Raw genomic sequence first — 230,686 nt, 5'->3', positions numbered from 1 at the left:
CCCCCGCTCCTGGTCACCGTCGGCTTTGTCTACAACAAGGAGAACTCCCTGCTGGTGACCGTCGCCGACCGCTGATCCCCGGCGCCGGCGGCCATCGGGCGGCCGGCGCGCACGGCCCGGCCGGGGAGGGTTCCGGAACAGGGCCGGGCGGGACGGCCCGGAGCCCGCGTGCGGTGGACCGGGACCCCGGGTCCGGCGTCCTGTCAATCACCGCTAACCTGTGTTCTCCATCACTGGGCAGGGCGACCGGTGGCCGGCCAACCTCGCTGGCCACACGGTGAACGCCAGGTGTCCGCATCGTGTGAGCGAGCTGATGCTCGTCTTGCACCAGGGTCACGCAGAGTGCGACGATCGCACAGTCTCCCACTCGTCTCAAGGTAGGTCGTTCTGTGTCTGTGCCGCACGAAGCCAAGCCCCGTACCACGGCAGTTGTGCTCGCTGGAGGTACCGGCCAGCGAGTGGGCCTGTCGATTCCGAAGCAGCTGTTGAAGATCGCCGGTAAGGCGGTGATCGAGCACACCCTCTCGATCTTCGAGCAAGCGGAATCCATTGACGATGTGATCGTGCTGATGGCACCCGGCTATGTGCCCGATGTGGAGCGGATCGTCGCCAAGGCCGGGCTCACCAAGGTGACCCGCGTCATCGAGGGCGGCGCGACCCGCAATGAGACGACCGAGCGCGCCATCGCCGCCCTCGGCGAGGGGCTGGCCGAGGGCGAGGACCGCAATGTCCTCTTCCACGACGCCGTCCGCCCGCTGCTGTCACAGCGCGTGATCCAGGACTGTGTGACCGCCCTGGAGCGGTACGCCGCCGTCGATGTCGCCATCCCGTCCGCGGACACCATCATCGTGACCCGCACCCACGGCGACGACGGCGAGTTCATCACCGACGTCCCCGACCGCTCCCGCCTCCGCCGCGGCCAGACACCGCAGGCGTTCAAGCTCTCCACCATCCGCAGGGCGTACGAAGTCGCCGCCGGCGACCCGAACTTCCAGGCCACCGACGACTGCTCGGTGGTCCTCAAGTACCTGCCGGATGTGCCGATCCATGTCGTCGCGGGCGACGAGTACAACATGAAGGTGACCCAGCCGGTCGACGTCTTCATCGCCGACAAGCTCTTCCAGCTCGCCTCCACCGCCGCCCCGGTCCAGGCCGACGAGGCCGCCTACCGCGAGCTGCTCGCCGGCCGCACCCTGGTCGTCTTCGGCGGCTCGTACGGCATCGGCGCCGACATCGCCGCACTGGCCCGCACCTACGGCGCCCAGGTCTACGCGCTCGGCCGCTCCACCACCGGCACCCATGTCGAGAACCCGGAGCACGTGGACGACGCGCTCTCCAAGGCGTACTCCGAGACCGGCCGGATCGACTACGTCATCAACACCGCCGGAGTCCTCCGCATCGGCAAGCTGGCCGAGACGGACAATCTCACCATTCAGGAAGCACTGAACGTCAATTACCTGGCGCCCGTGCAGATTGCCCGTGCTTCGTACAAATACCTGGCGGAGACGAAGGGGCAGCTCCTTCTCTACACTTCCTCCAGCTATACCCGCGGCCGTGCCGAGTACAGCCTTTACTCATCCACCAAGGCGGCAATGGTCAATCTGACCCAGGCGCTCTCGGATGAATGGGCGAATGACGGAATCCGGGTGAACTGCGTCAATCCCGAGCGCACCGCGACCCCGATGCGGACGAAGGCGTTCGGCGCCGAGCCCGCCGGTTCGCTGCTCTCCTCCGAGGCCGTCGCCCGCACCTCGCTGGATGTGCTGCTCTCCGAACTGACCGGCCATGTCATCGACGTGCGCCAGCAGGACCCCACCCGGGGGGCGAGCGAGGCGTCGGGCTTCGAGCAGGCGCTGGCGGCGGTCCTGGACCGCGAAGAAGATATGCAATAATTCACTGTTATTGCGTCAATAGCAGGCGCAGTGGTTTTAGGGCCCTCCGAGGGGGCGTCCCCGTGTGAAATACCGGGGACGCGGGGGATGAGGGGGGCCCGCACTGTTCGAAGTACCGACTCCGCCCTCGGGTCCTTGTAAGTCCCGGCCCGGGCGGTGGGTTCCGGTACTTCGCATTTTCCATGAAAAAGGACCAACCGGCACCCCTTGGAGCAGGTTCTTCGTGATTTCGACCGCCATTCGTCTGGCACGTGTCGGCAGCCGTTCGGAGCTGGCCGCCGCGCTGTTGATCGTGCTCGGCTACCCGAGCGTCATGCTCGCCGCACTGCTCCCGAGCATCTGGCTCTTCGCGGCCGCGGGTGCCGTGACCTACGCGGCCGACCGGTATCTGCACCATAAGAACAGCTATCTGATCAACCGGCTCGGCAAGGTCCGCCTCGGTCTCGCGATGCGCTTCCTGCTCCGCCAGCTCCTCCTGGTCCTGCTGCTCGCCCGCGAGGGCATGGCGGACAGCACCCTCTTCTATGTCGCCGTCGCCGGATTCCTGGTCTTCTTCGGCCTCCAGGGACCGCACGGCGCGCTGACGACACTGATCCGGCTCCGCCGCACCCTGCCGATCGTCACCCGCAATGTCGACCTCAGCGGCGTACGCATCCCCGACGCGGCACCCTCCGCGCTGATGCGCCGCTCCGCCGAGAAGATGCTCCACCTCGACATCCCCGCCGTCGCCGGAATAATGCTCGCCGTCGTCCTCGACAACGACCTCATCGGCTACGCCGGCGTCGGCCTCACCCTCTTCCTCGGCACCGTCTACACCATCGCGCTGATCCCCTATCTGCGCAGGCGCCGGGTCCCGGGCGCGCCCGCCGTCCTCAAGGCCGTCAGCACCTGGCTGCTCGAATACCGGCCCACCGCCGTCCTCTACTTCTCCGGCTCCAACGAGTCCGCCTACCAGGCCAACATGTGGCTGGAGACGATGGAGCAGATCGAGGGCCGGCCGCTGATCATCATGCGCGAGCGCGAGCTGGTCACCAAGCTGCAGCCCACCGCCGTACCGGTGCTCTGCGTGCCCGCCGCCACCCATCTGATGAACCTCGACCTCTCCACGGTCCGGGTCGCGCTCTACCCCGCCAATGTCGGCAAGAACATCCACCTGCTGCGCGTCCCGACCATGCAGCACGTCTTCATCGGCCACGGCGACAGCGACAAGCTCGCCAGCGTCAACCCCTTCAGCAAGGTCTACGACGAGGTCTGGACCGCCGGGCGGGCCGGCCGCGACCGGTACGCACTCGCCGACGTCGGCGTCCGCGACGACGACATCGTGGAGGTCGGGCGGCCCCAGCTCGCCCCCATCGAGACCTGGACCGGCACCCCCGCCAACCCCATCCCCACCGTGCTCTACGCACCCACCTGGGAGGGCTGGGACGACAACCCCGGCAACACCTCGCTGCTCCTCGCCGGCGAGAACATCGTCCGGCGGCTGCTGGAGGCCGAGAAGCCGGTACGGCTGATCTACAAGCCCCACCCCTTCACCGGAATCCGCAACAAGAAGGCCAAGGCCGTCCACCTGCGGATCACCGCCATGGTCAAGGCCGCCGCCGCGGCCCGCGCCACCGACCCCCGGTGGAGCTCCGAAGCCGCCGCCGCCAAGTCCGGCCAGGCCGCCGCCCGCGCCGAACTCACCCGTATCGAGGGCGAACTCGCCGCGGCCGCCGTCTGGGTACGCGCCGGCGGCGACGAGGCCCAGGAATCCCGCGACTGCCTCGCCGACCCGGTCCGCATGGAGCGCATCAAGCAGCTCCGCGCCGACTGGAACGACGCCTACTGGCGCTCCACCGGCTGGTGGGAGCACCTGATCGTGACCGGCGCCGAGCCGCGGCTGTACGACTGCTTCAACGCCGCCGACGCCATGGTCTCCGACATCTCCAGCGTCGTCTCCGACTTCATGGCGAGCGGCAAGCCGTACGCCGTGACCGACTCCGCCGAGCTCGGCGCCGCCGAGTTCCAGCGGCAGAACACCGCCGCGCGGGCCGCCGTCATCCTCGGCAACAGCGCCGCGGAGATCGACGTCCTGCTGGAATCGGTCACCGCACCGGAGCGCGACCCGCTGGCCCGGGCCCGCCGGGAGCTGAAGGAGTACCTCCTCGGCCCCGACCACCCCACCTCCATGGAGCGCTTCAACACCGCCGTGAGCACCCTCCGCGCCGAGGCCGAGGCCCGCAACCAGGGCGTCGAACAGCGCCTGAGCGAGCAGGCACAGCGCGAGGTCAACCACGAGCCGGACGCCGGCCCGACCGCCCGGCCCGCCGAGGCCGAGCGCGTAGAATCCGCCGGCGCGCAGGCACCCCTGGCGCGCTGACCCGATCCGCCCGCGGCCCGTACGGAGATCTCCGTACGGGCCGCGGCCGTTCCCGGGAACGGCACCCGGCCGCGGCGGGCGGACCGGCACCGATTCCCGAGCGGACCGGCAGCGATCACCCCGAGCGGACGGGCGCCGGCGGACCACGAGCGGACGGGCGCCGGCGGACCACGAGCGGACCGGCGCCGGCGGACCGCGAACGGGCTGCCGCTGTCCAGCCGGTGAAATAGGGCCGCGCCCGCCCCCGGGCCTGGCATAGATTCGCACTGTGACAGTGGCAAGGCAGCAGGTAACCCAGGCTCGCAGGATCGTCGTCAAGGTCGGCTCGTCCTCCCTGACCACCGCCTCGGGAGGACTCGACGCCGACCGGGTGGATGCCCTCGTCGACGTACTCGCCAAGGCCCGCAACCCCGGCGGAACACCCTCCGGCGGCGGCGAGCGGGAGGTCGTCCTGGTCTCCTCCGGCGCCATCGCCGCCGGACTCGCCCCGCTCGGACTGCCCCGCCGTCCCAAGGACCTGGCCCGCCAGCAGGCCGCCGCCAGCGTCGGCCAGGGGCTCCTCGTCGCCCGCTACACCGCCTCCTTCGCCCGCTACGGCGTACGCGTCGGGCAGGTCCTGCTCACCAGCGACGACATCAGCCGCCGCGCCCACTACCGCAACGCCTACCGCACCCTCGACCAGCTCCTCGCCATGGGCGCGCTCCCCGTCGTCAACGAGAACGACACCGTCGCCACGGACGAGATCCGCTTCGGCGACAACGACCGGCTCGCCGCCCTCGTCGCCCATCTCGTCCGCGCCGACCTCCTCGTCCTCCTCTCCGACGTCGACGGCCTCTACGACGGCGATCCGGCCAGACCCGGCACCAGCAGGATCGAGGAGGTACGCGGCCCCGCCGACATCGCCCATGTCGAGATCGGCAGCGCGGGCAAGGCGGGAGTGGGCACCGGCGGCATGGCCACCAAGGTCGAGGCGGCCAGAATCGCCGCCGCGGCCGGCGTCCCCGTCGTCCTCACCTCCACCGTGCACGCCGCCGACGCACTCGCCGGCCGGGCCACCGGCACCTGGTTCCACAGCACCGGACGCCGCTCCGCCGACCGGCTGCTCTGGCTCGCCCACGCCTCCGCCCCGAGGGGCGCCCTGCTCCTCGACGACGGAGCCGTCGACGCCGTACTGCACCGGGGGAAATCCCTGCTGCCCGCCGGAATCTCCTCCGTCGAGGGCGACTTCAGCGCCGGGGACCCGGTCGAACTCCGCGACCCCCGCGGCCGGGCGGTCGCCCGCGGACTGGTCAACTTCGACGCCCGGGAGATGCCCCGGCTCCTCGGCCGCTCCACCCGCGAACTCGCCCGGGAGCTCGGACCCGAGTACGAGCGCGAAGTCGTACACAGGGACGATCTGGTCGTCCTGAACCCCTGAAACGGCTGAAAGACGGGTCAACCAACAGGGACCTTTACCAAAAGCGCCCCATGTTCCGTCCAGGACTGGTCAACTTTGTTGCGGGGGGTATGGCGGGGTAACAGCAAGTCGACATATGCAAACAGGAGGCCGCCGGTGAGACGAGCGCGCCCAGGGGATGTGCCCCGAGGGAACGGGGGCGTCCCGCACATCCGCCGGACCGCGGGCGAACACACCCGCAGGACGGCGGGCGAGGAACGAACCCTGACCAGCGTCGGGGCAGGCGCCGATTTCGACGGTGCCGACGAGCCCGCGGGCGGTCCCGACGCGGCCGGCGGGCCCGCCGCCCGCGGAGGCGAGCGGGAGCACCACGGACCGGCGCGGCTGCCGAGTGCCGGCCGGCGCGCCGAGCCCGGTGCGCACGGCGAGGAGCACATCCAGTCGAAGCTGTGGCACATCACCCTCAGCGTCTCCGGCGCCGAGGCTCCGCTCAAGGAGGTCAGACGCGGTCTGGAACAACTGGCGCACGACCATCCCTTCCTGCTGACCAGCAGATACGCCAATGACCACGCCGAGATCCGGTACTGGGAGGAGGCCCGCGACCTCCATGACGCGGCGGCGGTCGCCCTGCGGCTGTGGGGTGAGCACCGCGCCACCGCCCAGCTGCCGCCCTGGAAGATCGTGGGCCTGGAGGTGATCGACCGCCAGACCTACCACCAGCGGGTGGCCGAGGGATACGGCCCGCCGCCGGCCTCCCCGGTGGGCGTCCACCCCTTCTGACCACCCGGCCCCTTCGCCCTCCGTCCGCCATCCCCTCCCCGCTCACCGCCGTCACCGGTGCCGCGTCTCGCAGTACGGGATAGCGGACGGACGGCCGCGGCGAGCGCACTACCCTGCGGGTATGACGACGCCCTCGCCGCTCCCGCCGTACGACAACCTCTCTCCGGTCGCCCGGACCGCCCACCGGGCGCGGGCCGCCGCGGCCGACATCGCACCCCTGCCGCGGTCGGTCAAGGACGACGCGCTGCTGGCGATCGCGGACGCGCTGGAAGCACGTGCGCAGGCGATCGTCACCGCCAACGCCGAGGACGTCGAGCGCGCCCGGGAGGCCGGCACCAGCGAGTCGATCATCGACCGGCTCACCCTCACCCCCGAGCGGGTGCGGGCCATCGCCGCCGATGTGCGCCATGTCGCGGCGCTGCCCGACCCGGTCGGCGAGGTGGTGCGCGGCTCGACCCTCCCCAACGGAATCGATCTGCGCCAGATCCGTGTGCCCCTCGGCGTCGTCGGCATCATCTACGAGGCCCGGCCCAATGTCACCGTCGACGCCGCCGCGCTCTGCCTCAAGTCGGGCAACGCCGTCCTCCTCCGCGGCTCCTCCTCCGCGTACTCCTCCAACACCGCCCTCGTCGAGGTGCTGCGCGACGCCATCGCCGGGGCGGGACTGCCCGCCGACGCGATCCAGCTGGTGCCCGGCGAGTCCCGCGACTCGGTGCGCGAGCTGATGCGCTCCCGCGGGCTGGTCGACGTACTGATCCCGCGCGGCGGTGCCGGACTCATCCGTACCGTCGTCGAGGAGTCCACCGTCCCCGTCATCGAGACCGGCACCGGCAACTGCCATGTCTATGTCGACGCCGAAACCGATCTCGACATGGCCGTGGACATTCTCGTCAACTCCAAGGCGCAGCGCCCCAGCGTCTGCAACGCCGCCGAGACCCTGCTGGTCCACCAGGACATCGCCGGCGCCTTCCTGCCGCGCGCGCTGGAGGCGCTCGCGGAGGCCGGGGTCACCGTCCACGGCGACGAGCGGGTCCTGCCGTACGCGGAAGGGACCAAGGCCACCGTGGTGGCGGCCACGGCGGAGGACTGGGAGACCGAATACCTCTCCTACGACATCGCGGCGGCCGTGGTCGACTCACTGGACGCCGCGGTGGCCCACATCCGCCGCTGGTCCTCCGGGCACACCGAGGCGATCGTCACCACCTCGCAGGCCGCCGCCCGCCGCTTCACCCAGTTGGTCGACTCGACCACGGTCGCTGTGAACGCCTCCACCAGATTCACGGACGGTGGTCAGTTCGGCTTCGGTGCGGAGATCGGCATCTCCACACAGAAACTGCACGCCAGAGGTCCGATGGGTCTGCCGGAGCTGACCTCGACCAAGTACATTGTCACCGGCGACGGTCACACACGGTAGTCGTTTTTCGGCCCATCCGGGGAGCGGGACGCCCCCCGCTTCCCCGGATGGGCCGCTCCGTCCGGCCCCCGTCCGGCCTCCGCCCTTCTCCCGCCCCGTCCGATCCGCGGCCGTGCGGCGGCGGTGCGGCGGTGCGGCGGTCCCCGGGATCCCAGGCCCCGGACACGCCCCGGCGTGGCGGACGGAGTGCGGGACGGAGCGAAGGCCGCAGGAGCGGAGCGGGAGAGTTCTCCTTCGGTCTGCCCAAACTCACCGGCCGGGTCTACTCTGATTCCGTGCCGGACGACGTGGGGGGCAGGCCGTTCCCGGACGGCTGGGAGCCTGACGACGACCGCGGAGGCGCGGACGAGGACTTCGCCTCCGTGGTGTTCGACGAGGACTTCATCCGGTCCGCCAAGATCCATGAACCGACCGCCGTCGAACGGCTGCTGGCCGCCGCCCAGGCCCGCGCCGAGGCCGAGGCGGCCCGCGGCGGATCCGGCGGGGGCGCCCACGACGACCCGTACGACGGCGACGGCTCCTGCGACGGCCACCGGCACGGCGAGGACGACGACTTCTCCTGCGACGACGAGGACGGCCCCTACGGCCGGCACGGCGGCGCCCTCCGCCCCTATCGGAGCAGCGCCCGCTGGCACCGCCCGGTCGCCTGGGTGCTGGCCCTGCTGATGGGAATCGGCATGGTCGCCCTCGCCTTCACCGCCGTCTACCGGGGCGCCGCGGGCAACCGCCAGGACCAGGTCCCCCCGCCCGCCACCACCGGCGTCGACCCCACCCCGTCCCTCTCCGGCTCCTCCAGGGGAAGCCCGCCCCTGGACCGGGTCATCGTGCCCTCGGACGCCGTGGAATTCCCGGCCCCGCCGATCGCCGCCGACCCTGGCTCGCCCTGACCGGCCGCTCACCCGCCGCCGAATGGGGGGCTCCCCCCCCGCCCCCGCCCCGCCCCCTCCCCACCACCCCCGCCCGCCCATTCGCGGGATGCGTCATCCGAGTGGGTGAACACTCGTCAGACTTTGCCGTCCCCGCGCACGTTTACCGAGGCCCCGCCGGACCCACCCTCAAAGTATGGCTGGGCGCGGTGGCCCACCTGAGGGGACGCCCGACGGTCTCCCCGGCGGTGGAGAGGACGAGTACCGATCCGTCGTCTTCGACGAATCGTTCGTACAGGCTGCGCGGCTCCAGGAGCTCTCCGCGCGGGAACGGATGGGCGAACCCGCGCGTGCCGTGCGCAGCCTCCCCGTCCGGCCCCCGAGACGCGGCTCGGGCACCGCCCTGCTGCTGGTGCTGCTGGTGGCCCTCGCCTTCGGGACCGCCACCTATATGAGTCTGCGCGCTCCGCAGCCCACACCGTCCGCCCGGCGGGCCGACCCGCTGCGCATCACTCTCGTTCCCCTCTCCCCGTCCGGATCCGTGCCCGGCGGCACCCCCGGTGAGCTCTACGCCCGCGGCCCCGCGGCCCGCTTCCGCATCGGCGCCTCCGGCATCACCCTCCCGATCGCACGGCCGACCGAGAGCTTCTCCGAGGGCCAGGTGATCGCGGCCCTGACCACCGCCAAGGACTATCTGGTGGAGTCCTCGCTCGCCCCCGATGTGCTCACCGGGGGCAAGGTGCGGTCCGTACGGGTGCTGCTCGACCCCGATCAGCAGGCGCAGTTCGACCTGAGCATGGCCGGCCCGGCCGCCGACGGCCGTCACGCCGCCACCGGCTGGCTGGTCCGCTACGACCCGGCCGAGGTGGCGCTCGCCGACCCGGCGGTGCGCGTCCGGGGCGCTCTCCGGGTGACCGAGGTGAGCCCCGACATCCTGGAGGTGACCTCGGACCACACCTTCGCCTACGCCCTCCGGCCGGCCGCGCCCCCGGGCCCGCCGGCCGTCCCGGTCATCCGGAAGGGCGCCGGTGCGACACCGCCGGCCGCGCTGCCGCACCGGGCCGCGTCCGGCGTCCGGGAGCGGCCCCTGGCGGCGGACCGCGCCTCGCTCTTCACCGTCCGCCGCGAAGTGCGCTTCCGCTTCGACCGTGACGATCTCCGCCGGCACCGCACCGAACTCGTGACCAGCCAGACACAGGCCGGGCCCCAGTCGTGCTCGGACGACTCGTCCGGGACCCTGCGGCCCCTGCTGGCCGGCGAGCGAGCCGAACGGTCCGGCCCGGCCGTCACCAACCCCTACGCGCCGGGAACCGCCACAGTGGCCCTCTGCGGCTCCCTGGCCCCGCAGGCCCAGCCGTCCCCCGGCAGCCTCGCCCGCTAGCCATGCCCCGCCCCGGCCGGGCGGGACCGAGGAGCGGGTAGCGGTATGCCGGGCCCGTCACTCAGCCGGTGCCGGTGCCGGTGCCGGTGCCGGTGCCGGTGCTGTCGTCCCCCTTGCCCCCGGTGCTCCCATTGCCGCCGGCGCCCGTGAACTTGTCCCGCAGCTTGCCCCCCAGATCGCCCGCGCCGCCGGCTATGTCACCGACCAGCTTCATCAGCGGGTCCTTGCTGGTGCGCACCGTGTCCGCGTAGTGCGAGGCGGACTCCCGGATCGAGTCGGTGACCGAGGTGTCCTTGTCCTCCGACCGGCGCGGATAGTGTCCGTCCATGATCCGCTGGTAGTCGCGGCTCTCGGCCCACTTCTTCAGCTCCGCCGCCCGGACCGTGGTGAACGGGTGGGTGCGGGGCAGCACATTGAGGATCTTCAGCACGGAATCCCGCAGGTCGCCGCCCGCCTCGTACTCCTCGGCCTGCGCCAGGAAGGCGTCGACGTTCATCTCGTGCAGATGGTTGCCGCCGGCTATCTTCATCAGGCCCCGCATCGACGCCTGGAGATCCTGGCCCACCAGCAGTCCGGCCCGGTCCGCGGACAGCTCCGACTTGCGGAACCACTCCCGCAGCGCGGTGACGATCGCCATGATCGCCACATTGCCGAGCGGTATCCAGGCCACCTTCAGCGCCAGATTGGTGAGGAAGAGCAGGATCGTGCGGTAGACCGAGTGGCCGGAGAGCGCATGCCCCACCTCGTGGCCCACGACCGCCCGCATCTCCTCCTCGTCCAGCAGCTCCACCAGACCGGTGGTGACCACGATGATCGGCTCGTCCAGGCCGATGCACATGGCGTTCGGGCGCGGGTCCTGTGTGACGTACATCGACGGGACCTTCTCCAGGTCCAGGATGTAACAGGCGTCCCTCAGCATGGAATTGAGATGCGCGAACTGGGTGTCGCTCACCCGTACCGAGTCGGAGAGGAAGAGCAGCCGCAGGCTGCGCTCCGGCAAGAGTCCGCTCAGCGCCTTGAAGACGGTGTCGAATCCGCTCAGCTTGCGCAGAGCGACCAGCGCCGAGCGGTCCGCCGGGTGTTCATAGGCCCGCGAGGAGATACCGGTGAAGCGCTTGCGCTGCCTGCTCGGCACATTCTCATGGCTGCTGTCGGTCATTCATGCCCCCTGTGTGCCCTGGATGCTGTGTCATACGGGCGCGATGCCGTACGTATGGTGTCTCGTCCCCCTGACGGACCCCAGCGTAGGCGCTGGGGTCATCACGTGCCGGGGGCTGTGGATAACTTCGGAACGCGGGCGGTGGCCGCCCGGATCCGTCGCACGGCACCGCCGGAACAGTGCCGTGAAACCGACAACGACCGAGTCGGCGTGAGCGTGCCCGAGAGGCCCGCATACGATAAGGAGGAAGTCCTCCGCTCCGTTTCCCGACCGATAAGGGCCCGCCGAAGATGAGCCTCTCCAGCACCGCCGCCAACCTGGTCACTCTCGCCTCGGGCGCCGAGGGCGCCGAGCGCCACGCGAGCCTCAGCCCGATCCTCGTGGGAGGTCTCGCGTTCCTCGCGCTGCTCCTGCTGCTGTGGGGCACCACCCGCTTCAACCGCGACCGCTGAGCGTGACGGGGCGGGCCGCGCGACCGTGCCAGTAGGCTCTGCACGCATGGGAGAGCAGGAAGTGCCGACGGGCCCCGGTTCCGGCCGGCGGCGACTGGGTGTGATGGGCGGGACATTCGACCCGATCCATCACGGACACCTGGTGGCCGCCAGCGAGGTCGCCGCCCTGTTCCACCTCGACGAGGTGATGTTCGTACCGACCGGGCAGCCGTGGCAGAAGAGCCACAAGGTGGTCTCTCCCGCCGAGGACCGCTATCTGATGACCGTCATCGCCACGGCGTCCAACCCCCAGTTCTCGGTCAGCCGTATCGACATCGACCGGCCGGGGCCGACGTACACCATCGACACGCTGCGCGATCTCCACTCGCTCAACGACGACGCCGATCTGTTCTTCATCACCGGAGCGGACGCCCTCTCGCAGATCCTCGGCTGGCGGGACGCCGCGGAGCTCTTCTCCCTCGCCCACTTCATCGGGGTGACCCGGCCGGGCCACGACCTGACCGACGACGGACTGCCCGAGGGGAAGGTCTCCCTGGTGGAGGTGCCGGCGCTGGCCATCTCCTCCACCGGCTGCCGGGCGAGGGTCGCCCAGGGCGACCCGGTCTGGTATCTCGTGCCCGACGGTGTGGTGCGCTACATCGACAAGCGCCAGTTGTACCGCGGCGAGTGAGCCGCGGAGAGGGGCACCGGTGAACGACCAGCCGAACGCATACGACCCGTACGGGCAGCAGCCGCCGCAGCCGAGGATCATCGGCTACGACGCGTACGGGCAGCCGGTCTTCGAGCAGCCCCAGGGGCACTACGACCCGTACGGGCAGCAGAACCCCGGGCAGGGGTACGGCCACGACCCCCGGCACTCCCCGCAGCCACAGCAGTACGACCCCTACGGCGCCCCGCCCCCGCAGCCCGGCCCCGACGGCGGACAGGGATACGGCCAGGGGCAGACCCAGGCGTACCCGCAGAGCCAGGACCAGTGGTACGCACCGGACCAGCCCCAGGGGTACGCGCAGGGCCGGACCCAGGGGTACGCACCGGACCAGACCCGGGGACACGCGCAGGGACAGGGCGGACACGTCTCCCAGGACACCGGTTACGACCCCGGCCACGCCCGCCCGGCCGCCCATGACGCCGGGGACCTCCGGGCCGCCGTCGACACCGCGGCCCCGCAGTGGAACATCCCCCATCAGCAGTCCGCCCCCGCCGCGCCCTTCACCCCGTCCCCGGACCCGGCCTCCGGCACCGGCCACCCGGCCGGGCCCGACTCCCCGGCCGTCCCCGGAGCCGCGCCGCGTCCCCGCCGGTCCGGCCGCAGGGCGGGCGGCGACACCGCCGCGCCCGGTGCCGGGACCGCAGGCGCCGATACGGGACCGCCGAGCCCGTCGGACAGCCGTGAAGCCGCCGGGCGGTCCGACTACCGGACCGAGCAGTTCGCCTTCACCGAAGAGCCCGACGAGGACTCCGAAGACGTCATCGACTGGCTGAAGTTCACCGAGAGCCGCTCCGAACGCCGCGAGGAGGCCAAGCGCCGCGGACGCAACCGCGTGGTCGCCCTCGGCGTGGTCCTGGCCCTCGCCCTGCTGGCCGGTGTCGGCTATCTCTGGTCGGCCGGAAGTCTTCCCGGCGCCGGGGACGGCGGGAAGAAGAACGGAACCACGGCCACCGGCCCGCAGAAGCGCGATGTGATCGTGCTCCACCTGCACAACACCAAGAAGAAGGGCACCTCCACGGCCCTGCTGGTCAACAACACCACCACCGGCCGGGCGACCACGGTGCTGCTGCCCGACTCCCTCTCCGTCGCCAATGACGACGGCACCGTCAGCACACTCGCCGAATCCGTCGAGGACGACGGCTCGGAGGGCACCCGGAACGCCATCGGCACCCTCTTCGGTGCCAGGATCTCCGGCACCTGGCGGCTCGACACCCCCTTCCTGGAGAACCTCGTCGAACTGGTCGGCCGGATCGACATCACCACCGACGCCACCGTGCCCGGCACGAAGGAGGGGGACCCTCCCCTCGTGAAGAAGGGCGAGAACCAGACACTCAACGGCAGGGCCGCCGCCGCATACGCCACCCACCTCGGCAGCGGCGAGAAAGAGGACGCTCAGCTCCAGCGCTTCGGGCAGGTCATGGAGGCCGTCCTGAAGAAGTTCCCGAGCGATGCGAAATCGGCCACCGTCACCGTCGAGACCCTGGCGCAGATCCTGGAGCCCCCGCTCACCGAGAAGGACCTGGGCGCGTCCCTGGCCAAACTCGCCGAGCACGCCAAGGGCGGCGACCACGAGGTGGCCCTGCTCCCCGTCGAGGCGGGCGGCGCTCTCAGCCCCCAGGCCGCCGGCAGGGTCGTCAAGGACATCCTGGGCGGCTCGGTCACCGCCCCCGAGCGGGACGCCGCCGTCCGGATCGGCATCCGCAACGCCACCGGCGAGACCAAGGCCACCGAGGCCGCCCGGGTGCGCCTGGTCAACGGCGGCTACACCGTCATCGACAGCGGCGGGGCCGACACCGCCGGCACCTCCCGGATCACTTACGGTGACGAATCCCGCAAGGCGGAGGCCGCCGAGGTCGCCAAAACCCTCGGATTGCCGCCGGGCGCGGTCGCCAAGGGGGAGCCGGTGGCCAACGCGGACATCAGTGTCACCCTCGGCCAGGACTTCAAGACGGACTGAAGTGGCAGCCGCCCGATCGGCACCCTGAGTGCTGATCGGGCGGCTGACCTGCGCATACGTCCCGGCAGTGAGCTGCGGGAGATAAACGCGGAGAGGGCTGTCGGTGGTCCGTGAGACCCTGGTGGAGTCATCCGACCGCCGACGAAAGCCTCCTCGTGACCGCTACGGACCGCTCCATCGAGCTGATCAACGCCGCCGCCCAGGCGGCCGCTGACCGGCTCGCGCACGACATCATCGCGTACGACGTCAGTGATGTGCTGTCGATCACCGACGCCTTCCTGCTCGCCTCCGCGCCCAACGACCGTCAGGTCAAGTCGATCGTCGACGAGATCGAAGAGCGGCTCAACAAGGAACTGGGCGCCAAGCCGGTGCGCCGTGAGGGCGACCGCGACGCCCGCTGGATCCTGCTCGACTACGTCGACATCGTCGTCCATGTCCAGCACAGCGAGGAGCGTGTCTTCTACGCCCTTGAGCGGCTGTGGAAGGACTGCCCCGAGCTCCCCCTCCCCGAGGACGCGCTGAAGACCCGCGGCAAGGCGGAGGAGCACGCCCGCCTCTCCGGCGCAGCGGACGGTGAGTTGAGCTGAACGAGGACGCCTACAAGCGCAACACCGGCCGCCGCATCGTCCTGTGGCGGCACGGTCAGACCGCGTGGAATCTGGAGCGCCGCTTCCAGGGCACCACGGACATCGCGCTGACCGAGACGGGGATCGAGCAGGCCAGGCGGGCCGCCAGGCTGCTCGCCTTCCTCCAGCCGGACGCGATCATCGCCTCCGATCTCAAGCGTGCCGCCGCGACCGCCGGTGAGCTCTCCGAGCTGACGGGCCTCACCGTCACCTTCGAAGAGGCCCTTCGGGAGACCTATGCCGGTGTCTGGCAGGGGCTCACCCACCAGGAGATCATCGAGCAGTACGGCGAGCAGTACACGGCCTGGAAGCGCGGCGAGCCCGTCCGCCGGGGCGGCGGCGAGCTGGAGACCGAGGTCGCCGACCGGGCGGCCCCCGTGATCCTGCACCACGCCGAGAAGCTCCCGGAGAACGGCACCCTGGTCGTCGCCAGCCATGGCGGCACCATCCGCACCACCATCGGGCGCCTTCTCGGTCTGGACTCCCGGTACTGGGAGAGCCTCGGCGGCCTCACCAACTGCTGCTGGTCGGTCCTCGGCGAGGGCGCGCGCGGCTGGCGTCTGCTGGAGCACAATGCCGGCACCCTCCCGGAGCCGGTCCTCGGCGACGACGACTGACCGGCCGCACCGCGCCCCGCGGTCCGTCCCTGTCGGCCCCGTACCTCCGGATTTCGCTTTCCAGCAGGTCGCACGCTAAAGTTCTTCTTGTTCGAAGCGCGCAGCGCGAAGAACACGCGGGGCTATAGCTCAGTTGGTAGAGCGCCTGCATGGCATGCAGGAGGTCAGGAGTTCAATTCTCCTTAGCTCCACAGAACGCATCACCGGGATCCCGTCCTCAGCAGAGGGCGGGATTTCGCGTTTACCGCCGCCTTCGCGTCAACGTCACTGACTGCCCTGCCCGGTCATGGCAGAATCGGACGGCCGGAAGGGACCACCGGTCAGTACGGGAGGGAGAGCGCCTTGTCGGCTCTCCTCAGCTGCCCGTCCTGCGGATCGGCACATGTCGCACAGGTCCTCGGCGACAACGGCGGAGTTTCTTTCGTGTGCACGTCCTGCGGTCACAGCTGGAGCTGAGTGATGGGGGCACACAGGCGTAAATGCGACTGGTGCGGCAGTGGTACGCCCATCGTCCGCGACATGGATCCCATCAACCCCGAGTACCAGTACTGGTGCGAGGAATGCGCGCGGGCGCTGATCATAAAAGGCGATCCGATCGAGACCTACCGTGAGCTGGAGGGCGAGCCCATCTACGGCCGCCTCCTGGACGAGCACTGCACGCTGAAGCGTTTCTACTCCTTCGCCACCGCCTGAGCCGAACGGCCCGCACGTCCCGCAGCCCTCATGACCCGAGGCCCTCGCACCCCGGGGGCGGCGCCTTCCCGGGCGCTTCCGCCGTGGCGTGTTCCGCGCTCCCGGGCGGGTCGCCGGTGCTCCTCGGCCCCGGGAGCCCGGGACCGCTCCTGTCTCGCGGCGGCGGGCCGCCGGGACCCCGGTGCCGCAAAGATCCCGGGCCTCGCGCGGAGGCGCCCGGGTCTCGCGGGCGACCCGTTCGGTGGGGTTCCGCCCACTCCGTACCCGCTTCCCGGCCCTCTCGTCCCCATCCGTCGCACCCGGGCGGAACGGCGGCGGCGCCGGAGATGGGGAGCCGTCCGGTGTTCCCTTCCGCAACGCCCATGGCCGCCGGACCGGCCCGGCACCGCCGGCCGGGCGCTCGGCAGGCCGCCCGGCGCCCTCCGTCCGTCCCCGTCCCGGCATCGATTCTCGGCCATCTTGAGATGGGCCCGCCGCCTGCTCCCCGGTACCGCGCCGGGGAGATCACAAAGGATTTGGTGAAGCGGCGCAGAGGGCGTTAATGTTGTCCACGTCGCCGACACCGGGGGAAACCCCGAGAGGGCGACAAGCGGTATCTCGCAAGGGGCTATAGCTCAGTTGGTAGAGCGCCTGCATGGCATGCAGGAGGTCAGGAGTTCAATTCTCCTTAGCTCCACCGTCAAGAGGAGGCGGGCCATCCGAATCGGATGGCCCGCCTCCTCTTTCTCTGTGCGCCTGCCGGCCGGCACCCCGCTCCGGTTTCCCCCGCGCCCGCGCCCGTGCCCGGACGCGGGACCCGGCCCCCGGGCGGCCCCTGTCTCCCCGGCGGCCCGGTACGGCCGGGCGCGCCCCCGTATGCCCGCTGCGGTACCCTGACGCCATGCGTGCCGTACGCCTTCTGCTTAGCGAGCCGCGCTGAACAGCCCCGGCGGATGAGAAACCCGCCGGGATCGGCGCGGCTCCCCCTCCTGTGCGAGGGGTTGTTTTGTTTCCGGGCCCGGCCCGATCCGAACCGCGGGCAGAGACGATCGATGGAGCTTCAAGGACATGAGCGAGACGAATTCCGCTGCCTCCGCTGCCGAGGTGGCGGCCCCTCATCGCTACACGGCCGCCCTGGCCGCCGACATCGAGGCACGCTGGCAGGACTTCTGGGACGCCAACGGCACCTATGAGGCGCCGAACCCGAGCGGCGATCTGGCCGGAGACCCGGCCCTGGTGGCGCGGCCCAAGAAGTTCATCATGGACATGTTCCCGTACCCCTCGGGAGCGGGGCTGCACGTCGGACACCCCCTCGGCTACATCGCCACGGACGTCTACGCCCGTCATCAGCGCATGACCGGCCACAATGTGCTGCACACCCTGGGCTTCGACGCCTTCGGCCTGCCCGCCGAGCAGCACGCGGTCGCCACCGGTACCCACCCCCGGGTGTCCACCGAGGCCGCCATGGAGAACATGAAGCGGCAGCTGCGCCGCCTGGGCCTGGGACACGACCAGCGGCGTTCGATCGCGACCATCGACCCGGCGTACTACCGGTGGACCCAGTGGATCTTCGTCCAGATCTTCAACTCCTGGTACGACGAGACGGCCGGCACCGCTCGTCCGATCGCGGAGCTGGTGGCGCAGTTCGAGAGCGGGGAGCGCACAGTCCCCGGCGGGCGCTCCTGGAGTGATCTGAGCGCCGCCGAGCGCTCCGATGTCCTGGGCGGGTACCGCCTGGCGTACGCCTCCGACGCCCCGGTCAACTGGTGCCCGGGTCTGGGCACCGTACTGGCGAATGAGGAGGTCACCGCCGACGGCCGGTCCGAGCGCGGCAACTTCCCGGTCTTCAAGGCCAAGCTGCGCCAGTGGAACATGCGGATCACCGCCTACGCCGACCGGCTGCTGAACGACCTGGACGCGCTGGACTGGCCCGAGGCCATCAAGCAGCAGCAGCGGAACTGGATCGGCCGCTCCGAGGGCGCCCGGGTCGGCTTCGCCGTCGAGGGCGCCGGCGACGCGCGGATCACCGTCTTCACCACCCGCCCCGACACCCTGTTCGGTGCCACCTACATGGTGCTCGCGCCCGAGCACGGCCTGATCGACTCCATCCTGCCGGCGGAGTGGCCCCAGGGCGTCAAGGAGGCGTGGACCGGCGGCGCCGCCACCCCGGCCGACGCCGTGGCCGCGTACCGCAAGCAGGCCCAGTCGAAGAGCGATGTCGAGCGGCAGACCGAGCACAAGGACAAGACGGGCGTCTTCACCGGCGCGTACGCCGTGAACCCGGTCACCGGCACCAGGATCCCGGTCTTCGTCGCCGACTATGTCCTGATGGGCTATGGCACCGGCGCGATCATGGCGGTTCCCGGCCAGGACGAGCGCGACTGGGAGTTCGCCGAGGCGTTCAGCCTGCCGATCATCCGGACCGTGCAGCCCCCCGAGGGCTGGGAGGGCGAGGCGTTCACCGGCCAGGGGCCCGCCATCAACTCCTCCAACGACCAGATCTCCCTGGACGGCCTGGAGGTCGGCGAGGCCAAGGCCCGGATCACCGCCTGGCTGGCGGAGCGCGGAATCGGCGAGGGCACGGTCAACTTCCGGCTGCGCGACTGGCTCTTCAGCCGCCAGCGCTACTGGGGCGAGCCCTTCCCGATCGTCTACGACGAGGACGGCGTCGCGCACTCGCTGCCCGAGTCGATGCTGCCGCTGGAGCTGCCCGAGGTCGAGGACTACTCGCCCCGGACCTTCGACCCCGACGACGCGGACAGCCGGCCCGAGACCCCGCTGTCGCGCAACGAGGACTGGGTCAATGTCACCCTGGACCTGGGCGACGGGCCCCGCGCGTACCGCCGTGAGACCAACACCATGCCCAACTGGGCGGGTTCGTGCTGGTACGAGCTGCGCTACCTGGACCCGGACAACAGCGAGCAGCTGGTCGCCCCGGACATCGAGCGGTACTGGATGGGGCCGCGCGACGGCATGCCGCACGGCGGTGTCGATCTGTACGTGGGTGGCGCCGAGCACGCCGTACTGCACCTGCTGTACGCCCGGTTCTGGTCCAAGGTGCTCTTCGACCTGGGGCACGTCTCGTCCGCCGAGCCGTTCCACAAGCTGTTCAACCAGGGCATGATCCAGGCGTACGTCTACCGCGACAGCCGCGGCTTCCCGGTCCAGGCCACCGAGGTCGAGGAGCTGCCGGACGGCACCTTCGTCCACCGGGGCGAGCCGGTGAGGCGCGAGCTGGGCAAGATGGGCAAGTCCCTGAAGAACGCGGTCACCCCGGACGAGATCGCGGCCGAGTACGGTGCCGACACACTGCGCCTGTACGAGATGGCGATGGGGCCGCTGGACGTCTCCCGGCCGTGGGACACCCGTGCCGTCGTCGGCCAGTACCGGCTGCTGCAGCGGCTGTGGCGCAACATCGTCGACGAGTCGACAGGCCGCGTCACCGTGGTCGAGGACTGCGCCGAGGCCGCCGACGAAGCCGTGCTGCGGGCCCTGCACAAGGCGATCGACGGTGCGGGACAGGACATGGCGGCGCTGCGCTTCAACACCGCCATCGCCAAAATCACCGAGCTGAACAACCATCTGACCAAGGCGGCGGCCCCGCTGCCCAGGAGCGTGGCGGAACGGCTGGTGCTGCTGATCGCGCCGCTGGCGCCGCATGTCGCCGAGGAGCTGTGGGCCAAGCTGGGCCACTCCGACTCGGTCGTCCACCAGGACTTCCCGGTCGCCGACCCGGCCTATGTGGTGGATGAGTCCGTGACCTGTGTGGTGCAGATCAAGGGCAAGATCAGGGCCCGGCTGGAGGTCTCCCCGTCGATCTCCGACACGGAGCTGGAGACGCTGGCACTGGCCGATCCGGCCGTGGTCGCGGCACTGGGCGGCGGCGGTGTCCGCAAGGTGATCGTCCGGGCCCCGAAGCTGGTCAACATCGTTCCCGCGTAGCGGCGGGAGCGCGGAAGAGGCGCTGCGGGAAGACTCCCTGACAGTTCAGGGTTTCCCCTACGGGCAGGTTGGGGGTTCCGATGGAACCCTTGGCCTGCCCGTTCCGTTTACCGTAGGTAGAGAACACATCCGACGCCGAAGGGGCGCACATGACAGCCACGATCACGATTCTGGCGCTGCTCTTTGTCGCCCTTGTGGCTCTGGGGGTCTATGCGACAGTGAAGGCCGTCGGCGCCGCCAAGCGAGGAGTGGAGCGCACGGTCACCCAGGCGCGCCGCACCGTGGAGGACACCACACTGCGCGCCAAGAGCTTTGGACAGGTCGGCGTCCAGGGGGAGCTGGCCCAGCTGAGGCTGTCGCTGCGCACCTCGATGCGGGCGACGCAGGACGCGCTCCAGGCGGGGGTCGCCGAGGATGCCTCCCTCACCGAGTCCATCGCCCTCTTCGAGCGGCTGAGCGCGCACGGCCATGAGCTGGACGACGAGCTGAAGAGGCTGGAGCGCGAGCCCGACCGGGCCGAGGTCACCACCCGGCTGCCCGGTCTCAAGGAGCGCACGGAGCGCATCGTGCATTCGGCGGAATCCCTCCGCTGGGCCGCGCGCGACCGGGCCCGCCGGTTCGCCGATGACGACCTGGACACCCTGAACGCCCAGATCGACATGGAAGCCGGTGCGCTGCGGCACTGGTCGGCGGCGGAGACCGACTCCGAGGGCACCCGCCGAAGCACCTCCGGGCCCGGGGCGGACGCCGCGAACACCGCCGGGCACACCCAGACCTGGCCCGAGCCCGCCGCCGAGGAGACCCCGGCGGCACGGCAGCAGCCCGAGGCCATCACGGCCCGTGACCCGCGCCGGCAGACTCCGTACTCCTGGGAGAAGACGGCCCGCCCGGAAACCACCAACTGACCCCGGAGCCGGTTGGCCGTCCGCCCGCCTGGCCGTCCCCTGCCCCGGATGCGGGTGGTGTGGGCCGGTCCTCGTCTCCCGGCCGCGGATTCTCCCGCCGCCGGGTCCGGCCGGCCTGGTCAGGGGGATCCGGGCGCTCCGGGGGAGCCGCGTGATCAGGGGATCCGGCGGCCCCGCGGGGCCCGGTGTTGAGCCGGAGCCGCCGGGCACACGCTGTGGCGGCGGCATCTCCCTGTGGCGCGGGAGGCCCGAGTGAGGGGCCTGGGCTGCCGTCCGGCGCCGCCGACCGGTAACCTCCCGCTCATGTCCCGCCATGTCGCGATCGTCACTGATTCAACGGCCTATCTGCCGCAGCAGGCGATGGAGCGCCATGACATCGCGACGGTGCCGCTGACCGTCGTCATCGGCGGCCGGGCGCTCGAAGAGGGCAATGAGATCTCGGCCCGTTCGCTCGCGCAGGCGCTCGCGAAGCGGCGTCCGGTGACCACCTCGCGCCCGAGCCCCGCGACCTTCGCCGCCGCGTACCGGTCCGCCGCCGAGGCGGGTGCCACCGGGATCGTCTCACTGCATCTGTCGGCGGAGATCTCGGGAACCCATGACGCGGCCGTCCTGGCGGCGAAGGACGCCCCGGTGCCGGTCCGGGTGGTCGACACCGGGATGGTGGCGATGGCCCTCGGATTCTGCGCACTCGCCGCGGCCGAGGTGGCGGAGGCGGGCGGGTCGCTCGACGAGGCGGTCGCCGCCGCGGAGAAGCGGGCGGCCGGCACCTCCGCCTACTTCTATGTGGACACACTCGACTATCTGCGGCGCGGCGGCCGGATCGGTGCCGCGCAGGCGCTGCTGGGATCGGCGCTCGCGGTGAAGCCGCTGCTGCAACTGGCCGGCGGCCGGATCGAATTGCTGGAGAAGGTGCGCACGGCCTCCAGGGCCATCGCCAGGCTGGAGGAGATCGCCGTGGAGCGCGCGGGCGCCGGCCCCGTGGACATCGCCGTGCACCATCTCGCCACCCCGGACCGGGCGGAGTCGCTCGCCGGCCGGCTGCGGGAACGAGTGCCGGGGCTGGGGGAGCTGCACGTCAGCGAGGTGGGCGCGGTGATCGGTGCGCACACGGGCCCGGGGCTCCTGGGCGCGGTGATCTCACCGCGCTGACCGGTCCCGGAGGCACCGGTTCGCTCATGCTCTGGAGGGCTGTGAAGCAGCGGGCGGTCCGGCAGAGTTCCGTGGGTCGGGAGTGATGGTGGTGACTCCTGTGGGTGACCGAGTTATCCACAGCGCGGTGGTTGTCCACGGTAATCGGCCGTGCTCGGCGGGTTCTCGCGGATGTGCCTACCGTCGTCGGCATGGCTCCACGAACATCTTCCGCGACCAGCGGGCCGGGGCGAGCCCCGGCCTCCGACAGCCGTGCCCGGACCGCGCGAGGTACCGCCGCCCGGCCCCGGCCGGGCGGTCCCAGAGGCCCGGGGCTCCGGGTGCCGTCACACAGGCGGGGCGGACGGGTGCGGGTTCTGTCCGCCGCCGCTGCCGGCAGGGTGGCGGCGAGTCCCTTCGGGCCCGGCGCTCCGCCGGGCGGTCCGGCCGGGCGGTCCGTCACCGGCGGTCCGTCCGGCGGAAGTCCGCCGGCGAAACCCGCTCCGGGGCCGGCGGGGGACCGGGCCCGGTCCCCGGCTCCGGCCGTGGACCCGGAGGCGGAACCGGACACGGCCTCGGCCTCGATCTCTGCCGCTGCCCCGGCTTCCGGCAGGGACACGGGCAGGGCTGCGTACACCCGGCCAGCCCCGGGCATCAGCAGCGGCCCGGGACCGTTACCGGTGCCCGCGGTCCGGGCCGCGGGCGGTCTCCGGCGGGCGGGATCCGCCCTGCGCGAGCGGCTGCCCCTGTGGGTGCGGCTCCGCTGGGGTCTCGAACCCAGAACTCTGGCGGCCCTGGCCGTCGTTCTGGTCGTGGCCGCCGTCCTCGCGGTTCACCACTTCTGGTCCGGGCGTCCGGAGACGGTGCGGGCGCCGGATGTGATCCGGCCGGGGATCGCGGAGGACGGCGGCACCCGGGGATCCGCGCCGGAGCGCGGCCCGGCACCCCCGGCCGGGCCCGTACGGAGGATCACCGTCGATGTCAGCGGCAGGGTACGGCGGCCCGGGGTGCTGCGCCTGCCCGCCGGTTCCCGGGTCGCCGACGCGCTGAACGCCGCCGGCGGGGTCCGGGCGGGCACGGATCTGACCGGTCTCAACCGGGCCCGGGTGCTCGCCGACGGCGAGCAGGTGATGGTGGGAGTGGTTCCGCCGCAGGGCATGCACGGAAACGGGGCGGCGAGCGCCGGGCCGGCCGTCTCCGGTGTCACCGGCGCCTCCGGCGAGGGTGGTCCGCGCGCCGGTGCGGTGCTGAGCCTCAGCTCGGCGACGGCGGAGCAGCTCGACACCCTGCCGGGCGTGGGGCCGGTGCTGGCTCGGCACATCGTCGACTATCGCACCCGGCGCGGCGGCTTCCGTTCGGTGGACGAACTCCGTGAGGTCAGGGGAATCGGCGACCGCCGGTTCGCGGACCTCAGGCCGCTGGTGCAGCCATGACACGACGTACCGTCCACCTGGCCTCGGGACACCGGCTGGGCGCGGCTCATCCCCGGGAGGAGGGACCGGCCGATCTGCGGCTGGTGGCTCCGGCCCTGGCGGCCTGGGCGGCATCCGCGATCTCGTTGAGCGCCCCCGGAGCATGGACGGCGGCCGGAGTGGCGATCGGTGTCACCGCGGCGCTGCTGCTGTCGGCCCCGCCGGCGGTGCGAGCGGTCCGATCACGGCTCGGGCGCTCCGGGGGGTGTGCTCCGCACTCCGCGGGCGGAGCACACCCCCCGGACGGGTCCCGGCGGCGGCTGAACGCCACCGCGCTCGCCGCGGTGTCGCTCTGCGCCGCCGCGGGCGCCGCCACTGCCGGCCTGCACGGGGCAGATGTGCGACGAGGGCCGCTCCCCGGCCTGGCGGACCGGTCCGCCCATGTCACGGTCGACGCCACCGTCTCCTCCGACCCGAGGCTCGTCCGGCCGCCGGCCCCGGGGGGCCGGGGCGCGACGAGGCTTCTCGAATTCGAGGTGGAAGCGACCCGGGTGACCACGGCGAGCGGGGCGGTGACCGAGACCCGGACACCCCTTCGTGTGGCCGTCCGCCCGGGAGACCCCGGCGGCGCCCTCACCCGGTGGCAGCGGCTGCTGCCGTCGACCGGACTGGAGCTGACGGGGCGTCTGACACCGCCGGCCGAGGGAGAACACCGCTTCGCGGCCGTACTGAGAGTGCGGGACGCGGGCCCGCGCGTCACCGGCGCCCCCACCGTGCTCCAGCGCACGGCCGGAGACCTCAGGGCGGGACTGCGGGAGGCGGCGGACGGGCTGCCGCCGGACGCCCGGGCTCTCCTCCCGGGGCTGGTGGTGGGCGACACCTCCCGGGTGCCGGCCGATCTGGAGGACGCCTTCAGGGCAACGGATCTCACTCATCTGCTGGCCGTCTCCGGCAGCAATCTCTCCATCGTCCTCCTGCTGCTGATCGGGCCACCGGGCAGAGCCCTCCTCGCCGAACGCGGCGGGCTCGCCCCCCGGCTGGGCATCACGCTCCGGGGCACGGCACTCGCCGGGGGAGCACTGACCCTCGCCTTCGTCATGGTGTGCCGGCCGGAGCCGAGTGTGCTCAGAGCGGCGGCGTGCGGCGCCATCACCCTGCTCGCCATCGGCACCGGACGCCGCAGGACGCTCCTGCCGGCCCTCGCGGCAGCCGTGCTCCTGCTGCTGCTCCTCAATCCGCAGCTGTCACGGAGCCATGGCTTCCTGCTCTCCGTACTGGCCACCGGAGCACTGCTGACCATCGCCCCCGGCTGGAGCGCGGCGCTGCGGCGCCGGGGTGTGCCGCCACGGCTCGCCGAGGTGCTCGCCGCCGCTGCCGCCGCGCAGGCCGTATGCGCTCCCGTGGTCGTGGTCTTCGCGGCCCGGGTCAGTCTGGTGGCCATCCCCTGCAACCTGCTCGCCGAACTCGCCATCGCCCCGGCCACCGTTCTCGGCTTCGCGGCGCTGGCGGTCGCCCCGGTCGCGATGGCTCCGGCCGAGGCCATCGCCCTGGTGGCCGGATGGCCCGCGGGGTGGATCGCCACCGTCGCCCGCAAGGGCGCGGAACTGCCCGGAGCGCAGCTGGACTGGCCGGGCGGCCCGCACGGCGGAGTGCTTCTCGCCGTCGCCGGCGCGGTGGTTCTGCTCGCCGTCCGCGGACTGCCCGGGCGCCCCTGGACCGCCGCGCTCTGCACCCTGCTGCTCCTGTCGGCCATCGTCCGCCCGGCCCCCCTGGTCAGGATCGCCACCGGCTGGCCACCGCCCGGATGGAGCCTCGCCGCCTGCGACGTCGGGCAGGGGGACGCCACCGTGCTGGCGGCCGGGGAGGCGACAGCGGTCGTCGTGGACGCGGGCCCCGATCCGGCACTGGTCGACCGGTGTCTGCGCGACCTCGGCATCACCCGGGTTCCCCTGGTCCTGCTCACCCACTTCCACGCGGACCACATCCAGGGCCTGCCCGGAGTGCTGCGGGACAGATCAGTGGGTGCCGTGCAGACGACCGCCTGCGAGGAGCCGCCCGCGCAGAGCGCCTTCGTTCGCCGGACGACCGCTGCCGCCGGTGTGCCGCGGCTGCGCGCCCGGGCGGGGGAGCGGCGCAGGATCGGTCCGTTGACCTGGGACGTCCTCTGGCCGCACCCCGGCGGACCCCCTCCGGTGAATGCGGCGACGGAACCGGCCGGGGAGGCGGGGTCCTCGTGCGTCCCGGGAGGTGAGGGCGCCAATGACGCCAGTGTCACCCTGCTCGTGCGGGTGGCCGGCGGGCCGAGCCTGTTGCTGCCCGGGGATCTGGAGCCGCCCGCGCAGCGCGGTCTGCTGCTGGCCCATCCGGGCCTGCCCGCCGTGGATGTGCTCAAGGTCCCGCACCATGGGTCCGCCCACCAGCACCCCGGGCTGCTCCGGGCCGCCCGGCCGCGCATGGCACTGATCTCCGCGGGCCGGGGGAATCCGTACGGCCACCCCTCGCCGCGCACCGTTCACGCCCTCCGTGCCCGCGGGGCACTGGTGCTGCGCACGGACGAGCACGGGCCCGTCGCGGTGACGGGATCCGGCCGGAGCCTGCGGGCGGAGCTCCGGGGCGGCCGGGCCAAGACCGCCCGCCACGGCCGGCCGGCCGTTCGCCCCGGGAACGCCGCGGCGGTCCGGGAGGGGCGGGCGGCCCCGGCCCACCCGAGCCGTGCGCCGTTCCGGTCCGGCATCCTCCGGCCGCGCCCCGGCCGGTCCGGCCCCCGCCGCCCGTCGCGGTCGGGCACCTTCCGCCCGTCGTGGTCCGTGGCCTTCCGCCCGGGTCCGGCCGGATACCTCCAGCGGGGTCCTCAACTCCGGGGCGCCGCACGGGTGACACTCTCCTCATGGACGCATACCTTCGCCGCATCGGGGCGGACCGCCCGGACCGTGCCGGCCTCGACGCGCTGCGCGATCTTCAGCTGCGGCATCTGCGGACGGTGCCGTTCGAGAATCTCTCCGTGCACCTCGGGGAGGAGATCGTGCTGGCCGAGGACGCCCTTGTCGCCAAGATCGTCGACCGGCGCCGGGGCGGATTCTGCTACGAACTCAACGGAGCCTTCGCCGCCTTGCTGCGGTCGGTCGGATTCCCGGTCCGGCTTCTCCAGGCCCGGGTCCACGGGGACGGCGGAGAGCTCGGTGTCCCCTATGACCATCTGGCGCTGCTGGTGGAGACCGGGGACGGGGGACGCATGCTCGCCGATGTCGGCTTCGGCGACCATGCCCATTTCCCGCTCGCGTTCGATGAGCGGGGAGAGCAGAGCGATCCGGCCGGAGTGTTCCGGTTCGCCGAGACCGAGCACGGTGATCTCGATCTGTACCGGGACGGCAGACCGCGGTTGCGGCTGGAGACCCGCCCGCAGGTGCTGGACGACTTCCGGGCGGGGGCCTGGTGGCACAGCACCTCGCCCCTGTCCCCTTTCACCCGGTCGCCGGTCTGCTCCCGGCTCACCGGCGACGGGCGGATCACGCTCAGCGGCGCCACTCTGGTCACCACCGTGCGGGGCCTGCGCGGGGAAGAGCCACTGGAAGATGACGCGGCCGTCCTGGCGGCCTACCGGGACCACTTCGGGCTGTCGCTCGACCGGCTGCCGCCCGATCCGCGCCGCGCCGGCGGGTGAGCCCCGGTTCGCAGTCGCAGTCGCAGCCGCAGTCTCAGCCGACAGCGGCGCGGGCGCGGGAGCCCGCCCGCGGGCGGGCCGCCGCTACGGGGTCTCCAGCCAGCCGTCGTACTCGGCGGCGAAGTCGTCCAGAGCCGCCGGATCGAGGCCGGCCGCCGGATCCTCCACCACCACGAGCCACTGCGCGTCCTCGGCGTCGTCCTCACCGGCCAGCGCGTCCCGGAAGAGCTGCGGCTCCTCGGTCACCCCGAACCGGGCCTCCAGCTCCTGTGCCACCTCCTCCGCGGCGTCGCGGTCGGGCAGTACCAGTACATGTCGTCCTTCGCTCACCCGCTCATTCTCCGGCACGGAAGGGAGTGTCAGTGGCCCGTGGGATGCTGGACGCGATGGCCACCAGGAAGAATTCGACCGACGATCCCCTCGCCCCCGTCACGCTCGCCGTGGGCCAGGAGGATCTGCTTCTCGACCGTGCGGTACAGCAGGTGGTGGCGGCGGCCGGGGCCGCCGACGCCGACACGGATGTACGCGACCTCACCGCGGACCAGCTCCAGCCCGGCACCCTCGCCGAGCTGACGAGTCCCTCGCTCTTCGCCGAGCGCAAGGTCGTGATCGTGCGGAACGCACAGGATCTCTCCGCGGACACGATCAAGGACATCAAGGGATACCTGGGCGCGCCCGTCGAGGAGATCACCCTGGTCCTGCTGCACCCCGGCGGTGCCAAGGGCAAGGGACTGCTCGACGCCGCCCGCAAGGCGGGGGCCCGCGAGATCGCCTGCCCCAAGACCACCAAGCCCGCCGAGCGGCTCACCTTCGTGCGGTCCGAGTTCCGGGCGCTGGGCAGATCCGCGACCCCCGAGGCATGCCAGGCGCTCGTGGATTCCATCGGCAGCGATCTGCGGGAGCTGGCCAGTGCGGTCTCCCAGCTCACCGCCGATGTCGAGGGCACCATCGACGAGGCGGTCGTCGGCCGCTACTACACCGGCCGGGCGGAGGCTTCCAGCTTCACGGTCGCCGACCGCGCCGTCGAGGGCCGGGCGGCCGAGGCGCTGGAGGCGCTGCGGTGGTCGCTCTCGACCGGAGTGGCACCCGTACTGATCACCAGCGCGCTCGCGCAGGGGGTGCGGGCCATCGGCAAGCTCTCCTCCGCGCGCGGGGGCCGGCCGGCCGATCTCGCCCGGGAGCTCGGGATGCCGCCCTGGAAGATCGACCGGGTGCGGCAGCAGATGCGGGGCTGGACACCGGACGGGGTGGCGGTGGCACTGCGTGCGGTCGCCGAGGCGGACGCGGGGGTGAAGGGCGGCGGGGACGACCCCGAGTACGCCCTGGAGAAGGCGGTCGTGGCCATCGCACGAGCGGCGCGTTCCCGCGGCTGATCCGGCCGGGCGGGCCCGCCGGGGCTCCGCTCCTCCCGTCCGGGACACGTCGCCCGGGACGCGGCTCCCCGCACGGCGCACCCGTCACGCACCGTGCGCACAGCGGGCATGGCAGAGGCCCCGGGGGTCGTTCCTCGTCCTGGGGAAGGACGGGGAACGGGCCCGGGGCCTCTGACGGGTTCTGCGGTTGGACTCGCACCCGCGTGGCGAACGCAGGTCCAAGTGCGAGTCCGTCGTGCCGGTCGGGGAGCGGAGAGAGAGGGCCCGCTCGGGTCCTTCCGGCGATCACCCGGCATGTCACCCGCGAGGGGGACGGCCGGGCCCCGGGGTCGCCCCCGGGATCACATCAGGGATGCTCAGCCCTGGAGGGAGGCAACCTTGGACGCCAGCGCCGACTTCTTGTTGGCGGCGGCGTTCTTGTGGATGACACCCTTCGAGACGGCCTTGTCGAGCTTGCGGGCGGCCTCGCGAGTGGCCGCGGTGGCCTTCTCGACGTCGCCCGAAGCGGCAGCCTCACGGGCCTTGCGGATCGCGGTCTTGAGCGAGGACTTGACGGCCTTGTTGCGCAGGCGCGCCTTCTCGTTCGTCTTGTTCCGCTTGATCTGGGACTTGATGTTCGCCACGAAAGAGCCTTTTCAGGTTCGATTGATCTCATGTGCGTGTCTCGCGTGAACCCCGAGCCGGCAGGAGAGACCCTCGCCGACCGGGTGTGCCCTGTTCGGACAGGGCACGAGACACAGCTGCCCACGTTACCAGCAGCACTCCGAGCGGCCCAAACCGGTCGCAGTCCTGTACACGTGGGACCATGGAGGCTACGTATCGATCCGCCTTCGCCCGAGACGAGACGCCCGGCGTCTCAAGAATCAGGACCCTGCGTGCCCGCGACTCCTCCCAACGTGCCCGAGCCGAGCCGTACCGACCCGGCGCTGATCCGCAATTTCTGCATCATCGCGCACATCGACCACGGCAAGTCCACGCTCGCCGACCGGATGCTTCAGCTCACCGGGGTGGTGGACCAGCGGCAGATGCGCGCTCAGTACCTCGACCGGATGGACATCGAGCGCGAGCGCGGCATCACCATCAAGTCCCAGGCGGTCCGGCTGCCGTGGGCGCCCTCCGAGGGTGAGGGGCAGGGCAGAACCCACATCCTCAACATGATCGACACCCCGGGCCACGTGGACTTCACCTATGAGGTCTCCCGCTCGCTGGCCGCCTGTGAGGGCACGATCCTGCTGGTGGACGCCGCCCAGGGCATCGAGGCGCAGACGCTCGCCAACCTCTATCTGGCGATGGAGAACGAGCTCGCGATCGTTCCGGTCCTGAACAAGATCGACCTGCCCGCCGCCCAGCCGGAGAAGTTCGCCGAGGAGCTGGCGAATCTGGTCGGCTGCGACCCCGACGATGTGCTGCGGGTCTCCGCGAAGACCGGTATGGGTGTCGAGGCGCTGCTGGACCGCGTGGTGCGCGAGGTGCCCGCCCCCGTCGGCGTCGCCGACGCGCCCGCCCGCGCCATGATCTTCGACTCCGTCTACGACTCCTACCGGGGCGTCGTCACCTATGTACGAGTGATCGACGGCAGCCTCGGCAAGCGCGAGCGCATCCGGATGATGTCCACCGGCGCCACGCACGAGCTGCTGGAGATCGGCACCAACTCGCCCGAGATGCTGCCGGCCGACGGTCTCGGCGTCGGCGAGGTGGGCTATCTGATCACCGGTGTGAAGGACGTCCGCCAGTCCAAGGTCGGCGACACGATCACCCAGCAGCACAAGGGCGCCACCGAGGCACTGGGCGGTTACAAGGACCCCAAGCCGATGGTGTTCTCCGGCCTCTATCCGCTGGACGGCTCGGACTACCCCGAGCTGCGTGACGCCCTCGACAAGCTCCAGCTCAACGACGCCGCCCTGGTGTACGAGCCGGAGACCTCCGCCGCTCTCGGCTTCGGCTTCCGCGTCGGCTTCCTCGGCCTGCTCCACCTCGATGTGATCCGTGAGCGGCTGGAGCGCGAGTTCGGTCTCGACCTGATCGCCACCGCGCCCAATGTGGTCTACCGCGTCCTCATGGAGGACGGCACCGAGCACATCGTCACCAACCCGAGCGAGTTCCCCGAGGGCAAGCTCTCCGAGGTGTACGAGCCGGTGGTGCGCGCCACCATCCTGGCGCCCACCGAGTTCATCGGCTCGATCATGGAGCTCTGCCAGGCCCGCCGGGGCACCCTGCTCGGCATGGACTACCTCTCCGAGGACCGGGTCGAGATCCGCTACACCCTCCCCCTCGCCGAGATCGTCTTCGACTTCTTCGACCAGCTGAAGTCCAAGACGCGCGGTTACGCCTCCCTCGACTACGAGCCCACCGGCGAGCAGTCCGCCCACCTGGTGAAGGTCGACATCCTCCTCCACGGCGACAAGGTCGACGCCTTCTCCGCGATCACCCACCGGGACGCGGCGTACGCGTACGGGGTGCGGCTGGTCGCCAAGCTGCGCGAGCTGATCCCGCGGCAGGCGTTCGAGGTGCCCATCCAGGCCGCCATCGGTTCCCGGGTCATCGCCCGGGAGACCATCCGTGCCATCCGCAAGGACGTCCTCGCCAAGTGTTACGGCGGTGACATCTCCCGCAAGCGGAAGCTGCTGGAGAAGCAGAAGGAGGGCAAGAAGCGGATGAAGATGGTCGGCAGCGTGGAGGTTCCGCAGGAAGCCTTCATCGCCGTCCTCTCCAGTGACGAGAGCGGCGGCAAGACGAAGAAGTAGCCCTTGCGGGCCGGGCCCGGCGCACGGGCCCGGCCCCCGGAAGGCCCCGTACGGCCGCCGGGGCCCGGACGGCGGCCCGGCAGGATGGCGTGCCGGCCCGGATGGCGATTCGGCCGGACGGGGGACATCCGGGGGAGTGCGGGGAGCCCCGGCCGGCCCGGGTGCGGTTGAAGGCGAGGCGGCCGGGGAAGGTGCGGCCACGGAGCCCTGACCGTATGCGTACGGACGGTGCCCGTTCGCACTCCGGAGCACGTCCGCCGTGGCCCGGGGGCCGGGCACGTCTGCCGTCTTCGTTATGAAGCGGCTGCCCGCAGCCTCTTACGCACTGGCACAGTGCGCTCTACCCTGATCACGGCTCGATGGTTACTCGCCAGTTGGAACCGCCAGTCGTGCAGTGCTGCCGCAGGCCCGGAGGACGTCGTGAGCGATACACAGACCATGATCGAGAACCGCCCGCCCTCAGTGGCGGTGCTGTTCACCGAGCGAGTGACGGCGACCCCGGACGCCGAGGCGTTCCGCTATCCGGTGCCGTCCGCCTCGGGCCGGGGCCCCGACGAGTGGAAGTCGCTGAGCTGGGGCGGGACCGCCGAGCGGGTGTACGCCATCGCCGCAGGGCTGATCGATCTGGGTGTCGGCCCCGAGGACCGGGTGGCACTGCTCTCCGCCACCCGGGTCGAGTGGATCCTCGCCGACCTCGGGGTGATGTGCGCGGGCGGCGCCACCACGACCATCTACCCCTCCACCAACGCGGAGGAGTCGGCGTACATCCTCGCCGACTCCGGCAGCAGCGTCCTGATCGCGGAGGACGCGGTCCAGCTCGCGAAGGCCCGTGAGCGGCGCGCGGACCTCCCCGACCTGAGGCATGTCATCGTCATCGACTCCGCCGGCGTGACGCCGGACGAGAGCGACCCCGAGGGCTGGGTGCTCTCCCTCGCCGACCTGGAGGCGCGCGGCGCGGCCCGGCTGGAGAAGAGCCCCGAAGCGGTCGCCGAGCGCATCGCGGCGATCACCTCCGATCAGCTGGCGACCCTGATCTACACCTCCGGCACCACCGGCCGCCCCAAGGGGGTGCGCCTGCCGCACGGCAATTGGTCCTACATGGCGAAGGCAATCGCCGCGACCGAGCTCGTGACCAGGGAAGATGTGCAGTATCTCTGGCTGCCGCTGGCCCATGTCTTCGGCAAGGTGCTGCTGTCCGGCCAGATCGAGGTGGGCCACACCACCGCCGTCGACGGCCGTATCGACAAGATCATCGAGAACCTTCCGGTGGTCCAGCCGACCTATATGGCGTCGGTGCCCCGCATCTTCGAGAAGGTCTACAACGGCGTCGCGAGCAAGGCGCGGGCCGGCGGCGGCGCCAAGTACAAGATCTTCCTGTGGGCGGCCGAGGTGGCCCGCGAGTACGCCAAGGTCACCCAGGACAATTTCCGCCGCACCGGCACCGCCTCCGCGCCGTTCGTGCTGACCGCCAAGCACAAGGCGGCCGACGCGCTCGTCTACTCCAAGCTCCGGGACGCCTTCGGCGGCAGGCTGCGGGCCGCCGTCTCCGGTTCCGCCGCGCTCTCGCCCGAGATCGGCTTCTTCTTCGCCGGTGCCGGAATCCACATCCTGGAGGGGTACGGCCTCACCGAGTCCAGCGCCGCGTCCTTCGTGAACCCGGGCGCGGCCTACCGTACGGGCACGGTCGGCAAGCCGTTGCCCGGCACGGAGGTCCGGATCGCCGAGGACGGCGAGATCCTGCTCCGCGGGCCCGGAATCATGGAGGGGTACCACGGACTGCCCGAGAAGACCCGGGAAGTCCTGGAGCCCGACGGCTGGCTCCACACCGGTGACATCGGCGAGCTCTCCGTGGACGGTTATCTGCGGATCACCGACCGCAAGAAGGACCTGATCAAGACGTCCGGCGGCAAGTACATCGCGCCGACCGAGGTCGAGATCCAGTTCAAGGCGATCTGTCCCTTCGTCTCCAACATCCTGGTCATCGGCGCGGACCGCAATTACTGCACCGCGCTGATCGCCCTGGACGAGCCCACCCTCCTCGGCTGGGCGAAGGAGCACGGCCTGGCGGGCAGGCCCTATGCCGAGGTTCTCGCGGCGCCCGCCACCACCGAGCTGATCCAGGGCTATGTGACCCGGCTCAACGACGGACTCCAGCGCTGGCAGACGATCAAGAAGTTCCGGCTGCTGCCCCGCGACCTGGACGTGGAGCACGGCGATCTCACCCCGAGTCTCAAGCTGAAGCGGCCCGCCGTCGAGCGCGGGTTCCGGCACCTCATCGACGAGATGTACGAGGGAGCGCGCGAGGCGTAGCCCCGCGCGCGGGGGGCTCCCGCACCGCGTACGCCCCCGGCGCGGCGCGGAAGCCCCACCCCGGCCGGCACCCCGGCAGCGCCCCCGTGATCACCCCGTTCCCGCCCCGGGACCGGGGATGCTCGCGGTGACGGACAATGGTGGGTATGCCTTCCGTACTTCCCGATGGCGAGACCGTGCCCGAGGACGGATCGCTTCCCCCTTCCGCCCTCCACGGGGCCGGGGACCGCCCGCTCGCCTTCTATCTGCACGTCCCGTACTGCGCCACCCGCTGCGGCTACTGCGATTTCAACACCTACACCGCCACCGAGCTGCGCGGTTCCGGCGGTGTGCTCGCCTCCCGGGACAATTACGCGGCCACCCTCGCCGACGAGGTCCGCCTGGCCCGCAAGGTCCTCGGCGACGACCCCAGGCCGGTGCGGACGCTCTTCGTCGGCGGCGGTACGCCGACCCTGCTGGCCGCGGCGGACCTGGTGTCGATGCTCGACGCGGTGCGCCAGGAGTTCGGTTTCGCCGACGGCGCGGAGATCACCACGGAGGCGAACCCGGAGTCGGTCGGCCCGGAGTATCTCGCCGAGCTGCGGGAGGGCGGTTTCAACCGGATCTCGTTCGGGATGCAGAGCGCCAAACAGCACGTCCTGAAGATCCTCGACCGCACCCACACCCCCGGCCGCCCGGAGGCATGCGTGGCCGAGGCCCGGGCGGCGGGCTTCGAGCACGTCAATCTCGACCTGATCTACGGCACCCCGGGCGAGAGCGACGACGACTGGCGGGCCTCGCTCACCGCCGCGGTGGGCGCCGGACCCGACCACATCTCGGCGTACGCCCTGATCGTGGAGGAGGGTACGCAGCTGGCGCGCCGGATCCGGCGCGGCGAGGTGCCGATGACGGACGACGATGTCCACGCGGACCGGTATCTGATCGCGGACTCCCTGCTCGCGGAGGCCGGCTACTCCTGGTACGAGGTGTCCAACTGGGCCACCACCGAGGCCGGACGCTGTCTCCACAACGAGCTGTACTGGCGCGGCGCCGACTGGTGGGGCGCCGGTCCCGGCGCGCACAGCCATGTCGGCGGGGTGCGCTGGTGGAATGTGAAGCACCCCGGCGCGTACGCGGCGGCGCTCGCCCAGGGCCGCTCCCCGGGCGCGGGCCGGGAACTCCTCTCCCCCGAGGACCGCAGGGTGGAGCGGATCCTGCTGGAGCTGCGGCTGCGGGACGGCGTGCCGCTCTCCCTGCTGCGCCCCGCCGGCCGCGCGGCCTCCCGCGAGGCGCTCGCCGGCGGACTGCTGGACGAGGCGTCGTACGCGGCGGGCCGGGGCGTGCTGACCCTGCGCGGGCGCCTGCTGGCGGACGCGGTGGTCCGGGACCTGGTGGACTGACGGCGCCCACTCGGGCCCGTACCCCGGCCGGCCCCCGGCCGCCGATACCCGGGCCCGTATCCCGGCCGGCGCCGGGCCCGCCGGTCAGCCCGGCCCGCCGCCGGGGCCGGGCGCGGTCACGAAGTCGATCAGCTCCTCGACGCGCCCCAGCAGCGCCGGCTCCAGATCACGGTAGGACCGCACCCGCGACAGAATGTGCTGCCAGGCCGCCCCGGTGTTCGCGGGCCAGCCCAGTGCCCGGCACACCCCCGTCTTCCAGTCCTGTCCGCGCGGCACGGCCGGCCAGCCGGCGATCCCCACCGACGAGGGCTTCACCGCCTCCCAGACGTCGATGTACGGGTGGCCGGTGATCAGCACATGGTCACCGGTCACGGACGCGGCGATCCGGAACTCCTTCGAACCCGGCACCAGATGGTCCACCAGGACCCCGAGGCGGGCGTCCGGTCCGGGGGCGAACTCGGCGACGATGGCGGGCAGATCGTCGATGCCCTCCAGATACTCCACCACCACTCCCTCGATCCGCAGATCGTCACCCCAGACCCGCTCCACCAGCTCCGCGTCGTGGCGGCCCTCCACATAGATCCGGCCGGCCCGCGCCACCCGCGCCCGCGCACCGGGCACGGCGACCGACCCGGAGGCCGTCCGGGCGGGTGCGGCGGGGGCGGTGCGCCCCGGGCGCACCAGGGTCACCTCACGCCCCTCCAGCAGAAAGCCGCGCGGGGAGAGCGGGAAGACGCGGTGCTTGCCGAAGCGGTCCTCCAGCGTCACCGTCCCCGCCTCGCACCGGATCACCGCACCGCAGAAGCCCGTGGTGATCTCCTCCACCACCAGATCGGGATCGGCGGGGACTTCGGGGGCCGGGGCCTGCTTCCTCTTCCACGGCGGGGTCAGATCGGGGTGGTGATTCCTGCTGTGCATGTGCTCATTCTGCGATGCGCCGCCCCCGGCCGGCGCGGGTACCGGCGATCCGCGCCCCGTTTCCCGCCACGACCGCCATGGACCGCCACGGAGCTCCACGGAACCGGATCGCCGCGAACCCGGTACGCCGAGCACGGCGCGCGCCGAGGAGCGCCGTTGTGCGGGTGCGCGCCGGGGCGCGGCCGGCCGGAGCGCACGCCGGGCGCGACAGCGCCCCGGCACCCCGCCCCGGTACCCGTGCCCCCACTCCCGGCGCCCGCTCCCGGCCTCCCTCGCGGCGCCCGCACCGGCTCACCCCCGGCGTGCGCCCCGCCCCGCCCCCGCACCCCGTCCCGCGCCCGCCCGCACCCCGTCCCGCGCCTCCTACGCCCTCTGCGCCCCGCCGCTGAACCGTTCCGCCAGAGTGTCCCGCTGAGCGCGTACGAAGGCGGCGTCCACCACCGCGCCGTGCCCCGGCACGTACACCGCGTCCTCCCCGCCGAGTGCCAGCAGCCGGTCCAGCGCCGCGGGCCAGCCGGACGGCACCGCGTCGGGCCCCGCCTGCGGCTCGCCCGACTCCTCCACCAGGTCCCCGCAGAAGACCACCGCCGGGGATCCGGGCACCAGTACCGCCAGATCATGGCCGGTGTGCCCCGGCCCCACATCGGCCAGCACCACCCGCCGCCCGCCGCCCAGATCGAGCGTCCGCTCCCCGGAGACCGGATGCGACGGCTCCACCAGCAGTTCGGCCGACTCCGCCGCCTCGGCCTCCGGGACCCCGAACCGCACCGCGTCCGCCCGCAGCGCCTCCCGCTCCGCCGGCAGCACGGTCTCCGTCCCCGCCGCGCCGAACACCGCCACCCCGGCGAAGGCCGCCGTCCCCATCACATGGTCGAAGTGCGGATGGCTGAGTGCGATATGCGTCACCCTCCGGCCGCCGAGCAGCGCCTGCGCCTGGAGGCGCAGTTCCGCCCCCTCCCGGAGCGTGGAGCCCGTGTCGTACAGCAGGGCGCCCGCCGTGCCGGCGATCAACCCACAGGTGGCGTCCCAGCCCGGCAGCCTGCGCCGGCCCACCCCGTCGGCCAGCCTTTCCCAGCCGAACTCTTCCCAACTCGCGTTCATGTCGCGACGTTACCGGGAACGACCCGCGAGGGCGCGCGGTAGCGTGGCCGGTCGCCCTTGCTAGGGGCGTACCCCTCGGCCGTACACTGGCACGGAGAAATCTGGCACTCGCACCCCTTGAGTGCCAGGCAGTGACCGAAGAACCACCGAGGGAAACACAGCTGGAGGTGTGCGCGATGCTCAGTGAACGCAGACTGGAGGTGCTTCGCGCCATTGTCCAGGACTATGTGGGCACCGAGGAGCCGGTCGGCTCCAAGGCCCTCACCGAGCGGCACCGGCTCGGCGTCTCACCGGCGACCGTCCGCAATGACATGGCCGTACTGGAGGAGGAGGGCTTCATCGCCCAGCCCCACACCAGTGCCGGACGCATCCCGACCGACAAGGGCTACCGGCTCTTCGTCGACCGGCTCGCCGGGGTCAAGCCCCTCTCCTCCGCCGAGCGCCGCGCCATCCAGAGTTTCCTGGACGGCGCCGTCGATCTCGACGACGTGGTGGGGCGGACGGTACGGCTGCTGGCGCAGCTGACGCGACAGGTCGCCGTCGTCCAGTACCCCTCGCTGACGCGTTCCACGGTCCGGCACGTGGAGCTGCTGGCCCTCGCGCCCGCCCGGCTGATGCTCGTCCTGATCACGGACACCGGCCGGGTCGAACAGCGCATGATCGACTGTCCGGCGCCCTTCGGCGAGACATCCCTCGCGGATCTGCGGGCCAGGCTCAATGCCCGGGTCGTCGGCCGCCGCTTCTCGGACGTGCCGCAGCTGGTGCAGGATCTCGCCGACTCCTTCGACCCCGAGGACCGGGGTACGGTCTCCACCGTGCTCTCCACTCTGCTGGAGACCCTGGTCGAGGAGACGGAGGAGCGGCTGGTGATCGGCGGCACGGCCAATCTCACCCGCTTCGGCCACGATTTCCCGCTGACCATCCGGCCGGTGCTGGAGGCGCTGGAGGAGCATGTGGTGCTGCTCAAGCTGCTCGGCGAGGCCAAGGAGTCGGGGGGCATGGGCATGACCGTGCGTATCGGTCATGAGAACGCCCATGAAGGGCTCAACTCAACCTCCGTGGTCGCCGTCGGCTACGGTTCGGGCGACGAAGCAGTCGCCAAACTCGGCGTGGTCGGACCGACCCGCATGGACTACCCCGGAACGATGGGAGCGGTACGCGCAGTGGCACGTTACGTCGGACAGATCCTGGCGGAGTCGTAAGTGGCCACGGACTACTACGCCGTACTCGGCGTGCGCCGCGACGCATCTCAGGACGAGATCAAGAAGGCATTCCGGCGGCTCGCCCGCGAGCTGCACCCGGATGTCAACCCCGATCCGAAGACCCAGGAGCGGTTCAAGGAGATCAACGCCGCTTACGAGGTGCTCTCGGACCCGCAGAAGAAGCAGGTCTACGACCTCGGCGGCGATCCGCTCTCCCAGTCGGGCGGTGCCGGCGCGGCCGGCTTCGGCGCCGGCGGCTTCGGGAACTTCTCGGACATCATGGACGCGTTCTTCGGGAACGCCTCCCAGCGCGGGCCGAGGTCGCGCACCCGGCGCGGCCAGGACGCGATGATCCGGCTGGAGATCGACCTCAACGAGGCGGCCTTCGGCACCACCAAGGAGATCCAGGTCGACACCGCCGTGGTGTGCACGACCTGCTCCGGCGAGGGCGCCGCGCCCGGTACCTCCGCGCAGACCTGTGACATGTGCCGCGGTCGCGGCGAGGTCTCGCAGGTCACCCGGTCCTTCCTGGGCCAGGTCATGACCTCGCGGCCGTGTCCGCAGTGTCAGGGCTTCGGCACCGTGGTCCCGACCCCGTGCCCGGAGTGCGCGGGCGACGGCCGGGTGCGGTCCCGCCGCACCCTGACCGTGAAGATCCCGGCCGGTGTCGACAACGGCACCCGGATCCAGCTCGCGGGCGAGGGCGAGGTCGGCCCCGGCGGCGGTCCCGCCGGTGATCTCTATGTCGAGATCCATGAGCTGGCCCACCCGGTCTTCCAGCGCCGCGGCGACGACCTGCACTGCACGGTCACCATCCCGATGACCGCGGGCGCCCTCGGCACCAAGGTGCCACTGGAGACGCTCGACGGGATCGAGGAGATCGACATCCGTCCCGGGACCCAGTCCGGACAGTCGGTTCCGCTGCACGGCCGGGGCATCACCCATCTGCGGGGCGGCGGCCGGGGCGATCTGATCGTGCACGTCGAGGTGATGACGCCGTCCAAGCTCGACCCCGAGCAGGAGCGGCTGCTGCGCGAGCTGGCGAAGCTGCGCGGCGAGGAGCGGCCCACCGGGCAGTTCCAGCCCGGGCAGCAGGGGCTCTTCTCCCGGCTGAAGGACGCCTTCAACGGCCGTTAGCGGGACGGCGGACGGCGACGCGCCCGTACAGCGGCCGTCGCCTCCGCCGCAGGGACGACGCGCTCGCCGGGCGGCATGTGCCGTCACCCGGCAGCCGCATCCGGCACACGCCGGTCCCGTCCGGCACAAGGCGGTCGGGTCCGGCACAAGGCGGTCGGGTCCGGCACAAGGCGGTCGGGTCCGGGACCTCGGTCCCGGGCCCGCGGTGTTCCCGGCCGGTGTGCGGGGCCGCGTCCCCGAACTGCCGGGCCCCGCAACCCCCTTGCCGAACCCCGGTTCAGTAGCCCCCGAAACCCCCTCCGGCACACGGCCGGACTCGATTCGGCGGCCCGGGAGCGGCATGGCACCATGCACGCATGTCCTCCGCACTGACCGATCTCTGCCGGTATCCCATCGTGCAGGCCCCCATGGCGGGCGGTGCTTCCCGCCCCCAGCTCGCGGCCGCCGTCTCCGAGGCGGGCGGGCTCGGATTCCTTGCCGCCGGGTACAAGACCGCGGACGGCATGTACCAGGAGATCAAGCAGATCCGAGGGCTCACCGGCCGGCCCTTCGGGGTCAATCTCTTCATGCCGCAGCCCATGACCGCCGACCCCGCCGCCATCGAGGTCTACGGGCACCAGCTCGCCGGCGAGGCCGGCTGGTACGAGACCCCGCTCGGCGATCCCGAATCGGGGAACGACGACGGCTGGGAGGCCAAGCTCGCGATACTCCGCGACGATCCCGTGCCCGTGGTCTCCTTCACCTTCGGCTGCCCCGCCCCCGAGGTGCTGGAATCCTTCACCCGCGCGGGCACCCGCACCGTCGTCACCGTCACCACGCCGGAGGAGGCGCAGGCCGCGCAGCGCGCCGGTGCCGACGCCCTCTGTGTGCAGGGTGTCGAGGCCGGCGGCCACCAGGGCACCCACCGGGACGACCCGGCCGGCGACAACGCCGGAATCGGACTGCTCACCCTCGTCGCGCTGATCCGCGAGTCCGTGGAACTGCCCGTCATCGCCACGGGCGGACTGATGCGCGGCGCCCAGATCGCCGCCGTGCTCGCCGCCGGGGCGGATCTGGCCCAGCTCGGCACCGCCTTCCTCGTCTGCCCCGAGTCCGGTGCGCACGCCCTGCACAAGCAGGCGATGACCAACCCGCTCTTCCTGCGGACGGAGCTCACCCGGGCCTTCTCCGGGCGGCCCGCCCGGGGGCTCGTCAACCGTTTCATGCGCGAGCACGGACCGTACGCGCCCGCCGCCTATCCCCAGGTGCACCATCTGACCAGCGGGCTGCGCAAGGCCGCCGCCAAGGCCGGCGACGCCCAGGGCATGTCCCTGTGGGCCGGTCAGGGCCACCGGATGGCGCGGTCACTGCCCGCCGCCGAGCTCATCGGCGTACTCGCCGCCGAGATGGCCGCCGCCCGCGCCGGGACCCCGGCCGCCGCCCCTTCCCCCGAGGAGTCCGCATGACCGCGCCCGTCTTCGTCGTGGACTCGCTGGACGGCACCGCTCCCGGAGCCCTGTTCACGCTCGACGGCCCCGAGGGACGGCATGCCGTCTCGGTACGGCGGCTGGAGGCCGGCGAGGAGATCGTGCTGACGGACGGGCGGGGCCGGGGTGCCGCCGGGACCGTGGTGCGGACCGAGGGCAGGGACCGGCTGATCGCCGAGGTGCTGAGCCTTCCGGCCGAACCCGAACCCGGGCCCCGTATCACGGTTGTTCAGGCCCTGCCCAAGGGCGACCGGGGGGAACTGGCCGTCGAGACCATGACGGAGACCGGGGTGGACGAGATCGTGCCCTGGTCGGCGGCGCGCTGCATCACCCAGTGGAAGGGCGAGCGCGGAGCCAAGTCGCTCGCCAAGTGGCGGGCCACCGCGCGCGAGGCGGGCAAGCAGTCGCGCAGGCTCCGCTTCCCGGAGGTCGCGGACGCGGCGACGACCCGGCAGATCGCCGCGCGGCTCGCGGAGGCCGATTTCGCCGCCGTGCTCCACGAGGAGGGCGCGGAGCCGCTGGCCACCGCCGAACTTCCCGAGCGGGGCTCGATCGTGCTGGTCGTCGGCCCGGAGGGCGGGGTCTCGCCGGAGGAGCTGGCGGTCTTCGCGGCGGCCGGGGCCAAGCCGTACCGCCTGGGGCGCACCGTGCTGCGGACCTCCACGGCGGGGACGGCGGGCGTCGCCCTGCTGCTGGGCCGCACCGGCCGCTGGTCCTGAGCCGGCCCGCGCCCGTCCGGGACGGCCGCGGCAGACCGCCCCGTACGCCTCGCCGCGCGCCGGTTCCGCGACGGCGCCGGTCACCGTGCCGAACAGCGGCCAACCGTCCGTTTCCGTTGTCCCGGCGGCGGGCAGCGGCCCCCGTGCCGTCGCCGCGTCAACCGGACGCCGCACCGCGCCCGGCTCGTACAGGTTGAGATGTGTTCCTCCGGGACCCCGGACCGACCCGGTGTGCTCGATGGCGTCCGCGATCCCTCTTCCGGGCCGGGGGACGGAAACCGCTCTCCAGCCGGCCCGGCCTCCGCTCGGTGAACAGGGCCGGGACCATACGGCAGTCCCGGCTTCTCCCGTCGGAGGAGCGGGTGTGGCGGTGCCGTACGGTCCACGGGTGAACCGCGCCGGAGCCGGTGACCAGCCGGCGCGGGCGGTGCGGCTTTCCGCTCATTCCCGGGACCGTACGCGGGACATCTGTCCGCAACCACTCTTTTGCTGTCCGCTCGGCGGTGTCACCCTGCCGTTCATGAAAGGCAAGAGACTCGCACACCGCCGTTTCCCGCTGGCCGTCGTCGCGATCACCGGGAGCGCGGTCATGGCGCTCGCCGCCTGTGATCCGTCCGGCGGCGGGCTGAACGCCGGTTCGGTCGCCCTCACCACCGACCGCGCCACCACCAAGACCCTGGAACGCCTCGGTACCGGGGTGCGCTGGTTCAGCTGTACGGCCGAGGTCGGCGGGGGAGGGGCGAGCGCCACCCCGGCACCGGACGGTTCGGCCGGCACGGTCGCCTGCGAGGGCGAGACCGACACCAAGCAGCAGATCACGCTCAAGGGAAAGGTGACGGACGACAGTTCGGCGACCTGTGTACGGGGCGATCTGATGGCCAGGATCGAGGAGCAGGTCGCCTTCGAGGCCACTTTCCTCGGCGACTGCGGCACCCGGCCCTCCCGTGAGACCCGCCCGCCGGGCGAGGCCCGTCCGTCCAGTGAGGCCCGGCCGGCCGCCGTCTCCTCCCGGGAGGCCGTCCCGGGGCGGCCGGGCCCGACCGTCACCGTGACGCACACGAAGACGAGAACACACACGAGGACGGTGGTGGTGACCAGGACGGTGACCGCGACCGTGACGAGGACGGCGACGGCGACCGTGACGGCGACGCGCACCGTGACCGCCGAGCCGCGGGAGCGGTAGCGGTAGCGGGTGGTGTGGGGCGCGGGGCGCGCTGGGGCGCGGGGGTGGCGTGCGCCGGTGCGCCGCGATCCGCCGGCCGCCGCGCACGCCCGCCCCGTACGCCGGAACGCGCGCCGCGCGCCCACCCGGTACGCCCGCGCCGCGCCCGCCGGACCCGTGCACCGCGCTTCTCCGCGCCCCCGGCCCGTACGCCGGAACTCGCCACCCCCGCGCAGGCCCCCGCGCGCCGTTCCGCGGCCCGTCCGCCGCTTCCGGGCGCCCGCGTTCCACGCTCTTTCCGATCGCCGAAACCCGTGACCACGGTGTGCCGTGCTGCCTAGGGTGACCCTGTGACGCAGCCTGCCTACCTTCGGTATCCGCATATCCACGGCGAGTTGATCGCCTTCACCGCAGAGGACGACGTCTGGGTCGCCCCGCTCGACGGCGGCCGTGCCTGGCGCGTCAGCGCCGACGACATGCCCGTCGACCATCCGCGGATCTCCCCCGACGGCACCCGCATAGCGTGGACCTCGCGCCGCGACGGTGCCCCCGAGGTGCACCACGCCCCCGTCGACGGCGGACCCACGGACCGGCTCACCCACTGGGGCAGCGCCAAGACCGCCGTGCGCGGCTGGACGCCCGACGGCCGGATCCTCGCCGTCACCGCCCATGGCCAGGTCTCCCTGCGCCGCACCTGGGCACGGGCCGTCCCGCTCGACGGCGGCCCGGGGGAGCTCCTTCCGTACGGCCCGGTCGGCGGGGTCGCGCACGGCGCCGGCGGCGGGGTTCTGCTGCTCTCCGCCACCATGGGCCGGGAGGCCGCCGCCTGGAAGCGGTACCGGGGCGGCACGGCCGGAAAGCTGTGGATCGACCGGACGGGCGAGGGGGAGTTCACCCGGGTCCACGCCGGCGTCGACGGAAACATCGAGTATCCGCTCTGGACATCCGGCGGGCCCGGCGCCGAGGGCCGGATCGCCTTTCTCTCCGACCACGAGGGCGTCGGAGCCCTGTACTCCTCCGGGCCCGACGGCTCCGGACTCCGCCGGCACACCCCCTTGGACGGCTTCTGGGCCCGCCACGCGGCCACCGACGGAACGCGTGTCGTCTACTGCGCCGCCGGTGAACTCTGGCTGCTGGACGATCTCGACGGGGCCGAGCCGCGCCGGATCGGCATCCGCCTCGGCGGCCAGCGCACCGATCTGCGCCCCCGGCTCATCCACGCCGACCATCACCTCGGCTCCGCCGCGCCCGACCACACGGGCCGCGGCAGCGCCGTCGAGATCCGCGGCGGCATCCACTGGGTGACCCACCGCGAGGGCCCCGCGCGGGAGCTCGCCGCCGAGCCCGGGGTGCGGGCGAGGCTGCCCCGCACCTTCCGGGCGGACGGCGCGGAACACGTCGTCTGGGTCACCGACAAGGAGGGGGAGGACGCGCTGGAGTTCGCCCCCGCCACCGGCAGAGCCCCGGGGGCCGAGCCGCGCCGGTTCGGTGCCGGCCTGCTCGGGCGGGTGCTGAGCCTGGCCGTCGCCCCCGACGGCGGCAGGGCCGCCGTCGCCTCGCACGACGGCCGGGTGCTGCTGGTCGACCGGGACTCCGGCGCGGTGCGCGAGGTCGACCGCAGCGAGGACGGCGAGGCCACCGGCCTGGTCTTCTCCCCCGACTCCGGCTGGCTCGCCTGGTCCCACGCCGGTCCGGCCCCGCTGCGCCAGCTCAAGCTGGCCCGTCTCACCGATCTCACCGTCGCCGAGGCGACCCCGCTGCGCTTCCGCGACTTCCAGCCCGCCTTCACCCTCGACGGCAAACACCTGGCGTTCCTCTCCGAGCGCGCCTTCGACCCGGTGTACGACACCCATGTCTTCGATCTGGCCTTCATCGGCGGCTGCCGTCCGCATCTGATCACCCTGGCCGCCACGACACCCTCGCCCTTCGGGCCGCAGCGGCACGGGCGCCCCTTCGAGGCCGACCCTCCGGAGGAGGACACGGAGCCGGCCCCGCACAAAGAGGAGGAGGAGGAGAAGAAGGAGCCGTCCCCCGGGACGGAAGGGGAGGACACAAAGGACGGGGAGGACGGGACGGAAGAGGAGGACGGAGCGGGCGGGGAGGAAGGAACGGGAGGGAAGGGCGCCGGGAGCGCGGACGGCACCGTCCCCGTCACCCGGATCGATCTCGGCGGACTCGCCGACCGGATAGTGCCGTTCCCCGTCGAGGCGGCCCGCTACTCCACCCTGCGCGCCGCCAAGGACGGTCTGCTCTGGCTGCGCCACCCCCTGCGCGGAACCCTCGGCGCCAACCGGGCCGGCCCGGACGACCCGGGCCCGCGGACCACCCTGGAGCGGTACGACCTCGTCCAGCAGCGCGGCGAGGAGCTCTCCTCCAACGCGAGCGGATACTCCGTCAGCGGCGACGGCAAGCGGGTCCTCCTCTACTCGGACGGCTCGCTCCGGGTGGTCCCCAGCGACCGGCGCGCCTCCCGCGACGAGGACAGCGACACCAACATCACCGTGGACCTCTCCCGGGTGCGCCGGCTCCTGGACCCGGCCGCCGAGTGGCGCCAGATGTACGCCGAGACCGGCCGTCTGATGCGGGACAACTTCTGGCGCGCCGACCTCGGCGGGGTGGACTGGGACGGCGTACTCGACCGCTACCGCCCGGTTCTCGACCGGGTCGCCACCCATGACGATCTGGTCGACCTGCTCTGGGAGGTCCAGGGCGAACTCGGCACCTCGCATGCCTACGTCTCGCCGCGCGGCTGGTACGGGAGCCGGTCCACCCGGCAGGGACTGCTCGGCGCCGACCTCTCCCGTACGCCGGACGGCACCTGGCGCATCGACCGGGTGCTGCCGTCCGAGACCTCCGACCCGGACGCGCACTCACCGCTCGCCGCACCCGGTGTCGCGGTGCGCGCGGGCGACACCGTTCTCGCGGTGGACGGCCGCCCGGTGGACCCGGTCACCGGACCCGGGCCGCTGCTGATCGGCTCGGCCGGCAAACCGGTCGAGCTGACCATCGCCCCGGCCGGCGGCGGCGAGCGGCGGTACGCCGTGGTCGTACCGCTGGCGGACGAGGAACCGCTGCGGTACCACGACTGGGTCGCGGGCCGGCGGGCGTATGTCCACGAGAAGTCCGGTGGCAGACTCGGCTATCTCCATGTGCCGGACATGCAGGCCCCCGGGTGGGCGCAGATCCACCGCGATCTGCGGGTCGAGGTGGCCCGCGAGGGGCTGATCGTGGACATCCGGGAGAACCGCGGCGGCCACACCTCCCAGCTGGTGATCGAGAAGCTGACCCGCCGGATCGTGGGCTGGGACATGCCGCGCGGCAGAAGGCCGTTCAGCTATCCGCAGGACGCCCCGAGGGGTCCGGTGGTCGCGGTGGCGAACGAGTTCTCCGGCTCGGACGGCGACATCGTCAACGCCGCGATCAAGGCCCTCGGGATCGGCCCGGTGGTCGGGACCCGCACCTGGGGCGGTGTGGTCGGTATCGACAGCCGGTACTCCCTGGTGGACGGGACACTGGTGACCCAGCCCAAGTACGCCTTCTGGCTGGAGGGCCATGAGTGGGGGGTGGAGAACCACGGCGTGGACCCGGATGTGGAGGTGGTGACGACCCCGCAGGACCATGCGGCCGGACGGGACCCCCAGTTGGACGAGGCGGTCCGGATCGCGCTCGCCTCGCTGGCGGAGAATCCGGCCAAGTCGCCCCCGGAGCCGCGGTAGCGGCGGGGGCGGCGGCGGGCGGCCGGCCTCACGGGTACGGGCGGGGCGCCGCCGGCCGGCCCCCGGTCATCCGCGCCTTCCGCGCCCGGCACCCCGGCGCCGAGGTGCGGATCGAGACCGTCCCCCACGACGCGCCCGTGCCCGCCCCGCCCTCCTGGCCGACCGGGTCGACATCGCCCTGCTCACCGAGCCCGACCGGGAGATGGACCTGCTCAGCCCCACCCCGCTCTTCGAGGACGAGATGGTGGCAGTGGTCCCGGCCCGGCACCCCTGGGCCGCCCGCCCGCCGCCCGGCCCGCCCCGTGAGGCAGGCGCCCCCGACCCCGTGCACCCCGCCCCGTGAGGCAGGCGCCCCCGACCCCGTGCGCCCCCGCCCCGTACACCTCCGTGAGGCGGGTCCCCCGCCCGGCCCCGCACACCGTTCCCCCGCCCGTCGATACGATGCACCGGTACCTTGATCCCACCCGAGAAGGAGCCCGGCATGGCGGGAGAAACCCAGGCCGACTGCCTGTTCTGCAAGATCGCGGCCGGCGAGGTGCCCGCCACCGTCGTACACGAGACGGAGACCGTCGTCGCCTTCCGGGACATCACCCCGCAGGCCCCCAGCCATGTCCTGGTGATCCCCAGGGCCCACTACCCCGACGCCGCCTCCCTCGCCGCCGCCGAGCCCGCGCTCGCCGCCGAGGTGCTGCGCGCCGCCGGGGAGGTCGCCGAGCGGGAGAAGACCGCCGGCTCCGGCTACCGCATCGTCTTCAACACCGGCTCCGGCGCCGGACAGACCGTGTTCCACGCGCACGCCCATGTGCTCGGCGGACGCGGCCTCGAATGGCCCCCCGGATAGCGGCCGGCCCACCTTGTCCGCACGCGAGCTCGTCGTCCTCGGCACCGCCAGCCAGGTACCCACCCGCCACCGCAACCACAACGGCTACCTGCTCCGCTGGGGCGCCGAGGGCATCCTCTTCGACCCCGGCGAGGGCACCCAGCGCCAGATGCTCCGCGCCGGAATCGCCGCCCATGACCTGAACCGGATCTGCGTCACCCACTTCCACGGCGACCACTCCCTCGGACTCGCCGGCGTCATCCAGCGCGTCAATCTCGACCGGGTCCCGCACGAGATCACCGCCCACTACCCGGCGAGCGGCCGGCACTTCTTCGAACGCCTGCGGTACGCCACCGCCTACCGGGAGACCGTCCGGCTGACCGAGGTCCCCGTCTCCGCCGACGGCGTACTGGCGCGCACCGCCGCGTACACCCTGGAGGCACACCGGCTCTCGCACCCCGTGGAGTCGTACGGCTACCGCCTCACCGAGCCCGACGGCCGCCGCATGCTCCCGGACCGGCTGGCGGCGCACGGCATCAAGGGCCCGGACGTCGGACGGCTCCAGCGCGACGGCGAGCTCGGCGGCGTCACCCTGGACGAAGTCAGCGAACCCCGGCGCGGCCAGCGGTTCGCCTTCGTGATGGACACCCGGCTCTGCGACGGTGTGCGCACCCTCGCCGAGGGCTGCGACATGCTCGTCATCGAATCCACCTTCCTGGACGAGGACGAACGGCTCGCGACCGACCACGGCCATCTGACCGCCGGACAGGCGGCCCGGGTGGCCCGCGAAGCGAAGGTGCGCCATCTCGTCCTCACCCACTTCTCCCAGCGCTACTCCGACCCCGGCGCATTCGAACGACAGGCCCGCGCCGCGGGATTCACCGGCGAGCTGACCATCGCCGCGGACCTGCTGCGCGTCCCCCTCCCCACCCGCCACACCTGAACGAAGCCGGATCGCCCGTGCCACTCCCCAAAGCCGAACTCCACCTGCACATCGAAGGCACCCTGGAGCCCGAACTCGCCTTCGCCCTCGCCGCCCGGAACAGCGTGCTCCTGCCCTACCGGGACACCGAGGAACTGCGCCGCGCCTATCTCTTCGACGACCTCCGGTCATTCCTCGATCTGTACTACGCCCTGATGGCCGTGCTGGTGACCGAGGACGACTTCGCCGAACTCGCCGACGCCTATCTGACCCGGGCCGCCGCCCAGGGCGTGCGCCACGCGGAGATCTTCTTCGACCCGCAGGCGCACACCGAGCGCGGCGTCCCGATCGGCACCGTCATCGAGGGCCTGGCCCGCGCGCTGGACGCGAGCGAGGAGCGCCACGGCATCTCCACCCGGCTGATCATGTGTTTTCTGCGCGATCTGTCCGCCGAGTCCGCGATGGAGACGCTGGAGGCCGCCAAGCCCCATCTGCACCGGATCACGGCCGTGGGCCTCGACTCGGCGGAGGTGGGCAATCCGCCCTCGAAGTTCCGCGAGGTGTACGCGGCGGCCGGCGCGCTCGGGCTGCGCAAGGTCGCGCACGCCGGCGAGGAGGGCCCGGCGTCCTATGTCCGGGAGGCGCTGGACATCCTCGGCGTGGAGCGGATCGATCACGGGCTGCGCTGCATGGAGGACGGGGAACTGGTGGCCCGGCTGGTCCGGGAGCGGGTGCCGCTCACCCTCTGCCCGCTCTCCAACCTCCGGCTGCGGGTCATCGCCACACTGGAGGAGCACCCGCTGGCCCGGATGATGGACGCCGGACTGCTCTGCACCGTCAACTCCGACGATCCCGCGTACTTCGGCGGCTATGTCGGCGACACCTTCCACGCGGTCCGGGAGGCCCTGGGGCTGGGGGAGGAGCGGCTGCGGGAGCTGGCGCGCAATTCGTTCACGGCGTCCTTCCTGGACGACGACGAGGAGCGCCGGGCGAAGCTGATCGCCGAGGTCGACGCGTACGACTTCGGGGTGCGGCGCCCCGAGTAACGGCGCCGGGCCCCGTGCCTCCCGCCCCGGGCAGCGGCGCTGGGCCCGCCCCTGCCCGGCCGCGCCCCGGGTCTTCTCCCCGAATGCCCTCTCCCCGGGGCCGCCGCCCCCGCCGGGGGCGGGCTCCGGGGGCCGGCCGGCCGCGCGGTCCCGGAGCCGCGGCCCCGGCATCCGCGCAGCTCACGCCGGGTGTGTACGGCTCCTCCCGCGGCCGGGGGAAGGCCCGCCGAGGCGCCCGGGACAGCCGCCGGCGCACCCGCCCGGGCGAACCGGCCGTCCGGGCACAGCCGTATTCGACTGCTCCTCGAGGCCATGTTTGACACACTGGCCTGACCTGCACCATGCACAGGAGCGGCGGCACAGTGAGCACATGGCACACCTCTCATGACGTCCCCTTCGGCCCTCCGTCGACCGGTCACGGCGGCCTGTCCGCCGCCCGCGCGGACGGATCCCCCGCCGAGCACCGCCGCGCCTGCCTGGACCCGCTGGCCGCGCTCCGCACCCCCGCCGACCCGGCCTGCGACGTCTATCTCACCGGCACCGTCTTCCTGGACATCATCTTCACCGGCCTGGACTCCGCCCCGGTCAGGGGCACCGAATCCTGGGCCCGGGGCATGGGATCCAGCCCCGGCGGGGTCGCCAACATGGCCACCGCCCTCGCCCGGCTGGGGCTGCGCACCTCCCTCGCCGCGGCCTTCGGCGACGACCACTACGGCGACTACTGCCGGGACGCGCTGGAGCAGGGCGAGGGCATCGATCTGTCGCTGTCGCGCACGGTCCCCGGCTGGCATTCCCCCGTCACCGTCTCGATGGCGTACGAGGGCGAGCGCACGATGATCTCGCACGGCCACGAGGCCCCGCCGACCGAGCCCGCCCCCGAGTGCCCGCCGCCCGCCCGGGCCGCCGTCGCCTCCCTCACCCCCGGCCGGCGCGACCCGTGGATCGCCCAGGCGGCCCGGAAGGGCACCCGGATCTTCGCCGATGTGGGCTGGGACGAATCGGGCCGCTGGGACCCGGACGACCTGGCCGACCTGGAGCACTGCGAGGCGTTTCTGCCCAACGCGGCCGAGGCGATGCGCTACACCCGCACCGACTGCCCGCTCGCCGCCGCCCACGCGCTGGCCGACCGGGTGCCGCTGGCCGTCGTCACCCTCGGCCCGGAGGGCGCGTACGCGGTGGACGGCTCCACCGGCGAGAGCGCCCAGGTGCCCGGCATCCCGGTGGAGGCGCTCGACCCCACCGGCGCCGGGGATGTCTTCGTGGCCGGATTCGTCACCGGCACCCTGGCCGAGTGGCCGCTCGCCGACCGGCTCGCCTTCGCCGCGCTCTCCGCCGCGCTGTCGGTGCAGGAGTTCGGCGGATCGCTCTCCGCGCCCGGCTGGCTGGAGATCGCCGCCTGGTGGCGGCATGTCCAGGGCCCCAAGGGGAAGATCCCGGCGGCGCTGCGCCGGTACGCCTTCCTCGACACCCTGCTGCCCGCTCCGGCCGGCACCGCCTCGCCGCTGCGCCGGGCCGTCCCGACGATCGGCTTCCGCAGCACGGCCTGAACGCACCCCGGCCTGAACGCGCCCTGTCACGACCGCGCCCTGTCACGACCGCGCCCCGTCACGACCGCGCCCTGTCACGACCGTGCCACGGCCCGAACGCACCCCGTCACGACCGTGCCACGGCCCGAACGCACCCCGTCACGACCGTGCCCCGCCCCGCCGACACCCCCGCCCGCCCGCCTCCACCCCTCCCGGGAAAAGCCCTCGGCTGTTGTCACCCCGGCGTCGTACGCTTGATGTCCAGAGGTTGTCGAGCAGCGAGAACCCTGCAATGGGAGGTATGTGCAGGCCACAGAGCCGGCCCATGAATCCGACACCCACAGCCCAGACCCCCTCCCGGCGTGCTGAAGGCGCCGGGGGACTCCCGCAGCAGGGGCAGGCGCGAGCCGAGTTCTCCGTCCCCGCCAAGCATCCGATGGTGACCGTCCTCGGTTCCGGCGACTCCCTGTTGCGCGTGATCGAGAAAGCCTTCCCCGCAGCCGACATCCATGTCCGCGGCAACAAGGTCAGCGCCGCCGGTGACGCGGCGGAAGTCGCGCTCATCCAGCGCCTGTTCGACGAGATGATGCTGGTGCTCCGCACCGGACAGCCGATGACGGAGGACGCAGTGGAACGCTCGATCGCCATGCTCCGGGCGAGCGGGCCCGGCACCGGGGACGGCACCGCCGAGACCCCCGCCGAGGTCCTCACCCAGAACATCCTCTCCAGCCGGGGCCGGACCATCCGCCCCAAGACGCTCAACCAGAAGCACTATGTCGACGCCATCGACAAGCACACCATCGTCTTCGGCATCGGCCCCGCCGGCACCGGCAAGACCTATCTCGCCATGGCCAAGGCGGTCCAGGCGCTCCAGTCCAAGCAGGTCAACCGGATCATTCTGACCCGGCCCGCGGTGGAGGCGGGGGAGCGGCTCGGCTTCCTCCCCGGCACCCTCTACGAGAAGATCGACCCCTATCTGCGTCCGCTCTACGACGCGCTGCACGACATGCTCGACCCCGACTCCATCCCCCGGCTGATGGCCGCGGGCACCATCGAGGTCGCGCCGCTGGCGTACATGCGGGGCCGCACCCTCAATGACGCCTTCATCATTCTCGACGAGGCGCAGAACACCAGCGCCGAACAGATGAAGATGTTCCTCACCAGGCTCGGCTTCGATTCGAAGATCGTCATCACCGGCGACATCACCCAGGTCGACCTTCCGGGCGGCACCAAGAGCGGTCTGCGCCAGGTCCAGGACATCCTGGACGGCGTCCCGGATGTCCACTTCTCGCGGCTCACCTCCCAGGACGTCGTCCGGCACAAGCTCGTCGGCCGTATTGTCGACGCGTACGAGAAGTACGACGGTCTCGGCGGCACGCACGGCGGCCGCGGCGGCCATGGGCACGGGAACGGGAAGTAGCGGTACTGCACACCATGTCGATCGACGTCAACAACGAATCCGGAACCGAGGTCGACGAGCAGGCGATCCTCGACGTGGCGCGGTACGCGCTCGCCCGGATGCGCATCCACCCGCTCTCCGAACTGTCGGTGATCGTCGTGGACGCCGAAACCATGGAGCAGCTCCACATCCAGTGGATGGATCTCCCCGGTCCGACCGATGTCATGTCCTTCCCGATGGACGAGCTCCGTCCGCCGGTGAAGGACGACGAGGAGCCCCCGCAGGGGCTCCTCGGTGACATCGTGCTCTGCCCGGAGGTCGCCGCCCAGCAGGGCGAACAGGCCCCCACCGGCCATTCCATGGACGAGGAGCTCCAGCTGCTCACCGTCCACGGAGTGCTCCATCTGCTGGGGTACGACCACGAGGAGCCGGACGAGAAGGCCGAGATGTTCGGTCTCCAGGCGGCGATTGTCGACGGCTGGCGTGCGGAGAAGGGCCTCACCGGCCCGTCGCCCGCGCCGACCGTGTCATGAGCGCCCCCCTCGTCCTCGGCGCGGTCCTGCTGGTCGTGGTCGCCTGGCTGGCGGCCTGCGCGGAGGCCGGCATCGCCCGCATCTCGACCTTCCGGGCCGCCGAGTCCGTGCGCTCCGGACGGCGCGGCGCGGCCCGGCTGGCGCAGGTCGCCGCCGATCCCACCCGCTATCTCAATGTCGCCCTGCTGGTCCGGGTGGCCTGCGAGATGGCGGCCGGTGTCCTGGTCACCTACGCCTGTCTCCAGGAATTCCCCGAGACCTGGGAGGCGCTGGCCGTCGCCATCGGGGTGATGGTGCTGGTCTCCTATGTCGCCGTCGGGGTCTCCCCGCGCACCATCGGCCGCCAGCATCCGCTGAACACCGCGACCGCCGCCGCCTATGTGCTGCTGCCGCTGGCCCGGATCATGGGGCCCATTCCCCAGCTCCTGATCCTGATCGGCAACGCCCTCACGCCCGGAAAGGGCTTCCGCAAGGGCCCCTTCGCGAGCGAGGCGGAGCTCCGCGCCCTGGTCGACTTGGCCGAGCAGGAGTCGCTGATCGAGGACGACGAGCGCCGGATGGTGCACTCCGTCTTCGAGCTCGGCGACACCCTGGTCCGCGAGGTGATGGTGCCGCGTACGGATCTGATCTCCATCGAGCGGTACAAGACCGTCCGCCAGGCCCTCACCCTGGCCCTGCGCTCCGGCTTCTCCCGGATCCCCGTCACGGGCGAGAACGAGGACGATGTCGTCGGCGTGGTCTATCTGAAGGACCTGGCCCGCAAGACCCATGTCAACCGCGAGTCGGAGGCCGATCTGGTCTCCACCGCGATGCGGCCCGCGGTCTTCGTCCCCGACACCAAGAACGCCGGCGATCTGCTGCGTGAGATGCAGCAGAAGCGGAACCATGTCGCGGTCGTCATCGACGAGTACGGCGGCACCGCCGGAATCGTGACGATCGAGGACATCCTCGAAGAGATCGTCGGTGAGATCACCGACGAGTACGACCGGGAGCTGCCGCCGGTCGAGGAGCTGGGCGAGAATCGCTTCCGGGTCACCGCGCGGCTCGACATCGGCGATCTGGGCGAGCTGTACGGGCTCGACGAGCTGGACGACGAGGATGTGGAGACGGTCGGCGGCCTGCTGGCCAAGGCGCTGGGCCGGGTGCCGATCGCGGGCGCGACCGCGGTGGTCGATCTGCCGGACGGCCGGGCGCTGCGGCTGACCGCCGAGTCCCCCGCCGGCCGCCGGAACCGCATCGTGACGGTCCTCGCCGAGCCCGTGGAGGCCGGTACGGAGGGCTGAGAGCCGGGCGGCGGCCCGGACACGGGGGAGACGGGTGCACCGACGCGCGGTCGCCGGCGGGTGGCCGCGGAGAGACGGAGGGCGTGTATGAGGGCCGGGGAGCTGAAGGCGTTCTGCCTGGAGTTCAATGCCGCGGTCGAGGAGTTCCCGTTCGGGCCGGAGACCTCCGTCTTCAAGGTCGGGGGGCGGATGTTCGCCCTGAGCGCGCTCGACGGGGACCCGCTGCGGGTCAATCTGAAATGTGATCCCGAGAACGCGGTCCGGCTGCGGGCCGATCACCCGGGGATCACCCCGGGGTGGCACATGAACAAACGCCACTGGAACACGGTGGAGCCCGCCGGCCTTCCGGACAAGCTGGTCAGGGAGTTGATCGAGGACTCCTACGATCTGGTCGTGGCGGGGCTGCCCCGGGCCGAGCGGCTCCGGCTCGACCGCTCCTGACTCCCCGGCTCCCCGGCTCCCCGGCTCCCCGACCCGTTTGTCCCGGCCGCCCGGCCGGGGCCCGGGAGGTCTCCGGGAGCGCGGCCGATCTATGCTCGGCCCATGACGCAGAGCACCGAATCCGGCGAACTCGGCCCCGAGGACCGCAAGATCATCACACTGGCGCGCAGCGCCCGGGCCCGCAATGGCGTGGCCGAGGGCGCCGCTGTCCGGGACGAGACCGGACGCACCTATGTGGCGGGCACGGTGGCGCTCGACTCCCTCCGGCTCAGCGCTCTGCGGACCGCCGTGGCGATGGCCGTGGCGAGCGGGGCGAAGTCCCTGGAGGCCGCGGCCGTCGTCTCGGCGGCGGAGACCGTGCCGGACGAGGACCTGGCGGCCGTGCGCGACCTGGGCGGCCCCGCGGCCCCGGTGTTCCTGGCCGGCCCGGACGGCGCGCTGCGCACGGAGTTCACCGCCGGCTGACCCGCGGGAGTACGGGCCGGGCCGCCATCCCCGCACCGGGACCGGGTCAGGCCCCGTACCGCGCCCTTCCCCTCCCGAAACGGCCCGGCGCGGGGTTCCGCGCCCCGCGGCGGCTCCACAGCCCCGCCGTCCGCCGCCCCCGCCGCCGCGCAGGAATCAAGCGACCGTGTCCCGCGGGCGGAAAGCCTTCCGATCCGGACCCGCGCGAAACCTTCCGAAGCGGTCTCCCGCCGGCCCGCCGGGCCGGGCCCGAACGGGCAATCGGGCTGTTCGGACCGGCCGGGAGGAAGCGCGCGGGACCCCGCGCCGGGCCGTTTCGCGGGGCCGCGCGGCCCCGCCGGCCGCCCCGTCGGGCACAGGGGCGTCCGCGATCAGCGACAATGGGCGGCATGAGCGTTCGTACCCCCTCCCCCGAGCCCGCCCCCCACCGGTCGGGCTTCGCCTGCTTCGTCGGCCGTCCCAACGCGGGCAAGTCCACCCTCACGAACGCTCTGGTCGGCCAGAAGGTGGCGATCACCTCCAGCCGGCCGCAGACGACCCGGCACACCGTGCGCGGCATCGTGCACCGCCCCGAGGCGCAGCTGATCCTGGTGGACACCCCCGGTCTCCACAAGCCGCGCACCCTGCTGGGCGAGCGGCTCAACGACGTGGTCCGCACCACCTGGGCCGAGGTCGATGTCATCGGCTTCTGTCTGCCCGCCGACCAGAAGCTCGGCCCCGGCGACCGCTTCATCGCCAAGGAGCTGGCCGCGATCCGGAAGTCCCCCAAGGTCGCGATCATCACCAAGACCGACCTGGTCGACTCGAAGACCCTCGCCGAGCAGCTGATCGCCGTCGACCAGCTCGGCAAGGAGCTGGGCTTCGAGTGGGCGCAGATCATTCCCGTCTCGGTCGTCGGTGACAAGCAGGTCCAGCTCGTCGCGGATCTGCTGATCCCGCTGCTGCCGGAGGGCCCCCCGCTCTACCCGGAGGGCGACCTCACGGACGAGCCCGAGCAGGTCATGGTGGCTGAGCTGATCCGGGAGGCCGCGCTGGAGGGCGTGCGCGACGAGCTGCCGCACTCGATCGCCGTGGTGGTGGAGGAGATGCTGCCGCGCGAGGACCGGCCCGCCGACAAGCCGCTGCTGGACATCCACGCCAATGTCTACATCGAGCGCCCCAGCCAGAAGGGCATCATCATCGGCCCCAAGGGCAAGCGGCTCAAGGAGGTCGGGACCAAGTCCCGCAAGCACATCGAGGCCCTGCTCGGCACCCCGGTCTTCCTCGACCTGCATGTGAAGGTCGCCAAGGACTGGCAGCGGGACCCGAAGCAGCTCCGCAAGCTCGGCTTCTGACCCCGCCCGGGGATCCCCCGGGTCAGGCACCTTCCTTCAGGACACGGGAGACCAGCTCCCGCTGCGCGTCCGAGAGCCGGGGGTCGGCGGCGTACACCGTCCGCCCGTCCACCCGGATCTCGTACGCGAAGCCGTCCGGCACCCCGGACGGCGGAGTGCCGGACGCCCCCGCGAGGGCCCGCGCGGCGAGCTCCTGCCAGCTCCGCGCGTCGTGGAGCCCGGCGGTCTCGACCGCGGCGGATCGTTCGATACCGGCGAATCCGCCGGTACGCCTCACCTGGATACGCATGGTTTCCGTTCTAGTACGGATCGGTCCGGGGCGGTAGCCGCCCGCCCCGGACCAACCCATCCGTGCTTCCCCCGGCCCCCCTCAGGCCGTCGGCACTCCCACCGTGTCCCACGCCTTCTGGACCGCCTGGAGCTCGGCCTGGTCCCCGTACCGGGCCCGGGCCGCCGCGATCGTCAGCTTGGCGAACTCGGTGAAGCTCGCGTCCTCCCGCACCTCGCCGCCGGTGAGGGTGTCGTACCAGATCTGGCCCGCCCGCTCCCAGGCGTTCCCGCCCAGCTCGGTCGCGAGCAGATGGAAGGCGCGGTTGGGGATGCCGGAGTTGATGTGCACCCCGCCGTTGTCCTGCCCGGTGCGGACATAGTCGTCCATGTGCCCCGGCTGCGGGTCCTTGCCGAGGACGTCGTCGTCGTACGCGGTCCCCGGCTCCTTCATGCTGCGCAGGGCCACCCCGGTGACCCGGGGCGCCAGCAGTCCGGCGCCGATCAGCCAGTCGGCCTCATCGGCGGTCTGGCCGAGGGTGTACTGCTTGACCAGCGAGCCGATGACATCCGACACGGACTCGTTGAGCGCGCCCGACTGGCTGAAGTAGCTCAGATTCGCCGTGTACTGGGTGAGGCCGTGCGCCAGCTCGTGGGCGATGACATCGACCGGGATGGAGAAGTCGAGGAAGATCTCGCCGTCCCCGTCGCCGAACACCATCTGTTCGCCGTCCCAGAAGGCGTTCCCGTAGTCGCGGTCGTAGTGGACGCTGGCGACCAGCGGCAGCCCGGCGCCGTCCAGGGAGTTCCGGCCGTAGGTGGAGAGCAGGAGTTCGAAGGTGGCGCCGAGACCGGCGTACACCCGGTTGACGGTGGCGTCCTGACCGGGCTGGGAGCCCTCCGCGCGGACCTTGCGGCCGGGCAGCCGGGTACGGTGCTCGCAGTCGTGGATCGAGCGCTGCGGCCCGTCGGCCGCGGGGGCGCGCTCCGCGCCCGCGAGGGCCACACCGGCCACGGTGTTCAGCCGGCGCCGGGTGCGCTGGGCCGCGTCGGCCTCAAGGGTGCGGCGGCCGATGCCGGAGAGGATCTCGTCACCGGAGCGCGCCAGCTTGTCGAGGACATGCGGCGGCACAATGGTGCAGAAGGTGGGATGGAAGTCAGCCATGTGCGGCAATGTGGCACCGGGTGACGCCGGTGTCACTACTTGCCACCATGATTAATGAAATGGAGTGAAGCATCCCACCTCAGAGGCGTGAAACGACACACGGTATATATGCGAGCATCCCGCATACTGATACGGGGCCGCCGGTCCCGGGTTCCTCGGTTACGCTGCTGAGCATCATGCGTTTCGGGCTGCTTCTCCTTAGCTGCCGCGGCGAGGGCCTGTAGTCGTAGGCCGACCCCCTCCCCGCGGGACCAGGTGCTGCTCGAACCGTCGGCCGTCCTCCGTTTCAGGATCACCTGTTCAGGACCCCCGAGGAGCCCCACGCATGTCGCAGAATTCCGTCGGCCGCCCGACGCCCGTCACCACCGCGACCCACGCCCAGCAGCCGTCCGGGATGCCGATCCACAAGTACGGCCGGTACGAGGCCGTGCACATCCCCGACCGGACCTGGCCCGAGCAGCGGATCACCGCCGCCCCCCGCTGGCTCTCCACCGACCTGCGCGACGGCAACCAGGCCCTGATCGACCCGATGTCCCCGGCCCGCAAGCGCGAGATGTTCGATCTGCTGGTCCGGATGGGCTTCAAGGAGATCGAGGTCGGCTTCCCCTCCTCCGGCGAGACCGACTTCGCCTTCGTCCGCTCCATCATCGAGGACGGCGCGATCCCCGACGACGTCACCATCTCCGTGCTGACCCAGGCGCGCGAGGAGCTGATCGAGCGGACCGTGGAGTCCCTGCGCGGCGCCAACCGCGCCACCGTCCACCTCTACAACGCCACCGCGCCCACCTTCCGCCGGGTCGTCTTCCGCGGCTCCAAGGAGCAGGTCAAGCAGATCGCCGTGGACGGCACCCGGCTGGTGATGGAGTACGCGGAGAAGATCCTGGGCCCCGAGACCACCTTCGGCTACCAGTACAGCCCCGAGATCTTCACCGACACCGAGCTGGACTTCGCCCTGGAGGTCTGCGAGGCGGTGATGGACGTCTGGCAGCCCGAGGAAGGCCGCGAGATCATCCTGAATCTGCCCGCCACCGTGGAGCGCTCCACCCCCTCCACCCACGCGGACCGCTTCGAGTGGATGAGCCGCAATCTGTCCCGCCGCGACTACGTCTGCCTCTCCGTCCACCCGCACAACGACCGGGGCACGGCGGTGGCCGCGGCCGAGCTGGCCGTCATGGCGGGCGCCGACCGCATCGAGGGCTGTCTGTTCGGCCAGGGCGAGCGCACCGGCAATGTCGACCTGGTGACCCTGGGCATGAACCTGTTCTCCCAGGGCGTCGATCCGCAGCTGGACTTCTCCCAGATCGACGAGATCCGCCGCACCAGCGAGTACTGCAACCAGATGGAGATCCACCCGCGCCACCCCTACGCGGGCGATCTGGTCTACACCGCCTTCTCCGGCTCCCACCAGGACGCCATCAAGAAGGGCTTCGACGCGATGGAGGCCGACGCCGCCGCCGCGGGGAAGACCGTGGACGAGATCGAGTGGGCCGTACCGTATCTGCCCATCGACCCGAAGGACGTCGGCCGCTCCTACGAGGCCGTCATCCGGGTCAACTCCCAGTCCGGCAAGGGCGGAATCGCCTATGTGCTGAAGAACGACCACAAGCTGGATCTGCCGCGCCGGATGCAGATTGAATTCTCAAAGATCATTCAGGCCAAGACCGACAGCGAGGGCGGCGAAGTCACGCCGAATGCGATCTGGTCGGTCTTCCGCGACGAGTACCTGCCCAACCCGGAGAACGCCTGGGGCCGGATCCAGCTCCGCTCCGGCCAGTCGACCACCGACACCGACGGCGTGGACACGCTGCGGGTCGAGGCCACCGTGGACGGCACGCCGACCGTGCTGGAGGGCTCCGGCAACGGACCGATCTCCGCGTTCTTCGACGCCCTGAACGCGGTCGGTGTGGACGCCCGGCTGCTGGACTACACCGAGCACACCATGAGCGAGGGCGCATCGGCGCAGGCCGCGTCGTACATCGAGTGCGCCATCGACGGCAAGGTGCTCTGGGGCATCGGTATCGACGCCAATACGACCCGCGCCTCCCTGAAGGCGGTCGTCTCGGCCGTCAACCGCGCCGCCCGCTGACCCGGGCCCACCGCACGACCCGCGCCGCCGGGGCTCCCCGCACCGGGGAACGCCCCGGCGGCGCTGTCGTTCCGCCCGTTTTCGCACCCCCCGCCCGCACCGCCCCCGCGATGGGGCCGCAGGGCCCCGCCGAGGCCCGATTCCGGGGCGATTCCGGCGTCGCCCGTGATCCCCGCCCGCCCGGACGGGGGGCGAGGAATCGGCCATGTAACGGCGCACAGGCGTCCGGGTGCTGACGGCACTGCGGCGCTGTGGCTAACATCACGTCAACGCGGGAATGTTGCCGGAGCGTTACGGAGGTGCGCGGTGCGCGCAGACCGGGGAGTATTTGGCCGAAAGCTGCTGGTCTGCGGCATTCATACTTCGTGGAGCACGGTGGGCGACGGGGAGTTCTTCTGCCCGGGCTGCGGAGGTGATCGCAACTACCGCCGCCGGACCGGCCGCAGGCGATTCACCCTGCTCGGCATTCCGCTGATGCCGCGCGGTTCCGCCGGGCCGGTCGTCGAATGCGCCGTGTGCCGGGGCCACTTCGGCATGGACGCCCTCGACCACCCCACCACCGCCCGCTTCTCCGCGATGCTCCGCGACGCCGTGCACACGGTCGCCCTCGCGGTCCTCGCCTCCGGCGGCACCTCCTCCCGCCCGGTCCGCGAGACCGCCGTCGCGACGGTCCGCGCGGCGGGTCTGCACGACTGCACCGAGGAGCAGCTGACCGGTCTGATCGAGGCGCTGGCTGCGGACACCGGCCGCTTCGTCACCGACGCCGGCCCCTATGGCGCGGCCCTCGCCATCGAACTCCACGAGGCGCTCGAACCGCTGGCGCCCCATCTGGCGCCCGCCGGCCGCGAATCGATCCTGCTCCAGGGCGCGCGGATCGCCATCGCGGACGGCCCGTACACCCCCGCCGAGCGCGAGGTGCTGACCACGGTCGGCACCGCGCTCCAGCTCCCGCCGGGCGACACGACGAGACTGCTCTCCACGGCCCGTACGCTCTCGCCCTGACCCGGCGGGCTCCCCCGGGGCGCGGACGCCTCCCGCGCGCGCTCCTGACACCCTCCAGGGGCCGTACGGGGGCGAGTGCGGGGCGGGCACGGGGTGCCGGAGTGGTGGAACGCCTCCGGGGCCGCCCCGCCCGTACCCGCCGGCGGTCGCCGGCTGTGACCTCGGCCGTACGGGTGCGGGGTGTCGCCCGCGCTCCGGAACGTCTCCGGGTCCCGCCCGTACGCGTCCCCGCGCGGCCGGTGTCCGGGTGCCTCCCCGCCGCCGGGTCGCACGCCGGCCGTCGGGGGACGCCGCGCGCCGCCGTACGCCGGTCACGCGGGCGCGCACCCCCGCGCGCCGCCGCCCCGAGCACCCCCGCCGGCGCCGCACCCCTCGTCCCGCAGGGGTCGCGGATCCGGATCCCGCTCCTCGTACGCCCGGCGGATCCGGTCCCCTGCGCCGTGCGACCGCCGTGCACCCGGCGTGAGACCGGCCCCGGCAACCCCGAGCCGGCCCCGGATGCGCCCCTTACTCCCCGGGGAGTATCCGGGCCCGCCGGTCTCCCCGCGCAGTAGCCGGGATCTCGCCCCCGCCTCCGATGCCCGCCCGCCCGACCGGCGGGAAGCTGGCATTCGGAACCGGCCACACATGGGGAGACCACCGCGATGAAATCCGTACCGCCCACCACCGGAAGACGGCGGCGTGCCCTGCCCTGGGCCGTGCTGCTGTTCTGGCTGGCCGTGCTCGCCGTTGCGGGGCCCTTCGCCGGGCAGCTCGCCGGAGTCCAGCGGGACAGCGTCGAGGACTACCTCCCGAAGAACGCCGACTCCACCCAGGTGGCCCGGATCGAACAGCGGCTGCCGGGCGGCGAGTCCGCCGAGGTCGTCCTCGTCTACCGGCGCGAGGGCGGACTCACCGCCGCCGACCGCGCCGTCGCCGAGGGGCACACCGAGGAGATAGCCGCCGCCCACAACCTGAGCGAACCGGCCGTCGGCGTGCCCTCCGAGGACGGCGAGACCCTGATGATCCCCGTGGTCAGCACGGACCCCGGCAATGACGAGGACGCCCGTACCGCCTTCGTCGAGAAGGTGCGGTCCATCGCCGAGGGGGGCGACGGGCTCACCGTCGAAGTCGGCGGCCCGGCCGCCATGCTGATCGATGTGAAGGCGGTCTTCGACACCGTCGACGCCACCCTGATGATCGCGACGGTGCTCGTGGTCACCGTGCTGCTGATCCTCACCTACCGCAGCCCCGTCCTGTGGCTGATCCCGCTGGCGGTGGTCGGTGTCGCCGCCTTCACCACCCAGGCCGTCATTTACGGCCTCGTCCGGTCCACCGATCTGATCGTCACCAGCCAGAGCGCGGGCATCATGACCGTCCTCGTCTTCGGCGCGGGCACCGACTACGCCCTCCTCCTCATCGCCCGCTACCGGGAGGAACTGCGGCGCCACGAGAGCCCGTACGACGCCATGAGCGCCGCCCTGCGCGGCTGCGGCCCCGCCGTCATCGCCTCCGCCGGAACGGTCGCGGCCGGACTGCTCTGCCTGCTCGTCGCCGACCTCAACAGCGCCAAGGGCCTCGGCCCGGTCGGCGCCATCGCCGTGGTCTGCGCGCTCGCCGCCATGCTCACCCTCCTCCCCGCCCTGCTGGTGCTCCTCGGACGCCGGATCTTCTGGCCGCTGATCCCCGCGCACGGCAGCGCCGACCCCGCCTCCGCGCCGGGCGGGCGGCGCTCCCTGATGGCCGGGATGGGCGCCTCCGCGGGCCGGCGGCCGGCCGCCGTGCTCGTCACCGGAGTGGTGCTCCTCGGGGCGCTCGCCCTCGGCTCCTTCAATCTGACCAACAACCTCAAGCAGGAGGACAGTTTCACCGAGCGCCCGGAGTCCATCACGGCGATGACGACGCTGGCCGAGGCGTTCCCGGAGCGCGGCAGCGTGCCCATCACCGTGGTCACCCCGACCGGCCGCGCCGAGGAGACCGTCGCGGCGATCCGCGCCACCGAGGGGGTGGCCGGCGCCGAGGCGGGCCGGGGCGGCGGCGGCTGGACCGAGGTGACCGTGTTCGCGAAGGACGCGGCCGAGTCCCCGGGGGAGACCGCCACCATCGAACGGCTCCGCGCCACCCTGGACGGCGCGCATGTCGGCGGCCCCAGCGCACAGCAACTCGACCTGAAGGAGACCAACTCCCGGGACCTCGCGGTCGTTGTCCCGCTGGTGCTCGCCGCGGTGCTGCTGATCCTGATCGTGCTGCTGCGCAGCATCGTCGGCGCACTGCTGCTGATCACCGCCGTGGTCGCGGTGTGGGCGGCCGTGATGGGCCTGGGCGGACTCCTCTTCGAACCCGTCCTCGGCTTCGCCGGACTCGACCCGGGGATGCCGCTGCTCGCCTTCGTCTTCCTGGTCGCGCTCGGTGTCGACTACGGCATCTTCCTGATGCACCGGATGCGCGAGGAGGCGCTGTCGGGCGCGGACCCCGCCACGGCCGCGCTGACCGCCCTGCGCACCACCGGCGGGGTGATCGCCTCGGCCGGACTCGTACTGGCCGCGACCTTCGCGGTGCTGATGACCCTGCCGATGGTCCCCATGGTCGAACTCGGTTTCCTGGTGGCCGTCGGAGTGCTGCTGGACACCTTCCTGGTCCGTACGTATCTGGTCACCTCGGCGAGTCTGCTGCTGGGCCGCGCGGTGTGGTGGCCGGGCGCGCTCTCCCGCCGCCCGGCACCGGAGCGGGCCGTCCCGGAGGAGCGGCCGGAGCAGGAACCGGCACTCACCCCGGGCGGCTGACCCCGCCCCGGCCTCCGCGCGTGCCCGCTCCGGGGTGCGCGCGGCGGCGGATCCGGACGCCCCCGGGTCTTCCTCCCGTCCGCCCACCACCGGAGGATGACGGCGATGAAAGCCGCCGAACCCGCACCCGCCGCCGGAGTCCGTACCCGCGCCGCAGCGGCCCGCCCCCGTATCGGCGAACGGATACTCGCCGCCGCCGGCCGGGACCCGCTCGCCGCCCCCCGCCGCACCCGCAATGACGCGTACATCGCCGCCGGGGCCGCCGTCCTCTCGATCCTGCTCGGCGGGCCCGCCGGCCAGGGCTCCGCGCCGGCCCCGCTCGGCTGGGCGCTGCTGGCCGGCGCGGTGGCCGCCCTCACCCGGCGCCGGTCGCGCCCCGGCCCCGTCCTCGCCGCCGTGCTGATCTGTGTGCTGCCCTACCACCTGCTCGACTACAACCACATCGCGGCCGCGCCCGCCTCGGTGGTCGCCCAGTACACGGTGGCCGCCACCACCCGCCCCCTGCGCGCCTTCCTCATCGGCGGCGGAACGGTCCTTCTCGCCGTGCTGGTGATGTTCACCGTCGGCGTCCACGAGGGTGTGGAGACACTGCGGACCTCCGGCTGGATCATGGCCGTGATCGTGGTCGGCGTCCAGGTGCGCACCTACCGCCACTACATCGCCTCGGTGGTGGCACGCGCCGAACACGCCGAACGCACCCGGGAGGAGGAGGCCGCGCGCCGGGTCGCCGAGGAGCGCATCAGAATCGCCCGCGATCTGCACGACCTGCTGGCCCACTCGATCACCCTGATCGGGGTGCGGACCGCGGTCGCCTCGCACATCCTCACCGTCGACCCCGGCCGGCTGGACCGGACGGCCGTCGCCGCCGCGCTGGACGAGATCGCCGAGACCTGCCGGGCGGCCCGCGGCGAACTCCGCACCACCCTGGACGTGCTGCGGACCGACACCGACACCGACCCCGGCCCCGGCACCCCCGACACCGCGCCGGGCGGCGATCCGGCCGGCCCGCTGCCCGGCCTCGACGCCCTCCCGGAACTCGCCCGCGCCGCCAGGGCCGAACTCACCCTGAACACCGGCGGCGCCCCCGTCCCCGCCCCGGTCGCGGTCACCGCGTACCGGATCGTCCAGGAGTCGCTGACCAACGCGGTGCGCCACGGCGGCCCCGGGGTGCGGATCGCCGTCTCGGTCGTACGCCGCGATCCGCATCTGCGGGTGGCGGTCACCGACAACGGCGGCGGCCCGGCGCCCGGAGGCGGCTCCGGACACGGCATCACCGGCATGCGCGAACGCGCCCGCAGCGTCGGCGGCACCCTGACCGCCGGACCCGGGAACGACGGAGGATTCGAGGTGTCGGCCCTGCTGCCGCTGCGACCGGCGGGGGACCCCGCGTGATCCGCGTCCTCCTCGCCGACGACCAGGAACTCATCCGCGTCTCCTTCGCGATGCTCATCCAATCCGCCCCCGACATGGAGATCGTCGGCCAGGCCCGCGACGGCGCCGAGGCGGTCGAACTGACCCGTGCGGACCGGCCCGACGTGGTCGTCATGGATCTGCGCATGCCGGTGCTCGACGGCATCGGGGCGACCCGGCTCATCACCGCCGACGAGAAACTGAAGGAGGTACGGGTGCTCGCCCTCACCACCTACGACACGGACGAATACGTACTCGACGCCCTGCGCGCCGGGGCGTCGGGCTTCCTGGTGAAGGACACCCGCCCGGCGGATCTGCTGACCGCGATCCGCACCGTCGCGGCGGGCGACTCCCTCCTCTCCCCGGGTCCCACCGCCCGCCTGATATCCCGGGTGCTGAGCGCACCCGCCCCCGCCCCCGTCCCGGAAACGCTCACCCGCGCACCGGACGTGCTCACCGAACGCGAACGCCAAGTGCTCGCCCTGGTCGCCCGCGGCCTGAACAACACGGAGATCGCCGGGGCCCTGGCCCTCTCCCCGCTCACCGCGAAAACCCACGTCAGCCGCATCATGGGCAAGCTCTCCGCACGCGACCGGGCACAGCTGGTGGTCATGGCGTACGAGTCGGGCCTGGTCGTCCCGGGGGAGTGCTGACCGGGGCGGGCCGCGGGTACGCGAGAATGGGCCCATGAGCCTGTTCCGTGACGATGGCGTCGTGCTCCGTACCCAGAAGCTGGGCGAGGCCGACCGCATCATCACCATGCTCACCCGAGGCCACGGCCGGGTGCGCGCCGTCGCCCGGGGCGTACGGCGCACCAAGTCCAAATTCGGCGCCCGGCTGGAACCGTTCTCCCATGTCGACGTGCAGTTCTTCGCCCGGGGAAGCGAGCTGATCGGCCGCGGACTGCCGCTCTGCACCCAGAGCGAGACCATCGCCCCGTACGGCGGCACCATCGTCACCGACTACGCCCGCTACACCGCGGGCACCGCGATGCTGGAGACCGCCGAACGCTTCACCGACCACGAGGGCGAACCCGCGGTCCAGCAGTATCTGCTCCTCGTCGGCGGCCTGCGCGCACTCGCCTCCGGTGAGCACGCGCCCCATCTCATCCTCGACGCGTTCCTGCTGCGCTCGCTCGCGGTCAACGGATACGCCCCCAGCTTCGACGACTGCGCGAAATGCGGGCTGCACGGGCCCAACCGTTTCTTCTCCGTCGGCGCCGGCGGAGTCATATGCGGCGACTGCCGGGTCCCCGGCAGTGTCGTGCCCTCCGCCGAGGCCATCGGACTGCTCAGCGCCCTGCTGACCGGCGACTGGCCCGCGGCGGAAGCCTGCGAGGCGCGCCATGTCAGAGAGGGCAGCGGACTGGTCTCCGCCTACCTCCACTGGCATCTGGAGCGCGGTCTGCGCTCCCTGCGGTACGTGGAGAAGTAGCGGACCCTCCCGCCCCGCTCCCGTACCCCGAGTCCGTCCCGAACACCGATGAAAATCTAGGAGATGTGAGCCGCATGGCACGACGCGGAATCCTGGGCAGGTCCCGCCGCGACTACAAGACCCCCGAGCCGCACCCCTCGGGCGCCCGCCCGCCCAAGATCCCCGGTGAGCTGGTCCCCAACCATGTGGCCTGCGTCATGGACGGCAACGGCCGCTGGGCCAAGGAGCGCGGCCTGCCGCGCACCGAGGGCCACAAGGTCGGCGAGGGCGTGGTGCTCGACGTCCTCAAGGGCTGCCTGGAGATGGGCGTCAAGAACCTCTCCCTCTACGCCTTCTCCACCGAGAACTGGAAGCGCTCGCCCGACGAGGTGCGCTTCCTGATGAACTTCAACCGGGACGTCATCCGCCGCCGCCGCGACGAGATGAACGAACTCGGAATCCGCATCCGCTGGGTCGGCCGGATGCCCAAGATGTGGAAGTCCGTCGTCCAGGAGCTCCAGGTCGCCCAGGAGCAGACCGTCGACAATGACGCGATGACGCTCTACTTCTGCGTCAACTACGGCGGCCGGGCGGAGGTCGCGGACGCGGCACGACGCATCGCGGAGGAGGTCGCCGCGGGGCGGCTGGACCCGGCCAAGGTCAATGAGAAGACCTTCCAGAAGTACCTCTACTACCCGGACATGCCGGATGTGGACCTCTTCCTGCGGCCGAGCGGTGAGCAGCGGACCTCGAACTATCTGATCTGGCAGAGCAGCTATGCGGAGATGATCTTCCAGGATGTGCTGTGGCCGGACTTCGACCGGCGCGACCTGTGGCGGGCGTGTCTGGAGTACGCGCAGCGTGACCGCCGCTTTGGCGGCGCGATCCCCAACCAGTCCTGACGCCGCCTCGGGCGCCTTGTCCGGGGCTCCGCCCCGGGCCCGGCGCGGTTGCCTTCGGCGGGGCTGTTGTTGGTGCGGGTTGCCCGTTTGCTCGGGCGGGGTGCTTGTTGGTGCGGGTTGGGTGCCGCTCCGGTTCGGTACTGGGGCTGCATGATTTACGGCGCGCGCGCCCGGTCTTGTTCTGTTCGCCCGGGTTTGCGCCACAAATCACGCTTGATGCCCCAGTACCGCTCCTGCGCGTCCCCCTTTCCGCGAGTAAGCCCAGTGCGTGATGACGGTGCTTTGCCCGTCTGCGCGTTCCGAGTCGGTTTCACAAGGCGGGGAACCCCGCTCCGGAACGTCACCCAGGGGCCGGATCGTGATGGGCGTCAGAGTGGGCGGGTGCCTCTGGGCGGGCGCTCCCGTACGAGAAGCACCAGCCCGCACCAGCGAACGAGGGCAAGCAAAATTAAGCCTCGCCGGCGTTTGAGGCGCCGGGTCCGGGGCGGAGCCCCGGGAGAGGACCCGCGCCACGGGGAAGGGCGCACAGGATTCGGCCCCGCCGGCCGGGGCGAGGGCGCACGGAGCTCAGCCGCGCCGGCGGCTGAGGCGCGGGGCGGAGCCCCGCGAAAAGGGACGCGCAGCCCCGCGTCAGGGCTTCGCGGCGCACTCCGCGCACGTGCCGAAGATCTCCACCGTGTGCGCCACGTTCACGAACCCGTGCTGCGCCGCCACCGTCTCCGCCCACTGCTCCACCGCGGGCCCCTCCACCTCCACCGCCTTGCCGCAGACGCGGCAGACCAGATGGTGGTGGTGGTCGTCGGTGGAACAGCGCCGGTAGACCGATTCGCCGTCGCTGGTGCGGAGCACGTCCACCTCGCCCGCGTCGGCGAGCGACTGAAGCGTGCGGTAGACCGTGGTCAGACCGACCGAGTCGCCGCGGTGCTTGAGCATGTCGTGCAATTCCTGCGCGCTGCGGAACTCGTCCACCTCGTCGAGGGCCGCCGCCACCGCCGCACGCTGCCGCGTCGACCGGCCTCGTACCGGAGCGGTGTTCCCGCCGCTTGGCGCCGTCGCCACAGGTGCCTCCTCGCTTAGCCCCACTGCCTGTCGGGGCCAATTCTGCCAGGCTCGGCGTCAGACCCGGACGTCGTCGCCCGGACGGCGGGCGTCCGGGAGCTCCACGAGGCACTCGGCGGGCCGCCGAGGGGCCTCCGCGCGCCGCGCGCGCCGCCTCGCCAGAGGGGTGGCCAGCGCGGTCAGGACGATGAAGACCCCGATGGCGAGCAGCACGATCGTCGCGCCGGGCGGGACGTCGCGGTAGTAGGAGGTGGCGGTGCCCGCCAGGGTGACGGTGACGCCGATCGCGACCGCCAGGGCGAAGGTCGCCCGGAAGGAGCGGGAGATCTGCTGGGCCGCCGCGACCGGGACCACCATCAGCGCGCTGACCAGCAGCAGGCCCACCACGCGCATGGCGACCGAGACGGTGACCGCCGCGGTGACCGCGATGAGGAGATTGAGCGCCCGTACCGGCAGCCCGGTGACCCGGGCGAATTCCTCGTCCTGGCTGACCGCGAAGAGCTGGCGCCGCAGTCCCACCGAGACCAGGACCACGAAGGCGGCGAGCAGGGAGATCGCCAGCAGGTCGGCGTCCGAGACGGTGGAGAGCGATCCGAAGAGGAAGGAGCTGAGGTTGGCGGTGGAGCCGGCGTCGGAGAGGTTGATCAGCAGCACGCCGCCCGCCATGCCGCCGTAGAAGAGCATCGCCAGCGCGATGTCCCCGCGGGTCCGTCCGTACGCCCTGATCAGCTCCATGGTGATGGCGCCGGCGACGGAGACGATGGTCGCCATCCAGATCGGGTTGGTGGAGAGCAGGAAGCCGAGGCCGACGCCGGTCATGGCGACATGGCCGATGCCGTCGCCCATCAGGGCCTGCCGTCGCTGCACCAGATAGATGCCGATGGCGGGCGCGGTGATGCCGACCAGCAGGGCGGCGAGAAGCGCCCGCTGCATGAAAGCGGTGTCGAGGATTTCCATGTCAGGTCAGCAGTCCTGTGCGCAGCGGCTCGTCCGCCGCATGGGGGTGGACATGGTCGTGGCCGGGGAGGGCGTGCTGGCCCACGGCCTTCGGCGGCGGGCCGTCGTGCACCACGCAGCCGTCGCGGAGCACCACCGCGCGGTCGATCAGCGGCTCGATGGCGCCCAGCTCGTGCAGGACCAGGAGGACGGTCGTGCCGGCCGCTACCTGGTCGCGGAGTGTCTCGGCGAGGACCTCCTGGCTGGCCAGGTCGACGCCGGCCATCGGCTCGTCCATGATCAGCAGCTCGGGTTCGGAGGCCAGCGCGCGGGCGATCAGCACCCGCTGGTGCTGGCCGCCGGAGAGCGCGCTCACCGAGTCCCCGGCGCGGTCGCCGAGTCCGACCAGCTCGATCGCCCGGTCCACGGCGGCCCGGTCGGCACGGCGCAGCCGGCCCAGGCGGGCCCGGGAGAGCCGGCCCGACGAGACGACCTCGCGCACGGTGGCGGGCACCCCGCTCGCGGCGGTGGTGCGCTGGGGGACGTAGCCGATCCGGTGCCACTGGCGGAAGCGGCGCAGTTCGGTGCCGAAGAGCTCGACCCGGCCCTCGGTGAGCGGGATCCGGCCGATGACGGAGCGCACGGCGGTGGACTTGCCGGAGCCGTTCGCGCCGAGCAGCGCGGCGACCTCGCCGCGCTCCACGGTCAGATCGATTCCGCGCAGCACCGGTCGCGAGCCGAGGACGGCGCGCGCGCCGCGCACGGAGATGGCGGGGGCGGCGGATATGGAGGGCTCACTCACCGTTTTCTCCGATGTGTCGGGTCACTTGGCGCCGAGCGCGGTGCGCAGGGCGGCCAGATTGGATTCCATGACGGCGAGGTAGTCGTCGCCCCGGGACTTCTCGGTGATTCCCTCCAGCGGGTCCAGGACGTCCGTCCGCAGCCCGGTGTCCGATGCGAGGGTCTTGGCGGTCCGGTCGCTGGCCAGCGTCTCGAAGAAGACCGTGGTGACCTTCTCGCGCTTCGCGAGGTTCTGGAGCTCCTTGATCCGCGCGGGGCTGGGCTCGGACTCGGGGCTGATGCCCGCGATGCCCTCCTGGTCCAGTCCGTACCGCTCGGCGAGGTAGCCGAAGGACTCGTGGGCGGTGATGAAGCTCTTGGTCGCGGTGTTCCGCAGCCCGGTCTCGTACGCGGTGTCCAGCGCGGTCAGCTCGCCGATCAGGGTGTCGGCGTTCTTCTCGTACGCGGCGGCGTTGCCGGGGTCGGCCTTGGCCAGGGAGGCGCCGACACCCTTGGCGACCTCGGCGTACTTCACCGGGTCGAGCCAGATGTGCGGGTCGCCGCCGGCCTCGCCGTGGTCATGGCCGTGGCCGTCGTCCTCGGCGTGGTCGTGGCCGTCACCCTCGGTGTGACCGGCCTCCTCCTCGTGGTGGGCGAGCTCGGTCAGCGAGGCGGCGTCCACGCGGTGCTTCACGCCGGACTGGTCGATCGCCTTGTCCACGGCGGGCTGGAGGCCCTTGAGGTAGAGGATGTAGCCGGCCTCGCCCAGTTCGGCGGTCTGGCGGGGCTTCAGTTCGAGATCATGCGGCTCGACACCCGGCTTGGTGAGGGTGGAGACGGTCACATGATCGCCGCCGATGCGCTCGGCGAGGAATTCCATCGGATAGAACGACGCCACCACCTTCAGCCTGCCGCCCTCCTTGCCGTCGCCGGTGCCCGTCGTGGAGCAGGCGGAGACGGCGAGCAGGCCGAGGGCGAGAGCTCCCGCGGCGGTGGAGGTGCGTATGAGGCGTCGTACGTTCATGACACTCATTTTCAACAAAAGTGGAAACGATTGTCAACAAAGGGGATGTGGGTCACAGCCCGGCGCCCGGACCGGCACCGATTTGATTCGGGGGGTGCGCACGCCGGTAATCTGAAGCATTCGCCGTTCGTCGCCGTCGTCTATGAAGAGAGCACCGTGGCCGCCGACAAGATCGACACCATCGTCAACCTGAGCAAGCGCCGTGGCTTCGTCTACCCCTGTAGTGAGATCTACGGCGGCCAGCGCGCCGCCTGGGACTACGGACCGCTGGGTGTCGAGCTGAAGGAGAACATCAAGCGTCAGTGGTGGCGCTACATGGTCACCGCGCGGGAGGACGTCGTCGGTCTCGACTCGTCGGTGATCCTGGCCAGTGAGGTCTGGGAGGCCTCCGGCCACGTCGCCACCTTCAGCGACCCGCTCACCGAGTGCACCTCCTGTCACAAGCGCTACCGCGCCGACCACCTGGAGGAGGCGTACGAGGCGAAGCACAACAAGGCGCCCGAGCACGGCCTCGCCGACATCAACTGCCCCAACTGCGGCAACAAGGGGACCTTCACGGACCCCAAGCAGTTCTCCGGTCTGCTCTCCACCCACCTCGGCCCCACCCAGGACTCGGGCTCGGTCGCGTATCTGCGCCCCGAGACCGCCCAGGGCATCTTCACCAACTTCGCCCAGGTGCAGCACTCCTCGCGGAAGAAGCCGCCGTTCGGCATCGCCCAGATGGGCAAGTCCTTCCGGAACGAGATCACGCCCGGCAACTTCATCTTCCGCACCCGCGAGTTCGAGCAGATGGAGATGGAGTTCTTCGTCAAGCCCGGCGAGGACGAGGAGTGGCAGCAGTACTGGATGGACCAGCGCTGGAACTGGTACACCTCGCTCGGCATGCGCGAGGAGAACATGCGGTGGTACGAGCACCCGAAGGAGAAGCTCTCCCACTACTCCAAGCGGACCGCCGACATCGAGTACCGCTTCCAGTTCGGCGGCAATGAGTGGGGCGAGCTGGAGGGCGTCGCCAACCGCACCGACTACGACCTCACGGCGCACTCCAAGGCGTCCGGCACCGACCTGTCGTACTTCGACCAGGAGGCCGGCGAGCGCTGGACCCCGTATGTCATCGAGCCCGCCGCCGGTGTCGGCCGCGCGATGCTGGCCTTCCTCCTCGACGCGTACAACGAGGACGAGGCCCCCAACGCCAAGGGCGTCATGGAGAAGCGCGTCGTGATGCGCCTGCACCCGCGCCTCGCGCCGGTCAAGGTCGCGGTGCTGCCGCTCTCCCGCAACCCGCAGCTCTCCCCGAAGGCCAAGGGCCTCGCCGCCGACCTGCGGCAGAACTGGAACATCGAGTTCGACGACGCGGGCGCGATCGGCCGCCGCTACCGCCGTCAGGACGAGATCGGCACCCCGTTCTGTGTGACGGTCGACTTCGACACCCTCGACGACAACGCGGTCACCGTGCGCGAGCGTGACACGATGGCGCAGGAGCGGGTCTCGCTCGACCAGATCCAGGCGTACCTCGGCGCCCGTCTGATCGGCTGCTGACTCCGGACGGACAGCGTGTGAGAGGGCCGGTCCGGCAGTACGCCGGGCCGGCCCTCCGCCGTGCGGGCGGCAAAATCTGGTGCGTGGCTCCGGCGCGGGCCTGTACCGTCTTCCGTATGTATTCGTTCTTCCAGATCTACGAGTGAGAGAGCGGCGGACCCGGTCCGCCCTCGTCTGACGATTCCCCAGTCACTTCTCACCACGATGGGAGAGCCCCGTGGCCAAGAGCCGTAACAACCTCCTCGGTGTCGGTGGACAGCGCAAGAAGCTGTCCCGCGCCGAACAGCAGGGCCATGGTCCGAGCGGCCAGCAGAACCGCCAGACCGCCGCCGAGCAGAAGTCCGAGCTGCTGCGCAAGATGCGCGAGCGCGCCCAGGACAAGCCCGGCGAGCAGGACGCGCAGAGCCAGGACGACGGCTCGGCGGCGTCGGGCGCCTAGGTCGTTTCTTTCGGATCAGGCTGGGTGAGTGAGCGGGGTCTGGTGCCGTGGATCGCAAGGCGGAGGATTGAGCCACTGCGGTGGGGGCACCTCCCATGCCCGCAGGGCATAGGGGGCCATTGGTGATTGACGACAACGCGGCGAGGCGCGGCACCAGGGCACGCGAGCCCCAGCAAGATCCGAAAGAAACGGCCTAGCGTCCGCCGATCCACGCGCACGGCCCCGGACCGATCTCGGTCCGGGGCCGTCGTGCGTGCGGGTGCGGCGGCGGGTGGTTCCCGCGCGCGCCGGGGCGCGTAACAGCCTTGTCCCGCCCTCCGTCCGAGAACCGGGGACTGTCAGAGGGCCGCGCTACGGTGGAATCCACTCGACGAGGGGGACGGAAAGATGTCAAAGACCCTGAGGCGCCTGTGTGTTGGCGCCGCTCTGGCCGCGGTGACGGGGTCGCTCGCGGCCTGTGGCGGATCCGGTGAGGCCAAGGGCGGATCCGGCGGGGGCGGTGACGGCGAGCTGCTGAAGGCCGACCCGGTCGCCGCGCTGCGCAGTGTGCGGGAGAAGACCGGCGGCGCGGATTCCGCCAAGGTCGAGGGCACCACGGCGGTGGGCGACCTCATGTCGATGGAGCAGTCGGGATCCATCGCCTGGTCCGACGGTGTGAGCGGCAATATGCAGGTCACCTACACCGGTGGTCAGGTGATGGAGACCATGAGGCAGTCCGGCATCAGCGGCCCCATGCAGGTGCGCTATTTCGCGGACGGCTATGTGGTCGACATGGGCCCGGCCGCGGCTGCCGCGCTCGGCGGGAAGCAGTGGATCCGCTACAGCTATGACGACCTCGCCGCGATGGCCGGTCCCTCCGGCAGTGTGCTGAAGGACCAGCTCCGGAACAGCACCCCGCAGCAGGCGGTCAAGGCCCTGCTCGCCTCGGGCGATGTGAAGAAGGCCGGCGAGGAGACCGTGCGGGGCGTCCGGGCCACCCGCTATTCGGGCACCATCGATGTGGCCGAGCTGAGCGCGGCCAACAGCACCCTCGGGGCGAAGGAGCTGGCGGGGCTGAAGAAGCAGCTCTCCACCGCCGGGATCACCACCCAGCGGGTGGACATCTGGGTCGACAGGAACGATCTGCTGGTGAAGAAGGTGGAGAGCGGCAAGATGAAGCAGGGCTCGTTCAATTCCACCCTCTTCTACAGCGACTACGGCACCAAGGTCACCGTGGTGGAGCCGCCCGCCTCCGAGACGGTCGACTTCAAGGAGCTCGCCAAGGGCCAGGGCTCCTAGGCACCGGTGCGGGAGCGGGGCTCGGACGGTTCGGCGGGCTCCAGGGTCCGGGCGCAGCGGCGGGCGGTGCGCCGGGCCCAGTCGCCGCTGGTCAGCGCGCCGACCACCAGGACCGTGAAGCCGCACCCGGCGATGATCCACCACACGGTCCGGCCGGCGTCGACGAACATCCCCGCATACGCCGCGCTGCCCGCGCTCACCGTCACCCCGGCCGCCAGCACCGCGCCGATCACCGCGACGCCGAGTGTCTGTCCGATCTGTCTGCTGGTGGAGGCGACGGCGGCGGCCACCCCGGCCTGGGCGCGCGGCATCCCGGAGACCGCCGTATTGGTGATCGGGGCGTTCACCGTGCCGAAGCCGATGCCGAAGAGCACATAGCCGGTGAAGAGCAGCACATCCGATGTCTCCGCGTCGAAGGCGGCGAAGAGCACCCCGCTCGCCGCCATCGCCGTACCCGAGATCAGCAGCGGGATCCGGGGGCCCCGGCTGCCGACCAGCCGCCCGGACAGGGGCGCGCAGATCAGGGTCGTCCCCGCCATCGGGAGCATGTAGAGGCCGGCGTGGAGGGCCGAGTACCCGCGTACCTCCTGGAGGTAGAGGGTGTTGACGAAGAGGAATCCGCCCAGGGCGGCGAAGGCGCTCACCGCGATCACCGTGGCGCCGCTGAAGGGCGCGCTCCGGAAGAACCGCAGATCGATCAGCGGCTCGCGGCGCCGGGGCTCGTAGAGGACCACCCCCACCAGCGCGGCCACCGCGATCCCCGCGAAGACCGCGTTCGACTCGATGATCGCGTAGGTGAGCGAGCCGAGCAGCGCGATGATCAGCACCTGGCCGACCGGGTCCGGCCGCCGGGGTTTGGGAGCCCGGGATTCCGGTACATGGCGCCAGGTCAGCAGCAGGGCCAGCAGACCGACCGGCAGATTGACCCAGAAGATCGAGCGCCAGCCCACCGTGTCCACCAGCAGCCCGCCGATCAGCGGCCCCGCCGCCATGGAGATGCCGACGACCCCGCCCCACACCCCGATCGCCCGGGCCCGCTCGGCCGGCTCGGTGAAGGTATTGGTGATGATCGACATCGCGACCGGGTTGAGCATGGAGCCGCCCACCGCCTGAATCATGCGGAAGGCGACCAGCGACTCCAGATTGGGCGCCAGCGAGCAGAGCAGCGAGCCGAGGGTGAAGAGCACCAGGCCGGCCATGAAGACCTTGCGGCGGCCGATCCGGTCCGCCGTCGAGCCCGCGAGCATCAGCAGCGAGGCGAGGACCAGGGTGTACGCGTCGATCGTCCACTGGAGCCCGGCGACCGAGGCGTTCAGCTCGCGGCCCATCGACGGCAGTGCCACATTGAGGATGGTGTTGTCGAGGCTGACGATCAGCAGGCTCATACAGCAGATGCCCAGGACGAGCAGCCGCCGTCGGGGTGTCAGCTCTGACATGAGGCCGATAGTACGCATAACTAATGAAGTGCGCCCGGCGCTGCGCGGGTACGGGACAATGGGGCCATGACCACGCTCGCCCCCGCCCCCTCCGCCCCGGCACTCGCCATCGGCCCGCACGCGGTACAGCCGCCGGTGGTGCTCGCCCCCATGGCCGGGATCACCAATGCCCCCTTCCGCACCCTGTGCCGGGAGTTCAGCGGCGGCAAGGGGCTCTTCGTGAGCGAGATGATCACCACCCGCGCCCTGGTCGAGCGCAATGAGAAGACCATGCAGCTGATCCACTTCGACGCGAGCGAGACGCCCCGGTCGATTCAGCTGTACGGGGTGGACCCGGTCACCGTCGGCAAGGCCGTCCGCATGATCGTGGACGAGGGCCTGGCCGACCACATCGATCTGAACTTCGGCTGCCCGGTCCCCAAGGTGACCCGCAAGGGCGGCGGCTCCGCCCTTCCGTACAAGCGGCCGCTGCTGCGGGCGATCCTCCACGAGGCCGTCACCCATGCCGGGAATCTGCCGGTCACCATGAAGATGCGCAAGGGCATCGACGACGATCACCTCACCTTCCTGGACGCGGGGCGGATCGCGGTCGAGGAGGGCGTCACCGCGATCGCCCTGCACGGGCGCACCGCGGCTCAGCACTACGGCGGCACGGCCGACTGGGACGCCATCGCCCGGCTGAAGGAGCATGTCCCCGAGATCCCGGTGCTGGGCAACGGCGACATCTGGTCGGCCGACGACGCGCTGCGGATGATGCGCGAGACCGGCTGCGACGGTGTGGTCGTCGGGCGCGGCTGCCTCGGGCGGCCCTGGCTCTTCGGCGATCTGGTGGCGGCCTTCGAGGGCACCGGCTCCCGTGCCGAGCCCACGCTGCGGGAGGTCGCGGCGGTGATGCGGCGGCACGCGGAGCTGCTGGGGGAGTGGATCGGCGATGAATCGCGCGGAGTGATCGACTTCCGCAAGCACGTGGCCTGGTATCTCAAGGGCTTCGCGGTCGGCTCGGAGATGCGCAAGCGGCTGGCGATCACCTCCTCGCTGGCCGAGCTGGACGAGCAGCTGGGGGAGCTGGAGCTGGACCAGCCCTGGCCGGCGGGGGCGGACGGCCCGCGCGGGCGCACCTCGGGGAACAACCGGGTGGTCCTGCCGGACGGCTGGCTGAAGGACCCGTACGACTGCGCCGGTGTGAGCCCGGACGCCGAGCTCGACACCTCGGGCGGCTGACAAGCCCCGGGCCCGAGGGGCTCTCGGCGGTACGGGGCACGGAGTGCCATCCGCTCCGTACGGCTCATCCGAGCGCGCCCGATCCCTCCGGGACCGGTGACAGCCCGGCGAAAGGGCCGTCGGCCGGGTCGGCGGTGAAGCCGGTGACAGGGCCGCGCCCCGGCCCCCGCCCGGCCGTCGCGGCCCCTGCGGCCCCGCGCGGCCCCTTTCCGTACCACCGGCCCCGTTTCGGGGCCGTACCGCGCCGCGTTCCGTAGACACATGGCGGCGTTCAACCCGTCCGGATGATGGAATCGCGCGCCCCTCCGTCGCGTGATTCTCGCCACTCCTGATAGGGGGTGCGCTCAGATGAGCGATTTGCTGATGTCTGCACCTCTCGGAAGGATGGCACTGAGTGCCATCTCGTCTGGTGTCACTTCATCAAGTGAGTCGACACCTTCCGTGACGCCGTGAAGGTGAATCATGACCGGGCGTATTGATGCGTTCAAGCAATGAAGAGGACGTCTCGAAGCGGCTACCGGCGAGTCGCCTTTCGATCCGGTGGCGGACGAGTGGTTACAGCCGTATGACGGCCAAGTGGACGTACCCGAACGCCTTCGATCTGGGTATGTTCCTCGCCGTCAGGGCAGCCACCGAGCCTCGAAAGGTCGAGAGCCGTGTCGGAGAACAAAGATCACCCGGGCCCCAAGTTCGTTTATGACTTCACCGAGGGCAACCGGCACCTGAAGGACCTGCTCGGCGGCAAGGGCGCCAACCTCGCCGAGATGACCAACCTCGGGCTGCCCGTCCCTCCGGGCTTCACCATCACCACCGAGGCATGCAGGGTCTATCTCGACAGCGGCCACGAGCCCGCCGCCCTCCGCGACGAGGTGAGTGCGCACCTCGCCGCCCTGGAGGAGCGGATGGGCCGCCGGCTCGGCCAGACCGACGATCCGCTGCTGGTGTCCGTGCGCTCCGGCGCGAAGTTCTCCATGCCGGGGATGATGGACACCGTTCTCAACATCGGCCTCTCGGACGAATCCGTCGCCGGCCTCATCCACCAGTCCGGTGACGAGCGCTTCGCCTGGGACTCCTACCGCCGGCTCATCCAGATGTTCGGCAAGACCGTGCTCGGAGTCGACGGCGACCTCTTCGAGGAGGCGCTGGAGGAGGCCAAGGCCGCCAAGAAGGTCTCCGTCGACACCGATCTCGACGCCGGAGATCTGCGGAACCTGGTGAAGCACTTCAAGCACATCGTCCGGGCCGAGGCCGGCCGCGACTTCCCGCAGGACCCCCGGGAGCAGATGGACCTCGCCGTGATGGCGGTCTTCGACTCCTGGAACGGCGACCGCGCCAAGCTCTACCGCCGCCAGGAGCGCATCCCCGGCGACCTCGGGACCGCCGTCAACATCTGTTCCATGGTCTTCGGCAACCTCGGCCCCGACTCCGGCACCGGAGTGGCCTTCACCCGCGACCCCGCCAGCGGCCAGCAGGGCGTCTACGGCGACTACCTCCAGAACGCCCAGGGCGAGGACGTCGTCGCCGGCATCCGCAACACCGTGCCCCTCGCCGAGCTGGAGACGATCGACAAGCCGTCGTACGACCAGCTCATGCAGATCATGGAGACCCTGGAGAACCACTACAAGGACCTCTGCGACATCGAGTTCACCATCGAGCGCGGCAGGCTCTGGATGCTCCAGACCCGGGTGGGCAAGCGGACCGCCGGAGCCGCCTTCCGTATCGCCACCCAGCTCGTGGACCAGGGCCTCATCGACGAGGCCGAGGCGCTCCAGCGGGTCAACGGCGCCCAGCTCGCCCAGCTGATGTTCCCCCGCTTCGACGAGTCGGCGAAGGCCGAGCTCCTGGGCCGGGGCATCGCCGCCTCGCCCGGCGCGGCCGTCGGCAAGGCGGTCTTCGACTCGTACACCGCCGTCAAGTGGTCCCGCTCGGGTGAGCGGGTGATCCTGATCCGGCGGGAGACCAACCCCGACGACCTCGACGGAATGATCGCCGCCCAGGGCATCCTCACCTCGCGCGGCGGCAAGACCTCCCACGCCGCCGTCGTCGCCCGGGGCATGGGCAAGACCTGTGTCTGCGGCGCCGAGGAGCTCGAAGTCGACACCAAGCGGCGCCGGATGACGGTGGGCGGCACCGTCATCGAGGAGGGCGACGTCGTCTCCGTGGACGGCTCCACCGGCAAGGTGTACCGGGGCGAGGTGCCGGTCGTGCCCTCCCCGGTGGTCGAGTACTTCGAGGGCCGGATGCACGCCGGCGCGGACGACGCCGATGAACTGGTCGTCGCGGTCCACCGGATGATGGCGTACGCGGACCGGGTGCGCCGGCTGCGCGTGCGGGCCAACGCCGACAACGCGGAGGACGCCCTGCGGGCCCGCCGCTTCGGCGCCCAGGGCATCGGACTCTGCCGGACCGAGCACATGTTCCTCGGCGAGCGCCGCGAGATGGTCGAGAAGCTGATCCTCGCCGACACGGACGAGGAGCGGGCCGGCGCGCTGGAGCAGCTGCTGCCGCTCCAGCGGAGCGACTTCATCGAGCTGTTCGAGGCGATGGACGGCCTTCCGGTCACGGTCCGGCTGCTCGACCCGCCGCTGCACGAATTCCTGCCGGACATCACCGAGCTGTCGGTACGGGTCGCGCTCGCCGAGGCCCGCCAGGACCACAACGAGAACGACCTCCGGCTGCTCCAGGCCGTGCACCGGCTCCATGAGCAGAACCCGATGCTGGGTCTGCGCGGGGTACGCCTGGGTCTGGTCATCCCGGGGCTCTTCACCATGCAGGTACGGGCCATCGCCGAGGCCGCCGCCGCCCGCCTGGAGGCCAAGGGCGATCCGCGCGCCGAGATCATGATTCCGCTGGTGGGCACCGTCCAGGAGCTGGAGATCGTCCGGGAGGAGGCGGAGAAGGTCATCGCCGAGGTGGAGGCGGCCACCGGCATCGGGCTGAAACTCCCGCTGGGCACGATGATCGAACTGCCGCGCGCGGCGCTGACGGCCGGACAGATCGCCGAGGCCGCCGAATTCTTCAGCTTCGGCACCAATGACCTCACCCAGACGGTGTGGGGCTTCTCCCGGGACGATGTGGAGGCGTCGTTCTTCACCGCGTATCTGGAGAAGGGCATTTTCGGGGTCTCGCCGTTCGAGACCATCGACCGGGACGGCGTCGGCGCGCTGGTGAAGAGCGCGGTGGCGGCCGGTCGGGCGGCCCGCCCCGATCTGAAGCTCGGGGTCTGCGGCGAACACGGCGGTGACCCGGAATCCGTGCACTTCTTCCACCACACCGGCCTCGACTATGTCTCCTGCTCGCCGTTCCGGATCCCGGTGGCCCGGCTGGAGGCCGGGCGGGCGGCGGCGACCCCGAGGGAGAACGGCTCCCGCTGAGGCACCGGTGGTGCCTCTGCGACGGCTGTGTTCTCCGGAATCTCTGTGCGCCCTGGGTCTTCTTCAGGCCATTCGACGCCGGAGCCCTAGTCGGCCGAACCTCACCCTCGCCCGGCCGGCGGCGGCTCCGGACCCCGGGAGGGGCGGGCCCCTGTGCGGTCTGCCCGCCCCTCCCACTCCCCGCTCCGGACGGCTCCGGCACCGCGCGTCTCTCCCTCTCTCCCGTTTCTTTCCGCACATCAGTAAAGACCCTGCGTAAATATCGTTCTTGACGGTTGCATGGCAGATCCGCCCCGTTGTGTGGCAGGTATAAGCAGCGTGTGGTGCTGACATAAGGCAGGCGTATCGCGGATCTTGACGAAAGCCGTAATTCTGTCCGCCCATCCGGCGAACAAGGGACGGGGCGCGGCCTGTGGATCCCCATCCACGGGCCGCGCCCCATTACCCCTGCCGGACAGGGAGCCGCACCATCTGTCACCCGCCGCCGGATGTGCGAAGCCCCCCACGGTCTTCGTCGCATCCATCGGAGACAGAAGGAACCTGCCCGACGCCGTACAGCCTTTCGGTTCGCACCCGGCATGGGCGAGGCATTTCAACTCTGGCCGAAACACCGTGGTAACGGCCTGTGATGACGTGCATACTCAGTGATCGGGGCGATTGCGGGTGCAACAGTGGGGGTTCGGTGCTACGTATCCATTTCACTGGCGAAGATCTGGCCAGAGTCCGAATGGCCGTCAAGCCGGATGCTTTGTGGGAAACGATTCTGAGCTTTCATCGATTGAGAGAGCGGCGGCGCGCTCAGATGTTCGGCGAATGGCGGTCGGAAACCCGCGCGCGGTTGAATGGTGAAACAAGCTTGCTGGCTGCACTGGTGCCGCCGAGGGGATATTTCCCGGACTTTCTCACCCCGCCGCCGGGCGCCAGCGGCCTTGAGGCCGGGCTCGAGGCGATTCGGGCCACCGAGCCCGCGCGGATCCATTCCGAACTGACTCTGGTGACAGCGGGCCGTTCCGCCGAACGCTCGGCCGGCCGGTCCCCGGAAGGCCCCGAGGGGCGCACGGTCGACGGCGGTTCGGCGGACGCGCGCGCGGCGGAAAGGCGTGCGTTCGACGGGCTCGGGGCCGAGGGGCTGATGGCCGACGGACGCGGATTCGACGGGCGCGGAGCCGATGGGCGTTGCGATGTCGACGGGCGCATGCCCGGCACCCGTGGAATCGACGGCCGGGGCCCGGACGGACGCGCGCCGTCCGGGACGGCCGCCGACGGCTCCGGGGCGGACGCCGGCGCCTCGGACGGGCGTCCAGGAGCCGGGTCCGCCGGGCGTTCCGGGGAGCGCGCGGGGGCCCGGGCCGTCTTCAGGGCGGCCGAGCGGGCCGGCCGTCTCGCCGGGCTCGCCGACGGCAGAACCGAGCCGCTGGCCCGCCTCGTATCGGTGCTGCGGAGCTACCACCGGGCCGCGATCGAGCCGTACTGGGCACATATACAGGCCAGGGTCGAGGCGGACCGGGCCATGCGCGGCCGGGCGCTGCTCGACGGCGGCGCGGCCGAACTCCTCGGCTCACTGCCGCCCGTGATGCGCTGGCGGGCCCCGGTGCTGGAGTCGGAGTACCCGGTCGACCGGGATCTGCGGCTCGACGGGCGGGGCTTGCTGCTCCAGCCGTCGTTCTTCTGCCGGGGCACCCCGGTCGTCTACCGCGATCCCTCGCTTCCGCCCGTGCTGGTCTACCCCGCCGCCGCCCACACCCCCGACCCCGCCTTCGGAGAGGCCCAGGGAGCCGCTCTGGCGCCCTCCCTGGGCCGGCTGGTGGGCCACACCCGCTCCGCCGTCCTCCAGGCCATCCGCTACGGCTGTACGACCAGTGAGCTCGCCCGCCGGGCGGGGGTCTCGCTCGCCTCCGCGAGCCAGCATGCGGCGGTGCTCCGGGAAGCCGGTCTGATACTCACCCTCCGGCACGGCAACGCCGTACTGCACACCCTCACCCCGCTGGGCGCCGCCCTGCTGAGGGGCGGCGCCCCCGCCGAGGCGACCGGCTAGCGCCGCCGGGCGGGCACGGGAGGGGCGGGCGTGTGAGGGCGGCTCACCCCGCCCGTGCCTACCCGCCGGGTGTGCGGTCGCCCCCTCCCGTACGGGGAGCGCGGGGCGTACGGGAAGGGCGGGGCGTACCGGTGTCGGCGAGCCGGAATCGCAGCCGGCAGATCACCGCCCCGGTGTCCCGGCGCACGGCGTGGGCCAGCACCGCCCCCCGCTGGTTCTGGAGCAGCCGCTGCCAGAGGCGTTCGGGCTCCACCTCCGGTATCAGCACGGTGACCCGGGTGTTCGGGTGGTACCGGTGGACCCGGCGGACGTACTCGGAGACCGGCCGGCCGATGGTGCGGTGCTCCGAGTGGAGCTCCACCAGATCCACTCCCGGGTTCCACAGCTCCCAGTCCCTGCGCAGCGCCGACGTCTCCTCCCGGTCCTCCGCGCCCGGATGGCTGACCGTCACCGCCCGCACCTCGTCCCCCAGCGAGACGGCCGCGTTCACCGCCTCCCGGGTGAGCCGGGACAGATGCGACACCGGCACGATCACCAGCGACCGGTCCCGGTGCGGCGCCTCGGGCACCCGGCCCAGACCGATGCGCTCGTCGAGATCCCCGTACGCCTGGTGCACCCGCTCGAAGAGAAGCACCAGCACCGGCAGGGCGATCACGACCAGCCAGGCGCCCTCGGTGAACTTCGTCACGGTGACCACGACCGCGCTCACCCCGGTCAGCACGCTCCCCATGCCGTTCAGCACGGCCTTGCGCCGCCATCCGGCGGATCGTTCGGCACGCCAGTGGATCACCATCCCCGCCTGGCAGACGGTGAATCCGACGAAGACCCCGATCGCGAAGAGCGGCACCAGGGTGTTGGTGTCCCCGCCGGAGAAGGCCAGCAGCAGGGCGGCGACGGCGGCGAGCGCGATCACCCCGTGCCGGTGCACCTCGCGGTCGGCCTTCAGCCGGAAGACATGCGGCAGATAATTGTCCCTGGCCAGCAGCGACATCAGCACCGGCAGTCCGCCGAAGGAGGTGTTCGCGGCCAGCGCCAGCAGGACGACCGTGGCGAACTGCACCACATAGAAGCCCCAGTTGTGGCCGAGCGAGGCGTCCGCGAGCTGAGCCAGCACGGTCACCCCCTCCACCGGCTGGAGCTGGAAGCGGCCGATGAGCACCGAGAGCCCGATCAGCATCACGCCCAGCAGCACGCCGAGCGCCACCTCGGTGCGCTGCGCGCGCCGGGCCGCCGGGGCTCGGAAGGACGGCACGGCGTTGGCCACCGCCTCCACCCCGGTCAGCGCCGAGCAGCCGGACGCGAACGCCTTGAGCAGCAGCAGCGCGCCCACCGTGCCGGCGCTGTCGCCCAGTGCCGAGGCATGACCGGCCGCCGCCTCGGTGGAGGCCGGGGCCGAGCGGAAGAGCCCGACGGCGATCACCGTCAGGATCGAACCGACGAAGACCGCCGTCGGCACGATGAACGCCCTGGCCGAGTCGACGATGCCGCGCAGATTCACCGCGGTCACCAGGACCAGCACCCCGAGGCAGAGCGGCAGCCGGTCGTCGTGGAGACCGGGGAAGGCGGAGGTGAGGGCCGCGACACCGGCGGTCACGGAGACCGCCACATTCAGTACGTAGTCGAGCACGAGCGAGGCCGCCGCGACGAGCCCGGTGCGCCGCCCGAGACGGGCCTTGGCGACGGCGTAGGAACCGCCGCCGTTCGGGAAGGCGGCGATGACCTGGCGGTAGGAGGCCACCAGCACGGTGAGCAGTCCGGCGATGGCGAGGGTGACGGGGAGGGTGTACCCGAGCCCGGCCGCCCCCGCCGCGGCCAGGACGAGGACGATGGCCTCGGGTCCGTACGCCACCGAGGCCATCGCGTCCAGGGAGAGCGCCGCCAGCCCCTGGGTCGCGGTGAGCCGGTGCCGGTCGCCGGGGACGGTCCCGGGCGCGGCGCGGGGGGTCGCGGCCGTCCCCCCGGCCGGGCCTGAGGACGTTGAGCGGACGGTCATCGTGGCGGGTACCTCCGGAAGTGGAACCCTGATCGCCAGGGCTGCCCAGGGAGAGGGCAGCCCCAGCGTGGGGGCGCGTTTTCCGGCCGGCGGGCCCTTTTGTCGGGTTTCTTGCGCCGAAGGCGCCCGTCTTCACACGACGTTGACGCGGATGATCCTCCCGCCGGCGGTTGCCCGTGGCCGTGCGCGTCCACGGGGGGCGTCCACGGGCGGCCCGAAGTGCGCGGGTCAGGCCGTGAGTCCCTCGTACACCACACCCGTGAGCCGCTCGGACGCCGCCCAGAGCCGCTCGCCCGCCGCGTCCCGCCGTGAACCCGCCGTCCGCCAGGCCGGGGCCGGGGCGCCGCGCCAGCCCAGCCGGCCCGGGCCGGTGAAGGAGTCGGGACGGACTCCGGGGGCGGTCGCCGCGTACAGCGTCGGCAGCGCCCCCGCCGAGGCGGGCTGCGCGAAGAGCAGATTGCCCAGGCCCATGATCCGTTCGGCGAGCCCGCGCCCCTCCAGCCGGGCCGCCGCGGTCTGGAGATTGGTGGCCGAGTAACCGGGATGCGCGGCGGCGGCGACGAGATCCGCGCCCGCCGTCTCCGCCCGGCGCGCCAGCTCGTGGACGAAGAGCAGATTCGCCGACTTGGAACGGCCGTAGGCGGCCGCCCGGCGGTACCCGCGTTCGCTGTTGAGGTCCGCCATGTCCGGATCGGCCACGGCATGCATCACACTCGACACGCTCACCACCCGCGCCCCCGGGGTGGCCAGCAGCCGTGGCAGCAGCAGCCCGGTCAGCGCGAAATGCCCCAGATGGTTGACGCCGAAGTGGGTCTCGAAACCGTCCGCCGTCCGCCCCTGAGGCATGGACATCACACCCGCGTTGTTGATCAGCAGATCGAGCCGGTCGTCGGGGTACGCGGCGGCGAACTCCCGTACGGAGCCGAGATCGCCGAGGTCCAGTGGCCGGAACTCCGCCTCCGCTTGGGGCAGATGTGCCCGGATCCGCTTCTCGGCCGCCCTGCCGCGCTCCTCGCTGCGGCAGGCGAGAATCACCCGGGCACCCCTGCGCGCCAGCTCCCGCGCGGTGATCAGCCCGATACCGCTGTTGGCCCCGGTGACCACGGCGGTGCGGCCGTGCTGATCGGGGATGTCGCCGGTGTTCCAGCCTGTCATGGCCCTCGCTCCTCGGAACTCGCCATACGGGGACGCCCGTGCGAGAGCGCCCGGCCCGGCCGGCGTCGGGACGGCCGGGCGATCAGCGTATGAGTACCGGGCGGCGGAGCCGCTGTCCACCACCGGATCCGCTCCCCGCGGGCGACTCCGCGCCGACCCGGGTGAATGACCGGCCCGCGCCGGACGGGTCCGGTACTGTTGCGCTCCCCGTCCCCCGTGGACGGCGCAACAGGCCCTGGACCGAGGAGGTGGGACCCATGACCGCTGTCGCAGGTCGTGCGCTCCCGCAGCACGGTCCGTGTCCCGGCTCGCTCCGCGGTTCGTCCGCCGCTGTCCTCACCGCCGCTTCCGCCGGTGACGCCACCGGTCGGGTCCAAGGGCTCCCGGTCGCACGGCGCCGGTGATCGGAGAGCGCTCTTCGGTACTCCCGGAAGGCTCTCATGTCACCCCTCTCCCGACTTTCCCGGCTCTCCGGGCACTCCCGTGCCGCTCTCGCCGCCCGGCTCCGCGGCGCCGGCTGTGTCTTCGCCGAGGACGAGGCCGAACTGCTGGCGGCCGGCGCCCGCACCCCCGCCCATCTCGACGCGCTGGCGGAGCGCCGCATCGCCGGGGAGCCTCTGGAACACGTACTCGGCTGGGCCGAGTTCTGCGGGCTGCGGCTCGCTGTGGACCCGGGGGTCTTCGTGCCCCGGCGCCGTACCGAATTCCTCGTCCGGCAGGCGGCCCGTCTGCTCAGCCCGCGTTCCGGCCCGGCCGTGATCGTGGATCTGTGCTGCGGTTCCGGTGCGCTGGGCGCCGCGCTGGTCGCGGGAGCCGGACACCGGCGGTTTCCCGGAGTCGCGGGCGCCGAGCTGCATGCCGTCGACATCGATCCGGCAGCGGTGCGGTGCGCCCGCCGTAATCTGGCCGCCCCGGGCGGGCATGTCCACCGGGGGGATCTCTTCGCACCCCTGCCCGCGGCGCTCCGGGGACGGGTCGATGTGCTGCTGGCGAATGTGCCCTATGTGCCCACCGAGGAGATCGGGCTGCTGCCGGCCGAGGCCCGGATCCACGAGGCCCGCGTCGCCCTGGACGGCGGCGCGGACGGACTGGACGTGGTGCGGCGGGTGGCGGCCGGCGCGGGCGGCTGGCTGGCACCCGGCGGGGCGCTGCTCTTCGAGACCGGTGAGCGGCAGGCCGCGCGGGCGCTGGAGATCGTGGGCCGGGGCGGGCTGACGGCGCGGAAGGTGACCTCGGACGAGCTGAACGCGACGGTGGTGATCGGCGTCCGGGGGCCGGGGCCGGCCGGCTGACGGGCCGGCGGGGAGCGCCGGAGCTCCCCGCCCGGGAAGCGCCGGGTGGACCTCGTGCGCGCCTCCTTCATAGGGTCGCGATCATGCCCGATATATCGCTGACCTCTCTGGTGCTGCTCTGTGTCGCCGCCGCGCTGGCCGGCTGGATCGACGCGGTGGTGGGAGGCGGCGGTTTGCTCCTTCTCCCCGCCCTGCTGCTGGGGCTGCCACAGGCCCCGGCCGCCCAGGTCCTCGGCACCAACAAGGCCGTCGCCATCGTCGGCACCACCGGCGCGGCCGTCACCTATGTGCGCAGTACCCCGGTGGAGGTGGGGACGGCGGTACGGATCGGGCTGGCCGCGCTCGCCGGATCGATGGGCGGCGCGTTCTTCGCGGCGGGGATCAGCAGTGCGGTGCTCCGGCCGGTGATCATGGTGGCACTGCTGGCGGTCGCCGCCTTTGTCGTACTGCGTCCCGCCTTCGGTGCGGACACGCCGTCCGACCCGGCGCTGCGGCGGCGGGTCGGCAGGGCGCGCGCGGTCGCCGCGGTGGTGGTGGTCGGCGGCGGGATCGGTTTCTACGACGGTCTCTTCGGTCCCGGGACCGGCACTTTTCTCGTCCTCGCGCTCACCGCGGTGCTCCATCTCGATCTGGTGACCGCCTCGGCCACCGCGAAGATCGTCAATGTCTGCACCAACGGCGGGGCGCTGGTGGTCTTCGCCTGGCAGGGATCGGTGATCTGGCAGCTCGCCGCCCTGATGGCGGTCTTCAATCTGGCGGGCGGCACGGCGGGGGCGCTGATGGCGCTGCGGAAGGGGAGCGGATTCGTCCGGGGAGTGCTGCTGGTGGTGGTCTTCGCGCTGGTGGTGAAGCTCGCGTTCGATCAGTGGTGGGGCTGACCGCCGAGCCCTCGCCGGGCTGACCGCCGAGCCCTCCGGGGCCTCATTCTCCCGGGCCCGCGTTCGCCGTGCCGCCGGTGGTGGCGGTGGTGGTGCGCACCCCGATGAGATGGGCGAAGGCGACCACATTGCCCCGGTAGCCGGACTTCTTGTCGAAGCCGCCGCCGCAGGTGATCACCCGCAGTTCGGCACGGTCGCGGGCCCCGTACACCCTGCGGTCGGGGAAGTCGCCGGCCTCGTACACCTCGATGGCGTCGATGGTGAAGACGGCGGTCCGGCCGTCCGCCCGGAGCACCTCGATGCGGTGGCCCTTCCGGAGCGCGCCGAGGGCGTAGAAGACGGCGGGGCCGCCCGCGTTGTCGACATGTCCGGCGACGACGGCGGTGCCCCTGGCGCCCGGGGGAGTGCCGTCCCGGTACCAGCCCGCGAGATTGCGGTACTCGGCCGGCGGCACCTCAAGGCTCCGCTTCCGGTCCAGGCCGAGTCCGGTGAGCGGGGTGTCCACCTCGATGTCGGGGATGCGCAGCCGCAGCGGCGCGGCCGGGGGCAGCGGGTCGGCCGCGGCGTCCGTGTGCTCGCGCGGCCCGGCGGCGAATGCCTCGGCGGCGGAGGGGACGGGCGGGGTCACATCCCGCGCGCCGCTCTGCACCAGCCACACACCCGTGCAGACGGCGATGCCCAGGCACCATCCCTTGGCGCTCATGGATTCTCCGGGGGCTCCGTAGTGGTGCCCCCGTCCCCGCCCGGCCGGAGCCGGGCGGGGACGGGGGACGCGGCGGTACGGGGACGGTCTCGGTCGCCCGTCAGCCGCTCCGCGTGCCGCTCGCCCGGCGACGCAGAAGCAGGCTCCCGCCGACGGCGGCCGCGGCCAGTACGGCCACACCCGCCGCGATCCGGTCGGTGTCGGGGCCGACACTGCCGCCGACACCGGTCCGCACATGGCCACTGGGCTGCTCGTACTGCCCGTCCTGATACTGCCCGTCGTCCTGCTGTCCGGCATGGTCACCGCTGTGACCGGCGGAATCGCCGCTGCGGTGGCGCACGGTCACATCGCCCGACGCGCGCTTGCCGTTGTTGCACCGGACACTGATGCCGTACGTCCCCGACTGGGTGCCGTGCGGGATCCGGAACTGTCCGACCACCGTCTCCTTGTGCGTCCCGGGGGAGAGATGGAACTCCCCCGCGCCGAGCGAACGGGCGTCGCCGACGCCGTGTCCGTGCCGGCCGCAGGCGGTCGTGTTCACGGTGATGGTCGCCCCCGGTGCGGCGGTGGACGGGAACACCTCCAGGGACTCGAAGTCCCTGGCGTGCGCTCCGGGGGCGCTGAGACCTATGGTCGCGGCCGCCAGCGCGGCACAGGTCAGCAGGCGGGCGGTGGTGCGCATGGTGATCCTCCGGGGAAAGCGTTGCCGGCTCTTCACTCCGAGGTAAGGCGCACCGCGCCGCCCACGCCTGCTGATATGCCATCAGGTCGCGCGTCCCGATACGGCGTGTCGGCGGGGGTGTGGAGACTTTTCGCAGGTCAGGGCGGGTGACGGGGAATCAGGTGCGGGGCGTGCCGAATGGGTGACGGCCGGCCCGGGCCGGTTCCGCGGGGGCGGTGGCGGGGTGCTGGTCCGGGGGTTCACTCTGGGGTCCCTGAGGTCTCCGGGGTGAGAGTGGTTCATTGGGGCGGGTGAGGTGGTGTGGTGGTCCATGACTTGGCTGTATGGGGACGAGCCGGCCGGGCCACTTGACCTCAAGCCTGCTTGAGGTAAGACCCTTCTCGGTATGGACCTCACCACGCGGGAGAACCCGCAGACCGCCCCCGCCCGGACCGTCCCGCTGAAGCTGGTGGTCATCATCGCCAGCAACCGCGAGGGCCGTTTCGCCCCGGTGATCGCCGACTGGTTCCTGGAGCACGCCGGCCAGCGGGAGGATTTCGCGGTCGAGCTGGTCGACCTCGGGAAGGCGGACGTCCCCACCGGGCTCACCGCCAATCCGACCCTCTCCGTCACCGAATCCCTCGGGGTGATCACTCCCAAACTGGACGCCGCCGACGCGTTCATCGCCATCACCCCGGAGTACAACCACTCCTTCCCCGCCTCCCTCAAGAGCCTCATCGACTGGCACTTCACCCAGTGGCGGGCCAAGCCGGTCGGGTTCGTCTCCTACGGCGGAATCTCCGGCGGCCTGCGCGCGGTGGAGCATCTGCGCCAGGTCTTCGCCGAGCTGCACGCCGTCACCATCCGCGACACCGTCTCCTTCCACAACGCCCATTCCCAGTTCGACGAGGAGGGCCGGCACAAGGACCCGACCGGATGCGATGCCGCCGCGAAGTCGATGCTCGACCAGCTCGCCTGGTGGGCGCATGCCCTGCGGGACTCCCGCACGACCCACCCGTACAACGGCTGACCCGGCGGATCCGGCCCGCCCCCGTACGGCTGTCCGTATCGCCGTATCGCCGTCCGGTCGTCCGGGCGGGTGCTCTGGTGGCCGGGTGGCCGGGTGGCCGGGTGGCCGGGTGGTCCGGCGTCAGGTGCTCAGGCGCGGCGGCCGAGCAGGGCGAGAAGTCTGGTCTGGTGGCTGTCGCCCGGCGGCGGCTCGACCGGCGGGGCGAAGAGCCCGGACTTCGAGAGCTCCGAGGCGTACGGGGCGACCTCGTCGAGCGCGAATCCCACCAGCACATCGGGCAGCCGCTCGTCCGCGCCGATCGCCCGGGACAGATCCCAGCTGTGCACCACCGCGTCCGTGACCATCTGCGCGCAGTACGCCACGGCCGGGGTCTCCCCGTACGACAGCCAGACCGTCCGCTCCAGCGCGCCCGGCTCCGCGAAGGCCCTCCGGGCCGCGCGGGCCGCCGCGTCCCAGGCGGCGCGCGGCCGGGTGCCGAGGACATCGCCGTCGTGCGCCTCGCCCACCTCGTCGATGCCGGCGCCGTCGGTCACCAGATCCGGCACCCACAGCTGCTCGGCGGTGAGATGGTTCACCAGTTCGCGCACGGACCACTCGGTACAGGGAGTCGGTTCGTCCCACTGGTCCGGCCGTACCGCGTGCACGCGCTCCCCGAAGAGCGCCAGTGCTTCGGAGTGCCGGGCGAGCAGGAACGCCTTGTCCTTCTTCATCTGTCCCATGGGCCCACTGTGACCCGTGGCGGGCTCCGGTGCGATCCGCTGTCCGGGTGTGGCGGCGCGTCCGGGAGACGTCCCGGCCGTGCCCCGGCTACCCGGGCGGTACGGCCGCTCCCGCCAGCGCGATCTCCACACCCTTCTCCCGGTCTCCGAGGAACTGCGGATCCGGCTTGAAGGCCACGTCCAGCGAGGCTTTTCCGGCCGCGATCATCTCCCGCACCGCGCCGTAGCGCCAGACGGAGTCCAGCGGTTCCTCGACCCCGACGCCGTAGGAGTCGACCCCCGCCGACCGGCAGAGGGTGACCGCCCGCCGGATATGGAACCCCTGGGTCACCAGGACGGCCCGGTCGACCCCGAAGATCTTCTTCGCGCGGACACAGGAGTCCCAGGTGTCGAAGCCCGCGTAGTCGCTGACGATCCGGTCGTCCGGCACGCCCTTGCCGGTGAGATACGTCCGCATCGCGTTCGGCTCGTCGTACTCCGCCCGGCTGTTGTCGCCGGTCACCAGAACCACCTTGACCTTGCCCGCCCGGTACAGCTCGGCCGCCGTGTCCAGCCGGTGGGCCAGATAGGGGGTGGGCCTGCCCTCCCAGAGCCCTGCTCCGAAGACCACGGCCACATCCTGCGCGGGGACCTCCGCGACGGTGCTGATCCGGCTGCCGGCGGAGGCGTGGACATAGGTCGCGGGCACGAGAGCGAGCACACAACCGAGCATGGCGGCCTGCACCAGCCGCCGCTGCCCCCGCCGGGTGCGGGGGAGCCGGGGTGGGTTCATCCGGAGTCGTGGTCGTTTCACACCAGGTCAGACGCCGGTCGGCCGGATTTGGTTCACCCTTTCGTGTCCGGGGCGGCGGGGCGCGGGGGTGGGCGGGCGGCCCGGCCGCGGGCGGGGCCGGCGGCCCGGGGCGGGCTCATCCGTCCGCTCCGGGTGCCGGGGCCGGTGCGGACCAGGCGGCCGGCAGCAGCGACCGGGTCGCGGCGGCCGCGTACACCGCCGCGCCGAGCCAGGCCGTCGCGAACGCCTCCGGGTCGGCGGGCAGCAGCCTGCCGAGCCCGTCGTGCCGCCGTGCGGCGGCCGTCTCGCCGAGGGCCCGCGCGCACTCCGCACCCGTGGTCAGGCCCACCGCGCTCAGCCGGCGCGGCAGTTCGCCGTCGGCCGCCGCGGCGGTGACGGCCCGGCCGCCCGCGACGGCCCGGTCCACCGCGCGCGCCAGCAGCTCCAGCTCGATCGGCAGCGCCGGAATGTCCGCCCCGCCGGACCGCTCGCCCGCGCCCGGGGGAGCCGGGTTCCCCGGGGCCGGTATGTGGGAGCGGTTGAGCCGCCGCAGGCCCAGATCGGCGCGGACCGTCTCACCGTCGTGGCCCCGCCAGGACGCCGCGAGCGCCTGCACGCCGTCCGGGCGGTCGGCCACCGCCCGGACGATCAGCCGCAGTTCCAGCCCGGGACAGGAGGCGAGGAGCCGCAGATTCTCCGCATGGGGGAGCTCGGGCCGCTCGTCGGGGGCGAGCAGCCGCAGCAGCGGACCGCCCGTCACCCGGAACCCCCCGGCGGTGACCGTGCCGGTGAGGAAGAGCAGATCACCGCCGGCCGGCCGGCTCTCGGCCGGCCGCGCGAGCCAGTCGAGCGCCGCCGCGAGCTGCCCGGCCGGCTCGCGCCGCCAGAGCGCGTCGAGCGGGGCCTCGTCCCACCGGGCGCCCGGGGCCCGCACCGAACGGACCTTGCCGCCGCCGCCGATCCGGCCGTCCGGCGAGACCGTCGGGCCGGTCAGAATGACCGAGCCGCCGTCCCCCCACTCGCGCAGGGGGAGCGCGCAGCCGCCGGGCACGGGGGTGCCCGCCGCCTGGATCGCCCGCTCCGGCGGCCCGGGAGCGATGTCCGAGAGTGTGTGCGGGGTGCCGTCGGCCGCGACGCCGTACGCGGTGGCGCCCGCATAGCCGGAGGCCGTGACGACCGGCTCGGTGAAGAGCCCGTACAGCCGGAGCGGCCCGGCCGGGGAATAGGAGCGGCGCGCGGGTGTCACGGCAGCTCCGGGGCGCCGCAGGAGATCGAGCAGCCCGGAGAGCTCGGCGGAGAGCTCGGGGAGCCGGAAGGCCGCGTCCTCCGCCTGCGCCTCGCCCAGCCGCCGGGCGATCCGCACCGCCGCGGCGGCCGGCAGATGCAGCCCGGCCAGGCGGCCGGAGTGGGCCGCATGCAGGAGCTCGGCCCGGTGGACGGCGCCCGCGCCGGTCACTCCGGCGACCAGTACCGCGGTCGCCGCGGCTCGCAGCGCCTCCAGCGCGGCGTACTGCGCCGGGGTCGGAACGGGCCCCGCCGCTTCGTCCGCCCCGGCGGTGTCGCCGGCCCCCGGGGTGTCACCGGTGACCTCCCCGGCCCCGCCCGCCGGGGCCTGGGCCCGAGGCCGCTCCCCGCCGGGCTCCGGGCCGCCGGCCGGTTCCCCCTCCGCCGGCTCCGCGAGGGGTTCGGCGAACTCCGCCCGCTCCGCCAGCGGCGCGCTCGACAGCACCGCCGCACGGTGGAGACAGGCGGGTGCCAGCAGACAGCCGCACACGGCGTCGCCGGCGTCCGCCACGATCCCCCCGGTGACCCTGAGGGTCACCGAGGTGTCCGCGTCCACCACCACCCGCACGCCGTCGGCGGTGGGCTCCAGCGGCCAGCCGGACACCTTCGCCAGCGCCGAGTCCACCCGCTTGCGCAGCCGGGCGGGGAGCAGATCCAGCGCTCCCGCCGCGACATCGGCGGCCACCGGGGGCAGCCCCGGGAGATTCCCTGTCACCGGTGCGTACCTCCTACGCGCTCGCCGACCCAGCGGGCCAGCTCCAGAGGGCTGAGGGCGGCGACCGGCATGCCCGCCGCCACCAGCCGGCCCGCCACACCCGCGGAGTAGCGGGGCCGGCCCGCGTCGTCCAGCGAGGCGCAGCCGAGAACATGACAGCCCGCGTCGACCAGGGTCCGCACCTCCGAGAGGAGCGGGCCGACCGGGCCGCCCTCCTCGAAGTCGCTGATCAGCACGACGAGGGTGCGGGACGGCACGGTGACCAGCTCGCGGGCGTGCCGCAGCCCCCTGGCGATGCTGGTCCCGCCGCCGACCCTGACCTCCAGCAACAGGCTCAGCGGGTCCTCGACATGGTCGGTGAGATCCAGGACCTCGGTGGAGAAGGCGACGAAATGCGTGCTGATGGCGGGCACCCCGGCGAGAACCGACGCGGTGAGCGCCGCCCAGACGGTGGACGCCTCCATCGAGCCGGACACATCCACCACGAGCACCAGCCGCCAGTCCGCCGACCGCCGGGCGCGGGTCCGGAACACCGGCCGCTCCGGGAAGACCGTCACCGCTCCCGTGTGCTCGTCCCGCGTGGCGGTCGCCAGATTCGCCCGCAGGGTGCGCGGAAGATCCAGCGGACCGCCGGGGCGCCGGGTGGGCCGGGGGTGGGAGAGACCCGTGAGCGCGGGCCGCAGCCGGTTGGCGAGCGCCTCGGTCAGCTCCTTGACCAGCCGGGCCACTAGGGGCCGCAGCCGGGCGAGCTGCTGTTCGGGCAGCCCGCCCGCGTAGGAGAGCACAGTCCTCAGCAACTCGACCGAAGGACGGGCCGATGCGGGGTCCAGGGCGAGCGCGGCGTCCAGCCGGCCCGTGTCGGCGGCGGCGGCCAGCACCTCCTCGCGCACACCGGGGCCGAAGAGCGCGGCGAGCTCCTCGGACCAGGCCCGGACGTCGGGGTAGGACGCCTCACTGCCGCCGGTGCGCCCTCCGGCGCCCCCCTGCTCGCTCCGTGAGCCCTCGCCCCGCCCGCTCCCGTACAGCTCGTCGAGGGCAGTGGCGTAACGCAGGGCGGTTCCGCTCAGCTCCCGGCCCCGGCCGAGGAGCAGCCGCCACCGCTCACCGGGGCCGAGCGCGACGGCCGCGTCCCCGGTGGTGAGCGGCGCCGGTGCGGCCCGGTCCGTGTCCCCGGGCGGCCCCGGAGGGTTCCCGGCGTCGGGTGCGTCGGGTGCGTCGGGTGCGTCGGGTGCGTCGGGTGCGTCGGGTGCGTCGGGTGCGTCGGGCCGTACGGGGCCGGGCGCCAGACCGCGCCCGGTCAGCGCCTCCCGGCCCGCCAGATCGGCGAGGGCGAGAAGCGCGAGCACCGCCGGGTCGGTCACTCCGCCGGTGAGGGTGCCCGCCGCCGTGCCCGTACGGTCCTCCACCACCGCGAGCAGCCGCGACCGGGCCGCCGGCGCCAGGACGTCGAAGCCGGCCCGCAGCGCGGGAAGCCGGTCCAGGAACGCCCGGTCCGGGAAGGACTCCACCCGCTCCAGCAGCGGGTCCAGCGCGGGGCCCGCCTCCAGCAGCGGACCCGCCCCGAGGAGCGAGCCGCGCAGGAAATCGGCCAGCCGCCCCCGGAGCTCCGGCGTGGTCGCCGTGTCCGCCCGCGCGGCCAGCCGGATCCCGAACTCGTCCGGCTCCCGGTGTCCCAGCAGCACCCGCGCCGCCCCCGCCGCCCCCTGCATCAGCGGAGTGGCCTCCGTCTCCAGGCGGGCCAGCGCGTCCGCCAGCCGGAGCCCGCCGCCGATTCCGTCGGCCTGCCCGGCCAGGGAGATCAGCGCGCGGGCGTCCGCGGGCTCGGTCGAGCCCGCGAGCCCGTCCAGCGCGCGAACCCCCGCCGAGGCCAGCTCCTCGTACGCGGCGGCGACCGCGGACCGCTCCCACTCCGCTTCCACACCCGGCACATGACCGGATCCGATCCGGTCGAGCAGGGCCATCCCCGCGAGGAGTTCGGGCAGGGTGCCGGTGGCGGGCAGCAGCTCGGCCAGCTCCCCCAGCCGCTCCGCGGCCAGTCCGCGCAGGGCGCAGGAGGCCGCCAGGGAGAGTCCTTCGAGGACCTCCGCCGCCGTCGGCCCGCCCTCTCCGCGCTGATCCGCCCGCCGCCTGCGCAGCACCCCCGCCGCGGCCTGCTCCAGGGTCACCCCGTGCACTCCCGCCACATCGAGCATCGCGGCCGACGCCGGTGTCCAGGCCACGGCCCAGCGGGTGGTCAGCGCGGCGGCCTCACCGACCCCCGCGACCGAGGACTCGTCCCCGTACGGCACCCGGCACACCGCGAGCCGCCGCAGCGCGATCTCCCGCCGCCGGTCGAGCCCGGCCCGCAGCACATCCAGCCGCAGCTCACGGCGGTCCGGATCCCCGGGGTGCGGCAGCCGCAACTCGGCGAGCAGCGCCTCCACCGCCGGCCCGAGCCCCGAACGAGGGGTCCCCGGGGCCAGCCGCCCCTGCCGCCCGCCGACCAGGACCCGCTCCATCGCCGCGGCCACGACCCGGCCCCGGCCCAGCAACTGCCCCTGGGTGAGCACCGTCTGAGCGGCCTCCGCCAGCTCACCCCGCCCGGCGGCGGGCAGCCCGCGCAGCGCCGCGAGATCCCGGGCCACCCGGACCACCTCCCGCGCGTCGGCGGGACCACTGGGATGCCCGGCCTTCCGGATCGCCGCGCAGATCCGTACCGCCGTCGCGATCAGCAGCTCGTCCAGCCGCTCCGGGTCCCCGCCCGCGCGGAAGACTCCGTGCTGCCACTCCGGATCCCGGATCCCGGCCGGATAGCCGGACCGCTCATCGAGCAGCGGATACGCGTAGGGCACCAGCGAGGTGATCACCTCCCCCGCCGCCGGCCGCTCCCGCGCGGCCTTCACCGCCTCCCGCAGACCGGCCCCGGCCGGCCCCCGGTCCGAGACCGCACCGGTCCGCCCGGCCACACCGCCCGCGCCGCCCGGATCCCCGTGCGCGCCCCCGGGCACGGTCGCCCCCGCCGGCCCGATCCGCCGCCCGGAGCCGGATGTCCCCTCCCCGCCCGTGTGCGGGGCGGCCGGGTGCGGGCCCGGCCGGTCGGCCGTGCCCGCGGTGTCCGGGCCGGACGCGCGGGTGTGCCGCGCGCCGCCCGGTGCGGCCGTCCCCGTGCCCGCCCCCCTGCCCGGCACCGTGCCTCCCGCGCTCGGCAGCCCTCCCGTGGGCCCGGCTGCCGGGCGGGGCCCGTCCGCCACCGCCGCCCCGGCACCCGGCCGGTGCGTCGGGGCGCCGCTGTCCGACCGCCCGGTCCGCGGTCCGGAGCCGGACCCCTCGCCGCCGCCCGTGCTTCCGGCGACCGGGTACGGGCCCGCGGTGTCCCGGCCGGACACCCGCGCGCGCGTCGCGCCGAGGCCCTCGCGTCCGCTCGATCGCGTGGGACCGGCCACCCTCGCGCTCCGGGTCCCGGCCGCCTGCGCCGCGGCGGACGGCGGGGTGTCCGGTGCTTCGGGGCCGGCCGTGCGGCCGGTCAGGGCCGGGGCGTGGAACGCCCCGATGACCGCCGCCGCGCGCCGGCCGCCGTGTTCGGCCAGACGGCGGCGCATGTTCGCCTCGCGGCGCAGATCGTAAGGGTCCACCGTGCCGCTGTCCGCCCGCAGGGCCCAGCCGACCAGCAGTGCCGCACGGCGAAGCGCCTCGGGCTCGCCGCCCGGGGCCGCCGCCTCGACGAGCCGGTCCCACAGATCGTCGCCGGGGCGGCCACCGGCGCGTGCCCGCAGGGCGCCCGTCAGCATCCCGGCCGGGGGCGCGCCCACCCGGTCCGCCGCCTCCGGACCCGGTTCCGTCTCCTGCTCCGGGCCCGCGTCACCGGACCGAGCCGCGAGCGGCAGATCGAACGGAATGACCTCCACCCCCGCCTCCCGCGCCCAGCGGATCGCCGCCAGCTCCGGGGAGAACTCCGCGAACGGCAGAAACACCAGCCCCGATTCCGCCCCGCTCCCCGCCAGCGCGACGGGCGGCACGGTCGCCGGATCCGCCAGATGGACCAGCCAGGGCGCGAACTCCTCCGGCAGCTCGATGAACAGCACCTCCGGCGCCGCGCCGGCCAGCAGCGCGGGCACGGCCGCCGCCAGCGCGGGGGAGTGGTGCCGCACCCCGATCAGATAGGGGTCCCGGCAGTCCGCGAGGGACCGCAGAGCCTCCTCGGGCTCCCGCCCGCCGGAACCGGCGGACCGGCCCGGCGGGCGGGCGGAGGCCGCCCGCCCCACCTCAGGAGAGCTCATCGCGCAGCTCCCACAGGGTCCGCCAGAGCGGGGCGCCGTTCTCCGCGCGGCGGCGGACCGGACCGTCCCAGTAACCGAGCAGCCGGGCGTGGTCCGCCGGGTCGTCCTTGCGGACGGTGCCCAGGAGATGGCCCGGCAGCGAGCGCACCACATCGCGGCCGTCGCCCAGATACGCCGCCCCCAGACCCATGGAGGTGGCGACCTGCACCGCCTCCGCCGTGGACATCACCGTGGACGGCCGCTCCACCTCCCAGCCCTCGGCGCTCCGCCCGGAGCGCAGATCACGGAAGGCCGTCACCAGCGCCTCCAGCACCGCGTCATCCACCCCGAACGCCGCACCGGACCGCGTCAGCGCCGCCGTGGCCTGGCCGCGCACCAGCTCCGTCTCCGCGTCGAGATCGTCGATCGGCCCGACCTCCTCGAAGTTGAACCGCCGCTTCAGGGCGGCGGACATCTCCGAGACGCCCTTGTCGCGCAGATTCGCCGTGGCGATCAGCGTGAAGCCGGGTACCGCGTGCACGGTGCCGTCGGCGCCGTCCCCGCCCGCCAGCTCCGGTACCGACATCCGGCGCTCCGAGAGAAGCGAGACCAGCGCGTCCTGCACCTCGGGCAGACAGCGGGTGACCTCCTCGATCCGGGCCACCGCGCCCCGGGTCATCGCGGTCAGCACCGGTGACGGCACCAGAGCCTCCCGGCTGGGGCCCTTGGCCAGCAGCATCGCGTAGTTCCAGCCGTAGCGGAGCTGGTCCTCGGTGGTGCCCGCGGTGCCCTGCACCGTCAGCGTGCTGGAACCGCACACCGCCGCCGACAGCAGCTCGGACAGCATCGACTTGGCGGTGCCCGGCTCGCCGACCAGCAGCAGTCCGCGCTCACCCGCCAGGGTCACCACACACCGCTCCACCAGGGCCCGGTCGCCCACGAACTTCCGTGACACCACCAGCCGGCCGCCGTCGGGGGCCGACAGCGGCTCCCCGTCCGAGCCGCAGATGAAAAGCACCACCGAACGGGGCGTCATCCGCCACCCCGGCGGCCTCGGCCCGTCGTCGTACGCGGCGAGGAAGGCCAGCTCCTCGCGGTGGCGGTCCTCCGGCAGCTCCACCTGCCGTGCCCCGTCCCGTGCTTCCGCCGCCCCCCGGGCGGTGCTCCCCGCCGGCATCGTCCCGCTGCTCATCGCGAACCTCCCCTGGCGCCCCGTGCGGTACGCCCCCTGAACTCCTCGAACCCCGGCGCGTCGCCGTCCACCACCCGCTGCCAGGCCAGCGCGAACACATCCGCCACCGGACGGTCGGGTATCGCACTGCCATGGCCGCCCCAGGGCAGCAGATCCTGCTTCCAGGTCTCCCACGGCAGCCTCGGCGCGCTGTTCTCCGCCCAGCCGCCGGGCAGGAAGAGCGAGCGGCCCGCCCGCGCCCGCTTCGCCTCCACCACCAGCTCCGTCGCGGCCAGCTCCGTACGGGCCCTCTTCAGCCGGGCCGGCTTCCAGCCGGTCCAGGCGGCCTGATTCCGGTCCGTCGGGTCGGGCAGCGCCAGCAGCATCAGATAGAGCGCCGCAGCGTCCTCGGAGAGCCCGAACCGCCCGGCCGCGGCCGTCACCAGCTCCGGCACACTGTGCGCCGGACACTGCGGCGCGCCCGCGGGCCCGTCCGCCGACACCAGTGCGGTGAACTCCTCGCTCATCACGGTGAAGAGCGCCTCCAGGCCGTGCGACTCCCGGCCGATCGCCACCAGCAGCTTCACATCCGGATGATCGGCGCACGGCACCTCGCCGGCCGTGACGGCGGCCGCCCCGATCCAGATCGAATCCCACTCCGCGCGGTAACTCATCGGCGCGAGCACCAGTGCCTGCCCCGCCTCGACCAAGCCCTCCCGCCCGTCCTTGACCCGGGGCGCGAGACCGTACGCCTCCCGGACCCGGACCGAGGTCGGCTTGCCCTTGTCGTCCCAGTCCACACCGGGATCGAGAAGCAGCGCCGGATCGGCGAGCCGCTCCCTGAGCATCCGCAGCGTCACCGGCAGCACCGCCCGCAGCGGATCACCGAACGGCAGCCGGTACGCCAGCCACCGCAGCGCTTCGACGTACTCGCCCAGCTCCGACATGGTGAGCAGCTTCGACGGCTCGGCCGCCGCCAGATCGCCGTCCTTGTCGAGACTCTGCACGGTCCGCCCGGTCAGCTCCGGCTGTGCCTCGGGGTTGAGCGCGGAATCCAGCAGTGTGCCGGAACCGACCTCGGTCACCACGCGGGCGACCAGCCAGGAGGGTGCCACCCGCCGCTTGCCGCGCTCCGCGAGCCAGCTCCCGGCGAGCGGTTCCAGATCGAAGCCGCGCTCCCACAGCCCGGCCACCAGCTCCGGGGCCGACGGCAGCAGCAGAGAGGTGTACCGATGCCGTTCACCGAGGGTGAAGTCGCTCAGAGCCGACCGGGCCGCCTTGGCATCCGGCGTCTTGAGGCCCAGCGGGGCCAGATACTCCGCCGTCAGCAGACCGTCCCGGCCCCACTCGTTGATCTCCGGCAGGCCGAGCTGCACCAGCGCGGCCACGGCCGCCCCGACACCGACCCGCTCACCGAACTCCACCGCCTGCTCGGGCCGGTACGGCAGCGGTCCGCGCTCCCGCGCGGTCTCGATCAGCCGCCGCACCGTGTCGGCCCGGGCCGGGTCGTCCGGCCGGCCGTGCACCTCGGACTCCGTCTCGGTGAGCCCGTCCCAGGCCCCGAAGACCCCGGCGGGATCGTATTCGAGGCACTTCCAGACGGCGAGGCCGTTGTCCCGCTCATAGCACCTCTGGACGAGAAGCCGCCGGGCGCCGGAGTGGCGCACGGTGCCCGACATCCGCTGCGGTTCCCCGCCGCACTCGCCCGTCAGATCCACCGTCCGCAGCCGGCCGCGCGGGTCGATGAGCACGGCCTCGCCGTCCGCCCGGACCTCCAGGGCCGCTTCGAGGTACTCCAGCACCGCGTCCCGGTGCTTCCGGTCCGTCACCGGGGAGACCGCGACCATCGCCGCGGCGGCCAGGCCATCCCCGACCAGATGGAGCCGGTCCCTGCCGTGGGTCGAGTGCCACACCCGGCTCTCGTCGGCGGAACACGCCAGCGCGTCCCGCACTCCCCACAGCTGGTCCATCATCCCGGTGCCGCTGCCCGGTCCCTCGTTTCCGTAGAAATACCCCGTGTTGATCAGGGTGTTGAGGGCATGCCGCACCGTGCCGTCGTGGGCGTGGCGCACCTGCGGACCGCTGTCGGCGGAGGCCGCGCCCCCGGCCCCCTGCTTCCTGATCCGCGCGATCGTACTGGCCACCCGCACGGCCTCGCGGACGAATCCGGTCACTCCGGCCAGCAGCCCCGGATGGGTGACCTCCGGCAGCACCTCGCGCACGGCGCCGGTGAGGTCCGCCGATTCGATGGAATCGGCGGTGCCGGTCCGGACCGCCTCCGTCACCGCCACCACGCCCGCCTCCAGCAGGGCCAGCGCGCTCTCCTCCGTCACCGCGCGCAGCGCGGCGGAACCCCGCTCGTCACGGGGGCGGAACGCATGCCAGTAGCCGACCGGAACCACCATCGCGGTGCCCGCCGCGTACGTCCCGGGCAGGCCGCCCTCCGTGAGGGAGGCCAGACAGACCCCTTCGGCGTCGTGGAGGTCGATCCGGCTCTGGTGCCCGCGGTCCTCGCGCGGATGGAGCACCCCGCCGGCGGGCAGCCGCAGCGGCGGCAGCGGAATCCCCTCGGTCAGCTGTCCGGGACGGCGGCTCCTGGCCTTCACGGCCGGACTGCGGGTGCCGTCGACCGAACAGGCGGTCAGGGTGCGCGTCTGCGGATCGAACCGCACCCACCAGCCCACCACGCCGTTCGCACTGCCGAACGGCGAATCCTCCAGGCCGGCCCGGACGGGCAGCAGCCGGCAGAAGCGGTTCAACAGGGTGCTGCCGGACCGCTCCGCGAGCGCGGAGTCGAAGAATCCGGGCATCGAGACCCGCCCCCGGCGGGCCGACTCGGGGTCGTAGTCCCACCACTCCTGATCGTGCAGCACCCAGACGGAGACACCGTCCGACGCGACCGCGCGGTGCTCACTCGCGAACGAGGTGTCGCCCGGGTGAACCGGCCGCCCGCCGAAGGTCCTGCCGCCGTCCGGGAGCTCCAGCGACGGGGTCTGATACGCGAGCCAGTGGCTGCCCGGCCTCCCGTCGGGGGTGAACACCTCCGACTGACGCCCCGACCAGCGGCCCCGCTGATCCGTGCCGCTGCCGCTGATCGTCAGCCACTGGCCGCCGATCCAGCGCACCAGCGGGGTCTCCCAGGAGTACGTCTGCTTCGCCGGCAGCGAGATCGTGTGGCGGTCCACCACACCCTCCGGGCCCGCGGCCACGGCCAGCATGCCCTGCCGCACCACCAGCACCGGCCAGGCGTCCGCCAGCTCCGGCGAGTCGTCGCCGCCCCGGCCGCGGGTCCGGGACCGGCCGGCCGCCGGCGCGGACGCGGGAAGGGTCATCTCCGCCATCGCCTCCTCGAAGGCGGGCCAGCCCAGCTCGTCGAGGATGCCGGTGCTCAGGGTCCGCGCGAGCGCGCCGACGGGGGAGAACTCGGCGATCCGGTCCACCGCCTCCGGAGCGGTGGCCAGCACCACCGGCGCCGAGAACGCCCTGATCCGCTTCAGCAGGGCGTCCAGCTCGGGGAATCCGGCCGGCCGCTCCAGATCATCGGCCCGGTCGGTGAGCCAGCCCGCGACCACTCGGCACAGCTCGGGATGGCCGGCGGCCTTCGTGAGAGCGGCCGAGGGCTCGCCGGGCGAGCCGGCCAGCTGCTCCACCCCGCCGCGCAGCATCCGGGTGAACCGGGGATCCGCCACCAGGGCCGCCAGATCGCGTCCGCCCGCGCGCTCGTCACCGAGCCAGTTCCCCAGGTCCAGCCGCTCCATCTCATCCCCCGGCGGGTACACCGGAATGCCGAGCGCGAGACAGAGATCGAGCACATCCAGATCCGCGGTGCACCGGTTGCCGCCGCCGCGCAGCAGCTTCACCGGCGTGCCGTCCGCCACCAGCCGGTCCGCCAGCCGCTCCACCAGGGCCAGTTCGGACTCCAGCCGCTTGAGCGCACGCCAGCCGCGGTGCCGGTGACGGCTCCACCTGGTGAGCCACTCGGCGGCCGGCACCGTGCCGTCCAGCAGCAGGGAGAACGCACCGCACCGCTCCAGCAGCGCCAGCCACTCCCCGTCGAACTCCTCGGTGCTGTCCCCGCCCACATCCGGCAGCAGCGACAGCAGCCGCTCCCGCACGGCCGGATCCCCGGCGGCCAGCTCCGAGAGCGCGCCGAGCGCCGACTTCCAGAAGGTCCCCGAGGCCCGCGACATCGCACCGGTGTGGATGATCTCCGAGAGCAGCGACCGCTCCTCGGCGGCGGCGTCGAGATCCGCCGCCCGCGCGAGCCTCCGCAGATCCTCCAGCATGCCCGCGTACGGGGTGAGCCCGGCCGCGCACCGCTGCGCGGAGATCACCCGGAACTCCGCGTACGCCTCCGCCGGGGAGAGCCGCGCGGCCAGCCCCTTCGCGTACTCCCGCAGCGCCTTGCCGCTCAGCGCGCCGGCCCCGGCGAACTCCAGGAACACCTCACGGAGCCGGGACTCGTCCACCGGAAGCGCGTGCCGCTGCTCCGCCGCCCGCGCCTTCCCGAAGAACACCGACGCCTGCTGCCGTCCCTCCACGGCCAGGAACAACCGCCCCACCTGCTCGTAGTAGGTCGGCAGGAACTGCGGTACGGAACGGTCCAGCCGCACCCCGATCTCGTCGAAGCCCTCCTTCGCCAGGCCCGGCTTGGTGCTCACCTGCCGGCCCAGCCGCTCCATCTCCTTCACCACGGCCAGTGCGTGATGGCCGCGCGCGGGGTCGTGCACCAGCGCCCAGGCCGGGAAGCCGAGCGACTGCGGTCTGACCCGCCCGACGGAATCCGCGCCGGCCCCCTCGAACCCCAGATACTCCAGCGCCAGATCCTCCGCCGGCGCGATGGTGCCCGGCACCAGCCGCACCACCGTGCGGTCGTCCAGCGCCGCGTGGCGGTACGCCCGCGCCGTCAGCTCATCGGTCGCCGCCCCGGAGCCCGTACCCGAACCCGAACCCCTTCCCGAACCGGAGTCCGTGCCCCCTCCCGTCCCGCCGCCCGCGAGCGGCAGTACCGCCCCGGCCTCCAGCAGCCCGGCCTCCGGCGATCCGTCCATCGATTCCCCCGTAGTGCTCTGTACATCAGTGCCCCGCACCGTGGTGCCGTCCGTCCCGCTCACCGCAGCTCCCCCTGCTCCTCCGCCACCGCGCGGCCCGCGAAGAGCAGTGCGGCCATCCGCTCGCCCTCCGACCAGGCCACCGGCCCCACCTCGGCCAGCGGCAGCCGCCGCCCCTCCCGGTCCCGCCACTCCAGAGACCCCGTGTACGCCTCGGCGTCCGGATAGTCGGACCCCAGCCAGTACGCCGCCTCCAGCACCCTGCCGCCCTCCACCAGCGGACAGAGCGCCTGACCGCCCCGCACCCGATAGCCCAGCGCCACCGCCCGCGCGGTGACATGCCGCAGCCGGTCGAACTTCCCCGAGGCGTACGCCTTCCACTCCGTGCCGGTGACCTCGTCCGGGCGCCGCCAGACCTCGCGGAACAACTGCTCCACCTTCTGGTCCACACCCAGCTCGACCGCGAACTCCCGCAGGTCGTCCAGGTCTTCGAGCAGCACCGGATGCGGGATCAGCACGCTCTCGCACTCCAGCCGGACCGAATCGCCGTCCAGATCGACCACTCCCAGACCCTTGTCCGGGTCCGCGTCCCGCAGCAGACCGGCGCGCGTCATGTCCGCCGCGCCGTCCGGCCCCACCGGGGCGATCACCAGATCCCGCAGCGCCGACCGCCAGGCCGCGTCCGGCCACACCCGGGCCAGCAGAACCGCCGGCACCGGCAGCGAGCGCACCAGCCAGGTGTCCACCTGCTCCCGGCACTCCCGCTCATGCCGCTCCAGCCACTCCGCCAGCTGCCGCAGCCGCACCACCGCGGAATCGTCCTTCAGCTTGGGCGGCACCTGCTTCAGCGGCCGCCCCGCCGCATTTCTGCACACCACACTCGCGCCGTCCAGCGCCACGGTGTAGTCACCGCTGTCTGTCTCGATCCAGCCCATGGCAAGACCGCCTCCCCGACGTACCGGTTTCGATGACGATCACACTAGGTGAGGGGTCTGACAGCGGGCCGCCGGGAGTACCGGCCTGTGGAAAACCCTCGGCTCGCGGCCGGCGAACCCCGCCCCGGCCCGGCCCCCGCCGTCCCCCGTCACCGCCGCGCAACAACGGCGCAACCCGGGCCCGTCAGGATCGGTCCATGACGAAGCCGGCACACCTCCGCGAGGCACCGCCGCTGGACACCACCGCGCGGCTGCTGACCCTCATCACCGCTCAACTCGGTGCCCAGCTCGGCACCGTCCGCCTCAACGGCACCCGCAGAGACCGCCGGCCGGCCGACGGCCCGCCCCCCTGCCCGGAGCCGTCCGCCGCGGCCCCCGCCGGGACCCGGGACAGCTGACACCCGCCGTCCCCGGGACCCGGGACAGCTGACACCCGCCGTCTCCCCCAGGACTCCGCCCCCGGGCCCCGGCGCGCGACCCCGTCGGGCCCCGAACCGTGACCAACGCCCGCGAACACCCACCGCCTACCCCCGTCCCCACCACGGAAAGTGACCACCACACCCTCCCACCTGCGGTGATCTCCCTTCCGCCGGGCCATCCGCCTCCATCACCACCCCAGCCCCAGGGGCGATATCCGGCCGGGAACCGGCCTCCACCCGGCCCACCCGGGACCCATCTGTCACATCGGCCGGATACCTTCGCTACATGGCAGGCACCACCAGCACTCCTCCCGGCCCTCACACCCCCGGCGTCCCGAACACCTCCGACGTATCGGAGGCATCGGAGGCCACGCACGCCCATGGCGTGTACGGCGCCCGCGGCTCCTACGACGACGCGGCCACCGACCGCTGGGCCCCCGAGCCCGACAAACGCCCCGGCCGGACCGCCTTCCAGCGCGACCGCGGACGCGTACTGCACTCGTCCGCCCTGCGCAGGCTCGCGGGCAAGACCCAGGTCGTCACCCCGGGCACCCGCAACCGCGCCTGGGACGCCAGCCCGCGCACCCGGCTCACCCACTCCCTGGAGTGCGCCCAGGTCGGGCGGGAGCTCGGCGCGGCCCTCGGCTGCGACCCCGACCTCGTCGAGGCCGCCTGTCTCTCCCACGACATGGGCCATCCGCCCTTCGGGCACAACGGCGAAGCCGTGCTCAACGAGGTCGCCAAGGAGTGCGGCGGCTTCGAGGGCAATGCCCAGTCGCTGCGCCTGCTGACCCGGATCGAACCGAAGCGATTCATCAGCGACGAACACGGCGAACAGGTCAGCGTCGGCCTCAACCTCACCCGGGCCACCCTGGACGCCGCCACCAAATACCCCTGGGCCCGCGGCGGCCACCCCACCGACCCCGGCTCCGTCAAGTTCGGTGTGTACGACGACGACCTGCCCGTCTTCGCCTGGATCCGCGAGGGCGCCCCCGAGCACCGCAAGTGCTTCGAGGCCCAGGTCATGGACTGGGCCGATGACGTCGCCTACTCGGTGCACGACTTCGAGGACGGCCTCCACGCCGGGCACATCGACCCCAATCTGCTGCTCGCCGAACCCGAGCGGGCCGAGATATGGCGGGTGGCGATCGAGCGCTACGCCAGCCCCGGCACCGAGCCCGGCGAGCTCTCCGAAGCGCTGGACCGGCTCATCGACCAGGAGTGGTGGCCCCACCACTACGACGGATCGGCCATCGCCCAGGCCCGGCTCAAGGACGCCACCAGCCAGCTGATCGGCCGATTCTGTCTCTCCGCCGAGGGCGCCACCCGCGACGCCCACGGCACCGGCCCCCTCACCCGGTACGCGGCCGAGCTGGTCGTCCCCCGCGCCACCCGCCTCGAATGCGCGGTTCTCAAGGCCGTCGCCGACCGCTATGTGATGCAGCGCGCGGACCAGGAGGCGCTGCGGGCCGATCAGCGCATCGTGCTGGCCGAGCTGGCCGAGGCCATCACCGCCCGCGCACCCGACACCCTCGAACCGCAATTCCGCACCCTCTTCACCGCGGCGCGCGACGACCGGGCGCGCGGTCGGGTGATTGTGGATCAGCTCGCCTCGCTCACCGACGCCTCCGCCCGCACCCTGCACGCCCAGCTCACGGCCCGGCGCTGAGCCGCTGAGCCGGCCCGGGGGACCGCCGCCGCGAGACACGCCAAGGTCACTCCCTCTTCCGCCATATCGCTCCGTGAGGGACGCTCGCTGAAGACGTGCGGGCGCGGAACCGGAAAGATCCGGACTCGGCCGCCGGGAACCGTGGGGGACCGTACCGACCGGCGGCACCGCCGGCGGGCCGGCCCGGAAAGCGGAACCCGGTCGGCGGAGTCCGGTCGGCGGAGTCCGGGAATGCGGAAGACGCGGGAAGCGGAAGACCCAGAAACGCGGAGGCATCAAGTGGTCGACGGACATCGGACCTTCGTCATTGTCGGTGGTGGACTCGCGGGGGCCAAGGCGGCCGAGACCCTGCGGAGCGAGGGATTCCGCGGACGGGTGATCCTCATCGGCGACGAGCGCGACCATCCCTATGAACGCCCACCCCTGTCCAAAGCGCTCCTCCAGGGCAAAGCGGAGCGCGGCTCCGTCTTCGTCCACGAGCCCACCTGGTACGCGCAGGCCGATGTCGAGCTCCACCTCGGCCTCCAGGTCGTCTCCATCGACCGGGCCGCCAGGACCGTGCGCCTCGGCGACGGCACCGTCCTCCACTACGACAAACTGCTGCTGGCCACCGGATCCGAGCCGCGCCGGCTGGGCGTGCCCGGTACGGAGCTGGCGGGCGTCCACCATCTGCGCCGGCTCGCCCACGCGGAGCGGCTGCGCGGGGTGCTCGCCTCCCTCGGCCGGGACAATGGCCGGCTGGTCATCGCCGGGGCGGGGTGGATCGGCCTGGAGGTCGCCGCCGCCGCCCGCGGCTACGGTGCCGAGGTGACCGTCATCGAGCCGGAACCGACCCCGCTGCACCAGGTCATCGGACCGGAGCTGGGCCAGCTCTTCACCGAACTGCACCAGGACCACGGCGTCCGCTTCCACTTCGGCGCCCGCCTCACCGAGATCATCGGCCAGGACGGCATGGTGCTCGCCGTCCGGACCGACGACGGCGAGGAGTTTCCCGCCCACGATGTCCTCGCCGCGATCGGCGCCGCCCCGCGCACCGCCCTCGCCGAGGCCGCCGGGCTCGCCCTCGCCGACCGGGCGGACGGCGGCGGAATCGCCGTCGACGCCTCCCTGCGCACCTCGGACCCGGACATCCACGCCGCCGGGGACGTGGCCGCCGCCCGCCATCCGCTGCTGGGCGCCCGGCTGCGCGTGGAGCACTGGGCGAACGCCCTGAACGGCGGTCCGGCCGCCGCCCGCGCCATGCTCGGCCAGGAGGTCTCCTACGACCGGGTGCCCTACTTCTTCTCCGACCAGTACGACCTCGGCCTGGAGTACTCGGGCTGGGCGCCGGCCGGGTCGTACGACCAGGTGGTGCTGCGCGGTGACGCCGGAAAGCGGGAGTTCATCGCCTTCTGGCTGAAGGAGGGCCGGGTGCTCGCGGGGATGAATGTCAATGTGTGGGATGTCACCGCCCCCGTTCAGGAGCTGATCCGCTCCGGGGCGGTGATCGACCCCGACGCCCTGGGCGACCCGTCGGTGCCGCTCACAGCCCTCACCGGGTGAGCGGAGGGCTCCGGGTGGGGTCCGGCGGGAGCCCTCCGGCCGCCGGCGGGCGGATCATCCCGCTCGCCGGCGGGGCGGAGTTGTCCACAGCCGACGGGAGTCGCGGGCGAACCACCGTAGAATTCACACGTGGCAGGCAGGATCAACGATGACGACGTCAAGGCGGTTCGGGACGCGGTCCCGATCGACGCCGTCCTGTCCGAGTACCTCCAGCTCCGCCCCGCCGGCGGCGGCAATCTGAAGGGGCTCTGCCCCTTCCACGACGAGAAGTCCCCGTCCTTCCAGGTCAGCCCGAGCAAGGGGCTCTTCCACTGCTTCGGCTGCCAGGAAGGCGGCGACACGATCGCCTTCGTGATGAAGATCGACCATCTCACCTTCTCGGAGACGGTCGAGCGGCTGGCGGCCAAGGCCGGCATCACCCTCCGGTATGAGGAGGGCGGGTACAACCCCAGCAATCAGCGGGGCGAGCGGATCCGGCTGGTCGAGGCCCACAAGATCGCCGCGCAGTTCTACATCGACCAGCTGGAGAATTCCGCCGAGGCCGAGGCCGGGCGGAAATTCCTGGCCGAGCGCGGCTTCGACCATGCCGCCGCCCAGCACTTCAGCGTCGGCTACAGCCCGCAGGGCTGGGACCATCTCACCCGCTTTCTGCGCGGCAAGGGGTTCACCGACAAGGAGCTGATCCTCTCCGGTCTCTCCCAGGACGGCCGCCGGGGACCGATCGACCGCTTCCGCGGGCGGCTGATGTGGCCGATCCGCGACATCTCCGGTGATGTCGTCGGCTTCGGCGCCCGCAAGCTCCACGAGAGCGACAACGGCCCCAAGTATCTGAACACCCCCGAGACCGGCATCTACAAGAAGTCCCAGGTGCTGTACGGCATCGATCTCGCCAAGAAGGAGATCGCCAAGACCAGCCGGGCCGTGGTCGTGGAGGGCTACACCGATGTGATGGCCTGCCATCTGTCGGGTGTCACCACCGCCGTCGCCACCTGTGGCACCGCCTTCGGCGGCGATCACATCAAGATCCTCCGCCGGCTGCTGATGGACAACGCCACCGCCGAGGTGATCTTCACCTTCGACGGCGACGCCGCCGGTCAGAAGGCCGCCCTGCGGGCCTTCGAGGACGATCAGAAGTTCGCCGCCGAGACCTCCATCGCCATCACCCCCAACGGCATGGACCCCTGCGATCTCCGGCTCGCCGAGGGCGACGAGGCCGTCCGCGATCTCGTCTCCACCCGGACCCCGCTCTTCGAATTCGCCATCCGCCAGGTCGTCCAGCGGCACAATCTGGAGACCCCGGCCGGCCGGGCCGCCGCCCTGGACGAGGCCGCGCCCATCGTCGGCGGGATCAAGAACATCGCGATCCAGCACGAATCGGCCGTACAGCTCGCCGGGATCGTCGGCATCCTCGACACCCAGTTCGTCGTGAAGCGGGTCTCCCAGCTCGCCCGCTGGGCCCGCGACCGGGGTGGCCGCGGACCCGCGCCGGCCCGGGGGGCCGCCCCGCCCCAGCGCTCCGCGGGCCCGGCCGCCGCGTCCGGGCCCGCGCTCAATCTCCGCAGCCCCGCCCACCGCACCGAGCGCGAGCTCCTCAAACTCGCGCTCCAGCGCCCCGAGCTGGTCTCCCCGGCCTTCGACGCCTATGGCGTGGACGAATTCACCGCGCCTCCGTACGCGGCGGTCCGCGAGACCATCGCCGAGGCGGGCGGTGCCGAACAGGGCACGGCGGACGGCTCCGGCTATCTCGCCCGGGTCCGCGACGCCGCCCCCGATGACACCGTGCGCGCCCTGGTCACCGAGCTGGCGGTGGAGGCGATCCACTGCCGGACGGTCGACGAGAGCTATGCGGGGGAGCAGCTCGTCCGGGTCCGGCTGCGCGCGGTCGACCGCAGGATCGGCGATGTCCAGGGCTCCCTCGCCCGGCTGGGCCAGGGAGCCGACCCCGAGCGCCACACGGCCGTGCAGAACGAGCTCTGGGTGCTTCAGCAGTACGGCCAGTCGCTCCGCAACCAGGGCGCCGCGGCACTCTGACCGCCCGGCGCCCCGGCCCCGGCCGCCCTGCTTCCCCCGCCGCCCCGCCGAGGCCCCGCCCGTGTTCCGCGCATCCGCTTCCCGGCCCCGGCCGCCCTGCTTCCGCCGGCGCCCCGCCGATGCCCCGCCCGTGTTCCGCGCATCCGCTTCCCGGCCCCGGCCGCCCTGCTTCCGCCGGCGCCCCGCCGATGCCCCGCCCGTGCTCCGCGCACCCCCTTCCCGGCCCCGGTCCACCCCCGATGGCCGATTCGCGTAACCGCACGGTCACGCACGGGTCTCAGAAAGTCCACGCACGCCCCTCGTGGCAGCTGTGTGTCGTACCCCACACTGGGTGCGGTGCCTGAGTCCTCGGAGCGCGGCCGGCCCATGGAGGCCGACCGCCCACCCCGCGGATCCGCTCATCGTGTACGGGACGGACAGCGGGCCCGGCCGCCCCCGTCCCGCTGCCGCACGCCCCCGACCGGCAGCGATCACCCTGGAGGTCGCCCCCGTGCAGACCCGGACCCAGACCCTGACCGAGACACAGACGAAGACCCCGACCGAGAGACTGGCCGAGGGCCTGGCCGGGACCGAGACCATCGCCAAGACCGTCCCGTCCCAGGGTCCGCCCGCCGGTCACCCCGAGACGATGCCGCATCCGGCCCGGGACACGGCCGCCGCGGACCCGCCCGGAGAATCCCCCGGAGAACCGGCCGCGGAGCTGGTCGAGGAGACGGCCGACCGGGAACCGCTCTCCGCCGCGCGCGCCGAGAGCGGCGGCCCCTCATCCGATCTGTTCCGCCAGTATCTGCGGGAGATCGGCAGAATTCCCCTCCTCACCGCCGTCGAGGAGGTGGAACTCGCCCGCCGGGTGGAGGCCGGCCTCTTCGCCGAGGAGAAGCTGAGCAACACCCCCGACATCAACGACTCCCCGCTCGCCGTCGATCTCGACCGGCTGGTCGTGCTCGGCCGGATGGCCAAGCGCCGGCTGATCGAGGCCAATCTGCGGCTCGTCGTCTCGGTGGCCAAGCGCTATGTCGGACGCGGGCTGACCATGCTCGACCTTGTCCAGGAGGGCAATCTCGGCCTGATCCGGGCGGTGGAGAAGTTCGACTACGCGCGCGGCTACAAGTTCTCCACGTACGCCACCTGGTGGATCCGCCAGGCCATGTCGCGGGCCCTCGCCGACCAGGCCCGCACCATCCGGGTGCCCGTCCATGTGGTGGAGCTGATCAACCGCGTGGTGCGGGTACAGCGCCGGATGCTCCAGGAGCGCGGCTGCGAACCCACCCCCGAGGAGGTCGCCGCGCAGCTGGACCTCGCGCCCGAGCGGGTCAGCGAGGTGCTGCGGCTGGCGCAGGAGCCGGTCTCCCTCCACGCGCCGGTGGGCGAGGAGGACGATGTCGCGCTCGGCGATCTGATCGAGGACGGCGATGCCGCCTCGCCCGTGGAATCGGCCGCCTTCCTGCTGCTGCGCGAGCACCTGGAGGCGGTGCTCTCCACCCTCGGCGAGCGCGAACGGAAGGTGGTCCAGCTCCGTTACGGGCTGGCCGACGGCAGGCCGCGCACACTGGAGGAGATCGGCCGGATCTTCGGGGTGACCCGGGAACGCATCCGCCAGATCGAGTCCAAGACCCTCGGCAAACTGCGCGACCACGCCTTCGCCGACCAGCTGCGCGGCTATCTGGACTGAGCGCCGGCCGAGTGTCGGCCGGGTCGCCGGGCCCGGCCGGGCCCGGGCGTCGCCCGAGCCGCCGAGCTGCGGCGCCCGGCCGGGCAGCGGCGCCCGGCCGAGCCGCAGGGCCCGCGCGGACCTCCCCGTACCGCGCGGGCCCTTCTCCGTACCACCCCCGCCGCGGCCGGGTGCGTACTCCCCGCGGGCCTCAGTCGACCTCGGCCACCGCCTCCGCGAACTGCGCCGAGTACAGACGGGCGTACGCGCCCCCCGCCGTCAGCAGCTCCTTGTGCGTGCCCTGTTCGACGATCGCGCCGTTCTCCATCACCAGAATCACATCGGCGTCCCGGATGGTGGAGAGCCGGTGCGCGATGACAAAGCTGGTGCGCCCGTGCGCCAGCCGCGCCATCGCCTGCTGGATCAGTACCTCGGTACGGGTGTCGACCGAGCTGGTCGCCTCGTCGAGCACCAGGATCACCGGATCGGAGAGGAACGCCCGGGCGATGGTGATCAGCTGCTTCTCGCCCGCGCTGACCCCGGAGCCGTCGTCCTCGATCACGGTGTCATAGCCGTCGGGCAGCGTCCGGATGAAACGGTCCGCATGCGCCGCCCGCGCCGCCTCCTCGATCTCGGCCCGGGTCACCTCACGGGACTCGGCGGCCCCGTAGGCGATGTTCTCCGCGATCGTGCCGCCGAAGAGCCAGGTGTCCTGGAGCACCATCCCGATCCCCGACCGCAGATCGTCCCGCGACATGTTCGCGACATCGACCCCGTCGAGACTGATCCGGCCGCCGGTGACCTCGTAGAACCGCATCAGCAGATTGACCAGGGTGGTCTTCCCGGCACCCGTGGGACCGACGATCGCGACCGTGTGACCGGGTTCCACGGCCAGCGACAGATCCTCGATCAGCGGCTTCTCCGGGTCGTAACGGAAGGAGACCCTCTCCAGCGAGACCCGCCCGGCGGCCTTGTTCCCGGCCCCGCCGGCGGCGCCCTTCACCAGGTCCACCGGGGCCGGCCGGCGGGGGCTCACCGCATCGGCGCTGTCCGGCTCCTGCTCCTCGGCGTCCAGCAGCTCGAAGACCCGCTCGGCGGAGGCCACGCCCGACTGCACCAGATTCGCCATCGACGCGACCTGGGTCAGCGGCATCGAGAACTGCCGCGAGTACTGGATGAACGCCTGCACATCGCCGATCGACAGGGTGCCCGAGGCCACCCGCAGTCCGCCGACGACCGCCACCACCACATAGTTGAGATTGGAGATGAAGAACATCAGCGGCTGCATCATCCCGCTGTTGAACTGGGCGCGGAAGCCGGCCTCGTACAGGGCCTCGTTCTGCTCGGCGAACCCCTCGGCCGCCTCCTTCTGCCGCCCGAAGACCTTCACCAGCGCATGGCCGGTGTACATCTCCTCGACATGGGCGTTGAGCTGCCCCGTCGTCTTCCACTGCTGGACGAAGTGCGGCTGGGAGCGCTTGCCCACCCGGGTCGCCACCACGATCGACACCGGTACGGTCACCAGCGCGACCAGCGCCAGCAGGGGCGAGACCCAGAACATCATCCCGAGCACGCCCACGATGGTCAGCAGTGAATTGATCAGCTGCCCCATCGACTGCTGAAGCGTCTGCGAGATGTTGTCGATGTCATTGGTGACCCGGCTGAGCACCTCACCGCGCTTGGACCGGTCGAAGTACGACAGCGGCAGCCGGGACAGCTTGGCCTGCACGTCCCGCCGCATCCGGAACACGGTCCGGTTGATGATCGTGATCGACAGCCGGGTCGCCACCAGCGCCAGCAGCCCGGAGACCAGGAAGAGCACCAGGGCCAGCAGCAGCACCCGTCCGACGGCGTCGAAGTCGATGCCCTCGCCGGGGGTGAAGTCGACCCCGGTCAGGACATCCGCCACCCCCTTCTCGCCCTCCGCCCGCAGCCCCTCGACCGCCTCGGCCTTGGTGCCGCCCGCGGGCAGTTCCTGGCCGACCACGCCCGCGAAGACGAGGTCGGTCGCCCGCCCCAGCACCAGCGGGCCGACCACCGAGAACGCGACGCTCAGCAGGGCTGCCGCCAGCATCGGCCAGATCAGCACCCGGTCCGGGGCGAGCTGCCGCAGCAGCCGCCCGACCGAGCCCTTGAAATCCATGGAGCGCTCGGCCGAGCCCACCATCATGCGTCCACCCGGCCCGCTCATGCGGCCTCCGCCTCCGTCAGCTGCGAGAGCACGATCTCCCGGTAGGTCTCATTGCCGGACATCAGCTCCCGATGGGTGCCCGTGCCCACGACCCGGCCCTCGTCCAGGACCACGATCCGGTCCGCCTCCCTGATGGTGGAGACCCGCTGGGCGACGATGACCACGGTCGCCTCGGCGGTCTCGCGCGCCAGCGCCGCCCGCAGCGCGGCGTCCGTGGCGTAGTCCAGCGCGGAGAAGGAGTCGTCGAAGAGATAGATCTCGGGCCGCTGCACCAGTGTGCGGGCGATTGCCAGCCGCTGCCGCTGCCCGCCGGAGACATTGGTGCCGCCCTGTGCGACGGGGGCGTCGAGACCGTCGTCCAGCGCCCGTACGAATTCGGCCGCCTGCGCCACCTCCAGCGCCTGCCACAGCTCCTCGTCGCCGGCGTCGGGCCGGCCGTACCGCAGATTGCTCGCCACGGTTCCGGAGAAGAGATACGGCTTCTGCGGGACGAGACCCACGGTCCGGGCCATCAGCGCCGGGTCGAGATCGCGCACGTCCACGCCGTCGACGAGCACCGAGCCGCCGGTGGCGTCGAAGAGCCGGGGCACCAGGCCGAGGAGGGTGGACTTTCCGCTGCCGGTCGAGCCGATGATCGCGGTGGTCTCGCCCGGCCTCGCCACCAGGGTGATGTCGCGCAGGACCGATTCCTCGGCCCCGGGATAGCTGAATTCGGCATTCCGTATCTCCAGGTGCCCATGCCTGGGCAGCTCCCGCACTCCGGCGGCGGGCGGCACCACGCTCGACTCGGTGAGCAGCACCTCCTCGATCCGCTCGGCGCAGACCTCGGCACGGGGCACCATCATGAACATGAAGGTGGCCATCATCACGGCCATCACGATCTGCATCAGATAGGCGAGGAACGCGGTGAGCGCGCCGATCTGGATCGCGCCGTCGGCGACCCGGTGCGCGCCGAACCAGATCACGGCGACGGAGGAGACGTTCACCAGCGTCAGCACGGTCGGGAACATCAGGGCCATCAGCCGCCCGGTGGCGAGCGAGACATCGGTCAGCCCGGTGTTGGCCTCGCGGAACCGGCCCTTCTCGTACTCGTCGCGGACGAAGGCGCGGATGACGCGATTGCCGGTGATCTGTTCCCGGAGCACGCGGTTCACGGTGTCGAGCCGCTCCTGCATGGTCCGGAAGAGCGGACGCATCCTGATCACGATCACCGAGACGGCGATGCCGAGGACCGGGACCACGGCCAGCAGCACGGCGGAGAGCGTCACATCCTGGCCGAGGGCCATCACGATGCCGCCGACGCACATGATCGGGGCGGAGACCATCAGCGTGAACCCCATCAGGACCAGCATCTGGACCTGGAGGACGTCATTGGTCGTCCGGGTGATGAGCGAGGGGGCCCCGAAGTGCCCGACCTCACGGGCGGAGAAGCTCTGCACCCGGTCGAAGACGGCGGAGCGGATGTCGCGCCCGAGGGCGGCGGCGGTCCGGGCGCCGTAGTGGACGGCGCCGATGTTGCAGGCCACCTGAACCACGCTGATGGCGATCATGACCGCGCCGAGTTCGAGGATGTAGCCGGCGTCCCCCTTCACCACGCCGTTGTCGATGATGTCGGCGTTGAGGGTGGGGAGATAGAGGGTTGCGCTGGTCTGGAGCAGTTGCAGGACCACCAGCAGGGCGATCGGTTTCTTGTACGGAGTCAGATGTCTCCGCAGCAGTCGTATCAGCACGCGCTGTCTCTCGGATTCGGCGGGGGTGATTCGGCGGGGGCGGGGCGTCCCGGCGGGGGCGGGACGGCACGTCGGAGGGATGACGGATTCGGGGGGCGTTCCCATCTTGCGTCACCGGGGGGTGTGATCCCCAAGGGTTTGATTCAAAGCCCGGTCAAGACGGGCGCGGTGCGGGGTCGCGGCGGCCGTGCCGGATGCGTCCGAGCGCCCGTTTACCAGGGCAATGCGGACCGCCCCCTGCCGTGAGCGGCGGGGGGCGGCGGTGAGGAAGGGGAAGGAGCGGTCAGAGGGAGTACGGCGCGAACGCCCCGGGGTGGAGCTGATCACGCGTCGCCGCGTACTGCTGGCGCACCGCCTGGCCCACGGCCAGTTCCTCGCCGGGCTCCAGCAGCTGTACGGCCGCGTCCTGCCAGACCGGCGGCGCGGCGGGCGAGAGCGTCCCCCGGGAGACCCCGAGCGCCCAGGCGGCCTGGCGCGCGGCACCGAGCGCCGCGTAATCCGCCGGCTGCGGCACGACCACCTGCGCGCCGAAGATGCCGGGGGCCGCGGACTGCACGGCCGGCAGCCCGGCGGTGGCACCCAGCAGAAAGACCCGGCGCACCTCCACACCGCGTCCGCGCAGTACGTCCATGGCGTCGGCGAGCGAGCAGAGCATCCCCTCGAAGGCCGCCCGCGCCAGATGCTCCGGCTTCATCGACTCGCGGCGCAGACCGCAGAGCGTCCCGGCGGTGTGCGGCAGCCGCGGGGTGCGCTCGCCCTCCAGATACGGCAGCAGGACCAGCCCGCAGGAGCCGGGAGTGGACTTCATCGCCAGCTCGGAGAGGGTTTCGAGATCGTCGAGACCGAGCATCTCGGCGGTGCCGCGCAGCGCCCGCACGGCGTTGCTGGTGTGCACCACCGGCAGGTGCATCCCCGTCGCGTCGGCGTACGAGGTGATCATTCCGCTGGGGTCGGCGAGTGCCTCATGGTGCACGGCCATCACGGAACCGGAGGCGCCGAGGGAGACCACCGCATCGCCGACACCGACCCCCAGCCCGAAGGCGGCGGCCATCGTCTCGCCGGTCCCGGCGGAGATCAGCAGCCCCTCGGGAGTGGTCCCGGCGGCGTCGGCGGGGCCGAGCACCTCGGGCAGCGCGCACTGGTGGCCGAGGGCGAGCTCGACCAGATCGGGCCGGTACGCCCCGCTCCCCGCCGACCAGTACCCGGTGCCGGAGGCGCCGCCCCGGTCGGTGGTCCGCCGGACCGGCCGCCCGAGCAGCTGCCACACCAGCCAGTCGTGCGGCTGGAGCACGGCGGCGACCCGCTGGGCCGACTGCGGCTCGTCCCGCGCCAGCCAGCGCAGCTTCGCCACCGGGAGGGCCGCCCGCGGTACGGATCCGACGGCCTCGGCCCATGCCTGCCTGCCGCCGAGCGCCTCGATCAGATCGGCCGCCGCGACCTGGGCGCGCTTGTCGCCGCCGAGGATCGCGGGACGGACGAGCGAGCCCTGCTGGTCGAGGGCGACCATGCCGTGCTGCTGCGCCGAGACGCCGATGGCCTGCACGCCCTCCAGCAGTCCGCCGGCCGCGGCCTCGCCGAGGGAGAGCAGCCATGCCTGCGGATCGATCTCGCCGGCCTTCGGATCGACGGGATGCGCGGCGTAACCCTGCCGCAGCACGGCTCCCGTGTCCGCGTCGCAGACGACGATCTGTGTGAAGGCGGATGAACTGTCCAGCCCCGCGACTATCCCCATGGGGGAGATTCTGCCCCACCGGGGAAGTGTCCGGAGGTCCGGCGTCAGGTGTTACTGGTTCCCCAGTCGTCCTCGCGCGCCGAACCCCGCTCCCGCAGCGACCGCACCCGCTCCGACACCGACTCGGGCAGCCGGTCGCCGACCTTGTCGCTCACCGCGTGGAACGCCTTGCCCGCCACCTGGCGGCCGTTCTGCGCCGCGGACTCCGCCGCGTTGCGGACGGCGGGGTTCTGGGAGAACTCCCGCACGGACTTCCGCAGCTGCTCGTACCGCTCGCGACCGGCCCGGGTCCCGAGCACATAGCCGACGGCGACTCCGAGAACGAACGTGAGCTTGTACCGCATGGTCCTGCCACCCTTCGCTGGTGTGCGTTCGGTGCCCGGCCGCCTACCCGGCCCACCCCGTGATCACTCGGAGCCATACCGATTGGCGAAGCACCCCCCTGCTTGCGCTAATGTATGTGTCGCAGCGAACGCACGCCCTCCGGGAAGCCCCAGGTGGGTACGTTCGGTGCAAGCCAAGCAATCCCCTGTAGCTCAATTGGCAGAGCAGCCGGCTGTTAACCGGCAGGTTACTGGTTCGAGTCCAGTCGGGGGAGCGCGGTCCCCTGTAGCTCAATTGGCAGAGCATTCGGCTGTTAACCGGAGGGTTGCTGGTTCGAGTCCAGCCGGGGGAGCACATGCGGGAAAAGGACCCCTCGGGGTCCTTTTTCGTATGTTCTGGGCAGGACCGGGAACCGCACAGGCGGCAACACGGTCCTTACTGTTGAGCGTTGCCGACCATCCGAGGCGGGAGATCGTATGAGCGGCTATGCTGCGGCAGACGGCGCGCACATTTGTGCGCGACGCGCCGTTAGGGGCGGTAGCTCAGCCGGTTAGAGCAGCGGACTCATAATCCGTCGGCCGTGGGTTCGAGTCCCACCCGCCCCACCCGTGTTCCTCTCCGAGGAACCGTTTCTACCCTGACGAAGCGGGGGAACGGGGGCCGCCGCTCCCGCGTCGCGGTCCTCGTTCACCTGGCCGGACCAAGATCCGCCCCACCCGCGGACCGAGATCCGTTCCCCCCCCGGGCCGAGATTCGCTCCGCTCCCGGGCCGGGATCCTTCCGGCCGCCGTCCTCGCGCCGGACCGAGCCCCGGACCCGAGCCTCGGCCGCCCCCGGACCGACCCCCGCACCGAGATCCGGCCGACCCCCGCACCGAGCCCCGGCCGAACCCCCGCACCGAGATCCCCGGCCATGCGCGGCTCCGAGCTCGCGCCGGCCCGGCCCGGTATGAGGACGGCGGCGTACGGGCCCGTCCTCACACCGCGCCTCCCGCTCAGCCGCGCGGGCCGTCCGCGATCAGGCCGGGCAGTTCCGCCAGGACCTCGGGCAGCCGCTCCGCCGGGATGCCGCCGCCCTGGGCCACCTCCGGTGAACCCCCGCCGCGTCCGCCGAGGAGCCGCTTCACCAGGGCCGCCGCGCTCCAGCCCGCCTCACGGGCGGTGGCATTGACCGCCGTGACCAGCACCGCGCCCCCGCCGCCGGGCACGCCCACCGCCACCACACCGGGCCGGTCCGCCGGCAGCCGGTCCCGTACCGCCAGGGCCAGCGTGCGCGCCTCGTCGGTGGCCTCGCCGGCCGGGACGCCGGCCGCCACCACGCGTACCCCCGCGACCTCCAGCGCACCGCCGGCGAGCTCCGCCGCCCGGCCGAGCGCGGCCTCGCGGCGCAGCCGCTGGTTCTCCCGGTCGGCCGCCTTCAGCCGGGCGACCAGGCCGGCGATCCGGTCGGGGAGCTCCGCGCGCGGGCCGGGGGAGAGCTCGGCGATCCGGGCCACCAGATCGCGTTCCCTGGCCAGGTGGTCGAAGCCCTCCAGACCGACCACGGCCTCCAGCCGCCGCATCCCCGCGCCGACCGAGGACTCACCGGTCAGCGACACCACGCCGACCTGGGACGCGTGCTCGACATGCGTACCGCCGCAGAGCTCGCGCGACCAGGCGCCGCCGATCTCCACCACCCGCACCTTCTCCCCGTAGGTCTCCTCGAAGAGGGCCAGCGCGCCCAGCTCCTTCGCCTCGGGAAGCGTCATCCAGGAGACACCCACCGGCAGATCGCGCCGGAGCGCCCGGTTGGCGGCCTCCTCGATGTCACCGCGGACGGCGGGGGAGAGGGCGCCGCGCCAGGGGAAGTCCAGCCGCAGATAGCCGGGGCGGTTGTACGAGCCGGACTGGAGGGCGGACGGGCCGAGGATCTCGCGCAGGGCGGCATGGAGCACATGGGTGCCGGAGTGGGCCTGCCGCGCGCCGAGCCGCCACTCGGGGTCGACGGCGGCGTTCAGCACATCCCCCGGGGCCAGCTCGCCGGCGGTGATCCGCACCTGGTGGGCGACGAGTCCGGGCAGCGGGCGCTGCACATCGAGCACATCCGCCTCCACCGAGGCGCCGGTGAGCCGTCCCGCGTCGCTGTCCTGGCCGCCGGACTCCGCGTAGAAGGGGGTGCGGTCGAGCAGTACGGTGACGATCTCGCCCTCCCCGGCGGCCGGCACCGGACCGGCCGGACCGACCACGCCCAGCACCCGTGACACGGTGGTCAGCGTCTCCCAGGCCCGCCAGTCGGTGGGCCCGTGCGCGTCCAGCACCGCGCGCAGCGCCGAGGTGTCCCGCGTACCGCCGGACTTACGGGCCCGGGCGTCCGCGCGGGCACGCTCGCGCTGGGCGTTCATCAGGGCGGTGAACCCCTCACGGTCGACCTCCACGCCCTGCTCGGCGGCCATCTCCAGGGTCAGATCGATCGGGAAGCCGTAGGTGTCGTGGAGCAGGAACGCCTGCGCCCCGGGCAGTGCCCGCCCGCCCTCCTCCCGCACCCTGTTCACGGCCGTGTCCAGCACCGTCGTGCCCTGCCGCAGAGTGGAGCGGAAGGCGTCCTCCTCCGCCTCCGCGCGGTCCGTGCTGCGGCCGTACGCCTCCGTGATGTCCGGGTAGCTCGCGGCCATGCAGTCCCGGGCGACCGGCAGCAGCTCGGGCAGGGCCGGGTCCTCGTAGCCGAGCAGCCGCATCGAGCGGACGGCGCGCCGCAGAATCCGGCGCAGCACATAGCCGCGGCCCTCATTGCCGGGGGTGGTGCCGTCGGTGAGCAGCATCAGCGCGGTGCGCACATGGTCGGCGACGACCCGCAGCCGTACATCGGCGGCGGTGTCGGCCCCGTACCGTACGCCCGCGAGCTCCGCGGCCCGGTCCAGGATCGGGCGGGTCTCGTCGATCTCGTAGAGATTGTCGACGCCCTGGAGCAGGGTGGCCATGCGCTCCAGGCCCATGCCGGTGTCGATATTGCGGCGCGGCAGCTCGCCGAGGATGGGATAGCCGGACTTGCCGGGGCCCTCGCCGCGCTCGTACTGCATGAAGACGAGGTTCCAGAATTCCATGTACCGGTCCTCGTCGACCGCCGGGCCGCCCGCGCGGCCGAGCGCCGGGCCCCGGTCGTAGTACAGCTCCGAGCAGGGGCCACAGGGGCCCGGTACCCCCATGGACCAGAAATTGTCCTCATCGCCCCGGGCCACGATCCGCTCGTCGGGCAGCCCCGCGATCCGCCGCCACAGACCGCGCGCGTCCGCGTCGGAGTGGTGCACGGTGACCCAGACGCGGTCGGGGTCCAGCCCGTAACCGCCCTCCTCGCGGTCCTTCACCGACAGCTCCCAGGCGAATTCGATCGCCTCTTCCTTGAAGTAGTCGCCGAAGGAGAAATTGCCGTTCATCTGGAAGAAGGAGCCGTGCCGGGTGGTCTTGCCGACCTCCTCGATGTCCAGGGTGCGGATGCATTTCTGGACACTTGTCGCCCGGGGCCAGGGCGGGGCCATCTCACCCGTCAGATATGGCTTGAACGGCACCATGCCCGCGTTCACGAAGAGCAGCGTCGGATCCGGGGTGGGCAGCGGCGCGCTGGGGACGACGGTGTGGCCCCGCCCGGCGAAATGGTCGAGGAATCGGGTGCGGATCTCCGAGGTGCGCATCGTGGCTCCGGAAGGTCGGTGGGGGGAGGGGGCGGCTCGCGGCCGATGCCGGGGAATGCCCTCACGGTAGCGCCGCCGGCCCGGTGCGGCGGGGTGGAGGGGTGGTGGCCCACCGGAGTCGCCGGGTGGAGTGGGAGCCGGTCCTCATGCCCGCGTCACACGGAACCGCGGCCGGTGTACGCGCACCCCGCCGTCCGGCCCTCCCGCCGGACCGTCCGCGGGGTTCGCCGGGTGTCCGGCGCCCGTGACGGGCCCGGCGAGGCCGCCGGTGTCCCTCCCGCCCCGGGTACGGAACCCACCGCCCGGGACGGGCCCGGCATTTCGGTGCGCCGGCCGCTCAACCCGGGTCCCTTCCACCCATGTTCCGGGCCCGGCGCTGATGCGACGCTGGCCGCATGCCCCCTCACCATGTCCTGGTCGTGGACGATGACCCCACCGTCGGCGAAGTGGTCGTCGGCTATCTGCGCCGTGCGGGCTTCTCGGTGGATCTCGCCACCGACGGCCCCTCCTCGCTCGCCGCGGCGGCCGCCCATCGGCCGAAACTGGTCGTCCTCGATCTGATGCTGCCCGGAATGGATGGATTCCAGGTCTGTCACGCCCTGCGCCGCGACGGCCCCGTACCCGTGATCATGCTGACCGCGCTCAGCGGCGAGGAGGATCGCATACTCGGCCTCGAAGTCGGGGCCGACGACTACGTCACCAAGCCGTTCAGCCCCCGCGAGCTGGTCCTTCGCGTGGAGTCCGTACTGCGCCGGACCGAACGGGCCGGATCCGCCGGGCCCGTTCTGCGGGCGGCGGGTCTGGAACTCGACCCCGGAGCACGGAGCGTGACCCGGGACGGGCTCCCCATATCCCTGACACTGCGTGAATTCGACCTGCTCGGCCACTTCATGCGCCACCCGGGACTGACCTGGGGGCGGGAACAGCTCGTGCGGGAGGTGTGGGGGTGGGAGTTCGGCGATCTGTCCACCGTCACGGTCCATGTCCGCCGGCTGCGCAGCAAGATCGAGGAGGATCCGGCGCGCCCCCGTCTGATCCGTACCGTCTGGGGGGCGGGCTACCGCTTCGACGGATACCCGGATCGGTGATGTCCTTCTCCGACATGGTCCTGATCGCGGCGTACGCTCTGGTCGGCGCCGCCGCCGCGGGGCTGCTGGGCGATATGGTCCTGCGGATGCTCCGGTGCCGCTCGATCGCCGTCTCCCTCGCGGTGGTCGTCGCCGTCGCGGTGGCCGCCATGCTGGCCGGAACCCTGACGGTCTGCTGGGCGATGTTCCTCTCCGCCCACGATCTGACCGTGGTCACCCTGGTGGTCGCGATGGCGTCCGTGATCTCCCTCGGCACCGCGCTGATTCTCGGCCGCCGGGTCGTCGACAGCTGCCGTGCGCTGGTCCTCGCGGCCCGGAACTTCGGCGACGGCGGGGCCTTCACCGCGCCCGAGGGTGCCGCGCCGGCGGAGATCGCCGCCCTCAGCGGCGAACTGGCGGCCACCAGCCTCCGGCTGGCCGAGTCCAGGGAGCGCGAGCGCGCGCTGGAGGCATCCCGCCGTGAACTCGTCGCCTGGATCTCCCACGACCTGCGCACCCCGCTGGCCGGGCTGCGCGCCATGTCCGAGGCGCTGGAGGACGGTGTGGCCGCCGACCCGGTCCGCTATCACCGCCGGATCCGCGAGGAGGTCGACCGGCTCAACACCATGGTCGGCGATCTCTTCGAACTCTCCCGGATCCACGCCGGAACCCTCGTCCTGGCACGGACCCGTGTGTCGGTGGACGATCTCGTCGCCGAGGCACTCGACTGTGTCGTCCCCCTCGCGCGCGAGCACGGTGTCCGGCTGACGGCCGATCAGACCCATGCCGTCCCCGTCGAGGCCGACGCCCGGGAGATGTCCCGGGTCCTGGTCAATCTGCTGGCCAACGCCATCCGGTACACGCCCGCGGGCGCCGCGGTCGCCGTCGCCGCGGAACACCGGGGCGACACCGTCGTCCTCTCCGTGACCGATGGCTGCGGAGGCATCCCCGAGGCCGATCTCCCCCGTCTCTTCGACGCCGGCTGGCGAGGCACCCCGGCGCGGACGCCCCCGGCGGGCGGCGGACTCGGCCTCGCCATCGTGCGCGGAATCGTGGAGGCGCACGACGGCCGGGTGGAGGCGGGCAACATCACGGGCGGCTGCCGATTCGAGGTCACGCTCCCGGCGGCTCCCGCCCGGCCGGCCGGACGTCTCCGCGAGGCCCCCCGCGATCATCCCCGGCCCGCGCCGGTACTCCCGGCGCCCCGGAGCCCCGTCCGCGCCGCCGGCCCGTCTCCGCCGTCCGTGGCCGTGCCTCCGGAGTTCCGTTCGCGCTGACGGCCCGTCTTCGCCGTCCGTGCGCGTGCCTTCGGAGTTCCGTTCGCGCCGGCGGCCCGTCTCCGCCGTCCGAGCGCGTGCCCCGTACCTCCCCCGCCCCCGGCGGACAGGTGTCTTACAGAAGTCTGACGAATGGTCTGTACCACTGGTGTCCGCCGTGTCGCAGCGGGTTCCCTGAGCCGCATCAGACCGATGCCGTATCTCAGGAGGTGCGCTGACCATGCGCGAAGACCTGGCAGAACGGAGTGCGCCGGAAACCCGGCTGCCCGCGGGGGCCTGGCAGAGCGAGCTGCTCGACGGACTCGCCCCCGCGGACCGGTCACTCTTCCAGCTGTACGGGACGGGGCCCCGCCGGCCGATTCCCCATGCCCTCGTCCACCGGGCGTTCGAGGCACACGCCGCGGCCCGGCCGGCGGCGCCGGCCGCCGAACATCTCGGAACCACCATCGGCTACGGGGAGCTCGACCGCCGCGCCGACCGGCTCGCCCGCCTGCTCGCGTCGCTCGGAGTGGGGCCGGGTGACCGCGTCCCCGTCTTCGTCCACCGCTCCCTGCCGATGCTCGTCGCCCTCCTGGGCGTGCTGAAGGCCGGAGCCGCCTATGTGCCCCAGGACATCAGAATCGCCCCCTCCGCACAGCTGCGCCATGTACTGCGGACCACCCGGCCCCGGGTCGTCCTGACACTCGCCGAGTACGCCGACCGGGTCCCGGTCCGCTCCGGACAGCGGCTGATCGCCCTCGACGAGCTGATGACCGAGCCGGACGAGCCCGGCCTCCCGCCCTTCCGGCCGGTCCGGGAACCGCGCGCGGACGACGCCTGCTATGTGCTCTTCACCTCCGGGACCACCGGTCCGCCCAACGGAGTCGCCGTCACCCACCGCAATGTCTGCAATCTGCTGCACAGCGCCCCCGGCAACCTCGGAATCGGACCGGGACAGCGGGTGGCGCAGCTCCTCAACATCGCCTTCGACATGGCCGCCTGGGAAATCCTCGGAGCCCTCAGCCACGGTGCCACCCTGCTGCTCAGGGGGAGCGACTTCGCCGAGACGGCGCGCACCGCGGACGTCCTGATCGCCACACCGACGATCCTCGCCGGTCTCGACCCACTGCGGTGTGAGCGCGTCCGGACCGTGGCGGTGGCCGGGGAGCCCTGTCCGCGCCCGCTCGCCGACCGGTGGTCGGATGTCTGCGCCTTCCACAACGGCTGCGGCCCGACCGAGACCACCATCGTCAACACACTCCAGCGCCACAGGCGCTCCGCGGAACGGCTCACCATCGGACGCCCCACACCCAACAACACCGTCTACATCCTCGACGAGCACCGGCGGCCGCTGCCCATCGGCGCCGTGGGCGAGATGTGGGCGGGCGGGGCCGGGGTCAGCGCCGGCTATCTGAACAATCCGGGGCTCAACACCGAGCGCTATCTCCCCGACCCCTTCCTCGGTGCCGGACATCTGATGTTCCGCACCCGCGACCTCGGCCGCTGGACACCCGACGGAGAACTGGAACATCTGGGCCGCACCGACGATCAGGTCAAGGTCCGCGGCTTCAGGGTCGAACTGGACGGTGTGTCGGCCGTACTGGAGACCGTGGCCGGCTGTGGCCGGGCGGTGACGCTGAAAGTCGACGACCGGACGCTCGTCTCCTTCGTCACCCCGCAGGACGTCGGCACCGAGGACGCGCGGCGGGCCGTCGCCGGAGCGCTGCCCTACTACTGCGTCCCCGACCTCATCCACGCATGCGAGACCCTTCCCCGGACCGGCCGCGGCAAGATCGACAAGGCGCGGCTGCTGACGCTCGCCCGGCGGCTGCTGACCGAGGCGGCGTCATGACCGCACCCGTACGCCCCCGCGACCACGCTCCCGCCTCCCCGCCGCGTGCCGGCCGGCTGCGCCGCGCGCTGGCGGGGCCGCTGCTGACGCACTATCACCGGCTGGCCGCGCTGGTCATCGCGGCCAACCTGGCCTTCCTGGCCGCCGGGACGAGCGGCGGCGACTCCCTGTCCGCGGCGGAACTCTCCGACGCCGCGCTGATCAATGTCGCCCTCGCCGTCGTCGTCCGCCAGCAGTACGTGATCAACGCGCTGTTCCGGCTGGCCACATCGGCGCCGACCTCGTGGCCGCTGGGCGTCCGCCGGATTCTGGCGAAGGTGTACCACTTCGGAGGGCTGCACGTCGGCGGCGCCACCGCCGGAACCCTCTGGTTCCTCGCCCTGATCGGGGCCATGACCCTCCGGGGCGCGCCCGCACCGGTGCTCGCGGTCGCGTACACCCTGGGTGTCCTGCTGATCGCGATCATCGCCACGGCGCTGCCGGCCTTCCGGGCCCGATTCCACGACCACTTCGAACGGATCCACCGGTACGGCGGCTGGGCCGCGCTTCTCCTGCTCTGGACGCAGACCCTGCTCGTCGCCCATGAAGAGCGGCAATCACCGCTCACCTCGTCCGCCGTCCACCTGCTGGCCCTGATCACCTTCAGCGTGGCGCTGCCCTGGTTCCGGCTGCGCAGGATCGCGGTCACCGCGGAGCGGCCCTCCACCCATGTGGCGCTCGCGCGGTTCGACTACGGGGTGACGCCCTTCGCCGGCTCCTCGACGGCGATCAGCCGCAGCCCGCTGGGACAGTGGCACTCCTTCGCCAATGTGCCCGAGCCCGGCCGCAGCGGCTACCGCCTGACCATCTCCCGGGCCGGTGACTGGACGGGCGAGTTCATCGACGATCTGCCCACCGAGGTCTGGACCAAAGGCATCACCACGGCGGGGGTCGCCAATGTGGAGACCCTGTTCACCCGGGTGGTGTACGTGGCCACCGGAAGCGGGATAGGCCCCTGCCTCCCCCATCTCCTCGCGAGGGAGGTGCCCGCCCTGCTGGTCTGGGCCACCCGCGCCCCCCGGACGACCTACGGCGACGCCCTCGTGGACGAGATCCTCGCGGTTCAGCCGGAGGCCAGGATCTGGGACACCGCCGAGCACGGAAAACCCGACATGCTCGCCCTCGCCCTCGCCGCCCACCGGGACTTCGGCGCCGAGGCGGTGATCTGCATCTCCAACAAGAAGCTCACCTGGCATGTGGTCCAGGGCCTGGAGAGCCGGGGGATTCCGGCCTACGGCGCGATCTGGGACTCCTGAGGCATGCCGAGCGAGCTCACCCTCCGCTTCGGCCTCGCCGGCCCCTCTCACCCATCCGGTCCCACCCATCCGAATCCGCTCCGTCCGACCTTCCGCAGGGGAGTCCCACCATGCATCTGACCACCGATCGGGACGGCCGCGTGGTCACCGTCCGGCTCCACCGGCCCCGGGTGCGCAACGCGCTGAGCACACCGCTGCTGAATGAACTCCTCGCGGTGCTCCAGCCGCTCGACGACGACCCGGGCATCGGCTGCTTCGTCATCACCGGCTCCGACGAGGTCTTCGCGGCCGGCGCGGACATCAAGGAAATGGCGGACAAGTCAGCGCCCGAGATGATCGCCGAGGACTACTTCGGACGCTGGGAGCGATTCACGGCGCTGCGCACGCCCAAGATCGCGGCGGTCGCCGGCTACGCCCTCGGCGGCGGCTGTGAACTGGCCATGATGTGCGACACCATCGTCGCCGCCGACACCGCCGTCTTCGGCCAGCCGGAGATCACGCTGGGCGTCATCCCCGGTATGGGCGGCACCCAGCGGCTCACCCGGCTGGTCGGCAAGGCGAAGGCGATGGATCTGATCCTCACGGGCCGCACGATGGACGCCGCCGAGGCCGAGCGCTCCGGTCTGGTCGCCCGGGTCGTCCCCGCCGAGCGGCTGGCGGCCGAGGTCTCCGCGATGGCGCGCACCGTCGCCTCCTTCAGCGTCCCCGCCGTCCGGGCCGCCCGGGACACCGTGGACCGCGCGCTGGAGACCGGCCTCACCGACGGGGTCCGCTACGAACGGCGCTTCTTCCACTCACTGTTCGCCGGCGCCGACCAGAAGGAGGGCATGCTCGCCTTCCTGGAGAAGAGGGCCCCGCGATTCCGGCGGGACGGCTGACCGTGCGGGGTGCCCGCGCCGAGGCGGGCACCCCCTCGGCCCCCCCTGCGGTGACGCCGGCGCGCCCGGGGATGACCCGGATCGGGCCCGGACCGCCCGGGAAGGGTTCAGACGCGCCCGGCGGCCATCGGCTCGCGGGCGACCGGGTGCAGCGCCGCGTACTCCAGCGGAGCGGAGGGATCGATCGACAGATCCAGCGGTGCCGGTTCGGCCCCCGCCCGCACCAGCAGATCGCCGACGGCGGCGATCATCGCGCCGTTGTCGGTGCACAGCTTCAGCGGCGGTACGCGCAGGGTGATCCCGGCGGACCGGCAGCGCATCCGGGCGAGTTCCCGCACCCGGGAGTTGGCGGCCACGCCGCCCACCACGACCAGGGTGCCGACTCCGTACTCGGCGCAGGCCGCGACGGCCTTGCGGGTCAGTACATCCGCCACCGCCTCCTGGAGCGCCGCCGCGCCGTCCGCGACCGGCACTCCGGTCTCCCGCCGGCTCTCCGCCCAGCGCGCGGCGGCCGTCTTGAGCCCGGAGAAGGAGAAGTCGTACGCGGAGTCGCGCGGTCCGGTCAGCGGGCGCGGGAACCGGACCGCCTTCGGGTCGCCGTCCCGGGCCGCCCGGTCGATGGCCGGACCACCGGGGTAGGGGAGGCCGAAGACCCGGGCCACCTTGTCGAAGCACTCGCCCGCGGCGTCGTCGATGGTGTCCCCGAGATGGGCGATCGGGTCGCGCGCCAGGTCCCGTACGAGCAGCAGCGAGGTGTGGCCGCCGGAGACGATCAGCACCATGCAGGGGTCGGGGAGCGGTCCGTGTTCCAGGGTGTCCGCCGCCACATGCCCGGCGAGGTGGTGCACGCCGTACAGCGGTACGCCGAGGGAGTACGCCAGTGTCTTCGCGCCGGCCACGCCGACCTGGAGCGCGCCGGAGAGGCCCGGACCGGTGGTCACCGCCACGGCGCCGATGTCGGACAGCCGCAGACCGGCGTCGTCCAGCGCCCGGCCGATGACCGGATTGAGTGCGTGGATGTGCGCGCGGGCGGCGATCTCCGGCACCACACCGCCGAAGCGGGCATGCTCGTCCATGCTGGTCGCCACGGCGTGACCCAGCAGTACCCCGTCCCTCACCAGTCCCGCACCGGTCTCGTCGCACGACGACTCGATGCCCAGCACGATCCGCGAAGCGGCCATGAGCGGCCTCCTCTGTCTCTTCACCCGAGCCCTGCTCTTGCGGATCGATTGTAGTTGCACAAAATGTGCAGTAAGGGGCGGCGGGCCGGGACGGAGGGCCCGGAGGGGCGGTCAGTGGCCGCGGGGCGCGTACATGATGACCGCCATGCCGGCCAGGCAGATCAGCGCGCCGGCGACATCGAAGCGGTCCGGCCGGTAGCCGTCGGCGACCACACCCCAGGCGATCGACCCGGCGACGAAGATTCCCCCGTACGCGGCCAGGACGCGCCCGAACTCGGCGTCCGGCTGGAGGGTGGCGACGACTCCGTAGAGACCGAGCGCGATGACACCGGCGCCGATCCAGATCCAGCCCCGGTGTTCCCGGATGCCCTGCCAGACGAGCCAGGCGCCTCCGATCTCCAGCAGGGCGGCGACGGCGAACAGGGCGAGGGAGCGGGCGACGAGCACGGCTGCGGGTACTTTCCGGTGGTGAGCGGGGTGACGGACGGTCCTGGGACATGGTGTCAGGGGTGCGCGGCACCCCGCTGTTGTCTCAAAACGCATACCGGTATTCGGACAATGATGTTCTTCCCGCCCTTCTGGCCTCTACCCTGGCGGGGCAGCTGGTTCGCCCTGCCCGCCAGGCAGACGCGTCGCAAGAGGGAACCCGGTGAGAATCCGGGACTGCCCCGCAGCGGTGAGTGGGAACGACCGCCGTCATACGCACTGGGTCCGCACGGGCCCGGGAAGCGACGGCCAGTAGGTGTTCCGTACGCCGGAACGTGCCCGCGAGTCCGAAGACCTGCCCGCTGTCCGCGCACGGCCCCCGTGCGCGGTGATCCCGGTGACCTCGTGGGCGGGTCGGCGCAGAAGAGACGGATGCGTATGCCGTTCGGGCATGCGCCGTGAATCCGTCTCCGTTCGTCATCCCTTCGCGCCCTCGGCCCCGTCATCCGGGATCCGTCAGGAGAGAAACTCGCGAAGGAGAGTTCTGTGACATCGAAGCCCGCAGCCGCGGCAGAGGCCACTGTGTACGGATACCCGCGACAGGGCCGGGGCCGGGAGTTGAAGAAGGCGATCGAGGGCTTCTGGAAGGGCCGCGTCACCGCCGACGCCCTCCGGGAGACCGCGGCGGGCCTTCGCCGGACGAACTGGCGGCAGCTCGCCGACGCCGGCGTCCGCGAGGTGCCGACCGGCGACTTCTCGTACTACGACCATGTGCTCGACACCAGTGTCATGGTCGGCGCCATCCCCGCGCGGCACCGCGAAGCCGTCGCCGCCGACGCGCTCGGCGGCTACTTCGCCATGGCGCGCGGCACCCAGGACGTCGCGCCCCTGGAGATGACCAAGTGGTTCGACACCAACTACCACTACCTGGTGCCCGAACTCGGCCCGGACACCGTCTTCGCCGCCGACCCGGCCAAGCAGGTCGCGGAGCTCACCGAGGCCCTCGCCCTCGGCCACACCGGCCGCCCCGTCCTCGTCGGACCGGTGACCTATCTGCTGCTCGCCAAGCCCGCCCCGGGCGTGGCCGCCGACTTCGAGCCGCTGACCCTGCTGGACCGGCTGCTGCCGGTGTACGCGGAAGTCCTCGCCGATCTGCGGGCGGCCGGCGCCGAGTGGGTCCAGCTCGACGAGCCCGCCCTCGTACAGGACCGCACCCCGGCCGAGCTCAGTGCCGCCGCCCGCGCCTACCGCGACCTCGGGGGACTGACCGACCGCCCGAAGCTGCTGGTCGCCTCCTACTTCGACCGGCTCGGCGACGCCCTGCCCGTACTCGCCAAGGCCCCCGTCGACGGTCTCGCGATCGACTTCACCGAATCCGCCGCCGCCAACCTCGCCGACCTCGCCGCCGCCGGCGGGCTGCCCGGTAAGCGCCTGGTCGCCGGAGTGGTCAACGGCCGCAACATCTGGATCAACGACTACGAGAAGTCCCTGGCCACTCTCGGCACCCTGCTCGGCCTCGCCGGCCGGGTCGATGTGGCCGCCTCCTGCTCGCTGCTGCACGTACCGCTCGACGCCGCCGCCGAGCGCGACATCGATCCGCAGGTGGCCCGCTGGCTCGCCTTCGCGCAGCAGAAGACCGAGGAGATCGTCACCCTCGCGCGCGGCCTCGGCCAGGGCACCGGAGCCATCGCGGCCGAACTCGCCGCCAACCGTGCCGATCTCGCCTCCCGCGCCGGGTCCGCGCTCACCCGCGACCCGGCGGTCCGGGCCCGTACCGCCGCCGTCACCGACGCCGACGGCCGCCGCTCCCTGCCCTACACCGAACGCACCGCCGCCCAGCGGGCCCACCTCGGCCTGCCCCTGCTGCCGACCACCACCATCGGTTCCTTCCCGCAGACCACCGAGCTGCGGACGGCCCGCGCCGATCTGCGCGCCGGACGGATCGACACCGCCGGATACGACGAGCGCATCCGCGGGGAGATCCGTGAGGTGCTTGCCTTCCAGGAGAAGGCCGGCATCGACGTACTGGTGCACGGCGAACCCGAGCGCAACGACATGGTGCAGTACTTCGCGGAACAGCTCGTCGGCTATCTCGCCACCCAGCACGGCTGGGTGCAGTCGTACGGCACCCGCTATGTCCGGCCGCCGATCCTCGCGGGCGACATCTCCCGTCCGGAGCCGATGACGGTCGGCTGGACCACCTACGCCCAGTCCCTGACCGAGCGGCCCGTCAAGGGCATGCTCACCGGCCCGGTCACCATGCTGGCCTGGTCCTTCGTCCGCGACGACCAGCCGCTCGGCGACACCGCGCGACAGGTCGCCCTCGCACTGCGCGACGAGGTGCTCGATCTGGAGGCCGCCGGAACCTCCGTCATCCAGGTCGACGAACCGGCGCTCCGCGAGACACTCCCGCTGCGCGCCGCCGACCACGCCGGCTATCTGGACTGGGCCACCGAGTCCTTCCGGCTCACCACCGCGGGCGTCCGGCCGGAGACCCAGATCCACACCCATATGTGCTACGCCGAATTCGGCGACATCGTCCAGGCCATCGACGACCTCGACGCCGATGTCATCAGCCTGGAGGCGGCCCGCTCGCACATGCAGGTCGCCACCGAACTCGCCGCCCACGGCTACCCCCGCGAGGCCGGGCCCGGGGTCTACGACATCCACTCCCCGCGGGTGCCGAGCGCGGAGGAGGCCGCGGCCCTGCTCCGCAAGGGGCTGACCGCGATTCCGGCCGAACGCCTCTGGGTCAACCCCGACTGCGGACTGAAGACCCGCGGCTGGCCCGAGACCCGCGCCTCGCTGGAGAACCTGGTCGCCGCGGCGCGCACCGTCCGCGCCGAGCTGGCCGAGAGCTCCTGATCCGGGCGGCCCGGTGCCGAATCCATCCTGATTCCTTTGTTTTCCTGCGGAATCTTCTGGTTCGGTACCGGGCCGCATCTACCCGTCGCTGGATGCGATCGGATGCGCATCTGCGATGGTGAGAGAGGTTTTTCCTTGTAAATGCCGGGTTGCCCCGCCTACGGTGTTGTCATGCACTCTTACACCATCGGCCAGGCGGCCCGGCTGCTCGGCGTCAGCCCCGACACCGCACGCCGCTGGGCCGACGCGGGCCGGGTCGCCACCCACCGGGACGAGAGCGGACGGCGCCTGGTCGACGGGCGCGATCTGGCCGCCTTCTCCATCGAGCTCGCCCAGGGACAGGGCCAGGGACAGGGCGGCGACGAGGAGCCCTCGTACACCTCCGCGCGCAACGCCTTCCCGGGGATCGTCACCGCCGTCAAGCTCGGCGATGTGGCGGCCCAGGTCGAGATCCAGGCCGGACCGCACCGGCTGGTCTCCCTGCTGACCCGGGAAGCCGTGGAGGAACTGGGCCTTGAGGTCGGCATGCGGGCCACCGCCCGGGTGAAGTCGACCAGTGTGCACATCGACCGGCCCTGAATCGCCGCGACCGTCCGCCACCATCAGCACGATGCTCAGCGAGGAGTGCCGCCCCATGTCACCGTCTTCCGCCGTCCTCCGGCGCCACCGCCGTACCGCCGCCGCTTTCGCGCTGGCCGGTTCCCTGCTGCTGCCGCTCACCGCCTGCGGCGACGGCGGCGCGAAGGACACCGGCGCCGGGAGGGAGACCGGGGCCGCCGGGAAGGAATCCACCGGGAGGAATCCGCCCGCGGCCGATCTCACCGTGCTGGCCGCGTCCTCGCTCACCGATGTCTTCGAGACGGCGGGCGCCGCCTATGAGAAGAGCCACCCGGGCACCGATTTGACCTTCTCCTTCGCCGGATCCCAGGAACTGGCCGCCCAGGTCCGGCAGGGAGCCCCGGCGGATGTCCTGGTCACCGCCGACACCAAGACCATGGACGGGCTGCGGGCGGAGACCGGCACACCGGCCGTCATCGCCCGGAACCGGCTCGTCATCGTCACCACCGAGGGCAACCCGGAGCGGATCGACGCTCTCGGGGACCTCGCCGACAGCGGTCTGAAGGTGGTGCTGGCCGCCCCGGAGGTGCCTGTCGGCCGGTACAGCGCGCAGGTGCTCGACGCCGCCGGGGTCAAGGTCCGCCCGGTCTCCCAGGAACCCAATGTGCGCGCGGTGCTCAGCAAGGTCGAGCTGGGCGAGGCGGACGCCGGGATCGTCTACAAGACGGACGCGGACGGAGCGCGGGACAAGGTCGACGCGATCGAGATCCCGGACGCGCAGAACGCGATTGCCCGGTATCCGGCCGCGACCCTGAAGACCTCGGAGCACTCCGCCGCGGCGGCCGCCTTCGTGGCCTGGCTGGGCGGTCCCGAAGCGCAGAAGATCCTCCGGGAGGCGGGTTTCCAGCAGCCCTGACGGGCTTCTTCTCACTCAGCGGCCCTTCCCGCTCCCCGGGAGCGGTCGCCGGCCCGGCGGAACCACCGGGCACCGAAACACCAGGACCTCGATGAAACGCCCCCGTTCCAGGCCTCGTCCCAGTCCCCGTCCCAGCCCTCGTTCCGACTCCGGTCCGGGTTCCTCCGAGGGCTGCTCTTCCACGGGCTCTTCCGCCGGCTCCGGTTACTTCCGGCCCGGTTCTCGCTTCGGTTCTCGCGGTTTCCGCCGGCGAGGTACGGGTTCGGGGGGTACGGGGGCCGGCGGTACGGGGGCGCCGCTCGCCCTCGTCCTCCCGGCCCTGCTCGCGGTCGCGTTCCTGCTGCTGCCGCTGATCGGCATCCTCGTCCGTACCGAGTGGGCCGACCTCGGCACCCATCTGAGCAGCCCGGCCGTCACGCAGGCGCTCCGTCTGTCGCTGCTGGTCTCCTGCTGGGCGCTCGGGCTCTCCCTGCTCCTCGGGGTGCCGCTCGCCTGGCTGCTGGCGCGGATGCCCTTCCGGGGGAAGGTGCTCGTCCGCTCACTGGTGCTGCTGCCGATGGTGCTGCCGCCCACCGTCGGGGGCGTGGCCCTGCTCCTCGGGTTCGGCCGGCGGGGGGTGATCGGCCCCTGGCTGGAGAGCACCTTCGGGATCACTCTCCCCTTCCACACCTCGGGTGCCGTCGTCGCCGCGACCTTTGTCGCGATGCCCTTCCTGGTCATCAGCCTGGAGGGCGCGCTGCGCGGACTGCGGCCCGGGTACGAGGAGACCGCCGCCTCGCTCGGAGCCTCCCCGGTACGGGTGTTCCGCACCGTCACGCTGCCGATGGTCGCCCCCGGACTGATCGCGGGGGCCGCGCTCACCTGGGCCCGCGCGCTGGGGGAGTTCGGCGCGACCATCACCTTCGCTGGGAATCTGCCCGGTGCGACCCAGACCCTGCCGCTCCAGGTCTATCTGCTGCTCCAGGAGAACCCCGAGGCGGCCACCTCGGTCTCGCTGCTGCTGCTCGCCGTCGCCATGACCGTGCTCATCGCCCTCCGGGGACGCTGGACGGGCGGCACCGAGCCCGCCGCCACCGGTACGCGGATCCCGCCCGGCGACCCGCCCGACTCCGGCCCTGCTGACCCCGTCCCGGCCGACCCCGTCCCGGCGGGCCCCGGAGCTCCCGTCCCGGGCCGGGACGGCGGGGCCGCACAGGAGCGCGGTTCGGTGCGGGAGCGGAGTTCCGTACGGGAGCGGGGTTCCGTACGGAAGCGGGGGACCGTACGGGATCCGGAGTCCGCCGCGCCGGTCTCCCTGCGGGCGGAGGTCACCGGTGCCACCCGGCTCTCCCTCGACGCCGAACCGGGCACCACCATCGCGGTCGTCGGCCCCAATGGAGCCGGCAAGACCACGCTGCTGCGCGCCCTGCTCGGACTCACCCCCCGCGCCCATGCCGAACTCCGCCTCGGCGACACCGATGTGACCCCGCTCCCTCCCCATCTCAGGGGGGTCGCCTGGGTGCCCCAGGAGGGCGCGCTCTTCCCGCATCTCAGCGCTCTCGGCAACACGGCGTACGGGCTCCGCGCCCAAGGGGTGCCGCGCGCCGAGGCCCGCCGCAGCGCCCGGGAATGGCTGGACCGGCTCGGTGTCGGACCACTCGCCGGGCGCAGGCCCGCCGAGCTCTCCGGCGGCCAGGCCCAGCGGGTCGCCCTGGCCCGCGCGCTGGCCGCCCGGCCCCGGCTGCTCCTTCTCGACGAGCCGCTCGCAGCCCTCGACCAGACCACCCGCGCCCGGGTGCGGTCCACGCTCCGCACCCATCTCGAAGGCTTCGGCGGAGTCTGTCTGATCGTCACCCACGATCCGGTGGAGGCCGTGGCACTGGCGGACCGGGTTCTGGTCCTGGAGGAGGGCCGGGCCGTGCAGGACGCGCCGCCCGCCGAGGTCACCCGCCATCCCCGCTCGCCCTGGGTGGCCCGGATGCTCGGCCGCAACGCCTGGCCCGGGACGGCGACCGAGCACGGCCTCGGCCTGCCGGGCGGCGGCACACTCGTGGTCGCGGAACCCCTCCCCGCCGGTACCGACGCGCTGGCCGTCATCGCCCCGGAGGCCGTTTCGGTGCACCGCGAGCGGCCCGGCGGCAGCCCGCGCAATGTCTGGCCCGGCACGATCCGCGAGATCACCGCTTCGGGCAGCCGGCTGCGGCTGCTGATCACCTCCCCGGAGGCGCCCGATCTGGTCGCCGAGATCACCCCGCGGGCCGCCGTGGAGCTCGGCATCGGCGAGGGCAGCGCGGTGTGGTCGAGTGTGAAGGCCACCGAGGCCGTGATCGTCGCCCGCTGACGGTCCGTCCGGACCCGTCGGACCTGTCCCGTCCCGTCTCGTCTCATCCCGGTCCGTTCCGGCTCGGGAGGGTGGGGCCGCCGGCCGGCGGAGTGTCAGGAGAAGGCGGGCATCTCACCCACCCGCGTCTCCGTATCGATGACGGAGAACACCGCGCCCTGCGGGTCCTGAACGGTCGCGAACCGTCCGAACGGGCTGTCCATCGGCCCGTACACCTTCCGCCCGCCGAGCTTTCCGATGGCGGTGATCGAGTCGTCGACATCCGGCACGGCGAAGTGCACATTGATGTACGGCGGCACATCGGGCGGGAACTCACCGGTCATCCGCAGCCGCCCGGCCACGGGGTCGTCGCCGGCCTTCCACACCTGGAAGTCGACCTCGTCGACCTCCATCCGCTCGGCCCGGAGCGGGAAGACGGAGAGGAAGAAGGGGTCAGTCCGCTCCGGCTCCCGGGTGTACACATCCGCCCAGGTATACGCTCCCGGCACACCGGTCTTCCCGAAGCCCTCATGGCTGCCCGCCTGCCAGGCAACTGAAGAACAGCCCGGTCGGGTCCTGGGCGGTGACCATCGTGCCGAAGTCGCCCACGGGCATGGGGTCCATCGCCAGACTGCCGCCGCCGGCGCGGATTCTCGCGGCCGTCTCCCCGGCATCGGGTGTGGCGAAGTAGAGATTCCAGCTCGAGGGGCCCTCCATCCCCGGCATCCGCGGAGCCAGGCCCGCCACGGCCCCGCCGTCCACATACGCCTGTGTGTAGTTGCCGAACTCCGCCGAGCTCTCGCCGAATGTCCAGCCCAGCACCTCACCGTAGAAGCCCTTGGCGGCCTCCGGATCGGCGAACAGCGCGTCCGCCCAGCAGGGCGTGCCTTCCGGTCGCACGGCCATGGCCCACCGCCTCCCGTCGTGAAGGATTCCTCTTCTCACGCTAGGCGCCCCGCCGCCGCGACGCGCGCCGAACCGGCGGCCGGACGGTACCCGCTCACCCGGGGCGTGCCGGTACCGGTGGCGGTGCCGGCACCGGGTGGCCGAGTCCGGTGCCGGCGACGGGCTCAGCCGCCGCCCAGGGAACGCTTCATGATCTTGCCCATGTCATTGCGCGGCAGGGCGTCGAGGAAGCGGACCTCACGGGGGCGCTTGTGCGGGGCCAGCTGCGCGGCCACATGGTCCGCCAGCTCGTCCTCTCCCGGTGGTGTCCGGGTGTCCGAGGCGACGATCCACGCCACCACCCGCTCGCCGAGGTCCGGATCCGGCTCACCCGTCACCGCCGCCTCGCGGACACCGGGGTGATCGAGAAGCGCGTTCTCGATCTCACCGGCTCCTATCTTGTAGCCGCCGCTCTTGATCAGGTCGGTGGCCTTGCGGCCGACGATCCGCACCGAACCGTCCTCGTCCCGCACCGCCATGTCGCCGGTGCGGAACCAGTCCCCGTCGAAGGCCGCCTCGGTGGCGTCCGGCCGGTTGAGATATCCGGTGAAGAGATGCTCCCCGCGCACCTGGATCTCGCCGATGGTCTCCCCGTCGAACGCGGTGATCTCGGCCCCGTCCTCCTCCACCAGCCGCAGCTCCACACCCCGGAGAGGGGTGCCGACCGACCCGGGCCGGGGTGTGCCGTCCACCCGCACACTGGTGTTCATCAGGGTCTCGGTCATGCCGTACCGCTCGATCACCCGGCGGCCGGTGGCCTCCGCGATCCGCTCGTGGTCGTGGAGGGGCAGGGCGGCGGATCCCGACACCAGGAGCCGCGCGCCCGCCAGGGCCTTGGCGAGCTCCGGATCCCCGGGCAGCGACTCCGCGATCCGGTGGTACATCGTGGGCACCCCGAAGAGCATGGTGCCGCCGTCCGACAGCTCCCGGGCGACCCCCTCGACGGAGAACCGGCCCAGATGGCGCACCTCACCACCCCTGTGCAGAGGGCCGAGGACACCGAGGATCAGGCCGTGCACATGGAACAGCGGCAGTCCGTGCACCAGCACATCGGCGTCGGTCCACGCCCAGGCGTCCGCCAGCGCGTCCAGGGAGGCCGCGATGGCCCGCCGGGGCAGAACGGCTCCCTTGGGCGGACCCGTTGTGCCCGAGGTGTAGACGATCAGCGCCGGATCGAGAGGCCCCGGCGCCGGCGGCCCCGCCGCTGCCCCGGGCGGTGCCGGCACGGGCCGCCCGCCGCCCGGCGGGGACGAAGGCCCGGCGGCGGCCACCGGGATGTCGATCCGCTCCAGCCGTCCCAGCGCCTCGGGCAGTGTGTCCCCGGCCCCGGCGAGAACCGCGACGGGCACGCTGTCCGCGACGATATGAGCCAGCTCCCGCTCACCGGTCCGCGGATTCAGCGGCACCACGGGCACTCCGGCCAGCAGCGCTGCCACCACACCGACGGCGGTCTCCAGCGACGGGGTGGCCCAGAGCGCGACCCGGGACGCCCCGCCCAGCCGCGCGGCGAGCGAACCGGCGGCGGCCGTCAGCTCCCCATGGGTCAGACCGCGCTCGCCGAACCGCAGGGCGGGCCGGTCCGAGGCCGGGTCCAGTGCGGGGAAGAGCTCACTCACTCGTTGTTCTCCCATCGATGGATGACGTGACATGACGTGATGTGACATGTGACGGACGGACGGCCGAGTGCAACGGCCACCCGGCACGGCCCGCCCTCGCGGACCGGGCCGGATCAGACCGCGTCGGACCGGATCAGACCGGGGCCGGGGCCGAACGGTCGGCCCACTCCGCTCTGCCCGACCGGGTGTACGCGGCTCGGCACCGTCCGGCGGTTCCCCGGCCTGTCCCGGCGGCGGCCCCGGGACGGGACCGGATCCGCATCCGATGCCGTCGTATCTCCTGCTGTCCTCACTTCTGCGCACTCCCGAGCGTAGCCACCGCGACCCCCGTCCACACCGGGATGGCGACCTCTCGCCATCCCGGAACGGAAGCGCTCGGCCGGGTCGTTCCCCCCGCACAGCGAATTCAGCGAGACCGCCGGGAGGCGTGATGCTCTTCTTCTCCCCCTTGTACCCGCCGGGCCGGGATTCCGCCGGATCACAGCGCGGGAAGCGGCAGTGCCACCTTCACCGCGTGGACGGCGACCAGCCCGAACCCGATCCGGAAGGTCCAGGACCGGGCCCGTGCCGAGATGCGCGCGCCCGCGAAGCCGCCGGCCGCGACCAGCAGCTGATGCCAGATCAGCGAAGCCGCGAAGACGGCTGCGACGAACACCGTCCCGGCCGCCCCGCCGGAGAGGTTCTCGCCCCTGGCGGTGGTCAGCGCCGCGAAGTAGAGAGCGGTGGTCGGGTTGATGAGGGTGAGCCCGGCGAATCGCGCGAAGACCCTGGCGGGAGCGGCTGCCGACACCGGCGCCGAGGGGGAGACGGCCGGAGCCGGGCCGGCCACGGTGCGTCCGCCCGGGCACCCGTCCCGGCCCGATGCCCCGTCCGGCCCGCCGCTCTCCCCGGGAGTGATCGGCAGGGCGTGGCGGCCGGCCGCGGACAGTCCGCGGACCGCGATCACCGCCAGGACCAGTGCGGACAGCAGCCGCACCCATGCCTCCATCCCCGACAGCGCGGCGGCCACCAGTGGCCCGAGCGCCGTCGCCACGGCCGCATAGGCCATGTCCACCCCCGCCACGGCGACCGCGGCGGCCACCGCCCCGCGGCGGTCGCGCATCGCCTGCTGCACCAGCAGCACCCCGATCGCCCCCAGTGGCATCGCCACACCCAGACCCGCCGCCGTCCCGGCGGTCACCGTCGTCCACAGCTCGCTCATGGAGCGAAACTGTCGGACCTCGGCCCGTGGGCACGCGGCCGAATTACGGCCCACACCGAGATAATCGCGGTATGGACGCCATTGACAGTGAAATCCTCGGAGCTCTCCGGGAGGATGCGCGAATCTCGTACCGGGATCTCGGGGTCCGGGTGGGCCTCAGCGCCAATGCGGCGGCCGACCGGGTCCGCCGGATGGTCCGGGACGGGGTCATTCAGGGCTTCACCACCCTGATCGACCCGACGGCGGGCGGCCGGCCCGGGCTCGTGGTCTTCATCGATGTCACCCTCCGGCTCGACACGACCAATGAGGAGTTCGAGCGGGTGGTGCTGCGGCTGCCCGGCATCACGGAGGTCGTCCATGTGACCGGGGAGCACGACTATCTGGTGCGGGCGCGAGCGGCGGATCCGGCGGCGCTGGACGCGCTGTTGCGCGCACTCAAACGCGATGCGGGGGTGGCCCAGTCCAGCACCCGGATCGCCCTCCGGGCGGCGGGCGGCGGCCCGGCCCGATGAGCCGGCCCCATGGGCCGGATGAAAGGAGCGGCGGCCATGGGGACGAATGACACGGAGACGACAGCCACGGGAGCGACGGACACAAGCACAGCGGGGACGCGGAGACGGGGATGGGGATGGCGATGGACAGCGGGGACGCGGAGACGGGGATGGCGATGGATGAGCGGATGGAGGGCGGAGCCGCGGAGACTCAGCGCACCCGGGGAGCGGGAAGCCGCCCGCGCCGACCGGGTACACCGCCGGTGGCGCGGCCCCCGGTCAGCGCGGGGAGTGCCAGGTGACGGTGGTGCCCGGCGCCCCGCCCTCCTCGCGGCGGCCGTCGTCCCGGACGGTCAGCCGGACCCCGGCCCGGCCGTCCGGGAGCGCGGCTGTCGCGTCCACCTCCACTTCCACCGAGGTGACGCCCGGTCTCCGGTGGGCCGCCGCCAGCGCGGTGCGCAGGGCCGCGAGCAGCTGCTGATCGGCCGGGGCCGTCATCACCGCGTCGACGGCGCCCCGGAAACGCACCGAAGGACGGAAGCCCAGCAGCGCGGAGGCGCCCGCCGTCTCCCGCAGGACCCGGCCGCGGAAGCTGGTCGGCGCCTCGGCGGGCGGCTGCTGAAGCGCGAAGATCGCCGTCCGCACCTCCTGGATGGTGGAGTCCAGCTCGTCCACCGCCCGGCCCAGCAGCTCGTCCGACTCGGTCTCCCCGGCGGCGGCGCGCCGGCGGGTCGACTCCAGCATCATCTCGGTGGCGAACAGCCGCTGGACGACCAGATCGTGCAGATCGCGGGCGATCCGGTCGCGGTCCTCGTACACGGCGAGCTGTTCACGGTTGTGCTGGGCGTCCGCCAGCACCAGCGCCAGCGCCGCGTGGGAGGCGAACCGCGAGGCGAGCAGCCGCTCGACGGCCGTGTACGGGCGGCCGAACCGCTGCCGGGGCAGTGCGAGGGTGCCGATCAGCCGCCCGCCGCTCTGCAGCGGCAGCATCATGGAGGGCCCGAAGCGGCTGCGCACATGGGTGGTCATCCTCGGATCGGTCGCCGAGTCGTCGATGAACACCGGCTCCCCGCCGAGGAGCTGGACGAGCACCGGCGAGCCGGGGGCGATATGGGTTCCCACGATGTCGCCCGGGTCGTCGGCGGCGGAGGCGGCGACGATCTCCATACCGCCGTCGCCGGTCGGCTGGAGCACCACCCCGGCGGACGCGTCGGCGAGGATACGGGCCTGCTCGGCCACGGTCATCAGCGCGTCGTCGGCGCTCTCCCCGGTCAGCAGGGCGGTGGTGACGGCCGCCGCGCCCTCGATCCAGCGCTCCCGCTGCCGGGCCGTCTCGTACAGCCGGGCGTTGCCGATCGCGATACCGGCCTGGGAGGCGAGGACCCGCAGCATCGCGAAATCCTCCTCGGTGAAGGAGCCGGAGCGCTTCCCGGCGAGGTGGAGATTGCCGTACGCCTTGGTCTCCACCCGGATCGGCACACCGAGCAGCGATCTCGCGGCCCGTGCGGCGGCCGATTCGCCGCCCGCTGTGTCCGCCGCTCCGGCCGGCGGCGGGCCGGGCCGGGAGCCGCCCTCGGACGCCGGCCTGCCGGAGCCCCGGGCGAGCTCCGCGACGAGGGCGAGAGCGGCCGGCCCGCCGCCCGGTTCACCGGAGTCCGCTCCACGGGAGTCCGGGCCGCCGGGCCCGGCCACCTCGGGTGGTGTGCCCGGTGGCCGGGGGGCGCCGGCGGCCGGGCGTGCGATCAGTCTTCGTTCCCCCTCGGTCAGCCCCGAGGTGAAGAGCTCGGCCGGTCCGCCGTGCTCCGTGTCGACGACTTCGAGAACACCGTGGCGGGCTCCGGCCAGCTCGGTGGCGGTGTCCACGATGTGCTGGAGCGTGGCGGGGAGGTCCAGATCGACACCGACGCTGAGCACGGCCTCCAGGAGCAGCGGCAGCCGGGGCTCCGGTGCCCCGTCCGGTTCGCCCACCCGACTCGCCTCCGCTCCCGCTCTCAGCCGACCTCGGCCAGCGGGTTGAGCACCAGCGGCTGGATCTTGCCCTCCAGCATCGCACCGAGACCGAGAACCGCACAGACATCCGGTCGCTCGGCGATCTGGACCGGCATCCCGGTCGCGTCCCGGAGCATCTGGTCGAAACCGGGCAGCAGCGCACTTCCGCCGACCATCATGATTCCCCGGTCGGCGAGGTCGGCGACCAGATCGGGCGGGCAGTCCCGCAGCACCTTGCCGATGCCGTCGAGCACGGAGGTGAGCGGGGTGTGGATGGCGTTGCGCACGGCGGCGGTGTTCACCTGCACGGAGCGGGCCAGCCCGGTGGCCACGTCCCGGCCGTGGATCTCGGTGGATTCCGGGCCCTGGGAGGTGAGCCCATTGCCGTGCAGGGCGAGTTGCAGCGGGCGGACCGACTGGCTGGGCAGCATCAGTTCGTGCTGGGTGCGCAGATGCTGGATCACCGCGTTGTCGATGGCGTTCCCGCCGACCGGCACCCGTTCGGCCGTCACGATCGAGCCGAGCGACAGCACCGCGATCTGCGTGGTCGCCGCACCGCACACCATGATCATGGTGGCGGTGGGCTGCTCCACGGGAAGTCCGCAGCCGACGGCGGCGGCGATGAGGGTGTCGACCAGCTCCACCCGGCGCGCCCCGAGCCCGACCAGGGTCTCCACGGCGGCCCGCTGGGCGAGCGGATCGCTGAGGTGAGGGGTGCAGGCGGCGGCCCGCAGCCGCGGCTTGCGGCGCAGCTGGCGGCGGAGTTTCTCACCGAGGAGGTGCCGGAGCATCCGCTGGGCCATCTCGATGTCCACCACGGTGCCGCCCGAGACGGGCCGGGCCACCCGGATGTAGTCGGGGGTGCGGCCGGTCATCTTCTCCGCGAGCGCGCCCACCGCGATCAGCGCGCCGGTACGGGTGTTCACGGCGGCGACGCTCGGTTCGTCCACGACGAGCCCGGCACCCTTGACGAAGACCCTGGTGCGCGCGGCACCCAGATCGACGGCGACATGGCAGCGGCGCAGTTGCTCAAGACTGACGGTCACGGCGGATCCTCCCGAGTGCGTTGCCCTGGGGAAATCGTCCGGTCGGGCCGGGGGCGGCGCGCGCTGGGTGAGCCGGTCGGGGGTACGGTCCCGCCTTCCGCCGGCCCGGGCGCACCCACCGGAGTGAGCACCCGCCGGGCGCCGCCCCGCGCCCGTTCCCGCTCCCGCCGCGCCTGGCGGCGGCGGACCGGTCAGAGCAGGCGCTGGAGGAGTCCCCAGGTGAATTCGGCGACCCGGCGTTCCCCGCCCGGCAGCGTCAGCGAGAGCTGCCATCGGGTCGGGGCGGAGCCCTGCAAGGGGGTGGCCGGGGGAAATGCCCGGGCCGCCTCGTCCACCGTGCAGGACCACGGACGGAGATCGGCGGCGGTGCGGAGCTCCGGGCCGGGTGCCCCGGGGGCCCGGACGAGCCATTCGTTCCAGACCGCCCCGCCCCCGGCCGCCAGCACCTCGAAGCGCAGGCCGGGCCAGAGCGGTACCGGCCAGAGCAGTGCCTCGCACTCCAGATCGCCGATCCGGCGGCGCTCGGAGTGCTCCGGGGCGCCGAGCACCGAGCGGTACCGGGCGACCGTGCCCCGTGCCCTCGGCGAGCGGACCATCGCCTGCCAGCGGCGATTGGCCTCCCGCATTCCGGCCGCCGGGACACCCAGGGTCCGCCGGGCGTCCTCCACCAGCCCGGGCTGGAAGTCCGCCATCCGGCGCAGCAGTACCAACTGGAAATCAAGGGGCCCGAAGGGCGCGGGAGCGGTCATGCCCGACATCCTGCCCGGCACCCGGCACCCGGCACCCGGCACCCGGCATCCGCCACCGGCACCCGGAGTGCGGACGCGCGGGCAGGGGAGGCACGGGGTACGGCGGCGCCCCGCAGGCGGTCAGGCGGGGCCCGCCGGGTCCTCCCCCAGCACGCGCCGGAGGAGATCCCGCAGGGTGGTCCGCTCGTCGTCGGACAGATGCGCCAGCGGCTCCCGGGCGAATTCCAGGGAGTCCCGCAGCCGCTGTGCCGTGCTCGCGCCTTCCTCGGTGGGCGCGGCCAGTTTCACCCGGCGGTCCTGCGGGTCCGGCAGCCGTTCCACCAGGCCGCGGGATTCCAGCCGGTCCACAATGCCCGTGACGTTCGACGGCTCGCACTTCAGCTTCTGGGCGATCCGCCGCATCGGCAGCGGCTCCAGCGCGAGCAGCGCCAGTACCTTGGCCTGGGCGCCCGTGAGCGCGTGACTGGCGGCGGCGCGCTCGTACTCCGCGTGATAGCGGGTCACGACGGTGCCGATGAGATCGACGACTTCGAGCGTCAGCGGGTCAATGCGCGGTGCGGCCATGACCGACACCGTACTCCGTTACTTGACAACATGAAACATTTAGCACCATGGTTGTTTCATATAGTGAAACGTATCTGGGAGGTAAAGAAGCATGACGGCAGTCCCCGCGACAGCTCGTGAATGGCACCTCGTCGCACGTCCGAACGGCTGGCCCACGGCAGAGGACGTCGCCCTGCGCGAGGTCCCGGTGCCGGAGCCGGCGCCGGGCAGCGTCCTCGTCCGCAATCTGCACTTCTCCGTCGACCCCTATATGCGCGGCCGCATGAACGACGCGAAGTCGTATGTGCCGCCGTTCGGGCTCGACAAGCCCATGGAGGGCGGCGCGGTCGGCGAGGTCGTCGCCTCCGCCGCCGAGGGCCTCGCCGTCGGCGACCATGTGCTGCACAACCTCGGCTGGCGCGAGTACGCCGAGGTCCCGGCCGCACAGGCGGTCAAGGTCGACGGCACCCTCGCCCCGCTCTCCGCCTATCTCGGCGTCCTGGGCATGACCGGCCTCACCGCCTACGCCGGACTCTTCCGGACCGCCTCCTTCAAGGAGGGCGACGCCGTCTTCGTCTCCGGCGCGGCCGGTGCCGTCGGCAGCCAGGTCGGCCAGCTGGCCAGGATCAAGGGCGCGTCCCGGGTCATCGGCTCGGCGGGCTCCGACGACAAGGTCAGGCTCCTGGTCGAGGAGTACGGCTTCGACGCGGCCTTCAACTACAAGGACGGGCCCGTCGCCGAGCAGCTCCAGAAGGCCGCGCCCGAGGGGATCGACGTCTACTTCGACAATGTCGGCGGCGACCACCTCGAAGCGGCCATCGCCGCGCTCAACGTCCACGGCCGGGTCACCCTCTGCGGGATGATCGCCCAGTACAACGACACCACGCCCCCGCCCGGCCCCCGCAATCTCGGCTTCGCCATCGGCAAGCGCCTGCGCCTCCAGGGTGTGCTCGTCTCCGACCACCTGGACCTCCAGCCCCAGTTCGTGTCGGACGTGGCCGGCTGGCTAGCCTCCGGCGAGCTCAAGTACAAGGAGACCGTGGCCGAGGGCATCGAGAACGGCTTCGACGCGTTCCTCGGGCTCCTGCGCGGCGACAACACCGGCAAGATGGTCGTCTCCCTGGGGCGATGAACCCCCGGACCCGGCACAACCCGCCGCGACCCGCCACGCGGGCACCACACACCGCGCACAGCACCGCGCCTCACGCACAGCGCGGCACCGCACGCACGGCACGGCCGAGGGCCGCATCCCCGTATCGCACGGGAATGCGGCCCTCGTCTCATGCGGCCCGGCGGATCACCGGGCCCATCGGCTCAGCTGTCCAGCAGAGCCCGTCCGATCTGCGCGAAGACACCCTTCGGGTGGTCGCGGAAGAGCGGCTCGGTGCCGAACAGCGCCACCGGCGCGCCCGACGCGGTCGAACCGCTGACGATCGACGGCCGGCTGGCTGCGTCCTTCGGACCGCCCTTGCCCGCGTCGTTCGCCCGCCAGTGACCGGAGACCAGCGGGTTGCCGCTGCCGTACAGCTGGTCGACCCGCACACCCGAACCCAGTCCGGTGAACCAGACCGGCGAGTAGATGAAGGTGTGACCCGGGGCGCCACCGGTGATCGCGCCGCCGGTGTTGGACACCCGCACCACGCCATTGGCGTCGCCGTTGCCCTCGACACCGGTCGCCTCGATCAGGCCGGCCGCGCTGTTGAACGCCGCGCCGTCCGCACCGAGACCGACCAGGCCGACCCCGCTCGCCTTGAAGGCGTCCTGCGCCGCCGGGTTGAGACCCGCCCAGCTGAGACCGCCCGACACGAACAGGATGTCCGCCTGCGACCAGTCGAAGCCCGCGTTCAGCACCGCGGTCGAGACCGGCACCACGTCGAAGCCCATCTCACGGAGCGCGTACTGCTCGCCCGACGTCACCGCCGCCGCGACCCGGGTCCGCTTCAGCGGAGCCACACCGCGCTCGGTGGTCGCCGTGAAGGCCACGTCGAACCAGTCGGCGACCACGGTCGCCTGCTTGCGCGCCGAAGCGGGCACGATCGCCGCGCCGTCGTTCGTGCGCTGCACCGCGACACCCTGCTCCAGCAGGGCGTTCACGGCCGCGAGCTCCTTCGGGTCGTCCAGCCGGACCTTCAGGTCACCCTTGGCGGCGACCGACCCCGCCCAGGACGCGGCCTTCACCGCGGTGCCCGTGACGGACACGGTGCCCGAGGTCACCTTGTCGACATCGGCACCCCAGAGCAGACCCAGGCTCCAGCCGGAGATGTCGTACATCGCCGACACATCGGCGCTGATGTCCCGGCCCTCGGCCAGAATGACATTGGCGATGCCGCGCTTCGCCTGGCGCATGTTCACCAGGTACGAACCGGCGGCGTAGTCCTCGCCGCCCAGCCGGAACGCCTTGGTGACCCGCTCGACCCGCACATCGTTGGCGACCAGGTGGTCCACCAGACGGGCCGCGGCCACCGCGCTGCGCTGGTTCCGGCCGACCGGAATCACATAGGCGCGCGGGAAGGTGGTGGTGTAGACGTCCTCCGGGCCGATCCCGGGGACACCCGGCACCGTCTTCGGCGAGATCGGCCGCTGGGCCTCACCCGCCGCGCCGCGCCGGAAGGTCTCGATCTGGTCGGCGATCACCAGACGGCGCTTGGAGTGCGTGTAGTCGAGCGTCGCGCGCATCGTCGCACCGGCGATGGCCGTGTTGATCGACGCCCGGCGCCGCAGCTCCTCCACCGGCAGCGAGTCGTACGACGAGTTGTTCACCCGCATCGGGAACTCGATGGTGTGCGAGGCCACCGCGCCCTGGAACGGCATGTACTGCGGGGTGAAGATCGGCGGCCAGTCGTCCCAGCCCTCCGCCGAGTCGCGGAAGGGAATCGTCGCGGCACGCACGCCGTCCTTCGCCTCGGTGTAGCCGAGGCCGTTGACGGCCTTCTCCATGCCGAGCGCGTTGGCGTAGGAGTTCTTCAGGAAGAGGTCGTACTCGTAGTTCTCGCCGTGCGGCGGGGTGGTCGGCTCGATCAGGGTGCCGTTGACATAGCCGTGCAGGTCCAGCATCACGGCGGGCTGCTTGTCGATGGCGATCTGCCGGATGGCGCGCGTCTCGGGCTGTGACGCGGTGATGAAGTCACGGTTCAGATCGAAGCCATTGGCATTGGCACGCGTACCGTTGACCCGGCCGTCCGGGTTGGCGGTGACATTGAGGTAGATGCGGTTCTTGCCCAGCATGGTCGCCGTCTTGGCGTCCGTGGACTTCGCCAGCTCCTCGATGAGCTTCAGGGCCGCGTCCGTGCCCTCCCACTCATTGCCGTGGATGTTGTTGTTGATGAAGATCGGGGTCTTGTAAGCCGACTTGATGGCGGCGTCCTTGGCCGCGGTGGCCGGGGAGTTCTCGATCTGCTGGCGCATCTTCTCCTGAAGACGGACCTGCGAGACGCTCTCCGGCGCGGTCACGGTGACCAGGTACATCTCGCGCCCGCTGGCGGAGCGTCCGGCGATCTCCACACTGACCCGGTCGCTCACCTTCTGGAGAGCGTTGAGCCGGGGTGCGAGGGAGTGGTACGGGACGAGGCCCAGCTTGATCGACTTGTCGGCGGTGTTGACCGGCGGCACCTTCAGCGCGGTACGCCGGGGAAAGGCGCTGGACTTGATCAGCGAGGGAGTGGAGCGCTGCCCCAGGAGTCCGGCCGGCACCCCCGACAGCCGCGACTTGGCGAGAGCGGAGTCGCTGGAACCCCGTTCGCGTACCGGGTCGGGCCCGGCCGACCCGGGCGACGGCTTGCCGGTGAGAGTGGGTACCGCGGTCGCCTGAACCGGCGCGAGCAGCACGGCCGCGGTCAGTGTGGCGGTGGCGACCAGGGCGGGTCTGGATATGCCCATGCGTGTAAGCCTCCGGGAGAGAGGGGATCGAGCGCCGTGACGTGTATGACACAACGATCTGTACGGAGGGGTCTACAGGTTCGACTTGCTGACAATCAAGAGTTTTGTCCCATCAAACAGTTAGACCGGTTCCGGCCACGTGCCCCGATAGGCTGACGCCATGCGTGATTTCGGGGCGGGTTTCAGCTATGTGATGAAGGGCCAGCGCTGGGTGGGAACCCATGGCCGCTGGTTCGGTTTCGGACTGCTTCCGGGGCTGTTGACCTTGGCGTTGTACGTGGGCGCGATCATCGGTCTCGGCTATGGCGCGAACGATGTGGTGGCCTGGGCCACGCCCTTCGCGGACGACTGGTCGTCGCCGTGGGAGGGGATCCTCCGCGGATTTCTGACCGGACTGCTCTTCGCTCTCGGTCTCTTCCTCGCGGTGATCACCTTCACCGCGGTGACCCTGCTGATCGGCCAGCCGTTCTACGAGTCGCTCTCCGAGCAGGTCGACCGGACCGAGGGCGGCAATGTGCCCGAATCCGGACTTCCGCTCTGGCGCGATCTATGGATCTCGGCGCGCGACTCGCTGCGGATTCTGCTCCGGGTCCTGATCTACGGGATCATCCTCTTCGCCCTCGGCTTCATCCCGGTCTTCGGCCAGACCGTCGTTCCCGTTCTCGGGTTCGCCGTCACCGGCTACTTTCTCGCCGAGGAGCTGACCGCGGTCGCCCTCCAGCGGCGCGGAGTCGAACTCAAGGACCGGCTCGCGCTGCTGAAGAGCCGCCGGATGATGACCCTCGGATTCGGGGTGCCGCTCGGACTCGCCTTCCTGGTGCCTTTCGTGGCGGTCTTCCTGATGCCGGGAGCGGTGGCCGGAGCGACCCTCATGGTCCGCGAACTGCGCCCCGAGCCGGACCAGGGGCACGACCGCGCGCAGGAGCCCGAACAGGCGCGGAACTCCCCGCCCGTGCCGGGCCATCCGGATTCCGCTTATCCGCAGCCGGGGGTGCCGGGCGGCTCCCCGTACGACCCGTTCAAGAAGTGAGCGACAGCTCGGCCACGGCGAGGCCCGGATCCTTCCGGCCCGCCGTGGCGAGCATCGCGCCATCGGCGCCCCAGATGGCGCTCTCCCCGGGGCAGTCGCCGGCATCGCTCGGCCCCAGATGGTTGGCGAGTGCCACAACGAGCCCGTTCTCCCTGGCCCGTACGGGATAGACGGTTTCGAAGGAGTCATTGCCCTCCTCCAGTACGGAGCTCGCCAGATAGACCTGGCAGCCATCGGCGCGGGCCCGCCCGGCGATCTCCGGGAAGCGGTTGTCATAGCAGACGGCCAGTGCGAACCGGATGCCGTCGAGGGTGAAACGGCCATCGGCCGTGCCCGCTTCGAAGAGCTCCTTCTCCACTCCGTGGAGATTCCGTTTGTCATAGCGGGAGAGGAGTTCGCCCGCCGGGCCGAAGACCAGTGACGTGATTCCCGGCCGCCCGCCCGCCGCCGTACCGCTCCCCTTCCCGGAGTGCCCGGAGTGCCCGGAACCCCCGGCGGACCCGGGCCGCACGACCGCGTTCACCACCGCGGCGACGCCCGTCCCGCGGCAGGCGGCACGCACCGGTTCGAGCCGGCTGTCGTCCTCGTCCAGCCACAGCGCGGGCCGCGCGGCGACCGGCCCCATCGCGTACCCCGTCACCGCCAGCTCGGCGAAGACCACCAGCCGGGCGCCCTGCCCGGCGGCGTCATGGATCAGCGTCCGCATGGTGCCGATATTGGCCTCTACATCGCCCATGACGGAGTTGAACTGCGCGGTCGCTATTCTCATGTATCCATCATCCAGTGCGCCGGCCGACGGGAACACCCGCCGGCCGGCGCCGGTCGCGAACCCCGGGACCCCGCCCGGCGGAGACCCTAGACCCCGGCCGACACCCGGATGATCTCCCGCACCTGCGCGATGATGTCCAGCCGGTTCCGGACGAAGACCGGATCGGTGATCTCCGCGGTGTTCCCCGGGCCGAACTCCAGCACCGGAGTGTGCACATGGCCGCCCGGAATCGTCAGGCCCAGCCGGTCCCGCAGCAGGGTCGCCCGGTAGGCGATCTCGTTGGAGAGGTAATTGCCCCCGCCGCCCTGGCGGGCCGTCGAGCCCGGAGTGGGACCGCCCGGCGCCACCACCGGTGTGGTGCCGCCCGCCGGTATCTCGGTCACCGAGGTGTTGTCGTAGACCGGGAAGCGGCCGGTGGGCGCCGCCACGATGGCCGCGGCCGGCAGAGTGGAGGAGGTCCACTGCGGCTGCGTGGCCGGATCGCTCACCGGAACCGTCTCCGTGCGCGAGATGTTGTCATTGTCCGGGAATCCGCCCCGCCAGGCGCCATTCGTCCGCTCGATGTCGATCCGGCCCGGCCGGCCCTGGCTGACCGTGGTGAAGAGATCCGCCTTCGGCAGCCGCTTCCGCAGCGTCCGCTCCACCGACCCGTCCGCGAAGTCCTGCCAGCGCACCGGGAACACCGCCGCCTCGATCCTGGCCGGACCGTCCGCCGTACGGATCCAGGTGCCGTCCAGCGCCAGCGCGGTCGCCCCGGACGGATTGCTGATCCGGATGTCCCGGTCCAGGGTGAAGGGGTCGAAACCGGTCATCAGGATCCGCTTGACCTCGCCGCGGCCGAGGGAGTCCGCACCGCCCCGCTCGGACCGCCGGTCCCTCCCCGTGAAGTCCAGCGAGTCCTGGCCGCGCGAGCTCCGCTCCAGCCGGTCCAGCAGCCGCGCCCGCTGAGCGTCGGTCAGCCCGAAACCGGGCTGCCACTGGCGCACCTCACGGGTCATGGCCAGCCGGGCCCAGTACAGCGGCCGGTCGTCGTCCCGGGTCAGATCGCCCACCAGCGGGCCCCGGCCCTGGGCCCGGTCCACCGCCCGCTCCCAGAGCGCCGAGCCGTGCCGGGCGACCGCCTTCTCGGCCTGCCGGTACGAGCCGGCCCCGGCCAGCGCCCCGGCGAACCGCGGGGCGGCGGTGTCGAATCCGCTGCGGCGCAGAATCTCCCGGGGTACGGCGCGGTCGAGCCGGGCCTCCTCCACCGTCACCGCCGCTGCCGTCGCGCCCGCGCCCGGGGCGGCGGGAGCGGGCACGGGGACGGCGGCGGACGGTACGGCGGCGGTGAGCGCGAGCGGGGCGAGCAGTACGCCGACCACAGCCGCGCGGGCACGTATCGGGGACACGGGGATCCTTCCGTAGGGGGCTGGCCGCAGTATCACCGCATGATCACGCCTTGACCAGACTGTTCTTTCCGGCCGGAATCTGCCCTGATCCCGCCCAACCCCCGCCGGGCCCCCGCCCTCTTCCCCCACCGGAGCCGCGGGCTCCCTACGCGGGCGGCTTCGCCGCCGTGATGTTCCGGTACGCGATGTCGGCCAGCACGCTCTGCCCGTCCTTGCTGGGGTGGAACCAGTCCCAGCGGCTGAGCAGTTCCTCGTTGAACCGGTAGTCGAAGACCGCCCCGCCGTCGTACCGGCAGCGCCGGTCCTTCCCGCAGACGTCCTTGAGCACGGTGTTGTACGCGACCACCCGGTCCTGCACCCGGGCCCGCCGCTCGTGCGCCCGGCTGCTCAGATCCTCCGCGTCGCCGAGCATGGTCGAGCAGATGCCCAGCTTCCAGACCGCCCGGCCGAGCGGGTCGTCCCGGCCGGTGGACCAGAGCCGCTTGAGGTCGGGCACGCTGGAGACGTACACCTGCGACTTCGGCGCCGTCCGCCGCAGCTCCCGCAGCGCCTTGGTGAAGGAGGCCCGGAAGTCCGCCACCGGGGTCATCAGCTCGGTGCGGTCCGCACAGGCGTCGTTCGCGCCGACGAGGACCGTGACCAGGTCGGGCTTCTTCGCCGCCGCTTTGGCCATCTGCGCGCTCAGATCGGCGACCTCGGCCCCGGTGCGCGCGTAGTTCCAGGAGCGCTGGGCGACGGCCGCCGGCTCCCCGCCGAGCAGCCGCTGGGCCAGACTGCGCACCGTGGCGTCGGTGCCGGTGGCCCAGGACGCCTCGGGGCAGTCGGAGAGCACCACACAGGCGTCGAAGGCGCGGGTGATGGAGTCACCGACGGCGGCGATGGAGTCGGGGCTGCGGTCCCACAGCGGGGTGGGCACCGGCCGCTTCCCGGAGGCGCCCCTGTTCCCCGAATCGGATGACACGTCACATGCCGTCAGTGCCCCGGCTGTCAGCAGCAGGGCGGTGGTCAGGGCCGCGCCGGCCGGCCGCGCCCCGCCGGCCCGCCGCGGCCGTCCGGCTCGAATGGTCCCTCTGCCCAGGCGCTTCGCGTGCATCCCGGATTACCCCTCCGTGTAGCTGCCCCCGAGGTCCTGCCGAGTGAAAGCTTGGTGCGTACGGCCCCGGCTCCGAGGTTACGTCACCCTCCGGGCACCGGCGCACGGTAGCTTTTCCCCGTCGACCCAGAGGCATCGTGCCCGTTGGCTCCGGCGGTTCCGGTAAATTACATCACGTCACATACTGTCCCTTTTGTGGAGATTAACCCCTGATGCTGTTTACTGAGGCCGCTGGGAAGGCGATCCTCGTCCCACACTGGAGGTCCCGGTGACGACACGTGGCGTTCTCTATGTTCACTCCGCACCACGCGCGCTCTGCCCGCATGTCGAATGGGCGGTCGCGGGGGTGCTGGGGGTAAGGGTCCAGCTCGACTGGATCCGCCAGCCCGCGTCGCCGGGCACCTGGCGGGCCGAATTCTCCTGGCAGGGCCAGGCGGGCACGGCCTCCAGACTCGCCTCGGCGCTGCGCGGCTGGCATCTGCTGCGCTTCGAGGTGACCGCCGAACCCTGTGCCAATGCCGAGGGCGAGCGCTACAGCGCCACGCCCGACCTGGGCATCTTCCACGCGGTCACCGGTGTGCACGGCGACATCCTGATCCCGGAGGACCGGCTGCGCGCCGCGCTCCTCCGGTCCTCACAGGGCGAGACGGAGCTGGAGGCCGAGGTCGAGAAACTGCTCGGCAAGCCGTGGGACGACGAGCTGGAGCCCTTCCGGTACGCGGGCGAGGGCGCCCCGGTCCGCTGGCTCCACCAAGTGGTCTGACGGGCGGTCCGAGCCCGGCGGACGGGCCCGGATCCCGGCCCCGCGGCGCCGTACGGCCCCCGGCGCACCGGCACCACCGGCGACAGAGCGTGAGCCGCCGGGCGCGTACCGGGGAGCCCCGCTCATCCGGCCCGCCGGCGGTGTCCGCCGAACGGCCCACCCCGCGTGTCGCGCCCACCGCTCCCGCGGCTCTCCCCTGCGGCTCCGGTTCCGCTCCGGGCGCCCCTTTCGGGTGTACGGCTCCCCGTACTCCGCCGGCGCCGTATCCCACCCCCCCCGGGACACGAACGCCCCCAAACAGAAGACCCGTACCCCCGAGCAGGGGTACGGGTCTCATCCACCGTATGGACGGGAACCGCCGGACGGCCTCACGCGAGCCGTCGGGCACATCCGCGCGCGGAGCGCGTGACACGCGTAACGGAGCGCTCATCACACCGAACGGAACGCCAGCACCACATTGTGGCCGCCGAAGCCGAACGAGTTGTTGATGGCGGCGATGGTGCCCTGCGGCAGCGGCCTCGGCTCGCCGCGCACGATGTCCGCGTCGATCTCCTCGTCCAGCTCGTCCACATTGATCGTCGGCGGGGCCAGCCGGTGGTACAGCGCCAGCACCGTGGCCACCGTCTCGATACCGCCCGCGCCGCCCAGCAGATGGCCCGTCATCGACTTGGTCGCCGACACCGCGACATGGTCCAGGTCGTCCCCGAGCACCGCGCGCAGCGCCTTCACCTCGGCCACATCGCCCAGCGGGGTCGAGGTGGCGTGGGCGTTGAGGTGGACGATCTGCTCGGGCTTGAGATCCGAGGAGTCCAGCAGATTGCGCATGGCCGCGGCGATGCCCCGGCCGGTCGGCTCCGGCTGCGCGATGTGGTGGCTGTCCGCGGACAGACCCTGTCCCAGCACCTCGCAGTAGACCCGCGCGCCGCGCCGGGCCGCGTGATCCGCCGACTCCAGCACGACCACACCCGCACCCTCACCGAGGACAAAGCCGTCACGGGCCTTGTCGTACGGCCGCGAAGCCGTCTCGGGGTGCTCATTGTTCTTCGACATCGCCATCATGTTGGCGAAGGCCACCACCGGCAGCGGGTGGATGGCCGCCTCGGTGCCGCCGGCGACGACCACATCGGCACGGCCGGTGCGGATCATCTCCACCGCGTAACCGATCGCCTCGGCGCCCGAGGCACAGGCGGAGACCACGGAGTGCACACCCGCCTGGGCGTTCACCTCCAGGCCCACATTGGCCGACGGGCTGTTCGGCATGAGCATGGGGACCGTGTGCGGGGAGACCCGCCGGACACCCTTCTCCTTCAGTACGTCGTACTGGTCCAGCAGCGTTGTCACACCGCCGATGCCCGAGGCGACCACGGTGCCGAGCCGGGAGGGCTCGACCGCACCGTCCTCGCTCGCGGGCTCGGTGTAGCCGGCGTCCGCCCATGCCTCGCGCGCCGCGATCAGCGCGAACTGCGCCGAGCGGTCGAGCTTGCGGGCGAGCGGGCGCGGCAGAACCTCACTGGGGTCCACGGCGGCCACCGCGGCGATCTTCACCGGAAGATCGGCGAAGCGCTCGTCGTCGAGGACCTTCGCTCCGGAGCGTCCGGCGAGCAGACCCTCCCAGAACGACGCGCTGTCGCCACCCAACGGTGTGGTTGCGCCGATACCGGTGACGACCACAGTCTGATTGGTCGAGTTCACAGGAATTCATTCTCCACGTGTAGGGGGTGCTGAGAGTTCACGACGCCACCGCGGGGTGGCGACAAGCGCGGCCCGAACCGAGGCTGAGACTCAGCTCTTCGCGACCTGGTTCTTGGCGATGTACTCCGCGGCGTCGCCGACAGTCTTCAGGTTCTTGACGTCGTCGTCCGGGATCTTGACCTCGAAACGCTCCTCGGCGGCGACGACGACCTCGACCATGGACAGCGAGTCGACGTCCAGGTCGTCGGTGAAGGACTTGTCCAGCTGGACGTCCTCGACCGGGATACCGGCGATCTCGTTGACGATCTCCGCGAGACCTTCGACGATCTCTTCCTGCGTGGCGGCCATATTGGCGCTCCTTCGATGTTGTAGCAGAGGGTGTGGCGTCCGGGAGGTCCGGCAGCCAGTCCAGAAAATCGGCCCGGGAATCCGGTCCGGAAGATCCGGTGACTCAGGGGAGGGTAACGACCGTTGCCGCGTAGACGAGACCCGCCCCGAAGCCGATGACGAGCGCCGTGTCGCCGCTCTTGGCCTGCCCGGTCGCCAGAAGCCGCTCCATGGCGAGCGGAATCGAGGCGGCCGAGGTGTTGCCGGTGGTCTCCACGTCACGGGCGACCGTGACGTGCTCCGGCAGCTTGAGAGTCTTCACCATCGAGTCGATGATCCGCATATTGGCCTGGTGCGGAATGAAGACATCCAGGTCGTCCGGGGTGATCCCGGCCGCTTCCAGCGCCTGCTGGGCGACCTTCGCCATCTCGAACACGGCCCAGCGGAAGACCGCCTGGCCCTCCTGGGTGATCGCAGGGAACTTCGCCGGCGCGCTGCCGCCGGCGCGGTAGTCCGTCCACGGCGCGGTCTGCGTGATGGTCTCGGACTTGTCGCCCTCCGAACCCCACACCGTGGGGCCGATCATCGGCTCCGTCGCGGGGCCCACGATCACGGCGCCGGCACCGTCACCGAAGAGGAAGGCGGTCGCCCGGTCCTCCAGGTCGGTCAGGTCGCTCAGCCGCTCCACCCCGATGACCAGCACATGCGTGGCCGAACCCTCGACCACCATGCTCTTGGCCAGGGTCAGCGCGTAGCCGAAGCCGGCGCAACCGGCCGAGACGTCGAAGGCGGCCGGCTTGACCGCGCCGATCCGGTCCGCGATCTCGGTGGCGACCGCCGGTGTCTGCTTGAAGTGCGAGACGGTGGCCACGATGACACCGTCGATCTGCTGCGGGGTGATCCCGGCGTCGGCGATGGCCTTGCCCGCGGCCTCGACCGACATCAGGCTCACGGTCTCCTCGTCGGAGGCCCAGTGACGGGTGGCGATGCCGGAGCGGGAGCGGATCCACTCGTCGGACGAGTCGATCTTCTCCAGGATCACGTCGTTCGGTACGACCCGGGTGGGACGGTAGCCGCCGACACCCATGATCCGCGCATAAGGGGCGCCCTTGCTCGGCTTGATCTTCGCCATGGTGCGCGTCTCCTTTTCTGGATTCTCTGGCTGCGTCGGCAGCGTCAGGCTGCTGGATTTCCGCCGGGGACGGCGTCGGCGGCGATGCCGGTGTGCTCGGCGATCAGCGCACGCGCCGCGTCGAGATCGGCCGGGGTCTTCAGCGCCAGGGTCTTCACGCCCGGCAGGGCGCGCTTGGCGATCCCGGTGAGGGTGCCGCCGGGGCAGACCTCGATCAGAGCGGTGACGCCCCGCTCCCGGAAGGTGTCCATGCACAGATCCCAGCGCACCGGATTGGCCACCTGGCCGACCAGCCGGGCGATCACCTCGGCGCCCGCGGAGACGACCGCGCCGTCCTTGTTCGAGACATACGTCAGCAGCGGGTCGGCGGGGCGCAGCTCGGCGGCGGCCCCTTCCAGGGTCGCGACCGCGGGCGCCATGTGCTCCGTGTGGAAGGCACCGGCCACCTTCAGCGCGATGACCCGCGCCTTCTCCGGCTTGTCCGCGGCGAGGGCGGCCAGCTGCTCCGCGGTGCCCGCGGCCACGATCTGACCCGCGCCGTTCACATTGGCGGCGGTCAGACCGAGCCCTTCGAGATGGGCCACGACCTGCTCCGGGTCACCGCCGAGCACGGCGGCCATCCCGGTCTCGGTCACGGCGGCGGCCTCGGCCATCGCCAGACCGCGGGTCCGCACGAAGCGCAGCGCGTCGGTCTCGTCCACGACACCGGCGAGCGCGGCGGCGGTGATCTCACCGACGCTGTGACCCGCGACGATGTCCGGACGGATGTCCGCACCGAGCGCGGACGCGCTGAGCAGTCCGGCGGCGACGAGCAGCGGCTGGGCCACGGCGGTGTCCCGGATCTCGTCCGCGTCCGCCTTGGTGCCGTAGTGGACGAGGTCGAGCCCGATGGCCTCGGACCACGCCTCGATGCGGCCCGACAGACCAGGAAGGTCGAGCCATGGAGTCAGGAAACCGGGCGTCTGAGCGCCTTGGCCAGGAGCGACGAGTACGAGCACTCTCACACTCTCTCTTGTGTACGGCCCTTACCGCCGGTGAGGACAGGGACGAAGAACCGTCAGGGGAATTGTCGGTGTTCCACAAAAGTCTATGACTGCTGATCTCCGTCGGCCAAGCGCCCGAGGATGAGGGCGATCCGCAGGGTGAAGGCGGAACGCACATCGGAGGGTGACCATCCGGTGACGTCAGTCACACGTCGTAGCCGGTAGCGCACGGTGTTGGGGTGAACAAAGAGCATTCGTGCCGCCCCTTCGAGGCTGCTCGCCTGCTCCAGATAGACGCTCAGGGTCTCCAGCAGGGCTGATCCCGCCTCTTCGAGCGGTCTGTAGATCTCCTCTACCAACTGCTCGCGGGCGGCAGGGTCGGCGGCGATGGCGCGCTCCGGCAGGAGATCGTCCGCGAGAACCGGCCGCGGCGCGTCCTGCCAGGCCGAGCACGCCTTGAGCCCGGCCGCGGCGGCCTGTGCCGACTTGGTGGCCGCCAGCAGATCGGGCACCACCGGACCGGCGACGACCGGCCCGGCCGCGTACGGGCCGATCAGGGCCTTGGCGACATGCAGCGGATTCTCGCTGCCGCCCGCGATGACCACCAGCCGGTCGCCCAGCACCCCGGTCAGCACCTGGAGCTTGGCATGGCGGGCCGCGCGCCGGATCGCCTCCACGGTCAGCTCGCTGTCCCCGTCGGGGGCGGTGCCGAGGATGACACTGACGTGTTCGGGGGAGTTCCAGCCGAGCGCGGCGGCCCGGGAGACCGCGCCCTCGTCGGCCTCCCCGGAGAGCACCGCGTTCACCACCAGGGACTCCAGCCGGGCGTCCCAGGCGCCGCGGGCCTCGGCGGCCTGCGCGTACACCTGGGCGGTGGCGAAGGCGATCTCCCGGGCGTAGACGAGCAGGGCCTCGCGCAGCACCGACTCGTCGCCCGGGGCGGCGACCTCCTCGATCGCCGTCTCCATGACCTCGATGGTCGTGCGGACCATCTCCACGGTCTGGCGCAGGGTGATCGCCCGGGTCAGTTCGCGCGGCGCCGTGCCGAAGACATCGGTGGAGATCGCCTGCGGAGTGTCCGGGTGCCGGAACCACTCGGTGAACGCGGCGATACCGGCCTGGGCTACCAGGCCGATCCACGACCGGTTCTCCGGTGGCATGGCCCGGTACCAGGGCAGTGTCTCGTCCATGCGCGCGATGGCGTTCGCGGCCAGCCGGCCGGACGACCGCTCCAGACGGCGCAGCGTCGCGGAGTGCGGGTGGGCGTCATTCGTTCCAGGTTCGGGCACGGGGACAAGAGTGCCTTATCCGGGCGGCGCGGCTGAGTGCCGGGGTTCACGGGGCGCCGCCGCGGGGGTGCGCGGACGAGTGGTCCGCTCCCGGCGCGCGGCGGCTACGGTGGGCGTGTGATCGACGTACGCCGCTCGGCCGACCGCTATCCGGGCGGTGAACCCGCAGAGGGCATCGAAACCCGGCACTCCTTCTCCTTCGGGCCCCACTACGACCCGGACAACCTCCGCTTCGGCGCGCTCATCGCCTGCAACGAGGAACGCCTCGCCCCCGGAGCGGGGTTCGCGGAGCATCCGCACAGCAACACCGAGATCGTCACCTGGGTGGTCGAGGGGGAACTCACCCACCGGGACTCCGCGGGACACGCCACCGTCGTGCGCCCCGGAGACGTGCAGCGGCTCGGTTCGGGCGCCGGAGTGCGCCATGTGGAGCGCAACGACGGCGGACTGCCCCTGGTCTTCGTGCAGATGTGGCTGATGCCCCGGGAGCCCGGGGGAGAGCCGGAGTACGAGGTCGTCCGCGGCCTCGCCGACGGTGTGCCGTACCCGCTCCCCGCGGCCGGCGCGGTGCTCCGGGTGCACCGGCTCGCCGCCGGCGGCACGCTGTCGCTGCCGGACGCCCCGGCGGTCCATCTCCAGGTGGTGCGCGGCGGGGTACGGCTCGGGGACACGGAGCTCGGGCCCGGCGACGCGGCGCGGATCACCGGCGGGGAGCCCGTGCCACCGGTGACCGCCGGACCGGCGGCGGAGATCCTGGTCTGGGAGATGTCCGGCTGAGTCCGGGAGATGTCCGGCTGACGGGCCCTCAGGCCGCGCGGCGCAGCTCCGCGAGCACCGCGTCCGTGAACACCGGCCACACCTCGGCCGCCCAGGGGCCGAACGGCCGGTCGGTGAGAGCGACACACGCCGCGCCGGCGTCCGGGTCGACCCAGAGAAACGTACCCGACTGGCCGAAATGACCGAAGGTGCGCGGCGACGAGGCGGAGCCCGTCCAGTGCGGGGACTTGCCGTCGCGGATCTCGAAGCCGAGACCCCAGTCGTTCGGACGCTGCCTGCCATAGCCCGGCAGCAGCCCGTCCAAGCCGGGATGAACCACCGTCATCGCCTCCAGCACCGTCCGAGGGTCCAGCAGCCGGGGCGCCTGCACCTCGGCCGCGAACCGGGCGAGATCACCGGCGGTCGACACCGCGTCCTTCGCTGCCGAGCCCTCCAGCGAGGTCGCCGTCATGCCCAGCGGCTCCAGCACCGCCTGGCGCAGATACTCGCCGAACGGGATGTCGGCCGCCTTCGCGACATGGTCGGCGAGAACCTCGAAACCGGCGTTGGAGTAGACCCGGCGGGTGCCGGGCTCCGCGGTCACCCTCTGCTCGTCGAAAGCGAGACCCGAGGTGTGCGCCAGCAGATGCCGGACAGTGGACCCGGGCGGTCCGGCCGGCTCGTCCAGCTCCACCGCGCCCTCCTCGTACGCCACGAGCACCGCGTACGCGGCCAGCGGCTTGGTGACCGAGGCCAGCGGGAAACGGTGCCCGGTCGCCCCGCGGGTGCCGGCGACGGTGCCGTCCGCGCGGACGACGGCCGCCGCCGCGGTCGGTACCGGCCAGTTCTCGATCAGTGCGAGGCTCTCCATGGACATGAGCCTAAGCGCTCGGCTCAGCGGGCCGCCGGGAGGGTGAGCCGCATCGCCGGGTCGGGGGTACGGGTGAAGCCGAGGGCGGCGTAGAGCGGTTCGCCCTCGGGCGAGGCATGCAGATCGATCCTGCTCACACCCTGTGTGCGGAACCACTCCACCAGCGCCTCCAGGCACGCGCGGGAGTGGCCCCGGCGCCGTGCGTCAGGGTCGGTGGCCACGCTGAACACATACCCGAAGAGGCCGTGCGGATTCCCCGGACCGGCGAGCCGGTGCGCGATGGTGCCGACCGCGCAGGCGGCGAGCCCGGCCGGCGACCCGCCGGGCCGGTCGATCACGAAGGCGGCGATGTCGGCGCCGGGGTCGGCGAGTCTGCTCCGCAGATCGGCGACGCCGTTCGCCCGCCAGTCGGTGCCCGGAGGATCCTCGCCGAGCTGGCGCGGAGGGAGGGAGTCGATCATCACCTCGCGGAGGCGGATCAGTTCCTCGGCGTCGGAGGGGGCGGCGCGGCGTGCTTGTTGCATGAACTCCAGTCTGGATCCGGGCCGTCCGGGACACCACCCCTTTTAGCCGGACCCCGGGGTGGCTTGTCCGGGGCTCGGCCCCGGGGTTGGCGCGGCTGCCTCCGGCGGGGCTGTTGTTGGTGCGGGTTGCCCGTTTGCTCGGGCTGGGTGCTTGTGTGTGCGGGTTGGGTGCCGCTCCGGTTCGGTACTGGGGCTGCATGATTTACGGCGCGGTCACCCGGTCTTGTTTTGTTCGCCCGGGTTTGCGCCACAAATCACGCTTGATGCCCCAGTACCGCTCCTGCGCGTCCCCCTTTCCGCGAGTGACCCCAGTGCGTGATCACAGTGCTTTCGCCGTCCGTGCGTTCCGCGTCGGTTTCACAAGGCGGGGAACCCCGCTCCGGAAGGTCACCCAAGGGGTGGGTGGGTGATGGGCGTCAGAGTGGGCGGGTGCTTCTGGGCGGGCGCTGCCGTACCGGAAACAGGCGGCTTGCGATCGGGGGCCGCTTATCGGGCGATGCTCGTGGAGGGGGTGTGCAGGGTCGTCCCCGGAAGAGCCGGCGGTAAGACCGGGGTGATCAGTGCAAGCGGGCCGGTTTCCGCCGGCTCTGAGGAGTCGAGCCCGGAGGGCCACACAAGGCGGACGCGACACCGCCCCCACACCCGCCCGCACCAGCGAACGAGAGCAAGCAAAATCAAGCCTCGCTGGGGGTACCTCCCAGGCGAAGCTCTGGGGGAGTTTGAGGCGCCGGGTCCGGGGCGGAGCCCCGGGAAAGCACCCGCACCACGGGACCCCGAACAACACAGGGCACGAGGCGCACAAGAAGAGCCCCACACCCCGGGACCCCGAACAACACAGGCGACGATGCGACACCGCCCACGCACCGGCCCGCACCCGCGAACGAGGGCGAGCAAAATTCAGCCCCGCCGGAGGCAGCCGCGCCGGGTTCGGGGCGGAGCCCCGGAAAGGCACCCGCACCACGGGCAGAGGCGCACCACACTCCGCCCCGCCGGAGGCACCCGGGCCACCGGGGTGGGGTCACGACAGGCCCAGTGCGAAGGCGGTGAAGCACGCCGCCAGCACCCCCGCCCCCGCCCGCCGCGCCCGCGCGGCCGTCGTGTCCGATGGCCAGGGGGACTCGAGGACGCGGGCGTACCGGCCGATCAGGGTCAGCAGCAGGGCGAAGACCGGCAGCCAGGCGATCCTGGCGAGGATCCAGCCGAGGCTGTCGGGCGCGGTGGTCAGGCCCGCGAGGGGGGTGGTGAAGGAAGCGGGGACGGCGGCGGCCAGCATCGCCGTCTGGTGCCAGCACAGGATGGTCATCGCGGAGAGGTTGATGATCACCACCGGGGCCCAGAGCGCGGGGCGCGCCAGCAGGCGGGTGATCCGGTCGCGGAGGAGGATCGCCGCGCCGCTCTGGGCCGCGGCGAGGGCGAGGACCAGGAGCGACGGCGGGTGGGAGTTGGTGCGGGCCTCGCCCGGGACGCCGACCATCGACGCGGGGTAGTGGAAGAGGAGCAGCAGCGCGGCGAAGAGCGCGGTGCCGCCGATGAGCAGGATCCGGGCATGGCGGCGGGTGAGGCGGCCCCCGGCCCACGCGGTGCCGAGCTGGTAGGCGAAGAGCCAGCCGGGCAGCAGGTTGAGCAGGCTCAGCCAGGACGGTGCGGAGTCGGCCCAGGGCCCGTACCGCAGGAAGTCCACCACGGCGACCGAGCCGAGGAGCGGCGCGGCGGACCAGGGGCCCAGGGCGCGCGCGGCGCGTACGCAGAGGGGGGTCAGCGCGGTGATCACCGCGTAGACACCGACGAACCAGAGCGGCTGGATGACCAGGGTCGATCCGGTGCGCAGGGTGGTCTCGGGAACCCCGGCCGCGGAGAGCGCCGCGATCAGCGCGGCCCAGACGGCGGTGACGCCGATCACCGGCCGGCCCAGCCGGGCCAGGCGCCGCCGGATCCAGTGCGCGGTGGAGCCGGTGTGCCGGCTGAGGGAGAGGGCCGAGGCGTAGCCGCCGACGAGGAAGAAGATGCCCAGCATCTGGAGCACCCAGCTCATGGGGGCGAGGAAGCCGAAGGAGGAGAGCGGGCTGGCGTTGCGGAGCGCGCCGTCGTCGCCGAGGGTGAAGCCGCCGAGGAGCCAGTGCCCGAGCGGGACGGCGAGCAGGGCGATGGCGCGCAGCCCGTCGATGGCGCGCTCCCGGTGCGCGGGGGTGCGGGCGTCGATCTTCGCGGCGAGGGAGGCGAGGCGTCCGCCCGGCGATGTCGTGGCGGTCACTTGGCGTCTCCCGCGGCGATGGCGGCGAAGACGCGGAGCGACTCGGAGCCGGGGGCGAAGTAGCCGGTGTGGCCGCCCGCCCCGCCGGTCGGTACGCGCCGGGCCCCGAACGCCGGGTCGGCCGGGTCATTGCCGTGGCCGAGTCCGAGGAGTTCGACGTTGGGGACCTTGGAGATCCAGTCGGAGGGGTGTCTGGCCGCCCAAACCCGGGCGCTGGTGCCCAGGTCCGCGGCGGAGTCGGCGCGCATTCCGGGGGAGCCCAGGGCGACGATCTCGGAGGCGTCCGCCTTCTTCGCCGCGAGGCCGCAGACCACGGAGCCATAGCTGTGGCAGAAGAGTGCCGGGGCGGCCTTGCCGGTGGCCGTCAGCCCCCGGGTGAAGCGTGCCAGGCGTACGGCGCCGGCCTCGGCGAGCGTGCCGCCGGCCGCGTCCGGGCCGATCCCGACCGGGGTGGTGTAGCCGGCCCAGGCGATGACCGCGGTGCGGTCCCCGGTGGCGGCCCGCAGGGACTCGGCCATTCCGGCCAGGGTGCCGCGGCGGTTGTTCCGCCGGTCGAAGGTGCCGGCGTCGATGTCGGCGCCGGGCACGATGACCGCCACCCGGCGGGCCCGCTCCAGGTCCCCGTACACCTGGGCGACCTGTCCGCGTCCGCGGGGGTCGAAGGCGAGGATCCGGCGGCCGGGCTCGGCGAGCCGGGCGAAGGGGGTGCCGCGGACCGCGAGGGCGTTGGCCCGGTAGCGCAGGGCGGCGGGCGCGCCGTCCAGGTTGCCGACGATCAGGGGGTGGCGCCGGGCCAGCCGGTCGCGCTCTCCGGCGCCGATGGTCCGGAAGAAGGCGGCGATGTCGGCGGGGCGGGCCCGCTCGGGGTCGGGCAGCGCCCGGCCGAGCGAGCGGTCGGCCCGCCATTCGGCGGCTCCCGGCGGCGCTCCCGTGACCGGCTGTTGCGCGTTCCCGGAGGCCCATCCCGCGGTACCGGTGATCATGCCGGCGGCGAGCGCGGCGGCCACCAGAGTCCTCTTGCAGCGGCGCATCTGCCCGCCCCTTCCCCTGCGTCGTTGTGACGGGAGGAAGGTAGGAAGAGGGCGGGTGCGGGGGCGTCACACCGGGGAGCGGGATCGGATGCCGGACCGGGGTGGCAGGAGGTGCTACCCCGGTAGGGGGTGTCACGCCGAGCCGGGGCGCACCAGGCCCGACTCGTACGCGAAGATCACCGCCTGCGCGCGGTCGCGCAGGTCCAGCTTGGCCAGGACCCGGCCGATATGGGTCTTCACCGTCTGTTCGGCCACCACCAGCCCCGCCGCGATCTCCTGGTTCGACAGGCCCCGGGCGATCAGTTCGAGTACTTCCGTCTCCCTCGGCGTCAGGCCCTTCAGCCGCAGCGAGGGGTCCTTCCGCGGGGCGGGGCGCTGGGCCGCGAAGTCGGCGATCAGCCGGCGGGTCACCGAGGGGGCCAGCAGGGCCTCGCCCGCCGCCACCACCCGTACCGCGCCGATCAGATCCGCCGGCGGGGCGTCCTTCAGCAGAAAGCCCGACGCGCCCGCGCGCAGCGCCTCGTAGACATAGTCGTCCACGTCGAAGGTGGTCAGCATCAGGACCTTCGGCACATGGATCACGCCGATCGGCGGCCGGAGGATCTCCCGGGCCGCCGCGAGACCGTCCATCTCCGGCATCCGCACATCCATCAGCACCACGTCCGGGTGTGTGGACCGGGCGATCTCCACCCCGGCGCGGCCGTCCGGCGCCTCGCCCACCACATCGATGTCCGCCTGCGCGGAGAGCAGCGCGGCGAAGCCCGCCCGCACCATGGCCTGGTCGTCGACGATGATCACGCGGATGGTCACGCGCCGTCCCCCCGGGTCGCGGGCGTCTCGACGGGCAGACGCGCGGCCACCCGGAAACCGCCGTCCGGCAGCGGACCGGTGTCCAGCGTGCCACCCGTCAACCGTACGCGTTCGCGCATGCCGATCAGCCCGTGACCGGTCCCGGTGGTCTCCAGCGGCGAATCAGGGGCGTCGGCCGGGCCGTTGACCACCAGCACCACCACCTCGCCCCGGTCCACCGTCACCGACACCCGGGTCACCGCGCCCGGCGCGTGCCGCACCACATTGGCCAGTGCCTCCTGCACGATCCGGTACGCGGAGAGGTCCACCGCCTGCGGTACGGCCCCGCTCACCGCGTCCGCGCTCAGCGACAGCTCGGCCGGCAGCCCCGCCCGTACCGTCGCCTCCACGAGCTGCTGCAACCGGGAGAGGCCGGGCTGCGGGGTCAGTTCCCCCTCCGTGCCGTCGCTGCGCAGTACGGTCAGCAGCCGCCGCATCTCGGTCAGCGACTCCCGGGCCGCCGCCGCGATCGCGGTGAACTCCTCGCGCGCGGCGTCCGGCAGCCCCTCGATCCGGTACGGGGCGGAATCGGCCTGCACGGTGATCACGGACATGTGGTGGGCGACGACGTCATGGAGCTCGCGGGCGATCCGGGTGCGTTCCTCCAGCAGGGTGCGCCGGGCGCGTTCGGCGACGCTGATGTTCTCCTGGACGGTCAGCTTCCGCTGGGCGTCGCCGCGCTCCCGCAGCGCGCCGGTGACGACCAGCACCACCGCGCTGAGGACCGGGAGCAGGATCCAGGTGCCTCCGTCGTTGAGGTCCTTGCGGAGCTCGGCGATGCCGAGCCCGGCGAGTGTGGTGACGATCCAGACCGCCAGCAGGGTGCGGCGGGTCTCGCGCAGGCCGAGGCAGCCCATCAGCAGCAGATAGCCGACGATGATCATCGGGGTCCACGGCCAGGGCAGACCCGTGGCGGTGCCGTTGGCGCCGATGAGCGCCAGCGCCCCGATCACATCCGCGGGGAAGATGATCCACCACGCCTGGAGCGGCCGGGTGACGGCGAGCAGCAGCGGCACGGTCTGCGCCACGGCCAGCGCCCCGGAGGCGGCGCCGCCCAGCTCGTAGAGGTTGATCAGGACGGCCGTGGTGACCGGCAGCAGCGCGGCGACCGCCACGAACAGCAGGGCGTACGGGAACAGCCGCATCCACCGCTCCCGGGCGTCGCCGAGGAGGGGGGTGGGCGGGTGGGAGGGCGTGCGGAGGGAGTCCGCGAGGAGCCGCAGCTGCTCGCGGCCGGATTGCCACAGGAGTGGCCGGGGTGACTGAGACATCGCACGGCCAGCGTAGGCAGCCGCGCCCGCGGCGGCGTCATACCCCGGGACCGGGTGCGGGTCGTACTCCGGTATCCCGTGCGGCCGGCTCTCCGCCGAGTGTGCCGAGCCACCGGCGGGTGTCGCGGGTGCGGGGATGGCCGGGGCCTTGGCTTCCCGTCTGCGCCCGCGCGATGCGGCGGAGGGTGCGCAGGGCCCTGCGGCGGGCGATGCCGCCGGTGCGGGACGGCATCAGCGCACGGGCGACGGCGAGGTATTTGCGGGTCTCCAGGGTGTCCGGGTGGCGGGCTCCCAGAACCCGCCGGCGGTCGGCCAGCAGCGGGCGGAGCACTTCGCGGGCCCGTTCTCCCTCCCCGGACAGCACGAGCATCTTCCCCATGGAGTGCCGGGCGTCGAGGGTGTCGGGGTGGCGGGGGCCCAGCCTGCGCAGCCGGGAGGCGATGACCGAGTGGTAGCCGTTCTCGGCCTCGGGCCGCCGGCCCTGGCGGAAGAGTGTCCAGGAGAGCATGCAGTGGATGTGCAGCCGCAGCGGCGCGGCGCTCGGCGGCACCCGCGCCGCGAGGGAGCGGAATTCGGCCTCGGCCTCCCGGGGCCTGCCCTCGCGCAGCAGCGCCCAGCCCAGCAGCCGGCGCGTCGGGAATGTCCCGGGGGTGCCGGGGCCGAGGATCCGTGCCTCGTCCGCGGCGAGTTCGCGCAGCAGCGCCTCGGCCCGCCGGGAGTCGCCGAGCTGGAGCAGTGCGTGGGCGTGGGCCCGGCGTATGCCGAGACCGGCGGGGTGGTCGGGGTGGAGACTCCCGGCCAGTGGCCGGGCGGCCTCGGCGAGGCTCCGGGCCGTTGTCTCGTCCCGGTCGTCGATGTACGCCTCACAGGCGTCCGCGGTGGCGGTGAGGAGCCGGGCCGCGACATCGCGGTCGAGTGCGCCGGCCGGGTGCCGGAGCATGTCGTGGAGCCGTGCGGTCAGCTCTCCGAACGCTCTGCGCCGGGCCGGGGAGAGCGCGCGGATGTCCTCGAAGCCCGCCAGGGAGGGAGGGGTGACCGCGGTGAGCGCCTCGGCCATCTGCCTGCCCCCGCCTCTCAGCCACAGGGACAGCGCGAGGCGGGTGGCCTCCGTCAGCCGGGTGAGCGGTCCGGTCGCCTCGTCGCCCAGGATGTGGTGGACCTCCGGTAACCAGGTCTCCTCGTGGATCTCGGTGCGCAGCTCCGCCGGCAACTGACGGGCGGCCAGCCGGAGGATCAGGAAGGGCAGATGGAGGAGACGGGCCCGGATCTCCTGGCTGAGCAGATCGGACACGACGAGGCCGGCGGCCGTCCCCAGCAGGGCGACAACGGCGCCGGCCATGGCGGCGGCTGTGTTCACAGCGCCTCCCCGCCCGGCAGCGGGACGCCCCGGATGCCCCGGGCGGGCGGCGGGCGCAGCTGCTCGCTGAGCGCCGCCAGTTCGAGCCGGGCGGCCGCGATCCCGCCGGGACTGAGCCGGTACATGCGCCGAGGGGGGCGGCCGGCCGCGGACGGGTCGACGTCCTCTTCCTCTTTGATCAGCCAGCCGGCCGCCTGGAGCCGGGCGGCGATCGGGTAGAGCTTCCCGCTGGGGAAGCCGGTCACTCGCATGAGTTCGTAGCCGTAGCGGGGCTGCGAGGGGTCTTCGAGAAAGACCCGCAACACCTTCGCCACGGCGACGGTCATTCGCACAGAGGCCATGGGTAAGAGTTTTACATAGGGGTACGGATGGCCGCCAGGGTCCGGGGCCGTCCGCCGGACGGGCCGGGGCGGGGGCGGTGCGGCCGTCCCCGCCCAACGGGAGCCGAGAGCCCGGAACTCAGAGCTCGGCCAGCAACTCCGCCTTCTTCGAGCTGAACTCGTCGTCCGTCACCAGCCCGGCCAGGTGCAGCTCGCCGAGGTGCCGGATCCGCTCCGCTATGTCCGCGGGGTCGCGGCGGCCGGTGTGCAGCGCGGGCACCGGGGCCGCGCCCGACTTCCGGACCGACTCCAGTACCGCCGCCGCGAACGGCAGCGATTCGTGCACCGGACCGCTGCGGAGCCCGAAGAGCACCGCCGCCGGGTCCTTGTCGGCCTGCGGCGGCCCGTCCTGCCCGGACCGGCGCAGCAGCCGCAGATATCCGTCCATGGCCTCCGGCGAACGCCATTCGACGCCGCTCAGCTCGCCCACCGCGAAGCTCTGGTCGCCCGCCTTCCACTTCGCGGACGAGGCGCCCGTCCAGGACCAGCGGAAATCCACCCGCTTGCCGTCGAACGACGCCCTGCCGTCGTACGCCTTGAAGTTCAGCGGCGCGCTGGGCGCGGCGACGGTGTAGTGGTCGGCGGGCCGGCCGGCGTCCGGGGGCAGCAGGGCGCGCAGTTCGTCGGCGTAGTACTCGGCGAGGGTCTCCCGCTGGGCCGGGAGCACCAGCCGGTAGGGGTCGCACTCCTGCTTCAGCTGCCCGGCCGCCGCCTCCATCAGCGGATCCGCGCCGGATCTGGGTGCCATGCGCAGCACCGAGGTCCCCCGCTTGCCCGGGGAGAGTGTCACCGACGCCAGTGCCTCGTGGGGGATGCGGCGCTCGCGGAGCGCCTGAAGCAGTTTCGGCGTGCGGTGTCCCCGTTCAAAGCGGATGAGCACGGAGTCGGACTCGAACTCCCATGTGGCTTGAATTCCGGCCAGTACATCACCCATACACATCATCGTAGGCGGCCCGGGCCCGCGCGTCGCCCCTCTGTGCGGACCGCTGTTTGTGAAGCTCTACGCGCGTCAGGCCGCCGCTTCGCCGTGAATACCCCGGCGGCAACCGTCATCCTCGCCGGCGCAGCTGACTCCGTCATAGGCGCCGACACCTATCGCGGCGAAGTTGACCACACTCTCCGTACCTGGCTCAAAATAGCCGCTGTGGCCGATAGCGCCCGCTGCGGAGATGACCCGTGCCCCGAACTCCCGTGCCATCGGGTCCTCGCCGTGCCCGAAGCCGCCGACCGCCAGATGCGGTACGTCCTCGATCCAGTCGTCCCGGTCGCGCATCGCCCAGACCCGGGCGCGGGACCGCAGGCCGGCGACGTTCTCCGCGCGCATGCCCGGGCTGCCGGCGACCGCGATGTCGGTCACCCGGGCGGGCAGCCGGCGGGCCGCGATCCCGCACACCACCGAGCCGTAGCTGTGGCAGAACAGCGCGACACCGGACCGTCCCGGCAGTGCCTCGGTCAGCGCCGCCAGCCGTACCGCGCCGCCCTCGGCGAGCCGTCCGGTCGCCGAGTCCACACCGACACCGGCGGGGGTGGTGTAGTCGGCCCAGGCGATGACCGCGGTACGGGTGCCGGGGGAGGCCGCCCGCTCGGCGTCGTACAGCGACCGCGCCATGCCGGCGGCGGCCGTCCAGGGGCGTTCGGAGCGCTGGAAGGTGAGCAGATGGGTGTCGACACCGGGGACCACGACCGAGACCCGCTCGGCCCGGTCGAGATCGCCGAACACCTCGGCCACCCGCCCCCGGCCGGAGGGGTCGAAGGCGAGGATCCGGCGCTCGGGGCGCATCAGTTCCGCGAACCGCTCGATCCGGCGGAGTGCGTGGTCGCGGCCGGTGGCGCTGAGCCGGGCGGTGGCCGCGCGGGTCCGCTCGCGGGTGAGCGCACGCGCCAGGGAGATCCGGTTGGCCCGGTAACGCAGCGCGGCCGGGGCGCCGTTGAGATTGCCGACGACGAGCGGGAAGCGATCGGTGAGCCGGGCCCGCGAGGTGGCGCTGAGGGAGGCGAAGAAGGCGGCCAGCCGGGGCGGCGGGGCGCCCGTCCCGGGCAGCGGGCGGCCGTCGAGCCGGGCCTCCCGCCAGCCGGCCAGTTCGGCGGCGACCGGGTCGCGCGGGCCGTCGGGCCGGCGCACCGTGGTCCAGCCGGTGGTCGCCAGCATGAGGAGGACGATCGCCAGGGCGAGCAGGGTCCGCCGGAAGGCGGTGGCGGGGGACGAGACGGAGGCAGTCACTGCGGGACACCCTAGGAGAACGCCGGTGGCACTCGGGAAGACCGTGAGCCAGATCACGTGTTCAGGGGTGAAGAACGGGGTAGCGACACCCGGGAAGTCCAGTCATTCGGGTGAAACCGGCCCGGTTCGGGGGCGTTCGCCGGATTCTTCCGGGCCGGGTGCGGGGCTGTCCGCGGGCCGGATTCCCTGCCACTGGTGCGTGCGGTGCGTGCGGTGCGTGCGGTGCGGGACGCCGTCCCGTGTCACCGTCCGGCGTCCCCCGCGCCTCCGCGCCACTCCCGGGTGAGCGCCGGGCCGAGCTGGTCCAGATGGTCCGCCAGTTGCCGCCGCAGCGCCGGTACGCTCCAGTCCCCGCCCAGCCCCCACTGCCGCCCTGCCACCCGGGTGACCCCGCCGAAGGCCGCGACCGCCACCCGGGGGCGCGGATCGGTGCCCGCGTCCAGGCCCTCCCGCCCGGCGATGATCTCCGTGACCTCGTCCTCCAGCTCCAGCGCGCGGCGCAGATGGACCGCGAGCAGGGCGGGGGTGGACTCGATCATCAGATAGCTGCGCATGTGCAGTTCGATCGGGACGATCTCCTCGATCGTGTCGCCGATGGTCTCCCAGCTGATCAGCAGCGCGTTGCGCATCGCCTCGAAGGGAGACTCCGCCGGGGGCCGCTCCCGCAGGGTGGCCGTGAAGTGCGCGGCGACGACCTGCTGGACCGCGAGCGCGGCGTCCTCCTTGCCCGCGAAGTAGCGGAAGAAGGTGCGCTGGGAGACCTCCACGGCCTCCGCGATCTCGTCGACGGTCGTCCGCTCGTACCCCCGGGTGGTGAAGAGCTCCAGTGCCGCACGCACCAGCGCATGCCGTGTGAGCTGCTTCTTCCGTTCGCGCAGCCCGCTCGGTCCGGTCGTCTGCTCGACCGTCACATGGTCCTCGCTTCCGGGGGTCGGCGCCGGTGTCGCCCGGCCGGCCCTCCGGCCGTTTCCCTGTGTTCAGCCTACCGGCGGGCGATATGTCAGTCGCAGACTAGTGATTCTATTTGTCAACTGTCAGAGGCTGACATTAGCCTGCCGGAATGACTAGTCAGACCACCGTCGAATCGGTGTCGAAGGATTCCGGGGGCTCCGGCCCGAGCCGTGCACAGGGCCTGCGCGGCCACCCCTGGCTGACCCTCTTCGCCGTTGCCATCGGCGTGATGATGGTCGCTCTGGACGGCACGATCGTCGCCATCGCCAACCCCGCGATCGCCGACGACCTCGGTGCCACCTTCGCCGACGTCCAATGGATCACCAACGGCTACTTCCTCGCCCTCGCGGTCAGCCTGATCACCGCCGGCAAGCTCGGCGACCGCTTCGGCCACCGGCAGACCTTCCTCATCGGCATCGTCGGCTTCGGGGCCGCGTCCGCCGCCATCGGCTTCTCGTCCAGCATCGCCATGGTCGTCGTCTTCCGGGTGGCCCAGGGCCTCTTCGGCGCGCTGCTGATGCCCGCCGCGCTCGGACTGCTGCGCGCCACCTTCCCCGCCGAGAAGCTGAACATGGCGATCGGCATCTGGGGCATGGTCATCGGCGCCTCCACCGCGGGCGGCCCGATCGTCGGCGGTCTGCTGGTCGAGCACGTCAGCTGGCAGTCGGTCTTCTTCATCAATGTGCCGGTCGGCATTCTCGCGCTCGGCCTCGGTCTGGTGATCCTCAAGGACCACCGCGCGGAGAACGCGCCCCGCTCCTTCGACATCCCCGGCATCGCGCTGCTCTCGGCGGCGATGTTCTGCCTGGTCTGGGCCATCATCAAGGCGCCGGAGCCCACCTGGGGCTGGGGCGGCGGGAAGACCTGGGGCTTCATCGCCCTCTCGGTGCTCTCCTTCGCGGCCTTCGCCTACTGGGAGACCAAGGTCAAGGAACCGCTCATCCCGCTGGGGCTCTTCCGCTCCGTGCCGCTCTCGGCCGGTGTGGTGCTGATGGTGCTGATGGCCATCGCCTTCATGGGCGGTCTCTTCTTCGTCACCTTCTTCCTCCAGAACGTCCACGGCATGAGCCCGGTGGAGAGCGGACTCCATCTGCTCCCGCTCACCGGCATGATGATCGTCGGCTCACCGCTGGCCGGTGCGGTGATCACCAAGGTCGGCCCGCGGATCCCGCTGGCCGGCGGCATGGCGCTGACGGCCGCCGCGATGTTCGGCATGTCCACCCTGGAGACCGACACCGGCAGCCTGACCATGTCGGTCTGGTTCGCCCTGCTCGGTCTCGGCCTCGCGCCGGTCATGGTGGGGGCGACCGAGGTCATCGTCGGCAACGCGCCGATGGCGCTGTCCGGCGTCGCCGGCGGTCTCCAGCAGGCCGCGATGCAGATCGGCGGCAGCCTCGGCACGGCGGTGCTCGGCGCGGTCATGGCGTCCAAGGTCGACAACGACCTCCCGGGCAACTGGACCGGCGCGGGCCTGGCCCCGCTCAGCCCCGCCCAGCTGGACGAGGCGTCCAGGGCCGTGGAGATCGGGCTGCCCCCGGTGCCGCCGAAGGCACCGGAGGAGCTGGTCGCGAAGATCACCGATGTGGCGCACGAGACCTTCATGTCCGGCATGGGGATGGCCTGTCTCGTCGCGGCGGGTGTCGCGGTCGTCGCGATCTTCGTGGCCTTCCTCACCAAGCGCGGCGCGAACGCCGACGCCGCGTCGGGCGCGGCCCACATCTGACCCGTACCGCCCCGTCCACGACGCGAGGAGCCCCGCCGGGATCGCCCGGCGGGGCTCCTCGCTGTCATGGCCCGGAGCGGCTACGCGTCGCCGCCCGCGGGGCCCGGGTCCGCCGCCTTCACATCGAGCAGCTGGTAGCGGTCGACCGCCTGCTTCAGGGCGGAACGGTCCACCTTGCCGTCACGGGCCAGCTCGGTCAGGACCGCCAGCACGATCGACTGGGCGTCGATGTGGAAGTACCGGCGGGCCGCGCCGCGGGTGTCGGCGAAGCCGAAGCCGTCCGCGCCGAGCGAGGCGTACCGGCCCGGCACCCAGCGGGAGATCTGGTCCGGCACCGAGCGCATCCAGTCGGAGACCGCCACGAACGGGCCCTGGGCGCCGCCGAGCTTGGTGGTGACATAGGGAACGCGCTGTTCCTCCTCGGGGTGCAGCAGATTGAACTGCTCCACCTCCACGGCCTCGCGCCGCAGCTCGTTCCAGGAGGTCGCCGACCAGACGTCGGCGCGTACGTTCCACTCCTCGGCGAGGATGCGCTGGGCCTCGATCGCCCAGGGCACCGCCACCCCGGACGCCATGATCTGCGCCGGGATCTCGCCCTTCCCGCCCCTGCTGAAGCGGTGGATCCCCTTGAGGATGCCCTCCACATCCGCGTCCTCGGGCTCGGCCGGGTGCTGGATGGGCTCGTTGTACACGGTCAGGTAGTAGAAGACGTCCTCGGCGTCGGGACCGTACATACGGCGCAGGCCGTCGCGGACGATATGGGCGATCTCGAAGCCGTACGCCGGGTCGTAGGCGACACACCCCGGATTGGTCGAGGCCAGCAGCTGGGAGTGGCCGTCGGCGTGCTGGAGGCCCTCACCGGTCAGCGTGGTGCGGCCGGCCGTCGCGCCGAGCACGAAGCCGCGCGCGAGCTGGTCGGCCATCTGCCAGAACTGGTCACCCGTCCGCTGGAAGCCGAACATGGAGTAGAAGACATAGACCGGGATCAGCGGCTCGCCATGGGTGGCGTACGCGGAGCCGGCGGCGATCAGCGAGGCGGTGCATCCCGCCTCCGAGATGCCGTCGTGCAGCATCTGCCCGGTCGGCGACTCCTTGTACGCCAGGAGCAGCTCCCGGTCGACGGCCTCGTACTGCTGGCCCAGCGGGTTGTAGATCTTCGCGCTCGGGAAGAAGGAGTCCATGCCGAAGGTGCGGTACTCGTCGGGCGCGATCAGCACGAACCGCTTGCCGATCTCCTTGTCCCGCATCAGGTCCTTCAGCAGCCGGACGAAGGCCATGGTGGTGGCGATCGACTGCTGGCCCGAGCCCTTCCGCACGGCGGCGTACGTCTTCTCCTCCGGCAGCACCAGCGGCTTCGCCCGCACGACCCGGGTCGGCACATAGCCGCCCAGCGCCTTGCGGCGGTCGTGCATGTACTGGATCTCCTCGGAGTCCCGGCCGGGGTGGTAGTACGGCGGTGCGCCGTTCTCCAGCCGGTCGTCGGTGATCGGGATGTGCAGCCGGTCCCGGAAGCCCTTGAGGTCGTCGACCGTGAGCTTCTTCATCTGGTGGGTGGCGTTGCGGCCCTCGAAGTTCGGGCCGAGGGTCCAGCCCTTCACCGTCTGGGCGAGGACCACCGTCGGCTGGCCCTTGTGCGCCTTGGCCGCCGCGAACGCCGCGAAGACCTTGCGGTGGTCGTGGCCGCCGCGGCCCAGATGCAGGATCTGCTCGTCGGTCATGTTCTCGACCATGGCGCGCAGCCGCTGGTCGCCGCCGAAGAAGTGCTCCCGGATGTAGGAGCCGGTCTCGGTGACGTAGGTCTGGAACTGCCCGTCCGGTGTGGTGTTCAACTTGTTGACCAGCAGACCGTCCCGGTCCTGGGCCAGCAGCGGGTCCCAGGAGCGGTCCCAGACCAGCTTGATCACATTCCAGCCGGCGCCCCGGAACTGCGACTCCAGCTCCTGAATGATCTTGCCGTTGCCGCGCACCGGCCCGTCCAGGCGCTGGAGGTTGCAGTTGACGACGAAGGTCAGATTGTCCAGGTTCTCGCGGGCGGCGATGGAGAGCTGTCCCAGCGACTCGGGCTCGTCCATCTCGCCGTCGCCGAGAAATGCCCACACATGGGAATCGGAGGTGTCGGCAATACCCCGCGCCTGCATATAACGATTCATGCGGGCCTGATAAATGGCACCGAGGGGGCCGAGGCCCATCGACACGGTGGGGAATTCCCAGAAGTCCGGCATCAGCCGGGGGTGCGGATAGCTGGAGAGGCCATGGGGCGCCTTGGACTTCTCCTGCCGGAAGGCGTCGAGCTGGGTCTCGCTCAGCCGGTCGAGCAGGAAGGCGCGGGCGTAGATGCCGGGCGAGGCATGGCCCTGGAAGAAGATCTGGTCGCCGCCGTCACCGCCGTCCTTGCCCCGGAAGAAGTGGTTGAAGCCCACGTCGTAGAGGGAGGCGGAGGAGGCGAAGGTGGCGATGTGGCCGCCCACGCCGATCCCCGGGCGCTGTGCGCGGGAGACCATCACCGCGGCGTTCCAGCGAGTCGCGTTGAGGACCTTGCGCTCGACTTCCTCATTGCCGGGGAAGAAGGGCTCGTCCTTGGTGGCGATGGTGTTGATGTAGTCCGTGCTGCGCATCTCGGGCACGGCCACCCGCTTCTCGCGGGCCCGCTCGATGAGCCTGAGCATCAGATATCGGGCCCGTTCCCGGCCCCGCTCGTCGACGGCGGCGTCGAGTGAATCCAGCCACTCCTGGGTCTCTTCGGGATCGAAATCCGGGACCTGGCTGGGAAGGCCGCCAATGATGATCGGGTTGCGATCTGATCCGGAAGCCACGCTATTCCTTCGCTGTTCGGGGAGTTCTCGCGGAGAGGGCGGAGCACCGGGGCGGGGCGGAGTGAAGACGGATGTCCGGGCGGTGCCACACCGTCTCCATCGTGTACCCCGAGAAGGGAAACGTCATCTCTACCCGGGGGTAACCCGCGATCCCGCGCGTGTGATCCGAGCCCGTGCCGAGCGGGCCGAGACCGTGTCCCGACCGTGCGAGGGTGACGTGTACGGTCAAATCGCAACCTTGCGCTCAAGCCGGTAAAGCGTTCCGTTTGGGTGTTCGGTTCCATTGACGGCGCTGAGTGGACGTACAGTGGCAAACGCGGCCGAATGGTGTGGCAGTCCGCACGGGCTGTGGTCGAAGGTGTCCGGAGTTGCGTCGAGCGTGTCGGGAGTTGCGTCGAGACGGGCGCAAACGTCACCGTTTCGGCGGTCTGAACGGCCGGGTACTTGCGCGATCCGCCCCGTCCGTGTGGACTACGGCCAACGCCACGCGTACGCGCGAGGCCGCAGCATCTACCGAACATGATCAGGAGGCAAGCCGTGAGCGCGACCGCGGACCACGCGGAGGAGCGGACCAACCCGGCAGCGAGGCTGGGGTTCGAGCCCGGACAGGTGGTCCAGGAGATCGGATTCGACGAGGACGTCGACCAAGATCTCCGCGAAGGCATCGAGTCCGTGACCGGACAGGACCTGGTGGATGAGGAGTATGACGACGTCGCCGACGCCGTTCTCCTCTGGTTCCGGGATGAGGACGGTGACCTGACGGACGCCCTGGTGGACGCCATCGGCCTCCTTGAGGACGGCGGAGTCGTCTGGCTCCTGACTCCCAAGACGGGCCGGGACGGGTACGTCGAGCCCAGCGACATCAGTGAGGCCGCGCAGACGGCGGGTCTCTCGCAGACCAAGAGCATCAGCATCGCCAAGGACTGGAGCGGCAGCCGCCTGCTGCCCCCCAAGGCGGGCAAGCGCTGACCCGACGCGATCCGTGAGCACAGGGCCCCTCCGGCAGCCGCCGGAGGGGCCCTGCGCGTGTGCGGCGGCTGTTCAGGGGTACGAGGCGGCTGAGCACGCCGGAAGCGGCCGGGTGCCGGCGGGCGTGATTAGGGTGGACGGAACATCACCCGAACGGGCCCAGTGAAGGGATCACACGACATGGCGATCGAGGCCGGCACCAAGGCACCGGAATTCGAGCTGAAGGACAACCACGGCCGCACGGTGAGCCTCGCCGAATTCCGCGGCGAGAAGAATGTGGTGCTCCTCTTCTATCCCTTCGCCTTCACCGGTGTCTGCACCGGCGAGCTGTGCGCCCTCCGCGACGAGCTGCCGAAGTTCGTCAACGACGACACCCAGCTGCTCGCCGTCTCCAATGACTCCGTCCCCACCCTGCGCGTCTTCGGGGAGCAGGAGGGCCTGGAATATCCGCTGCTCTCCGACTTCTGGCCGCACGGCGACGTCTCGCGGCAGTACGGCGTCTTCGACGAGGAGAAGGGCTGCGCGGTGCGCGGCACCTTCATCATCGACAAGGAGGGCGTGGTCCGCTGGACCGTCGTCAACGGCCTCCCCGACGCCCGGGACCTCAACGACTATGTGAAGGCGCTGGAATCGCTCTGACGGCCGCCGGTGCCAAAGCCTGTCTTGCGCGGGAACCGCTCAGTAGGATCAAGTCGTTGATCCGAACAGGAAAGCACGACGGGGGCGCTGCCCCTGGATACCTATGGAGGGACTCGTGGGAGTCAGCCTCAGCAAGGGCGGCAACGTCTCGCTGACCAAGGCCGCGCCCGGCTTGACCGCGGTGATCGTCGGTCTGGGCTGGGATGTCCGTACCACCACCGGTACGGATTTCGACCTGGACGCCAGCGCTCTGCTGACCAACGCCGAGGGCAAGGTCACCAACGACGGAAACTTCGTCTTCTTCAACAACCTCAAGAGCCCCGACGGCTCCGTGGAGCACACCGGTGACAACCTCACCGGTGAGGGCGAGGGCGACGACGAGCAGATCAAGGTCAATCTCGCGGCTGTGCCCGCCGAGGTCGACAAGATCGTCTTCCCGGTCTCGATCTACGAGGCGGAGAGCCGCCAGCAGTCCTTCGGCCAGGTGCGCAATGCCTTCATCCGCGTGATCAACCAGGCCGACAACAATGAACTGGCGCGTTACGACCTGAGCGAGGACGCCTCGACCGAGACCGCGATGGTCTTCGGCGAGCTGTACCGCAATGGCGCGGAGTGGAAGTTCCGCGCCATCGGCCAGGGTTACGCCTCGGGGCTGCGCGGCATCGCGCAGGACTTCGGCGTCAACGTCTGAGCCGGGCCTCGGCGTCCGGGCCGGGGCGCCCGAGCGGGGCGCCCCAGCCCGGCGGCTTCGTACCGGGTCCGGCGCCGCACCCCCGGGAGCGGTGCCGGACCCGCCGGACACCGGCGACCGCCGGATGTCCGCAACTGGGGAGGAACAGATCATGGGCGTCACGCTCGCCAAGGGAGGCAATGTCTCCCTCTCCAAGGCCGCACCGAACCTCACGAAGGTGCTCATCGGGCTCGGCTGGGACGCGCGCTCCACCACCGGAGCCGAATTCGACCTGGACGCCAGCGCGCTGCTCTGCAGCGCCGGCCGGGTGCTGGGCGACGAGTACTTCATCTTCTACAACAACCTCAAGAGCCCCGAGGGCTCCGTGGAGCACACCGGTGACAATCTGACCGGTGAGGGCGACGGCGACGACGAGTCCCTGCTGGTGGACCTCTCCCAGGTGCCGCTCCATGTCGAGAAGATAGTCTTCCCGGTCTCCATCCATGAGGCCGAAAATCGCGGCCAGACATTTGGCCAGGTCAGCAACGCTTTCATTCGGGTCGTCAACCAGGCCGACGGCCAGGAACTGGCGCGTTACGACCTGAGCGAGGACGCCTCCACCGAGACCGCGATGATCTTCGGTGAGCTCTACCGGTACAACAGCGAGTGGAAGTTCCGTGCGGTGGGCCAGGGGTATGCGTCGGGTCTGCGGGGCATCGCTCTAGACTTCGGGGTCAATGTTTCCTAAAGCCGTGTGCAGAGAGCGGGGAAACCTGCCCTGGGTGCGCGGGAGACCCTCTCCCCCAGAGCCTTACGGGGGGACCCTCATCACACGATTGGGTACCAGTGGTTCTGAAAACCTTCGGCTGGTCGTTCGCGGTAACCGCGCTCGGCCTCGTCGCAGCGGTGTTCTACGGGGGATGGACCGGCTTCTGGATCGTCGCGATCCTGTCCATCCTGGAGATCTCGCTGTCGTTCGACAACGCGGTGGTCAATGCCGGGATCCTGAAGAAGATGAATGCCTTCTGGCAGAAGATCTTCCTCACCATCGGCATTCTCATCGCCGTGTTCGGTATGCGGCTCGTCTTCCCCGTCCTCATCGTCGCGGTCAGCGCCTCGGTCGGTCCGATCGAGGCCGTTGAACTCGCCCTCAACGACAAGGACAAGTACGAGGAGCTGGTGACCGACGCACATCCGTCGATCGCCGCCTTCGGTGGCATGTTCCTGCTCATGATCTTCCTCGACTTCATCTTCGAGGACCGTGACATCAAGTGGCTCGGCTGGATCGAGCGTCCGCTCGCCAAGCTCGGCAAGGTCGACATGCTGTCGGTCTGCATCGCCCTGATCGCGCTGCTCGGCACCGCGCTGACCTTCGCCCAGAGCGCGCACCAGCACGGCGGCGGACACGCGGACAAGACGGAGACGGTGCTGCTCTCCGGCATCGCCGGTCTGATCACCTATCTGATCGTCGGCGGACTCTCCGGATACTTCGAGAACAAGCTCGAAGAGGAGGAGGAGCGCGAACACGAGGCCGAGGAGACGGCCAGGAAGAGCGGCAAGAAGGTCACGGCACTCGCCGTCGGCGGCAAGGCCGCGTTCTTCATGTTCCTCTACCTCGAAGTCCTCGACGCCTCGTTCTCCTTCGACGGTGTCATCGGCGCCTTCGCGGTCACCAACGACATCGTCCTGATGGCGCTCGGCCTCGGTATCGGCGCGATGTACGTCCGGTCGCTGACCGTCTATCTGGTCCGCGAGGGCACCCTGGACGACTACGTCTATCTGGAGCACGGCGCGCACTACGCGATCGGCGCGCTCGCCGCCATCCTCCTCATCAGCATCCAGTACGAGATCCCCGAGGTCATCACGGGATCCGTCGGTGTGCTCCTGATCGCCTGGTCGTTCTGGTCCTCGATCCAGCGCAACCGGCGGATCGCCAAGGGCGAAAAGGCTGAGCCACACTCCGAAGTCGGGGTGTGACCGGCCGGGTATTGCGGAACGCTTCTGAGCGGGGCGGTGGCGGTCCCGCGAAGGCGGGGCCGGAAGATCTGGATGGGGGCGGGACATGGCTTTCTGGGACAACCTGTGGCAAGGCAGGACGGCGCAGTTCGACTCGGGCGGTTCCGCGACGAACTCCATCTCGCTGACGAAGCGCCGGCCTCTGGTGTCACTCTCCAAACAAGGGGCGACCACCGGCCATCTGCGGGTCAATCTCTCCTGGCGGATGCGGCCGGCCGATGTCGGCGGGCGCCGCCAGGGCGGTCAGCTGCTCAGGCACCCCTTCAAGCTCTTCAAGCCCGAGATGGTCCAGGCGCACACCCAGGGCGTGGTCAATGTCGACCTGGACCTCGGCTGCCTCTACGAACTCGCCGACGGCAGCAAGGGCGTGGTGCAGGCGCTCGGCGGATTCCTCGGCTCCACCAATGAGACGCCCTATGTGAAGCTCAGCGGCGACGACCGGTTCGGCTCGGGCTCGGGCGAGACGATCTATGTCAATCTCGACCACCACGCCGAGATCAAAAGGCTGCTGTTCTTCGTCTACATCTACGACCAGACCCCGGCCTTCGACCGCACCCACGCCCTGGTGACGCTCTACCCGAGCAGCGGTCCCCGGGTCGAGATCGAGCTGGACGAGCATGCCCCGCAGGCGCGCTCCTGCGCGGTCTTCTCCATGGAGAACGTCAAGGGCGAGCTGCTCGTGCGCCGCGAGGTGAAATTCGTCCACGGCTTCCAGGCGGAGCTCGACCGACTCTACGGCTGGGGCCTCCAGTGGGGCCGCGGTTACAAGAGCAAGGTGTAGCGCCCCGCCGCCGCGCGCGCGGCTCCGGCACCCGCGGGAGCGGGGCGCGCGGCTCAGGGGCGTACGAACTGCGGGCCCATCGGCGGCAGCCGGAAGTCCGGGTCGGGTACGACGGCCGAGACCGGCTGCGGATAGCCGTACCCCTGCGGTGCCTGTCCCGCGGCGGGCTGCGGATAGCCGTAATCCGACCGGCCCGACTCCGGCTGCGGATATCCGTACGAGGGCCGCGCGGCCGGCCCGGCGGGCGGCGGCACCACGGCCTCGGTGGCCGCGGCGGGGCCGGCCGCCGGCTCGGTCTCGTCGACCGAGATGCCGAATTCGGTGGCGAGTCCGACCAGCCCGGTCGGATACCCCTGGCCCACGGCGCGGAATTTCCAGCCGTCGCCGCGCCGGTACAGCTCGCCGCAGATGATCGCGGTCTCCTCGCCGGTCTCCGCCTCCACGTCGAAGACCGCCAGCGGCTCCCCGTCGGGCACGGACGCGTCATGGATCATGATCCGCAGATCGCGCACCCGGCGGAAGGTGTCCCCGTCGGAGGAGGCGGCGATCACCACCTGGTCGACGGAGGGGTCGAGCGCGGCGAGATCGGCCTCGACCGTGTCGGTCAGATGCTCCGCCACCCGCTTCTTCGACAATCTTCTGACCAGGCCCGACGGATGGCGCGGCTGGTTGTAGAAGACAAAGTCCTCATCCGAGCGCACCCGGGCGTCCGCGCCGAGCAGCAGCGCCGAGGCGTCCACGTCGGGGAGGCCGGGACCCGGGGTCCAGCGCAGTACGGCACGGACCGCCGTGGCGTCGAGCGGGACGTTCGAACCCTTCAGCATCGCGTGCGTCATGGCGGTCATCCTGCCTTCTCCCGGCCCGCCCGGACAACGCGGGCGGCATTCCGGGCGCACCCCGCCCCGGCGGGCCGAGCGGGGCGCGCACCCGTTCGCCGCAGCGGACCGGGTGTACGCAGAGTCACCTTCGTCACACCGGTGTGCCGCCCGGCCGCTCGGTTCGCACACCGCCCCACCAGCCATGTCTCCTGGCGGGGGCGAAGATGTGACGCAAGTGGTTACCTGGAGTTCACGGGTGAGGGGAACCGTGGAGATACGTTCGTACGTACTATTACCGGCCATGTCAGTCAGGCGGGCCACTTAACAGCACGGGGGAATCACATGCGACATTTCGGGCAGCTTTCCCCGGTTGTCCGCGAGCGTCTGTTCCACCGGGAGCCGAGCGAATTCACCGCCGACTCCCCGGCCCGTACGCTCGCGGCCGCGCTCGGGGCCACCCTCTACAGCCCCGCCACCAGGCCGCGCCTCGCCGACGATGTGCGCAAGCAGGCCGCCGCGGGTGTGGTCTCCATGGTCCTCTGCCTCGAGGACTCCATCGACGACTCCGAGGTTCCCTCCGCCGAGGAGAATCTGGTCCGGCAGTTCGCCGACCTCGACGCGGCCGGCGGGCCGCTCCCGCTGCTCTTCGTCCGGGTCCGGGAGCCCGCGCAGATCCCCGATCTCGCCCGGCGGCTCGGCTCCACCGTCCGCCATCTCTCCGGATTCGTCCTCCCGAAATTCACCGAGGAACGCGGAATCCTCTTTCTCGAAGCGCTCACCGCGGCGGAGACCACCACCGGCCGGCGCCTTTTCGCCATGCCCGTACTGGAAACCCCCGGACTGCTCTATCTGGAGAGCCGCACCGAAACCCTCGCCGGAATCGCCCGCACCGTCGACAAATACCGCGACCGCGTTCTCGCGCTCCGGCTCGGCGTCACCGATTTCTGCTCCGCCTACGGGCTGCGCCGCTCGCCCGACATGACGGCGTACGACGTCAAGATCGTCGCCTCCGTCATCGCGGACGTGGTCAATGTCCTCGGCCGGGCCGACGGCACCGGCTACACGGTCACCGGACCGGTCTGGGAGTACTTCCGGCTCCAGGAGCGCATGTTCAAACCCCAGCTCCGCCGCAGCCCCTTCCTGGAGGTCCGCGCCGAGGAGCTGCGCACCGCGCTCATCGAGGACGACCTGGACGGCCTTCTGCGCGAGATAGAGCTGGACCGGGCCAATGGCCTGACCGGCAAGACCTGTATCCACCCCACCCATGTGGCGCCCGTCCACGCGCTCTCCGTGGTCAGCCACGAGGAGTACAGCGACGCGCAGGACATCCTGCGCCCCGAGCGCGGCGGCGGCGGTGTGATGCGCTCCGCGTACACCAACAAGATGAACGAGGTGAAACCCCACCGAGCCTGGGCCGAACGCACCCTGCTGCGGGCCGAGGCGTTCGGGGTGGCCAGGGAGGACGTCGGATTCGCGGAGCTGCTCACGGCCGCCCTTCCGGAGATGTGACGGCCGTGTCCGCGGCCCTTCGGAGACGGCCGGCGGAACGGCCCTTCGGAGACGGCCCCGCGGACACGGCCGGTGAAAGCGGCCCGCGGCCGGTGACCTCCGGCCCGTGCATTCAGCCCGGAGACCGGGGCCCGCACCCCGGGGCCCCGGCGGATCGAGAGAGAAGAGACAGAGACTGTGGTGTGGTCGGGAACATGGGTCGCCGAACGGCTGGGAGTCGGGCTCGAAGGGGACGAGCGGCTGCCTTCCCTGCTGGGCCTCGCCCTGCGCCGCAATCCCAAGCGGGCCCATCTGCTGGTCTCCAATGTGCTGGGCAAGCATGTGCCGCAGTCGCCCGCCGTGGTGTACGGGGCCGGCCGGCGGCTCGGTGAGCGGGTCCGGGCGCTGCTCGGCGACGAGGAGACCGCCCGGGCCGTCGTCCTCGGCTACGCGGAGACGGCCACCGGCCTCGGCCACTCGGTCGCCGACGGGGTGGCGCTCGCGCCGTATCTCCACTCCACCCGCCGCCCGGTGCCGGGGGTGGCCCGCGCGGGCGGCTTCGAGGAGTCCCACTCCCACGCCACCTCGCATCTGCTGCTCCCCGAGGATCCCCGGCTGCTGTCCCGGCCGGGCCCGATGATCCTGGTGGACGACGAGTTCTCCACCGGCAACACCGTGCTGAACACCATCCGTGAGCTGCACCGGAGCCATCCGCGCGAACGCTATGTGATCGTGGCGCTGGTCGATCTCCGCTCGGCCGCCGACCAGGGCCGGCTGGCCGCCCTCGCCCGCGAGATCGGCGCCCGGGTGGATCTGGTGACCATGGCATCGGGCACGGTCAGCCTCCCGGAGGGGGTGCTGGAGAAGGGCCGCGCGCTGGTCGCCGCGCACGAGAACACCGCCGCCCCGGCGCCGGAGCCCGCTCCGTACACCGTCCGGCGGGTGGAGCTGGAGTGGCCCGAGGGCGTACCCGACGGCGGCAGACACGGCTTCCTCCCCGCACACCGGGAGCGGCTGGAGGCGGCGCTGCCCGCCATGGCGCGCCGGATGGCCGAGGGCCTGGGCGATCACCCGGACCTCCCGGCCCGCCCCCGGGTGCTGGTCCTCGGCTTCGAGGAGCTGATGTACGCGCCGCTGCGCCTCGGCACCGCCCTGGAGCGGCTGACCGGCGCCGAGGTGCGGTACTCCACCACCACCCGCTCGCCCGTCCTCGCCGTGGACGACCCCGGCTACGCGATACGCACCCGGCTGGTCTTCCCCGCCCATGACGACCCCGCCGACGGCCCCGGCGAGCGGTACGCCTACAACGTCGCCGGAGCGGGCTTCGACGCCATCTTCGCCGTCGTGGACTCGGCCGCCGACACCCCCGCCCTGCACGCCCCCGGCGGCCTGCTCTCCCGGCTCGCCGCCCACACCCCGCACCTGCTGCTGGCGGTCGTACCCGGCCACATACCCGCACCGGCCGCCTCCGGCCCACCGGAAAAGGACTCCATGCTGCCCGAACCCCTCCGCGGTCCCGCCTTCTCCTCCTACGCGCCCCAAGAGGTCGGGTGGCTGCTCCAGGATCTCTCGGCGGTCGAGCTGGAGGCACCGACGGAGGAGCGCGAGGAGGCCATCCAGAGCGGCGGCGCGCACTACGCCGAGTCGCTGCCGGTGGAGTACCAGCCCAGCGCCGACTACCAGCGCCTCTACCAGGGCGCCCTGGAGCTCTCCGCGGCCCGGATGGCCCGCGCGGTCGGCACCGTCACCGAGCTCGTGCTCGCCGAGCGCTCCCCGCGCCCGGTGCTCGTCTCGCTGGCCAGGGCCGGCACCCCCGTGGGTGTACTGATGCGGCGCTGGGCCCGGCACCGGCACGGCCTGGACCTGCCGCACTACGCCGTCTCCATCGTCCGCGGCCGGGGCATCGACGCCAACGCCCTGCGCTGGCTGCGCGACCATCACGACCCCGCCGACGTGGTCTTCGTGGACGGCTGGACGGGCAAGGGCGCGATCACCCGCGAACTCTCCGCCGCGCTCACCGAATTCGAGGGCTTCCACCCGGAGATCGCGGTCCTCGCCGACCCGGGCGGCTGTGTCCGCACCTATGGCACCCGGGACGACTTCCTGATCCCCTCCGCCTGCCTCAACTCCACCGTCTCCGGGCTGATCTCGCGCACCGTCCTCCGCGCCGATCTGGTCGGCCCCGACGACTATCACGGCGCGAAGTACTACCGGGAGCTCGCGGCCGGCGATGTCTCCGGAGCCTTCCTCGACACGGTCGCCGCCCGCTTCGACGAGGTGACCGCCGCGGTGGACGCCGAGGCCAAGGAGCTCCTCGCGGCGGACCGCACCCCCACCTGGGAGGGCTGGGCGGCCGTCGAGCGGATCAGCGAGGAGTACGGCATCCACGACATGAACCTGGTCAAGCCGGGGGTCGGCGAGACCACCCGGGTCCTGCTGCGCCGCGTGCCCTGGAAGATCCTGGCCCGTACCGGCGCCGGCTCCGATCTCGACCATGTCCGGCTCCTGGCCGAACAGCGCGGGGTCCCCGTCGAGGAGGTGGGGGAGCTCCCGTACAGCTGTGTCGGGCTGATCCACCCCCGCTACACCCGGGGCGCCACCGGCGCCGGCGGCACGGCGGTGACCGCGCTGTGAGCTCCGCGACCCCCGCGCGCCCGGCGACCCTGGTCGCCAGCGATCTCGACCGTACGCTGATCTACTCCGCCGGCGCCCTGATGCTCACGGCACCCGACGCGGAGGCCCCCCGGCTGCTCTGTGTGGAGGTGTACCAGGGCAAGCCGCTCTCCTTCGTCACGGAGACGGCGGCCGGGCTGCTGCCGAGGCTGGCCGCCGAGACGGTGTTCGTCCCGGCCACCACCCGCACCCGTGAGCAGTACGGGCGGATCCGCCTCCCCGGCCCCGTACCGGAGTACGCGATCTGCGCCAATGGCGGGCACATCCTGGTCAATGGCGTCTCCGACCCGGAGTGGCGGCGCGCGGTGGCCGCCCGGCTCGACGACGGCTGCGCGCCGCTCGCCGAGATCCGCGACCACCTGGAGACCGGGGCCGACCCGGCGTGGACGCTGAAGCGGCGCACCGCCGAGGATCTCTTCGCCTACCTCGTGGTCGAACGCGAGCTGCTGCCCGGGAGCTGGCTGAAGGAGTTCACCGGATGGGCCGCCGAGCGCGGCTGGGGCGTCTCGATGCAGGGCCGCAAGGTGTACGCGGTGCCGGAGCCGCTGACCAAGAGCGCGGCGGTGCGGGAGGTGGCGCGCCGGACCGGCGCGGAGCGGATCCTGGCGGCCGGGGACTCCCTGCTCGACGCCGATCTGCTGCTGGCGGCGGACCGGGGCTGGCGCCCGGGCCACGGCGAACTGGCCGACAGCGGCTGGGACGCCCCCCGGGTGGAGGCGCTGGCGGAACGCGGAGTCGTGGCGGGGGAGGAGATCCTGCGCCGTTTCCTCGCCTGAGGCGGGGGATCCGGGCTGTCCGGTCCGGGGCTGTCCGGCGTGGTCCGGGGCTGTCCGGGGCGATCTGTTCCGGGACGGGACGAGCGGGGGCGGTACGGGACCGGTGGAGCCGGTTCCGTACCGCCCCCGGTGCTACTTGCGCCGGGCCCCGGGGCCCGGCTTCAGCAGCCGCATGGCCACGAAGGCGAGCACACCCAGCACGGCCAGTACCAGTACCACCTTGGAGTAGGCGGAGACATAGCCGGTCACGCTCTCCCAGTTCTCCCCGAGCAGATACCCGGCGAGTACGAAGATCGTGTTCCAGATGGCGCTGCCCAGGGTGGTCAGGCCGATGAAGACCGGCAGCGGCATCCGCTCCACCCCGGCCGGTACGGAGATCAGTGAGCGGAAGATCGGGATCATCCGCCCGAAGAACACCGCCTTGGTCCCGTGCTTGGCGAACCACGCCTCGGTCTTCTCGATGTCGGCCACCTTGACCAGGGGCAGCTTGGTGGCGATGGCGATGATGCGGTCGCGGCCGAAGAGCGCGCCGATGCCGTACAGCGCCAGGGCGCCGATCACGGATCCGGCGGTGGTCCACACCAGCGCGGCGATCAGATTCATCTGACCGGTGCTCGCCGCGAACCCCGCCAGAGGCAGGATCACCTCGCTCGGGAGGGGCGGGAAGAGATTCTCCAGGGCGATGGCGATACCGGCCCCCGGCGCGCCGAGGGTGTCCATCAGGCTGTTGATCCAGCCCGGGGCGCTGCTCTCGACGCCCGCGGCAGTGCTAACGATCATGGGGTCCATATGCTCAAAGGTAGAAAACCGCAGCTGAAGGGAGTCTGAAGGGGTACCCGTGGGGCTCTCGGGGCCCGGCGGGTACGGGAGGGGAGGCGATCAGCCGCAGCAGCCGCCACCACAGCACCCCCCGCCCCCGCCGGAGCTCGGCGCGGGCGCCGACGACGACTGCGTACCGCCGACGGCGACGGTCGAGAGGAGCCTGACGGTGTCCTCATGCCCCGCGGGGCAACTGGCGGGCTCGGACGACTGGGACATCGGCCGGCTCACTTCGAAGGTGTCGCCGCAGCTGCGGCAGCGGAAGTCGTATCGAGGCATGGCCCAAGGCTACGCGGTCCCCCGGGGGCCGGACCCTCCCGCGAGGGCCTTCCCGGCCGGGCCGCGTCCGGGCCGGCGGGCCGTTGGCGTGTTCGGGCCGGGTCGAGTCGTGGTCCGGGCCGGGTGGCGTCGTGGCGCGGGTCCGCTGGTGTGGTCCGGGCCCGGTGGCGTCGTGCTCCGGGCCCGGTGGCGCGCTCCGGGCCGGTTCAGCGGGTGAAGTACTCGCCGGGACGCGTCTCGATCCCGCCGGTGCCCAGGGTCTTCGCCCCGAGGGCACGCGAACCGGTGGCGGTGACCCCGGAGGAGGTGGATGCGAAGATCCAGACCGCGCCGCGGCGGAAGTCCTCCCCGATGGCGCTCACCGCCAGCTCGTCCCGGCCGTCCCGGTCGCCGTCGATCATTCTGTTCGCCCAGCCGAACCAGTCGCCCTTCTCGGCCGTGCCGGGCACCTTCGGGCTGTTCTGGTCGAACCACTTCGCCCCGCGCCCCGTCGGGCCGTTCCGGGTGCCGTACAGGACGACCACCGCACCGGCGAACCGGAAGCCGTTGACGAACTTCGCCGGCACACCGGCCGCGATGTCCCCGTAACCGTCGCCGTTGAGGTCGCCGATCGCCACGCCCCGGCCGAACTGGTCGGTGATGGGGCCGACCCCTCCGAGGCCCGGGGTGCCGGGGACACCGGGGCTGTCCTGGTTGAGGAAGACGGCGCGCTCCGCCACCGGACCGGAGGGTGATCCCGGCACAAAGGCGATCATGCCGCCCGCGACCGGCAGGACCGGACCGGCGGTCGGCTGGTCCTCGGTGGTGCGGCCGGTGACGACGTCCCCGTAGCCGTCGCCGTTCACATCGCCCACATCGAGGAAATCGCCGCCGGGAAGGATCCGCCCGTCCGCGTACCGCACCGGCTCGGACGCGGCGGGGCCCCCGGGCGTGCCCCGCCAGACGACGGTGTGCCGGTCCGCCCAGCCGGTCTGCCGGTAGCGCTGGGCGACGAGATCGGTCCGCCCGTCGCCGTTCACATCCCCGCTCGCCAGGTCGAGGAGCCCGTGCCCCGCCGGCTCGGTCAGACTCGCCTTCCCGGCGGCCCGGCCGTCCCGCTCGAAGGGGCCGGACAGTACGCGGACGACCGGTGCGTCATCGCCCTCCGCGGCGGCGACATCATGGTCGCCGTCGCCGTCGAAGTCCCCGGTCACCAGATACGAGCCGGCCCGGGCGTACGCCCGCGAACCGGTCAGCAGCACGGCGGAGCCCGCCAGGCCCCGGGGACCGCCCCAGACCGCTGTCACCGAACCGGTCTGCGCGCCCGCGGTGGTCGCCTCGTCGAGGGTGGCCACGAGCAGATCCGTGTATCCGTCCCGGTCGAGGTCGGCGGAGGCGAGCCGGCCGCCGAAACCGTCGCCGCGCTCGGGAGCGCCCACGATGCCCGGCACACCCTGATGGATGAGCTGCTTCCGCTTCGCCGCGCCGAGACCGGCGGCGGAGCCGTACACCACCGCGACCGAGCCGGATCCCCGGTTGCCCGGGACATCGCTGCCGGCGGCGGAGACGGCGAGATCCTCGTATCCGTCCCGGTTGAAGTCGTCCCGGACATCGCCCTTGCCGGGCGAGGCGCGCCCGGCGGGTGTCTCCCGGGCGGCGGCCGTGTCCCGGTCGGTGAGGGTGCTCGGGCCCGCGAGCGTGTCCCGGCCCGCGGCGGGCACGGCGGACGCGACCGGTACGGCGAGCGAGCCGATGACCGCGAGCGCGGCGGCGACTCCGAGGCCGCGATGGGCTCTGGCTGTTCTCATGGAGCACTCCTCATGGGCCGGCATGGGCCCGCACGGGCCGACTGGGGGCGCTCGCGTCCCGCGCTCGCGCCACACCAACTCGACCCGCGATCCGGCCGAAAGGTTGCCCAAGACGAGCCGGGAAGGGCGGTGTTGTCCCTACGGGCCTCCCGGCCGGGTGGCGGGGCCGCCGGGCGCCGGGTGTGCCGGGGTGCACGGGCGGTCCCGAGCGGGCGGGCGGTCCGGGTGCGAGGTCCGTCCGGATGTGCGGGCGGTCCGGGTGCGACGTCAGCCCGGGTGTGTGGCCGTTCCGGGTGCGAGGTCCGTCCGGATGTGCGGGCGGTCCGGGTGTGCGGCCGGGGTCAGCCCGCTCCGGCGCCGCGCTCCTCGCGGATCAGCTCGACCACCCGCGCGGCGGCGCGCCGCACGGCCTCGGTCTCGGTGAGGAAGTGCCAGTAGTCGGGGTGCCGCCCCTCCAGGCCCGCGACCGCCCGGTCCAGGCGGGCCACCGCGTCGTCCAGCGGCCGTGCGTGGCGCTGGTCGGGGGTGTGCCGTCCCGCCATGGCGAGCCGCTGCGCGTCGCGCACCGCGAAACGCGTCCGGTCGATCTCCGGCCGGGGATCCGCGGCGACGGCATTGAGCCGCCGAAGCCGGTCGGCCGCCGCCGACACCGCCTCATCGGTGCTGTTCAGCAGGGCGCGCACGGTGCCGAGCAGGGCAATCGCATCCGGCCACCGCTGCTCGTCCCGGGCCCGGGACGCCTCCCGCAGCTTCTCCTCGGCCTGCCGGACACCGAGCGCGGCCTGCTGGGGCACGGGCTGGAGATCCTGCCAGCAGGCGGCGGAGAACCGCCGGCGCAGCTCGCTGAGGACCGGCTCGACCGAGTCGGCCCGGGTGGTGAGCGCCTGTGCCCGGGTGCGCAGCGACACCAGCCGCTTGTCCATCTCGGCGGCCCGCTCGGGCAGCTGCTCGGCCTCGGCCCGTACGGCCTCTGCCTCCCGCAGCACATGATCGGCGCGGTGCAGGGTCTCGGCGACTCCGTGCCGTCCGGCGCCCTGGTTCAGCATGGTCAGCTCGGGCGCGAGGGCCGCGAGCCGGGCGGCCAGGTCATCCGCCCGCATGCCGGAGCCGCGCACCGCGTCGAGCGCGTTGCTCGCGGAGAGCAGCGCGGCCCGGGCCCGCTCCACCGCCGGGGCCAGCCGGGCGAGCTGGGTCTCCGCCTTGTCGAGCAGCGGGCCGAGCCCCTGCGCGAACCGGTCCAGCTCGCCCTTCACCCGTACCAGCTCGTCCCTGGCGCGGTTCAGCTCCTCGCGCGCCCGGGAGGCGACGGAGGGTTCGAGATCGTCCCGGTCCAGATCGTGCGCGTCGACCGCGCCGATGTACTCATGGCTGACCTCGTCGATCCGCCGCCCGAGAGCGGCGAACCCCTCCACGGCCCGGGCCGCCTGCGGGGAACTGTCCACGGCGGTGATCGTCTCCATCGAGATCCGCAGATCCCGCTGGGCGCTGTCCAGCTCGTAGAAGGCAGCGGCGGCGGCGTCCTTGGCGGCCTGCGCGTCGGCCCGTCTGCTCTCCCCGCGCCCGCCGAACCAGCGGCGGGTCCCGCCGCCGGCGAAGGTCCCGGCGAGCGAGCCGAGAACCAGCGGAAGAGGCAGCAGCATCAGCCCCAGGACATCCCGGACGGCACTCGCTGTCGCTCTCGGCCGCGGCCGCGTGCGTGTCGCCGTCACATCCCTCTCCCGTGCTGCGTCGCCGTACCCGGTTCATTCTCGCACCTGGTAATGACGAACACACGGGTCCAATGGTTCGCGGCCGTCCGGCCGGTGTGGGCCGCCCCGGCTACTCCGCGGCGCGGACCCGGACATTCCCGTTGTCGCTGCGGGCCTCCACCACCCGGGAACTCTCCCGGTCGGTGGGCACGTCCACATCGGCGGACCCGTTCCCGCTCCGCGCCGTGACGGCGTACGGTCCCTCGGCGCGCGGCAGCGTGATCCGGACCTCGCCGTTGTCGCTGACGGCGCTGATCCGGTCGGGCACCTTCCCCGCGCTGACCCCGATATGGACGTTCCCGTTGTCCGACACGGCACTCAGGCGCTCCGCGGCGACATTCTCCGTCGACACCTTTCCATTGGTGGTCCGCAGCTCCAGCGGCCCGGTGGTGTCGCGCACGGTCACATCGCCGTTGTCCGACGCGACGCGCACCGACCCGCTGAGCCCCTCCGCCGTGACGCCGCCGTTGTCGCTGCGCACACTCACGGCGGTGCCCAGGGGCACCTTCACGGTGTGCCGGCCCCGGCAGTCACTCGCGATGGCCGAGCACTTCATCCGCAGCGTGAGTGTGTCCCCCTTCAGCTTCCAGACCTTCTCCGGCCCGCTGCCGCCGAACACCCAGCCGTCGACCTGCCGGCTGACCCGCACATCCGCCACATCGGCCTGGACGACGCTCAGATCGGAGTCGTCGCTGTCGATGACGAGGGTCTTCCCGGAGAGCGCGAACGACTTCCGCTCGACGGGCGCCTCGTCCACATTGGTGTCACCGCATCCGGCGAGCGCGGCGACGAGTATTCCTCCGCCGCTCAGCACCGCGAGCGCGCGGAGCGGACGACTGCGGATCACGGTGGCCGGGCTGGTCACGATTTTTCCCCCTGTGGAGTGGCGCTGTGAGCACTCACACTAGGAATCCGGGCCCGGCGTCACGATCCTGCCGCCCACCCTGTTCATGGTGGGGTTAGCCCCCGCAACCGGACACCGGCCGGATCCGGAACCGGACCCCCGACCGGACCCCCGGCCGGGCCCGCGCCACGACCCGCGATCGGCTCCGCGACAGGCCCCGTATCCGGGCCCACGCCCGGAGGGGAACGGGTTTGCGGGAGGGCCCCGGGTGCCATGTACGCTGTTCACTCATCCACGGGTGCGTAGCTCAGGGGTAGAGCGCCGCTCTTACAAAGCGGATGTCGGCGGTTCGAAACCGTCCGCGCCCACCAGTGTGACCAGGGAAAACGCCTCGGACCGAGTAGGGTCCGGGGCGTTTCGCCGCTCCGGGCAGCAGCCGGCCGCTCCGGGATCCGCCGGGGCTTCGCGAGGCTTCGGCCGTTTCCGGTGCCGGGGCGGTCCTACGTCCCGGGACCTGGTCCCGCCGCCGGATGTGATCGAACGCGGCGCGCCATAGTCTCCCCTCATGACCGAAGTTGACGCCCGCCGCAGTGGACCCCGCAGCCCCGGGGAGCGCAAGCGCCAGGCCCTGGAACGGCTCGCGCGGGACATCGATGTGTGGGTCGCCACGGCGGATGCCGACGGCGAGCCGTGCCTCGTGCCGCTCACCTTCTGCTGGGACGGCGAGGCGGTGTGGCTGGCCACCCGCCGCACCAATCCGACCGGGCGCAATCTGTCCGCGTCGGGCCGGGTCCGGCTCTCCTTCGGGCACACCCGTGACGTGGTCCTCGTCCACGGAACCGCCCGTGCGGTGCCCCGCGAGGAGCTGCCGGACGGGGTGGGCGACGCCTTCGCGGCCAAGGACGGCTGGGATCCCCGGCGGGATCATCCGGCCTATCTGTTCTACCGGGTCGTTCCGCAACTGCTCCAGGCGTGGGGGACGGTGGCCGAGATGCCCGGGAGAACTCTGCTGCGTGACGGGAAGTGGCTCCTCTAGCCGGCTGTTCCGGGGCCGGACCCGGTGATCGGCCGGCGGCAGGGCAGGATGGTGCCGTGGCGATCATGGTTGTGGAGATTCATGTGCCGTTGCTGCCGACCCCGGGTCTGCCGGACGGCGCCTACCCGTTTCCCTGGATCGACGAGGTCGGGAACTTCCTGACCGACGTGGAGATCCGGGGCGGCGCTGAGGTCTTCGACGACGGCGAGGAGGACGGGGACCACTATGTCTTCTCCGTCACCGGCGCCGGCGAGGAGGATCTCCTGGCGCTGGCCTCACGAGTGGCCGGGCTGCCCGGAGTTCCCGCCGGGACCTACGCCGTCGTCGGCGACGACGGGGACGGCGAGCCCGGGGCCGGGAGACGGGTGGCACTCGCACCGGCCGGGGAATGAGCTCCGCCCGTACGGGAGCGGGTCCGGCCGGCCGGCGGCGGATGTCATGATCGGACGATGACACCGACCCGGGGGAAACGCCCCGGTGATGGTGGATCGCGGCACCGGGCGCCTGATCGCCGCTCACTTCGGCGCTCCTCCGGAGCGGCAGGTGGCGGATCATGAGCGCCGGCTGCGGCGCGAGGCCCACGCACGGAACACGGCCGCGGCGGGACGAGCGGCGCGGGAGCGCGGCGACACGGTGCGCTGACTCTCGCGCGGTAACGCCGGTACGGCGCGGGCTATTCGTCCTCCATCGCCCCGCAGGAGGAGCAGATCCAGAGCTCGCGCTGTAACCACATGGTGCGGCGGCAGCGGGCGCAGCCCTTGGTGTGGATGCCCCGGGGGCCCATCAGCGGAGGGTCGGGGGTGGTGGCGGCGTACTCGGCGATGCGGGCGCGCAGCCGGTGGTCGTCGGTGTTCGCCATGCGGAGCAGGCGCGCGGTGCGGGAGCGGGCTTCGTCGGCGAAGTCGGTCATCTCGGGCCGCAGACTACTGGGAGTCCGTGCGCGGCGCGGCACTCCGTGCCGTGTCACCCGGCGAGTCGGACGGTGCTGGGGGCGGGGCAACCCGGCGCGTGCGGTCAGGCGTTCAGCCAGGTGCGGCGGTCCCGCGCCACGCTGTGCACCAGGTCGGCCCGGGCGCCGGTGAGGGCGCCCGCGAGCGGTCCCAGAGCCGCCACCTCGCGCTCGCGGTAGACGCGTAACTCCAGTCCGGCCGGCGGCACGGTGAGGCCGGTGACACCCGTGAGGACCAGCACCGGCTGGACCGGGACCGTGAAGCCGCAGTAGCGGGTCAGGACCTTCTCGACGCGGTGGGCCCCGGCCCGGATCCTGGTCGGACAGGGCTGCGGCGGGCCGCCGTCGACCGTCAGCGAGTCGTTGTCGACCCGTACCGATCCGCCCTCGTGGTGTTCGGTGCCGATACAGAACACCCCGCCCGGGCCGATCAGCAGATGGTCGATGTCCGCCTCGCGCGGCAGTGGCACCGCGTGCAGCACATACCAGCCGTGCCGGCCCAGCCGGTTCAGCTCGGAGCCCACCCGCCGCTCGGCCGCCAGGGCCCGGCGCCAGGTCTCCGCGGGGGTGCGCCGGCGCGGCAGCCCGCCGAGGAGGCGTTTCAGCGGGCCGGGGCCGTACGCGGGGAGACCGGCGCGGGCCGCCGCACCCGGGCGGCGGGTGCTCAGATCGTTCTCCGGGGTCAGCGGCGGCAGGGCGCGGCGGGGCCGTGGGGGAACCGCTGACAGCCGCCGGGCGGTGGGGGTGTGCCGGGCGAGCGCGTCGAGCACCGCGTCCCGGTAGCCGGGGCCGGCCAGGGTCAACTCGCCGGTTCTGCGGTCCGCCCAGCCCACCGGCGTACCGTCCGGGAGATCCACATAGAGCCGGTCGTGCCCGTCCAGCTTCCAAGCGGTGACCTTCAGATTCTCCACCGGACCCCTCCGACAGCGGCGCCGACCAGTGCGGCCATGGCAGCAGTGCGGCGGCCGGGCGCACAAGGAAGCATCCCCGGCGCCCGGGCGCACGGGACCGCGCGCGGGCGCCGGCGACCGGTACGACGGCCCGGTGCCGTACGGTCGGGCGGTCCGGCCTCAGGAAGCCTTCGCGCCGAGCCGGACGGCCGTCACCTCGATCCGATTCCGGGCCTCGTCCCGGCGGGCGATCGGTGTGGAGCCGTCGTCCGGCGGCGCGTCCCGACCTCCCGACGGGCTCCGGGGGCCGAGGAGGACGAGCCCCTCGTCGCCGGGGCCGGCGCGGTGGGCATGGGCGGATGTCCTCTCCCGGCAGGGGCACCCGTCGTGCTGGTGACCAAGGCGACGGGAAGGCCAACCGACCCCACCGGCAGTCGGGTTCGGTCCTGAATTGGCCGGCCGCCGTTTCAGACGCTGGTGGTGGACCCGGGACGGATGATCATCAGGATGGTGACCGTCGCCCAGAGGAGGTTGAAGACCCCGGTCAGCATCGCGAGCCGGGCACCGGCCCGCGCGCCCGACCCGGACTCCGGAACCGATTCGGAGCCGGAGCCGGGGGTCTCGGCGGCGGCCAGGGCGCTCTCCTGCTCCGGGAGCACGAGGACCCAGAGCACCGCCGCCGCGATCACCGTCAGGATCATCGAGGCGATCAGCCAGGCGCTGCCCAGCACTCCGAGGCCGAGCGCCGTGGCCAGCCCCAGTACCGGGACGCTGATGCCGACCCCGGCGTACACCCGGCAGATGCGGTGCAGCGTGCGCAGCGCCGACAGCGCGCCCGCGTCGCCGGGATGGGCACGGGCGTGGCGCAGGGCTCTGGGGAAGATGCTGGCCGCCACCGCGACCGGGCCGACCGCCAGGATCGCGGCCAGGACATGGAGGATGAGGAAGATCTTGTTCACCGGATCCGCTCCCGTCCGGCCGCGGGGCGCGGGGCGCGGAGCCGGGGGGCGGGGGCGGCGGGGGAGTGGGGCCGGGGATTCCGGACAGGCATGGGCGTTTCCGTTCCGTGGCGGAGCACCGGTCCGCTGCGGGAACCGGGTGAGGGGTGCGATGGGAGATCGTCCGTTCACGGTAGTGAGCGGGCCGGTACGGGCACAGTGGCGGAACTGCCACCTCCCGCCGGGATCTCGCCAGGCTCCTCGGGACCCGCCGCGGGGCTGTCGCCCGGCCGCGCCACTCCCTAGAGTTCGGGGCGTCCGGCAGCGGTTCGTCCCCGGGGGGTCCATGAGCACGGTCGATCCGGCCGCCGAACGGCCACGCGGAGCCGCGGCCGGGCGCGGAAGGGGCCCGTCCCGCATCGGCGCCGCGGTGGGACTGCCGCTCTTCGCCGGCGTCTGGATCCTCTTCGGGCTGGGCCTCGCCGATATGGCGGTCTTCCCTCTCGGCGATCTCTATCTCACCGATGACACCCGGCCTGCCAATGACCTTCCGGGGCTTCTCTGGGCCGTCTTCCTCGCCGTGTTCATCACGCCGCTCGCCGGCGGCGCGGTGCGCCCCGGACCGGCCGTCCTCTCCGCCGTCGCCGGTCTCGGCGCGGCGGCGGGGTTTCTGTTCGGCGCCCGGGAGTTCTGGGTGGAGCCGCCCGCCCCCGGGGTCTTCACCGACGCCGCCGGGACGGCGGCCGGGGAGTGGGGCGCCGGGGCGTGGATCGCCTGGACCGCGCGGTACTGGGTGCCCGCGGTGCTGGTGGTCCTCGCCGTGCTGCGGGCCGGTGTCTCACTGCGGCTCGCGCGGCTGCGCGGGCGGCGGGCGGAACGGATCCGCACGGTGATCGCGACCGGTCACCGGACCCGGGGCGTGGTCACCGGTGCCGAGGAGACCGGGATCGAGATCCGGAACCGGCCGTGCGTCCGGTTCGTCGTGAGATTCACCGACCACGCGGGGGTGGACCGCTGGGTCACCAAGCTCGCCGACTTCGACCGGACCGCGCCGCCGCGGGCCGGGGACCCGGTGACCGTCTGGTTCGATCCGGCCGATCCGGGCGATGAGCGGTCGATTCCGGTCTCACTGACCATGGCGGACGATGCCGGCACCGCCCCGGCCGCGGATTTCCGCACCATCGTCTGAGCGCCGGGGGCACACTGGAATCATGTGCCGCAGTATCAAGACTCTCCGCCCGCCGGTACTGCCCGAGCAGGCGACCGAGGACGACATCCGGGCCGCCGCGTTGCAGTACGTCCGCAAGGTGTCCGGATTCCGGGCGCCGGCCGAGCACAACCGTGAGGTGTTCGAGCGGGCCGTCGACGAGATCACCGAGGCGACCCGCAGACTTCTGGACGGTCTGGAGATCCGCGGGGTGCCCAAACGGGTTCCGTAGGCAGCGCCCGCCCGCGTACATCGCTCATCCGGCGCGCACACCGCTGATCCCGGGCCCATCACCGCGTGATCGGCGCCGGACCGGGGGTGAGCCGTGCGGTTACGCGGCTTCCGGCGCGGGGACCGGGCGGCGCCGCATCACATAGGCCGCGAGTGCCCCGGCGCCGAAGAGCGCCATGACGGAGACGGCCGCGCCGAACCAGCTCGCGCCCAGCCACTGCCCGCCGAAGTAGCCGAGGCCCACGCTGTAGCCGGCCCAGGCGACGCCCGCCACCGCGGACCAGGGCAGGAATTCCTTCACCTTGCGGTGCGCGGCGCCCGCGCCCAGGGAGACCACCGAGCGGCCCGCCGGAGCGAATCTGGCGATCACCACCAGGATGCCGCCGCCGCGGTTGAGCGCCGTGCCCAGCCGGTCCTGTGCGCTGGTCAGCCGCCGGGACTTGGCGATGGCCCGGTCGAAACGCCGGCCGCCGCGCCGGGCCAGCCGGTAGGCCACCAGATCGCCCAGGACGGACGCGGTGGCCGCGCAGAGCACCAGTACCAGCAGCGAGGGGACTTCCCGGGGGACCTGTCCGGCCGCGCCGGCCACCGTGCCGACCGTGGTCGAACCGGCCGCCGCAGCGGTCGCCGCCGTGATCACCAGGACACCGCTCGGCAGTACGGGCAGGAAGACATCGAGGAGTACGGAGATGGCCACAACCGCGTAGATCCAAGGGCTGCCGGTCAGCGGCCCCAGACTCTCAAGCACGTGCCTCTCCCCGTTTCGTGGACTTGCCGCGACGCTGGAGGTGGTCGGTTGTGGCGGCAGTGACAGCTGTACAGCGTACGCCGGACGTTTGCCCTCAGATCACCCGGGGGTCGCCGATGTTGTGATCATCACTTTACGTCCGAGGGTGGGTGTGAGCTGGGGAATTTCCGTGATCGGCGGTGCCGGGACGCGGTCTCTGCGGGGGCTCGCGCAGCGCGCCCGGACCCTCGTGCGAGGGTCCGGGCGCGTGGGGGAGAAGGGGCGGGGCCGGAGTGTTCCACCGGCCCCGCCACAGGTGCGCGGCCGGGAAAGGCGGCCGGCGGGAGAGGCCGGGGGAAGCGGCCGGGGAGGGGGCGCTCAGGCGGAGGCCGCAGCCGGCTCGCGCTCCTTCGCGCCCTCCGGCGCGGCGCCGCCGCGCGCGCCGCGCGGTGCGAACACCTTCTCCAGCGAGAGCGCGCCGGGTCCGGTGAAGACCAGCAGCAGGAAGGCCCAGCAGAAGATCGCCGCGGACTCTCCGCTGTTCTCCAGCGGGAAGAGCCCGTCGGCCTGGTGCTCCACGAAGTACGCGTACGCCATGGAACCGGAGGCGATGAAGGCGGCGCTGCGGGTGCCGAAGCCGAGCATCACCAGTCCGCCGCCGACCAGCTGGATCACCGCCGCGTACCACCCGGGCCAACTGCCCGTTTCGACGGTGCCGCCGCCGTGCGCGCCGCCGAGGACGCCGAAGAGCGACGCCGCTCCATGACAGGCGAAGAGCAGGCCGACGACGATGCGGAAGAGGCCGAGCGCATAGGGCTGGGACCGGTTCAGCTTTCCGGACAGGGAGTTCTGGGACATGGGGGGACTCCAGAGGTGGGGGTCTATGGAATCGAACACCTCCAAGTTAGGGAACCCTCACCATTACTTGCAAGTTCAACATTCCCGCTGGGGGCGTTTCTCATCCGAATCTCATATCGGTGTCGGGAACTCGTCCGGAATCCGTCCGATTCACTCCCGGGGCAGTGGAGTTGTGGTCTTTTGCCGCTGTTCCGCCCCCGGACCGGCGGCCGTCACTCCTCCCCGGCCAGCCACCGCTCGTCGGCGGTCACCAGCTGGGCGCCGCCGGTCCCGCCGTCCGCCGCGGCCCGGGCCTGCTCCAGCCGCAGCCGGGCCGACCGTCCGCGCAGTGTCAGCGTCATCAGCTGATTGCCGAACCACGGCCCGCCCGTGCGCTCCCAGTGCACGGACGGCCTTCCCGTACGGCCGTGGCGGGCCAGCAGATGGCCCATCCGCCGGCCGATCCGGCTCCAGCCGAAGTGGAAGCCGAGCTGGATCATGCGCGGAATGGAGTTGTGCACCGGGGAGCAGGTGAGCTGGAGCACCCGGGCGGCGGGGCCGGCCGCGCCCCGCCAGTCGGGCTCGGCGACATAGGCGTGGTGCACATCGCCGGAGAGTACGCAGATGGTCGCCGGCGCCTCCGGCCCGCCGCCGGTCTCGGCGATCAGCGCGGTCAGTTCCTCGAAGGAGGCGGGGAAGGCGGCCCAGTGCTCCAGGTCGGCCGCGCGCCGCACCTTCTCGCCGAGGCGTGCCCAGCGGGCTCCGCGCTCGCCCCGGCAGAGGGCGGCGTCCCAGCTCTCCGCGTCGTGGACCAGGAGCGGCAGCAGCCAGGGCAGCGAGGTGCCGATGAGGAGATGGTCGACGTCCTCCCGCCGGTCCAGCGCCTGCTCCCGCAGCCAGCGGGCCTCGCCCGGGTCGAGCATGGCCCGGTGCTCCTCGCCGAGCACCCGGGCGGCCCGGGTGTCGACCATCAGCAGCCGGGTGCGGCCCAGATCGCGGCGGTAACTCCAGCGCACCGCCGCCGGATCCGCGTCCGCGCGCTCGGCGAAGGCGCGCAGTACCCCGGTTCCGTCGGCGCTCCCGGCGGAGTCGGCGCCGTCTCCGCCGGCCGACCGGACGGCCGTGAACACCTCGTCCGCGGCCAGTTCGGCGGGGGAGAGATTGCCCAGATGCTGATAGACCCAGTACGACATCAGCCCGCTCACCACCCGCTCCCGCCACCACGGCAGGGCGCGCACCTCGGCCAGCCAGGCGGCGCTGGTGTTCCAGTCGTCGATCAGGTCGTGATCATCGAAGATCATCAGACTGGGGACGGTGGAGAGCAGCCAGCGCACCTCGGGATCGAGCCAGGACTCGTCGTAGAGCCGGGTGTACTCCTCGTAGTCGGCCACCTCCGCGCCCGGCGGCTCGGTCAGATCGCGGCGCTCGGCGAGCCAGGCCCGGGTCTCCTTCGAGACCTCGTCCGCGTAGACCTGATCGCCGAGGAGGAGCAGGACATCGGGCCGGACGGCGGAGGGGTCGGCGGCCAGCCGGACCGCGAGGGTGTCGAGCGCGTCCGGGCCCACCGGGTCGTGTTCGCCCGCCGGTTTGGCGGCCCAGCGGCAGGAGCCGAAGGAGACGGTGACGCCGGCCGACGGCACGGCGGGTGAGGAGATGACGGAGGGCGGGAAGGCGGAACCGGGCGGCGGCCAGACCCGCTCCCCGTCGAGCAGCACCTCGTACTCCGTCGTCGTGCCCGGGGTCAGTCCGGCCACGGTCACCAGGGCGTAGTGGTGCCCGGCGACACGGAAGGCGCGGGCGGTGCCGCCCGCGCCGTCCGCGCACCGCACCTCGGCCGTGCACGCCCGGTCGGTCTCGACCCAGACGGTGGCCTCGCGGCCGGCCTCCCAGTCGACATACCGCAGCAGTGGTCCCAGACACAGCCCGGCCGTGGTCGCCATGAGTCGTCCTCCTCCGTCGCCCCGTACGGTACGGAACGACGGCGGCTGGGGAACCGTTTCCGCACCGTGTTTCCCGTGCCGTTCGGCGGCGTGGCCGGTACGGGACGGGGCGTACGGTGCGGAACCGGACGGGGCGACCGGCGGCGGCTCCCGCCGGTGGATCAGCAGGCGTTGAGCAGGGTGCGGAGGGCGCTCTTCTCGGCGCTGTCCAGGGCCAGGCCGTAGTGGTGCTTCACCTGGACCCACATCCGGGCGTAGGTGCAGCGGTAGGAGGTCCGCGCCGGCAGCCATTTCGCCGGGTCCTTGTCGCCCTTGGCCTGGTTGACGTTGTCGGTGACGGCGATCAGTTGCGGGCGGGCCAGATCGTTGGCGAACGTCTTCCGGGTGGCCGTGGTCCAGCTGTTGGCGCCGGAACGCCATGCCTCGGCGAGCGGGATGACATGGTCGATGTCCACATCGGAGGCCGCGGTCCAGGTCGCGCCCTCGTAGGCGGAGTACCAACTGCCGCTGGTCGCCGCGCAGCTGCTGTTCTGGACCACATTGACGCCGTCCCGCTTGAGGACGACCTCCCGGGTGTTGCAGGCGCCGTACTGCGTGCTCCAGTGCGGGAAGAGATCGCGGCTGTAGCCGCTGGAGGAGCCCTCGGCGCGCACGGTGAGCTGGTCGAGGTAGATCTTGGCGGTGGCGGCGCTGACGGGGGTGGGCGGCGCGGCCACCGCGGCCGGGGCGCCGGCCAGCAGACCGCCGGCGGCGAGTGTGCCGGTGACGGCGAGGACGGCCGCGGCGCGGCGTACCCGGCGCATGCGGAGGGAGGGACGGGGGTGACGCGCGTAGACGGCGGACATGTGAACTCCCTGTGGTGTTCGGGTGGGGGGCGGGGCGCCGGGACGGCCTTGTCCGGCCACCCTGGCGGCCCCGGGTGTCGGCGCCATGAGCACCGGGTAACAGAGTGAAGACATGGACACGTCAAATCAAGTGTTCTGAAAGACCGGCATATCCGAACGGGCGTCGTAAGGTTGGCGGGTGCTGCTCACGGTCAATGTCACCTTCGGGGCGGTGCTGGCCGTACTGCTCGCCCTCGCGGCGGCCGTGGCCGCGCTCGCGCACCTCGGCCGGGCCCGCGAGATCGTCACCGCGGGGGTGCGGGCGGCGCTCCAGCTCGCGGCCGTCTCCCTGGTCATCGGCTGGGTGGTCCGGTCGCTGCCGCTGCTCTTCGCCTTCATCCTGCTGATGTACGCGGTCGCCGTGCGCACCGCGGGCCGCCGGATCACCCGCAACGGAACCTGGTGGTGGGCCGCGCTCCCCATCGCCGCCGGGGTCTTCCCCGTCGTCGGCGCGCTGGTGCTGACCGGTCTCGTACCGCTGAAAGGGATCGCCCTGGTCCCCGTCGCCGGGATCCTCATCGGCGGCGCGCTCACCGCGACCGTGCTCGCCGGGCGGCGGGCGCTGGACGAGCTGAAGCTGCGCCACGGCGAGGTCGAGGCGGGCATGGCGCTCGGGCTGCTCGACCGCGATGCCCGGCTGGAGGTGGCCCGGGGGCCGGCCGCGGACGCGCTGCTGCCCGGTCTCGACCAGACCCGGACCGTGGGTCTGGTCACACTTCCGGGTGCCTTCGTCGGCATGCTCCTGGGCGGTGCTTCTCCGCTGCTGGCCGGGGCGGTGCAGCTGTTCGTCCTGGTCGGGCTGATGGCCGTACAGGCGGTGGCGGTGGCCGCGGCGCTGGAGCTGGTGGCGCGCGGCAGGCTTCACCGTGACGGTGTCCCGCCGGGCGGGTGACGTATTCTGAACGGAGCAGAAGGGGAGTAGCTCTTCGCCGGAACGTCGACATACTGCTGGGCCCTGTGCCCGGCCGGCGCCCGGAGGCGGACCGCGAGGACCGCCAGCGAGACCTTCGGCCGCAGTGTTGTCCATCGACGCTGCCGTGCCGAAGCGACCCCTTTTCCACCCGGTACTCCTACCGGATCAGGTCTCTCGGTGCGGGCAGCCCGACCGATTGAGGAATCCTTCCGTGATCAGCTTCACCGTCATGGCGATCACCTTCGGCGTCGTCTTCCTCGCCGAACTGCCCGACAAGACCGCGCTCGCCGGTCTGATGCTCGGCACCCGCTATCGCGCCTCCTATGTCTTCGCCGGAGTCGCCGCCGCCTTCGCCGTCCATGTCGCCCTGGCCATCGCGGCGGGCAGCGTGCTGACCCTGCTGCCGCAGCGGCTGGTGCAGGCCGTGGTCGGCGTGCTCTTCCTCGCGGGGGCGCTGGTGCTGCTGCTGCGGAAGTCCGGCGATGACGAGGAGAACATCAAGCCCCCGGCCGACCAGTCCTTCTGGAAGGTCTCCGGCGCGGGCTTCATGCTCATCCTGGTCGCCGAGTTCGGCGATCTGACCCAGATCATGACGGCCAACCTGGCCGCCCGATACGACAACCCGGTCTCCGTCGGCATCGGCGCGGTCCTGGCCCTCTGGTCGGTCGCGGCCATCGGCATCCTGGGCGGGCGCACCCTGATGAAGTACGTCCCCCTCCGCCTCATCACCAAGGTCGCGGCGGCGCTGATGCTGGCACTGGCGGGCTTCAGCCTCTACGAGGCGATCACCGGCTGAGACACACGGAGGGGGCGGGGCGGCCCAATGGCCGCCCCGCCCCCTCCGTGTGTCCGGGTGCCGGTGGCTCCGAAAAGGAAAGCCCTAACCCGCCGCGCTCAGGCGGATCGTGCCGTCGCCGGAGACCGAGACGGTCAGGGCGCGCAGGTCGTCCACATGGAGGTCGGGGGCGAGCGGCTCGGCGCGCGGGCCGACGCCCACGACGCGCATGCCCGCCGCGCGGGCCGCGAGGATGCCCGCCTCGGAGTCCTCGAAGGCGACACAGTCGGCCGGGGGGAAGCCCAGCTCGGCCGCGCCCTTCAGGAAGCCCTCGGGGTCCGGCTTGCTCGCGCCGACGTGTTCGGCGGTGATCCGGGCGGCCGGGAGGGGCAGTCCGGCGGCGGCCATCCGGGCGCGGGCCAGTGCCTCGTCCGCGGAGGTGACCAGGGCGTGGGGGAGCGCGGCTATGGCGGCGAGGAAGGCCGGGGCGCCGGGTATCGGGACCACGCCCGCCACATCGGCGGTCTCGCGGGCCAGCATCACCGCGTTGTCCGCGTGGTTCTGCGCCATCGGGCGGTGCGGGAGCAGCTCGGCCATCGTGGCCCAGCCCTGGCGTCCGTGGACGACCTTCAGCGTCTCGTCCGGGTCGAGGCCGTGCTCCACCGCCCACTCGCGCCAGATCCGGGCCACCGCCGCGTCCGAGTTGACCAGGGTGCCGTCCATGTCCAGCAGCAGGGCGCGGGCGGTGAGGGCGGCGGCGGGAGTGGCGTCGGACATCGGTGTGCCTCCAGAGGCGGGAGGAAAGAGCAACGCGGCCCCGCCCGCCGGTCAGGGAATACGGACGGAACCGCTTTGTTTCAACACGATACAAAATAAGTCGGACAGAAGCCACCCCCTGACACCCTGGCCCCTGCTTTCACTGGCCCCAGCCACCCCCGGACCATCTCCGCAGGCCGGAACCGGCCGTCTCCAGCACGATGGGGAGGACGTGGACCCGAGGGAGATCGGTATGGCCCAGGAAGTCGGCACCACGCCCATGAGCCCGGCCCCCGGCGAGGGCCAGAACCGCCGGGACGTCCTGGTCGCCATCGGCGCGCTGCTGCTCGGCATGCTGCTCGCGGCACTCGACCAGACCATCGTCTCCACCGCACTGCCCACCATCGTCAGCGAACTCGGCGGACTGGAGCATCTCTCCTGGGTGGTCACCGCCTATCTGCTGGCCTCCACGGCCGCCACCCCGCTCTGGGGGAAACTCGGCGACCAGTACGGCCGGAAGAAGCTCTTCCAGGCCGCCATCGTCATCTTCCTGATCGGCTCCGCACTCTGCGGCATCGCCCAGAACATGCCCCAGCTCATCGCCTTCCGCGGCCTCCAGGGCCTGGGCGGCGGCGGGCTGATGGTGCTCTCCATGGCCATCGTCGGCGATATCGTCTCCCCCCGGGAACGCGGTCGCTACCAGGGACTCTTCGGCGCCGTCTTCGGCGCCAGCAGTGTCCTCGGGCCCCTGCTCGGCGGCTTCTTCACCCAGCATCTGAGCTGGCGCTGGGTCTTCTACATCAATCTGCCGATCGGTGCCGTCGCCCTCGGTGTCATCGCCGCCGTGCTGCACATCCCGGCCCGCCCCACCCGGCACACCATCGACTACCTCGGCACCTTCCTCATCGCCTCGGTCGCCACCTGCTTCGTGCTCGTCGCCTCCCTCGGCGGCACCACCTGGGCCTGGGGCTCGGCACAGATCATCGGGCTCGCCGCGCTCGGCGCCGTGCTGCTGGTGCTCTTCATCGGAGTCGAACGCCGCGCCGCCGAACCGGTGCTCCCGCTCCCGCTCTTCAAGATCCGCACCTTCAGCCTGGTCGCCGTGATCAGCTTCATCATCGGCTTCGCGATGTTCGGGGCGATGACCTTTCTGCCGACCTTCCTCCAGGTCGTCCAGGGAGTGACCCCCACCCTCTCCGGCGTCCATATGCTCCCGATGGTCTTCGGGCTGCTGATCGCCTCCACCGCGTCCGGGCAGACAGTCAGCCGCACCGGCCGGTGGAAGATCTTCCCCATCGCCGGAACCGCCATCACCGCCGTCGGGCTCTTCCTCCTCCACTGGCTCACCGAATCCAGCCCCACCTGGATGATCAGCCTCTACTTCTTCGTCTTCGGCTCCGGACTCGGCCTGGTGATGCAGGTACTGGTCCTCGTGGTCCAGAACGCCGTCCGCTACGAGGACCTCGGCGTGGCCACCTCGGGCGCCACCTTCTTCCGCTCGATCGGCGCCTCCTTCGGCGTCGCCATCTTCGGCACGATCTTCTCCACCGGCCTCCAGCGCAACCTCACCGACGCGCTCGCCGGGCGGCCCGTGCCCCCGGGCGCCGGAGCGGACGCGCTCGCCGCCGACCCCCAGGCGATATCCCAGCTCCCGCCCGCACTGCGGGAACCGGTGATCCATGCCTTCGCCATGTCCATCACCGATGTCTTCCTCTATGCCGTGCCCGTGGTCCTCCTCGCCTTTCTGGTGTCCTGGTTCCTCAAGGAGGACCGGCTGCGCGGCTCCGTCACCGCCCCGGACCCCAGCCAGACCCTCGCCTCCAATCCCGTCCAGCGCTCCTCCCACGAGGAAGCCGCCCGTGCCCTGTCGGTGCTCGGCTCCCGCGAGGGCCGCCGGCAGATCTACGAGAAGATCACCGCCAGGGCCGGCTACGACCTGCTGCCGGCCGCCGGCTGGCTGCTGCTCCGCATCCGCCGCCACGGCACCGTGCAACCCGCGCTGCTCGCCGACACCACTCCCGTGCCCCTGCGGGTGATCACCGAGGCCGACCGGCAGTTGGAGGAACGCGGGCTGATCCGCCGGGAGGGGGTGCAGGTCATCCTCACCGAGAGCGGTCTCCAGACCGCCGTACACCTCGCCAAGGCCCGTGAGGAGTCGCTCTCCGAGCTGCTCGGCGACTGGTGGGGCCCCGAACGCCCCACCGACCTGGTCCAGCTCGTGGAGGAGCTGACCGCCGAACTCTGCGGCTCCGACCAGGAACGCCCCGGCGGCCACACCCCGCCCCGCGACCACCGCGCCCCCTGACCCCGAGGGCCCTGACCACCGCGCCCCCTGACCCCGAGGGCCCTGACCACCGCGCCCCCTGACCCCGAGGGCCCTGACCACCGCGCCCCCTGACGCCGAGGGCCCGGGAGCCGGTCAAAGGGTCTTGCCGTACCAGATCTCCATATACGGGCCCGAGCAGTACGCCGGGATCTCTTCGTACCCGTGCCGGGTGTAGAGCGCCCGCGCCTCCACCAGATCCAGCCTGGTGTTGAGCACCATCTCGCGCGCCCCGAGCCCCCGTGCCCCCTCCTCCAGCGCCGTCATGAGCAGATCCGCGCCCTTCCTCCCCCGGAACGCGGGGCGGACGAAGACCCGTGTCAGCTCGGCGCGCCCGGCGTCCAGCATCAGTACGCCGCCGCAGGCCGCCGCATCGCCGCCGTACCGCCCGACCAGGAACTGACCCGTGGGCGGGGTCAGCAGCTCGGCGCCGTCCCCGGTGAGGCCCCCGTCGATCTCCGCCCGGGTCGCGGGCCGCTGCCAATAGCGGCTCGCGACCTCGGTGTAGTACTCACGGCGCAGGAGGCCGGCATCGGCCGAGCCGACCGCCTCGGGGGTGATGGTCCAGTGGGTCATACCGCTTCTCTACCGGAGCCATACCCCACTCCACCAGCGGTTTTCCCACCGGGCCGGATGGCCGGCGGGTGTCAGCCCCTGGGCGCGGCCGACTGGACGACCTCGAACGACCAGAGCGTGGAACCGCTCGCCGCCGGCTTGGGCTTGTCGCCGCCCTCGGCCCGGCCCTCCGCCGGGGCGTGGGCGCCGCGCATGGAACCCGCCATCCACGCCTCGAAGGCTTCCTCGCTGCTCCAGCGGGTGTAGACCAGATACTGATCGGTCCCCTCCAGCGGACGCAGCAGCTCGAACCACTCGAACCCGTCGGCATTCTCCACCGACCCGGCACGGGCGGCGAACCGCTTCTCCAGGATCTCGCGCTGCTCGGCCGGGACAGTCAGCACATTGATCTTCACAACACTGGCCATGGGACATCCTTCGCACGGGATCTCACAGGGACCCCATCGGGGCTCATCAGGATCCCGACCGTACCTCCCGGGTCCGGTGCCGGGCCGGGGAGGTACCGGACGAACCCGGTCCGGGCGTCGCCCCGCGTGTCGCTCCGACCGGTGTGCCGGGCGGTGTCCCGGGGGCAGCGCCCGCTGTCCGCCGCCGGTGCCCCGGGGGCGGGGCACCGCGATGCCCCGGTCGGCGGTGCTCATCGGCTCGCTCATCGGCTCTCTCCTCGCAGTCACCCGACGCGGTAATCCGTTACGGAAAGTGTTCACCGACTCCACCCCGCGCGTCGAGGGGATGGCGATGGCACGCCAGAAACGGAATCCGCCGCCCCGCCCCACACACACACACCCGCAGCCCCCCACCACGCCGGCTCCGCACCCCACCCCCCCGCACCCCAACACCCCACACCCGCTCACTCCGCGCGGCCGGCCGCCCCGGCCAGTACCTCCGCCGCCTCGGCGCAACGCCCCGCCGCCGTCAGCATCGAGGCCATCTCCCGGCGCCACTCCAGCGTCTCGGCGGCATCCCGCCCGAGAGTGCGCTCGCGCGCCGCGAGCACCCGGCCGGCCACTTCGAGCGCCGTGTCGAACGCGCCGCACTCCGCATGCGCGACGGCGAGACGGGCGAGCCGGGGCAGGGTCCGCGCATGGTCCGCGCCGAGAACGGCCGTCAGCCCCTCGACCGCCCGCTCGTAGTACGGAATCGCGAGCTCCGGCGCCCCCATGCCGTGATGGATCACGGCGAGGCCGTCCGACCGGACGAACTCCTCCAGATGCCCCGGACCGTGGAGCTCCACCGTCTCCGCGAGCAGCTCCCCGCCGAGCTCCAGCGCCGGGGCGTACTCCCCGGCCTCCACGAGGGTCTCGCAGAGCGCGCTCCGGCGCTCGCGGCGGACCGCCGCCGGGACGGTCGCCGGAACGGCCCGCTCCATCAGGGGGATCGCCCGCGCGGGCGCACCGGATCTCCGGTGGACATCCGCCAGCCGGAAACGGGTCTCCGCCGTGTCCGCGTGATCTTCGCCCAGCGCCCGCTCCCGCCCCGCGAGCGCCCGCTCCAGCACCTCCGCCGCCGCCATCGGCCGGCCCGCGTCCAGCAGCACCGCGCCCAGATTGTCGAGACGGCCGAGGGTCTCCGGATGCCCGGGCCCCAGGACGGCCGTACTCGCCCGCACCACATCCTCGTACTGTCCCACCGCCCGCTCCATCAGCCGATGGCCCGGCCCGGCCGCCAGTGCCGCCGCGTGGACCATCGCCGCGAGATTCCCCCGCTCGCGCACCTCGTCCTCCGCCGACTCCGCCCGTGCGATCTTCTGCTGCTGCCGCCGGATCAGCGACGCGTCCAGCCGAATGGACGGGTCGTCCTCCTCCGGCTCCTCGTCCCGGGAGACCGGTGCCGGCGCGGCGGAGATCCGGGCCGCCAGCACCGCCCGCGCGGCTCCCAGGACCTCCGCGCCCACCGGACTCGCGGTACCCGGCGCGCTCTCCGCCGCCGCGAGATCGGCATCGGTGAGGACGGCCGCCGGGCGCCGCAGCATGGCGGCGGGATGCCCCAGATCCTGTACGGACAGGGCCGTCACCACGCCCCGCGCCCGCCCGGAACCAAGCCTTCCGTACGCGATGTGACGGCCGTCCGCCGAACTCGCCACCACCGGTGTGAAGCCGTCCGCGAACGGCATCGGCAGCTCGCGCGGCGCCAGCGTCACACTGTCGTGAAAGAGCGGCTGCACCCCGCCGATCCGCCGGCCGCCGATCGCCCGCCAGGCCGGAACGGCGAAGAGCCGGCAGAGCGGTACGGGCCCGGGGCTGCGGTTCGCGGTGACCAGCCGCCCGTCCATGGCCTGCCAGACGCAGATGTGGCCGCCGCCCGTGCCGATGGTCACCAGCTCGTCCGGCCCGCAGAACACCAGCTCCGCCGCCTCGCCGTGGTAATCCGGCACCGGCGCCGAGGCGAGCAGCGTGGTGAGCGAGGCATCGGTGAGCACCAGCCGGGTGCCGTCCGAGAGAGCCAGCCGGGTGCCGCCGGCATTGGCCGCCAGCAGATGGCCCCGGCGCAGCCCGAACCGCCCGAGATCGACCGGCCGGCCCCCGGCCAGCGCGGCCGGTGCCGCCCGCAGACCGGTCACCGGCCCCTCGGCGGTCGCCACCACCCGCGCGCCGCGCAGCTGTTCCCCGGCGGCCAGCAGCCGTACTGTGCCGTGCTCGTACCGGACGAGCTCCCAGCCGCGCGGAGTGCGCCGTACCGCCGCGACCGAGCCGTCCGGGAGGCAGGCCAGGGAGGTGTGTTTGGCCTGGCCGGCGGTGAGCGTGCGCCGCTCCCGGGTCGTCAGGTCGATGACATCCAGGGTGCTGTTCGCCGGTCCGCCCGCCAGCGCCAGCAGCGGCACCCCGGGAGCGAAGGAGAGCTGCCGGGGATCGTCGACGGCGTCCGGCAGCAGCACGGCCGGCGGCGCCTCGGGGACGCGCGCCGGGCGCGTGCGCCGCAGAGTCGCCAGGGCCGCCCGCCCGGCCTCGTCCGGCGGCCGCCACCGCCGTGCGGCCGGCCGGAGCCGCCCGAGCACTCCGCCGGGGAACCGCCGCGCCAGCCGTACGGCGTCGGCGACCGGGACCGCCAGGGTCAGCTCCCAGAGCGCGGACCACTCCCCGCGCGCCGCGAGCCGCTTCGCGGCGCGGTCGATCTCGCGCCGCGAACCCCACTCCGCGCCCGGCGGATCGAGCGCGCGCAGATGGTGCAGGACGGAGGTGAGATGGAGCATCCACCGCTCCGGGTCCTCGGCGGTGAGGGCACGGAAGAGCCCCACCGCCTCGGTGTAGTGCTCCGCCGCCCGCGCCGGGCGGTCCAGATCCGACAGCAGGGCGCCGAGCCGGGCCGCCGCCAGGGCCAGCCGGGGCCGCTCGGCCGGCCGCGCCCCCGTCAGCCGGCGGTGGATCACGAGGGATTCGGCGAGCGCCGCCGCCGCCTCGTCGCGGCGCTCCGCCCGCCACAGCAGATCGCCGAGCCGGGACAGGGCCCGGGTGAGAGCCAGTTCGTGCGCGCCGGGGTCGAGCCGGGCGAACTGGCGCAGCCCGTCGGCGGCGTACTCCGCCGAGGCGATGCCTCCCTCCCGGTCACCCGTGGCGAAGAGCATCAGCGCGCGGTGGTGTGCCGAGACCAGCCGTGACGGCAGGGAGTCGAAGGCGGCCGCCGGGTCGCCGGCGGCGATCCGCTCGTGGACCGCGCACTCCTCGTCGCTCACCGCCAGGGCCCGCTGCGGGTCACCGTCGTCGTACAGCGCGAGGGAGAGCGCGGAGAGGGCCGTCGCCAGTCCCGGCGGATCGTCCAGGCGCCGATAGCGCTCCACCGCGTCCCGGCACACCGGGACGGCCTCCCCGGCCCGCTCACAGAGCCGCAGCGACTCGCCGAGCTGGGTCAGCATCGCGGCCAGCGGCCTGCCGCCATGGCCGTCCGCGCGCAGCCGGGTCACCGCCGCCCGGGCGTCCTCCAGCGCCTCCTCGGGACGGCCCGCCCGGCCTCTGGACATGCTCCGCAGCGCGTGCAGCACCGCCGCCACCGGCTCGGGCGCCCCGGCGAGGCGCTGATCGGTGAAGCGCTCGGTGAAGTCGGCCGCACCGACGTCGAGATAGGCCTGTGTGCCGGACGGCAGTACGGCGCCGACCGCGCTCAGCACCGCCGGATCCAGCCCCGGCAGCGCCGCGAGCGAGCTCAGCACGGCCCCGCCGGCGTCGACGGCCAGCCGCGGATCCCGGCGCAGCAGCGGGAAGAGGACCCGCTCGCCGACATGCGGCCAGCGCTCGGCGGCGGCGGTGAGAAAGGCCAGCGCGCGCGGGGTGTACGGGGGCGGGTGCCCGGTCCACCGGTCCAGCAGGGCCGGGATCGCGGTGACCGTCCACAGATCGGTGGGATGGCCGGTGACCGGGCTGCCGGGGAGACAGAGGGCGAGATAGTCCTCCGCGAGCCGGTCGGGGAGCAGCGGATGCAGCACCCCGGCACCGGGCCGCTCGCCCGGGTAGAGCACGGCGTGATCGGCGAGGATCCGCTCCGCGGGCTCGGGCAGGAAGAGCCGGGGCAGCAGCGCCGCCGCGCGCTCCCGGCGGACCGGCCCGGTCAGGACGGCGGCGAGGACGGTGCGCGCCAGTGCCCGTACGGGGGTGGCGAGCGTGCCGTTGTCGTGCAGCCGGGTCCAGTTGTCGAACTCCCGGTCCAGGAGATACGTGGTCAGTCCGGCGATCTCGCCGGGGGTCTCCCGGTGGCGGGCGCGGGCGTCCACGGCGACCAGGGCGGCGAGATGGACGGTGAGCGTCAGCCCGAACGCGGGGTCGTCGAGCGGCAGCGGCGGCGGGATGCCGTCCGGGTCCGGGACGCCCGGATACCGCTCGGCGAATCCGGTCCGCGCGGCCTCGAACATCGCGCGGCGGCTGCCGTCCGCCTCGGGGAGGGCGGCGAGCGGCTGATCGGAGGTGCCGATCGCGCGGCCGGCGCGCGCGAGCTGGGCGCGGAGCGCGGGCCAGCCCTCGGGGGAACGGGCCACCAGCAGGACCCGGACCGGGACCGGGGCGTCCAGCAGGCCGTTGCGGAAGAGCCAGTTCAGATGGGCGGAGGGCCAGCGGTCGGCGTACTCGACCATGATCAGCACCCCGGCGCGGCCCTCGGTGCGCAGATCCTGGCTGCCCTCGGCGGGGGGATGGGTGTCGGTGGCGTGGACGGCGTCGGCCACCAGCCAGCCCCGGGCCGCCGAGTCGTCGGCGAGCCGCTGCGCCAGCCGGGACTTGCCCTGGCCGCCCGGGCCGTGCAGCAGCCGGACGGCGCGGCCGGCTGCGGAGTCGCGCCAGGCGGTCAGCTCCGCGAGCTCCGCCGCCCGCCCGGTGAAGGGGACGGTGCCGGCCCGGGTGCCGAGCATCCGGCTCGGCTGGTCCCGCAGCCAGCGGGTGTGCTCGGGGTCGTGACCCGCGGGGGCGGGCCGGTGGGCGAGGAGCAGATAGACGGGGGTGCCGTCGCCGAAGACATGGATGTCCGCGCCGATGACGCCGTAGGCGAAGCCGCCGACCGCGCGGACCTCCTGGCGGACGGAGTCGGGGAGCCGGCCGGCGGGGCGCTCCGGGACCTCGGCCATCAGGGAGCGGCGGGGTGATCCGGCGCGGTGGCGGTGCCGGGGTCCCGGTGGTAGATCACATCGCCGCCCTGCACGGCGAATTGGGTGGAGTGGTCGCGGGAGGTGTTGGTCTGCCTCCACACCCGCTCTTCCCCGGTGGGCTGTTCCGCCCGCAGCCGGTCCACCAGCGCGCGCATCCCGGCCTCGGTCTCCGGGTGTTCCTCCAGCAGCCGGACCAGCCGCTGGGTCCACACCAGCGCGAGCGCCCGGCGCATGTCCCCGGCGTCCGCCTCCGGTACGAAGGCGGTCATGGTCCGCTCGTCGTCGTCGAGCTGCGCCCCGACCGCGGCGGCCCGGTCCTCGCCCGCGCCGCCCCGGAAGAGCTGGACGACGCCGTCCCGGGTGCCGGTCCACAGATCGGTGGCCATCGCCCCGACCAGCGCCGTACCGCCCGCTCCGGCCACCGCCACAAGTGTTTCGGCCAGCATGACATCCCCCGTCCGGCAGTTGTCCGCCGTCGTCGCAACGGCGGTGTGGCTCAGGCTACTTCGCCGACCCGGGGTGTTCTGCCCCGATCCTTCACTCTTTCGGGTGAAGTGATCGGTGGGGTGCGGAGCCGGTCCCGGCCCGCCGGCGACCGGCGGGGCGGGACCGGGCCCGGATGTCAGGAGACGATGCGGGCGACCAGGAAGCCGTCGTGCCCCTTGGAGCCGACCGTCTGCACCGCCGTCGCCTCCAGCCGGGGCTCCCGCGCCACCAGTTCGTACATCTCCCGCGTACCGGTCACGGCCGGATCCACCGCATCCGGATCCGCGACCGCGCCGCCGCGCACCACGTTGTCGACCACGATCACACTGCCGGGCCGGCCGAGCCTGAGCGCCCACTCCACATAGCGGGGATTGTTCTTCTTGTCCGCGTCGAAGAAGAAGAAGTCGAACGGGCCCGCGCCGGGCTCCGCCGCCAGCTTCGGCAGCGTCTCCAGCGCCGGCCCGGTCCGGACCTCCGCCACCGACTCCAGCCCGGCGCGCTCAAGACTGGCCCGCGCCACCCGGGCGTGGTCCTCGCTGTATTCGAGCGAGATCAGCCTGCCGCCCTCGGGCAGCGCCCGAGCCAGCCAGATCGTGCTGTAACCGGCCAGCGTGCCGATTTCCAGCACCGACCGCGCGCCCTGCGTCCGCGCCAGCAGATACAGCAGCTTCCCGTGATTGCCCGCCACACTGATCTGCGGCATCCCGGCCGCGTCGCCCGCGGCGAGTGCCGAGGTCAGCGCGTCGTCGTCGGGGGCGAGCAGACCGGTGACGTAACGGTCCACCGCCAGCCACCGCTCCTGGGCCTGCTCCCATGTGTCCTCAGTCATACGTCAAACTTATGTCAACCGCCGGTTTGAACCGGTTCGGCCGCCGAGGCGGGTCAGGAGCGCGCCTCGGCTCTTGTATGTTCCATCCACCCGTACGCCGGGTGTCCCGCCCCGGAACCGATCGGCCCCGAAACACGATCGGAACCTGGTGACAGTCAGGCGAACAGGGGATGGCCCCGGTCTCCGGTACCGGGCATGCAAAACTCCGGGCCGGGTGCCCGGGGAAAGCGGCGAACGGGAATGTGGGGAGGCGCGGCGCGACGTGGCGAACGCGGAGCACAGCGTGCGCGGAAGTGCGACGACGGACCCGAGGATGGGCGCGATCAGGATCGCGCTGTGGCTCGTGGCCGCCGTCCTCGCCATCCGGCAGACGGCGGCGGTGCTGCGGCTGCCACCGGGCGAACGGTTCACGGAGCTGGAGACCTGGCTCGGTGAGAACGGCGTCCTGCACGTCACCGGTTCGCTCTACGACGATGCCAAATTCACCGGCACCCCCTTCGCGGGCCTGGTGCTGAAACCGCTGACCAGCGCGGCCGAACAGACCCTGGGTGTGGTCTGGACGCTCGGCACGCTGCTGCTGGTCGCCGCGATGGGACTGGTCGTCGCGCGCGCCCTGCCCGGGCCCGTCTCGCGGCGCAGCGCGCTGCTGGGCGCGCCCGTCGCGATCAGCCTGCTGATGCTCTCGCTGCCGGTGCGGAACAGCTTCCACCTCGGCCAGACCAGCATCATCCCGGTTCTGCTCGTACTCCTCGGCTGCTTCGCGGCGCGCGGCGAACGCGGCTCCGGGGTGCTCATCGGCATCGGCGCGGCCCTCCAGCCCACCGTGCTGCTCTTCGTGCCCCTGCTCTGGCTCACCGGCCGCAGGCGCGCCGCGGTCTCCTCGGGCCTCACCTTCGCCGCCGCGTCGGCGCTCGCCTGGGCCGCGATGCCGGGCGATTCCTGGACGTACTGGATCAATCACGCCGCCGGGGCCGGGCTCGGCGAGCCCGCCGACGGCCTCGCCAACCAGTCCCTCCACGGCGCCCTGCTCCGCTTCGGGCTCCAGGGGCCGCTGGAGATCGCGCTGTATCTCGTCCTGGCCGCCGCGGTCATCTGGCTGGGGCTGCGCCGCGCCGTCCGGTACGCCGGGGACGGCCAGCTGCTGCTCGCGGTCGCCGTGACCGGCTGTGTCGCCGTCGCCGTCTCGCCCACCACCTGGCAGCACCAGCTGCTCTGGCTGCTGCTGGCGGTCGTCGGGCGGGTCGGCAGGAAGGCGTCCGACCGGATGCTGTGGCCGGTGCTGATCGTGCTGGCGCTGACCCTGCCGTCCGGGATGCTGCTGCCGGATGTCACCCTGCTCCAGCCGCTGCGCGCCAACGCCGTACTCATCGCGGCGCTGGCGGCGGCCTGCGCGGTGCCGTTCCTGTCGCGGACCTCGGAGTACTTCCGGCGCCCGATCCCCACGCTGTACGTCACCCCCGAACCGTCCCGCTGGAGCCGGATTCCGCTGCTGCCCTTCTGGCGGCGGGTGGTCAGCCGTCCGAATCTGCTGCTCGAACTGATCGTGATCCGGGTCGGCTACTCGATCTACTCACAGATCCGGCTGGCGGCCACCGGGGGTGTGGAGACCGCCCGTGAGCACGGCCGGCAGATCCTCTCCTTCGAGCAGGCGCTCGGCATCGACATCGAGCACCGGGTCAACCACGCGGTGGTGGACACGGCGTGGCTGGAGGGGTTCTTCAACTTCTACTACACCTCCTTCCACTTCCCCGTGCCGCTGATCATCCTGGGGCTGCTCTACGTCCGGTGCCCGGCGGACTACCGCTGGGCCCGCTCGGCGCTCGCCTTCGGCACCCTGCTGGCGCTGGTCGGCTTCTGGCTCTACCCGCTCGCGCCGCCGCGGCTGATGCCGGGGATGGGATTCATCGACACCATCCACGGGGCGCAGGATCTCGCCAACCCGGAGTTCGGGGCGATGACGGCGGTCACCAACCAGTACGCGGCGATGCCGTCACTGCACTTCGGCTGGTCGCTCTGGTGCGGTGTGGTGGTGGTGATACTGGCGCCGAGAATGTGGATGAAGGCGCTTGGCTTGGTCCATCCGCTGATCACCATCTGTGTGATCGTCGGCACCGCCAACCACTGGATTCTCGACGCGCTGGGCGGTGCGGTGGTCATCGCGGCCGGCTTCGCGCTGACCCATGTGCTGGCGGGCCGGCGCGAGCTGGTCACCGCCGCCCCGCCGGGGGCGGCGAAGCCGGCCGTGCCGAGGCCGGCGGCGGGCCCGGGCGCGGCCGATGGGCGTTCGCCCGTTCCCGCCGCGCGGGCGGCCCGGGGCGCCGGGGCCGGTGAGGTACGGAGCGGTGAGGTACGGAGCGGAGAGGTGCGGACCGGGGTCGCGTCCGGGGGAGCCCCGGGCCCGGGGGCCGGTGAGCAGGCCGCGCCGAAGTAGGGCGTATGTCCGCGCACGGCCGACGGTGCGCCGAAGCGGGATGTACGTCCGCGCACGGCCGGCGGCCCCAGGGAGTACGGAGCCTTTCCGCACCCCCTGGGGATGGATCGCCGCGTTCCGTCAGGATCCGCCCGCGTGAGGGGCCGCGCCACTCGAAGGCTCCGTGAGGTCGCCCGCACCGGTCACCGCGTGCGCGCACGGGGCGCCGGCCGCGGACATGCCCGTGCCGGACCCGGAGGTATCCGGATCCGGCACGGGCGGCACGGGGCGGTCGGGCTGCGGCTCGGCTCAGTACCAGCCCTTGACCTGCCAGGAGGACCAGGCGCCACACGGGCTGCCGTAACGGTCCTTCATGTAGTCCAGGCCCCACTCGATCTGGGTCGCCGGGTTGGTGCGCCAGTCGTGGCCCGCCGTCGCCATCTTGCTGCCCGGCAGCGCCTGGACCAGGCCGTAGGCGCCGCTCGACGGGTTCTGGGCGTTGACGTCCCACTCGCTCTCATGCGCGATGATCTTGCTGAAGCACTGGAACTGCGCGTCATTCTTGATCATCTTCTTGGCGATCGCCTTCGCGGACTTCGCCTCGGCCACGGCCGGCGCGGCCGACGCGGTCGGGGCGTTCACACCCAGCACCATCGCGGCGGAGGTCACCGCGAGAGCGGAACCGGCCAGCAGGGTCTTGGGGCGGGCGATGCGGGTGATGAGGGAGGAGCGGGTCACAGATGGCTGCCTAACGTCGGGAACAGGACCGCCGCCCCGCACACCGGACCCCCGTGGGTACGAGGGGGGCCGGCCGCGGTGGACGGAACCGGACCCGCTCCCGGAGGAGCGAGCACGGGCCGCACCTGGCGACCGGTCCAGTGTTAGCGGCACGCCGGAGCCGTGGCAACGCCCCCTCCTACTACCCCCGGTCGCAGCCGGCCCGCGCCCCTCGCGGGGGAGAACCGGGGCGGACCGGCCCGTACCGCTCCTATTCCGCTTAGTGGAGGACCAAAGCCCTGTGGGGCTCCTCACCCGGGCGGGACCCGCCCGGGGGTCTCGAATGTGACCTGGGCCTCGAAGGAAGCCCGCCGGGTGGCCCGGCGCAGTGCCCGGAGCACGGCCGGGCCGAGCGTCAGGGTCAGCACCAGGGTGATCACCGCCCGCCCCAGGTCCCAGCCCATGGAGGTGGTCAGGCAGTACACCAGGAAACGGGTCAGATTCTCCTGGAGCGGGTCGCCGGGCCGGAAGGAGATCCCCGAGGACATCCCGGCGATGTACGTCCAGCCCTGGAGGTTCATCACGGTCCCGTACGCGAAGGAGGCGACCGTGCCGTACAGGCCCAGCATCCACACCTCCGCCCGCCCCCGGATCCGGTCCGCGCCCGGCAGCAGCGCCGCGCCCAGCGCGAACCAGCCCATGGCCAGCATCTGGAACGGCATCCACGGCCCCACCCCGCCGGTGAGCAGCGCCGATGCGAACATCGTCACCGCGCCGAGGACGAAACCGAAGCCCGGCCCCAGCACCCGGCCGCTCAGCACCATCAGGAAGAACATGGGCTCCAGGCCCCCGGTCCCGGCGCCCAGCGGGCGCAGCACCGCGCCGACCGCGGCCAGGACCCCCAGCATCGCCACCGCCTTGGCGTCCATGCCGGTGTCGGCGATCGTCGCCACCACCACGGCCACCAGCAGCGGCAGCAGGGCCGCGAAGAGCCAGGGGGCGTCCATGGAGTGCGCGAGCCCGGAATCGGGGGAGGCGAGCAGCGGCCAGCCGAAGCCGACCACCCCGATCGCGCTGACCAGGGCCAGCGCGCCGATCGAGCGCGGTCCGAGCCGGATGGGACGCGGCCGGGCGCCCGCCGTCCGCTCCGTGCCCCGGGCGCTCACAGCGCGCTCCTGACCTGGGCGACGGTCAGCCAGGGCTGCGGCGCGAGGATCTTGGCGACCTGTGGCGCGAAGGCGGGCGACGAGACCACGACCTCGGCCGTCGGGCCGTCCGCGACGATCTCGCCGTCCGCGAGGATCACCACCCGGTGGGCCAGCTCGGCGGCCAGCTCCACATCATGGGTGGCCAGCATGATCGCGTGCCCCTCGGCGGCCAGCGCCCGCAGGATCCCGACCAGCCGGGCCTTGGCCGCGTAGTCCAGACCACGGGTCGGCTCGTCCAGCAGGAGCAGCGGCGGCCGTCCGGTCAGCACGATCGCCAGCGCCAGCGCGAGCCGCTGCCCCTCCGACAGATCACGCGGATGAGTTCCGTCCGGTACGCCCGGCAGCAGCTCGGCCACCAGCTCCCGGCAGCTCCCGGGAGCCGCCCCGGCGTCGGAGTCCGCCGCGGCGCACTCCTCGGCGACGGTGTCCGCGTACAGCAGATCCCGGGGGTCCTGCGGTACGAGGCCGACCTGCCGGATCAGCTCGCCGGGCGGGGTCCGGTGCGGGGTCCGGCCGCCCACCCGCACACTCCCGGAGGTCGGTTCGAGCATGCCGACGAGCGTGGTGAGCAGGGTCGACTTCCCCGCGCCGTTGCGGCCCATCAGCGCCACCGTCTCACCGGCGGAGAGGGTGAGGCCGATCTGGCGCAGGGCGTCGATCCTGCCGCGCCGGACCGTGAGCCGGGTGACCGCGGCGATGACGCCCGGCCCCGGCTCGGGGTCGCCGGCCGGCGGGACGGGCGGGGGCTGCTTCCGGAACAGGCCGCCGAGGAGGGACTTCCGGGGCGGGTACGCGGGGAGCGCCGCCGGCCGGGGGAGCCCGGGGAGGTCAGCGGGTGCCGGGGGTGCCGGAAGAGCCGCTCCGGCGAGGCGTTCGCGCAGGGGCGCGGCCCGCCGGCGGGCGTCCCGGACCGAGAGGGGCAGCGGCTCCCACCCGGCCAGCCTCCCCAGCTCGACCACCGGCGGCTGTACGGGCGAGACCGCCATGATCTCCGCCGGGGTGCCCCGCACCGGGGCCAGCCCGGGGCCGGGCAGCAGAATCACCTGGTCCGCGTACTGGATCACCCGCTCCAGCCGGTGCTCGGCCAGCAGCACCGTCGTCCCCAGGTCGTGCACCAGCCGTTGCAGCACGGCCAGCACCTCCTCCGCCGCCGCCGGATCCAGCGCCGAGGTCGGCTCGTCCAGCACCAGCACCCTGGGGTGCGGGGTCAGCACCGAACCGATCGCCACCCGCTGCTGCTGTCCGGCGGAGAGGGTCGCGATCGGCCGGTCGCGCAGCTCGGTCAGCCCGAGCAGATCCAGCGTCTCCTCCACCCGGCGGCGCATCGCCTCCGGCGCGAGACCCAGGGACTCCATCCCGTACGCCAGCTCGTCCTCGACCGTGTCCGTGACGAAGTGCGCCCGCGGGTCCTGGCCGACCGTGCCGACGACATCGGCCAGTTCGCGCGGCGGATGGGTACGGGTGTCCCGGCCGTCGACCGTGACCCGGCCGCGCAGCACCCCGCCGGTGAAGTGCGGGACGAGCCCCGAGACCGTACCGAGCAGAGTCGACTTGCCGACCCCCGACGGGCCGACCAGCAGCACCAGCTCGCCCTCCGCGACGGTCAGATCGACCTCCCGGATCGCGGGCCCCGCGGCGTCCGCGTAGGTCACCGACACCTGCTCGAACCGGATCACGGGGACTCCTTCGGTACGGGGGCGACGAAAGCCGGGAGCAGACCGGCGAGGACCGACAGCGCGGGCCGGAGCGGCAGCGCCGGCCAGGCGAGCGGAACGGGCGGCGGCCGCAGCGCCTCCGGCGCGTACGCACCCGCCCGGATCATCAGTACGGCCACGGCCACCCCGGACCCCGCCACCAGCCAGGAACGCGGCCCGAAGCGGTCGGGACGGTAGCGGGTGCGGACCGAGCGCCGGCCGCCGAGCCACAGCCCGGCGAGCGCGATCAGCAGCCCGGCGCCGAGCAGCGGCAGCCCGTAGGCGGCACCGTCGGCGGCGAGCAGGGTGTACGAGCCCGCGCACACCCCGAGCAGCCCGCCGATGGTCAGCGCGCCGGTGACCCGGCGCACGGCGGCCGGCACCCGCGCGGTCCGGCCGTACCCCCGGGCGTCCATCGAGGCGGCGACCGCCACCGAACGCTCCAGAGCGCCCTCCAGCACCGGCAGGCCGATCTGGGCGAGCGCCCGGACACCGCCGGTGGGACGGCCGCGCAGCCGGCGGGCGGTACGGAGCCGGACCACGTCGGCGACCATGTTCGGCGCGAAGGTCATGGCCACCACGACGGCCACCCCGGCCTCGTAGAGCGCCCCGGGCAGGGACTTCAGCAGCCGGGCCGGATTGGCCAGCGCGTTCGCCGCGCCGATGCAGATCAGCAGGGTGGCGAGCTTGGCACCCTCGTACAGCGCGAAGAGCAGCTGCTCGGCCAGGACCCGGCCGCCGATCCGCACCCCCTGGACCCAGCCGGGCAGCGGCACCTCGGGGAGGGTGAAGAGCAGATGGGTGCCGCCGATGGGGGAGCCGAGGACGATCGAGAAGACCACCCGGATGGCGATGACCAGCAGACCCAGCTTGAGGAAGGCGCCGTAGGAGCGCGCCCAGGGCGCGTCGGTGCGGCGGGCGGCGACGACATAGCCGGCGACCGCGACGATCAGCCCGAGCAGCAGCGGATTGTTCGTCCGGGACGCGGCGGTGGCCAGCCCGAGCGCCCAGATCCACCAGGCGCCCGGGTGCAGCGCGTTGCCGCGGTCGGCGAGCGGGGCGCGCAGCCGTGCGCCGGTCCGCCGCGCCGTGGTGCCGGTCATCGCCTGCGGCGGCGGGACTGCCAGATCGCCGCGCCGCCCAGCGCGGCGATTCCCGCCAGGCCGGCGACGACTCCGAGGGAGGGGCCCTCGTCCCCGGCCTTGTCCCCGCTCGCGTTCCCGCTCTCGTTCCCGTCCGTCTTCCGTGCCGGCTCCGAGGTCCGGTCGCCCGAGACCTGTTCGCCGCAGCCGGTCTCCGGATAGCCGGAGATCGCGCAGAGCAGCGCCTGCCCGTTGTAGCGCAGCGGCTTCGCCACCGCCGCCAGCGCGTCGGCCGCGGTCGCCGACTCGGCGACCCGCGCACAGGCGGTCCGGAGCGCGGGCGGGGTCTCGCCCGCCGGGGCGTCCCGCGCGGTGCCGGGGTCGATGACCAGCGCGATCCGCTTGGTGTCCGGCTTCGCCTCGGTCGTACCGCAGACCGCCGCGAAGTCGGGGGCCCGGCGCGGGCGCGCGGAGTCCCCGCTGTCCTCGCTCACCGAGAAGCGGAAACCGCTGACCGAGCCGTCCGCCGGGCGGGCGGTGGCCGGGCCCTCGGTGGCGTACACCCAGGCCGGGCCCTCGGCCTGCCAGAAGGACCAGTACCGGTAGCCGGCGGCCTGCGCCGGGGCCGCGCCGAGCGTGATCAGTGCGGTCAGCGCGCCGGCGAGGGCGAGGACGGCGGTGGTGAGCGACCGGGCGGGGGTCACCGCTGCGACTTGCGTCGGCCGCTGAAGAGCACGCCCACGCCGACGCAGGCGGCGAAGAGCGCTCCGTAGAACCACCACTTGCCGCTGTCGGAGTCGTCCGATCCGCTCGACTTCTCGGCCTTCTTCTCCGGCTCCGGGCCGAGGGCGTTCAGGCTCGTGACCAGATTCCGGCCGCCGAAGTCCCTCGGGTCCGCGCCGCCGGCGTGCGCGGCGAAGATCAGCTGGGCGTACGCGGCCGGGCCGGACTCCTTCGCCCACCGCGCCGACTCCTTCTCCAGCCAGGCCAGCGGCTTCTTCGTCTGCTCGCCCAGGCCCTGCGCGGCCAGGGCGACCACGGCGTCGGCCGTCGTGCCGAAGTCGGGCTTGGCGGCCGGGTCGTCGGAGCCCGGCATCGGCGGGGCTTCCAGATGGCCGGTCTTCGCGAGCGCGGTCACGAGATGGGCGGCGCCATTGCCGGCCGCGCCCTCGATGGTCTTCGCGGGCCCGCAGGCCGGCACGGCGGTGTCCGAGGTGCCGGGCGCCTTCACCACCAGGCCCTCGCCGTGCGCGCCGACCACGGCGGCGGCGGTGGAGTCGGCGACCAGGCCCGGCTGCCCGGGCTGGTACACGAAGGCGCCGCCGTCCTTGCCGCCGCACGGCCGCGCGAAGGTCAGCAGGGCGTCGTACGGGGACTTCCCGCCCTTGGCCGTCACCTCGCCCGGCTTCTCCCCGGCGGCGGCGAGCGCGCCGATCACGATGGAGGTGGAGTTGGCGTCACTGGCGCCGCCCGGGTTGTAGCCCCAGCCGCCGTCCGGGTTCTGCACGGACTTCAGCCAGGTCACCGACTTCTCGACGGCCTTGTCGTGTCCGCCGGTGGCGGCGAGTGCCTGTACGGCGGCGGCGGTGGCGTTGGAGTCCAGCGGCACCTTGGCGGCGCACGGGCTCTTGGTGTCGGCACGGTAGGAGGTGAATCCGCCGTTGTCGCACTGCTGGCCGGTCAGCCACTGGACGGCCTGCCCGGCGGGCTTCTCGCCGGCGGTGTCCTGCGCGAGCAGCGCCAGCGACTGCCGCCAGACACCGTCATAGGTCGGGTCGCCGCTGCCGAAGAGGCCGGCGGGGAGGACCGCGGAGGGGGAGGGGGTGGTGTCCGCGGCGGCGGACGGCGCCGCGGCGGAGGCGATGGCGACGCCCAGGACGGCGGAAACGGCGAGCGCTGCGGCGCTGCGGCGAACGGTGGTCATGAGCGGGTACGGGCCTCTCTGCGGAACAGGGGCACGGGTACCCGCGGGTACCTGGGCTCCGGTTCCGTATTCCTCGACGGTGCCGGTCACCGGCGGGGTGCCGGTGGCATGAGTCCGGTCACGGCCGCGTACGAGGCATTCCGACTTCTCCGCCGGCCGCGGGTGCGGCGGTCCGGGGCCGCGTCCGTCCATGGCTCCGAGCCGGTGGGTCGGAGCCGGGGCGGAGGCGGGGTTCGTCCGGGGTGCCGGCGGCGGCGGGCGGATCACGGTTGCGGGTCAGTGCCGGATTTGCACCGGCTTCCCCTCGTACGGGCGTGATGGCGACCTGGCTACTGTACCGGCCGGTTGGTGCGGGTTGTGTTGGGCGGAGGTCCTGGTCCTCAGGCGCCGGACGGGCCGGGGCGGCCCCGGGGCGCGGGGGCCGTCGTGTGCCGGGCGACCCCGGGGTGGCGGGGCCGCCCTCAGGCGCCGGGCGGGCTGGTGGTGCGGGCCCGTCCTCGGGCGCCGGACGGGCCGGTGTGGTGCGGGCCCGTCCTCGGGCGCCGGACGGGCCGGTGTGGTGCGGGTCCGGGCTCGGGGCGCGGGTTCGTCCTCCGACCCGGCGTGCCCCCCTCCGGTTCAGCCGAAGGACTCGCGGAACGTCTCCTCGAAGGCGGCCCGGACGGCGGGCCCGACGGATTCCCAGCGCAGACCGCTCTCCCCGGCCCGCTCCGCCAGCTCCTCCCGCACCTCGTCCCAGTGCCACTCGCACCAGAAGCCGACATCGCGGGCGACCGACTCCCAGCCCCCCGACTCCCGGTACGTGAAGTCACCGGCCCGCCCCCCGGCCTCTTCCCGGGCCCCGCTCACCAGCTCCGCCAGGGCCGCCGGCCCGGTGGCCGCATCGCTCACTGTCCGCTCTTCCATCGCTCCGCGCTCATCTGCCGGGATCCGCGTCCCCGAGCGGCGACGCGGGAGCCGGCGGCCGGCCGCGCGACCCGGGAAATCCAGCCGTACCCGCCCCGCACCCCGGCCCGTGCCCCTCAGTCCCCGCCGCGCGGCGCCTCCCCGGCCGCCGCCGTCGGGTCGATGAGCCGGCACACCGTCTCGATGTCCATCCTCACCTGCGCGATGGACGCCCGTCCCGACAACCAGGTGATCAGTGCGGAGTGCCAGGTGTGCTCGATCACCCGGACCGCCGACAGCTGTTCCGGGGTCGGGTTCTCCAGCCCCGTCGCGTCCAGGATGATCGCCGTCGTCTGCCGCGAGACCGTGTCCACCTCGGTGCTCACGCTCCGGTCCGCGAAGGCCAGCGCGCGGACCATCGCCTCCGCGAGACGCGGCTCCCGCTGAAGCGCGCGGAAGGCCCGCATCAGGGTCTCGGCCACCCGGTCGGCGGGGCGGTCGCCGCCCGGCGGGCGCTTGCGGAGGGTGGTGTGGAGATGCCGGAGCTGGTCCTGCATGGTGGCGACCAGCAGGTGGATCTTGGACGGGAAGTAGCGGTAGAGAGTGCCGAGCGCGACGCCGGACAACTCCGCGACCTCGCGCATCTGCACGGCGTCGAAGCCGCCCCGGCCCGCCAGCCGGGCACTGGCGTGGAGAATCCGGCGGCGGCGCGCCTCCTGGCGCTCCGTCAGCGGCGGCGAGGCCGGTACCGGCGGCTTGGCTTCGGCTCTCATGTCTCCCGTTCCATCGAGAAGCGGACTGTCTCGTTCCTAGCGGGTGCCGAGGGGCTGCGGGGTGAGTATCGGGCAGGGTGGGGGCGTACGGCGCGCCTGCGCGCCGGCCGTGGTGCGAATCACCTGTTCCGGCCCTCACGGCGGCCTTACCTGCCGGTAGATTCGGAAGCTGTTGCACGGTCAAGTCTGAAACTTGTTCTAGATTAGCGCGAGCGGTTACGCTCCGGCGAAACGCAGTGAGAAGGGGGCCGTGCGTGACCGCTGAGGCCATCGAGGCCGGACCTCATCCGAGCTCTTCCGGCCGGCCGGGCGGCTCCGATTCCCGCGCCTCCTCCACACCCTCCGCCTCCCGCGGGGACCGTGACGGCTCCGGCGACCGCCCGCTCCGCATCGCCCTCCTCAGCTACAAGGGCAACCCCTTCTGCGGCGGCCAGGGCGTCTATGTCCGCCACCTCTCCCGCGAACTGGCCCGCCTGGGCCACCGGGTGGAGGTGATCGGCGCCCAGCCCTACCCCGTACTCGACGAGGGCGTACCGCTCACCGAGCTCCCCAGCCTCGATCTCTACCGCAGCCCCGACCCCTTCCGGACCCCGAAGCGCGGCGAGTACCGCGACTGGATCGACGCCCTCGAAGTCGCCACCATGTGGACCGGCGGCTTTCCCGAGCCGCTCACCTTCTCCCTGCGCGCCCGCCGCCACCTCAGGGCGCGGCGCGGGGACTTCGACGTCATCCACGACAACCAGACACTCGGTTACGGGCTCCTCGGCGACCTCGGCGCGCCCCTGGTCACCACCGTCCACCACCCCATCACGGTCGATCGCCGGCTGGAGCTGGACGCCGCCGGCAGCCGGGGCAAACGCTTCTCCGTGCGGCGCTGGTACGGCTTCACCCGGATGCAGAGGCGGGTGGCCCGGCGGCTGCCCTCGGTGCTCACCGTCTCCGGCACCTCCCGGCGGGAGATCGCCGATCAGCTCGGTGTGCGCGGCGAACGCATCCGCGTCGTCCACATAGGCGCCGACACCGATCTCTTCTCGCCCGATCCCGCCGTCCCCGAGATCCCCGGCCGGATCGTCACCACCTCCAGCGCCGATGTGCCGCTCAAGGGCCTCGTCCACCTGGTGGAGGCGCTGGCCGAGCTCCGCGCCGAACACCCCGGCGCCCACCTCGTCGTGGTCGGCAAGCGTGCCGAGGACGGCCCCGTCGGCCGGATGATCGCCCGTCACGGACTCCAGGACGCCGTCCGATTCGTCAAGGGCATCTCCGACACCGAGCTCGTCGACCTCGTGCGCGGGGCGCAGATCGCCTGTGTGCCCTCGCTGTACGAGGGGTTCTCGCTGCCCGCCGCCGAGGCGATGGCCACCGGCACACCGCTGGTCGCCACCACCGGCGGGGCGATTCCCGAGGTCGCGGGCCCGGACGGCGAGAGCTGTCTCGCCGTGCCCCCGGGTGACCCCGGCGCACTCGCCGCCGCGCTCGGCCGGCTGCTCTCCGACGCCGGCCTCCGGGCCCGGCTCGGCACGGCCGGCCGGGAACGCGTGCTGGAACGATTCACCTGGGCCAGGGCCGCTCAGGGCACGGTGGAGCTCTACCGCGCCGCGCTCGACCGGGCCGCCCGGTGACCCCCGGCTCCCCGGGAGCCCCGTCCGCGTCCGCCCGCCCCGCACCCGGGGGACGCATGCCCGCCCCGTACCCCTCCGCCTCTCCGCCCCCGACCACCGGCTCCGGCCCGACCCGTACCGGAACCCCCGACTGCGAAAGCGGGACCCCGTGCTGACCGTCGATTTCTCCCGCTTCCCCCTGGCGGCGGGCGACCGCGTACTCGACCTCGGCTGTGGCGCCGGGCGGCATGCCTTCGAGTGCTACCGGCGCGGCGCCCGGGTCGTCGCACTCGACCGCAGCGCCGAGGAGATCCGCGAGGTCGCCAAGTGGTTCGCCGCCATGAAGGAAGAGGGGGAGGCCCCCGAGGGCGCCACCGCCACCGCCATGGAGGGGGACGCGCTCAATCTCCCCTTCCCCGACGACTCCTTCGATGTCGTGATCATCTCCGAGGTGATGGAGCACATCCACGACGACAAGGGAGTCCTCGCCGAGATGGTGCGGGTCCTCAAGCCGGGCGGCCGGATCGCCGTCACCGTGCCCCGGTACGGCCCCGAGAAGATCTGCTGGACGCTGAGCGACGCGTACCACGAGGTCGAGGGCGGCCATATCCGTATCTACCGGGCCGATGAACTCCTCGACCGCATCAGGGAAGCCGGACTCGTGCCCTACGGCACCCACCACGCCCACGCCCTGCACAGCCCCTACTGGTGGCTGAAGTGCGCCTTCGGCGTCGACAACGACCAAGCCCTGCCCGTCAAGGCGTACCACCGGCTGCTGGTCTGGGACATCATGAAGAAGCCCCTCGCCACCCGCCTCGCCGAGCAGGCGCTCAACCCGCTCATCGGCAAGAGCTTCGTGGCCTACGCGACCAAGCCCCAGCTCCCCAGGGCCGCCGCGTGACCACATCGCCCCGCTCCCCGCGCACCGAGCATCTGGTGCTGCCCGGGGTGCTCACCGCCGAGCAGGCCGCCGAGACCGTCGCCGGGATCCGGGCGGTGCAGCGCCCCGACGGCGCCATCCCCTGGTTCCGGGGCCACCATCTCGACCCGTGGGACCACACCGAGGCCGCGATGGCGCTCGACGCGGCGGGTGAGCACGAGGCCGCCGCCGCGGCGTACGAGTGGCTGCGGCGCCATCAGAACGAGGACGGCTCCTGGTACGCCGCCTATGCCGACGGCGACCCCGGCCGGCCCTCCGACCGCGGGCGCGAGACCAACTTCTGCGCCTATCCGGCCGTCGGTGTCTGGCACCACTACCTCGCCACCGGCGACGACATGTTCCTCGACCGGAACTGGCCGATGGTCCGCGCCGCCGTCGAGTTCGTGCTCCGGCTCCAGCAGCCGGGCGGACAGATCGGCTGGAAGCGCGAATCGCCCGAGGACGGCGACACCCCCGTCCATGACGCGCTGCTCACCGGCTCCTCCTCCGTCCACCACGCGCTGCGCTGCGCGCTGGCCATCGCCGAGGCGCGGGAGGAGCCGCAGCCGGACTGGGAACTGGCGGCGGGCGCCCTCGCCCACGCCATCCGCCGGCACCCCGAGCGCTTCCTGGACAAGAACCGCTACTCGATGGACTGGTACTACCCGATCCTCGGGGGCGCGCTCACCGGCGCCGAGGCCAGGAAGAGGATCGAGGAGCGGTGGGCGGAGTTCGTCGTCCCGGGCCTGGGTGTGCGCTGTGTGCTGCCCAACCCCTGGGTGACCGGCGGCGAGAGCTGTGAACTCGCCCTGGCGCTCTGGGCGGTCGGCGAGTCGGACCGGGCGCTGGAGATCCTCCAGTCCATCGGGCATCTGCGCGCGCCGGACGGGATGTACTGGACGGGTTACGTCTTCGAGGGCCATCGCGCGGTCTGGCCGGAGGAGCGCACCACCTGGACGGCCGGCTCACTGCTGCTGGCGGTGGCCGCGCTCGGGGGGGACGAGGCGACCACCGCGGTCTTCGGCGGCGAACGTCTGCCGCACGGACTCGCCCCCGACTGCTGCGAGGGCTGACCGGTAAGGGCCGGGAGAGCTGTGACGGGCGGGGGGCTGACCGGGAAGGGCTGAGCCGTGACGGGCGCGGGGGCCCGGCCCGGAGCCGGCCGGGGCCCCGCACCCGGGTTCAGTGGCGGCGCAGCCGTCCGGCCACCGCGTGGCCGATGAAGAGATAGACCACGGCCGCGAGGCCGTATCCGGCGACCACGCGCGCCCATGCCTCGTCGAAGGTGAAGAGGTCGTAGGACCAGCCCGCCAGCCAGTGGGCGGCGTCCCTGATGAAGGCGACGAGATCGTTGGCGCTGTTGGCGTCCAGCAGATACATGAGGATCCAGAGGCCCAGGATCAGGGCCATGACATCGGCGACGATCGCTATGACCGTCGCGGCCTGGTGCGTTCCGTTGCGATGGCGAGGACTCATGGCCCTCGTGTTGCCGCTTGTGAGCCCGTGAAACCCATGGATTCGGCTCTGTCCGCCGGCGCGTGTCACGCGCGCGTCACCCGGACGGACCCGGGGGGCCTCACCCGTCCGGGTTCGCCCGAGTGGCGGAACTCGGCCGTTCGGGTGAGGCTGCGAGGACGGCCCCGAGCGCACCGCCCACCCGGTGCGGGGCCGGTCCCCAGGGAGGTGTGCTGTGGTTCCTTCTCCGATACGCCGGGCCCTGGCCGCCGCGGTCCTGTGCGGTGCGCTGCTCCTCGGCGGAGTGGCGTGCGGCGGCGATTCCGGCGGCACCGCCTCGTCCTCCGTGAGCGCCACGTCGTCGGCGCGGGCGCAGAAGTACGCCAAGGCCAAATTCGTCGCCAACGCGGGCCTCGCGGCGGGCGCGGCCTATCAGTGGATCATCAAGCCGTACCGGGAGGGGAAGTTCGAGAAGGGCGCGGAGGGCCGGACCTTCACCCTGGTCAAGGCCGGGCTCGCGGGCGCCTTCACCTACAACAGGCTCCAGGCCGCGCTGAAGAACGCCAAGGGTGATCCGCTGCTCTCCAAGGCGGTGGCCCCGCTGGCGGCCGGGATCGCGTCGCTGAAGGACATCGGCACCAAGCTCCGCGAGGGCGCGGCCGGCACCTCCGACATCGGCAATGTCGAGGGCGTCATCAATGACATCAAGCAGGCCGGGAAGAGCGCGGGCGCCGAGGTGACGGAGAAGGTCCCGAGCCTGACCCAGCTCGGCTGAACCGGCGCTCCTGCGGAGCGCGGGAGTGCGTGACCGGCAGACCGGTGACCGGGCCGGCCCGCCACGCCGCCGGCTGTGCGGCGATCCGGTCCCGCGACGAGCCGCGTGGTGAACATCCTTCCGGTTCCGTACGCGCCGATCGGTGCGCCCTCGGGCGGTGCCGTCCGGGGGAAGTGCCGATCCGGGCCCGTACGGGCCGGTGTGCCGTGCTCCACGTGGCCGGGGCGCGCGGCGCGTACCCGGCCGTCCGCGCGCCGATCCGGCCGACCCGCTGATGGTTCACCGGCATCGGGTGCTCCGGGTACGGCCATGGCCCCCCGCCCGGAAGGCGGGGGGCCATGGCCGGGGGCCGGCGGGGGTCAGCCGCGCTGGATGCCCGAGGTGTCCTGGAGCAGGCCGCGGCGGCCGTCCTGGGTCTGGGCGATCAGCCCGTGGCCGCGCTGCTCCACCGCCAGATACCAGGTGCCGGGGGCGAGTTCGGCGATCGGGGTGGGCGAGCCGTCCTCGCCGTACAGCGGACGCGCCACCGGTACCGCGAACCAGAACGGCGCGAACTCCGGCGCG

The 230,686-nt window shown here is 72.4% G+C and carries 184 protein-coding genes, 6 tRNA genes, 3 pseudogenes and 2 riboswitches (2 of these 195 only partly in view); of the genes and pseudogenes, 106 read left to right on the top strand and 87 right to left on the bottom strand.

What is annotated here, in order from left to right; all coding sequences use genetic code 11:
• The 8 genes from AAFN69_RS05930 to AAFN69_RS05895 all read left to right on the top strand — a co-directional run.
• On the top strand, nt 1-75 hold the 3' end of the coding sequence (locus tag AAFN69_RS05930; protein ID WP_347727200.1) for a glycosyltransferase. Its footprint begins 2,175 nt before the window's first position; the window shows 75 of its 2,250 coding nt (coding positions 2,176-2,250); its start codon lies off the left edge, out of view; the stop codon is at nt 73-75.
• A 314-nt stretch (nt 76-389) separates the two neighbouring features.
• Nucleotides 390-1,892, top strand: coding sequence for a bifunctional cytidylyltransferase/SDR family oxidoreductase (locus tag AAFN69_RS05925; protein ID WP_347727199.1), 1,503 nt, complete (start codon nt 390-392; stop codon nt 1,890-1,892).
• Nucleotides 1,893-2,115: 223 nt separating this feature from the next.
• A complete protein-coding gene (locus AAFN69_RS05920; RefSeq protein ID WP_347727198.1) occupies nt 2,116-4,251 on the top strand; it encodes a hypothetical protein in 2,136 nt (711 codons plus the stop codon).
• 268 nt (nt 4,252-4,519) lie between these two features.
• Nucleotides 4,520-5,668 (top strand): glutamate 5-kinase, encoded by a 1,149-nt coding sequence (gene proB, locus AAFN69_RS05915; protein WP_347727197.1) that lies wholly within the window; start codon nt 4,520-4,522, stop codon nt 5,666-5,668.
• A gap of 135 nt (nt 5,669-5,803) precedes the next feature.
• Complete coding sequence (locus tag AAFN69_RS05910) at nt 5,804-6,427, top strand: hypothetical protein (protein WP_347727196.1); 624 nt, start codon at nt 5,804-5,806, stop codon at nt 6,425-6,427.
• Nucleotides 6,428-6,548: 121 nt separating this feature from the next.
• A complete protein-coding gene (locus tag AAFN69_RS05905) occupies nt 6,549-7,841 on the top strand; it encodes a glutamate-5-semialdehyde dehydrogenase (protein ID WP_347727195.1) in 1,293 nt (430 codons plus the stop codon).
• 275 nt (nt 7,842-8,116) lie between these two features.
• A complete protein-coding gene (locus AAFN69_RS05900) occupies nt 8,117-8,728 on the top strand; it encodes a hypothetical protein (protein ID WP_347727194.1) in 612 nt (203 codons plus the stop codon).
• A 175-nt stretch (nt 8,729-8,903) separates the two neighbouring features.
• Nucleotides 8,904-10,088, top strand: coding sequence for a hypothetical protein (locus tag AAFN69_RS05895; RefSeq protein WP_347727193.1), 1,185 nt, complete (start codon nt 8,904-8,906; stop codon nt 10,086-10,088).
• Between the two features lie 61 nt (nt 10,089-10,149).
• Here AAFN69_RS05895 and AAFN69_RS05890 read toward each other — a convergent pair whose 3' ends face one another.
• Nucleotides 10,150-11,247 (bottom strand): M48 family metallopeptidase, encoded by a 1,098-nt coding sequence (locus AAFN69_RS05890; protein WP_347727192.1) that lies wholly within the window; start codon nt 11,245-11,247, stop codon nt 10,150-10,152.
• 290 nt (nt 11,248-11,537) lie between these two features.
• Between AAFN69_RS05890 and AAFN69_RS05885 the strand changes: the two genes are divergently transcribed.
• From AAFN69_RS05885 to AAFN69_RS05815, 15 genes and pseudogenes are all read left to right on the top strand, one after another.
• Nucleotides 11,538-11,699: a hypothetical protein gene (locus AAFN69_RS05885; protein WP_347727191.1), complete on the top strand. Its 162-nt coding sequence runs from the start codon at nt 11,538-11,540 to the stop codon at nt 11,697-11,699.
• Between the two features lie 46 nt (nt 11,700-11,745).
• Nucleotides 11,746-12,369, top strand: coding sequence for a nicotinate-nucleotide adenylyltransferase (nadD, locus tag AAFN69_RS05880; protein WP_347727190.1), 624 nt, complete (start codon nt 11,746-11,748; stop codon nt 12,367-12,369).
• A 19-nt stretch (nt 12,370-12,388) separates the two neighbouring features.
• Nucleotides 12,389-14,365 (top strand): LytR C-terminal domain-containing protein, encoded by a 1,977-nt coding sequence (locus AAFN69_RS05875; protein WP_347727189.1) that lies wholly within the window; start codon nt 12,389-12,391, stop codon nt 14,363-14,365.
• Nucleotides 14,366-14,520: 155 nt separating this feature from the next.
• Nucleotides 14,521-14,952 (top strand): ribosome silencing factor, encoded by a 432-nt coding sequence (gene rsfS, locus AAFN69_RS05870; protein WP_347727188.1) that lies wholly within the window; start codon nt 14,521-14,523, stop codon nt 14,950-14,952.
• Nucleotides 14,949-15,608, top strand: coding sequence for a histidine phosphatase family protein (locus tag AAFN69_RS05865; protein ID WP_347727286.1), 660 nt, complete (start codon nt 14,949-14,951; stop codon nt 15,606-15,608). The genes rsfS and AAFN69_RS05865 overlap by 4 nt, the downstream gene beginning before the upstream one ends.
• A 118-nt stretch (nt 15,609-15,726) precedes the next feature.
• Nucleotides 15,727-15,799 (top strand) — tRNA-Ala (locus AAFN69_RS05860).
• A gap of 85 nt (nt 15,800-15,884) precedes the next feature.
• On the top strand, nt 15,885-16,064 hold the full coding sequence (locus AAFN69_RS05855; RefSeq protein WP_347727285.1) for a hypothetical protein: 180 nt from the start codon (nt 15,885-15,887) through the stop codon (nt 16,062-16,064).
• 3 nt (nt 16,065-16,067) lie between these two features.
• Nucleotides 16,068-16,301, top strand: coding sequence for a hypothetical protein (locus AAFN69_RS05850; protein WP_040916346.1), 234 nt, complete (start codon nt 16,068-16,070; stop codon nt 16,299-16,301).
• Between the two features lie 603 nt (nt 16,302-16,904).
• Nucleotides 16,905-16,977: transfer RNA gene (locus AAFN69_RS05845), tRNA-Ala, on the top strand.
• Nucleotides 16,978-17,348: 371 nt separating this feature from the next.
• On the top strand, nt 17,349-20,222 hold the full coding sequence (gene leuS / locus AAFN69_RS05840; protein ID WP_347727187.1) for a leucine--tRNA ligase: 2,874 nt from the start codon (nt 17,349-17,351) through the stop codon (nt 20,220-20,222).
• Between the two features lie 149 nt (nt 20,223-20,371).
• A complete protein-coding gene (locus tag AAFN69_RS05835; protein ID WP_347727186.1) occupies nt 20,372-21,127 on the top strand; it encodes a hypothetical protein in 756 nt (251 codons plus the stop codon).
• A 303-nt stretch (nt 21,128-21,430) separates the two neighbouring features.
• On the top strand, nt 21,431-22,276 hold the full coding sequence (locus AAFN69_RS05830) for a DegV family protein (protein ID WP_347727185.1): 846 nt from the start codon (nt 21,431-21,433) through the stop codon (nt 22,274-22,276).
• A 380-nt stretch (nt 22,277-22,656) separates the two neighbouring features.
• Nucleotides 22,657-23,688 (top strand): ComEA family DNA-binding protein, encoded by a 1,032-nt coding sequence (locus tag AAFN69_RS05825; protein ID WP_347727284.1) that lies wholly within the window; start codon nt 22,657-22,659, stop codon nt 23,686-23,688.
• Nucleotides 23,685-26,270: pseudogene (locus AAFN69_RS05820) on the top strand (ComEC/Rec2 family competence protein); the annotation flags it as partial. The gene AAFN69_RS05825 and the pseudogene AAFN69_RS05820, both read left to right, overlap by 4 nt.
• Nucleotides 26,271-26,554: 284 nt before the next feature.
• Complete coding sequence (locus AAFN69_RS05815) at nt 26,555-27,328, top strand: arylamine N-acetyltransferase (RefSeq protein ID WP_347727184.1); 774 nt, start codon at nt 26,555-26,557, stop codon at nt 27,326-27,328.
• 84 nt (nt 27,329-27,412) lie between these two features.
• Here the strand turns inward: AAFN69_RS05815 and AAFN69_RS05810 are convergent, their stop codons facing one another.
• The gene (locus AAFN69_RS05810) at nt 27,413-27,658 is read right to left on the bottom strand and encodes a hypothetical protein (protein ID WP_347727183.1); all 246 of its coding nucleotides are present in this window, start codon (nt 27,656-27,658) and stop codon (nt 27,413-27,415) included.
• 56 nt (nt 27,659-27,714) lie between these two features.
• On the opposite strand from AAFN69_RS05810, the gene holA reads away from it, so the two are divergent.
• The gene (holA, locus tag AAFN69_RS05805; RefSeq protein WP_347727182.1) at nt 27,715-28,701 is read left to right on the top strand and encodes a DNA polymerase III subunit delta; all 987 of its coding nucleotides are present in this window, start codon (nt 27,715-27,717) and stop codon (nt 28,699-28,701) included.
• A gap of 356 nt (nt 28,702-29,057) precedes the next feature.
• On the opposite strand, the gene rpsT is transcribed toward holA, so the two are convergent.
• Complete coding sequence (gene rpsT / locus AAFN69_RS05800; RefSeq protein WP_347727181.1) at nt 29,058-29,324, bottom strand: 30S ribosomal protein S20; 267 nt, start codon at nt 29,322-29,324, stop codon at nt 29,058-29,060.
• 252 nt (nt 29,325-29,576) lie between these two features.
• Between rpsT and lepA the strand changes: the two genes are divergently transcribed.
• The 3 genes from lepA (at nt 29,577) to hemW (ending at nt 35,134) form a co-directional block, all read left to right on the top strand.
• Nucleotides 29,577-31,445 carry a translation elongation factor 4 gene (lepA, locus tag AAFN69_RS05795; RefSeq protein ID WP_347727283.1) on the top strand — a complete coding sequence of 623 codons (1,869 nt, stop codon included), beginning with the start codon at nt 29,577-29,579 and terminating at the stop codon, nt 31,443-31,445.
• 420 nt (nt 31,446-31,865) lie between these two features.
• Entirely contained in the window at nt 31,866-33,755 is a 1,890-nt protein-coding gene (locus AAFN69_RS05790) for an AMP-dependent synthetase/ligase (protein ID WP_347727180.1), read from the top strand.
• Nucleotides 33,756-33,901: 146 nt separating this feature from the next.
• Complete coding sequence (gene hemW / locus AAFN69_RS05785) at nt 33,902-35,134, top strand: radical SAM family heme chaperone HemW (RefSeq protein WP_347727179.1); 1,233 nt, start codon at nt 33,902-33,904, stop codon at nt 35,132-35,134.
• An 84-nt stretch (nt 35,135-35,218) separates the two neighbouring features.
• Here hemW and AAFN69_RS05780 read toward each other — a convergent pair whose 3' ends face one another.
• Entirely contained in the window at nt 35,219-36,052 is an 834-nt protein-coding gene (locus tag AAFN69_RS05780; protein WP_347727178.1) for a DUF3097 domain-containing protein, read from the bottom strand.
• 363 nt (nt 36,053-36,415) lie between these two features.
• Entirely contained in the window at nt 36,416-37,153 is a 738-nt protein-coding gene (locus AAFN69_RS05775; protein WP_347727177.1) for an MBL fold metallo-hydrolase, read from the bottom strand.
• A gap of 176 nt (nt 37,154-37,329) precedes the next feature.
• Between AAFN69_RS05775 and hrcA the strand changes: the two genes are divergently transcribed.
• From hrcA to era, 17 genes are all read left to right on the top strand, one after another.
• Nucleotides 37,330-38,355 (top strand): heat-inducible transcriptional repressor HrcA, encoded by a 1,026-nt coding sequence (hrcA, locus tag AAFN69_RS05770; protein ID WP_347727282.1) that lies wholly within the window; start codon nt 37,330-37,332, stop codon nt 38,353-38,355.
• Nucleotides 38,356-39,492: a molecular chaperone DnaJ gene (gene dnaJ / locus AAFN69_RS05765; RefSeq protein ID WP_347727176.1), complete on the top strand. Its 1,137-nt coding sequence runs from the start codon at nt 38,356-38,358 to the stop codon at nt 39,490-39,492.
• Between the two features lie 356 nt (nt 39,493-39,848).
• Nucleotides 39,849-40,937: a nitronate monooxygenase gene (locus AAFN69_RS05760; protein WP_347727175.1), complete on the top strand. Its 1,089-nt coding sequence runs from the start codon at nt 39,849-39,851 to the stop codon at nt 40,935-40,937.
• Nucleotides 40,934-41,677 carry a 16S rRNA (uracil(1498)-N(3))-methyltransferase gene (locus AAFN69_RS05755; RefSeq protein ID WP_347727174.1) on the top strand — a complete coding sequence of 248 codons (744 nt, stop codon included), beginning with the start codon at nt 40,934-40,936 and terminating at the stop codon, nt 41,675-41,677. The genes AAFN69_RS05760 and AAFN69_RS05755 overlap by 4 nt, the downstream gene beginning before the upstream one ends.
• A 520-nt stretch (nt 41,678-42,197) precedes the next feature.
• Entirely contained in the window at nt 42,198-42,860 is a 663-nt protein-coding gene (locus tag AAFN69_RS05750) for a hypothetical protein (RefSeq protein ID WP_347727173.1), read from the top strand.
• A gap of 329 nt (nt 42,861-43,189) precedes the next feature.
• Nucleotides 43,190-46,555: a S41 family peptidase gene (locus tag AAFN69_RS05745; RefSeq protein ID WP_347727172.1), complete on the top strand. Its 3,366-nt coding sequence runs from the start codon at nt 43,190-43,192 to the stop codon at nt 46,553-46,555.
• Nucleotides 46,458-46,898, top strand: coding sequence for a LysR substrate-binding domain-containing protein (locus AAFN69_RS05740; RefSeq protein WP_347727171.1), 441 nt, complete (start codon nt 46,458-46,460; stop codon nt 46,896-46,898). Before AAFN69_RS05745 ends, AAFN69_RS05740 begins: the two co-directional genes overlap by 98 nt.
• A 138-nt stretch (nt 46,899-47,036) precedes the next feature.
• Nucleotides 47,037-47,396 carry a histidine triad nucleotide-binding protein gene (locus AAFN69_RS05735; protein ID WP_347727170.1) on the top strand — a complete coding sequence of 120 codons (360 nt, stop codon included), beginning with the start codon at nt 47,037-47,039 and terminating at the stop codon, nt 47,394-47,396.
• 13 nt (nt 47,397-47,409) lie between these two features.
• Nucleotides 47,410-48,318 carry a ribonuclease Z gene (locus AAFN69_RS05730; protein ID WP_347727169.1) on the top strand — a complete coding sequence of 303 codons (909 nt, stop codon included), beginning with the start codon at nt 47,410-47,412 and terminating at the stop codon, nt 48,316-48,318.
• Nucleotides 48,319-48,335: 17 nt separating this feature from the next.
• The gene (locus AAFN69_RS05725; RefSeq protein WP_347727168.1) at nt 48,336-49,343 is read left to right on the top strand and encodes an adenosine deaminase; all 1,008 of its coding nucleotides are present in this window, start codon (nt 48,336-48,338) and stop codon (nt 49,341-49,343) included.
• A gap of 341 nt (nt 49,344-49,684) precedes the next feature.
• A complete protein-coding gene (locus tag AAFN69_RS05720; RefSeq protein WP_347727167.1) occupies nt 49,685-50,890 on the top strand; it encodes a PfkB family carbohydrate kinase in 1,206 nt (401 codons plus the stop codon).
• A gap of 304 nt (nt 50,891-51,194) precedes the next feature.
• Complete coding sequence (locus AAFN69_RS05715; RefSeq protein WP_347727166.1) at nt 51,195-52,289, top strand: PhoH family protein; 1,095 nt, start codon at nt 51,195-51,197, stop codon at nt 52,287-52,289.
• 14 nt (nt 52,290-52,303) lie between these two features.
• Nucleotides 52,304-52,801 carry an rRNA maturation RNase YbeY gene (gene ybeY, locus AAFN69_RS05710; protein ID WP_347727165.1) on the top strand — a complete coding sequence of 166 codons (498 nt, stop codon included), beginning with the start codon at nt 52,304-52,306 and terminating at the stop codon, nt 52,799-52,801.
• A complete protein-coding gene (locus AAFN69_RS05705) occupies nt 52,798-54,084 on the top strand; it encodes a hemolysin family protein (RefSeq protein WP_347727164.1) in 1,287 nt (428 codons plus the stop codon). Before ybeY ends, AAFN69_RS05705 begins: the two co-directional genes overlap by 4 nt.
• 87 nt (nt 54,085-54,171) lie before the next feature.
• Complete coding sequence (locus tag AAFN69_RS05700) at nt 54,172-54,525, top strand: MmcQ/YjbR family DNA-binding protein (RefSeq protein WP_347727163.1); 354 nt, start codon at nt 54,172-54,174, stop codon at nt 54,523-54,525.
• Between the two features lie 102 nt (nt 54,526-54,627).
• Nucleotides 54,628-54,990 (top strand): cytidine deaminase, encoded by a 363-nt coding sequence (locus AAFN69_RS05695; RefSeq protein WP_347727162.1) that lies wholly within the window; start codon nt 54,628-54,630, stop codon nt 54,988-54,990.
• Nucleotides 54,991-55,370: 380 nt separating this feature from the next.
• Nucleotides 55,371-56,324 carry a GTPase Era gene (gene era, locus AAFN69_RS05690; protein WP_347727161.1) on the top strand — a complete coding sequence of 318 codons (954 nt, stop codon included), beginning with the start codon at nt 55,371-55,373 and terminating at the stop codon, nt 56,322-56,324.
• A 22-nt stretch (nt 56,325-56,346) separates the two neighbouring features.
• On the opposite strand, the gene AAFN69_RS05685 is transcribed toward era, so the two are convergent.
• Both AAFN69_RS05685 and AAFN69_RS05680 read right to left on the bottom strand, forming a co-directional pair.
• Nucleotides 56,347-56,613, bottom strand: coding sequence for a protealysin inhibitor emfourin (locus AAFN69_RS05685; protein WP_347727160.1), 267 nt, complete (start codon nt 56,611-56,613; stop codon nt 56,347-56,349).
• A gap of 81 nt (nt 56,614-56,694) precedes the next feature.
• Nucleotides 56,695-57,756: a M4 family metallopeptidase gene (locus AAFN69_RS05680; RefSeq protein WP_347727159.1), complete on the bottom strand. Its 1,062-nt coding sequence runs from the start codon at nt 57,754-57,756 to the stop codon at nt 56,695-56,697.
• Between the two features lie 325 nt (nt 57,757-58,081).
• On the opposite strand from AAFN69_RS05680, the gene leuA reads away from it, so the two are divergent.
• The 7 genes from leuA to AAFN69_RS05645 all read left to right on the top strand — a co-directional run bounded on the left by leuA (nt 58,082) and on the right by AAFN69_RS05645 (nt 67,331).
• A complete protein-coding gene (leuA, locus tag AAFN69_RS05675) occupies nt 58,082-59,842 on the top strand; it encodes a 2-isopropylmalate synthase (RefSeq protein WP_347727158.1) in 1,761 nt (586 codons plus the stop codon).
• 306 nt (nt 59,843-60,148) lie between these two features.
• Nucleotides 60,149-60,844 carry a TerB family tellurite resistance protein gene (locus AAFN69_RS05670; RefSeq protein WP_347727157.1) on the top strand — a complete coding sequence of 232 codons (696 nt, stop codon included), beginning with the start codon at nt 60,149-60,151 and terminating at the stop codon, nt 60,842-60,844.
• Nucleotides 60,845-61,488: 644 nt separating this feature from the next.
• Nucleotides 61,489-63,606, top strand: a complete 2,118-nt coding sequence (locus AAFN69_RS05665) for an MMPL family transporter (RefSeq protein ID WP_347727156.1) — start codon at nt 61,489-61,491, stop codon at nt 63,604-63,606.
• Nucleotides 63,607-63,702: 96 nt separating this feature from the next.
• Nucleotides 63,703-64,998, top strand: a complete 1,296-nt coding sequence (locus tag AAFN69_RS05660; protein WP_347727155.1) for a histidine kinase — start codon at nt 63,703-63,705, stop codon at nt 64,996-64,998.
• Nucleotides 64,999-65,048: 50 nt separating this feature from the next.
• Nucleotides 65,049-65,669: a response regulator transcription factor gene (locus AAFN69_RS05655; protein ID WP_347727281.1), complete on the top strand. Its 621-nt coding sequence runs from the start codon at nt 65,049-65,051 to the stop codon at nt 65,667-65,669.
• A 34-nt stretch (nt 65,670-65,703) separates the two neighbouring features.
• Nucleotides 65,704-66,450, top strand: coding sequence for a DNA repair protein RecO (recO, locus tag AAFN69_RS05650; protein WP_347727154.1), 747 nt, complete (start codon nt 65,704-65,706; stop codon nt 66,448-66,450).
• Between the two features lie 74 nt (nt 66,451-66,524).
• On the top strand, nt 66,525-67,331 hold the full coding sequence (locus AAFN69_RS05645) for an isoprenyl transferase (protein WP_347727153.1): 807 nt from the start codon (nt 66,525-66,527) through the stop codon (nt 67,329-67,331).
• Between the two features lie 630 nt (nt 67,332-67,961).
• Here the strand turns inward: AAFN69_RS05645 and AAFN69_RS05640 are convergent.
• Genes AAFN69_RS05640 through AAFN69_RS05625 form a run of 4 tightly spaced genes read right to left on the bottom strand, consistent with a single transcriptional unit; the run spans nt 67,962 to nt 71,130 of the window.
• On the bottom strand, nt 67,962-68,390 hold the full coding sequence (locus AAFN69_RS05640; RefSeq protein ID WP_347727152.1) for a transcriptional repressor: 429 nt from the start codon (nt 68,388-68,390) through the stop codon (nt 67,962-67,964).
• 57 nt (nt 68,391-68,447) lie between these two features.
• Nucleotides 68,448-69,347, bottom strand: coding sequence for a metal ABC transporter permease (locus AAFN69_RS05635; protein WP_347727151.1), 900 nt, complete (start codon nt 69,345-69,347; stop codon nt 68,448-68,450).
• Nucleotide 69,348: 1 nt separating this feature from the next.
• A complete protein-coding gene (locus AAFN69_RS05630; RefSeq protein ID WP_347727150.1) occupies nt 69,349-70,128 on the bottom strand; it encodes a metal ABC transporter ATP-binding protein in 780 nt (259 codons plus the stop codon).
• Between the two features lie 21 nt (nt 70,129-70,149).
• Nucleotides 70,150-71,130 (bottom strand): metal ABC transporter substrate-binding protein, encoded by a 981-nt coding sequence (locus tag AAFN69_RS05625; protein ID WP_347727149.1) that lies wholly within the window; start codon nt 71,128-71,130, stop codon nt 70,150-70,152.
• Between the two features lie 156 nt (nt 71,131-71,286).
• Here AAFN69_RS05625 and AAFN69_RS05620 point away from each other — a divergent pair, with 156 nt between their 5' ends.
• The 3 genes from AAFN69_RS05620 (at nt 71,287) to AAFN69_RS05610 (ending at nt 74,386) form a co-directional block, all read left to right on the top strand.
• Nucleotides 71,287-72,669, top strand: a complete 1,383-nt coding sequence (locus AAFN69_RS05620) for a glycine--tRNA ligase (protein ID WP_347727148.1) — start codon at nt 71,287-71,289, stop codon at nt 72,667-72,669.
• Between the two features lie 217 nt (nt 72,670-72,886).
• Nucleotides 72,887-73,108, top strand: coding sequence for a DUF6243 family protein (locus AAFN69_RS05615; protein WP_347727147.1), 222 nt, complete (start codon nt 72,887-72,889; stop codon nt 73,106-73,108).
• A 387-nt stretch (nt 73,109-73,495) separates the two neighbouring features.
• On the top strand, nt 73,496-74,386 hold the full coding sequence (locus tag AAFN69_RS05610; protein WP_347727146.1) for a hypothetical protein: 891 nt from the start codon (nt 73,496-73,498) through the stop codon (nt 74,384-74,386).
• Here the strand turns inward: AAFN69_RS05610 and AAFN69_RS05605 are convergent.
• On the bottom strand, nt 74,383-75,822 hold the full coding sequence (locus tag AAFN69_RS05605; RefSeq protein WP_347727145.1) for an MFS transporter: 1,440 nt from the start codon (nt 75,820-75,822) through the stop codon (nt 74,383-74,385). The two genes, AAFN69_RS05610 and AAFN69_RS05605, sit on opposite strands and share 4 nt — an antisense overlap.
• Before the next feature lie 66 nt (nt 75,823-75,888).
• Here AAFN69_RS05605 and dusB point away from each other — a divergent pair, with 66 nt between their 5' ends.
• The 3 genes from dusB to AAFN69_RS05590 all read left to right on the top strand — a co-directional run bounded on the left by dusB (nt 75,889) and on the right by AAFN69_RS05590 (nt 82,452).
• A complete protein-coding gene (dusB, locus tag AAFN69_RS05600; RefSeq protein WP_347727144.1) occupies nt 75,889-77,043 on the top strand; it encodes a tRNA dihydrouridine synthase DusB in 1,155 nt (384 codons plus the stop codon).
• 656 nt (nt 77,044-77,699) lie between these two features.
• Nucleotides 77,700-80,417, top strand: a complete 2,718-nt coding sequence (ppdK, locus tag AAFN69_RS05595; RefSeq protein WP_347727143.1) for a pyruvate, phosphate dikinase — start codon at nt 77,700-77,702, stop codon at nt 80,415-80,417.
• A 1,195-nt stretch (nt 80,418-81,612) separates the two neighbouring features.
• Nucleotides 81,613-82,452 carry a winged helix-turn-helix domain-containing protein gene (locus AAFN69_RS05590; RefSeq protein ID WP_347727280.1) on the top strand — a complete coding sequence of 280 codons (840 nt, stop codon included), beginning with the start codon at nt 81,613-81,615 and terminating at the stop codon, nt 82,450-82,452.
• A gap of 58 nt (nt 82,453-82,510) precedes the next feature.
• Here the strand turns inward: AAFN69_RS05590 and AAFN69_RS05585 are convergent, their stop codons facing one another.
• Together AAFN69_RS05585 and AAFN69_RS05580 are read right to left on the bottom strand one after the other, a co-directional pair.
• Complete coding sequence (locus tag AAFN69_RS05585; protein WP_347727142.1) at nt 82,511-84,445, bottom strand: APC family permease; 1,935 nt, start codon at nt 84,443-84,445, stop codon at nt 82,511-82,513.
• Between the two features lie 228 nt (nt 84,446-84,673).
• Entirely contained in the window at nt 84,674-85,600 is a 927-nt protein-coding gene (locus tag AAFN69_RS05580) for an oxidoreductase (protein ID WP_347727141.1), read from the bottom strand.
• Nucleotides 85,601-86,040: 440 nt separating this feature from the next.
• On the opposite strand from AAFN69_RS05580, the gene AAFN69_RS05575 reads away from it, so the two are divergent.
• Both AAFN69_RS05575 and AAFN69_RS05570 read left to right on the top strand, forming a co-directional pair.
• Nucleotides 86,041-86,892 (top strand): putative protein N(5)-glutamine methyltransferase, encoded by an 852-nt coding sequence (locus tag AAFN69_RS05575; RefSeq protein WP_347727140.1) that lies wholly within the window; start codon nt 86,041-86,043, stop codon nt 86,890-86,892.
• Between the two features lie 83 nt (nt 86,893-86,975).
• Nucleotides 86,976-87,770, top strand: coding sequence for a TSUP family transporter (locus AAFN69_RS05570; RefSeq protein WP_347727139.1), 795 nt, complete (start codon nt 86,976-86,978; stop codon nt 87,768-87,770).
• Between the two features lie 43 nt (nt 87,771-87,813).
• Here the strand turns inward: AAFN69_RS05570 and AAFN69_RS05565 are convergent, their stop codons facing one another.
• Together AAFN69_RS05565 and AAFN69_RS05560 are read right to left on the bottom strand one after the other, a co-directional pair.
• Complete coding sequence (locus AAFN69_RS05565; RefSeq protein ID WP_347727138.1) at nt 87,814-88,473, bottom strand: class F sortase; 660 nt, start codon at nt 88,471-88,473, stop codon at nt 87,814-87,816.
• A 100-nt stretch (nt 88,474-88,573) separates the two neighbouring features.
• Complete coding sequence (locus AAFN69_RS05560; protein WP_347727137.1) at nt 88,574-89,155, bottom strand: hypothetical protein; 582 nt, start codon at nt 89,153-89,155, stop codon at nt 88,574-88,576.
• Between the two features lie 385 nt (nt 89,156-89,540).
• Here AAFN69_RS05560 and AAFN69_RS05555 point away from each other — a divergent pair, with 385 nt between their 5' ends.
• Nucleotides 89,541-90,164, top strand: coding sequence for an NAD(P)H-dependent oxidoreductase (locus AAFN69_RS05555; protein WP_347727136.1), 624 nt, complete (start codon nt 89,541-89,543; stop codon nt 90,162-90,164).
• A 128-nt stretch (nt 90,165-90,292) separates the two neighbouring features.
• Here the strand turns inward: AAFN69_RS05555 and AAFN69_RS05550 are convergent, their stop codons facing one another.
• The 7 genes from AAFN69_RS05550 to AAFN69_RS05520 all read right to left on the bottom strand — a co-directional run bounded on the left by AAFN69_RS05550 (nt 90,293) and on the right by AAFN69_RS05520 (nt 105,046).
• Nucleotides 90,293-90,874 (bottom strand): TIGR03086 family metal-binding protein, encoded by a 582-nt coding sequence (locus AAFN69_RS05550; RefSeq protein WP_347727279.1) that lies wholly within the window; start codon nt 90,872-90,874, stop codon nt 90,293-90,295.
• A 97-nt stretch (nt 90,875-90,971) separates the two neighbouring features.
• Nucleotides 90,972-91,655 carry an ElyC/SanA/YdcF family protein gene (locus AAFN69_RS05545; protein WP_347727135.1) on the bottom strand — a complete coding sequence of 228 codons (684 nt, stop codon included), beginning with the start codon at nt 91,653-91,655 and terminating at the stop codon, nt 90,972-90,974.
• Between the two features lie 136 nt (nt 91,656-91,791).
• Nucleotides 91,792-93,654, bottom strand: coding sequence for a hypothetical protein (locus AAFN69_RS05540; protein ID WP_347727134.1), 1,863 nt, complete (start codon nt 93,652-93,654; stop codon nt 91,792-91,794).
• Nucleotides 93,651-97,910, bottom strand: a complete 4,260-nt coding sequence (locus AAFN69_RS05535) for a DUF5682 family protein (RefSeq protein ID WP_347727133.1) — start codon at nt 97,908-97,910, stop codon at nt 93,651-93,653. Before AAFN69_RS05535 ends, AAFN69_RS05540 begins: the two co-directional genes overlap by 4 nt.
• Nucleotides 97,897-99,081, bottom strand: coding sequence for an AAA family ATPase (locus tag AAFN69_RS05530; RefSeq protein WP_347727132.1), 1,185 nt, complete (start codon nt 99,079-99,081; stop codon nt 97,897-97,899). Before AAFN69_RS05530 ends, AAFN69_RS05535 begins: the two co-directional genes overlap by 14 nt.
• Nucleotides 99,078-104,111, bottom strand: a complete 5,034-nt coding sequence (locus AAFN69_RS05525) for a hypothetical protein (RefSeq protein WP_347727131.1) — start codon at nt 104,109-104,111, stop codon at nt 99,078-99,080. The genes AAFN69_RS05530 and AAFN69_RS05525 overlap by 4 nt, the downstream gene beginning before the upstream one ends.
• A 59-nt stretch (nt 104,112-104,170) precedes the next feature.
• Nucleotides 104,171-105,046, bottom strand: coding sequence for a DUF4132 domain-containing protein (locus tag AAFN69_RS05520; protein WP_347727130.1), 876 nt, complete (start codon nt 105,044-105,046; stop codon nt 104,171-104,173).
• Nucleotides 105,047-105,243: 197 nt separating this feature from the next.
• On the opposite strand from AAFN69_RS05520, the gene AAFN69_RS05515 reads away from it, so the two are divergent.
• From AAFN69_RS05515 to AAFN69_RS05495, 5 genes and pseudogenes are all read left to right on the top strand, one after another.
• Entirely contained in the window at nt 105,244-105,444 is a 201-nt protein-coding gene (locus AAFN69_RS05515) for a hypothetical protein (RefSeq protein ID WP_347727129.1), read from the top strand.
• Between the two features lie 307 nt (nt 105,445-105,751).
• Nucleotides 105,752-107,134: a deoxyguanosinetriphosphate triphosphohydrolase gene (locus AAFN69_RS05510; protein ID WP_347727128.1), complete on the top strand. Its 1,383-nt coding sequence runs from the start codon at nt 105,752-105,754 to the stop codon at nt 107,132-107,134.
• 279 nt (nt 107,135-107,413) lie between these two features.
• On the top strand, nt 107,414-108,676 hold the full coding sequence (locus tag AAFN69_RS05505) for an FAD-dependent oxidoreductase (protein WP_347727127.1): 1,263 nt from the start codon (nt 107,414-107,416) through the stop codon (nt 108,674-108,676).
• Between the two features lie 129 nt (nt 108,677-108,805).
• A complete protein-coding gene (dnaG, locus tag AAFN69_RS05500; RefSeq protein WP_347727126.1) occupies nt 108,806-110,707 on the top strand; it encodes a DNA primase in 1,902 nt (633 codons plus the stop codon).
• Nucleotides 110,708-111,043: 336 nt separating this feature from the next.
• Nucleotides 111,044-112,379 (top strand): annotated as a pseudogene (locus AAFN69_RS05495) (RNA polymerase sigma factor).
• A 190-nt stretch (nt 112,380-112,569) separates the two neighbouring features.
• Here the strand turns inward: AAFN69_RS05495 and AAFN69_RS05490 are convergent.
• The 4 genes from AAFN69_RS05490 to AAFN69_RS05475 all read right to left on the bottom strand — a co-directional run bounded on the left by AAFN69_RS05490 (nt 112,570) and on the right by AAFN69_RS05475 (nt 118,355).
• Complete coding sequence (locus AAFN69_RS05490) at nt 112,570-114,549, bottom strand: ABC transporter ATP-binding protein (protein WP_347727125.1); 1,980 nt, start codon at nt 114,547-114,549, stop codon at nt 112,570-112,572.
• A complete protein-coding gene (locus AAFN69_RS05485; protein ID WP_347727124.1) occupies nt 114,546-116,279 on the bottom strand; it encodes an ABC transporter ATP-binding protein in 1,734 nt (577 codons plus the stop codon). The genes AAFN69_RS05490 and AAFN69_RS05485 overlap by 4 nt, the downstream gene beginning before the upstream one ends.
• Nucleotides 116,280-116,562: 283 nt before the next feature.
• Entirely contained in the window at nt 116,563-118,011 is a 1,449-nt protein-coding gene (locus AAFN69_RS05480; protein WP_347727123.1) for an FGGY family carbohydrate kinase, read from the bottom strand.
• Between the two features lie 44 nt (nt 118,012-118,055).
• On the bottom strand, nt 118,056-118,355 hold the full coding sequence (locus tag AAFN69_RS05475; RefSeq protein ID WP_347727122.1) for a YtxH domain-containing protein: 300 nt from the start codon (nt 118,353-118,355) through the stop codon (nt 118,056-118,058).
• Between the two features lie 181 nt (nt 118,356-118,536).
• Here AAFN69_RS05475 and AAFN69_RS05470 point away from each other — a divergent pair.
• The 3 genes from AAFN69_RS05470 to AAFN69_RS05460 all read left to right on the top strand — a co-directional run bounded on the left by AAFN69_RS05470 (nt 118,537) and on the right by AAFN69_RS05460 (nt 118,940).
• A tRNA-Asn gene (locus tag AAFN69_RS05470) sits at nt 118,537-118,609 on the top strand.
• Nucleotides 118,610-118,614: 5 nt separating this feature from the next.
• Nucleotides 118,615-118,687, top strand: a tRNA-Asn gene (locus AAFN69_RS05465).
• A 179-nt stretch (nt 118,688-118,866) separates the two neighbouring features.
• A tRNA-Ile gene (locus AAFN69_RS05460) sits at nt 118,867-118,940 on the top strand.
• A gap of 389 nt (nt 118,941-119,329) precedes the next feature.
• Here AAFN69_RS05460 and alaS read toward each other — a convergent pair.
• Nucleotides 119,330-121,999, bottom strand: coding sequence for an alanine--tRNA ligase (gene alaS / locus AAFN69_RS05455; protein ID WP_347727121.1), 2,670 nt, complete (start codon nt 121,997-121,999; stop codon nt 119,330-119,332).
• Nucleotides 122,000-122,394: 395 nt separating this feature from the next.
• Here alaS and AAFN69_RS05450 point away from each other — a divergent pair, with 395 nt between their 5' ends.
• The 5 genes from AAFN69_RS05450 (at nt 122,395) to AAFN69_RS05430 (ending at nt 128,347) form a co-directional block, all read left to right on the top strand.
• Nucleotides 122,395-123,087 carry a response regulator transcription factor gene (locus AAFN69_RS05450; RefSeq protein WP_347727120.1) on the top strand — a complete coding sequence of 231 codons (693 nt, stop codon included), beginning with the start codon at nt 122,395-122,397 and terminating at the stop codon, nt 123,085-123,087.
• Complete coding sequence (locus AAFN69_RS05445) at nt 123,087-124,343, top strand: HAMP domain-containing sensor histidine kinase (protein ID WP_347727119.1); 1,257 nt, start codon at nt 123,087-123,089, stop codon at nt 124,341-124,343. The genes AAFN69_RS05450 and AAFN69_RS05445 overlap by 1 nt, the downstream gene beginning before the upstream one ends.
• Nucleotides 124,344-124,563: 220 nt before the next feature.
• Nucleotides 124,564-126,174: an amino acid adenylation domain-containing protein gene (locus AAFN69_RS05440; protein ID WP_347727118.1), complete on the top strand. Its 1,611-nt coding sequence runs from the start codon at nt 124,564-124,566 to the stop codon at nt 126,172-126,174.
• Nucleotides 126,171-127,469 (top strand): hypothetical protein, encoded by a 1,299-nt coding sequence (locus tag AAFN69_RS05435; RefSeq protein ID WP_347727117.1) that lies wholly within the window; start codon nt 126,171-126,173, stop codon nt 127,467-127,469. The genes AAFN69_RS05440 and AAFN69_RS05435 overlap by 4 nt, the downstream gene beginning before the upstream one ends.
• A gap of 110 nt (nt 127,470-127,579) precedes the next feature.
• Nucleotides 127,580-128,347 carry an enoyl-CoA hydratase-related protein gene (locus AAFN69_RS05430; protein ID WP_347727116.1) on the top strand — a complete coding sequence of 256 codons (768 nt, stop codon included), beginning with the start codon at nt 127,580-127,582 and terminating at the stop codon, nt 128,345-128,347.
• Nucleotides 128,348-128,454: 107 nt separating this feature from the next.
• On the opposite strand, the gene tsaD is transcribed toward AAFN69_RS05430, so the two are convergent.
• Entirely contained in the window at nt 128,455-129,528 is a 1,074-nt protein-coding gene (gene tsaD / locus AAFN69_RS05425; RefSeq protein ID WP_347727115.1) for a tRNA (adenosine(37)-N6)-threonylcarbamoyltransferase complex transferase subunit TsaD, read from the bottom strand.
• 111 nt (nt 129,529-129,639) lie between these two features.
• Nucleotides 129,640-129,975, bottom strand: coding sequence for a YnfA family protein (locus AAFN69_RS05420; RefSeq protein ID WP_347727114.1), 336 nt, complete (start codon nt 129,973-129,975; stop codon nt 129,640-129,642).
• Nucleotides 129,976-130,114: 139 nt separating this feature from the next.
• Nucleotides 130,115-130,332: riboswitch (cobalamin riboswitch) on the top strand.
• A gap of 168 nt (nt 130,333-130,500) precedes the next feature.
• On the opposite strand from AAFN69_RS05420, the gene metE reads away from it, so the two are divergent.
• The 4 genes from metE (at nt 130,501) to AAFN69_RS05400 (ending at nt 136,613) form a co-directional block, all read left to right on the top strand.
• Nucleotides 130,501-132,819 carry a 5-methyltetrahydropteroyltriglutamate--homocysteine S-methyltransferase gene (metE, locus tag AAFN69_RS05415; RefSeq protein ID WP_347727113.1) on the top strand — a complete coding sequence of 773 codons (2,319 nt, stop codon included), beginning with the start codon at nt 130,501-130,503 and terminating at the stop codon, nt 132,817-132,819.
• A gap of 171 nt (nt 132,820-132,990) precedes the next feature.
• A complete protein-coding gene (locus AAFN69_RS05410) occupies nt 132,991-133,398 on the top strand; it encodes a helix-turn-helix transcriptional regulator (protein ID WP_347727112.1) in 408 nt (135 codons plus the stop codon).
• A gap of 55 nt (nt 133,399-133,453) precedes the next feature.
• Nucleotides 133,454-134,293, top strand: coding sequence for a molybdate ABC transporter substrate-binding protein (gene modA, locus AAFN69_RS05405; protein WP_347727111.1), 840 nt, complete (start codon nt 133,454-133,456; stop codon nt 134,291-134,293).
• 91 nt (nt 134,294-134,384) lie between these two features.
• Nucleotides 134,385-136,613: an ABC transporter permease gene (locus AAFN69_RS05400; protein ID WP_347727110.1), complete on the top strand. Its 2,229-nt coding sequence runs from the start codon at nt 134,385-134,387 to the stop codon at nt 136,611-136,613.
• A 95-nt stretch (nt 136,614-136,708) separates the two neighbouring features.
• Here the strand turns inward: AAFN69_RS05400 and AAFN69_RS05395 are convergent.
• The 3 genes and pseudogenes from AAFN69_RS05395 to AAFN69_RS05385 all read right to left on the bottom strand — a co-directional run bounded on the left by AAFN69_RS05395 (nt 136,709) and on the right by AAFN69_RS05385 (nt 140,354).
• Nucleotides 136,709-137,498, bottom strand: a pseudogene (locus AAFN69_RS05395) (VOC family protein).
• 164 nt (nt 137,499-137,662) lie between these two features.
• Complete coding sequence (locus AAFN69_RS05390; RefSeq protein WP_347727109.1) at nt 137,663-139,153, bottom strand: acyl-CoA synthetase; 1,491 nt, start codon at nt 139,151-139,153, stop codon at nt 137,663-137,665.
• 478 nt (nt 139,154-139,631) lie between these two features.
• Nucleotides 139,632-140,354: a hypothetical protein gene (locus AAFN69_RS05385; RefSeq protein ID WP_347727108.1), complete on the bottom strand. Its 723-nt coding sequence runs from the start codon at nt 140,352-140,354 to the stop codon at nt 139,632-139,634.
• 71 nt (nt 140,355-140,425) lie between these two features.
• Here AAFN69_RS05385 and AAFN69_RS05380 point away from each other — a divergent pair, with 71 nt between their 5' ends.
• On the top strand, nt 140,426-140,866 hold the full coding sequence (locus AAFN69_RS05380) for an Lrp/AsnC family transcriptional regulator (RefSeq protein WP_347727107.1): 441 nt from the start codon (nt 140,426-140,428) through the stop codon (nt 140,864-140,866).
• Nucleotides 140,867-141,124: 258 nt separating this feature from the next.
• Here the strand turns inward: AAFN69_RS05380 and AAFN69_RS05375 are convergent, their stop codons facing one another.
• From AAFN69_RS05375 to AAFN69_RS05360, 4 genes are all read right to left on the bottom strand, one after another.
• Entirely contained in the window at nt 141,125-142,813 is a 1,689-nt protein-coding gene (locus tag AAFN69_RS05375) for a GAF domain-containing protein (protein ID WP_347727106.1), read from the bottom strand.
• 23 nt (nt 142,814-142,836) lie between these two features.
• On the bottom strand, nt 142,837-143,880 hold the full coding sequence (locus AAFN69_RS05370) for a rod shape-determining protein (protein ID WP_347727105.1): 1,044 nt from the start codon (nt 143,878-143,880) through the stop codon (nt 142,837-142,839).
• Between the two features lie 191 nt (nt 143,881-144,071).
• On the bottom strand, nt 144,072-144,638 hold the full coding sequence (locus AAFN69_RS05365; RefSeq protein ID WP_347727104.1) for a hypothetical protein: 567 nt from the start codon (nt 144,636-144,638) through the stop codon (nt 144,072-144,074).
• Between the two features lie 111 nt (nt 144,639-144,749).
• Nucleotides 144,750-145,193, bottom strand: coding sequence for a MarR family transcriptional regulator (locus tag AAFN69_RS05360; protein ID WP_347727103.1), 444 nt, complete (start codon nt 145,191-145,193; stop codon nt 144,750-144,752).
• A gap of 91 nt (nt 145,194-145,284) precedes the next feature.
• On the opposite strand from AAFN69_RS05360, the gene AAFN69_RS05355 reads away from it, so the two are divergent.
• Nucleotides 145,285-146,304, top strand: coding sequence for an NADP-dependent oxidoreductase (locus AAFN69_RS05355; RefSeq protein WP_347727102.1), 1,020 nt, complete (start codon nt 145,285-145,287; stop codon nt 146,302-146,304).
• 182 nt (nt 146,305-146,486) lie between these two features.
• Here the strand turns inward: AAFN69_RS05355 and AAFN69_RS05350 are convergent, their stop codons facing one another.
• Entirely contained in the window at nt 146,487-149,048 is a 2,562-nt protein-coding gene (locus AAFN69_RS05350; protein WP_347727101.1) for a M14 family zinc carboxypeptidase, read from the bottom strand.
• A gap of 160 nt (nt 149,049-149,208) precedes the next feature.
• On the opposite strand from AAFN69_RS05350, the gene AAFN69_RS05345 reads away from it, so the two are divergent.
• Nucleotides 149,209-150,078, top strand: coding sequence for an EI24 domain-containing protein (locus AAFN69_RS05345; protein WP_347727100.1), 870 nt, complete (start codon nt 149,209-149,211; stop codon nt 150,076-150,078).
• On the opposite strand, the gene AAFN69_RS05340 is transcribed toward AAFN69_RS05345, so the two are convergent.
• From AAFN69_RS05340 to AAFN69_RS05330, 3 genes are all read right to left on the bottom strand, one after another.
• Nucleotides 150,068-150,847 carry a carbon-nitrogen hydrolase family protein gene (locus tag AAFN69_RS05340; RefSeq protein WP_347727099.1) on the bottom strand — a complete coding sequence of 260 codons (780 nt, stop codon included), beginning with the start codon at nt 150,845-150,847 and terminating at the stop codon, nt 150,068-150,070. The two genes, AAFN69_RS05345 and AAFN69_RS05340, sit on opposite strands and share 11 nt — an antisense overlap.
• An 86-nt stretch (nt 150,848-150,933) precedes the next feature.
• Nucleotides 150,934-152,235 carry a pyroglutamyl peptidase gene (locus AAFN69_RS05335; RefSeq protein ID WP_347727098.1) on the bottom strand — a complete coding sequence of 434 codons (1,302 nt, stop codon included), beginning with the start codon at nt 152,233-152,235 and terminating at the stop codon, nt 150,934-150,936.
• 145 nt (nt 152,236-152,380) lie between these two features.
• Entirely contained in the window at nt 152,381-153,328 is a 948-nt protein-coding gene (locus AAFN69_RS05330) for an SGNH/GDSL hydrolase family protein (protein WP_347727097.1), read from the bottom strand.
• Nucleotides 153,329-153,596: 268 nt separating this feature from the next.
• Here AAFN69_RS05330 and AAFN69_RS05325 point away from each other — a divergent pair, with 268 nt between their 5' ends.
• Nucleotides 153,597-154,091 (top strand): DUF3145 domain-containing protein, encoded by a 495-nt coding sequence (locus AAFN69_RS05325; RefSeq protein WP_347727096.1) that lies wholly within the window; start codon nt 153,597-153,599, stop codon nt 154,089-154,091.
• Between the two features lie 429 nt (nt 154,092-154,520).
• On the opposite strand, the gene fabF is transcribed toward AAFN69_RS05325, so the two are convergent.
• The 5 genes from fabF to AAFN69_RS05300 form a co-directional block, all read right to left on the bottom strand.
• The gene (fabF, locus tag AAFN69_RS05320; RefSeq protein WP_347727095.1) at nt 154,521-155,783 is read right to left on the bottom strand and encodes a beta-ketoacyl-ACP synthase II; all 1,263 of its coding nucleotides are present in this window, start codon (nt 155,781-155,783) and stop codon (nt 154,521-154,523) included.
• A gap of 90 nt (nt 155,784-155,873) precedes the next feature.
• Entirely contained in the window at nt 155,874-156,131 is a 258-nt protein-coding gene (locus AAFN69_RS05315) for an acyl carrier protein (RefSeq protein WP_347727094.1), read from the bottom strand.
• Between the two features lie 103 nt (nt 156,132-156,234).
• Nucleotides 156,235-157,242, bottom strand: a complete 1,008-nt coding sequence (locus AAFN69_RS05310; RefSeq protein WP_347727093.1) for a ketoacyl-ACP synthase III — start codon at nt 157,240-157,242, stop codon at nt 156,235-156,237.
• Nucleotides 157,243-157,286: 44 nt separating this feature from the next.
• Nucleotides 157,287-158,240, bottom strand: a complete 954-nt coding sequence (locus tag AAFN69_RS05305) for an ACP S-malonyltransferase (RefSeq protein WP_347727092.1) — start codon at nt 158,238-158,240, stop codon at nt 157,287-157,289.
• Between the two features lie 89 nt (nt 158,241-158,329).
• Nucleotides 158,330-159,514: a helix-turn-helix domain-containing protein gene (locus AAFN69_RS05300; protein WP_347727091.1), complete on the bottom strand. Its 1,185-nt coding sequence runs from the start codon at nt 159,512-159,514 to the stop codon at nt 158,330-158,332.
• Nucleotides 159,515-159,631: 117 nt separating this feature from the next.
• Between AAFN69_RS05300 and AAFN69_RS05295 the strand changes: the two genes are divergently transcribed.
• Complete coding sequence (locus AAFN69_RS05295) at nt 159,632-160,291, top strand: pirin family protein (protein WP_347727090.1); 660 nt, start codon at nt 159,632-159,634, stop codon at nt 160,289-160,291.
• Nucleotides 160,292-160,319: 28 nt separating this feature from the next.
• Here the strand turns inward: AAFN69_RS05295 and AAFN69_RS05290 are convergent, their stop codons facing one another.
• The 11 genes from AAFN69_RS05290 to AAFN69_RS05240 all read right to left on the bottom strand — a co-directional run bounded on the left by AAFN69_RS05290 (nt 160,320) and on the right by AAFN69_RS05240 (nt 171,936).
• Nucleotides 160,320-161,147 (bottom strand): serine hydrolase domain-containing protein, encoded by an 828-nt coding sequence (locus AAFN69_RS05290; protein WP_347727089.1) that lies wholly within the window; start codon nt 161,145-161,147, stop codon nt 160,320-160,322.
• Between the two features lie 17 nt (nt 161,148-161,164).
• Nucleotides 161,165-161,665 carry a GNAT family N-acetyltransferase gene (locus tag AAFN69_RS05285; protein ID WP_347727088.1) on the bottom strand — a complete coding sequence of 167 codons (501 nt, stop codon included), beginning with the start codon at nt 161,663-161,665 and terminating at the stop codon, nt 161,165-161,167.
• A 1,018-nt stretch (nt 161,666-162,683) separates the two neighbouring features.
• Nucleotides 162,684-163,916, bottom strand: coding sequence for an acyltransferase (locus AAFN69_RS05280; protein WP_347727087.1), 1,233 nt, complete (start codon nt 163,914-163,916; stop codon nt 162,684-162,686).
• Nucleotides 163,913-164,947 carry an alpha/beta hydrolase gene (locus AAFN69_RS05275; protein WP_347727086.1) on the bottom strand — a complete coding sequence of 345 codons (1,035 nt, stop codon included), beginning with the start codon at nt 164,945-164,947 and terminating at the stop codon, nt 163,913-163,915. The genes AAFN69_RS05280 and AAFN69_RS05275 overlap by 4 nt, the downstream gene beginning before the upstream one ends.
• A gap of 132 nt (nt 164,948-165,079) precedes the next feature.
• Nucleotides 165,080-165,757 (bottom strand): response regulator transcription factor, encoded by a 678-nt coding sequence (locus AAFN69_RS05270; RefSeq protein ID WP_347727085.1) that lies wholly within the window; start codon nt 165,755-165,757, stop codon nt 165,080-165,082.
• Complete coding sequence (locus tag AAFN69_RS05265) at nt 165,754-167,067, bottom strand: sensor histidine kinase (protein ID WP_347727084.1); 1,314 nt, start codon at nt 167,065-167,067, stop codon at nt 165,754-165,756. The genes AAFN69_RS05270 and AAFN69_RS05265 overlap by 4 nt, the downstream gene beginning before the upstream one ends.
• Before the next feature lie 37 nt (nt 167,068-167,104).
• Nucleotides 167,105-168,424, bottom strand: a complete 1,320-nt coding sequence (locus AAFN69_RS05260; RefSeq protein WP_347727083.1) for a tetratricopeptide repeat protein — start codon at nt 168,422-168,424, stop codon at nt 167,105-167,107.
• Nucleotides 168,421-168,765: a helix-turn-helix transcriptional regulator gene (locus tag AAFN69_RS05255; protein WP_347727082.1), complete on the bottom strand. Its 345-nt coding sequence runs from the start codon at nt 168,763-168,765 to the stop codon at nt 168,421-168,423. Before AAFN69_RS05255 ends, AAFN69_RS05260 begins: the two co-directional genes overlap by 4 nt.
• A 118-nt stretch (nt 168,766-168,883) precedes the next feature.
• On the bottom strand, nt 168,884-169,738 hold the full coding sequence (locus AAFN69_RS05250; RefSeq protein ID WP_347727081.1) for a DUF4429 domain-containing protein: 855 nt from the start codon (nt 169,736-169,738) through the stop codon (nt 168,884-168,886).
• A 75-nt stretch (nt 169,739-169,813) separates the two neighbouring features.
• Nucleotides 169,814-171,025 carry an alpha/beta hydrolase gene (locus tag AAFN69_RS05245; RefSeq protein WP_347727080.1) on the bottom strand — a complete coding sequence of 404 codons (1,212 nt, stop codon included), beginning with the start codon at nt 171,023-171,025 and terminating at the stop codon, nt 169,814-169,816.
• A 242-nt stretch (nt 171,026-171,267) separates the two neighbouring features.
• Nucleotides 171,268-171,936 (bottom strand): TetR family transcriptional regulator, encoded by a 669-nt coding sequence (locus AAFN69_RS05240; protein ID WP_347727079.1) that lies wholly within the window; start codon nt 171,934-171,936, stop codon nt 171,268-171,270.
• 149 nt (nt 171,937-172,085) lie between these two features.
• On the opposite strand from AAFN69_RS05240, the gene AAFN69_RS05235 reads away from it, so the two are divergent.
• Nucleotides 172,086-173,699 (top strand): MFS transporter, encoded by a 1,614-nt coding sequence (locus AAFN69_RS05235; protein ID WP_347727078.1) that lies wholly within the window; start codon nt 172,086-172,088, stop codon nt 173,697-173,699.
• Between the two features lie 80 nt (nt 173,700-173,779).
• On the opposite strand, the gene aceE is transcribed toward AAFN69_RS05235, so the two are convergent.
• Nucleotides 173,780-176,512, bottom strand: coding sequence for a pyruvate dehydrogenase (acetyl-transferring), homodimeric type (gene aceE / locus AAFN69_RS05230; protein ID WP_347727077.1), 2,733 nt, complete (start codon nt 176,510-176,512; stop codon nt 173,780-173,782).
• A gap of 537 nt (nt 176,513-177,049) precedes the next feature.
• Here aceE and AAFN69_RS05225 point away from each other — a divergent pair.
• From AAFN69_RS05225 to AAFN69_RS05200, 6 genes are all read left to right on the top strand, one after another.
• A complete protein-coding gene (locus AAFN69_RS05225) occupies nt 177,050-177,481 on the top strand; it encodes a DUF3052 domain-containing protein (protein ID WP_347727076.1) in 432 nt (143 codons plus the stop codon).
• Between the two features lie 180 nt (nt 177,482-177,661).
• Nucleotides 177,662-178,120: a peroxiredoxin gene (locus AAFN69_RS05220; protein WP_347727075.1), complete on the top strand. Its 459-nt coding sequence runs from the start codon at nt 177,662-177,664 to the stop codon at nt 178,118-178,120.
• Between the two features lie 115 nt (nt 178,121-178,235).
• Nucleotides 178,236-178,811, top strand: coding sequence for a TerD family protein (locus AAFN69_RS05215; protein WP_347727074.1), 576 nt, complete (start codon nt 178,236-178,238; stop codon nt 178,809-178,811).
• Between the two features lie 151 nt (nt 178,812-178,962).
• Nucleotides 178,963-179,538: a TerD family protein gene (locus tag AAFN69_RS05210; protein WP_347727073.1), complete on the top strand. Its 576-nt coding sequence runs from the start codon at nt 178,963-178,965 to the stop codon at nt 179,536-179,538.
• A 98-nt stretch (nt 179,539-179,636) separates the two neighbouring features.
• On the top strand, nt 179,637-180,767 hold the full coding sequence (locus AAFN69_RS05205) for a DUF475 domain-containing protein (RefSeq protein WP_347727072.1): 1,131 nt from the start codon (nt 179,637-179,639) through the stop codon (nt 180,765-180,767).
• Between the two features lie 85 nt (nt 180,768-180,852).
• Nucleotides 180,853-181,587, top strand: coding sequence for a Tellurium resistance (locus AAFN69_RS05200; protein ID WP_347727071.1), 735 nt, complete (start codon nt 180,853-180,855; stop codon nt 181,585-181,587).
• Nucleotides 181,588-181,640: 53 nt separating this feature from the next.
• Here the strand turns inward: AAFN69_RS05200 and AAFN69_RS05195 are convergent, their stop codons facing one another.
• Nucleotides 181,641-182,423, bottom strand: a complete 783-nt coding sequence (locus AAFN69_RS05195) for a TerD family protein (RefSeq protein ID WP_347727278.1) — start codon at nt 182,421-182,423, stop codon at nt 181,641-181,643.
• A gap of 324 nt (nt 182,424-182,747) precedes the next feature.
• Between AAFN69_RS05195 and AAFN69_RS05190 the strand changes: the two genes are divergently transcribed.
• The 3 genes from AAFN69_RS05190 (at nt 182,748) to AAFN69_RS05180 (ending at nt 187,342) form a co-directional block, all read left to right on the top strand.
• Nucleotides 182,748-183,914, top strand: a complete 1,167-nt coding sequence (locus AAFN69_RS05190; protein WP_347727070.1) for an HpcH/HpaI aldolase/citrate lyase family protein — start codon at nt 182,748-182,750, stop codon at nt 183,912-183,914.
• A 177-nt stretch (nt 183,915-184,091) separates the two neighbouring features.
• Nucleotides 184,092-186,527, top strand: coding sequence for a phosphoribosyltransferase (locus AAFN69_RS05185; RefSeq protein WP_347727069.1), 2,436 nt, complete (start codon nt 184,092-184,094; stop codon nt 186,525-186,527).
• Nucleotides 186,528-186,607: 80 nt separating this feature from the next.
• The gene (locus AAFN69_RS05180) at nt 186,608-187,342 is read left to right on the top strand and encodes an HAD family hydrolase (protein WP_347727277.1); all 735 of its coding nucleotides are present in this window, start codon (nt 186,608-186,610) and stop codon (nt 187,340-187,342) included.
• Between the two features lie 132 nt (nt 187,343-187,474).
• Here the strand turns inward: AAFN69_RS05180 and AAFN69_RS05175 are convergent, their stop codons facing one another.
• The 5 genes from AAFN69_RS05175 to AAFN69_RS05155 all read right to left on the bottom strand — a co-directional run bounded on the left by AAFN69_RS05175 (nt 187,475) and on the right by AAFN69_RS05155 (nt 192,840).
• A complete protein-coding gene (locus tag AAFN69_RS05175; RefSeq protein WP_347727068.1) occupies nt 187,475-188,122 on the bottom strand; it encodes a DedA family protein in 648 nt (215 codons plus the stop codon).
• Between the two features lie 99 nt (nt 188,123-188,221).
• Nucleotides 188,222-188,440, bottom strand: coding sequence for a zinc ribbon domain-containing protein (locus tag AAFN69_RS05170; RefSeq protein ID WP_347727067.1), 219 nt, complete (start codon nt 188,438-188,440; stop codon nt 188,222-188,224).
• Between the two features lie 206 nt (nt 188,441-188,646).
• Nucleotides 188,647-190,227, bottom strand: a complete 1,581-nt coding sequence (locus tag AAFN69_RS05165; protein ID WP_347727066.1) for an integrin alpha — start codon at nt 190,225-190,227, stop codon at nt 188,647-188,649.
• Between the two features lie 341 nt (nt 190,228-190,568).
• Nucleotides 190,569-191,936 (bottom strand): hypothetical protein, encoded by a 1,368-nt coding sequence (locus AAFN69_RS05160; protein WP_347727065.1) that lies wholly within the window; start codon nt 191,934-191,936, stop codon nt 190,569-190,571.
• A 109-nt stretch (nt 191,937-192,045) separates the two neighbouring features.
• Nucleotides 192,046-192,840 (bottom strand): DUF4097 family beta strand repeat-containing protein, encoded by a 795-nt coding sequence (locus tag AAFN69_RS05155; protein WP_347727064.1) that lies wholly within the window; start codon nt 192,838-192,840, stop codon nt 192,046-192,048.
• Between the two features lie 275 nt (nt 192,841-193,115).
• Here AAFN69_RS05155 and AAFN69_RS05150 point away from each other — a divergent pair.
• From AAFN69_RS05150 to AAFN69_RS05135, 4 genes are all read left to right on the top strand, one after another.
• Nucleotides 193,116-193,190: transfer RNA gene (locus tag AAFN69_RS05150), tRNA-Val, on the top strand.
• Between the two features lie 194 nt (nt 193,191-193,384).
• Nucleotides 193,385-193,855 (top strand): pyridoxamine 5'-phosphate oxidase family protein, encoded by a 471-nt coding sequence (locus tag AAFN69_RS05145; protein ID WP_347727063.1) that lies wholly within the window; start codon nt 193,385-193,387, stop codon nt 193,853-193,855.
• Nucleotides 193,856-193,920: 65 nt separating this feature from the next.
• Nucleotides 193,921-194,247, top strand: a complete 327-nt coding sequence (locus tag AAFN69_RS05140; protein ID WP_347727276.1) for a hypothetical protein — start codon at nt 193,921-193,923, stop codon at nt 194,245-194,247.
• An 88-nt stretch (nt 194,248-194,335) separates the two neighbouring features.
• On the top strand, nt 194,336-194,497 hold the full coding sequence (locus AAFN69_RS05135; RefSeq protein WP_347727062.1) for a hypothetical protein: 162 nt from the start codon (nt 194,336-194,338) through the stop codon (nt 194,495-194,497).
• Nucleotides 194,498-194,528: 31 nt separating this feature from the next.
• Here the strand turns inward: AAFN69_RS05135 and AAFN69_RS05130 are convergent, their stop codons facing one another.
• The 3 genes from AAFN69_RS05130 to AAFN69_RS05120 all read right to left on the bottom strand — a co-directional run bounded on the left by AAFN69_RS05130 (nt 194,529) and on the right by AAFN69_RS05120 (nt 196,653).
• Entirely contained in the window at nt 194,529-194,765 is a 237-nt protein-coding gene (locus AAFN69_RS05130; RefSeq protein ID WP_347727061.1) for a hypothetical protein, read from the bottom strand.
• A 104-nt stretch (nt 194,766-194,869) separates the two neighbouring features.
• Nucleotides 194,870-195,715, bottom strand: a complete 846-nt coding sequence (locus AAFN69_RS05125; RefSeq protein WP_347727060.1) for a nuclease-related domain-containing protein — start codon at nt 195,713-195,715, stop codon at nt 194,870-194,872.
• A 446-nt stretch (nt 195,716-196,161) separates the two neighbouring features.
• Nucleotides 196,162-196,653 (bottom strand): DUF2269 family protein, encoded by a 492-nt coding sequence (locus AAFN69_RS05120; RefSeq protein WP_347727059.1) that lies wholly within the window; start codon nt 196,651-196,653, stop codon nt 196,162-196,164.
• A 325-nt stretch (nt 196,654-196,978) separates the two neighbouring features.
• Between AAFN69_RS05120 and AAFN69_RS05115 the strand changes: the two genes are divergently transcribed.
• Together AAFN69_RS05115 and AAFN69_RS05110 are read left to right on the top strand one after the other, a co-directional pair.
• A complete protein-coding gene (locus tag AAFN69_RS05115) occupies nt 196,979-197,821 on the top strand; it encodes a DUF3592 domain-containing protein (protein ID WP_347727058.1) in 843 nt (280 codons plus the stop codon).
• Between the two features lie 22 nt (nt 197,822-197,843).
• Entirely contained in the window at nt 197,844-198,071 is a 228-nt protein-coding gene (locus AAFN69_RS05110) for a DUF2277 domain-containing protein (RefSeq protein WP_347727057.1), read from the top strand.
• Between the two features lie 99 nt (nt 198,072-198,170).
• Here the strand turns inward: AAFN69_RS05110 and AAFN69_RS05105 are convergent, their stop codons facing one another.
• From AAFN69_RS05105 to AAFN69_RS05090, 4 genes are all read right to left on the bottom strand, one after another.
• Nucleotides 198,171-198,818 carry a VTT domain-containing protein gene (locus AAFN69_RS05105; RefSeq protein ID WP_347727056.1) on the bottom strand — a complete coding sequence of 216 codons (648 nt, stop codon included), beginning with the start codon at nt 198,816-198,818 and terminating at the stop codon, nt 198,171-198,173.
• A 357-nt stretch (nt 198,819-199,175) separates the two neighbouring features.
• Nucleotides 199,176-199,640, bottom strand: a complete 465-nt coding sequence (locus tag AAFN69_RS05100; RefSeq protein WP_347727275.1) for a DoxX family protein — start codon at nt 199,638-199,640, stop codon at nt 199,176-199,178.
• Nucleotides 199,641-199,867: 227 nt separating this feature from the next.
• Nucleotides 199,868-201,574, bottom strand: coding sequence for an alkaline phosphatase D family protein (locus tag AAFN69_RS05095; RefSeq protein WP_347727055.1), 1,707 nt, complete (start codon nt 201,572-201,574; stop codon nt 199,868-199,870).
• Between the two features lie 161 nt (nt 201,575-201,735).
• Nucleotides 201,736-202,377: an HNH endonuclease family protein gene (locus tag AAFN69_RS05090; protein ID WP_347727274.1), complete on the bottom strand. Its 642-nt coding sequence runs from the start codon at nt 202,375-202,377 to the stop codon at nt 201,736-201,738.
• Between the two features lie 220 nt (nt 202,378-202,597).
• Between AAFN69_RS05090 and AAFN69_RS05085 the strand changes: the two genes are divergently transcribed.
• Both AAFN69_RS05085 and AAFN69_RS05080 read left to right on the top strand, forming a co-directional pair.
• The gene (locus AAFN69_RS05085) at nt 202,598-203,350 is read left to right on the top strand and encodes an ABC transporter permease (protein ID WP_347727054.1); all 753 of its coding nucleotides are present in this window, start codon (nt 202,598-202,600) and stop codon (nt 203,348-203,350) included.
• A 232-nt stretch (nt 203,351-203,582) separates the two neighbouring features.
• Nucleotides 203,583-204,167 (top strand): TMEM165/GDT1 family protein, encoded by a 585-nt coding sequence (locus AAFN69_RS05080; protein WP_347727053.1) that lies wholly within the window; start codon nt 203,583-203,585, stop codon nt 204,165-204,167.
• 84 nt (nt 204,168-204,251) lie between these two features.
• Here AAFN69_RS05080 and AAFN69_RS05075 read toward each other — a convergent pair whose 3' ends face one another.
• Nucleotides 204,252-204,923 (bottom strand): HAD-IA family hydrolase, encoded by a 672-nt coding sequence (locus tag AAFN69_RS05075; RefSeq protein WP_347727052.1) that lies wholly within the window; start codon nt 204,921-204,923, stop codon nt 204,252-204,254.
• A 232-nt stretch (nt 204,924-205,155) separates the two neighbouring features.
• On the opposite strand from AAFN69_RS05075, the gene AAFN69_RS05070 reads away from it, so the two are divergent.
• Nucleotides 205,156-207,207 (top strand): MFS transporter, encoded by a 2,052-nt coding sequence (locus tag AAFN69_RS05070; protein ID WP_347727051.1) that lies wholly within the window; start codon nt 205,156-205,158, stop codon nt 207,205-207,207.
• 114 nt (nt 207,208-207,321) lie between these two features.
• On the opposite strand, the gene AAFN69_RS05065 is transcribed toward AAFN69_RS05070, so the two are convergent.
• The 5 genes from AAFN69_RS05065 to AAFN69_RS05045 form a co-directional block, all read right to left on the bottom strand.
• The gene (locus tag AAFN69_RS05065; protein WP_347727050.1) at nt 207,322-207,801 is read right to left on the bottom strand and encodes a GNAT family N-acetyltransferase; all 480 of its coding nucleotides are present in this window, start codon (nt 207,799-207,801) and stop codon (nt 207,322-207,324) included.
• 71 nt (nt 207,802-207,872) lie between these two features.
• Entirely contained in the window at nt 207,873-208,208 is a 336-nt protein-coding gene (locus tag AAFN69_RS05060) for an antibiotic biosynthesis monooxygenase (RefSeq protein ID WP_347727049.1), read from the bottom strand.
• Between the two features lie 443 nt (nt 208,209-208,651).
• On the bottom strand, nt 208,652-213,346 hold the full coding sequence (locus AAFN69_RS05055) for a tetratricopeptide repeat protein (RefSeq protein WP_347727048.1): 4,695 nt from the start codon (nt 213,344-213,346) through the stop codon (nt 208,652-208,654).
• The gene (locus AAFN69_RS05050) at nt 213,346-213,813 is read right to left on the bottom strand and encodes a hypothetical protein (RefSeq protein ID WP_347727047.1); all 468 of its coding nucleotides are present in this window, start codon (nt 213,811-213,813) and stop codon (nt 213,346-213,348) included. Before AAFN69_RS05050 ends, AAFN69_RS05055 begins: the two co-directional genes overlap by 1 nt.
• Before the next feature lie 176 nt (nt 213,814-213,989).
• The gene (locus tag AAFN69_RS05045) at nt 213,990-214,682 is read right to left on the bottom strand and encodes an O-methyltransferase (RefSeq protein WP_347727046.1); all 693 of its coding nucleotides are present in this window, start codon (nt 214,680-214,682) and stop codon (nt 213,990-213,992) included.
• 313 nt (nt 214,683-214,995) lie between these two features.
• Between AAFN69_RS05045 and AAFN69_RS05040 the strand changes: the two genes are divergently transcribed.
• Nucleotides 214,996-217,113 (top strand): bifunctional glycosyltransferase 87/phosphatase PAP2 family protein, encoded by a 2,118-nt coding sequence (locus AAFN69_RS05040; RefSeq protein ID WP_347727273.1) that lies wholly within the window; start codon nt 214,996-214,998, stop codon nt 217,111-217,113.
• Between the two features lie 288 nt (nt 217,114-217,401).
• On the opposite strand, the gene AAFN69_RS05035 is transcribed toward AAFN69_RS05040, so the two are convergent.
• The 8 genes from AAFN69_RS05035 to AAFN69_RS05000 form a co-directional block, all read right to left on the bottom strand.
• The gene (locus tag AAFN69_RS05035; RefSeq protein ID WP_347727045.1) at nt 217,402-217,830 is read right to left on the bottom strand and encodes a transglycosylase SLT domain-containing protein; all 429 of its coding nucleotides are present in this window, start codon (nt 217,828-217,830) and stop codon (nt 217,402-217,404) included.
• Between the two features lie 290 nt (nt 217,831-218,120).
• Nucleotides 218,121-218,975 carry an ECF transporter S component gene (locus tag AAFN69_RS05030; protein ID WP_347727044.1) on the bottom strand — a complete coding sequence of 285 codons (855 nt, stop codon included), beginning with the start codon at nt 218,973-218,975 and terminating at the stop codon, nt 218,121-218,123.
• Nucleotides 218,972-220,693: an ATP-binding cassette domain-containing protein gene (locus AAFN69_RS05025; RefSeq protein WP_347727043.1), complete on the bottom strand. Its 1,722-nt coding sequence runs from the start codon at nt 220,691-220,693 to the stop codon at nt 218,972-218,974. The genes AAFN69_RS05030 and AAFN69_RS05025 overlap by 4 nt, the downstream gene beginning before the upstream one ends.
• The gene (locus AAFN69_RS05020; RefSeq protein ID WP_347727042.1) at nt 220,690-221,814 is read right to left on the bottom strand and encodes an energy-coupling factor transporter transmembrane protein EcfT; all 1,125 of its coding nucleotides are present in this window, start codon (nt 221,812-221,814) and stop codon (nt 220,690-220,692) included. The genes AAFN69_RS05025 and AAFN69_RS05020 overlap by 4 nt, the downstream gene beginning before the upstream one ends.
• Nucleotides 221,811-222,497, bottom strand: coding sequence for an SCO2322 family protein (locus AAFN69_RS05015; RefSeq protein ID WP_347727041.1), 687 nt, complete (start codon nt 222,495-222,497; stop codon nt 221,811-221,813). Before AAFN69_RS05015 ends, AAFN69_RS05020 begins: the two co-directional genes overlap by 4 nt.
• The gene (locus AAFN69_RS05010) at nt 222,494-223,717 is read right to left on the bottom strand and encodes a prenyltransferase/squalene oxidase repeat-containing protein (protein WP_347727040.1); all 1,224 of its coding nucleotides are present in this window, start codon (nt 223,715-223,717) and stop codon (nt 222,494-222,496) included. Before AAFN69_RS05010 ends, AAFN69_RS05015 begins: the two co-directional genes overlap by 4 nt.
• Before the next feature lie 240 nt (nt 223,718-223,957).
• A riboswitch (cobalamin riboswitch) is annotated at nt 223,958-224,022 on the bottom strand.
• Between the two features lie 313 nt (nt 224,023-224,335).
• Nucleotides 224,336-224,623 carry a hypothetical protein gene (locus tag AAFN69_RS05005; protein ID WP_347727039.1) on the bottom strand — a complete coding sequence of 96 codons (288 nt, stop codon included), beginning with the start codon at nt 224,621-224,623 and terminating at the stop codon, nt 224,336-224,338.
• A gap of 116 nt (nt 224,624-224,739) precedes the next feature.
• Complete coding sequence (locus AAFN69_RS05000) at nt 224,740-225,375, bottom strand: TetR family transcriptional regulator (protein ID WP_347727038.1); 636 nt, start codon at nt 225,373-225,375, stop codon at nt 224,740-224,742.
• A 236-nt stretch (nt 225,376-225,611) separates the two neighbouring features.
• On the opposite strand from AAFN69_RS05000, the gene AAFN69_RS04995 reads away from it, so the two are divergent.
• The 3 genes from AAFN69_RS04995 (at nt 225,612) to AAFN69_RS04985 (ending at nt 228,965) form a co-directional block, all read left to right on the top strand.
• Nucleotides 225,612-226,994 (top strand): glycosyltransferase family 4 protein, encoded by a 1,383-nt coding sequence (locus AAFN69_RS04995; RefSeq protein ID WP_347727037.1) that lies wholly within the window; start codon nt 225,612-225,614, stop codon nt 226,992-226,994.
• 148 nt (nt 226,995-227,142) lie between these two features.
• Nucleotides 227,143-227,874, top strand: a complete 732-nt coding sequence (locus tag AAFN69_RS04990; protein WP_347727036.1) for a class I SAM-dependent methyltransferase — start codon at nt 227,143-227,145, stop codon at nt 227,872-227,874.
• Nucleotides 227,871-228,965 carry a prenyltransferase/squalene oxidase repeat-containing protein gene (locus AAFN69_RS04985; RefSeq protein ID WP_347727035.1) on the top strand — a complete coding sequence of 365 codons (1,095 nt, stop codon included), beginning with the start codon at nt 227,871-227,873 and terminating at the stop codon, nt 228,963-228,965. The genes AAFN69_RS04990 and AAFN69_RS04985 overlap by 4 nt, the downstream gene beginning before the upstream one ends.
• A gap of 109 nt (nt 228,966-229,074) precedes the next feature.
• On the opposite strand, the gene AAFN69_RS04980 is transcribed toward AAFN69_RS04985, so the two are convergent.
• Complete coding sequence (locus AAFN69_RS04980; protein WP_347727034.1) at nt 229,075-229,368, bottom strand: hypothetical protein; 294 nt, start codon at nt 229,366-229,368, stop codon at nt 229,075-229,077.
• 214 nt (nt 229,369-229,582) lie between these two features.
• On the opposite strand from AAFN69_RS04980, the gene AAFN69_RS04975 reads away from it, so the two are divergent.
• Nucleotides 229,583-230,122 carry a hypothetical protein gene (locus tag AAFN69_RS04975; protein ID WP_347727033.1) on the top strand — a complete coding sequence of 180 codons (540 nt, stop codon included), beginning with the start codon at nt 229,583-229,585 and terminating at the stop codon, nt 230,120-230,122.
• 359 nt (nt 230,123-230,481) lie between these two features.
• On the opposite strand, the gene AAFN69_RS04970 is transcribed toward AAFN69_RS04975, so the two are convergent.
• Nucleotides 230,482-230,686: the 3' portion of a hypothetical protein gene (locus AAFN69_RS04970; protein ID WP_347727032.1), read on the bottom strand. 620 nt of this gene lie beyond the right edge of the window; 205 of the gene's 825 nt are visible here — the last part of the coding sequence; its start codon lies off the right edge, out of view — the gene reads right to left on this strand; it ends in the stop codon at nt 230,482-230,484.

This window comes from Streptomyces sp. CAU 1734 (assembly GCF_039888735.1).
In the GTDB taxonomy this organism is placed as follows: Bacteria; Actinomycetota; Actinomycetes; order Streptomycetales; family Streptomycetaceae; genus Streptomyces.
This window is presented reverse-complemented; position numbering and strand designations above follow the sequence as displayed.

What these genes read in the sequence shown, in the direction of transcription:
- AAFN69_RS05905 (WP_347727195.1), top strand. Translation starts at nt 6,549, where the DNA reads ATGACGACGCCCTCGCCGCTCCCGCCGTACGACAACCTCTCTCCGGTC.
- AAFN69_RS05895 (WP_347727193.1), top strand. Translation starts at nt 8,904, where the DNA reads ATGGCTGGGCGCGGTGGCCCACCTGAGGGGACGCCCGACGGTCTCCCC.
- AAFN69_RS05890 (WP_347727192.1), bottom strand. Translation starts at nt 11,247, where the DNA reads ATGACCGACAGCAGCCATGAGAATGTGCCGAGCAGGCAGCGCAAGCGC.
- AAFN69_RS05885 (WP_347727191.1), top strand. Translation starts at nt 11,538, where the DNA reads ATGAGCCTCTCCAGCACCGCCGCCAACCTGGTCACTCTCGCCTCGGGC.
- nadD (WP_347727190.1), top strand. Translation starts at nt 11,746, where the DNA reads ATGGGAGAGCAGGAAGTGCCGACGGGCCCCGGTTCCGGCCGGCGGCGA.
- AAFN69_RS05850 (WP_040916346.1), top strand. Translation starts at nt 16,068, where the DNA reads ATGGGGGCACACAGGCGTAAATGCGACTGGTGCGGCAGTGGTACGCCC.
- leuS (WP_347727187.1), top strand. Translation starts at nt 17,349, where the DNA reads ATGAGCGAGACGAATTCCGCTGCCTCCGCTGCCGAGGTGGCGGCCCCT.
- AAFN69_RS05835 (WP_347727186.1), top strand. Translation starts at nt 20,372, where the DNA reads ATGACAGCCACGATCACGATTCTGGCGCTGCTCTTTGTCGCCCTTGTG.
- AAFN69_RS05830 (WP_347727185.1), top strand. Translation starts at nt 21,431, where the DNA reads ATGTCCCGCCATGTCGCGATCGTCACTGATTCAACGGCCTATCTGCCG.
- AAFN69_RS05815 (WP_347727184.1), top strand. Translation starts at nt 26,555, where the DNA reads ATGGACGCATACCTTCGCCGCATCGGGGCGGACCGCCCGGACCGTGCC.
- holA (WP_347727182.1), top strand. Translation starts at nt 27,715, where the DNA reads ATGGCCACCAGGAAGAATTCGACCGACGATCCCCTCGCCCCCGTCACG.
- hemW (WP_347727179.1), top strand. Translation starts at nt 33,902, where the DNA reads ATGCCTTCCGTACTTCCCGATGGCGAGACCGTGCCCGAGGACGGATCG.
- AAFN69_RS05780 (WP_347727178.1), bottom strand. Translation starts at nt 36,052, where the DNA reads ATGCACAGCAGGAATCACCACCCCGATCTGACCCCGCCGTGGAAGAGG.
- AAFN69_RS05775 (WP_347727177.1), bottom strand. Translation starts at nt 37,153, where the DNA reads ATGAACGCGAGTTGGGAAGAGTTCGGCTGGGAAAGGCTGGCCGACGGG.
- hrcA (WP_347727282.1), top strand. Translation starts at nt 37,330, where the DNA reads ATGCTCAGTGAACGCAGACTGGAGGTGCTTCGCGCCATTGTCCAGGAC.
- AAFN69_RS05760 (WP_347727175.1), top strand. Translation starts at nt 39,849, where the DNA reads ATGTCCTCCGCACTGACCGATCTCTGCCGGTATCCCATCGTGCAGGCC.
- AAFN69_RS05755 (WP_347727174.1), top strand. Translation starts at nt 40,934, where the DNA reads ATGACCGCGCCCGTCTTCGTCGTGGACTCGCTGGACGGCACCGCTCCC.
- AAFN69_RS05750 (WP_347727173.1), top strand. Translation starts at nt 42,198, where the DNA reads ATGAAAGGCAAGAGACTCGCACACCGCCGTTTCCCGCTGGCCGTCGTC.
- AAFN69_RS05740 (WP_347727171.1), top strand. Translation starts at nt 46,458, where the DNA reads ATGCGGCCGGACGGGACCCCCAGTTGGACGAGGCGGTCCGGATCGCGC.
- AAFN69_RS05735 (WP_347727170.1), top strand. Translation starts at nt 47,037, where the DNA reads ATGGCGGGAGAAACCCAGGCCGACTGCCTGTTCTGCAAGATCGCGGCC.
- AAFN69_RS05720 (WP_347727167.1), top strand. Translation starts at nt 49,685, where the DNA reads ATGCACAGGAGCGGCGGCACAGTGAGCACATGGCACACCTCTCATGAC.
- AAFN69_RS05715 (WP_347727166.1), top strand. Translation starts at nt 51,195, where the DNA reads ATGAATCCGACACCCACAGCCCAGACCCCCTCCCGGCGTGCTGAAGGC.
- ybeY (WP_347727165.1), top strand. Translation starts at nt 52,304, where the DNA reads ATGTCGATCGACGTCAACAACGAATCCGGAACCGAGGTCGACGAGCAG.
- AAFN69_RS05705 (WP_347727164.1), top strand. Translation starts at nt 52,798, where the DNA reads ATGAGCGCCCCCCTCGTCCTCGGCGCGGTCCTGCTGGTCGTGGTCGCC.
- AAFN69_RS05700 (WP_347727163.1), top strand. Translation starts at nt 54,172, where the DNA reads ATGAGGGCCGGGGAGCTGAAGGCGTTCTGCCTGGAGTTCAATGCCGCG.
- AAFN69_RS05695 (WP_347727162.1), top strand. Translation starts at nt 54,628, where the DNA reads ATGACGCAGAGCACCGAATCCGGCGAACTCGGCCCCGAGGACCGCAAG.
- era (WP_347727161.1), top strand. Translation starts at nt 55,371, where the DNA reads ATGGGCGGCATGAGCGTTCGTACCCCCTCCCCCGAGCCCGCCCCCCAC.
- AAFN69_RS05685 (WP_347727160.1), bottom strand. Translation starts at nt 56,613, where the DNA reads ATGCGTATCCAGGTGAGGCGTACCGGCGGATTCGCCGGTATCGAACGA.
- AAFN69_RS05680 (WP_347727159.1), bottom strand. Translation starts at nt 57,756, where the DNA reads ATGGCTGACTTCCATCCCACCTTCTGCACCATTGTGCCGCCGCATGTC.
- leuA (WP_347727158.1), top strand. Translation starts at nt 58,082, where the DNA reads ATGTCGCAGAATTCCGTCGGCCGCCCGACGCCCGTCACCACCGCGACC.
- AAFN69_RS05665 (WP_347727156.1), top strand. Translation starts at nt 61,489, where the DNA reads ATGAAATCCGTACCGCCCACCACCGGAAGACGGCGGCGTGCCCTGCCC.
- AAFN69_RS05660 (WP_347727155.1), top strand. Translation starts at nt 63,703, where the DNA reads ATGACGGCGATGAAAGCCGCCGAACCCGCACCCGCCGCCGGAGTCCGT.
- AAFN69_RS05655 (WP_347727281.1), top strand. Translation starts at nt 65,049, where the DNA reads ATGCTCATCCAATCCGCCCCCGACATGGAGATCGTCGGCCAGGCCCGC.
- recO (WP_347727154.1), top strand. Translation starts at nt 65,704, where the DNA reads ATGAGCCTGTTCCGTGACGATGGCGTCGTGCTCCGTACCCAGAAGCTG.
- AAFN69_RS05645 (WP_347727153.1), top strand. Translation starts at nt 66,525, where the DNA reads ATGGCACGACGCGGAATCCTGGGCAGGTCCCGCCGCGACTACAAGACC.
- AAFN69_RS05635 (WP_347727151.1), bottom strand. Translation starts at nt 69,347, where the DNA reads ATGGAAATCCTCGACACCGCTTTCATGCAGCGGGCGCTTCTCGCCGCC.
- AAFN69_RS05625 (WP_347727149.1), bottom strand. Translation starts at nt 71,130, where the DNA reads ATGAACGTACGACGCCTCATACGCACCTCCACCGCCGCGGGAGCTCTC.
- AAFN69_RS05610 (WP_347727146.1), top strand. Translation starts at nt 73,496, where the DNA reads ATGTCAAAGACCCTGAGGCGCCTGTGTGTTGGCGCCGCTCTGGCCGCG.
- AAFN69_RS05605 (WP_347727145.1), bottom strand. Translation starts at nt 75,822, where the DNA reads ATGTCAGAGCTGACACCCCGACGGCGGCTGCTCGTCCTGGGCATCTGC.
- dusB (WP_347727144.1), top strand. Translation starts at nt 75,889, where the DNA reads ATGACCACGCTCGCCCCCGCCCCCTCCGCCCCGGCACTCGCCATCGGC.
- AAFN69_RS05590 (WP_347727280.1), top strand. Translation starts at nt 81,613, where the DNA reads ATGCCCGGCACCCGTGGAATCGACGGCCGGGGCCCGGACGGACGCGCG.
- AAFN69_RS05585 (WP_347727142.1), bottom strand. Translation starts at nt 84,445, where the DNA reads ATGACCGTCCGCTCAACGTCCTCAGGCCCGGCCGGGGGGACGGCCGCG.
- AAFN69_RS05580 (WP_347727141.1), bottom strand. Translation starts at nt 85,600, where the DNA reads ATGACAGGCTGGAACACCGGCGACATCCCCGATCAGCACGGCCGCACC.
- AAFN69_RS05575 (WP_347727140.1), top strand. Translation starts at nt 86,041, where the DNA reads ATGTCACCCCTCTCCCGACTTTCCCGGCTCTCCGGGCACTCCCGTGCC.
- AAFN69_RS05570 (WP_347727139.1), top strand. Translation starts at nt 86,976, where the DNA reads ATGCCCGATATATCGCTGACCTCTCTGGTGCTGCTCTGTGTCGCCGCC.
- AAFN69_RS05565 (WP_347727138.1), bottom strand. Translation starts at nt 88,473, where the DNA reads ATGAGCGCCAAGGGATGGTGCCTGGGCATCGCCGTCTGCACGGGTGTG.
- AAFN69_RS05560 (WP_347727137.1), bottom strand. Translation starts at nt 89,155, where the DNA reads ATGCGCACCACCGCCCGCCTGCTGACCTGTGCCGCGCTGGCGGCCGCG.
- AAFN69_RS05555 (WP_347727136.1), top strand. Translation starts at nt 89,541, where the DNA reads ATGGACCTCACCACGCGGGAGAACCCGCAGACCGCCCCCGCCCGGACC.
- AAFN69_RS05550 (WP_347727279.1), bottom strand. Translation starts at nt 90,874, where the DNA reads ATGAAGAAGGACAAGGCGTTCCTGCTCGCCCGGCACTCCGAAGCACTG.
- AAFN69_RS05545 (WP_347727135.1), bottom strand. Translation starts at nt 91,655, where the DNA reads ATGAACCCACCCCGGCTCCCCCGCACCCGGCGGGGGCAGCGGCGGCTG.
- AAFN69_RS05535 (WP_347727133.1), bottom strand. Translation starts at nt 97,910, where the DNA reads ATGAGCTCTCCTGAGGTGGGGCGGGCGGCCTCCGCCCGCCCGCCGGGC.
- AAFN69_RS05530 (WP_347727132.1), bottom strand. Translation starts at nt 99,081, where the DNA reads ATGAGCAGCGGGACGATGCCGGCGGGGAGCACCGCCCGGGGGGCGGCG.
- AAFN69_RS05525 (WP_347727131.1), bottom strand. Translation starts at nt 104,111, where the DNA reads ATGGACGGATCGCCGGAGGCCGGGCTGCTGGAGGCCGGGGCGGTACTG.
- AAFN69_RS05520 (WP_347727130.1), bottom strand. Translation starts at nt 105,046, where the DNA reads ATGGGCTGGATCGAGACAGACAGCGGTGACTACACCGTGGCGCTGGAC.
- AAFN69_RS05515 (WP_347727129.1), top strand. Translation starts at nt 105,244, where the DNA reads ATGACGAAGCCGGCACACCTCCGCGAGGCACCGCCGCTGGACACCACC.
- AAFN69_RS05510 (WP_347727128.1), top strand. Translation starts at nt 105,752, where the DNA reads ATGGCAGGCACCACCAGCACTCCTCCCGGCCCTCACACCCCCGGCGTC.
- AAFN69_RS05490 (WP_347727125.1), bottom strand. Translation starts at nt 114,549, where the DNA reads ATGAGCGGGCCGGGTGGACGCATGATGGTGGGCTCGGCCGAGCGCTCC.
- AAFN69_RS05480 (WP_347727123.1), bottom strand. Translation starts at nt 118,011, where the DNA reads ATGGGGATAGTCGCGGGGCTGGACAGTTCATCCGCCTTCACACAGATC.
- AAFN69_RS05475 (WP_347727122.1), bottom strand. Translation starts at nt 118,355, where the DNA reads ATGCGGTACAAGCTCACGTTCGTTCTCGGAGTCGCCGTCGGCTATGTG.
- alaS (WP_347727121.1), bottom strand. Translation starts at nt 121,999, where the DNA reads ATGCGCACCTCGGAGATCCGCACCCGATTCCTCGACCATTTCGCCGGG.
- AAFN69_RS05450 (WP_347727120.1), top strand. Translation starts at nt 122,395, where the DNA reads ATGCCCCCTCACCATGTCCTGGTCGTGGACGATGACCCCACCGTCGGC.
- AAFN69_RS05445 (WP_347727119.1), top strand. Translation starts at nt 123,087, where the DNA reads ATGTCCTTCTCCGACATGGTCCTGATCGCGGCGTACGCTCTGGTCGGC.
- AAFN69_RS05440 (WP_347727118.1), top strand. Translation starts at nt 124,564, where the DNA reads ATGCGCGAAGACCTGGCAGAACGGAGTGCGCCGGAAACCCGGCTGCCC.
- AAFN69_RS05435 (WP_347727117.1), top strand. Translation starts at nt 126,171, where the DNA reads ATGACCGCACCCGTACGCCCCCGCGACCACGCTCCCGCCTCCCCGCCG.
- AAFN69_RS05430 (WP_347727116.1), top strand. Translation starts at nt 127,580, where the DNA reads ATGCATCTGACCACCGATCGGGACGGCCGCGTGGTCACCGTCCGGCTC.
- tsaD (WP_347727115.1), bottom strand. Translation starts at nt 129,528, where the DNA reads ATGGCCGCTTCGCGGATCGTGCTGGGCATCGAGTCGTCGTGCGACGAG.
- AAFN69_RS05410 (WP_347727112.1), top strand. Translation starts at nt 132,991, where the DNA reads ATGCACTCTTACACCATCGGCCAGGCGGCCCGGCTGCTCGGCGTCAGC.
- modA (WP_347727111.1), top strand. Translation starts at nt 133,454, where the DNA reads ATGTCACCGTCTTCCGCCGTCCTCCGGCGCCACCGCCGTACCGCCGCC.
- AAFN69_RS05400 (WP_347727110.1), top strand. Translation starts at nt 134,385, where the DNA reads ATGAAACGCCCCCGTTCCAGGCCTCGTCCCAGTCCCCGTCCCAGCCCT.
- AAFN69_RS05385 (WP_347727108.1), bottom strand. Translation starts at nt 140,354, where the DNA reads ATGAGCGAGCTGTGGACGACGGTGACCGCCGGGACGGCGGCGGGTCTG.
- AAFN69_RS05380 (WP_347727107.1), top strand. Translation starts at nt 140,426, where the DNA reads ATGGACGCCATTGACAGTGAAATCCTCGGAGCTCTCCGGGAGGATGCG.
- AAFN69_RS05365 (WP_347727104.1), bottom strand. Translation starts at nt 144,638, where the DNA reads ATGTCGGGCATGACCGCTCCCGCGCCCTTCGGGCCCCTTGATTTCCAG.
- AAFN69_RS05360 (WP_347727103.1), bottom strand. Translation starts at nt 145,193, where the DNA reads ATGGCCGCACCGCGCATTGACCCGCTGACGCTCGAAGTCGTCGATCTC.
- AAFN69_RS05355 (WP_347727102.1), top strand. Translation starts at nt 145,285, where the DNA reads ATGACGGCAGTCCCCGCGACAGCTCGTGAATGGCACCTCGTCGCACGT.
- AAFN69_RS05350 (WP_347727101.1), bottom strand. Translation starts at nt 149,048, where the DNA reads ATGGGCATATCCAGACCCGCCCTGGTCGCCACCGCCACACTGACCGCG.
- AAFN69_RS05345 (WP_347727100.1), top strand. Translation starts at nt 149,209, where the DNA reads ATGCGTGATTTCGGGGCGGGTTTCAGCTATGTGATGAAGGGCCAGCGC.
- AAFN69_RS05340 (WP_347727099.1), bottom strand. Translation starts at nt 150,847, where the DNA reads ATGAGAATAGCGACCGCGCAGTTCAACTCCGTCATGGGCGATGTAGAG.
- AAFN69_RS05330 (WP_347727097.1), bottom strand. Translation starts at nt 153,328, where the DNA reads ATGCACGCGAAGCGCCTGGGCAGAGGGACCATTCGAGCCGGACGGCCG.
- AAFN69_RS05315 (WP_347727094.1), bottom strand. Translation starts at nt 156,131, where the DNA reads ATGGCCGCCACGCAGGAAGAGATCGTCGAAGGTCTCGCGGAGATCGTC.
- AAFN69_RS05310 (WP_347727093.1), bottom strand. Translation starts at nt 157,242, where the DNA reads ATGGCGAAGATCAAGCCGAGCAAGGGCGCCCCTTATGCGCGGATCATG.
- AAFN69_RS05290 (WP_347727089.1), bottom strand. Translation starts at nt 161,147, where the DNA reads ATGTCCATGGAGAGCCTCGCACTGATCGAGAACTGGCCGGTACCGACC.
- AAFN69_RS05285 (WP_347727088.1), bottom strand. Translation starts at nt 161,665, where the DNA reads ATGCAACAAGCACGCCGCGCCGCCCCCTCCGACGCCGAGGAACTGATC.
- AAFN69_RS05275 (WP_347727086.1), bottom strand. Translation starts at nt 164,947, where the DNA reads ATGCGCCGCTGCAAGAGGACTCTGGTGGCCGCCGCGCTCGCCGCCGGC.
- AAFN69_RS05265 (WP_347727084.1), bottom strand. Translation starts at nt 167,067, where the DNA reads ATGTCTCAGTCACCCCGGCCACTCCTGTGGCAATCCGGCCGCGAGCAG.
- AAFN69_RS05255 (WP_347727082.1), bottom strand. Translation starts at nt 168,765, where the DNA reads ATGGCCTCTGTGCGAATGACCGTCGCCGTGGCGAAGGTGTTGCGGGTC.
- AAFN69_RS05250 (WP_347727081.1), bottom strand. Translation starts at nt 169,738, where the DNA reads ATGGGTGATGTACTGGCCGGAATTCAAGCCACATGGGAGTTCGAGTCC.
- AAFN69_RS05235 (WP_347727078.1), top strand. Translation starts at nt 172,086, where the DNA reads ATGACTAGTCAGACCACCGTCGAATCGGTGTCGAAGGATTCCGGGGGC.
- AAFN69_RS05220 (WP_347727075.1), top strand. Translation starts at nt 177,662, where the DNA reads ATGGCGATCGAGGCCGGCACCAAGGCACCGGAATTCGAGCTGAAGGAC.
- AAFN69_RS05210 (WP_347727073.1), top strand. Translation starts at nt 178,963, where the DNA reads ATGGGCGTCACGCTCGCCAAGGGAGGCAATGTCTCCCTCTCCAAGGCC.
- AAFN69_RS05200 (WP_347727071.1), top strand. Translation starts at nt 180,853, where the DNA reads ATGGCTTTCTGGGACAACCTGTGGCAAGGCAGGACGGCGCAGTTCGAC.
- AAFN69_RS05195 (WP_347727278.1), bottom strand. Translation starts at nt 182,423, where the DNA reads ATGACGCACGCGATGCTGAAGGGTTCGAACGTCCCGCTCGACGCCACG.
- AAFN69_RS05190 (WP_347727070.1), top strand. Translation starts at nt 182,748, where the DNA reads ATGCGACATTTCGGGCAGCTTTCCCCGGTTGTCCGCGAGCGTCTGTTC.
- AAFN69_RS05180 (WP_347727277.1), top strand. Translation starts at nt 186,608, where the DNA reads ATGCTCACGGCACCCGACGCGGAGGCCCCCCGGCTGCTCTGTGTGGAG.
- AAFN69_RS05175 (WP_347727068.1), bottom strand. Translation starts at nt 188,122, where the DNA reads ATGATCGTTAGCACTGCCGCGGGCGTCGAGAGCAGCGCCCCGGGCTGG.
- AAFN69_RS05170 (WP_347727067.1), bottom strand. Translation starts at nt 188,440, where the DNA reads ATGCCTCGATACGACTTCCGCTGCCGCAGCTGCGGCGACACCTTCGAA.
- AAFN69_RS05165 (WP_347727066.1), bottom strand. Translation starts at nt 190,227, where the DNA reads ATGAGAACAGCCAGAGCCCATCGCGGCCTCGGAGTCGCCGCCGCGCTC.
- AAFN69_RS05145 (WP_347727063.1), top strand. Translation starts at nt 193,385, where the DNA reads ATGACCGAAGTTGACGCCCGCCGCAGTGGACCCCGCAGCCCCGGGGAG.
- AAFN69_RS05140 (WP_347727276.1), top strand. Translation starts at nt 193,921, where the DNA reads ATGGTTGTGGAGATTCATGTGCCGTTGCTGCCGACCCCGGGTCTGCCG.
- AAFN69_RS05135 (WP_347727062.1), top strand. Translation starts at nt 194,336, where the DNA reads ATGGTGGATCGCGGCACCGGGCGCCTGATCGCCGCTCACTTCGGCGCT.
- AAFN69_RS05130 (WP_347727061.1), bottom strand. Translation starts at nt 194,765, where the DNA reads ATGACCGACTTCGCCGACGAAGCCCGCTCCCGCACCGCGCGCCTGCTC.
- AAFN69_RS05115 (WP_347727058.1), top strand. Translation starts at nt 196,979, where the DNA reads ATGAGCACGGTCGATCCGGCCGCCGAACGGCCACGCGGAGCCGCGGCC.
- AAFN69_RS05110 (WP_347727057.1), top strand. Translation starts at nt 197,844, where the DNA reads ATGTGCCGCAGTATCAAGACTCTCCGCCCGCCGGTACTGCCCGAGCAG.
- AAFN69_RS05095 (WP_347727055.1), bottom strand. Translation starts at nt 201,574, where the DNA reads ATGGCGACCACGGCCGGGCTGTGTCTGGGACCACTGCTGCGGTATGTC.
- AAFN69_RS05090 (WP_347727274.1), bottom strand. Translation starts at nt 202,377, where the DNA reads ATGCGCCGGGTACGCCGCGCCGCGGCCGTCCTCGCCGTCACCGGCACA.
- AAFN69_RS05075 (WP_347727052.1), bottom strand. Translation starts at nt 204,923, where the DNA reads ATGTCCGACGCCACTCCCGCCGCCGCCCTCACCGCCCGCGCCCTGCTG.
- AAFN69_RS05070 (WP_347727051.1), top strand. Translation starts at nt 205,156, where the DNA reads ATGGCCCAGGAAGTCGGCACCACGCCCATGAGCCCGGCCCCCGGCGAG.
- AAFN69_RS05065 (WP_347727050.1), bottom strand. Translation starts at nt 207,801, where the DNA reads ATGACCCACTGGACCATCACCCCCGAGGCGGTCGGCTCGGCCGATGCC.
- AAFN69_RS05060 (WP_347727049.1), bottom strand. Translation starts at nt 208,208, where the DNA reads ATGGCCAGTGTTGTGAAGATCAATGTGCTGACTGTCCCGGCCGAGCAG.
- AAFN69_RS05055 (WP_347727048.1), bottom strand. Translation starts at nt 213,346, where the DNA reads ATGGCCGAGGTCCCGGAGCGCCCCGCCGGCCGGCTCCCCGACTCCGTC.
- AAFN69_RS05050 (WP_347727047.1), bottom strand. Translation starts at nt 213,813, where the DNA reads ATGCTGGCCGAAACACTTGTGGCGGTGGCCGGAGCGGGCGGTACGGCG.
- AAFN69_RS05045 (WP_347727046.1), bottom strand. Translation starts at nt 214,682, where the DNA reads ATGACTGAGGACACATGGGAGCAGGCCCAGGAGCGGTGGCTGGCGGTG.
- AAFN69_RS05040 (WP_347727273.1), top strand. Translation starts at nt 214,996, where the DNA reads ATGGGCGCGATCAGGATCGCGCTGTGGCTCGTGGCCGCCGTCCTCGCC.
- AAFN69_RS05020 (WP_347727042.1), bottom strand. Translation starts at nt 221,814, where the DNA reads ATGACCGGCACCACGGCGCGGCGGACCGGCGCACGGCTGCGCGCCCCG.
- AAFN69_RS05010 (WP_347727040.1), bottom strand. Translation starts at nt 223,717, where the DNA reads ATGACCACCGTTCGCCGCAGCGCCGCAGCGCTCGCCGTTTCCGCCGTC.
- AAFN69_RS05005 (WP_347727039.1), bottom strand. Translation starts at nt 224,623, where the DNA reads ATGGAAGAGCGGACAGTGAGCGATGCGGCCACCGGGCCGGCGGCCCTG.
- AAFN69_RS05000 (WP_347727038.1), bottom strand. Translation starts at nt 225,375, where the DNA reads ATGAGAGCCGAAGCCAAGCCGCCGGTACCGGCCTCGCCGCCGCTGACG.
- AAFN69_RS04980 (WP_347727034.1), bottom strand. Translation starts at nt 229,368, where the DNA reads ATGAGTCCTCGCCATCGCAACGGAACGCACCAGGCCGCGACGGTCATA.